At 63.9% G+C, this 225,581-nt stretch carries 219 protein-coding genes, 1 tRNA gene and 2 pseudogenes (2 of these 222 only partly in view); 143 read left to right on the top strand and 79 right to left on the bottom strand.

The genetic code is table 11. The features are described from left to right. A protein-coding gene (locus AB7531_RS27580; protein ID WP_063986452.1) for a cbb3-type cytochrome c oxidase subunit I crosses the window boundary here: on the bottom strand, nt 1-734 show its 5' portion. 1,045 nt of this gene lie to the left of the window's left edge; 734 of the gene's 1,779 nt are visible here — the first part of the coding sequence; the start codon lies at nt 732-734; the stop codon falls past the left edge of the window. Between the two features lie 78 nt (nt 735-812). Beyond that, the gene (locus tag AB7531_RS27575; protein ID WP_063983986.1) at nt 813-1,646 is read right to left on the bottom strand and encodes a cytochrome c oxidase subunit II; all 834 of its coding nucleotides are present in this window, start codon (nt 1,644-1,646) and stop codon (nt 813-815) included. Nucleotides 1,647-2,191: 545 nt separating this feature from the next. Between AB7531_RS27575 and AB7531_RS27570 the strand changes: the two genes are divergently transcribed. Then, complete coding sequence (locus AB7531_RS27570; protein WP_063983984.1) at nt 2,192-3,100, top strand: DUF2189 domain-containing protein; 909 nt, start codon at nt 2,192-2,194, stop codon at nt 3,098-3,100. A 54-nt stretch (nt 3,101-3,154) separates the two neighbouring features. On the opposite strand, the gene AB7531_RS27565 is transcribed toward AB7531_RS27570, so the two are convergent. After that, nucleotides 3,155-4,354 (bottom strand): DUF2865 domain-containing protein, encoded by a 1,200-nt coding sequence (locus AB7531_RS27565; protein ID WP_063983983.1) that lies wholly within the window; start codon nt 4,352-4,354, stop codon nt 3,155-3,157. Nucleotides 4,355-4,484: 130 nt separating this feature from the next. Further along, nucleotides 4,485-4,790: a hypothetical protein gene (locus AB7531_RS27560; RefSeq protein ID WP_063983982.1), complete on the bottom strand. Its 306-nt coding sequence runs from the start codon at nt 4,788-4,790 to the stop codon at nt 4,485-4,487. Between the two features lie 289 nt (nt 4,791-5,079). On the opposite strand from AB7531_RS27560, the gene cysS reads away from it, so the two are divergent. The 4 genes from cysS (at nt 5,080) to AB7531_RS27540 (ending at nt 9,200) form a co-directional block, all read left to right on the top strand. Then, nucleotides 5,080-6,462, top strand: coding sequence for a cysteine--tRNA ligase (cysS, locus tag AB7531_RS27555; RefSeq protein WP_063983981.1), 1,383 nt, complete (start codon nt 5,080-5,082; stop codon nt 6,460-6,462). 115 nt (nt 6,463-6,577) lie between these two features. Continuing rightward, nucleotides 6,578-7,069: a GNAT family N-acetyltransferase gene (locus AB7531_RS27550; RefSeq protein WP_063986451.1), complete on the top strand. Its 492-nt coding sequence runs from the start codon at nt 6,578-6,580 to the stop codon at nt 7,067-7,069. Then, nucleotides 7,066-8,664 (top strand): citramalate synthase, encoded by a 1,599-nt coding sequence (gene cimA, locus AB7531_RS27545; RefSeq protein WP_063983980.1) that lies wholly within the window; start codon nt 7,066-7,068, stop codon nt 8,662-8,664. The genes AB7531_RS27550 and cimA overlap by 4 nt, the downstream gene beginning before the upstream one ends. Before the next feature lie 158 nt (nt 8,665-8,822). Beyond that, on the top strand, nt 8,823-9,200 hold the full coding sequence (locus AB7531_RS27540) for a VOC family protein (RefSeq protein ID WP_063983979.1): 378 nt from the start codon (nt 8,823-8,825) through the stop codon (nt 9,198-9,200). A gap of 4 nt (nt 9,201-9,204) precedes the next feature. Here the strand turns inward: AB7531_RS27540 and AB7531_RS27535 are convergent, their stop codons facing one another. Further along, complete coding sequence (locus AB7531_RS27535) at nt 9,205-9,810, bottom strand: TIGR00730 family Rossman fold protein (RefSeq protein ID WP_063983978.1); 606 nt, start codon at nt 9,808-9,810, stop codon at nt 9,205-9,207. Nucleotides 9,811-10,011: 201 nt separating this feature from the next. Between AB7531_RS27535 and AB7531_RS27530 the strand changes: the two genes are divergently transcribed. The 4 genes and pseudogenes from AB7531_RS27530 (at nt 10,012) to AB7531_RS27515 (ending at nt 14,662) form a co-directional block, all read left to right on the top strand. Further along, entirely contained in the window at nt 10,012-11,973 is a 1,962-nt protein-coding gene (locus AB7531_RS27530; RefSeq protein ID WP_063983977.1) for an ABCB family ABC transporter ATP-binding protein/permease, read from the top strand. A 77-nt stretch (nt 11,974-12,050) separates the two neighbouring features. After that, nucleotides 12,051-12,758 (top strand): annotated as a pseudogene (locus AB7531_RS27525) (phosphatidylserine decarboxylase); the annotation flags it as partial. An 80-nt stretch (nt 12,759-12,838) separates the two neighbouring features. Beyond that, the gene (locus AB7531_RS27520) at nt 12,839-13,720 is read left to right on the top strand and encodes a CDP-alcohol phosphatidyltransferase family protein (protein ID WP_028146689.1); all 882 of its coding nucleotides are present in this window, start codon (nt 12,839-12,841) and stop codon (nt 13,718-13,720) included. A gap of 222 nt (nt 13,721-13,942) precedes the next feature. Continuing rightward, nucleotides 13,943-14,662 (top strand): RraA family protein, encoded by a 720-nt coding sequence (locus AB7531_RS27515; RefSeq protein ID WP_063983976.1) that lies wholly within the window; start codon nt 13,943-13,945, stop codon nt 14,660-14,662. 16 nt (nt 14,663-14,678) lie between these two features. Here the strand turns inward: AB7531_RS27515 and AB7531_RS27510 are convergent, their stop codons facing one another. Then, nucleotides 14,679-14,972 (bottom strand): hypothetical protein, encoded by a 294-nt coding sequence (locus AB7531_RS27510; protein ID WP_063983975.1) that lies wholly within the window; start codon nt 14,970-14,972, stop codon nt 14,679-14,681. 100 nt (nt 14,973-15,072) lie between these two features. Here AB7531_RS27510 and AB7531_RS27505 point away from each other — a divergent pair, with 100 nt between their 5' ends. The 9 genes from AB7531_RS27505 to AB7531_RS27465 all read left to right on the top strand — a co-directional run bounded on the left by AB7531_RS27505 (nt 15,073) and on the right by AB7531_RS27465 (nt 26,042). Beyond that, nucleotides 15,073-15,897, top strand: a complete 825-nt coding sequence (locus AB7531_RS27505) for an SDR family NAD(P)-dependent oxidoreductase (protein ID WP_063983974.1) — start codon at nt 15,073-15,075, stop codon at nt 15,895-15,897. A gap of 226 nt (nt 15,898-16,123) precedes the next feature. Beyond that, the gene (locus tag AB7531_RS27500; RefSeq protein WP_028146686.1) at nt 16,124-16,897 is read left to right on the top strand and encodes a motility protein A; all 774 of its coding nucleotides are present in this window, start codon (nt 16,124-16,126) and stop codon (nt 16,895-16,897) included. A 24-nt stretch (nt 16,898-16,921) separates the two neighbouring features. After that, nucleotides 16,922-17,752 carry an OmpA/MotB family protein gene (locus AB7531_RS27495; protein ID WP_063983973.1) on the top strand — a complete coding sequence of 277 codons (831 nt, stop codon included), beginning with the start codon at nt 16,922-16,924 and terminating at the stop codon, nt 17,750-17,752. A gap of 276 nt (nt 17,753-18,028) precedes the next feature. Further along, the gene (locus AB7531_RS27490) at nt 18,029-19,927 is read left to right on the top strand and encodes a potassium transporter Kup (protein ID WP_063983972.1); all 1,899 of its coding nucleotides are present in this window, start codon (nt 18,029-18,031) and stop codon (nt 19,925-19,927) included. Between the two features lie 140 nt (nt 19,928-20,067). Beyond that, nucleotides 20,068-21,996 (top strand): potassium transporter Kup, encoded by a 1,929-nt coding sequence (locus tag AB7531_RS27485; RefSeq protein WP_028146684.1) that lies wholly within the window; start codon nt 20,068-20,070, stop codon nt 21,994-21,996. 304 nt (nt 21,997-22,300) lie between these two features. Next, nucleotides 22,301-22,627: a rhodanese-like domain-containing protein gene (locus tag AB7531_RS27480; protein WP_028170872.1), complete on the top strand. Its 327-nt coding sequence runs from the start codon at nt 22,301-22,303 to the stop codon at nt 22,625-22,627. A 7-nt stretch (nt 22,628-22,634) separates the two neighbouring features. Beyond that, nucleotides 22,635-23,816 (top strand): aminotransferase, encoded by a 1,182-nt coding sequence (locus AB7531_RS27475; RefSeq protein ID WP_063986450.1) that lies wholly within the window; start codon nt 22,635-22,637, stop codon nt 23,814-23,816. Between the two features lie 5 nt (nt 23,817-23,821). After that, the gene (locus AB7531_RS27470; RefSeq protein ID WP_231144586.1) at nt 23,822-24,934 is read left to right on the top strand and encodes a polyamine ABC transporter substrate-binding protein; all 1,113 of its coding nucleotides are present in this window, start codon (nt 23,822-23,824) and stop codon (nt 24,932-24,934) included. A gap of 301 nt (nt 24,935-25,235) precedes the next feature. Beyond that, entirely contained in the window at nt 25,236-26,042 is an 807-nt protein-coding gene (locus AB7531_RS27465) for an outer membrane protein (RefSeq protein ID WP_063983970.1), read from the top strand. Between the two features lie 226 nt (nt 26,043-26,268). Here AB7531_RS27465 and AB7531_RS27460 read toward each other — a convergent pair whose 3' ends face one another. The 6 genes from AB7531_RS27460 to AB7531_RS27435 form a co-directional block, all read right to left on the bottom strand. Then, complete coding sequence (locus tag AB7531_RS27460) at nt 26,269-27,201, bottom strand: lipid A biosynthesis lauroyl acyltransferase (RefSeq protein WP_063983969.1); 933 nt, start codon at nt 27,199-27,201, stop codon at nt 26,269-26,271. Between the two features lie 8 nt (nt 27,202-27,209). Continuing rightward, complete coding sequence (locus AB7531_RS27455; protein WP_063983968.1) at nt 27,210-28,487, bottom strand: beta-ketoacyl-ACP synthase; 1,278 nt, start codon at nt 28,485-28,487, stop codon at nt 27,210-27,212. Nucleotides 28,488-28,534: 47 nt separating this feature from the next. Then, nucleotides 28,535-29,740, bottom strand: coding sequence for a beta-ketoacyl-ACP synthase (locus AB7531_RS27450; RefSeq protein WP_063983967.1), 1,206 nt, complete (start codon nt 29,738-29,740; stop codon nt 28,535-28,537). Next, nucleotides 29,737-30,207 (bottom strand): 3-hydroxyacyl-ACP dehydratase FabZ family protein, encoded by a 471-nt coding sequence (locus tag AB7531_RS27445; RefSeq protein ID WP_063983966.1) that lies wholly within the window; start codon nt 30,205-30,207, stop codon nt 29,737-29,739. Before AB7531_RS27445 ends, AB7531_RS27450 begins: the two co-directional genes overlap by 4 nt. Nucleotides 30,208-30,217: 10 nt before the next feature. Beyond that, nucleotides 30,218-30,505: an acyl carrier protein gene (locus AB7531_RS27440; RefSeq protein ID WP_007592476.1), complete on the bottom strand. Its 288-nt coding sequence runs from the start codon at nt 30,503-30,505 to the stop codon at nt 30,218-30,220. Nucleotides 30,506-30,713: 208 nt separating this feature from the next. Beyond that, nucleotides 30,714-31,055, bottom strand: a complete 342-nt coding sequence (locus tag AB7531_RS27435) for a hypothetical protein (protein ID WP_063983965.1) — start codon at nt 31,053-31,055, stop codon at nt 30,714-30,716. A gap of 338 nt (nt 31,056-31,393) precedes the next feature. Between AB7531_RS27435 and AB7531_RS27430 the strand changes: the two genes are divergently transcribed. Further along, on the top strand, nt 31,394-32,023 hold the full coding sequence (locus tag AB7531_RS27430; RefSeq protein WP_063983964.1) for a ParB-like protein: 630 nt from the start codon (nt 31,394-31,396) through the stop codon (nt 32,021-32,023). Nucleotides 32,024-32,038: 15 nt separating this feature from the next. On the opposite strand, the gene AB7531_RS27425 is transcribed toward AB7531_RS27430, so the two are convergent. After that, nucleotides 32,039-32,194, bottom strand: coding sequence for a hypothetical protein (locus tag AB7531_RS27425; protein ID WP_166094517.1), 156 nt, complete (start codon nt 32,192-32,194; stop codon nt 32,039-32,041). A gap of 276 nt (nt 32,195-32,470) precedes the next feature. Here AB7531_RS27425 and AB7531_RS27420 point away from each other — a divergent pair, with 276 nt between their 5' ends. Further along, nucleotides 32,471-32,614 (top strand): hypothetical protein, encoded by a 144-nt coding sequence (locus AB7531_RS27420; protein ID WP_166094525.1) that lies wholly within the window; start codon nt 32,471-32,473, stop codon nt 32,612-32,614. Nucleotides 32,615-32,657: 43 nt separating this feature from the next. Here the strand turns inward: AB7531_RS27420 and AB7531_RS27415 are convergent, their stop codons facing one another. Then, complete coding sequence (locus AB7531_RS27415; protein ID WP_063983963.1) at nt 32,658-32,861, bottom strand: hypothetical protein; 204 nt, start codon at nt 32,859-32,861, stop codon at nt 32,658-32,660. 162 nt (nt 32,862-33,023) lie between these two features. Here AB7531_RS27415 and AB7531_RS27410 point away from each other — a divergent pair, with 162 nt between their 5' ends. After that, nucleotides 33,024-33,755: a Crp/Fnr family transcriptional regulator gene (locus tag AB7531_RS27410; RefSeq protein WP_063983962.1), complete on the top strand. Its 732-nt coding sequence runs from the start codon at nt 33,024-33,026 to the stop codon at nt 33,753-33,755. 139 nt (nt 33,756-33,894) lie between these two features. Then, nucleotides 33,895-34,062 carry a hypothetical protein gene (locus tag AB7531_RS27405; RefSeq protein WP_166094532.1) on the top strand — a complete coding sequence of 56 codons (168 nt, stop codon included), beginning with the start codon at nt 33,895-33,897 and terminating at the stop codon, nt 34,060-34,062. A gap of 32 nt (nt 34,063-34,094) precedes the next feature. Here AB7531_RS27405 and AB7531_RS27400 read toward each other — a convergent pair whose 3' ends face one another. The 5 genes from AB7531_RS27400 to AB7531_RS27380 all read right to left on the bottom strand — a co-directional run bounded on the left by AB7531_RS27400 (nt 34,095) and on the right by AB7531_RS27380 (nt 42,066). Then, nucleotides 34,095-34,592: an MgtC/SapB family protein gene (locus AB7531_RS27400; protein WP_063983961.1), complete on the bottom strand. Its 498-nt coding sequence runs from the start codon at nt 34,590-34,592 to the stop codon at nt 34,095-34,097. Further along, entirely contained in the window at nt 34,589-35,170 is a 582-nt protein-coding gene (locus tag AB7531_RS27395; protein ID WP_063986449.1) for a peroxidase-related enzyme, read from the bottom strand. Before AB7531_RS27395 ends, AB7531_RS27400 begins: the two co-directional genes overlap by 4 nt. A gap of 114 nt (nt 35,171-35,284) precedes the next feature. After that, nucleotides 35,285-37,057: a di-heme-cytochrome C peroxidase gene (locus tag AB7531_RS27390; protein ID WP_063983960.1), complete on the bottom strand. Its 1,773-nt coding sequence runs from the start codon at nt 37,055-37,057 to the stop codon at nt 35,285-35,287. Nucleotides 37,058-37,331: 274 nt separating this feature from the next. Then, nucleotides 37,332-40,340: an ATP-binding protein gene (locus AB7531_RS27385; protein ID WP_063983959.1), complete on the bottom strand. Its 3,009-nt coding sequence runs from the start codon at nt 40,338-40,340 to the stop codon at nt 37,332-37,334. A gap of 136 nt (nt 40,341-40,476) precedes the next feature. Beyond that, entirely contained in the window at nt 40,477-42,066 is a 1,590-nt protein-coding gene (locus tag AB7531_RS27380; RefSeq protein WP_224580704.1) for an ATP-binding protein, read from the bottom strand. On the opposite strand from AB7531_RS27380, the gene AB7531_RS27375 reads away from it, so the two are divergent. Both AB7531_RS27375 and AB7531_RS27370 read left to right on the top strand, forming a co-directional pair. Beyond that, nucleotides 42,065-42,283: a hypothetical protein gene (locus AB7531_RS27375; RefSeq protein ID WP_231144588.1), complete on the top strand. Its 219-nt coding sequence runs from the start codon at nt 42,065-42,067 to the stop codon at nt 42,281-42,283. The genes AB7531_RS27380 and AB7531_RS27375 overlap by 2 nt on opposite strands. Nucleotides 42,284-42,651: 368 nt before the next feature. Further along, nucleotides 42,652-43,620: a catechol 2,3-dioxygenase gene (locus tag AB7531_RS27370; protein ID WP_038955078.1), complete on the top strand. Its 969-nt coding sequence runs from the start codon at nt 42,652-42,654 to the stop codon at nt 43,618-43,620. 71 nt (nt 43,621-43,691) lie between these two features. Here AB7531_RS27370 and AB7531_RS27365 read toward each other — a convergent pair whose 3' ends face one another. Together AB7531_RS27365 and AB7531_RS27360 are read right to left on the bottom strand one after the other, a co-directional pair. Next, complete coding sequence (locus AB7531_RS27365) at nt 43,692-47,219, bottom strand: molybdopterin cofactor-binding domain-containing protein (RefSeq protein ID WP_063983957.1); 3,528 nt, start codon at nt 47,217-47,219, stop codon at nt 43,692-43,694. After that, nucleotides 47,219-47,701 (bottom strand): (2Fe-2S)-binding protein, encoded by a 483-nt coding sequence (locus tag AB7531_RS27360; protein ID WP_063983956.1) that lies wholly within the window; start codon nt 47,699-47,701, stop codon nt 47,219-47,221. Before AB7531_RS27360 ends, AB7531_RS27365 begins: the two co-directional genes overlap by 1 nt. 250 nt (nt 47,702-47,951) lie before the next feature. On the opposite strand from AB7531_RS27360, the gene AB7531_RS27355 reads away from it, so the two are divergent. From AB7531_RS27355 to AB7531_RS27315, 9 genes are all read left to right on the top strand, one after another. Continuing rightward, nucleotides 47,952-49,409, top strand: coding sequence for a 6-hydroxynicotinate reductase (locus tag AB7531_RS27355; protein WP_187387735.1), 1,458 nt, complete (start codon nt 47,952-47,954; stop codon nt 49,407-49,409). Continuing rightward, nucleotides 49,406-50,302, top strand: a complete 897-nt coding sequence (locus tag AB7531_RS27350; RefSeq protein ID WP_063983955.1) for a UPF0280 family protein — start codon at nt 49,406-49,408, stop codon at nt 50,300-50,302. The genes AB7531_RS27355 and AB7531_RS27350 overlap by 4 nt, the downstream gene beginning before the upstream one ends. Nucleotides 50,303-50,317: 15 nt before the next feature. Then, entirely contained in the window at nt 50,318-50,902 is a 585-nt protein-coding gene (locus AB7531_RS27345; RefSeq protein WP_063983954.1) for an amino acid synthesis family protein, read from the top strand. An 80-nt stretch (nt 50,903-50,982) separates the two neighbouring features. After that, the gene (locus AB7531_RS27340; protein WP_063983953.1) at nt 50,983-52,185 is read left to right on the top strand and encodes an ABC transporter substrate-binding protein; all 1,203 of its coding nucleotides are present in this window, start codon (nt 50,983-50,985) and stop codon (nt 52,183-52,185) included. A 152-nt stretch (nt 52,186-52,337) separates the two neighbouring features. Further along, nucleotides 52,338-54,227 (top strand): ABC transporter permease, encoded by a 1,890-nt coding sequence (locus AB7531_RS27335; protein WP_441280187.1) that lies wholly within the window; start codon nt 52,338-52,340, stop codon nt 54,225-54,227. Beyond that, nucleotides 54,224-55,009, top strand: coding sequence for an ABC transporter ATP-binding protein (locus AB7531_RS27330; RefSeq protein WP_063983951.1), 786 nt, complete (start codon nt 54,224-54,226; stop codon nt 55,007-55,009). Before AB7531_RS27335 ends, AB7531_RS27330 begins: the two co-directional genes overlap by 4 nt. Next, nucleotides 55,006-55,710, top strand: coding sequence for an ABC transporter ATP-binding protein (locus AB7531_RS27325; RefSeq protein WP_063983950.1), 705 nt, complete (start codon nt 55,006-55,008; stop codon nt 55,708-55,710). The genes AB7531_RS27330 and AB7531_RS27325 overlap by 4 nt, the downstream gene beginning before the upstream one ends. A 14-nt stretch (nt 55,711-55,724) precedes the next feature. Further along, a complete protein-coding gene (locus tag AB7531_RS27320) occupies nt 55,725-56,180 on the top strand; it encodes a MarR family winged helix-turn-helix transcriptional regulator (RefSeq protein WP_063983949.1) in 456 nt (151 codons plus the stop codon). 165 nt (nt 56,181-56,345) lie between these two features. Next, on the top strand, nt 56,346-56,735 hold the full coding sequence (locus AB7531_RS27315; RefSeq protein WP_063983948.1) for a hypothetical protein: 390 nt from the start codon (nt 56,346-56,348) through the stop codon (nt 56,733-56,735). A gap of 4 nt (nt 56,736-56,739) precedes the next feature. Here the strand turns inward: AB7531_RS27315 and AB7531_RS27310 are convergent, their stop codons facing one another. Further along, the gene (locus AB7531_RS27310) at nt 56,740-57,423 is read right to left on the bottom strand and encodes a hypothetical protein (protein WP_063983947.1); all 684 of its coding nucleotides are present in this window, start codon (nt 57,421-57,423) and stop codon (nt 56,740-56,742) included. Between the two features lie 125 nt (nt 57,424-57,548). Continuing rightward, nucleotides 57,549-58,745: an amidohydrolase family protein gene (locus AB7531_RS27305; protein WP_038932039.1), complete on the bottom strand. Its 1,197-nt coding sequence runs from the start codon at nt 58,743-58,745 to the stop codon at nt 57,549-57,551. A gap of 157 nt (nt 58,746-58,902) precedes the next feature. On the opposite strand from AB7531_RS27305, the gene AB7531_RS27300 reads away from it, so the two are divergent. From AB7531_RS27300 to AB7531_RS27290, 3 genes are all read left to right on the top strand, one after another. After that, entirely contained in the window at nt 58,903-59,676 is a 774-nt protein-coding gene (locus AB7531_RS27300) for a ferredoxin--NADP reductase (RefSeq protein ID WP_063983946.1), read from the top strand. A gap of 106 nt (nt 59,677-59,782) precedes the next feature. Further along, complete coding sequence (locus tag AB7531_RS27295) at nt 59,783-60,106, top strand: hypothetical protein (RefSeq protein ID WP_063983945.1); 324 nt, start codon at nt 59,783-59,785, stop codon at nt 60,104-60,106. A gap of 89 nt (nt 60,107-60,195) precedes the next feature. Then, nucleotides 60,196-61,503 carry a cytochrome P450 family protein gene (locus AB7531_RS27290; protein WP_063983944.1) on the top strand — a complete coding sequence of 436 codons (1,308 nt, stop codon included), beginning with the start codon at nt 60,196-60,198 and terminating at the stop codon, nt 61,501-61,503. Here the strand turns inward: AB7531_RS27290 and AB7531_RS27285 are convergent. The 3 genes from AB7531_RS27285 to AB7531_RS27275 all read right to left on the bottom strand — a co-directional run bounded on the left by AB7531_RS27285 (nt 61,404) and on the right by AB7531_RS27275 (nt 64,535). After that, entirely contained in the window at nt 61,404-62,654 is a 1,251-nt protein-coding gene (locus AB7531_RS27285) for a DUF763 domain-containing protein (protein WP_063983943.1), read from the bottom strand. The genes AB7531_RS27290 and AB7531_RS27285 overlap by 100 nt on opposite strands. 92 nt (nt 62,655-62,746) lie before the next feature. After that, a complete protein-coding gene (locus tag AB7531_RS27280) occupies nt 62,747-63,547 on the bottom strand; it encodes an ABC transporter substrate-binding protein (protein ID WP_063983942.1) in 801 nt (266 codons plus the stop codon). A gap of 10 nt (nt 63,548-63,557) precedes the next feature. After that, nucleotides 63,558-64,535 carry a tripartite tricarboxylate transporter substrate binding protein gene (locus tag AB7531_RS27275; RefSeq protein ID WP_063983941.1) on the bottom strand — a complete coding sequence of 326 codons (978 nt, stop codon included), beginning with the start codon at nt 64,533-64,535 and terminating at the stop codon, nt 63,558-63,560. Between the two features lie 114 nt (nt 64,536-64,649). Here AB7531_RS27275 and AB7531_RS27270 point away from each other — a divergent pair, with 114 nt between their 5' ends. From AB7531_RS27270 to AB7531_RS27245, 6 genes are read left to right on the top strand one after another with little or no spacing between them, the layout of a single operon-like run. Further along, a complete protein-coding gene (locus tag AB7531_RS27270) occupies nt 64,650-65,360 on the top strand; it encodes a TetR/AcrR family transcriptional regulator (protein WP_063983940.1) in 711 nt (236 codons plus the stop codon). 30 nt (nt 65,361-65,390) lie between these two features. Next, nucleotides 65,391-66,275, top strand: a complete 885-nt coding sequence (locus AB7531_RS27265) for an amidohydrolase family protein (RefSeq protein WP_063983939.1) — start codon at nt 65,391-65,393, stop codon at nt 66,273-66,275. A 52-nt stretch (nt 66,276-66,327) separates the two neighbouring features. Next, nucleotides 66,328-67,041 (top strand): PIG-L deacetylase family protein, encoded by a 714-nt coding sequence (locus tag AB7531_RS27260; protein ID WP_063983938.1) that lies wholly within the window; start codon nt 66,328-66,330, stop codon nt 67,039-67,041. After that, nucleotides 67,038-67,721 carry a 4-carboxy-4-hydroxy-2-oxoadipate aldolase/oxaloacetate decarboxylase gene (locus AB7531_RS27255; RefSeq protein ID WP_063983937.1) on the top strand — a complete coding sequence of 228 codons (684 nt, stop codon included), beginning with the start codon at nt 67,038-67,040 and terminating at the stop codon, nt 67,719-67,721. The genes AB7531_RS27260 and AB7531_RS27255 overlap by 4 nt, the downstream gene beginning before the upstream one ends. A gap of 27 nt (nt 67,722-67,748) precedes the next feature. After that, nucleotides 67,749-68,618: a hypothetical protein gene (locus AB7531_RS27250; RefSeq protein WP_063983936.1), complete on the top strand. Its 870-nt coding sequence runs from the start codon at nt 67,749-67,751 to the stop codon at nt 68,616-68,618. Next, nucleotides 68,618-69,535 (top strand): NAD(P)-dependent oxidoreductase, encoded by a 918-nt coding sequence (locus tag AB7531_RS27245; RefSeq protein ID WP_063983935.1) that lies wholly within the window; start codon nt 68,618-68,620, stop codon nt 69,533-69,535. Before AB7531_RS27250 ends, AB7531_RS27245 begins: the two co-directional genes overlap by 1 nt. A 19-nt stretch (nt 69,536-69,554) precedes the next feature. Here the strand turns inward: AB7531_RS27245 and AB7531_RS27240 are convergent, their stop codons facing one another. The 3 genes and pseudogenes from AB7531_RS27240 to AB7531_RS27230 form a co-directional block, all read right to left on the bottom strand. Beyond that, nucleotides 69,555-69,866, bottom strand: a complete 312-nt coding sequence (locus AB7531_RS27240) for a hypothetical protein (protein WP_063983934.1) — start codon at nt 69,864-69,866, stop codon at nt 69,555-69,557. A gap of 152 nt (nt 69,867-70,018) precedes the next feature. Then, nucleotides 70,019-71,222, bottom strand: a pseudogene (locus AB7531_RS27235) (amidohydrolase family protein). 73 nt (nt 71,223-71,295) lie between these two features. After that, nucleotides 71,296-72,534 carry an amidohydrolase family protein gene (locus AB7531_RS27230; RefSeq protein ID WP_441280186.1) on the bottom strand — a complete coding sequence of 413 codons (1,239 nt, stop codon included), beginning with the start codon at nt 72,532-72,534 and terminating at the stop codon, nt 71,296-71,298. A 148-nt stretch (nt 72,535-72,682) separates the two neighbouring features. Here AB7531_RS27230 and AB7531_RS27225 point away from each other — a divergent pair, with 148 nt between their 5' ends. Beyond that, entirely contained in the window at nt 72,683-73,099 is a 417-nt protein-coding gene (locus tag AB7531_RS27225) for a hypothetical protein (RefSeq protein ID WP_063983932.1), read from the top strand. 84 nt (nt 73,100-73,183) lie between these two features. Here AB7531_RS27225 and AB7531_RS27220 read toward each other — a convergent pair whose 3' ends face one another. Beyond that, nucleotides 73,184-73,939 carry a GntR family transcriptional regulator gene (locus AB7531_RS27220; RefSeq protein ID WP_231144594.1) on the bottom strand — a complete coding sequence of 252 codons (756 nt, stop codon included), beginning with the start codon at nt 73,937-73,939 and terminating at the stop codon, nt 73,184-73,186. 198 nt (nt 73,940-74,137) lie between these two features. On the opposite strand from AB7531_RS27220, the gene AB7531_RS27215 reads away from it, so the two are divergent. Genes AB7531_RS27215 through AB7531_RS27200 form a run of 4 tightly spaced genes read left to right on the top strand, consistent with a single transcriptional unit; the run spans nt 74,138 to nt 78,293 of the window. Next, nucleotides 74,138-74,995, top strand: coding sequence for an ABC transporter ATP-binding protein (locus AB7531_RS27215; RefSeq protein WP_063986446.1), 858 nt, complete (start codon nt 74,138-74,140; stop codon nt 74,993-74,995). Then, nucleotides 74,995-75,771, top strand: a complete 777-nt coding sequence (locus tag AB7531_RS27210; RefSeq protein WP_063983930.1) for an ABC transporter permease — start codon at nt 74,995-74,997, stop codon at nt 75,769-75,771. Before AB7531_RS27215 ends, AB7531_RS27210 begins: the two co-directional genes overlap by 1 nt. Before the next feature lie 40 nt (nt 75,772-75,811). Beyond that, nucleotides 75,812-76,837, top strand: coding sequence for an ABC transporter substrate-binding protein (locus AB7531_RS27205; protein ID WP_063983929.1), 1,026 nt, complete (start codon nt 75,812-75,814; stop codon nt 76,835-76,837). A gap of 16 nt (nt 76,838-76,853) precedes the next feature. Further along, entirely contained in the window at nt 76,854-78,293 is a 1,440-nt protein-coding gene (locus AB7531_RS27200; RefSeq protein ID WP_063983928.1) for an amidohydrolase family protein, read from the top strand. A gap of 65 nt (nt 78,294-78,358) precedes the next feature. On the opposite strand, the gene AB7531_RS27195 is transcribed toward AB7531_RS27200, so the two are convergent. From AB7531_RS27195 to AB7531_RS27175, 5 genes are read right to left on the bottom strand one after another with little or no spacing between them, the layout of a single operon-like run. Further along, nucleotides 78,359-79,498 (bottom strand): ABC transporter substrate-binding protein, encoded by a 1,140-nt coding sequence (locus AB7531_RS27195; RefSeq protein ID WP_063983927.1) that lies wholly within the window; start codon nt 79,496-79,498, stop codon nt 78,359-78,361. Nucleotides 79,499-79,518: 20 nt separating this feature from the next. Then, nucleotides 79,519-80,496, bottom strand: a complete 978-nt coding sequence (locus AB7531_RS27190) for a branched-chain amino acid ABC transporter permease (protein ID WP_063983926.1) — start codon at nt 80,494-80,496, stop codon at nt 79,519-79,521. Beyond that, the gene (locus AB7531_RS27185; protein WP_063983925.1) at nt 80,493-81,347 is read right to left on the bottom strand and encodes a branched-chain amino acid ABC transporter permease; all 855 of its coding nucleotides are present in this window, start codon (nt 81,345-81,347) and stop codon (nt 80,493-80,495) included. Before AB7531_RS27185 ends, AB7531_RS27190 begins: the two co-directional genes overlap by 4 nt. Continuing rightward, nucleotides 81,344-82,087 (bottom strand): ABC transporter ATP-binding protein, encoded by a 744-nt coding sequence (locus tag AB7531_RS27180; protein ID WP_063983924.1) that lies wholly within the window; start codon nt 82,085-82,087, stop codon nt 81,344-81,346. Before AB7531_RS27180 ends, AB7531_RS27185 begins: the two co-directional genes overlap by 4 nt. After that, nucleotides 82,084-82,878 (bottom strand): ABC transporter ATP-binding protein, encoded by a 795-nt coding sequence (locus AB7531_RS27175; protein ID WP_223153603.1) that lies wholly within the window; start codon nt 82,876-82,878, stop codon nt 82,084-82,086. Before AB7531_RS27175 ends, AB7531_RS27180 begins: the two co-directional genes overlap by 4 nt. Nucleotides 82,879-83,232: 354 nt before the next feature. On the opposite strand from AB7531_RS27175, the gene AB7531_RS27170 reads away from it, so the two are divergent. After that, nucleotides 83,233-84,141, top strand: coding sequence for an amino acid ABC transporter substrate-binding protein (locus AB7531_RS27170; RefSeq protein ID WP_063983922.1), 909 nt, complete (start codon nt 83,233-83,235; stop codon nt 84,139-84,141). 10 nt (nt 84,142-84,151) lie between these two features. Here AB7531_RS27170 and AB7531_RS27165 read toward each other — a convergent pair whose 3' ends face one another. Further along, on the bottom strand, nt 84,152-85,378 hold the full coding sequence (locus AB7531_RS27165) for an MFS transporter (RefSeq protein ID WP_063983921.1): 1,227 nt from the start codon (nt 85,376-85,378) through the stop codon (nt 84,152-84,154). Between the two features lie 91 nt (nt 85,379-85,469). On the opposite strand from AB7531_RS27165, the gene AB7531_RS27160 reads away from it, so the two are divergent. From AB7531_RS27160 to AB7531_RS27145, 4 genes are read left to right on the top strand one after another with little or no spacing between them, the layout of a single operon-like run. Further along, nucleotides 85,470-85,943, top strand: coding sequence for a MarR family winged helix-turn-helix transcriptional regulator (locus AB7531_RS27160; RefSeq protein WP_063983920.1), 474 nt, complete (start codon nt 85,470-85,472; stop codon nt 85,941-85,943). Between the two features lies 1 nt (nt 85,944). Further along, entirely contained in the window at nt 85,945-87,996 is a 2,052-nt protein-coding gene (locus AB7531_RS27155) for an FUSC family protein (protein ID WP_063983919.1), read from the top strand. Continuing rightward, a complete protein-coding gene (locus tag AB7531_RS27150; protein WP_028146630.1) occupies nt 87,993-88,199 on the top strand; it encodes a DUF1656 domain-containing protein in 207 nt (68 codons plus the stop codon). Before AB7531_RS27155 ends, AB7531_RS27150 begins: the two co-directional genes overlap by 4 nt. Further along, nucleotides 88,196-89,062: an efflux RND transporter periplasmic adaptor subunit gene (locus AB7531_RS27145; RefSeq protein ID WP_063983918.1), complete on the top strand. Its 867-nt coding sequence runs from the start codon at nt 88,196-88,198 to the stop codon at nt 89,060-89,062. Before AB7531_RS27150 ends, AB7531_RS27145 begins: the two co-directional genes overlap by 4 nt. A 659-nt stretch (nt 89,063-89,721) precedes the next feature. Here AB7531_RS27145 and AB7531_RS27140 read toward each other — a convergent pair. Then, nucleotides 89,722-90,933: an acyl-CoA dehydrogenase family protein gene (locus tag AB7531_RS27140; RefSeq protein ID WP_063986445.1), complete on the bottom strand. Its 1,212-nt coding sequence runs from the start codon at nt 90,931-90,933 to the stop codon at nt 89,722-89,724. Between the two features lie 569 nt (nt 90,934-91,502). Here AB7531_RS27140 and AB7531_RS27135 point away from each other — a divergent pair. The 4 genes from AB7531_RS27135 to AB7531_RS27120 are packed head-to-tail and all read left to right on the top strand — an operon-like array spanning nt 91,503 to nt 94,168. Beyond that, on the top strand, nt 91,503-92,231 hold the full coding sequence (locus tag AB7531_RS27135; protein WP_441280185.1) for an outer membrane protein: 729 nt from the start codon (nt 91,503-91,505) through the stop codon (nt 92,229-92,231). 51 nt (nt 92,232-92,282) lie between these two features. Continuing rightward, nucleotides 92,283-92,792 (top strand): porin, encoded by a 510-nt coding sequence (locus AB7531_RS27130; protein ID WP_063983916.1) that lies wholly within the window; start codon nt 92,283-92,285, stop codon nt 92,790-92,792. Between the two features lie 52 nt (nt 92,793-92,844). Continuing rightward, a complete protein-coding gene (locus AB7531_RS27125) occupies nt 92,845-93,603 on the top strand; it encodes an outer membrane protein (RefSeq protein ID WP_063983915.1) in 759 nt (252 codons plus the stop codon). A 31-nt stretch (nt 93,604-93,634) separates the two neighbouring features. Continuing rightward, a complete protein-coding gene (locus tag AB7531_RS27120; RefSeq protein WP_063983914.1) occupies nt 93,635-94,168 on the top strand; it encodes a porin in 534 nt (177 codons plus the stop codon). An 83-nt stretch (nt 94,169-94,251) separates the two neighbouring features. On the opposite strand, the gene AB7531_RS27115 is transcribed toward AB7531_RS27120, so the two are convergent. Both AB7531_RS27115 and AB7531_RS27110 read right to left on the bottom strand, forming a co-directional pair. Beyond that, nucleotides 94,252-95,370, bottom strand: coding sequence for a glycoside hydrolase family 172 protein (locus tag AB7531_RS27115; RefSeq protein ID WP_063983913.1), 1,119 nt, complete (start codon nt 95,368-95,370; stop codon nt 94,252-94,254). A gap of 92 nt (nt 95,371-95,462) precedes the next feature. Then, the gene (locus tag AB7531_RS27110; protein ID WP_063986444.1) at nt 95,463-97,088 is read right to left on the bottom strand and encodes a long-chain fatty acid--CoA ligase; all 1,626 of its coding nucleotides are present in this window, start codon (nt 97,086-97,088) and stop codon (nt 95,463-95,465) included. Between the two features lie 163 nt (nt 97,089-97,251). Here AB7531_RS27110 and AB7531_RS27105 point away from each other — a divergent pair, with 163 nt between their 5' ends. The 15 genes from AB7531_RS27105 to AB7531_RS27035 all read left to right on the top strand — a co-directional run bounded on the left by AB7531_RS27105 (nt 97,252) and on the right by AB7531_RS27035 (nt 110,215). Further along, the gene (locus AB7531_RS27105; protein WP_063983912.1) at nt 97,252-99,114 is read left to right on the top strand and encodes a flavin-containing monooxygenase; all 1,863 of its coding nucleotides are present in this window, start codon (nt 97,252-97,254) and stop codon (nt 99,112-99,114) included. Next, nucleotides 99,111-99,917, top strand: coding sequence for a shikimate dehydrogenase family protein (locus AB7531_RS27100; protein ID WP_231144598.1), 807 nt, complete (start codon nt 99,111-99,113; stop codon nt 99,915-99,917). The genes AB7531_RS27105 and AB7531_RS27100 overlap by 4 nt, the downstream gene beginning before the upstream one ends. 119 nt (nt 99,918-100,036) lie before the next feature. Continuing rightward, nucleotides 100,037-100,870, top strand: a complete 834-nt coding sequence (locus AB7531_RS27095) for a lytic murein transglycosylase (protein WP_063983910.1) — start codon at nt 100,037-100,039, stop codon at nt 100,868-100,870. Between the two features lie 105 nt (nt 100,871-100,975). Continuing rightward, nucleotides 100,976-101,197 (top strand): hypothetical protein, encoded by a 222-nt coding sequence (locus AB7531_RS27090; RefSeq protein WP_028146622.1) that lies wholly within the window; start codon nt 100,976-100,978, stop codon nt 101,195-101,197. 12 nt (nt 101,198-101,209) lie between these two features. Continuing rightward, nucleotides 101,210-101,632, top strand: coding sequence for a hypothetical protein (locus AB7531_RS27085; protein WP_063983909.1), 423 nt, complete (start codon nt 101,210-101,212; stop codon nt 101,630-101,632). A 387-nt stretch (nt 101,633-102,019) separates the two neighbouring features. Further along, complete coding sequence (locus AB7531_RS27080) at nt 102,020-102,466, top strand: MaoC family dehydratase (protein WP_014496047.1); 447 nt, start codon at nt 102,020-102,022, stop codon at nt 102,464-102,466. Between the two features lie 100 nt (nt 102,467-102,566). Further along, on the top strand, nt 102,567-103,079 hold the full coding sequence (locus tag AB7531_RS27075) for a hypothetical protein (RefSeq protein WP_063983908.1): 513 nt from the start codon (nt 102,567-102,569) through the stop codon (nt 103,077-103,079). Nucleotides 103,080-103,368: 289 nt separating this feature from the next. After that, on the top strand, nt 103,369-104,526 hold the full coding sequence (locus AB7531_RS27070) for a helix-turn-helix transcriptional regulator (RefSeq protein WP_063986443.1): 1,158 nt from the start codon (nt 103,369-103,371) through the stop codon (nt 104,524-104,526). A gap of 228 nt (nt 104,527-104,754) precedes the next feature. Beyond that, nucleotides 104,755-105,729 (top strand): helix-turn-helix transcriptional regulator, encoded by a 975-nt coding sequence (locus AB7531_RS27065; protein WP_063983907.1) that lies wholly within the window; start codon nt 104,755-104,757, stop codon nt 105,727-105,729. 134 nt (nt 105,730-105,863) lie between these two features. After that, entirely contained in the window at nt 105,864-106,112 is a 249-nt protein-coding gene (locus AB7531_RS27060; RefSeq protein ID WP_063983906.1) for a DUF6894 family protein, read from the top strand. Further along, the gene (locus AB7531_RS27055; protein WP_187388101.1) at nt 106,081-106,314 is read left to right on the top strand and encodes a hypothetical protein; all 234 of its coding nucleotides are present in this window, start codon (nt 106,081-106,083) and stop codon (nt 106,312-106,314) included. Before AB7531_RS27060 ends, AB7531_RS27055 begins: the two co-directional genes overlap by 32 nt. A gap of 144 nt (nt 106,315-106,458) precedes the next feature. Next, entirely contained in the window at nt 106,459-107,577 is a 1,119-nt protein-coding gene (locus AB7531_RS27050; protein ID WP_063983905.1) for a helix-turn-helix transcriptional regulator, read from the top strand. Nucleotides 107,578-107,685: 108 nt separating this feature from the next. Further along, nucleotides 107,686-108,804: a helix-turn-helix transcriptional regulator gene (locus AB7531_RS27045; protein ID WP_063983904.1), complete on the top strand. Its 1,119-nt coding sequence runs from the start codon at nt 107,686-107,688 to the stop codon at nt 108,802-108,804. 231 nt (nt 108,805-109,035) lie between these two features. After that, a complete protein-coding gene (locus tag AB7531_RS27040; protein ID WP_063983903.1) occupies nt 109,036-109,293 on the top strand; it encodes a hypothetical protein in 258 nt (85 codons plus the stop codon). Nucleotides 109,294-109,486: 193 nt separating this feature from the next. After that, entirely contained in the window at nt 109,487-110,215 is a 729-nt protein-coding gene (locus tag AB7531_RS27035; RefSeq protein WP_063983902.1) for a sulfite exporter TauE/SafE family protein, read from the top strand. Here AB7531_RS27035 and AB7531_RS27030 read toward each other — a convergent pair. Together AB7531_RS27030 and AB7531_RS27025 are read right to left on the bottom strand one after the other, a co-directional pair. Next, nucleotides 110,212-113,415, bottom strand: coding sequence for an efflux RND transporter permease subunit (locus AB7531_RS27030; protein WP_063983901.1), 3,204 nt, complete (start codon nt 113,413-113,415; stop codon nt 110,212-110,214). The genes AB7531_RS27035 and AB7531_RS27030 overlap by 4 nt on opposite strands. 135 nt (nt 113,416-113,550) lie before the next feature. Beyond that, complete coding sequence (locus AB7531_RS27025; RefSeq protein ID WP_063983900.1) at nt 113,551-114,795, bottom strand: efflux RND transporter periplasmic adaptor subunit; 1,245 nt, start codon at nt 114,793-114,795, stop codon at nt 113,551-113,553. A 201-nt stretch (nt 114,796-114,996) separates the two neighbouring features. Between AB7531_RS27025 and AB7531_RS27020 the strand changes: the two genes are divergently transcribed. Then, nucleotides 114,997-115,602, top strand: coding sequence for a TetR/AcrR family transcriptional regulator (locus tag AB7531_RS27020; RefSeq protein WP_063983899.1), 606 nt, complete (start codon nt 114,997-114,999; stop codon nt 115,600-115,602). 16 nt (nt 115,603-115,618) lie between these two features. Here AB7531_RS27020 and AB7531_RS27015 read toward each other — a convergent pair whose 3' ends face one another. From AB7531_RS27015 to AB7531_RS26995, 5 genes are all read right to left on the bottom strand, one after another. Next, entirely contained in the window at nt 115,619-117,106 is a 1,488-nt protein-coding gene (locus AB7531_RS27015; RefSeq protein WP_371495478.1) for an amidase, read from the bottom strand. Nucleotides 117,107-117,122: 16 nt separating this feature from the next. Next, nucleotides 117,123-117,335, bottom strand: a complete 213-nt coding sequence (locus tag AB7531_RS27010; protein ID WP_063983897.1) for a hypothetical protein — start codon at nt 117,333-117,335, stop codon at nt 117,123-117,125. Nucleotides 117,336-117,396: 61 nt separating this feature from the next. Then, the gene (locus AB7531_RS27005; protein WP_441280184.1) at nt 117,397-118,764 is read right to left on the bottom strand and encodes an MFS transporter; all 1,368 of its coding nucleotides are present in this window, start codon (nt 118,762-118,764) and stop codon (nt 117,397-117,399) included. 75 nt (nt 118,765-118,839) lie between these two features. Continuing rightward, nucleotides 118,840-120,369: an aldehyde dehydrogenase gene (locus AB7531_RS27000; protein ID WP_441280183.1), complete on the bottom strand. Its 1,530-nt coding sequence runs from the start codon at nt 120,367-120,369 to the stop codon at nt 118,840-118,842. Next, on the bottom strand, nt 120,366-121,016 hold the full coding sequence (locus AB7531_RS26995) for a GntR family transcriptional regulator (RefSeq protein ID WP_063983895.1): 651 nt from the start codon (nt 121,014-121,016) through the stop codon (nt 120,366-120,368). Before AB7531_RS26995 ends, AB7531_RS27000 begins: the two co-directional genes overlap by 4 nt. A 156-nt stretch (nt 121,017-121,172) precedes the next feature. Here AB7531_RS26995 and AB7531_RS26990 point away from each other — a divergent pair, with 156 nt between their 5' ends. From AB7531_RS26990 to rnz, 5 genes are all read left to right on the top strand, one after another. Continuing rightward, nucleotides 121,173-121,946, top strand: coding sequence for an alpha/beta fold hydrolase (locus AB7531_RS26990; protein WP_441280182.1), 774 nt, complete (start codon nt 121,173-121,175; stop codon nt 121,944-121,946). Between the two features lie 397 nt (nt 121,947-122,343). Next, the gene (locus tag AB7531_RS26985) at nt 122,344-123,561 is read left to right on the top strand and encodes a multidrug effflux MFS transporter (RefSeq protein WP_063983893.1); all 1,218 of its coding nucleotides are present in this window, start codon (nt 122,344-122,346) and stop codon (nt 123,559-123,561) included. A 15-nt stretch (nt 123,562-123,576) separates the two neighbouring features. Further along, nucleotides 123,577-124,974 carry a guanine deaminase gene (gene guaD / locus AB7531_RS26980; RefSeq protein WP_063983892.1) on the top strand — a complete coding sequence of 466 codons (1,398 nt, stop codon included), beginning with the start codon at nt 123,577-123,579 and terminating at the stop codon, nt 124,972-124,974. A gap of 14 nt (nt 124,975-124,988) precedes the next feature. After that, nucleotides 124,989-125,972, top strand: coding sequence for an antibiotic biosynthesis monooxygenase (locus AB7531_RS26975; protein WP_063983891.1), 984 nt, complete (start codon nt 124,989-124,991; stop codon nt 125,970-125,972). A gap of 66 nt (nt 125,973-126,038) precedes the next feature. Then, nucleotides 126,039-126,941, top strand: coding sequence for a ribonuclease Z (gene rnz, locus AB7531_RS26970; protein WP_063983890.1), 903 nt, complete (start codon nt 126,039-126,041; stop codon nt 126,939-126,941). 15 nt (nt 126,942-126,956) lie between these two features. Here rnz and AB7531_RS26965 read toward each other — a convergent pair whose 3' ends face one another. Continuing rightward, nucleotides 126,957-127,790 (bottom strand): IclR family transcriptional regulator, encoded by an 834-nt coding sequence (locus tag AB7531_RS26965; protein WP_063986442.1) that lies wholly within the window; start codon nt 127,788-127,790, stop codon nt 126,957-126,959. 123 nt (nt 127,791-127,913) lie between these two features. On the opposite strand from AB7531_RS26965, the gene AB7531_RS26960 reads away from it, so the two are divergent. From AB7531_RS26960 to AB7531_RS26935, 6 genes are read left to right on the top strand one after another with little or no spacing between them, the layout of a single operon-like run. Further along, nucleotides 127,914-128,834: a dihydrodipicolinate synthase family protein gene (locus AB7531_RS26960; RefSeq protein WP_441280181.1), complete on the top strand. Its 921-nt coding sequence runs from the start codon at nt 127,914-127,916 to the stop codon at nt 128,832-128,834. 27 nt (nt 128,835-128,861) lie between these two features. Next, nucleotides 128,862-130,301, top strand: coding sequence for an FAD-binding oxidoreductase (locus AB7531_RS26955; protein ID WP_063983888.1), 1,440 nt, complete (start codon nt 128,862-128,864; stop codon nt 130,299-130,301). Between the two features lie 2 nt (nt 130,302-130,303). Beyond that, the gene (locus tag AB7531_RS26950) at nt 130,304-131,410 is read left to right on the top strand and encodes a four-carbon acid sugar kinase family protein (protein ID WP_063986441.1); all 1,107 of its coding nucleotides are present in this window, start codon (nt 130,304-130,306) and stop codon (nt 131,408-131,410) included. After that, the gene (gene pdxA / locus AB7531_RS26945) at nt 131,407-132,444 is read left to right on the top strand and encodes a 4-hydroxythreonine-4-phosphate dehydrogenase PdxA (RefSeq protein ID WP_231144609.1); all 1,038 of its coding nucleotides are present in this window, start codon (nt 131,407-131,409) and stop codon (nt 132,442-132,444) included. Before AB7531_RS26950 ends, pdxA begins: the two co-directional genes overlap by 4 nt. Before the next feature lie 13 nt (nt 132,445-132,457). Next, on the top strand, nt 132,458-133,588 hold the full coding sequence (locus AB7531_RS26940; RefSeq protein WP_231144611.1) for an iron-containing alcohol dehydrogenase: 1,131 nt from the start codon (nt 132,458-132,460) through the stop codon (nt 133,586-133,588). Between the two features lie 58 nt (nt 133,589-133,646). Then, entirely contained in the window at nt 133,647-134,618 is a 972-nt protein-coding gene (locus AB7531_RS26935) for a Bug family tripartite tricarboxylate transporter substrate binding protein (protein ID WP_063983885.1), read from the top strand. Between the two features lie 85 nt (nt 134,619-134,703). Here the strand turns inward: AB7531_RS26935 and AB7531_RS26930 are convergent, their stop codons facing one another. Beyond that, nucleotides 134,704-134,994 carry a hypothetical protein gene (locus tag AB7531_RS26930; protein WP_063983884.1) on the bottom strand — a complete coding sequence of 97 codons (291 nt, stop codon included), beginning with the start codon at nt 134,992-134,994 and terminating at the stop codon, nt 134,704-134,706. Between AB7531_RS26930 and AB7531_RS26925 the strand changes: the two genes are divergently transcribed. The 15 genes from AB7531_RS26925 (at nt 134,993) to AB7531_RS26855 (ending at nt 144,336) form a co-directional block, all read left to right on the top strand. Further along, nucleotides 134,993-135,313, top strand: a complete 321-nt coding sequence (locus AB7531_RS26925; RefSeq protein WP_063983883.1) for a hypothetical protein — start codon at nt 134,993-134,995, stop codon at nt 135,311-135,313. The two genes, AB7531_RS26930 and AB7531_RS26925, sit on opposite strands and share 2 nt — an antisense overlap. 144 nt (nt 135,314-135,457) lie before the next feature. Continuing rightward, the gene (locus AB7531_RS26920) at nt 135,458-136,369 is read left to right on the top strand and encodes a DUF6056 family protein (protein WP_231144613.1); all 912 of its coding nucleotides are present in this window, start codon (nt 135,458-135,460) and stop codon (nt 136,367-136,369) included. Continuing rightward, nucleotides 136,366-136,764 (top strand): hypothetical protein, encoded by a 399-nt coding sequence (locus tag AB7531_RS26915; protein ID WP_063983881.1) that lies wholly within the window; start codon nt 136,366-136,368, stop codon nt 136,762-136,764. Before AB7531_RS26920 ends, AB7531_RS26915 begins: the two co-directional genes overlap by 4 nt. 485 nt (nt 136,765-137,249) lie before the next feature. Then, a tRNA-Gln gene (locus AB7531_RS26910) sits at nt 137,250-137,323 on the top strand. A 233-nt stretch (nt 137,324-137,556) separates the two neighbouring features. Further along, entirely contained in the window at nt 137,557-138,798 is a 1,242-nt protein-coding gene (locus AB7531_RS26905; RefSeq protein ID WP_441280180.1) for a phage portal protein, read from the top strand. Then, nucleotides 138,798-139,460, top strand: a complete 663-nt coding sequence (locus AB7531_RS26900) for a hypothetical protein (protein WP_441280179.1) — start codon at nt 138,798-138,800, stop codon at nt 139,458-139,460. Before AB7531_RS26905 ends, AB7531_RS26900 begins: the two co-directional genes overlap by 1 nt. A 2-nt stretch (nt 139,461-139,462) precedes the next feature. Further along, entirely contained in the window at nt 139,463-139,783 is a 321-nt protein-coding gene (locus AB7531_RS26895; protein ID WP_441280178.1) for a gene transfer agent family protein, read from the top strand. Continuing rightward, nucleotides 139,780-140,325 carry a hypothetical protein gene (locus AB7531_RS26890; protein WP_441280177.1) on the top strand — a complete coding sequence of 182 codons (546 nt, stop codon included), beginning with the start codon at nt 139,780-139,782 and terminating at the stop codon, nt 140,323-140,325. The genes AB7531_RS26895 and AB7531_RS26890 overlap by 4 nt, the downstream gene beginning before the upstream one ends. Nucleotides 140,326-140,328: 3 nt before the next feature. Further along, nucleotides 140,329-140,823 (top strand): HK97 family phage prohead protease, encoded by a 495-nt coding sequence (locus AB7531_RS26885; protein WP_208086221.1) that lies wholly within the window; start codon nt 140,329-140,331, stop codon nt 140,821-140,823. Nucleotides 140,824-140,839: 16 nt separating this feature from the next. After that, nucleotides 140,840-141,976: a phage major capsid protein gene (locus tag AB7531_RS26880; RefSeq protein ID WP_441280176.1), complete on the top strand. Its 1,137-nt coding sequence runs from the start codon at nt 140,840-140,842 to the stop codon at nt 141,974-141,976. Between the two features lie 6 nt (nt 141,977-141,982). Continuing rightward, the gene (locus AB7531_RS26875; RefSeq protein WP_441280175.1) at nt 141,983-142,525 is read left to right on the top strand and encodes a hypothetical protein; all 543 of its coding nucleotides are present in this window, start codon (nt 141,983-141,985) and stop codon (nt 142,523-142,525) included. 333 nt (nt 142,526-142,858) lie between these two features. Continuing rightward, complete coding sequence (locus tag AB7531_RS26870) at nt 142,859-143,293, top strand: hypothetical protein (protein ID WP_441280174.1); 435 nt, start codon at nt 142,859-142,861, stop codon at nt 143,291-143,293. 17 nt (nt 143,294-143,310) lie between these two features. After that, nucleotides 143,311-143,598, top strand: a complete 288-nt coding sequence (locus AB7531_RS26865) for a head-tail connector protein (RefSeq protein WP_441280173.1) — start codon at nt 143,311-143,313, stop codon at nt 143,596-143,598. A 1-nt stretch (nt 143,599) separates the two neighbouring features. Further along, the gene (locus AB7531_RS26860) at nt 143,600-144,022 is read left to right on the top strand and encodes a DUF3168 domain-containing protein (protein ID WP_441280172.1); all 423 of its coding nucleotides are present in this window, start codon (nt 143,600-143,602) and stop codon (nt 144,020-144,022) included. Next, nucleotides 144,019-144,336: a phage head closure protein gene (locus tag AB7531_RS26855; RefSeq protein WP_441280171.1), complete on the top strand. Its 318-nt coding sequence runs from the start codon at nt 144,019-144,021 to the stop codon at nt 144,334-144,336. Before AB7531_RS26860 ends, AB7531_RS26855 begins: the two co-directional genes overlap by 4 nt. A gap of 2 nt (nt 144,337-144,338) precedes the next feature. Here the strand turns inward: AB7531_RS26855 and AB7531_RS26850 are convergent, their stop codons facing one another. Beyond that, nucleotides 144,339-145,004 carry a hypothetical protein gene (locus AB7531_RS26850; protein ID WP_441280170.1) on the bottom strand — a complete coding sequence of 222 codons (666 nt, stop codon included), beginning with the start codon at nt 145,002-145,004 and terminating at the stop codon, nt 144,339-144,341. Nucleotides 145,005-145,051: 47 nt separating this feature from the next. Between AB7531_RS26850 and AB7531_RS26845 the strand changes: the two genes are divergently transcribed. From AB7531_RS26845 to AB7531_RS26820, 6 genes are all read left to right on the top strand, one after another. After that, nucleotides 145,052-145,426: a phage terminase small subunit P27 family gene (locus AB7531_RS26845; RefSeq protein ID WP_441280169.1), complete on the top strand. Its 375-nt coding sequence runs from the start codon at nt 145,052-145,054 to the stop codon at nt 145,424-145,426. Next, nucleotides 145,392-147,029 (top strand): terminase large subunit, encoded by a 1,638-nt coding sequence (locus tag AB7531_RS26840; RefSeq protein ID WP_441280168.1) that lies wholly within the window; start codon nt 145,392-145,394, stop codon nt 147,027-147,029. Before AB7531_RS26845 ends, AB7531_RS26840 begins: the two co-directional genes overlap by 35 nt. Continuing rightward, nucleotides 147,023-147,433, top strand: coding sequence for a hypothetical protein (locus tag AB7531_RS26835; protein WP_441280167.1), 411 nt, complete (start codon nt 147,023-147,025; stop codon nt 147,431-147,433). Before AB7531_RS26840 ends, AB7531_RS26835 begins: the two co-directional genes overlap by 7 nt. Continuing rightward, nucleotides 147,426-147,749, top strand: a complete 324-nt coding sequence (locus AB7531_RS26830; RefSeq protein WP_441280166.1) for a gene transfer agent family protein — start codon at nt 147,426-147,428, stop codon at nt 147,747-147,749. Before AB7531_RS26835 ends, AB7531_RS26830 begins: the two co-directional genes overlap by 8 nt. Further along, nucleotides 147,742-149,964: a hypothetical protein gene (locus tag AB7531_RS26825; protein ID WP_441280165.1), complete on the top strand. Its 2,223-nt coding sequence runs from the start codon at nt 147,742-147,744 to the stop codon at nt 149,962-149,964. Before AB7531_RS26830 ends, AB7531_RS26825 begins: the two co-directional genes overlap by 8 nt. Nucleotides 149,965-150,114: 150 nt before the next feature. Next, on the top strand, nt 150,115-150,540 hold the full coding sequence (locus AB7531_RS26820; RefSeq protein ID WP_441280164.1) for a hypothetical protein: 426 nt from the start codon (nt 150,115-150,117) through the stop codon (nt 150,538-150,540). An 884-nt stretch (nt 150,541-151,424) separates the two neighbouring features. Here AB7531_RS26820 and AB7531_RS26815 read toward each other — a convergent pair. After that, a complete protein-coding gene (locus tag AB7531_RS26815) occupies nt 151,425-151,745 on the bottom strand; it encodes a hypothetical protein (RefSeq protein ID WP_441280163.1) in 321 nt (106 codons plus the stop codon). 86 nt (nt 151,746-151,831) lie between these two features. Beyond that, nucleotides 151,832-152,125: a hypothetical protein gene (locus AB7531_RS26810; protein WP_208086228.1), complete on the bottom strand. Its 294-nt coding sequence runs from the start codon at nt 152,123-152,125 to the stop codon at nt 151,832-151,834. Between the two features lie 190 nt (nt 152,126-152,315). Between AB7531_RS26810 and AB7531_RS26805 the strand changes: the two genes are divergently transcribed. The 3 genes from AB7531_RS26805 (at nt 152,316) to AB7531_RS26795 (ending at nt 154,221) form a co-directional block, all read left to right on the top strand. Then, complete coding sequence (locus AB7531_RS26805) at nt 152,316-152,585, top strand: hypothetical protein (protein WP_441280162.1); 270 nt, start codon at nt 152,316-152,318, stop codon at nt 152,583-152,585. Between the two features lie 499 nt (nt 152,586-153,084). Further along, nucleotides 153,085-153,441 carry a hypothetical protein gene (locus AB7531_RS26800; protein WP_441280161.1) on the top strand — a complete coding sequence of 119 codons (357 nt, stop codon included), beginning with the start codon at nt 153,085-153,087 and terminating at the stop codon, nt 153,439-153,441. Nucleotides 153,442-153,534: 93 nt separating this feature from the next. Next, on the top strand, nt 153,535-154,221 hold the full coding sequence (locus tag AB7531_RS26795) for a hypothetical protein (protein ID WP_441280160.1): 687 nt from the start codon (nt 153,535-153,537) through the stop codon (nt 154,219-154,221). Nucleotides 154,222-154,237: 16 nt separating this feature from the next. On the opposite strand, the gene AB7531_RS26790 is transcribed toward AB7531_RS26795, so the two are convergent. Both AB7531_RS26790 and AB7531_RS26785 read right to left on the bottom strand, forming a co-directional pair. Beyond that, on the bottom strand, nt 154,238-156,025 hold the full coding sequence (locus tag AB7531_RS26790; RefSeq protein WP_441280159.1) for a DUF6538 domain-containing protein: 1,788 nt from the start codon (nt 156,023-156,025) through the stop codon (nt 154,238-154,240). Nucleotides 156,026-156,316: 291 nt separating this feature from the next. Continuing rightward, entirely contained in the window at nt 156,317-158,140 is a 1,824-nt protein-coding gene (locus tag AB7531_RS26785) for a caspase family protein (protein ID WP_063983872.1), read from the bottom strand. A gap of 205 nt (nt 158,141-158,345) precedes the next feature. On the opposite strand from AB7531_RS26785, the gene AB7531_RS26780 reads away from it, so the two are divergent. From AB7531_RS26780 to AB7531_RS26755, 6 genes are all read left to right on the top strand, one after another. Next, on the top strand, nt 158,346-158,708 hold the full coding sequence (locus tag AB7531_RS26780) for a DUF1428 domain-containing protein (protein WP_063983871.1): 363 nt from the start codon (nt 158,346-158,348) through the stop codon (nt 158,706-158,708). Nucleotides 158,709-159,073: 365 nt separating this feature from the next. Beyond that, nucleotides 159,074-160,327, top strand: a complete 1,254-nt coding sequence (locus AB7531_RS26775; RefSeq protein ID WP_063983870.1) for an ABC transporter substrate-binding protein — start codon at nt 159,074-159,076, stop codon at nt 160,325-160,327. A 67-nt stretch (nt 160,328-160,394) separates the two neighbouring features. After that, the gene (locus AB7531_RS26770) at nt 160,395-161,258 is read left to right on the top strand and encodes a branched-chain amino acid ABC transporter permease (protein ID WP_063983869.1); all 864 of its coding nucleotides are present in this window, start codon (nt 160,395-160,397) and stop codon (nt 161,256-161,258) included. Between the two features lie 13 nt (nt 161,259-161,271). Then, the gene (locus AB7531_RS26765; RefSeq protein ID WP_063983868.1) at nt 161,272-162,243 is read left to right on the top strand and encodes a branched-chain amino acid ABC transporter permease; all 972 of its coding nucleotides are present in this window, start codon (nt 161,272-161,274) and stop codon (nt 162,241-162,243) included. Then, the gene (locus tag AB7531_RS26760) at nt 162,233-163,000 is read left to right on the top strand and encodes an ABC transporter ATP-binding protein (protein ID WP_063983867.1); all 768 of its coding nucleotides are present in this window, start codon (nt 162,233-162,235) and stop codon (nt 162,998-163,000) included. Before AB7531_RS26765 ends, AB7531_RS26760 begins: the two co-directional genes overlap by 11 nt. After that, on the top strand, nt 162,997-163,716 hold the full coding sequence (locus tag AB7531_RS26755; protein WP_063983866.1) for an ABC transporter ATP-binding protein: 720 nt from the start codon (nt 162,997-162,999) through the stop codon (nt 163,714-163,716). Before AB7531_RS26760 ends, AB7531_RS26755 begins: the two co-directional genes overlap by 4 nt. Here the strand turns inward: AB7531_RS26755 and AB7531_RS26750 are convergent. Beyond that, nucleotides 163,698-164,363: a TetR/AcrR family transcriptional regulator gene (locus AB7531_RS26750; protein WP_063983865.1), complete on the bottom strand. Its 666-nt coding sequence runs from the start codon at nt 164,361-164,363 to the stop codon at nt 163,698-163,700. The two genes, AB7531_RS26755 and AB7531_RS26750, sit on opposite strands and share 19 nt — an antisense overlap. 107 nt (nt 164,364-164,470) lie before the next feature. Between AB7531_RS26750 and AB7531_RS26745 the strand changes: the two genes are divergently transcribed. Next, nucleotides 164,471-166,759, top strand: coding sequence for an arylsulfatase (locus AB7531_RS26745; RefSeq protein WP_063986439.1), 2,289 nt, complete (start codon nt 164,471-164,473; stop codon nt 166,757-166,759). 151 nt (nt 166,760-166,910) lie between these two features. Here AB7531_RS26745 and AB7531_RS26740 read toward each other — a convergent pair whose 3' ends face one another. The 3 genes from AB7531_RS26740 to AB7531_RS26730 all read right to left on the bottom strand — a co-directional run bounded on the left by AB7531_RS26740 (nt 166,911) and on the right by AB7531_RS26730 (nt 171,857). Further along, nucleotides 166,911-167,477 carry an invasion associated locus B family protein gene (locus AB7531_RS26740; RefSeq protein ID WP_063983864.1) on the bottom strand — a complete coding sequence of 189 codons (567 nt, stop codon included), beginning with the start codon at nt 167,475-167,477 and terminating at the stop codon, nt 166,911-166,913. 64 nt (nt 167,478-167,541) lie between these two features. Continuing rightward, the gene (locus AB7531_RS26735) at nt 167,542-170,688 is read right to left on the bottom strand and encodes a multidrug efflux RND transporter permease subunit (protein WP_063983863.1); all 3,147 of its coding nucleotides are present in this window, start codon (nt 170,686-170,688) and stop codon (nt 167,542-167,544) included. Then, nucleotides 170,685-171,857, bottom strand: a complete 1,173-nt coding sequence (locus AB7531_RS26730) for an efflux RND transporter periplasmic adaptor subunit (RefSeq protein WP_071914957.1) — start codon at nt 171,855-171,857, stop codon at nt 170,685-170,687. Before AB7531_RS26730 ends, AB7531_RS26735 begins: the two co-directional genes overlap by 4 nt. A 397-nt stretch (nt 171,858-172,254) precedes the next feature. Between AB7531_RS26730 and AB7531_RS26725 the strand changes: the two genes are divergently transcribed. The 6 genes from AB7531_RS26725 to AB7531_RS26700 all read left to right on the top strand — a co-directional run bounded on the left by AB7531_RS26725 (nt 172,255) and on the right by AB7531_RS26700 (nt 178,370). Then, nucleotides 172,255-172,494, top strand: coding sequence for a hypothetical protein (locus AB7531_RS26725; protein ID WP_063983861.1), 240 nt, complete (start codon nt 172,255-172,257; stop codon nt 172,492-172,494). Nucleotides 172,495-172,918: 424 nt separating this feature from the next. Next, entirely contained in the window at nt 172,919-175,471 is a 2,553-nt protein-coding gene (locus tag AB7531_RS26720) for a TonB-dependent receptor (protein ID WP_231144619.1), read from the top strand. A 20-nt stretch (nt 175,472-175,491) separates the two neighbouring features. After that, a complete protein-coding gene (locus AB7531_RS26715; protein ID WP_063983860.1) occupies nt 175,492-176,181 on the top strand; it encodes a Fe2+-dependent dioxygenase in 690 nt (229 codons plus the stop codon). After that, nucleotides 176,178-177,086 carry a tonB-system energizer ExbB gene (exbB, locus tag AB7531_RS26710; protein WP_063983859.1) on the top strand — a complete coding sequence of 303 codons (909 nt, stop codon included), beginning with the start codon at nt 176,178-176,180 and terminating at the stop codon, nt 177,084-177,086. The genes AB7531_RS26715 and exbB overlap by 4 nt, the downstream gene beginning before the upstream one ends. 3 nt (nt 177,087-177,089) lie before the next feature. Further along, complete coding sequence (gene exbD, locus AB7531_RS26705; protein ID WP_014495997.1) at nt 177,090-177,545, top strand: TonB system transport protein ExbD; 456 nt, start codon at nt 177,090-177,092, stop codon at nt 177,543-177,545. Between the two features lie 9 nt (nt 177,546-177,554). Beyond that, the gene (locus AB7531_RS26700; protein ID WP_063983858.1) at nt 177,555-178,370 is read left to right on the top strand and encodes an energy transducer TonB family protein; all 816 of its coding nucleotides are present in this window, start codon (nt 177,555-177,557) and stop codon (nt 178,368-178,370) included. Here the strand turns inward: AB7531_RS26700 and AB7531_RS26695 are convergent. From AB7531_RS26695 to AB7531_RS26685, 3 genes are all read right to left on the bottom strand, one after another. Then, complete coding sequence (locus AB7531_RS26695; protein ID WP_028146575.1) at nt 178,358-178,777, bottom strand: hypothetical protein; 420 nt, start codon at nt 178,775-178,777, stop codon at nt 178,358-178,360. The two genes, AB7531_RS26700 and AB7531_RS26695, sit on opposite strands and share 13 nt — an antisense overlap. A 62-nt stretch (nt 178,778-178,839) precedes the next feature. After that, nucleotides 178,840-179,520: a site-2 protease family protein gene (locus AB7531_RS26690; protein ID WP_063983857.1), complete on the bottom strand. Its 681-nt coding sequence runs from the start codon at nt 179,518-179,520 to the stop codon at nt 178,840-178,842. A gap of 71 nt (nt 179,521-179,591) precedes the next feature. Next, on the bottom strand, nt 179,592-180,458 hold the full coding sequence (locus tag AB7531_RS26685) for a LysR family transcriptional regulator (protein ID WP_063983856.1): 867 nt from the start codon (nt 180,456-180,458) through the stop codon (nt 179,592-179,594). Between the two features lie 90 nt (nt 180,459-180,548). On the opposite strand from AB7531_RS26685, the gene AB7531_RS26680 reads away from it, so the two are divergent. After that, nucleotides 180,549-181,460 (top strand): DMT family transporter, encoded by a 912-nt coding sequence (locus AB7531_RS26680; RefSeq protein ID WP_063986438.1) that lies wholly within the window; start codon nt 180,549-180,551, stop codon nt 181,458-181,460. A gap of 2 nt (nt 181,461-181,462) precedes the next feature. On the opposite strand, the gene AB7531_RS26675 is transcribed toward AB7531_RS26680, so the two are convergent. The 6 genes from AB7531_RS26675 to AB7531_RS26650 form a co-directional block, all read right to left on the bottom strand. Next, the gene (locus AB7531_RS26675; protein ID WP_063983855.1) at nt 181,463-181,855 is read right to left on the bottom strand and encodes a GFA family protein; all 393 of its coding nucleotides are present in this window, start codon (nt 181,853-181,855) and stop codon (nt 181,463-181,465) included. Between the two features lie 3 nt (nt 181,856-181,858). Then, nucleotides 181,859-182,992: a serine hydrolase domain-containing protein gene (locus AB7531_RS26670; RefSeq protein ID WP_245328445.1), complete on the bottom strand. Its 1,134-nt coding sequence runs from the start codon at nt 182,990-182,992 to the stop codon at nt 181,859-181,861. Nucleotides 182,993-183,061: 69 nt separating this feature from the next. Then, entirely contained in the window at nt 183,062-183,808 is a 747-nt protein-coding gene (locus tag AB7531_RS26665) for an SDR family NAD(P)-dependent oxidoreductase (protein WP_014495989.1), read from the bottom strand. Nucleotides 183,809-183,928: 120 nt separating this feature from the next. Next, entirely contained in the window at nt 183,929-184,660 is a 732-nt protein-coding gene (locus tag AB7531_RS26660; protein WP_063983852.1) for an SDR family oxidoreductase, read from the bottom strand. A gap of 164 nt (nt 184,661-184,824) precedes the next feature. Next, complete coding sequence (locus tag AB7531_RS26655) at nt 184,825-186,654, bottom strand: IlvD/Edd family dehydratase (RefSeq protein WP_063983851.1); 1,830 nt, start codon at nt 186,652-186,654, stop codon at nt 184,825-184,827. A gap of 122 nt (nt 186,655-186,776) precedes the next feature. Continuing rightward, a complete protein-coding gene (locus AB7531_RS26650; RefSeq protein WP_063983850.1) occupies nt 186,777-187,877 on the bottom strand; it encodes a LacI family DNA-binding transcriptional regulator in 1,101 nt (366 codons plus the stop codon). Between the two features lie 201 nt (nt 187,878-188,078). Between AB7531_RS26650 and AB7531_RS26645 the strand changes: the two genes are divergently transcribed. The 14 genes from AB7531_RS26645 to AB7531_RS26580 all read left to right on the top strand — a co-directional run bounded on the left by AB7531_RS26645 (nt 188,079) and on the right by AB7531_RS26580 (nt 200,898). Continuing rightward, nucleotides 188,079-189,140 carry an ABC transporter ATP-binding protein gene (locus AB7531_RS26645; protein ID WP_063983849.1) on the top strand — a complete coding sequence of 354 codons (1,062 nt, stop codon included), beginning with the start codon at nt 188,079-188,081 and terminating at the stop codon, nt 189,138-189,140. Nucleotides 189,141-189,211: 71 nt separating this feature from the next. Further along, nucleotides 189,212-190,525 carry an ABC transporter substrate-binding protein gene (locus AB7531_RS26640; RefSeq protein WP_063983848.1) on the top strand — a complete coding sequence of 438 codons (1,314 nt, stop codon included), beginning with the start codon at nt 189,212-189,214 and terminating at the stop codon, nt 190,523-190,525. Nucleotides 190,526-190,592: 67 nt separating this feature from the next. After that, nucleotides 190,593-191,540: a carbohydrate ABC transporter permease gene (locus AB7531_RS26635; RefSeq protein WP_063983847.1), complete on the top strand. Its 948-nt coding sequence runs from the start codon at nt 190,593-190,595 to the stop codon at nt 191,538-191,540. Between the two features lie 2 nt (nt 191,541-191,542). Then, nucleotides 191,543-192,418, top strand: a complete 876-nt coding sequence (locus AB7531_RS26630; protein ID WP_014495982.1) for a carbohydrate ABC transporter permease — start codon at nt 191,543-191,545, stop codon at nt 192,416-192,418. 79 nt (nt 192,419-192,497) lie between these two features. Further along, entirely contained in the window at nt 192,498-193,484 is a 987-nt protein-coding gene (gene denD, locus AB7531_RS26625) for a D-erythronate dehydrogenase (RefSeq protein ID WP_071914932.1), read from the top strand. 29 nt (nt 193,485-193,513) lie between these two features. Continuing rightward, nucleotides 193,514-194,500 (top strand): sugar kinase, encoded by a 987-nt coding sequence (locus AB7531_RS26620; RefSeq protein WP_063986437.1) that lies wholly within the window; start codon nt 193,514-193,516, stop codon nt 194,498-194,500. 13 nt (nt 194,501-194,513) lie between these two features. After that, nucleotides 194,514-195,164, top strand: coding sequence for a bifunctional 4-hydroxy-2-oxoglutarate aldolase/2-dehydro-3-deoxy-phosphogluconate aldolase (gene eda, locus AB7531_RS26615; RefSeq protein WP_028146563.1), 651 nt, complete (start codon nt 194,514-194,516; stop codon nt 195,162-195,164). Between the two features lie 57 nt (nt 195,165-195,221). Next, entirely contained in the window at nt 195,222-196,391 is a 1,170-nt protein-coding gene (locus AB7531_RS26610; protein ID WP_063983845.1) for an acetyl-CoA acetyltransferase, read from the top strand. A gap of 123 nt (nt 196,392-196,514) precedes the next feature. Beyond that, a complete protein-coding gene (locus AB7531_RS26605; RefSeq protein ID WP_014495977.1) occupies nt 196,515-196,721 on the top strand; it encodes a hypothetical protein in 207 nt (68 codons plus the stop codon). A gap of 119 nt (nt 196,722-196,840) precedes the next feature. Beyond that, nucleotides 196,841-198,055, top strand: a complete 1,215-nt coding sequence (locus tag AB7531_RS26600) for a CaiB/BaiF CoA transferase family protein (protein WP_063983844.1) — start codon at nt 196,841-196,843, stop codon at nt 198,053-198,055. Beyond that, the gene (locus tag AB7531_RS26595) at nt 198,052-199,188 is read left to right on the top strand and encodes a thiolase family protein (RefSeq protein ID WP_063983843.1); all 1,137 of its coding nucleotides are present in this window, start codon (nt 198,052-198,054) and stop codon (nt 199,186-199,188) included. The genes AB7531_RS26600 and AB7531_RS26595 overlap by 4 nt, the downstream gene beginning before the upstream one ends. Beyond that, on the top strand, nt 199,185-199,544 hold the full coding sequence (locus tag AB7531_RS26590) for a Zn-ribbon domain-containing OB-fold protein (protein WP_063983842.1): 360 nt from the start codon (nt 199,185-199,187) through the stop codon (nt 199,542-199,544). Before AB7531_RS26595 ends, AB7531_RS26590 begins: the two co-directional genes overlap by 4 nt. 497 nt (nt 199,545-200,041) lie before the next feature. Further along, nucleotides 200,042-200,569 (top strand): carboxymuconolactone decarboxylase family protein, encoded by a 528-nt coding sequence (locus AB7531_RS26585; protein ID WP_028146557.1) that lies wholly within the window; start codon nt 200,042-200,044, stop codon nt 200,567-200,569. A 26-nt stretch (nt 200,570-200,595) separates the two neighbouring features. Further along, entirely contained in the window at nt 200,596-200,898 is a 303-nt protein-coding gene (locus AB7531_RS26580) for a nucleoside triphosphate pyrophosphohydrolase family protein (RefSeq protein ID WP_014495972.1), read from the top strand. A 15-nt stretch (nt 200,899-200,913) separates the two neighbouring features. Here AB7531_RS26580 and glsA read toward each other — a convergent pair whose 3' ends face one another. From glsA to AB7531_RS26560, 4 genes are all read right to left on the bottom strand, one after another. Continuing rightward, nucleotides 200,914-202,761: a glutaminase A gene (glsA, locus tag AB7531_RS26575; RefSeq protein ID WP_063983841.1), complete on the bottom strand. Its 1,848-nt coding sequence runs from the start codon at nt 202,759-202,761 to the stop codon at nt 200,914-200,916. Nucleotides 202,762-202,783: 22 nt separating this feature from the next. Next, a complete protein-coding gene (locus tag AB7531_RS26570) occupies nt 202,784-204,982 on the bottom strand; it encodes a TRAP transporter permease (protein ID WP_063983840.1) in 2,199 nt (732 codons plus the stop codon). A gap of 42 nt (nt 204,983-205,024) precedes the next feature. Continuing rightward, the gene (locus tag AB7531_RS26565; RefSeq protein WP_063983839.1) at nt 205,025-206,188 is read right to left on the bottom strand and encodes a TAXI family TRAP transporter solute-binding subunit; all 1,164 of its coding nucleotides are present in this window, start codon (nt 206,186-206,188) and stop codon (nt 205,025-205,027) included. Nucleotides 206,189-206,355: 167 nt separating this feature from the next. Beyond that, entirely contained in the window at nt 206,356-206,577 is a 222-nt protein-coding gene (locus tag AB7531_RS26560; protein WP_135214343.1) for an acetyl-CoA carboxylase biotin carboxyl carrier protein subunit, read from the bottom strand. Between the two features lie 94 nt (nt 206,578-206,671). Here AB7531_RS26560 and AB7531_RS26555 point away from each other — a divergent pair, with 94 nt between their 5' ends. Together AB7531_RS26555 and AB7531_RS26550 are read left to right on the top strand one after the other, a co-directional pair. Further along, nucleotides 206,672-207,646, top strand: a complete 975-nt coding sequence (locus AB7531_RS26555) for an IclR family transcriptional regulator (RefSeq protein WP_063983838.1) — start codon at nt 206,672-206,674, stop codon at nt 207,644-207,646. Continuing rightward, nucleotides 207,576-209,135 (top strand): acyl-CoA carboxylase subunit beta, encoded by a 1,560-nt coding sequence (locus AB7531_RS26550; RefSeq protein ID WP_063983837.1) that lies wholly within the window; start codon nt 207,576-207,578, stop codon nt 209,133-209,135. The genes AB7531_RS26555 and AB7531_RS26550 overlap by 71 nt, the downstream gene beginning before the upstream one ends. Nucleotides 209,136-209,626: 491 nt before the next feature. On the opposite strand, the gene AB7531_RS26545 is transcribed toward AB7531_RS26550, so the two are convergent. Then, on the bottom strand, nt 209,627-209,902 hold the full coding sequence (locus AB7531_RS26545) for a DUF3303 domain-containing protein (RefSeq protein ID WP_038941960.1): 276 nt from the start codon (nt 209,900-209,902) through the stop codon (nt 209,627-209,629). A 269-nt stretch (nt 209,903-210,171) separates the two neighbouring features. Here AB7531_RS26545 and AB7531_RS26540 point away from each other — a divergent pair, with 269 nt between their 5' ends. Next, on the top strand, nt 210,172-212,208 hold the full coding sequence (locus tag AB7531_RS26540; RefSeq protein ID WP_063983836.1) for a molybdopterin-containing oxidoreductase family protein: 2,037 nt from the start codon (nt 210,172-210,174) through the stop codon (nt 212,206-212,208). A gap of 20 nt (nt 212,209-212,228) precedes the next feature. Here the strand turns inward: AB7531_RS26540 and AB7531_RS26535 are convergent, their stop codons facing one another. The 6 genes from AB7531_RS26535 to AB7531_RS26510 all read right to left on the bottom strand — a co-directional run bounded on the left by AB7531_RS26535 (nt 212,229) and on the right by AB7531_RS26510 (nt 218,316). Next, entirely contained in the window at nt 212,229-213,704 is a 1,476-nt protein-coding gene (locus AB7531_RS26535; RefSeq protein ID WP_441280158.1) for an FAD-binding oxidoreductase, read from the bottom strand. A 171-nt stretch (nt 213,705-213,875) separates the two neighbouring features. Further along, nucleotides 213,876-214,643, bottom strand: coding sequence for an amino acid ABC transporter ATP-binding protein (locus tag AB7531_RS26530; RefSeq protein ID WP_063983835.1), 768 nt, complete (start codon nt 214,641-214,643; stop codon nt 213,876-213,878). A 40-nt stretch (nt 214,644-214,683) separates the two neighbouring features. Continuing rightward, a complete protein-coding gene (locus AB7531_RS26525; protein ID WP_063983834.1) occupies nt 214,684-215,376 on the bottom strand; it encodes an amino acid ABC transporter permease in 693 nt (230 codons plus the stop codon). After that, a complete protein-coding gene (locus AB7531_RS26520) occupies nt 215,373-216,167 on the bottom strand; it encodes an amino acid ABC transporter permease (RefSeq protein ID WP_063983833.1) in 795 nt (264 codons plus the stop codon). The genes AB7531_RS26525 and AB7531_RS26520 overlap by 4 nt, the downstream gene beginning before the upstream one ends. 62 nt (nt 216,168-216,229) lie before the next feature. Continuing rightward, nucleotides 216,230-217,126: an amino acid ABC transporter substrate-binding protein gene (locus AB7531_RS26515; RefSeq protein WP_063983832.1), complete on the bottom strand. Its 897-nt coding sequence runs from the start codon at nt 217,124-217,126 to the stop codon at nt 216,230-216,232. A gap of 29 nt (nt 217,127-217,155) precedes the next feature. Continuing rightward, nucleotides 217,156-218,316 carry an aminotransferase class V-fold PLP-dependent enzyme gene (locus AB7531_RS26510; RefSeq protein ID WP_187387730.1) on the bottom strand — a complete coding sequence of 387 codons (1,161 nt, stop codon included), beginning with the start codon at nt 218,314-218,316 and terminating at the stop codon, nt 217,156-217,158. 237 nt (nt 218,317-218,553) lie between these two features. On the opposite strand from AB7531_RS26510, the gene AB7531_RS26505 reads away from it, so the two are divergent. The 4 genes from AB7531_RS26505 (at nt 218,554) to AB7531_RS26490 (ending at nt 222,374) form a co-directional block, all read left to right on the top strand. After that, a complete protein-coding gene (locus tag AB7531_RS26505) occupies nt 218,554-219,348 on the top strand; it encodes an IclR family transcriptional regulator (RefSeq protein WP_063983830.1) in 795 nt (264 codons plus the stop codon). A gap of 380 nt (nt 219,349-219,728) precedes the next feature. Beyond that, nucleotides 219,729-221,153, top strand: coding sequence for a TadE/TadG family type IV pilus assembly protein (locus AB7531_RS26500; RefSeq protein WP_063986436.1), 1,425 nt, complete (start codon nt 219,729-219,731; stop codon nt 221,151-221,153). 10 nt (nt 221,154-221,163) lie between these two features. Beyond that, nucleotides 221,164-221,721 (top strand): TadE/TadG family type IV pilus assembly protein, encoded by a 558-nt coding sequence (locus AB7531_RS26495; protein WP_063983829.1) that lies wholly within the window; start codon nt 221,164-221,166, stop codon nt 221,719-221,721. Continuing rightward, nucleotides 221,721-222,374 (top strand): TadE/TadG family type IV pilus assembly protein, encoded by a 654-nt coding sequence (locus AB7531_RS26490; RefSeq protein ID WP_028157690.1) that lies wholly within the window; start codon nt 221,721-221,723, stop codon nt 222,372-222,374. Before AB7531_RS26495 ends, AB7531_RS26490 begins: the two co-directional genes overlap by 1 nt. Nucleotides 222,375-222,491: 117 nt before the next feature. On the opposite strand, the gene AB7531_RS26485 is transcribed toward AB7531_RS26490, so the two are convergent. Both AB7531_RS26485 and AB7531_RS26480 read right to left on the bottom strand, forming a co-directional pair. Then, a complete protein-coding gene (locus AB7531_RS26485) occupies nt 222,492-223,292 on the bottom strand; it encodes a type 1 glutamine amidotransferase domain-containing protein (protein WP_063983827.1) in 801 nt (266 codons plus the stop codon). Nucleotides 223,293-223,763: 471 nt separating this feature from the next. Continuing rightward, nucleotides 223,764-224,939, bottom strand: coding sequence for a patatin-like phospholipase family protein (locus tag AB7531_RS26480; RefSeq protein ID WP_063983826.1), 1,176 nt, complete (start codon nt 224,937-224,939; stop codon nt 223,764-223,766). A 220-nt stretch (nt 224,940-225,159) separates the two neighbouring features. On the opposite strand from AB7531_RS26480, the gene AB7531_RS26475 reads away from it, so the two are divergent. After that, nucleotides 225,160-225,581, top strand: partial view of an acetoacetate decarboxylase gene (locus tag AB7531_RS26475; RefSeq protein WP_063983825.1) — the 5' portion only. Its footprint extends 361 nt past the window's final position; the window shows 422 of its 783 coding nt (coding positions 1-422); the start codon lies at nt 225,160-225,162; the stop codon falls past the right edge of the window.

Genomic DNA, 225,581 nt, shown 5'->3' with positions numbered 1-225,581 from the left:
AGCAGGCGGTCGAGCAGCAGCATCACCGAGGCGACGAAGAGTGCAGGGAATGCCAGCAACGCCATGACGGTCGCCGTGAAAATGCCCCACACCGTCAGGGGCAGGCGCATCAACGTCATGCCGCGGGTGCGCGCCTGCAGCACCGTGACCACATAATTCAAGCCGCCCATCGTGAAGCCGATGATGAACAGGATCAGGGACGACATCATGAGAATGATGCCCCAATCCTGCCCGGGCGTTCCGGAGAGGATTGCTTGCGGCGGGTATAGCGTCCAGCCGGCGCCGGTGGGGCCGCCGGGGACGAAGAATGTCGAGGCCAGCACCAGGACCGCGAGCAGGTAGACCCAGTAGCTCAGCATGTTCACATATGGGAAGACCATGTCCCGGGCGCCGACCATCAGCGGGATCAGGTAGTTGCCGAAGCCGCCGAGGAACAATGCGGTGAGCAGATAGATCACCATGATCATGCCGTGCATGGTGATGAACTGGAGGTACTGGTTGGCATCGATGAAAGAGAAGGTGCCGGGGAATCCCAGTTGCAGTCGCATCAGCCACGACAGCACCAGGGCCACCAGCCCGATGGCCGAGGCCGTCAGCGAATACTGAATGGCGATCACCTTGGCGTCCTGCGAGAAGACATACCGTGTCCACCAGCTCCTTGGATGATAGAGCTCGACTTCAGGTACTTCGGCAGGCGGGATGCCTGCGATCCCTTCATATGGAATATCGACCATAGAAACCTCCTCGGTCGTTTCCATCGGGGGTGAGGCGTCGGCCTCGTGCACCCGATCCATCTTCGCAGCGGCAGCCTGCTACTTGCCACCGGATTGGTACGTCGCCTTCACGACAGCTCTTACCGGCGACAATTCGGCAAACGTCTTTTGTTGCTCCAGCCAAGCGTGATATTCACGCTCTTCGTCGACGATGACCTTGGCCCGCATCTGATAATGAGCAGCGCCACAAAGCTCCGCACATAGAACATCGAACGTTCCGGTTCGGATCGGCGTTATCCAGAAGTAGGTCACCATGCCAGGGACCATGTCCATCTTGGCGCGGAATTCGGGCACGTAGAAATCGTGCAGGACATCAACCGAGCGGAGGAGAACCTTGACTGGCTTTCCCATTTGAAGGTGCAGGTCGCCGTTCTCGATCACGACGTCGTCCTGCGCATGCGGGTCGTCACGATTGAGTCCCATCGGATTGTCGGAAGCGATGTTGCGGACATCGGATGTGCCCAACCGCCCATCCTTGCCCGGAAGGCGGAAGCTCCATTGCCATTGCTGGCCCATGACCTCGACTTCGGTGGCATCCGCAGGCACCGTCACGAACTGGTGCCAGACCACGAGACCGGGCGCCAGCATGGCCGCGACTCCGACGCCGGTCCCGACGCTCAGCCACCATTCGAGCTTTTTGTTTTCCGGATTGTAGTCGGCCCGTCTTCCCTCTTTGTGGTGAAAGCGGAAGACGCAATAGGCCATGAAGACGATGACCGCGACGAAAACGAAGCCCGTGATCCAGAACGTGATGCTGATGGTGTGGTCGATATAGGCCCAGTTCGTGGCGATCGGCGTCCACCACCACGGGCTGTAGAGGTGAAACAGCACCGAGCCGATCGCGACCAGAAGCAGTATCAGTGCGACAGCCATCCTGATCCATCCTTGCCATCGAAGGCTACGGATACGAATCCAGGGCGGAGCTCACGTCTGTCGCGATGGCGGACTTTCTCTACGCGGACATCTATGCTGACATATGCGCCATCACCGCGCCTCTTGCCTCGCCCATTCAACCAGTCGCGATATTCAAGAGGAAGACCGCGACCGCTGGGGGCGTCCAGGCATTTAAAATGATCCCCCGCGAACCCGGCGTCAATAGCATGTCAACACGCTTACGCGGCGTGGGCGATCGATGTTGCCGTGCGAGCTGGCGAGCCTCGGTCGCATTCTCGATGTGATGCATCGCACAAAATATGCGACGCACAATTCACCCAGCCGGGAGCGCTGGTCATTCCAGATCGCGCGCGCTAAGCTCGGGGCGCAGGTCGCGACGGGTTTCGTCCGGCTAAGCTCCTTCCTCGTTGAGCCTGGAACTGCCGTACTCGGCTCGATCGCGTCTCCCGCACATAAGGGCGGATACGCGCGGCCGGAAAGCGCGCCGTTTGCCGCCGCGACTTTCAGCAGAGGAGGGTGTGTCCATGGCCACTCTTTATCCCGACAACATCATAAAGCGGCACCTGTTCGGCGAAGCGGCCTCCTACCCCATTCGCAAGATCAGCTTGTCCGACCTGACCGAGGCCCTACGCCTGGGTTGGGAGGATTTCCAGGCGATGCCGAGCCACGCGATCGTCGTGTGCGTGATTTATCCCGTTCTCGGTCTCGTCCTGTTCAGGATGGTTCTCGGCTATTCGGTGCTGCCGCTCCTGTTTCCGCTGGCTGCCGGCTTTGCCTTGATCGGCCCTTTTGCCGCGATCGGTCTCTATGAACTCAGCCGGCGTCGCGAGCGCGGCGAGGAGGTCGATGCATGGGATGCGATCAAGGTGCTGCGCGCACCGTCGTTCGGCGCCATGGTCGAGCTCGGCGTGCTCCTGCTGGTCCTGTTCGGGGCCTGGATCGGTGTCGCGAACGCAATCTATGTCACGATCTTCGGTCACGCGGCGGCCGCAAGCATTCCCGACTTCGCAACGCGGGTGCTGACGACACCGGAAGGCTGGTCACTCGTCATCGTCGGTTGCGGTTGTGGCTTCCTGTTTGCGGTTGTGGCCTTGTGCGTCAGCGTCGTGTCGTTTCCGTTGATGCTCGACCGGCATGCGACTGCGATCGACGCGATCCGCACGTCGCTCCGAGCGGTGGCCGCGAATCCGGTTGCGATGGCCGGATGGGGCCTCATCGTCGCGGCGCTGCTCGTGATCGGCTCGCTGCCGTTCTTCGTCGGTCTCGCTGTCGTCCTGCCGGTGCTCGGTCATGCCACCTGGCACCTCTATCGGCGGGTGGTCGAGCCGAATCCGAATCCACCGGACGAGCCGCCGCCGCCCCCGAAGGGAAAGCGCTACGCAGCGGACTTTCCGGCCAATCTCTTCCCGTGGAGCCGCGAGGGTAAGCAGTAGCAGCGAAACGGCCGCACCTGGCGGCCGCCTTCGCGGGGCATGACGGGTTAGAGCCTACTTCTGCTGCTGCGGCAGGAACGTCGGACCGACCGAGCGGATCGGCTTGTTCTCCGACGACGGGGGTGCCGTGCCGGTCTCCGCAGGCGCTGCCGCAGCCGGTGCGCTGGCCGTCGTCGGCGCGGGCGCCGCGCCCTTCTTGGCAGTCGCAGGCGTGCCCTTGTTGAGCCGCTGCTGCTGCATCTTCTTGGCGCTCTCCTCGGTGACGATGATGTCACCCTGCTGCTCGGCCGCCGCCTTGTCGTCGGCGGATTTCAGCGCGTCGGCCCAGGTCTGGCCTGCGGCCTTGCAGGAGCAGGACGGGTTGAACTCGCTGCGGAATTTGAACGCGGTCGGCAGCGCCGTGTAGGGCTGGCCGCTGGTGGAGACCGCGGAGTTCATGTCCTCGCCGGGATTGCGATGAGTGTAGAGCACGGCTTCCGCGGCCGGGCACAGCGCCTTGCAGGTCTTCTCGTCGTCGGGGAAGCGCGCCGGCACGGTGGCAAACGAGACCGGGAAGTAGGCGCCATCGCAGGTGCGCACGCACACGGTGCGGTAGGTGCCAGATTGCGGTCCGAGATCGGAGGGCGGCACGCCTTGCGGATTGTTGGGGTTGTTGCCGCCGCCGCCGAACAGATTGTTCAGGAAGTTGCCGCCGCCTTGCGATTGCGCGGCGTTGGCATATTGCGGGCCGCAATTGTTCTGCGCCAGCGCCGCCAGCACCGAGCGGCGCTGGTTGTCGCGCTCCGGGCTGAAGCCGCCGGGGCCGCCGCCGCGCAGGCGTTCGAGATTGCCGGTGATCTGGTCCAGATTGGCGCGCATCTGCTGGATCTGGGTGTTAACCGGACCGCATTGCGCCGACTGGCCGTTGAACAGCGAGAAGAAGCCGGAGGAATCGCAGCCCATGCGCTTGGCCTGCATGGTGACCCGGTCGAGCTCGGCCTGCTGCTTGGCCTGGGAATCCTGGTAGCGGCGGATCTGGTCTTCGCGCGCGGGGTCGCCACCGCCGCCGCCACGATCGAGCGCGACGAGCTGGCCTTCCAGCCGCACGCACATCGGATTTGGTCCAAGCCCGTTCTGGCCGGGCTGAGGCGGCGGGCCGGGCGGGCCCGCCTGCGCGAAAGCACCGTTGGCGAGCATGACCGTGCTCAGAAGCACGGTGCAGGCAAGGATGGAGCGGGCACGGGAGAGAGACAAAAATTCAGGCATATCCGCCATTCTAGCGAGGTCACGGCCCGGCGTGATTTTGGGGGCCGACGCGCGCCCTCCAATAGCCGCTTCCTGCGGCATCGTCACGTCGTTTCAGGGGCCGAAAACTGGTCCTAAGGTCCGCCAGCTCCGAGGGAATTCAGCGCTGGCAGGTGATTGCGACATATTCGTCGCAATGGCCATGGGAGCAGTTTGCGCCAGTTTTGGGGACAGAGCCGGTAATTTCGTCGGGATCGACCCGGCGATAGGCCGAGGCCTGGGCAAAATCGCGTGACTGGCAATAGGTGCGCGCGACCTGTGCGCCGCATTTCTCACCCTTGGCGAGGCACTGGTCGACACCGTAGCCGTCCGCCTGGTTGGCGATGATGAAGACGCGGGTCTCGGCGAGCGCGCTGGATGCCGCGATGATGGAGGCACAAGAGACGAGCGCGAGCAGGGATCGCATGGGTGCACCGGGGCTTTAGGGAACCGCCGGGTTCCAAGTAAACTCAAAAGGTTAAGGATGATGAACCATCAAGGCGGGGCGGCCGCGCTTTGCGGAGATAAAACGGCGTTTTCGCGGCTCTCTTGACGCGGGGGCGCCTGATAGCCCATATGTGGCCGCATGTACGGTCTCCTCGCCATTTGTGGCATTTGCCGCGAGATTACGAGCTAGCGATTCGCTGGCTGGAGCCGTCTTTTCTCAAAAACATTGAGAGCCTCGGACGCCCGGCCAACAGCCGACGGGTATCCATATGGAATTGCGCCTTTACGATACGCTGAGCCGGGACAAGCGCACCTTCGTGCCGCTCGATGCGAAGAACGTCCGCATGTATGTCTGCGGACCGACCGTCTACGACTTCGCCCATATCGGCAATGCGCGGCCGGTGATCGTGTTCGACGTGCTGTTTCGGCTGCTGCGCCATCTCTATGGCGAGGCGCACGTGACGTATGTCCGCAACATCACCGACGTCGACGACAAGATCAACGACCGCGCCGCGCGCGATTTTCCGGGGCTCCCGCTCAACGAGGCGATCCGCAAGGTCACCGAGCAGACCGGCAAGCAGTTTCACGCCGACGTCGACGCGCTCGGGGCGCTTCGGCCGAGCGTCGAGCCGCGCGCGACCGAGCATATCGGCGAGATGCGCGAGATCATCGAAAGGCTCATCAAGGGCGGCTTTGCCTATGCTGCCGAGGACCATGTGCTGTTCTCGCCGCAGGCGATGAACGCGGCCAATTCCGGCCTGCCGCGCTATGGCGCGCTGTCCAATCGCTCGCTGGACGAGATGGTCGCCGGCGCCCGCGTCGACGTCGCGCCCTACAAGAAGGGCAATACCGACTTCGTGCTGTGGAAGCCGTCCAAGCCGGGCGAGCCGTCATGGCCGTCGCCGGCCGGGATCGCCGCGCAGGGGCGTCCGGGCTGGCACATCGAGTGCTCGGCCATGGCCTGGAAGCATCTCGGCGAGTATTTCGACATCCATGGCGGCGGTATCGATCTCGTGTTTCCGCATCACGAGAACGAGGTCGCGCAAACCTGCTGCGCCTTCCACCAGGAGCGCATGGCGAACTACTGGATGCACAACGGCTTCCTGCAGGTCGAGAGCGAGAAGATGTCGAAGTCGCTCGGCAACTTCGTCACCATCCACGAGCTCCTCGCCGACTGGCCGGGCGAGGTGCTGCGCTTGAACATGCTGAAGACACATTACCGCTCGCCGATCGACTGGACCCTGAAGTCGCTGGAGGAGAGCGCCAGGACGCTCGACGACTGGTATCGGGTCGCGGCCGACGCCGAGCCCGGCCAGCCGGCCGCGTCCGTGGTCGAGCCGCTGCTCGATGACCTCAACACGCCGCTGGCGATCGCGGCGCTGCACGGCCTGCGTGGCAGCGACGTGAGCGCGCTGGCGGGCTCGTTGCGCCTGCTCGGCATCCTCTCCGAAAGCGCTGCGCAGTGGGAAGGGCGCAAGCAGCAGGCCAGCGGGGTCGATGCCAAGGAAGTCGAACGCCTGATCTCGGAGCGGACGGCCGCCCGTAGCCGCAAGGATTTCAAAGAATCCGACCGCATTCGCGATCTGCTTGCCGCGATGGGCGTTGCGATCAAGGACTCCAAGGACGGGACGACCTGGGAGGTCGCGCGATGAAGCGGCCCGACACGCCTTTCCCGCGGCACTGGCTCTATTACATCGCGCTGAAGATCCTGCTGCTCGCGGCCGCCGTGGCGCTGGCGCTGAAACTCTATGGGATGTGGTGAAGACGATGGGACAGACTTTGCCAAAGCCCGGCTTGCGACCGTTCCTGCCTGATGACGTGCCGGTTCTCGCCGCGATCTTCACGGCAAGCATCGAGGAGCTGACCGGCGAAGACTACAACGAGGCGCAGCAGCAGGCCTGGATGGAGGCGGCGGAAACCGAAGAGTTCGGCAAGCGGCTCGCGGCCGATCTCACGCTGGTCGCCACGCTGGAGGGCTCGCCCGTCGGCTTCGCCTCGCTGCGCGGGGCCGATCACATCCATATGCTCTATGTGCATCCCGCCGTGACCGGTCAGGGCATCGCGACCATGCTGGTGGACGCGCTGGAAAAGCTCGCCGGCGGCCGTGGCGCGACCAGCCTGTCGGTCGATGCCAGCGACACCGCGCAAAACTTCTTCGCCAAGCGCGGCTATGTCGCCATGCAGCGTAACAGCATCACCATCAACGACGAGTGGCTCGCCAACACCACGATGAAGAAGACGCTCGGAGCTGCGCAATGAGCAAGGAGCGTCTCTATCTGTTCGACACCACGCTACGCGACGGGGCGCAGACCAACGGCGTCGATTTCACCCTGACCGACAAGCAGGTCATCGCGGCGATGCTCGACGATCTCGGCATCGACTATGTCGAGGGCGGCTATCCCGGCGCCAATCCGACCGACACCGAGTTCTTCGGCACCAAGCCCAAGCTCAAGCATGCGCGCTTCACCGCCTTCGGCATGACGCGCCGGGCAGGGCGCTCGGTCTCCAACGATCCCGGCGTGGCCGGGCTCCTTGAAGCGAAGGCCGATGCGATCTGCTTCGTGGCGAAGTCCTCGGCCTATCAGGTGCGCGTCGCGCTGGAGACGACGAAGGAAGAAAATCTGGCGTCGATCCGCGACAGCGTCGCGGCGGCGAAGGCCGCGGGGCGCGAGGTCATGCTCGACTGCGAGCACTTCTTCGACGGCTACAAGGAGGATTCAACCTTCGCGCTCGCCTGCGCCAAGGCCGCCTATGAGGCCGGCGCGCGCTGGGTGGTGCTGTGCGACACCAATGGCGGCACCATGCCGAACGAGATCGAAGCCATCGTCACCGAGGTGACGAAGCAAATCCCCGGCGATCATGTCGGCATCCACGCCCATAACGACACCGAGCAGGCCGTGGCCAATTCGCTCGCCGCGGTGCGCGCCGGGGCGCGGCAGATCCAGGGCACCTTGAACGGCCTTGGCGAGCGCTGCGGCAACGCCAATCTGTGCTCGCTGATCCCGACGCTGAAGCTCAAGAAGGAGTTTTCCGACGCCTTCGAGATCGGCGTCACGCCCGAAAAGCTCGCAACTCTCGTCAAGGTCTCGCGCACCCTCGACGACATGCTCAACCGCGTGCCGAACCGGCATGCGGCCTATGTCGGCGAGAGCGCCTTCGTCACCAAGACCGGCATTCATGCTTCCGCCGTGCTGAAGGACCCGCAGACCTACGAGCATGTGCCGCCGGAATTGGTCGGCAATCATCGCAAGGTGCTGGTGTCAGACCAGGCCGGACGCTCCAACGTCATCGCCGAGCTCGACCGGGCCGGCATTGCCTACGAGAAGAGCGATCCCAAGCTGACGCGGCTGGTTGAGGAATTGAAGGAACGTGAGGCTGCCGGCTACGCATATGAATCCGCCAACGCCTCGTTCGATCTGCTGGCGCGCCGGACGCTCGGCAAGGTGCCGCATTATTTCGAGGTCGAGCAGTTCGACGTCAACGTCGAGCAGCGCTACAATTCGCACGGCGAGCGCGTCACCGTCGCGCTTGCAGTGGTCAAGGTCGACGTCGCCGGCGAGCGCTTGATCTCGGCCGCCGAAGGCAACGGCCCCGTCAACGCGCTCGACGTCGCGCTGCGCAAGGACCTCGGCAAGTACCAGAAGTACATCGAGGGCCTGACGCTGATCGACTACCGAGTCCGTATCCTCAACGGCGGCACCGGCGCGGTCACGCGCGTGCTGATCGAGAGCGAGGACGAGAACGGAGATCGCTGGACCACGGTCGGCGTGTCCCCGAACATCATCGACGCCTCGTTCCAGGCACTGATGGACTCGGTGATCTACAAGCTGGTGAAGTCGGGGGCGCCGGCGTAGCTCTTGGCACGGCTGTCATACCCCGCGAAGGCGGGGTATCCAGTACGCCGTGGCTTCTCCGTAACGCCGCGGCGTCTCGGAGTACTGGATCGCCCGCCTTCGCGGGCGATGACAGCGGAGAGTGGGGAGAGGCCGGCAACGACGGATGGGGGTATTATATGATCGATCACATCTCCGTCGGCGTCACCGATCTCGATCGCTCTGCAAAATTCTACGAGACGACGCTCGCGGCCCTCGGGCTCGCGCGCCTCGTCGTGCGGCCGCGGACGGTCGGCTTCGGCAAGGCCTATCCGGAGTTCTGGATCAACTTACGCGAGGGGATGCCGCACGTCCCATCGGAAAGCGGCGTTCACATCTGTCTGCGGGCGAAGACGACGGCCGAGGTCGATGCGTTTCACGCCGCAGCACTGTCCGCCGGCGGCGCGTCCGACGGCGCGCCGGGCATCCGCCCACATGACCGCGTGCGCTATTACGCGGCCTTCGTGACCGATCCCGATGGCAACCGGATCGAGGCGGTGACGTTTCCGGCGGAGTAAGGCGCTAGAGCTTGCGCGCCACTTCCGGGGCGAGCTGCGTTTCAGATTCGGCGATCTGTGCCGCTGCCGCCTTCAGCTTCGGCAGAATATCCTCGACGCGATCGGCCTTGAGGATGTCGACCGAAAGGCCGGCGCGGATGAACTCGGTCTGGCGCATGTGCGACAGCAGCGAAAACAGCGGCTCCCAGAAATTGTCGATGTTGGCGAGCAGCACCGGCTTGGCGTGACGGCCGAGCTGTTTCCAGGTCAGCTGCTCCACCAGCTCTTCGAGCGTGCCAACGCCGCCCGGCAGCGCCACGAAGGCGTCGGAGCGCTCGAACATCAGCCGCTTGCGCTCGTGCATGTCGGGGGTGACGATCATCTCCTGCACGCGGGTCAGCGCGTTCTCGCGCTTCCGGAGGAATTCAGGAATGATGCCGGTGACGGTGCCGCCGTGATCGAGCACGGAGGTCGCGACCGAGCCCATCAGGCCGAGCGAGCCGCCGCCATAGACCAGGCGGACGTTGCTCTCGGCGAGAGCCTTGCCGAACGCCTTGGCGCCTTCGGTGAAGCTGGGATTGGTTCCTGGGCCGGAGCCGCAATAGACGCAGACAGTTTTGATCGTGCTCATTGGTGCCATGATGCATTGCAGCGCAGGGGCGTCAAGCCCAATTGGTGATTCGGATCACCCGGAAATCTACCGGTAAATGGCGACAAACAATCAAAGATTCGCCATCTGGCGGGGTGCGCTGGCATCGGGAAGGCTCTATATGACGGGCGAAAACCGCAAATCGTAACGCTGCCCGCACCCGGCGGGCTTTCAGGCTTCTTGATGGACCAACCTCAATCGTTCGACGGCGCAGACGTTCCCGATCCTCCCGCAGGGGGATCGCTGGAGCGAGCCACGCTGATGGGCACGCTGGCGCATCTGTGGCCCTATATCTGGCCGGGCGACCGTTTCGACCTGAAGATGCGGGTGGTCTGGTCGATGGTGCTGCTGCTCGCCGCCAAGCTGATCACGTTGACCGTGCCGTTCAGCTTCAAATGGGCGACGGATGCGCTGACCGGCGCCAACACCGCACCGGTCGCGGCCGACAACTGGCACCTCTGGGTGATCGCCTCGCCATTGCTGCTGACCGCAAGCTATGGCGTGACGCGCATCCTGATGGCGGTTCTGACGCAATGGCGCGACGGCATCTTCGCCCGCGTCGCCATGCATGCGGTGCGCAAGCTCGCCACCATCACCTTCATCCACATGCACGAGCTGTCGCTGCGCTTTCACCTCGAGCGCAAGACCGGCGGCCTGACGCGCGTGCTCGAGCGCGGCCGCGAGGGTATCGAGGTCATCGTGCGCATGGTGATCCTGCAGCTGATCCCGACCATCGTCGAGGTCACGCTGCTATTGGCGGTGCTGCTGTGGCAGTTCGACTGGCGCTACGTCGTGGCGACGCTGATCACGGTCGCGGTCTACATGTACTACACCTACATCGCGACCGAGTGGCGGATCGGGATCCGCCGCAAGATGAACGATTCCGACACCGAGGCGAACACCAAGGCGATCGACTCGCTGCTCAACTACGAGACCGTGAAATATTTCAGCGCGGAGACGCGCGAGGCGCAGCGTTACGACAAGTCGGTCGCGCGCTACGAGGAGTCGAGCGTTCAGGCCTATACCTCGCTCGCGGTGCTCAACACCGGCCAGGCCGTGATCTTCACGCTCGGGCTGACCGCGACCATGCTGATGTGCGCGATCGGCGTGCGCAACGGCACCAACACGGTCGGCGATTTCGTGCTGGTCAATGCCATGATGATCCAGCTCTACCAGCCGCTGAATTTCATGGGCATGGTCTATCGCGAGATCAAGCAGGCCATCATCGACATCGAGAAGATGTTCAACGTGCTGGGCCGCGAGGCCGAGATCAAGGACATGCCCGACGCGCAGCCGCTGGTGGTCTCGGCCGGCAATCTGCGTTTCGAGGACGTGCGCTTCGCCTATGAGCCGACGCGGCCGATCCTCAAGGGCATCAGCTTCGAGGTGCCGGCCGGCAAGACGGTCGCGATCGTCGGCCCGTCGGGGGCGGGCAAGTCGACCATCTCGCGTCTGTTGTTCCGCCTCTACGACATCTCCGGCGGCAAGATCCTGATCGACGGCCAGGACATCCGCGAGGTCACGCAGGCCAGTTTGCGCGCCTCGATCGGCATGGTGCCGCAGGATACGGTGCTGTTCAACGATACCATCCGCTACAACATCCGCTACGGCCGCTGGGATGCCGATGATGCCGAGGTCGAAGAGGCGGCGCGGCTGGCGCAGATCGATCATTTCATCCGCATGGCGCCGATGGGCTACGAGACCCAGGTCGGCGAGCGCGGCCTGAAGCTCTCGGGCGGCGAGAAGCAGCGCGTCGCCATCGCGCGCACCGTGCTCAAGGCGCCGCCGATCCTGGTGCTGGACGAGGCGACCTCGGCGCTCGACACCCACACTGAGCACGAGATCCAGGGCGCGCTCGACCGCGTGTCGAAGAACCGCACCTCGCTGGTGATCGCGCACCGGCTGTCCACCATCGTCGGCGCCGACGAGATCATCGTGCTGGACCAGGGCCGGATCGCCGAGCGGGGCACCCACGCCAAGCTGCTCGTGCAGGGCGGCCTTTACGCCAGCATGTGGAACAGGCAGCGCGAAGCCGAGGCGGCACGGGAGAAACTGGCCAAGATGGCCGACAGCAGCGAGGCGCCCAACCGGGAGCCGCCGCCGGTCGACGACGCCCTCGCGACATCAGCGGCGGCCGCGGAGTGACCTTGTCTCCGGTCCCAACTCTGGCCTAAACAACTCCACCGCGCGGGGGCGACCCGGCGCCATCAACTTCCAGGCGGCAGATAGCGATGTCCATCCTCGATTCGATCCAGCGTCAGATCCCGCCGATCCACAAGGAGGGCTATCCCTTCATTGGCGGCTTTGCGCTGGCAAGCCTGATCCTGTTCTGGCTGTGGTCGCCGCTCGGGTGGATCGGCACGATCCTGACCGTGTGGTGCGCGCTGTTCTTCCGCGACCCCGTGCGCGTGACGCCGGTGCGCGAGGGGCTCGTGGTGTCGCCGGCCGACGGCCGCGTCTCGATGATCACCATGGCGCTGCCGCCGGCCGAGCTCGGGCTCGGCGACCGGCCGCTGCCGCGCATCTCGGTGTTCATGAGCGTGTTCAACTGCCATGTGAACCGCAGCCCGATCGCGGGCAGGGTGGACCGTATCGCCTACCGGCCGGGCCTGTTCATCAACGCCGAGCTCGACAAGGCGAGCGAGGACAATGAGCGCAACTCGCTCGTGATCACGACGCCGACGGCCAAGATCGGCGTGATCCAGATCGCGGGGCTCGTCGCCAAGCGCATCGTCTGCTTCGTCAGGGAAGGGCAGGCGATCGGGGCGGGCGAGCGGTTTGGCCTGATCCGCTTCGGCTCGCGCCTCGACGTCTACCTGCCCCTGGGTACCAAGGCGCTGGTGTCGGAAGGGCAGACGGCGATCGCCGGAGAGACGATTTTGGCCGATCTTGCCGGGGACGACCCAAGCCGCGCCTACCGCGCCAATTAACCATTGGTAGGTGCATCAGGGCCTTCCGCCGCAATGGCGGAGGGGGACGGGGCTTGCTATATCTCGCCTTGAGGTAATCCATGACCCCCTACGACTTCAAAGATCCCGACGTGCGCCGCCGGCGGTTCCGCCCGATCCCGGTGCGGATGCTGGTGCCCAACGTCATCACGCTGCTGGCGATCTGCGCCGGCCTGACCTCGATCCGGCTGTCGATCGAGGGGCGGATGACGCTTGCGGTCTACGCCATCGTGTTCGCGGCCGCGCTCGACGGCATCGACGGCCGCGTCGCGCGCATGATCAAGGGCCAGTCCAAGTTCGGCGCCGAGCTCGACAGCCTCGCCGACTTCGTCAATTTCGGCGTCGCGCCCGGCTTGATGCTGTACTTCTGGCAGCTGCACGAGCTCGGCAATGCCGGCTGGATCGCCGCCATGGTGTTCGCGATCTCCGGGGGCTTGAGGCTCGCGCGCTTCAACGCCACCATGGACGATCCGAACAAGCCGGCCTTCGCCGCCAATTTCTTCACCGGTGTGCCGGCGCCGGCCGGCGCGATCACCGTGCTGCTGCCGATCTACGTCGCGTTTCTCGATCTCGGCCGGCTGCCCGCGGCGGTGACGGCGGCCTACACGCTCTTGATCGCCTTCCTGATGGTGTCGCGCCTGCCGGTATTCTCCGGCAAGACCAAGCGCATGCGCGTGCCGCCCGAGCTGGTGCTGCCGGCGTTCGTCGCGGTGATCGTGTTCATCGCTATCCTGATCGCCTATCCCTGGCACGTGCTGTCGATCGGCACGGTGCTGTATCTGCTCGGTTTGCCGCTCGGCTACAAATCCTACCGCGACCAGGCGCGCGCGATGGCGGCCACCGCGCCGTCCGGAGGCGAGGTCCCGTCGCCGCCTTCGGCGCCGACGCTGGCCAATTTGTCGGAGCCGCCGCTCGACGATGACCGGCCCGGACGGCTGCACTAAAGCGCGATGAGATTTGGCTGAATCGTCATCGCGCTTTAGGTCGTTGTTTGAGCATGATCTTTTCGGAAAACCGCTGCGCACTTTTCCGGATCATGCACTGAGCGGTTTTCGCGGATATCTGCCATGAAGGCGGCCGAGTTGGGTTGACGCCCGATCTCGGCTATATCGCCCTGTGCCGGCGGCACCGCGCCAACAGCGGCCGCCAATCTGGGAGAGAACGCCGTGACTGATACCGCGACCGGGCCGCTGCCCGCTGCCGTCCTCGAAGCGCTGGGCCGCTATGACACCCCGACGATCTGCAATGCCATGGAGATCGTGGCGCCGGAGCGCCGGTTGATCGGCTACACCACCAAGCAACTGGTCTGCCCATTTCCCGACCTGCCGCCGATCGTCGGCTATGCCCGCACGGTTGCGATCCGCTCGGTGCTGAAGTCCTCGCTGCCGGCCGAAGAGCAGTCCAAGCGGCGCATCGAATATTACGAATATGTTGGCACCGGCCACGGTCCGCGCATCTCGGTGATCCAGGACATCGACGGTCCCGACGTCGGCTACGGTGCGTTCTGGGGCGAGGTGCAGAGCAACGTGCACAAGGCGCTCGGCTGCCTCGGCGTCATCACCGACGGCTCGATCCGCGACATCCCGCAATGGGCCCCGGGCTTCCAGGCGCTGGCCGGCTCGATCGGCCCGTCGCATGCCTGGGTGCATGCGGAAAGTTTTGGTGGCGAGGTGCGCGTCGCCGGCATGACCGTGAAGTCCGACGATCTGATCCATGCTGACCAGCACGGCGCCATCGTGATCCCGCTCGACATCGCCGCAAAGCTGCCCGAGGCCGCCGAACTCTGCGGCCGCCGCGAGACGCCGATCCTGGAGATCGCGCGCAGCCCCGACTTCTCGCTGGAGAAGCTGAAGGCCGCGCTGAAGCGCTCGACGGAGATTCACTAACGGGCGACCGAACGACTTAGGGCCGCGTTGCCGGCCGTGGGCCGCCCTGTTCCGTCAGAAACAGGGCGGCCTGATCCGGCTCGCCGAAGACTGCGGCGGCGCATCCGATCAGGGTGAAGCCGCCGGCGAGATCCCAGAGGGTGATGTCGTCGCCACCATCAGGGACGTGAATCAAGCGCGCTGCGATCACGGCAAAGCCGGCCTCGACAAACAGCAAGACGCTGAACGCCGGCAGGACGAGCCCTGGCTCGAGCAGGTGGAGCGCCAGTACCGCGGGCAGCGCGGTGAGAAGACCGAACAGCGTCAACATGGCAAAACGGCTCCTGCGATGGAGCATGCCGCCCGGCGATACAATACTGCATGATCTCTCGTCGCGGATGTGGCGCAGGGCCGCAGTCGGAGGACGCACAATGAAGATGACTGGCAAAACCGTCCTGATCACCGGTTCGACGGACGGCGTCGGCCGCTACGTCGCGCGTCGGCTGGCCGAAGCAGGTGCGAGGGTCCTGCTCCACGGCCGCGATGCCGTGCGCGCGAAGGCGCTGATCGACCAGATCGTGCAGGCCGGCCACGCTGCGCCGACATTCTACCAGGCCGACTTGTCGTCGATGTCAGGCACGCGAGAGCTCGCTGCGGCCGTTCTCCGCGATCACCAGCGTCTCGATGTGTTCGTCAGCAACGCCGGCATCGGCTCGCAGAACGACGGACCGCAACGGCAGGAGAGTCCGGACGGCTACGAACTGCGCTTTGCCGTGAATTACCTCTCGGGCTTCCTGCTTGCGCACTTGCTGCTGCCGCTGTTGACGTCCGCAGCACCTTCGCGCGTCGTCAATGTTGCCTCCCTCGGTCAGCATCCGATCGATTTCGACGACGTCATGATCAGCAGGGGCTACAGCGGCTCGCGCGCCTACGCGCAGAGCAAGCTCGCGCAGATCATGTTCACCATCGATTTCGCGGAGGAATTGAAGCGCATGGGCATCACCGTCAACGCGCTGCATCCGGCCACCTACATGAACACCACGATGGTGCGCGCCGGCGGCATCACGCCGATCTCGACCGTGGAGCAGGGCGGTGCGGCGATCCTGCACCTCGTCGAAGGCGACGATGTCGCCGGCAAGAGCGGGATGTTCTTCAACGGCATGAACGAGACGCGCGCCAATCCGCAGGCCTACGATGCCGGCGCGCGCAGGCGCCTGCGGGCACTCAGCCTCGAGCTGACCGGGCTTTCGTCCTGAGCTGCCGTCCTGGCGCCCCGCGATCATGGTTAGCGAAGTGTTGAGATTCCCGTCGGTCGCGGGCAAAGCCGGCGTCCTGTCAGCGCGCTGCGCCGGTCTGGCGCCCCGGCTCAACTTAACCTTTACGCGGCTTTAAGGGGGGCACTCTAGGGTTTCCGATGCGGTTCGGGGTTGGGCCGCGCCAGCGGCCAGGACGGCCGTTGTTGCGTTCGCGTTGGAGTGTCCCATGGATATCATGACGAGCGTCGGGCTCATTGCGGGCATCATCGTCATTACGGCGATGATCTTCATGGGCGGCGACCTCCACATGTTCATCTCCGAACATGCCATGATCATCATCTTCGGCGGCTCGGTCTCGGCCACCATGATCCGCTTTCCGCTCAGCGCGCTCCTGCACGGCCTTCCGCTCGGCGCCAAGTTCGCTTTCACCATGAGCCGCCTGTCGGCGCACGACCTCGTCGACGAGCTCGCCCGCATCGCCGAGATCGCCCGCAAGCAGGGCCCGGTCGGCCTCGAAAAGGTCGAGACCGACGAGCCGTTCCTGGCCAAGGGGATCCGCTACGTCGCCGACGGCTACGACCTCGACTTCATCCGCGACAATCTCGAGCGCGACCGCGACAACTTCCTCATGCACCTCGACGAAGGCAGCAAGATCTACCGCGCCATCGGCGACTGCGCTCCGGCCTTCGGCATGATCGGCACCCTGATCGGCATGGTGCAGATGTTCGCCAACATGACCGATCCCTCCAAGCTCGGCCCGTTCATGGCGACCGCGCTGCTCGCAACCCTGTACGGTGCGCTCGTCGCGAACCTGTTCTGTCTGCCGATCGCCGACAAGCTGCACGGCAAGCTGCTCGACGAGGAAACCAACCGCACGCTGATCATCGACGGCATCCTGATGATCCGTGACTCCAAGAGCCCGACGCTCGTGCGCGAAATGCTGCTGGCTTATTTGCCGGAGAAGCATCGTCACGCCGAGGGCGAGCCGGTGCCGGCGTAAAGCCGCCGCCCGGGATCTCGAGAGATGGCCAAGAAGAAGCGCGGCGATGCTCACGGTGGCGGTCACGGCTGGTTCGTGACCTTCGCCGACCTGATGGGCCTGATGATGAGCTTCTTCGTGATGCTCGTCGCGTTCTCGACGCAGGACGCCAACAAGCTGAAGATCGTTGCCGGCTCCATGCGCGACGCATTCGGCGTGCAGAGCGAGGCGCGCTACGCCGGTATCGTCGAGTCCGACGGCCTGCCGACCCGCCCGCGGCTGAAGAACGTCGACCACATCCAGCCCGAGGACGCCTCCAACACGCCGACGCCGGATCAGGAGGACCGCGACCGCACGTCGGGCGCGAAGATCAAGGTCGACCGCAATTTCGCGCTCGCCGCCGCCTCGCTGCGCCAGGCGCTGCAGGACATGCCGGAACTGACCGAGATGTCCAAGCACATCATGTTCGAGGAGACCAAGCAGGGCCTCAACCTGGAGATCGTCGATCAGGATGGCCGCTCGATGTTCGCCGACGGCTCCAAGGTGCCGTATGACCGCACCCGCCGCCTGATCGAGAAGCTCGCGATCCCGCTGAAGGCCACGCCGCTCCGTGTCTCCATCGCCGGCCACACCGCGGCCGGATTCGTGCCGACCCGCAGCGACTATGGCGCCTTCGACCTGTCGGCCGATCGCGCCAATGCCGTGCGTCAGATCCTCGAACGCGAGGGCCTGCCGCCGTCCCACGTCTTCGCCGTCGCCGGCAAGGCCGACACCCAGCCGTTGTTTCCGGACGATCCTTCGCTCGCGGCCAACCGGCGGGTGACGATCACGCTGATGCGCGAGGATCCGCCGCTGCCGCCGAATTTGAAGCCGTAGAGCGTTTCGCGCGAAGCGGCCGCCGGTTTCGCGTGAAGAAAACCCGTCAAACCCAGAATCTCGAGCCCCGTCGTTCCGCTTCCCTAGGAGCGGACGGCTCTAGACACTTGCGCTACCATCTTACCTGAGGCATGTCGTCGCGCTAATAACGATCGTTGCTGCGCCGTCACAGCATCCGCCCCGGCGGCTGCTATGGTGGTGTGCCGATTGACAGGCGCGCCGGAACGGTCAAAAGGCGCCGGATCAATTCTCGGGAAGAAGCGTTTCTCATCTCACATGACGGCGAGCATCACATCGACCGACGCTCAGGACGGGCCGGTCACCTCGGGTTTCTGGGGCCTGACGCTCGGAAGCATCGGTGTTGTCTTCGGCGATATCGGCACCTCGCCGCTGTACGCATTCCACGAGGCGGTCAGGGGCGCGGCCCATGGCGAGCCGGTCTCGCGGGTCATGGTCCTCGGCGTGCTCTCGCTGATTCTCTGGGCGCTCTTTATCGTCGTCACCGCCAAATACGTCCTGCTGCTGCTGCGCGCCGACAATAACGGGGAGGGCGGCACGCTCTCGCTGATGGCACTCGGCCAGCGCGCGCTCGGGCGGCGAAGCTGGTTTCTGATGGCGCTCGGCGTGGTCGGCGCCTCCATGTTCATCGGCGATTCCATGATCACGCCGGCCATCTCGGTGCTGTCGGCGGTCGAGGGTCTGAAGCTCGTGACCCCCGCCTTCGACCACTATGTCGTACCGCTCACCGTCATCATCCTGGTGTTGCTGTTCGCGGTCCAGAGCAAGGGGACCGCGCTGGTGGCCTCGGCCTTCGGGCCGGTGATGGTGGTCTGGTTCACGGTTCTTGCGGTGATGGGCGCCGTGCACATCGCCGACGATCCGTCGGTGCTGGCGGCCATCAATCCCTATTACGCGCTGCAATTCCTGCTGTCGCACGGCACGATCGGCCTGGTCACGCTGGGCGCCGTGTTCCTGGCGGTGACGGGCGGCGAGGCGCTCTACGCCGATCTCGGCCATTTCGGCCGCAAGCCGATCCAGTCGGCCTGGATGTTCTTCGTGCTGCCCGCGCTCCTGATCAACTATTTCGGGCAGGGCGCGCTGGTGCTGTCCGATCCCAGCGCGATCGAGCACTCGTTCTATCGCATGGTGCCCGAGAGTCTGGTGCTGCCGCTGGTTGGACTTGCGACCGCGGCGACCGTGATCGCGAGCCAAGCCGTGATCACCGGCGCCTATTCGCTGGTCTATCAGGCGGTGCAGCTTGGCCTCCTGCCGCGCTTCGAGGTGCGCTACACCTCCGAGACCCATGCTGGCCAGATCTATCTGCCGCGTGTGAACCGGCTGCTGCTGATCGGCGTGATGCTGCTGGTGCTGTTGTTCCACACCCCCAGCAATCTGGCTTCGGCCTACGGCATCGCGGTCTCCACCACCATGGTCGCCGACGGCGTCATGGGCTTCGTCGTGATCTGGAAACTGTGGAACTGGCGCGCCGCGACGGCTGCGGCGGTGATCGTGCCCTTCGTCGTCGTCGACATCAGCTTCTTCAGTGCCAATCTGCTCAAGCTGCTCGAGGGCGCCTGGGTGCCGCTGCTGTTCGGCGCGGTCATGGCCGGGACCATCTGGACCTGGCGCAAAGGGACTGGGATCCTGCTCCAGAAGACGCGCCGGATCGAGGTGCCGCTCGACGACCTGATCCGCAGCCTCGAGAAGCGCCCGCCGCACATCGTCAAGGGCACCGCGGTGTTCCTGACCAGCGATCCCGCCTTCGTGCCGACCGCGCTGCTGCACAATCTCAAGCACAACAAGGTGCTGCACGAGCACAACGTGGTCCTGACCATCGAGACCGCGCACACGCCGCGGGTCGAGCTGTCCGAGCGGTTCCGCATGGAGAAGATCAGCGACAAGTTCTCCAAGGTCAGACTGCGCTTCGGCTACATGGAGCAGCCGAACGTCCCGAAAGCGCTGGCGATCGCCCGCAAGCAGGGCTGGCAGTTCGACATCATGTCGACGTCGTTCTTCGTGTCGCGAAGGTCGCTCAAGGCCTCGGCGCAGTCGGGCATGCCGCTGTGGCAGGACCACCTCTTCATCGCGCTGAGCCGGTCCGCCAACGACGCCACCGACTATTTCCAGATTCCGACCGGACGGGTGGTTGAAGTCGGCACCCAAGTCACCATCTGAACGCAATTGGTCAAGTCATGCAAATTTCGCATGGCAAGGGCCCAAAATCGGGCTAGGCTATGCCGGCAGCGCAGGACTATAAGCCGCGCGCTCTTCCGCCGTTGTGCAGTGAAGCATTCTAGAGGCCACTGGGCTCTCCCATGACAAGTGACGTAGCGATTTCCGCCCCGGAAACGGCGGCGGCCAATGGGCATGGCGAAGCCCACACCACCGCCCGTTTCGGTGCGCTGACGCTCGGCAGCATCGGCGTCGTCTACGGCGATATCGGCACCAGCCCGCTCTACGCGTTCCGCGAGGCGGTGATGGCCGCCTCGGGCGCGGAGGGGGTGCCGACGCCGGCGGCCGTGCTCGGCGTGCTCTCGCTGATCCTGTGGGCGCTCATCGTCGTGGTGACGCTCAAATACGTCGTGATCCTGCTCCGCGCCGACAACAATGGCGAGGGCGGCACGCTGGCGCTGATGGCGCTGGCCCAGCGCGCGGTCGGCACCGGCGGGGCGACCATCGTCCTGCTCGGCATCATTTCCGGCGCCCTGTTCTACGGCGACGCCGTGATCACGCCGGCGCTTTCGGTGCTGTCGGCCATCGAAGGCATGAAGGACGTCACCCTGCACTTCGAGCCCTACATCGTTCCGTTGACCGTGATCATCCTGGTCGGCCTGTTCGCCGTGCAGTCGCGTGGCACCGCCCGCGTCGCCGCGTTCTTCGGTCCCGTGATGTGCGTCTGGTTCGCGGTGATCGCGATCGCGGCAATCCACCCGATCATCGAGCAGCCGCAGGTGCTGTTCGCGCTGAACCCGCTCTACGCCGTGTCCTTCATGTTCCACCACGGCATCATTGGTTTCGTGACGCTGGGCGCCGTGTTCCTGGCGGTCACCGGTGCGGAGGCGCTCTATGCCGACCTCGGCCATTTCGGCAAGCGGCCGATCCAGACCGCCTGGCTGTTCATCGTGCTGCCGTCGCTGGCGCTGAACTATCTGGGGCAGGGCGCTCTCGTCCTCGGCGATCCCGGCGCGATCGTGAGCCCGTTCTTCCAGCTGTTCCCGCAAGGCTTTTTCCGTGGTTGCATGGTCGTTCTCGCCACCGCCGCGACGGTGATCGCGAGCCAGGCCGTCATCACCGGCGCCTATTCGCTGACGCGCCAGGCGATTCAGCTCGGGTTGCTGCCGCGCTTCGAGATTCGCCATACCTCTGAAGCCCATTCGGGCCAGATCTTCATCCCGCGCATCAACCAGCTTCTGCTGGTCGCGGTGGTGCTGCTGGTGCTGCTGTTCCGTTCCTCCAGCGCGCTGGCATCGGCCTATGGCATCTCCGTTACCGGGACCATGGTGGTCACGGCGATGATGGGATTCGTCGTGATCTGGAAGGTCTGGAAGTGGTCGCCGTTCGCTGCCGCCGCCCTGATCGTGCCGTTCCTGTTCCTCGATCTGACCTTCCTCGCCGCCAACCTGCTCAAGGTGTTCGAGGGCGGCTGGGTGCCGCTCGCGCTCGGCGCGCTCATGATCATCCTGATGTACACGTGGCGGCGCGGCAGCAGGCTGCTGTTCGAGAAGTCGCGCAAGCTCGAATTCCCGCTCGCCGACCTCGTGGCGATGCTGGAGAAGCGGCCGCCGCAGCGCGTGCCCGGCACCGCGGTGTTCCTGACCTCAGACCCGCTCAGCGCCCCGACCGCGCTGATGCATAGTCTGAAACACTATAAAGTGCTGCATGAGAAGAACGTCATTCTCACCATCGAGACCGCGCAGACACCGCGGATCGATCCGGCCGAGCGCGTGAGGCTGGAGCAGATCTCACCGACCTTCTCCAAGGTGACGCTGAAGTTCGGCTTCATGGAATCGCCCAATGTGCCGAAGGCGCTGGCGATCGCCCGCAAGCTCGGCTGGCAGTTCGACATCATGTCGACCTCGTTCTTCCTGTCGCGCAGGGCGCTCAAGCCCGCCGCCCATTCCGGCATGCCGCGCTGGCAGGACCGGCTGTTCATCTCGCTCAGCCGCTCCGCCAACGACGCCACCGACTATTTCCAGATCCCCTCCGGCCGCGTGGTCGAGGTCGGTACCCAGGTCACGATCTAGCCCCACCGCCGTCGTCGGCCGGCTTGACCGGGCGACCCAGTACTCCGAGACAGTTGTGGTTGAATTGATAGGCCGCGGCGTACTGGATTCCCCGCCTTCGCGGGGAATGACACCGAGCGCGTGGTGGGATGCGAAGCAGGAGTTTCAGGCATCCTGAAAGCCGCACTTCAAGTCGCTGCGATTTAGCTTTAACTTGCGGCATGCAGCTCAAGCCTTTGTAGCGCTTGATTTTCGGCTGCCGAGAGGCGAGGTTGCCGCCCGCCGGGATCGCCCCGGCAGGCGGCTCGTGACGTTGGAGGATGATGTGGCAAACCAGGTACAGGATCTGACCCCGGACGAGGTCTCCAAGGGTGTCGCGGAAGGGCGCTATCTCCTTGTCGACGTGCGCGAGCCGAACGAGGTCGACGCCGAGGCCTATCCTTACGGCGTTGTCGTGCCGCTCTCGACCTTCGATCCCAAGGCGATCCCCGATCCCCAGGGCAAGGAGGTCGTGTTCGCCTGCCGCTCCGGAAAACGCTCGGTGACGGCCTCGCTCGCGGCGCAGGCGGCGGGGCTGCCTTACGACAAGCATCTGGCCGGCGGCATGCTGGGGTGGAAGGCGGCGGGTCTTCCCAGCAAGGTCGGTGGCTGACCTCGCGATGACGACCAAGAGCTCCTCGCTGAACAAGGTCTTTGCCGACCTTCCCGTCACCATCTTCGAGGCGATGTCGCAGGCCGCGCGCGACAACAACGCCATCAATCTCGGCCAGGGCTTTCCTGATGATCCCGGGCCTGAGGACATCCGCCGCGCCGCGGCCGATGCCTCGCTGAACGGCTACAACCAGTACCCCTCGATGATGGGCCTGCCGGAGCTGCGCCAGGCGATCGCGACCCATTACGGTCACTGGCACGGCCTCAAGCTCGATCCGATGAGCGAGGTGATGGTGACCTCCGGCGGCACCGAGGCGCTGACCTCGGCGATCCTCGCGGTGGTCCAGCCCGGCGACGAGGTGGTCTGCTTCCAGCCGGTCTATGATTCCTACCTGCCGATCATCCGCCAGGCCGGCGGCATTCCGCGCCTGGTCCGCCTCGAGCCGCCGCACTGGCGGCTGAATGAGGACATGCTGAAAAGCGTCTTCAATTCAAAGACCAAGGCGGTGCTCTTCAACAATCCCCTGAATCCCTCCGCAGTGGTCTATCCGCGCGAGGACCTCGAGCTGCTCGCCCGCTACTGCCAGGAGTTCGACGTCATCGCGATCTGCGACGAGGTCTGGGAGCACGTCACCTTCGACGAGCACAAGCACGTCCCGCTGATCACCATCCCCGGCATGCGCGACCGCACCATCAAGGTCGGCTCGGCCGGAAAGATCTTCTCGCTGACCGGCTGGAAGATCGGCTTCGTCTGCGCCGCGCCGCCGCTGCTGCGGGTGGCCGCCAAGGTGCACCAGTTCCTGACCTTCACCACCGCGCCGAACCTCCAGGCCGCCGTCGCCTATGGGCTCGGCAAGTCCGACGACTACTTCCTGTCGATGCGGAAGGACCTGACGCGGAGCAGGGACCGCCTGACCAGGGGACTGGAGAGCCTCGGCTTCCCCGTGCTGAAGTCGCAGGGCACCTACTTCCTCACCGTCGACCTGTCGCCGCTCGGGCTGAACGAGAGCGACACCGAGTTCTGCTGGCGGATCGTGAAAGACTACAAGGTCGCGGCGATCCCGGTGTCGGCCTTCTACGAGCAGGACGCGGTGACCTCCGTGGTCCGCTTCTGCTTTGCCAAGAAGGACGAGACGCTCGACACCGCGCTGGAGCGGTTGTCGGACGCGGTGCGCGGACGCAAGAGGTAGGAAAGATGACGAACGTCGGCCGCTCCAGGCTTTGCCTTGGTTTTGCAATCGCCGCGGCGCTGACGTTGCTTTCTGGCCCCGCAGGGGCCGAGGAGCGGGTCGTCAACTTCTACAACTGGTCCAACTACATGGCGCCTGACGTCCTTGATGCCTTCACCAAGGAGACCGGCATCAAGGTGGTCTACGACACGTTCGATGCCAACGAGACGCTGGAGACGCGCCTGATGGCCGGCAAGTCCGGCTATGACGTCGTGGTGCCGACCGCCTATTTCCTCCAGCGCCAGATCAAGGCCAACATCCTCCAGAAGCTCGACAAGTCGAAGCTGCCGAACCTCTCCAATGCCTGGCCGGTGGTGACCGAGCGCCTTGGCATTTACGATCCTGGCAATGTCTACGCCGCCAACTACATGTGGGGCACGACGGGCATCGGCTACAACGTCGCCAAGGTGAAGCAGATCCTCGGGCCCGACGCGAAGATCGACAGCTGGGACATCGTCTTCAAGCCGGAGAATTTGGCGAGGTTCAAGGACTGCGGCGTCCACATGCTCGACTCCGCCGACGACATCTTCCCCGCGGCGCTGAACTATCTCGGGCTCGATCCGAACTCGACCAAGCAGGCCGACCTCGAGAAGGCCGCCGAAATCGTCGCGAAGGTCCGCCCTTCCGTGCGCAAGTTTCATTCGTCCGAATATCTCAGCGCGCTCGCCACCGGCGAGATCTGCTTCGTGGTCGGCTGGTCCGGCGACATCATGCAGGCGCGCGCACGCGCCGCCGAAGCGAAGGGTGGCATCGAGATCGGCTACGCCATCCCGAAGGAGGGCGCGCAGATGTTCTTCGACAATCTCGCGATCCCCGCGGATGCCAAGAACGTCAAGGAAGCCTACGAGCTGATCAACTATCTCTACCGTCCTGACGTTGCCGCCAAGAATTCGGACTTTTTGTCCTACGCCAACGGCAACCTCGCCAGCCAGAAGTTGGTCGATCCGAAAATCCTGAACGACAAGAACATCTATCCGGACGAGGCGACGCTCGCAAAACTGTTCGTCATCACGGCGCGTGAGCCTGCGACCCAGCGGGTGATCAATCGGCTGTGGACCAAGGTGAAGACAGGGCGGTAGTCGCTCTGGGGACCGCCCGGAAGCCAAAATCTGCAAAACAACCCCATGCACAGTAGAAGCGTCACCTGCGGGTCGCCGGCGGTGGCGGTGCTTAAGTCGCGATGACGCCTGGGCTTCATCGACGCGCGGACGCAATGACCTGAAGCAGCGCGCGCGGTGCCGATCTGCGGCCGGTCTTCTCAGATTGCGCATACAACCTGACGTCGTTGCGATGGTATCCGGATGTGTCCGTGGGGTGACAGCGTCCGGCGCTGTTCCGGTGTATGGAACCGGAATACATTCGTTCATAGGAATTGCCCCGATGAAGAAATTTGTTCTGGCTGCGGCCGGCTCGTTGCTGTTCGTCACCGCGGCGTCGGCGGCTGACATGGCCCCGCGTTACACCAAGGCTCCTGTCGTGGCGCCGGTCTACAATTGGGGCGGTCTCTATCTCGGTATCAACGGTGGCGGCGGTTCTGCGCACACCTGCTGGGACATCTTCAACGATTCCGGCTTCCCGATCGTGCCGTCAGTTCCCGAGGGGTGCCACAACGCGACAGGCGCCACCGTCGGTGGACAGATCGGCTATCGCTGGCAGGCGGCCAACTGGGTGTTCGGCCTGGAAGCGCAGGGCAACTGGGCCGATTTTAGGGGCAGCAACGCGAGCCAGTATGCCGTCTTTGGTACCACCTCTCTCCTCAACGACGTCACCAAGGTCGACGCCTTCGGCCTGTTCACGGGGCAGGTCGGATACGCCTTCAACAACGTGCTGCTCTATGCCAAGGGCGGTGCGGCCGTCGTTCACGACAAATACTCGCTCACGGTGACGCCGGCCGGCGCGGCCGCTCTCGCGCCGTTCTTCGCCGTCGTCGCCGGCCAGACCGGTGCCGTCGGCTCCGAGACGCGCTGGGGAGGGACCGTGGGAGCGGGAATCGAGTTCGGCTTCGCGCCGGGCTGGTCTGTCGCTGTCGAATACGATCATCTGTTCATGGGCAGCCGGGACGTGACCACGAACACCATTGCCCCCTTCGCCGCGCCGCCAAGCACCCACCGCATCGGCCAGGACATCGACATCGGCACGGTGCGCGTGAACTACACGTTCGGTGGACCGGTGGTCGCGAAGTACTGAACGGTTCGAGAGCTTGAACGCGAAGGCCCCGGTCATGCGCCGGGGCCTTTTTGTTTGGGACGAAGTCTTTCGGTAGAGAGAAGGCCAGACCCTCACCCTGAGGAGCGCGCTCTTCGCGCGCGTCTCGAAGGGCGAGGCCACCGGCCGGGCCTGCATCCTTCGAGACGCGCGTTTCGCGCTCCTCAGGATGAGGAATAGGTAGCCGCGTTAGCCGTTTGGCGGCTCGCTACCGCCACCGTCTGTGCAGCCACAGCCACTGCTCGGGATGCTCGCGCACCCAGCCTTCCACCACGCTTGTGATCGCCTGCGTCGTGCCCTGGATGTCGATCTTGCCGTCGGCGTCGCGCACCGGCGGGATCTCCTCGGTCAGCTCGCCGCGGAAACGGTTGCCGGGCAGGCGGATGATACGGACGCCGTGGATCGGGCATTCGACCTGGCGCAGCAGGCGCGCCAGCATCGGATTGGCGCGGGTCTTGCGGCCGAAGAAGGTGACCTCGACGCCGCCGGTCAGGTACTGGTCGATCAGCATGGCGACGTGCTTGCCGTCCTTCAGCGCCTGCGCGAGGCGCAAAGGCGCGTCGCGCCCCGCAGCGATCAGCGTGCCCATGTTGACCTGGCGCATCTCCTGGATGATGCGGTCGGCAGAGGCGATGTTCGGCCGGCGATAGAGGATCGCAGTGTCCAGCCCATGCGCGACGGCGGCGAGCGCCGGCAGTTCCCAGTTGGCGAGATGGGCTGCAAAGATCAGCGCCGGCTTGCCGTCGTCGCGGATCTGGTCGAACAGCTCGATGCTGCGCTGGGGCAGTTCGATCCGGCTCTTTTCCGGATGATCGCGGTCGTAATCCCAGACTTGGTCCATATGGGCGAATTCGGCACCGACGCGGCCGAGATTGTCCCACACGCCCATCAGGATGGTTTCGATTTCTTCCGGCGACTTCTCCGGAAATGCCACGGTGAGGTTGGCGCGGCCGATGCGGTGCTCGCGCAGGCGCGGGCCGATCGTCTTCACCACGCGGGAGAAGAAGTCCGAGGTCTTGGCCGGATCGAAATAGCGCGTGGTGCGCAGCATGCCGACGGTGGTGGCCCCGATCAGGCTTCCGCCGAGCGACTTGGCAGCCTCCCGCGCGCGGGCCTTGATGCTCGCAGGTAACAGCGCCATGCGTCCGGTCAGGCCGGTTCGCGGGTCAGGATCAGCGAGGCGTTCTGGCCGCCGAAGCCGAACGAGTTCGACATGACCGCGGTGACGCGGGCATCGCGCGCCTTGTTGCCGACGACGTCGAACAGGATCGTGGGATCCGGATTGTCGTAGTTGATCGTCGGCGGAATGCGCTGATGCTCGAGGGTGAGCAGCGAGAAGATCGCTTCGACCGCGCCCGCGGCCGAGATGGTGTGGCCGACCATCGACTTGTTGGAGGTCACCGGGATCTTCTGCGCGAGATCGCCGAACACGGCCGATGTCGTGTTGAACTCCATCTTGTCGTTCTCGGGCGTCGCGGTGCCGTGCGCGTTGATGTGGTCGATCTGGTCCGGCGTCATGCCGGCATCGGCCAGCGTCTTGTTCATGCAGCCGATGATCGGCTTGCCATCAGGCGAAGAGCGGGTGCGGTGGAAGGAATCGGTGAGCTCGCCGCAGCCGGCGATCACGCCGAGGATTTTTGCGCCGCGCGCGGTCGCTGCTTCGTAGCTTTCCAGCACGAGGGCGCCGGCGCCTTCGGCCATGACAAAACCGTCGCGGTTCTTGGAGAAGGGGCGGGAGGCCGCCTGCGGCGGATCGTTCTGGGTCGACAGCGCCGAGAGCAGCGAGAACCGCACGAGAGCTTCGGGGTTCACGGTGCCGTCGGTTGCCACGCACAGCGCGGCATCGGTCTCGCCGCGGCGGATCGCCTCGACGCCGAGCTGGATCGAGGTCGCGCCCGAGGCGCAGGCCGTCGACAGCGAGATCGGCGAGCCCTTGGTGCCGAAGGTCTCGGCGAGATAAGCTGCTACCGAGCCGAACATGAAGCGGTGGTGATAGGCGCTGTACTTGCCGCCGCCGGAGATGCGCAGCAGATCGTCATAGGTGATATCCTGCGCGCCGACGGCACGGCCGAGCTCACGGCGCTGCGGCCACTCGACTTCGACCGGTGCAACCGCAAGGAAGAGCGGACCGGGGAAATCGGCCTTGGCGCCGATGCCGGCCTGCGCGAGCGCTTCCTGCGTGACGAGCTCAGCCATCCGCTCGGACAGGCCGGTGGAGGAGAACGGATCGACGCTGACGAAATCGACCGTGCCGGCCATCGTCGTCCTCAGGCCGTCGACCGGAAAGCGCGTGATGGTGCGGATGCCGGATTCGCCGGCCACGAGCTTCGCCCAATTGTCGGCCTTGCCGTTGCCGAGCGAGGTCATGATGCCCATGCCGGTGACGACGACGACGGGACGCCCGAGTTTGTCGCGTGGTGCAGTCATGTCGATCCCCCGATTGAGCTAGAGCATCCGCCAAAGCGCGACGCGCTTCAGCTTACGGCCTCGACCAGAGCCATGCCCTCGCCGCGCCAGTGTCCGGCCCCCACCACCACAATCTGGGTGGGCGCGCCCTGCATTTCAATCTCGGTCCCGGTGGAATCGTTCGGCGGGAACAGCGCACCGCGCGAGATCGACAGCGCCGCGAGCGCGATGCCAAGCGGGAATTGCGTTTCCATGGCGTGGCCGAACATCGTGCCGGTCGAACGCACCGGGAAGTCAGCATGGCCCTTCAGGAAGCCGCGCTCCTCTGACGTCGCGGGCTCCGCGCCGGTCGCGCCCGATATGATCGCGCCCTTGCCCTCGCGCCTGGGCAGCTTTTCCCAAAGCTTCTCCAGCGTCGCGGCCGTGTCGCCGGGTTGCTTGCGCCGGGCGAGGTCGGCAACGACGCTCGACAGCTTTGCGAACGGCTTTGCGCCGCGCGCTTCCGCGTGCGCCTTCGATTCCAGCACCAGGAACGCGCCGGCAGATCCCAACGCGAAACCGGGGTGATCCTTGCGCGCCCACACCGGAGCAAACTTGTCTTTCAGGTTGAAGTCGCCGAATTCGTAGAGGACCATCAGGTCTTTGCGCTCGCCATTGTGGGAGCCGCCGATCAGCGCGATGTCGCTCTCGCCCGAGGCGATGCGCGCGAGCGCAATGCGCGCCGCATCGGCACCCGCGACCTCTTCGCCCATGAAAGTGCGCGAGGTGCCGCCGAGACCGTGCACGATGGCGATGTTGCCGGCGAGCAGGTTCGAGAGCTGGGCCAGGAACAGCGTCGGCCTGAGATCGCTCATCAGCCGTTCGTTGAGGAAGCCGGGCGCATTGGCGCCCTTGACCTCGGCCGTGAGCACGCCGGAGTCGACATTGAGGTCGCGCTCGCCGCCGCCGGCGGCCACCACCATGTCGATCTTCGACAGGATGTCCTTGTTGCCCTTGATCCCGGCGGAATCGAGCGCAAGGCCCGCGGCATAGGTGCCGATGCGCTGCCAGGCTTCCATCTGGCGCTGGTCGCCCTTCTTCGGGATCTGGCTGTCGAAGGTCACAGGCATCAGGGGATGCACGATGCAGGGCGCAAAGCCCTTCTCGTCGACATTGATGCGCTTGTCCTGAAGCGCGGCCCAGTTGGCGTCCAGGCCTTCGCCGAGCGAGGTGGCAAGGCCAATGCCGGTGATCCAGACTTCCGTCTGGCCGGGCTTCGAAGCAGTGTCAGTCATGGCGATCCGGCCTGTTGCGGGAAGCCGACGCGTTTGGCGACCGCGTCCATGAAGCCGCGCATATCCGCATTGGGGAAGGGGATCTGCGTGAAGGTGAGCGTCGAATTCGCGCGCAGCTTACCGCCGACCTTGATCTTGGCCTCGGTCACCGCATAGCCCGAGCCCTGATGCGACAGGGTCGCCTCGATGGTCATGAGATCGCCGGGGAAGACCGAGCCGCGGACCTTGGCCTCCTTGACGGCGGCCAGGATCGGCATGCGCTCGAACTTGAGCACGCCGAGCTGAAGCCAGCCCGAGGCCTGGGCCATCGATTCGATCAGGAGCACGCCGGGCATCAGGGGATAGCCCGGGAAGTGCCCCTCGAAGATCGTGCTCTCCTTGGGGACCAGGGCTTCGACGACAATCGTCTTCGCGTCGACGTTGAGGTCGACGACGCGATCGATCATGTGGAAGTATTCGAGTTGCATGACCGCGCGCTTAGGCGCTCGCGCCCTTGGCCGCAACCAGTTCGTCGATGCGGGCGCACAGATTTTTCAGCACGAAATACTGCTCGGTGGTCGCCTTGCCGTCGTTGACCTCCTGGGTCCATTTTTCCAGCGGCAGCTTGATGCCGAACTGCTTGTCGATCGCGAACGCGATGTCCAGGAAATCGAGGCTGTCGATGCCGAGGTCATCGATGGCGTGGCTATCCGGCGTGATCGTGTCGCGCGGGATGTCGCAGGTTTCAGCGATGATCGTAGCGACCTGATCGAATGTGGAGGACATCACTAAGCCTTTGATATATTGCTGATATTTGTCTGAGGTTCCAGAGTGGAACGGTGGGTGGGCATCGCGCCCCGATGACGCCCTCAACCCCCCCTCTGGCCGGGTCGAAAGCCCGTATATCGGAGCGCCGCCCTGAGTTCAATGGAGCCGGGCGGCCCCGGCGACAGGGCTGGGGATGCCGTCGGCGGCCTTTTCACCCGGGGGGTGCCTAGATATGGGGCGTCGTGATCTTGGCGCAGTCGCGGCGGCCCATCAGTACGCAATCCTGGGTGCGGCGCAGGTCGGCAATGCTCACCGCGAGCCAGATCCCGATCGCGGTCAGCGCGATGGTGAAGGCGAGCGCCGCAATATTGGCGAGCATGCGGTGGCGGAAATTGTCCGGTTCCGGGCGGGGCTTCTCGTAGCGCGACAGGTCGAGCGGCTCGGGCGCGACGCGCAGCGGCTGGACGGTACCGCTGCCCCGTTGGACCGGCGGGGGAGACGCGTTGCGCGGCCTGAACTGGAGCACCCGGTGCTCGTCATCCGAGCTGATGGGCCGCTGTGTTTTCATGGTGCGGGGATCACTCCGAAGCAGCGGTTTTTAGATAGCATACGTCGTGAATGCCTTGCAGAAAATCTTCTCAACGCGCACGTGCATTGCGCTTTCGCACTATCTTGCATGGCATATTTCCGGAGCGGCTCGCGAGCGAACGCGGCGCCGGCTGTCAGGTCGGTGACAGGAAGCGGAGGTTGCGTTGCAACAACACCGCCGAAGCACGCACCGTCGGCTCCCGTGAACATCTGCTTGTGATATCCGCGGCCGGATCGAACGCATTTTGCCGCCGCGGGGCCCATGGCATAATCAAGGGAACCGGACCACCGGTTGCAACCATGTGAGGGGCCTTCATCATGACCACCACCAACGCACGCGAACCGAGAGTGCATCCGGTGCCGATCCTGTCGCTCCGGCCGACGCAGATGACGGTCGGCATGCGCGAGGTCAAGGAGAAGCGCAAGCGCTGGCGCGAGCACGGCAAGAAGAAGCAGGCCGACCTGCTCGGCAATCACATGATCCCCGTCGTCTACGGACCGGACCAGCGCTACTACGTGATCGACCATCATCATCTCGGCCGCGCATTGCACGACGAGGGCGTCAAGGAAGTGCTGGTGACCGTGGTCGGCGACCTCAGAATGGTCGAGCGCGAAGCTTTCTGGGGCGTGATGGACAACAAGCGCTGGGTCTATCCTTACGATTCCAAGGGCGAGCGGCGTCCGTTCCGCGATCTGCCGAAATCGGTCGTCGATCTCAAGGACGATCCGTTCCGGAGCCTTGCCGGCGAGCTCCGCCGCATGGGCGGCTTCGCCAAGGATACCACGCCGTTCTCGGAATTCCTGTGGGCCGACTTTCTGCGCCGGAAACTGACGCGCAAGGCGGTCGATGCCAATTTCGACAAGGCGCTCGAGAAGGCCCTGTCCGCGGCCAAGAGCAAGGACGCTATCTATCTGCCCGGCTGGTGCGGGCCGGCGGATGACGATTAGGCGCAACCGCTCGCATCAGTCGCGCTGAAAGATCTTGGCGCCGGGGTAGACGCGCCGGGCGTAGCTCACGACCAGCGCGCGGTCCTGGGTTGCCAGGAAGGGCGTTCGGATTTGGCACGAGCCGACGACGAGGTGCCACAGACCATTGAGCCTCCGGATGACGACGTTCATTTGAGCAATCCTCGATGACTCCGCGTTCCCGCGAATACTGCTTATCGCGGCAGTCTTGCGATTCATGATCGTGGTCGCTGGCGCGAAATTCCCGTTGCCGCTCGCGACCGTCGCAAGACAACGACGATGATTATTAGTTGGTTACGGCGCGGCGGCCCGAGAAGCCGGATCTCATCACAGCCGCTTGAGCGAAGTCATTTTCTGCAGGGATGAAACCGTCCTGAAACAGAGCCACCCCATCTCTGGTGGGTAGTCGAGCTCACACAGGAGGCCGAAATGCGCCGTCTGGTTTTCGTAATCGCCTTGCTCGCAGTCGCCACAGCAGGAATCTCGGCATCGTTTGCTGCAGTTCGCCACGCCAAGACGCTGACATTCTCTGAGCGCTTTGCTCCGGCGCTCGAGTTGATGGCGCAGCGCTAGCGGTGTAGCGCCTCGCAGTCGCCGCTACGCAACGGTGGGACGATCACTTCTGGTGCTGCGGGCCGGGTGAGGACAGAAGGCGTTCGATCTCGGCGGCTGCCTCGCCGTTGCGCGCCTTCTGCAAGAGTGTGTGGCGTTCGGTGCCGGCGGGCAGCTTCTTGGCCGCGGCGCGGGCGTCCTGCGTGAACCTGTTCAGGCGCTCCTGGAGTGACAGGGCCGGTCGCGTGCGGTTGCGCTTCTTGGTCATGGCTGCACCTTTCCGGCGCAAAGCCAACCATGGGGAGGCGAGTGGCGTCCTTAACTTTTGTTGGAACCGGGGGCGTGGATCGCGGGTTTTTCATTGCAGCGGCGCTTCGGCGCCAGGGATTGCAATACAGATCCCACCTCATACCAACCGGAGCTAGCTCGCGTGCCTAGCGATACGATCCGTGCTGCGCTTGTCAGGCGTTTGCGTACATCTTCAGGCATCTCGGACGACGACGTGAAGGAGATCGAGGCGCTCCCAATCGCGGTTCGTCAATATCCGGCGGAGGCGCCCGTGGTGCACGACGGCGAGCGCGCAACCGATTGCTGCCTGATCGCAGATGGCTTCTGTGCGCGTTCCAAGACGATAGCAAGCGGCAAGCGTCAGATCCTCTCTATCCACATCCCCGGCGAGATCCCCGACCTGATGAGCCTGTTCCTGCATGTGATGGATCACGATCTGTCGACGCTGACGCCATGCACGCTCGGCTTCATCAGTCACGAAACGCTGCGAAAATTGCACCAGCGCAGTCCAAGCGTCGCCGAGTTGTTCTGGCGAGACACGCTGATCGACGCTGCCATGTTTCGCGAATGGATCGTCAATGTCGGCCAGCGTCCCGCGCCCGCAAGGCTTGCCCATGTCATGATCGAGCTGCGCGAACGCCTCCGGGTCATCGGGCGTCTTGACGGCAACAGCTTCGAGATGCCGCTGACCCAGGAGCAGATCGGCGAAGCCCTGGGAATCACCGGGGTGCACGCCAACCGCGTGATCAAGCAGTTGCGGCAGGAGGGCATCGTCGAGCTGCACCGCGGCCGCGTCACGGTGCTGGACGAGCGGAAATTCTTGGAACTTGCCGATTTCGACGGCCGTTACCTGCATCAGTCGCCAACGCTTTGAGGCGCGCAGGCGACTTGACCTACCGCAAATTCGTATCGGTGCAGGGCGCTATGGTCCGTCGGCATGATTGCCGAACCGGTGTTGCCTGAATGTCGAGGGCGCAGGTGGCTCCGAGTCATGCTGACCCGGAGGCATCACCGTGAGCGCAATCTTTCGCATTCTGTTCATCGTTGCCGGTGCCATCACCGCGCTGTTCGTCGCGCGCGATGCCCTGAATTTCACGATCATCCAGACCTTCGTTGCCGTTCTGCTCGTCACCGCCATCGTCGGTGTCGGAAGCTTCTGGAGCCAGCGACGGAAAACGTGACGGATGTGAGAGCCGCGTGCTGGCGCAGCCGGCTAGGTCCGCGGCGGCGCGTCCGGAGACGTCTCCGCGGTGTGCGCATCCCCCTTGCCGCCGAGCATGCGGTGCAGCCGTCGCTCGATGTGGCGGCCCACCGTCAGCAGCACGAAGGCGAGCGCCAGCGCGACGGCGACGATCTTCCACTGTCCGGCGCCGCAGACGATGCCGATGCAGGCCGCGAGAAAGGTGCAGGCGGCGCTGGTCAGCCCGCGGACGCGAAATCCCATGCTCTGATGCACGATGACGCCGGCGCCGAGAAAGCCGATGCCGGTGAGGATGCCCTGGATGACGCGGCTGGTGGCATCGGCGACCCTGGTTGGCTCGGCGAGCTGCAGGGCGAGCAGAACCACGGTCGCCGTGGAGAGCCCGACGATGCCGAGCGTCTTCAGCCCGATCGGTTTGCCGTGCAGGTCGCGGTCGAGGCCGATCGCGCCGGCGGCGACGGTCGCGGCACCGAGACGAGCAAGGATTTCGGACCAGTCGAGCTCCGTCATTTTTTCGGCAAGCGCCCCATCAGGTAAAACTCCTCGTTCGGCCTCATGCCGGTGAAGTTTGCCAGCCGATTGGACAGCGCGAAGAAGGCGGAGATCGCGGCGATGTCCCAGATGTCGTCGTCGCTGAAGCCGTGCGGTGCAAGCGCCCCGAAGTCCTCCTCGGAGACGCGCTGTGCGTCGGCCGAGACCTTCATCGCGAAATCGAGCATCGCCTTTTGCCGCGGCGTGATGTCGGCCTTGCGATAGTTCACCGCGACCTGGTCGGCGATCAGCGGGTTCTTGGCGCGGATGCGCAGGATCGCGCCGTGCGCGATCACGCAATACTGGCACTGGTTGGCCGCCGAGGTCGCGACCACGATCATCTCGCGTTCGGCCTTGGTGAGGCCGCCGTCCTTCTCCATCAGCGCGTCGTGATAGGCGAAGAACGCGCGGAACTCGTCGGGCCGGTACGCCAGCGTCAGGAACACGTTCGGCACGAAGCCGCTCTTCTCCTGCACGGCGAGCAGGCGCGTGCGGATGTCGTCGGGGAGCGTGTCGAGGGCGGGTGCGGGGAAGCGTTGTGAAGGAGGAAGGGGCATGACGATGTTCCGGATGGGGCTCTCGGGGAAGCGCGGAACATAGTCGATCGCAGTCCTTAGCGCAAAGCGCATGCGCGGACTACATCCTGGCTAGCGCAGACAGAGCCGAGGCTCTCAAAGAGTCTTCAAATATTCGAGGAGTGCCTTCTTTTCGTCGTCGCTCAAGCGCGTGCCATAGTCATGCCCGCACCGGCTGTTTCCTGAATTGAGGTCATTGCAATCGGTGACTGGACGAGTTGGCCCCTCTTGTGTGACGTCAAGACCAACATTCTTGATGTCGTATCTCGCGCCAACTTTGAATTGTGACATGCGCTTCGCAGGCGGTACGAGCAATTCCGCCAATGTCGGCACCGAGCCGTTGTGCAAATAAGGCGCCGCGGCCCAAATTCCCTCCAGCACGCGAGCTTCATACTCGCCTCTGTTGAGGGTCCGCTCAAGAAGCGTCCCAGGTTCGATCGTCAGGCTTTCTGGCTGGTTCGGAGGTTGCGCGCTGCTGGGCGGCGCGATGGACGCCTTGACCGGAGCCGGTGACAGAGAGAGGGATGTGGAGGGCGCCTTTTGGGCGTTGGGAGGCAACGAGGAGCCAAAGCCGTCACCGGGGCCGACGTCGCTCCCCAGATACAGCTTATTGTCGAGGATCGCTCCGGCGACTGCACTGAACATCATGTGGACGGCATAATCCTCCTCCTCGAGGTGCCTGGCGATCAACGGGATACCTGCTCCCTTCAGCGCGCCGGTCTTCACCCTCCAACCAAGCTCGTCGAATTGACGTGTGTCGGTGCCGACGTTCTGAACCGGCGTCACCCACGTCGTAACAAACAGGTCGCGCAGGGCACGGACTTCCTTCTTCTCGTGACACCCCTTGCTGCACTGCCTCTCGAAGATTTTTTGACCGTCTTTAGCCAGCTTCGAGTCGATAGGCCAATCTGATGGCCATTTTGGCGGGCCCATCTTCTGGAGCAATTCCTCAAGTCGTTTCAGTCCATCGAAGTTGATGGAGTTGGCATAGTTGAAGAACGGGCCGAACGAGCGCCTTGGTTCGAAGTTGCCGAATGCGAGAGCCTGTCCCGCGTTCCGGGCTAGTGCGAAGACGCGGTTTCCATTCAACACAAAACCGGCCCAGTCGGTCTGGTTCTGCATCGGTGAATTCCACAGGAAAGGATAGCGCACCGGAGCATCGCCAATCTTCATGTTCTCCGGGATCAAAAAATCGGGCGGCGGCCCAACGTCGGTGCCGGATATGCGGTTGAAGATGATCCCGATCGCGTCCAGACGTCCGGGGCCCCAACCAACTGGCGGCAATGTACCGGTCACGAATGCATGAACGCGCCGGTGCCATGCATCAACCCTCTGACGTAGTGCGGCAACATCGGCAGCAGAAGGCGTCGCAGGTTGGGAGACGGCCGCAGCAAATGCAGCGAATGCCGTGTCGCTTGCGGTTACGTCTCCTACCGCCTTGTCCAGGTCGCTCAGGAACTCCTGGAAATCCATAAACGCCGGACCGCCGTCGATGCGGTACGTCTTGCCCCCAACTTCAACCTGCCGCGTGTGACACGCGGAGCATGTTATCCCGACCATCTGGGACTCTGCGGGACCCGTGGTGTGGAGGCCGACGGGGAGGTTGGTATTATTGCCCGGATTTGGGAGAAAGCCGTATCGGGTAAGACCATCCGAGAGGAACGGTTGTCCGTCCTTCGCTTTCAATGCCCGTAACCAGGTGAGGTTGATTAAGCGGGAGCCTTGGTCGCGCGTGTAGTAGTCAGCCCTGTCTTCCGCTGTCCATGTCGGGCCTTGGTCGACATATATCGGATCGCCGAGAGCGGTCTCAATTCCCGAACTTGCAGCGACGACCAGCGCAAAGCGAATGAGGAAAGCGACACGACGCATCGCATGAGCCTCCGTGAACTACAATTGAACCACCCGTTTTCTCGAAATCAGAATTTGTGGAGATATGCGCAGCTCGGCGAGACGCAGCTCGCCCGGTAGCGACGAGAGCTGTCAGAAATAGCCGTCCGATGCTCGAGATTGTACTTCTTGGCAAAGTCCCGTCAAGGTCGTTGCTCCGGGTCGGAGCCCCGGATTGCATGCCGCGCCCGTTGAAGCGCGGCGAGCCCACGAAACGGGCCCGGTGAACTGGTGTGTCTCGACACGAGCGGCCTTGCTAAACCGCGAGCCGGGATCCGTCCCAGGCAACAATGCCAAACTGATCGCAAATCGCGTGCATCTCGGCGAGATCCTCAGCGACGCGGGCGGTGCCAGGCTTCGCCTCGGCGAGCAGTCGCACCCTCAAACCAAGACATTCGACAATCAGCCATGGGTTCCTGATGGTCCTGGCGATGGAAAGAGCGTCATCCAAGGCGCTCAGGCCACGTTCGGATTTCCCGTCCCGAACGAGAGCCTCAGCGTAACCCGCATAGAGAAGGCAGAGCTCGATCTGGCCTGTCCGCAGATGCGTGCCGCTCTCCATACGGGCGTCTATCAGGTCGACGGCCTGATGTGCCTGGCCTGTTCGTGCCAGAGCGGTCGCCATTGCTCCGGTCAGGTTGGCCTTGCTGGCATCGTAGCCGTTACGTTCGACGATCTCCCTTGCAATCGACAAGCATTCCACAGCCTGGTCATTTCGATGGAGCATGAGGAGATTTCGTCCCATCGTAATGCGGGCGAGCACTTGCCCATATGAATCCTGTTCGCGAACTGCGATCTCCAATGCACGCAATGCGAATCCGAGCGCCTCCGCATATTGACCTGTTGCATTCATGAACCAGCTCCTGAATGCCAAAACCGTGCATTTTGGACCGGCCGGTGTCCCGAGACGGGCAGTCTCGAGTTCTCCTGTGAGCATTTCATTCAGTTCGTCCATCGCCGCAATCGCGCGATGGACGTGGCCCATGCTGTGCAACACATTTGCCATGATGGTCTGATTTGAAAATATGAGTGCAGTCGATTTCAGCGCTCGAGCCGTCCTCAGTCCCTCGCTCGTTATTTGCAGCCCTTCTTCATACCGGCCCTCAAACCAGTAGACCATCCCGAGTTGCGACTGGACGCTGCACACGTGAGCAATCCTGCCTTGGCGCCGCGCCAGCTCCAACGTCCGTGGCAAATGCATATTTACTTTTTTGAATTCGCCGAGTTGCAGCATCGAAGCGAAGCTCATTCGACCGAAGTCGACATATTTTTCTTCGGCGGCTTCCCCAAGACGCTCGATGAGCTTGAGCGCCCGGTCGTATATCAAACTGAGCGATGAGGCTGCGGCGTTCCGGCGCGCTTCGACGGCGGCGTCCCAGAGGTAGCCAAGTGCAGCATCAGCATCTCCGGCTTCCTCTGCATGAAAGGCCAACTGTTCGTAACGACCATCCAGATTCGGGTAACGCCGAATGATCGCCTGGACAGCGGCCTGGTGGATTTCCAGACGCCGGCCACGCGGTATCGTGTTTGCACAGGCCTCGGCGATGATCTGATGCCGGAAACGCACGGAGTTACCCGCAAGCGGATGGACAAAAGCAAATCGGGCAAGCTCGAACAACGCAGTCAGCAGCTCGCCTACGTCCACGCCGAGCACCGTCGTAGCCAATTGGATTTCGACCTCCTCTCCCAGCAGGCTGAGCGTCTGCACGAATGCCTTCAACTTCGGAGAAAGCCGTTGCAGGCGCGCATGAATCACGGACTCGACGCTCTGAGGCAGCGAATGTTCGCTCGTTGCGTTCGTCGCGTCCGCCGAACGCAAGAACTCTTCCAATACGAAGGGGACGCCGTCGGCGCGATCGATTGCTCTCGCAAACACGGTCGGGGATCGAGTTTTCGGCCACAATTGGCGTCCCAAAGCCTCCATGCAGGCCCGCGACAGCGGTTGTAGATGAATGAGCGAGTCCGCAATCTCCATGGACTGGTCTGATGATTCCGGACGTCCGGTCAGCAATATGCAAAGCGGCTTTGGGGTACTTGCGCGCGCGAGCAATTTCAGGAAATGGCGGCTTTCCGGATCGATCCACTGGAGGTCTTCGATCAGCAAGAGAGTTGGTCTATCAAGCGCCAATGCGAGGAAGGCATTGACAAGTGCACGTGCAATTTGCGTTTGCGTATTGTCGGTCAATCGTTGGCGAGAGGACGCTTTTCCGGCGATGAATAGGGCTTCGAGCTTTCTGCGATCGGCTGCCTCGATGTGCAGTTCCGCGAGAGCCTCACGAATATGTGCATCCGAAGATGAGCTGTTTGCAGCGAGCATGTCGCCCACCAAGGTGCGGGCGGCGGCGAATGCGGTGGCACGTTTCTGTACGCCGCCATAAAAGACGCAGCATCGCACGTCGGATGTCAGTGCCTCGGTCATTACGGCTGTCGCAAGGCGGCTCTTACCGATACCTGGTTCGCCCAGCAGCGTGACGGAGCAGCTTTTGGCGCCCGGGCGCGGGAGGAGCTCCCGAAGCGCCGCAAGTTCGTCGACCCGATTCACGATCGGATTTTGATAGCGGCTGGCGATTTCGTTGTGATCGACATCGTCCGGCCGGGCATTTAGCGTGTAGGCCTCGATGACCCGATCGGCGATTCCCGAAGTCGTCTTGTGCGCCGTAAGGCCGAGTGGCGATCGGCACAGCTTTGCGGTTTCGGCGCTAACCCTGATCTCGCCTGCCGCTGCTTCCTGCTGCAGCTTGGCAGCAACGTGCACGGTCGCTCCGGCAACGTCGAAGCGGGCGATGGCATTTTTGCCGCCTATGCGTAAGCCGACCAGGCCGGAGTGAAGTCCGACGCGAAAATTGACCGGATCTCCCCTGGGGCCGGACGACTGGCTATGACTCTGAATGTCCCAGGCTGCGATGCACGCACGATCCGCATGATCCTCATATGCGGTTGGCCAGCCGAATATGGCAATGCCACCGTCTCCCGCATAGTGGACAATCTGTCCCCCGAGACGCTCCACGGAGTTGCGGATGTGATCCAGCCACTGGTCCAAAAACGCTTGAGCTTCATCGGGATCGCAAGCCGCGATGTGGCGAGTTGAACCCACCATGTCGACGGCGAGCACCGTTATGATGTTACGATCCGCAATATTGGCACCGCCCACGGACATCTTCGCGCCCCGCGTGCTCAAACCGGCTCTAAAAGGCAAAGGTAGCACGAAGGACAAGCCTTGGGCTATCCGCGAGACGCGGCCTTGAGCCGCGATATCCGGGGGCATTCCCCGTCTTTCACGACTGTCCGCTGTTCGGGAAATTCCAGAGGCGATCGTGATTGAATCGAGGGGCCGCGGCGTACTGGATGCTCCGGTCAAGCCGGGGCATGACAGCGGAATTTGCCGAAGCGGTGTCCGTTCCTTACCGCAGTGGCTTCTTCAGCAGCGAGAAGCGATCCGGGTCCAGCCCCATCGAGGGCTGCAGCATCGGCGCTTCGGCGGTCGCGAGCGTCTTTGCGGGCGGCTGCGAGAACACCGGGTCGTTCGGCACGTCGCGTTGCGAGGTGGCGCCGCGCCAGCGCTCGAGCACGGCGCCGACGAAATGCATGTCGTGACCGGAGGTGACCGACGGCACGCTTGAGATGGTGGCTTCGCCGCGCGGCAATTGGTGCGGCGGCACCTCCTTGAAGCGCAGGCGGGTCGGCAGCGCGACGCCTTCGCCGAACGCCAGGACTTCGCGGGTGCCGAGTGATGGCACGAAGGACAGCAGGTTCGCGGCGGCATCCGACACCGCGGCGCGCAGCAGCGCCTGGTCGCGCTCGTTGGCCAGACGCATCGTGAACAGCGTGTTGCACTGGGAGATGATGGTGGCGTCGAGCTCGGCTGGACGTTGGGTGATGAGGCCAAGATAGACGCCGTATTTGCGGCCTTCCTTGGCGATGCGCGACACCGCCTTGCGGGTCGGGCCGAAGCCGACATTGCGGTCGGCGGAGGCATATCGGTGCGCCTCTTCGCAGACGAACAGCATCGGCGACACGCCGTCGCTCCACAGGCCGAAGTCGAAGGCCATGCGGCACAGCACCGAGACGACGGAATCGATGACCTCGGCCGGGAAGCCGGCGAGCTGCATCACCGTCATCGGCTTGCCGTTGGCGGGCAGGCGGAACAGATGGCTGATCACCTCGGCCATGGTGTCGCCGCCGACATTGGCGTTGTCGAACATGAAGGCGTAGCGCGGGTCGTTGCGGACGGCCTCGATGCGCGAGATCAGCTTGTGATAGATGATGCGAGAGGAGCGGTTTTCCAGCTTGCCCATGCGCTCGTCGATCAGCGAGATCAGATCGACCAGGCGGTATGGCACCGGCGTGTCGACGGTGAAGCCGACCTGCTTGGGATCGATGCGCTTCAGGCCGAGCCGATCGGTGTTCTGATACTGGGTGTAGATGCCCTTGGCGATCGGGATCACCTCGGCGAGGACGTCGAGCTCCTCGGGCACGCCGGCGCGGCCGCCGAACAGCACGTCGACGATTTCCTCGAAGTTGAACAGCCAGAACGGCAGCTTCAGGTTCCGCGGGTTGAGCACCAGCGCGCGATCGCCGAAGCAGCGGCCATATTCGTTGTGCACGTCGAGCAGGAAGATGCGCAGGTTCGGGCGTGATTTCAGGATCTCGTTGAGCAGCAGCGACACGCCGGTGGATTTGCCGACGCCGGTCGATCCCAGCACCGCGAAATGCTTGGAGAGCATTTCCTCGACGTCGACATAGGCGACGACGGAGCGGTCCTGCTGGAGGAAGCCGACATTGATCTGGTCCGATCCGGTCGGCGCGTAGATCGTGCGCAGCTCCTGGCTCGTGATCAGGTCGACGGAATCGCCGATGGTCGGATAGTTGGTGACGCCGCGCTGGAACTTGGCCTTGTCGGCGGCATTGTGGATTTCGCCGAGCAGGTCGACCGACGCGATGGCGATGTAGTCGGAGCTCGAGAGGTTCTCGCAGGACACCTCGGTGATCATGGCGACGATCACCGAGCTGGCGCAGCGGATGCTGACGAAACGGCCGACGGTGGCCCGAATTTCTGAGACCGGCATCTGGCTTGCCGCCAGCAGCCCGACCCGGGCGAGCGACCCGCGTACCGAAATCACGCGTCCAAAGGATGTCACGATGAATGAACCTGGCATGAGCAAGGGGTTTAACCCTGACTATGCGTGCCGCGGCTGGACAAACGGTTAAACGGCAGGCGCGGGGGCTTTGTTAAATCTGCGACAATTCGGTTGAGAGATTTGCTCCTAATGCATACTTGCGGGCGGAATCGGTAGGGGGATGCCGCTTTTCTAGGCCGATAGGCCCGACAGCGCTTAAGGAAGATTTTACCATTCGGCCAGTCGGTCCGCCGTTCGGGGATGGAGGTCATCCCGGCTGGCGCGTCACTCGATCCGGACGGCCATGTTTTGATTTGTTGACGGGACCTAATCATTTGTACATTAGTACAAATGAACCTGCGGCCTGGATGCCGCCCCCGTACGCTCGAGCGCGTTTGCAGCCTTGCGTCCGGTTGCGCGATCCGGTCCGGCGGATCGCAGTCACGCCTGGAGGAAAGCATGCAGCCCGAACCGATCCTTGATCTTGCTCATCTCGGCCACATGGAGCTGCTGACGCCGAAGCCCGACGAGAGCCTGAAATTCTTCGTCGACGTCATGGGCATGACCGTCAGCGGGCAGAAGGGCGAGTCGGTTTACCTGCGCGGCTGGGACGATTATGAGCGCTATTCGCTCAAGCTGACGGCGTCGAAGACATCAGGCATGGAGCATATGGCGCTGCGCGCGCGCAGCCAGCAGGCGCTGGAGCGCCGCGTCGCCGCGCTGAAAGGCTCCGGCTTCGACATCGGCTGGATCGACGGCGACATGGGGCAGGGGCCGACCTTCCGCTGCCGCGACCCTGACGGCCATATCGTCGAGCTCTATTACGAGACCGAATGGTACCAGGCGCCGCCGGAGCTTAGACCCGCGCTGAAGAACCAGGCGCAACGCTTTCCCGCGCGCGGCGTCAATGTCCGCCGCCTCGATCACCTCAACTGCCTCGCCGTCGACATCAAGGCCAACCGCGAGTTCTTCGAAAACTATCTCGGCTGCCGCCTCACCGAGCAGATCGTGCTCAACGACGGGCGGGAAGCGGCGATGTGGCTGACGATGTCGAACAAGAGCTACGACTTCGCCTACTCGCTCGACCACTCCGGCACACCCGGCCGCTTCCACCATGTCACCTACGCGCTCGACAGCCGCGAGGAGATTTTGCGCGCCGCCGATATCTTCCTGGAGAACGGCGTGCACATCGAGACCGGCCCGCACAAGCACGCGATCCAGCAGACCTTCTTCCTTTATGTCTACGAGCCCGGCGGCAACCGCGTCGAGGTCGCCAATGCCGGCGCGCGCCTCATCCTCGCCCCCGACTGGAAGCCGATCGTGTGGACCGAGGAGGAGCGCAAGAAGGGCCAGGCGTGGGGATTGAAGACGATCGAGTCGTTCCACACCCACGGCACACCGCCGGTGGAGGCGAAGAAGCACGGCTAGAGCATGACCCGGACCCGAAGGGCCGCGTTAGCGCAAAGTGTGAAGCGGCTTTCCGATTAGGTCGTGCTCCATCAATGCGTTGAGGTGCGCACGCGCGCGATCGTCTCGCGGACGCCGGTCCAGGCCGGCTTGTCCGGCGCGAACTGCCGGCGCAGGAAGGTGACGAGCTCTTCGACTTGTGCGTCGCTCATGCTGTTCTTGAAGGCGGGCATGTAGCCGAGGTCGCTGGAGACGGGCTCGGTGACGCCGTGCAGGATCACCTGGACAAGATTGTCCGGCATTCTGCTGTGCAGATTGCTGTTGAGCGCGAGCGAGGGCCGGCTGCCGAACAGCGGCAGGCCGCCGACCTCGTGGCAGACGGCGCAGGCGCCCTGATAGAGCCGCGCTCCGGTGGAAGCGGCGGTCGCGACTTGCGTTGCGCCTTCGAGCTTCGCGGCGAGCGCATCCTGCGTCTGCGTATCGGTTGCGGGGTCGTTGAACGAGTTGAGGTAGATCGCCATCGCGCGGATGTCCTGGTCGGGTAGCGCCGTGAGATCCCTGACGATCGGCGCCATCGGACCGGCCGCCACGCCGTGATAACGCGACTGGCCGGTGCGCAAATAGGCGAAGAGTTCGTCTTCACTCCATGGAATCGGCGCATGCGAGAGCGAGGTCAGGGCCGGCGCTTCCCAGCCCTCGGCAAATCCACCCGCGAGATACGCATTGCGCTGCTCCGCGCCGAGCGCGTTGCGCGGCGAATGACACCCGGTGCAATGGCCGAGGCTCTCGACGAGATAGGCGCCGCGGTTCCACTGCTCGGATTTGGCGGGATCGGGCTTGAATTCGCTCGTCCTGTGGAACAGGGCATTCCAGCCCGCAAGCAGCGGGCGGAGGTTGAACGGGAAGGCGAGCGCATTCGCCGGCGCTGTGGCGCGAACCGAAGGCTGGGTCATCAGGTAGGCGTAGAGCGCCTGCATGTCGGCGTCGCTGGTCTTGGCGAAATGGGTGTAGGGGAAGGCGGGGTAGAGCTGCCGTCCGTCGCGGTGCAGCCCGTCGCGCATCGCGCGCTCGAAGGCGGGATAGGACCAGGCGCCGATGCCGGTCTCGACGTCAGGCGTGATGTTGGTTGAGTAGATCGTGCCGAACGGCGTCTGAAGTGCGCGGCCGCCGGCGTTGAGCACGCCATTGAGGCTGGTGTGGCACTCCGCGCAATTGCCGAGTGCTGCGAGTTGCTCTCCGCGCGCGATCGTCGCCGCGGAATAGACCGAGGCATCAGGCCGCGCGATCGGCGCGATGGCGCGTCCGGGCAAGAGGGCCGCGCCGACGCCGATCGCGGCGGTGCAGACGGCCGCGATCGTCGCGAAGATGCCGGCGCGCTTGGCGAACGGATTCTGCCAGATGCGTGACGGCGGCGGCGCAGCGGGCGCGGGCAGGGCTTGCGGCACGGGCGATGTTTCAGCGTGCAACCCCCTCAGGATACGCTCGGGCGTGAACGGCGGCTCGCGGAAGCGCACGCCGGTGGCATCGAAGATCGCGTTGGCGATCGCGGCTGCGCTCGGCACCGAGGCGGACTCGCCGACGCCGAGCGGCGGCTGGTCCTGACGCGGCAACATCAGCACGTCGATCTTGGGCACGTCGGGGAACGGGATGATCGGATAAGCGCCCCATTCGCGCGCCGCCACCGCGCCGCGCTCGAACGAAACCTCCTCCATCAGCGCGCGGCTGGTGGACTGGATGACGTTGCCGTGGATCTGGTGGCGCACGCCGTCCGGATTGATCATCAGGCCGGAGTCCTGCCCGGCGACGACGCGCGTGACGCTGACATCGCCGGTGGACTTGTTCACCGCAACGTCGGCAACCCAGGCCGACCACGCCGCACCATAGCCGGGAAACTTGCTGTGGACATAGAGCGCATAGGCAAAGCCGCGCCCGTGCACGATGTCGCCGTTTTTCTCTTCGCGGACAGGCCGGGGCGTCCAGCCCGCGCGCTCGGCCACCGCATTGACGAGATCGACGGCGCGCTGGTCCTTCAGGTAACGCAGGCGGTATTCGATCGGATCGACGCCGGCCTCGGTCGCGGCCTCGTCGATATAGGATTCATGCGCGAACGTGTTCGGCAGCGCCGAGACACCGCGAAACCAGGACGCGCGCACGATCGGCGCCATGTCGTGGGCGACGACGCGCATGTGGTCGTAGTCGTAAGGCGGAATCGCGGTGCGGTCGCCCATGTGGAGCACATCGGCCACCGGCGAGATTCGCCCCGTCAACAGCAGCGCCAATGTCGGCGCAGCGTTGGAAGGGTAGCGCGTGGCGAGGTCGTAGCCGGCGACGCCGCCGTCCGCGTCGAGCCCGCCATTGACGTCGATGAGCTGCGCCGTGCCCTTGGGCTCCCAGGCGTGCTCCTGCTCGCGCGTCAGCTGCACGCGCACGGGCCGGCCGACGGCGCGCGACAGCAGCAGCGCGTCCGCGGTGACGTCATCGGCGCAGTTGCGGCCGTAGCAGCCGGCGGCCTCCAGGCGGATCACCTCGATCTCGCTCTCGGGACGCTCGATCAGGAGCGCCAGATCGCTGCGCAGGACATGCGGGTTCTGCGTGCCGGACCAGACGCGGATGTCGCCGTCCTGGACATCGGCGACTGCGCAGGACGGCCCGATCGAGGCGTGCATCTGGTACGGCCACACATAAGTGCGCTGCATCGGCTTGGCCGCGCCCGATATCGCAGCATCGACATCGCCCTTGTCGATCAGCGTGCGCGGCGTCGATGGATGGGCGCGCAGCGCGGTCTCGACGTCGGCGAGATCGGTTAGATGAGGTGTCGGCTTCCAGCTCACCGCGAGCTGCTCCGCCGCGCGGATCGCGTTCTCCTCGCGCTCGGCGACCACGCCGACGAAATCGCCGATGCGCACGACGGCAATGATGCCGGGAATGTCGCGTACCGAGGCCTCATCCACCGCGATCAGGCTGGTGCCGACGAACGGCCCGGCATCGACGCCGGCATAGGGCGGACGCACCACCCGGCCGTGCAGCATACCGGGCACCCTAATGTCGTGCACGAAGGTCAACTCGCCCGTCGCCTTGGCGGGCAGGTCGACGCGGGGCGTCGACTGGCCCACGATGGCGTAGTCGCCAACGGACTTGAGTGCGACGTCGTCGGCAAGCTCGAGGCGAATGGTCTCGCCGCCGATCAGTTCGCCATAGCTGACGCTGCGGTTGTGCCCGCGCACGAGGCCGTCTTCGATCTTGAGGTCGCTGGCCGGCAGCTCCAGCCGCTCGGCTGCGCGCGCGATCAGAAAGTGCCGCGCTTGCGCGGCGGCCTTGCGCAGGGGGACGGCGGTGATCTGGATGGTCTCGCTCGCGATCGTCGCGCCCTGGTTTGGAACCACGGCGGTATCGCCGAGCACCACGACGACGCGCGCAAAGGACACATCCAGCTCTTCGGCGACGATCTGGCCGAGTGCGGTGCGGATCCCGGTGCCGAGATCGACATGGCCGTTATAGGCCGAGACCGATCCATCCGCGGTGATGCGGACGAAGGTTTCGGACGTGACTTCGTCCACGGTGCGGACGACGACGAGCGAACCGGATTGCCGCTCAGCTCCGTTCGAAAGAGGGGAGGCCATCAATCAACGGCCTCAGTGATCTGGCCGGATGCGCGCATCACCGCGCGCAGGATCTCGACATGGGTGCCGCAGCGGCAGAGATTGTAGCGCAGCGCCGCCAGCGCCTCCTGTTCGGTCGGCTGCGGGTTGATCGCGAGCAACGCCTTGGTGGTCATGATCATGCCGTTAAGGCAATAGCCGCATTGCGCGGCTTGCTCGTCGATGAAGGCCTGCTGCACCACATCCGGCTTGTCGTGCGTGCCGAGCCCTTCGAGCGTCAGGATGTCGCGGCCTGCACAGCCGCTCACGGGAATCACGCAGGAGCGCGCGGCGGCGCCGTCGATCAGGACAGTGCAGGTGCCGCATTCGCCCAAGCCGCAGCCATATTTCGGACCGTTGAGCGCGAGGTCGTTGCGCAGCACATAGAGCAGCGGTGTCTGCGGCGCTGCCGTGATCTCGTGGATCCTGCCGTTCACGGTGAGGCGGATCGGTGTCTGCGTCATCCTCGTTCCCAAGCCCGTGGCCAAGTGCTCATCAAAACCTACGTCGCGACGATACCGTTTGTACACAAACGTGCAAGCCGCGCATGCCGCACTGCAGCGCGACTGCCTTCTTTGTGGACAGAGCGGATAGGCAAATGGGGTTTTATGCGGCAGCCGCATCTTTTGCGCCGCACCGCCGCTTGACAGCCTTCGGGAGGGCGCGCAACATCGTTCGTATACGAATGATAACCGCAGTCGACTGGCTTTGGACATGGTGACTGAAACGACGAGCGCCGCCATCGACAAGATCCGTTGCGATGCCTGTCCGGTGATGTGCTACATCAAGCCGGGCGCGGCGGGCGCCTGCGACCGCTATGCCAACCACGACGGCAAGCTCGTCCGCGTCGACCCGCACGTGATCCTGGAACGCACCGTCTCGCATGGCGGGAAGCTCGTTCCGTTCAGCCGCACCGAAGACTGGGACGGCAAGATCGTCCACGAGCCCTCTACCTTTGTCACCGCGATCGGTGCGGGCACGACCTATCCCGACTACAAGCCGGCGCCCTTCATCGTCTCGTCCGAGATCGATGGCGTCGACATGGTGACTGTCGTCACCGAGGGCATCTTCTCCTATTGCGGCATCAAGGTGAAGATCGACACCGACCGCTATCTCGGCCCGGAAACCGCGACCGTTCGCGCGCAGGGCGAGGCGGTCGGCCACGTCACCACCAGCGAATACGGTTCGCAGATGCTGTCGCTCGGCGGCGTGCATCATCTCACCGGCGGCTCCAAGAAAGAGGGCCGCGTCACCTGCGATACGCTGATGGATCTCGCCAATTGCAAGGCGGTCGAGCTCACCATCGACGGCGGCGCAAGCGTGGTGGTGCAGGCCGGCCAGGCGCCGATCGTCAACGGCATGAAGGAAGAGCGCATGCGCGTCGGCTGCGGCTCGGCGACGATTGGCATGTTCGCCAAGCAATGGCACGGCAAGGTCGACGAGGTCGTCGTCGTCGACGACCACATCACCGGCGTGCTCTCGGAGCACCAGGCCGGCAAGCTGCTCGACATCGCCGACACCGGCATCAAGATGAAGGGCCGCCGCTCGACGCCGGGCCGCTATTTCCAGGTCGCCGATCCCGGCACGGGGTGGGGCGGCACCAACATTTCCGATCCGCTGGCGATTCTCGGGCCGTTCGACGCCAAGGAAGCCAAGCCTGGTCTCTCCATGCTGATGGTCTCCACGACCGGCGAGCACTCGTCTTACTATGTGCTCGACGAGGCCCTGAAGCCGGTCGAAACCGAGATGCCTGATGACCTGAAGTTCTCGGTCGAGCGCATCCAGGAGAATTGCGAGCCGGCGCTGTGCACGGTGTTGTTCATGGCGGGGGCCGGCGGCTCCTTGCGCGCCGGCGTCACCGACAATCCGGTGCGGCTGACGCGTTCGGTGAAGGACGCGCTGACGCGCGTCACCAGCGGCGGCGCGCCTGTTTATGTCTGGCCGGGCGGCGGCATCACCTACATGGTCGACGTGACACAGATGCCTTCAGGCGCGTTCGGCTATGTGCCGACCCCGGCGCTGGTCGCGCCGATCGAGTTCACGATGAAGCTGTCCGACTATGCCGCGCTCGGCGGGCACATGGATTATGTGAAGCCGCTGTCCGAGGTGCAGAGCGGTGACGACGTCCGCCAATTGCCCTGGCAGAATCCGATTCCAGGGCGCTGGGCATGACCAGGCTCCCGCAAATCGCATTGCTGTCTGGTGGCCGGCGGCTGCATTTGCAGGATGGACCGATTGATCTGATCGTGGAGGCGAGGGGGCGCGCTGACGCAGTGCGTGCGGCCTATGAGGCAGCGGCGCAGCATTTCACCGGACTGCTCGACGAACTCTGCGCGGAATTGCCGGAACTGCGGACGGCCGCTGAAAAGCAAACTTCGCTAAAAGGCGTGGTGGCGCGTCGGATGCACGCTGCTGTCGCACCCTATGCCGCCGATTGCTTCATTACGCCGATGGCCGCGGTTGCCGGCAGCGTTGCAGAGGAGATTCTTGGCGCCATGCTGGGCGCTGCGACGCTCGATCAGGCCTATGTCAACAATGGCGGCGATATCGCGCTGCATCTCGGCGAGGGCGAGCATTTTTCGGTCGGCCTGATGGATCGGCCTGATCGTGCCGGCGTGCTGCGCAAGATGAGGGTCTACTCAGGTGATCCCGTGCGCGGCATCGCGACCAGCGGGCGTCACGGCCGCAGCTTTTCGCTCGGCATTGCCGACGCGGTCACGGTGCTGGCTGCCACCGCATCGCAGGCCGATGCGGCCGCGACGGTCATCGCCAATGCCGTCGATCTGCCCGGGCATCCCGCCATCATCAGAAAGTCTGCGAACGAGCTTCAGCCCGACAGCGACCTCGGCGCGCGTCTCGTCACCCGCGATGTCGGTGAATTGTCGCAGAGCGAGATCGCGGCCGCGCTGGAATCTGGCGCGGAATGTGCACGGCAATTGTTCGATCGTGGATTGATCGAGGGTGCCGTGTTGCAGCTTTGTGGTGATATGCTTGTCATCGGAACCAGGGATATGGAAGAGCAACGAACGCGCCCGCGCATGCTGGAGAACGCGGTCTATGCCTGAACAGGGAAGCGAAACATGAGCGCGATCATCCGCAAGATCGTCACCGTCGTCGAAGAGACGCAGATGGAAATGGGCCGCCAGGTCTCGCCGCCGACGCGGCGCGCAGCGGCGATCGCCGTGATCGAAAATCCCTTTGCCGGCAAATATGTCGAGGATCTCTCGCCCCTGATCGCGATCGGCGAGGAGCTCGGCGAGCTCCTGGCGAAGCGCGCGGTGGCGGCGCTGGGCATCGATGGCGCGAAGGCGCAAAGCTACGGCAAGGCCGCGGCTGTCGGCGAGAACGGCGAGCTGGAGCATGCGGCGGCTATCCTGCATCCGAAGATGGGCGCTCCGGTGCGCAAGGTCCTGAGCAAGGGCGCGGCGCTGATCCCATCGTCGAAGAAGCGCAGCGGCCCGGGCACGACGCTGGACATTCCGCTCGGGCACAAGGACGCAGCCTTCGTGCGCAGCCATTTCGACGGCATGGAGGTGCAGATCAACGACGCGCCGCGCGCCAACGAGATCATGGTCGCGGTCGCCGTCACCGATAGCGGCCGTCCCTTGCCGCGCGTCGGCGGGCTGACGGTTGCGGAAGTGAAGGGTGAAGACGGTTTGAAATAGAGTTTGAACCGGGGAGGCGGGCATAGCTTCTCCGACAAGATCACGCTGAAGACGTAGAGAGTTCAAAACTGGAGGTTGGGATGCGAGCGAGAAACACTTTTGTGGGCGCGGCCTTCGCGCTGCTGGCGGGCGGCATGGCTCATTCGGCCGTGGCGCAGGAGATCAAGATCGGCGAGATCAACAGCTACTCGCTGTTGCCGGCGTTCACCGAGCCCTATCGCAAGGGCTGGCAGCTCGCAGTCGAACAGGTCAACGCGGCCGGCGGCATCAACGGCAAGAAGCTCGTCGTCGTCTCCAAGGACGACGGCGGCAAGCCGGCCGATGCGCAGACCGCTGCCAACGAGCTCGTCTCCAGCGAGGGTGTTGCGATGCTGACGGGTACGTTCCTGTCGAACATCGGCCTCGCCGTCAGCGACTTCGCCAACCAGAAGAAGGTGTTCTTCCTCGCGGCCGAGCCGCTGACGGATGCCATCACCTGGTCCAAGGGCAACAAGTACACCTTCCGTCTGCGCCCCTCCAACTACATGCAGGCGGCGATGCTGGTGGAAGCAGCCAGCAAGCTGCCGGCCAAGCGCTGGGCGACCATCGCGCCGAACTATGAATACGGCCAGTCCGCGGTCGCGGTGTTCAAGAAGCTGATGTCGGAGAAGCGCCCCGACATCCAGTGGGTCGACGAGCAGTGGCCGCCCCAGGGCAAGATCGACGCGGGTCCGGTGGTGCAGGCGGTTGCCGCGGCCAATCCCGAAGCGATCCTCAACGTCACCTTCGGCGCCGACCTCGTGAAGCTCGTGCGTGAAGGCAACACCCGCGGCCTGTTCAAGGGGCGCGAGGTCGTATCGTTCCTGACTGGCGAGCCCGAATATCTCGATCCGCTCAAGGACGAGACGCCGGAGGGTTGGATCGTGACCGGCTATCCCTGGTACTCGATCAAGACGCCCGAGCATGACGCGTTCCTGAAGGCCTACCAGGCCAAGTACAACGACTATCCGCGCCTGGGCTCGATCGTCGGTTACCAGACCATCAAGGCGGCCGCTGCGATCCTTGCGAAGGCCGGCTCGACCGATCCGGAGAAACTGATCGCCGCGGCGGAGGGGCTGTCGATGCCGTCGCCGTTCGGCGAGATCACCTTCCGCAAGATCGACCACCAGTCGACGCTCGGTGCCTATGTCGGCAAGACCGCGCTGAAGGACGGCAAGGGCGTGATGGTGGATTCTTCTTACAAGAAGGGCTCGGACTATCTGCCGAGCGACGCCGAAGTCGATAAGCTGCGTCCGAAGGACTGATGTGAAGAGGAACCGGGGCCTCGTGGTTCGAGACGCGCGGCGTTGCCGCGCTCCTCACCATGAGGGTCCCGGACCTCATCCTGAGGAGGCGCGTAGCGCCGTCTCGAAGGATGAAGCCCCATACTGAGACTTATTCTTAACCCGGACCGCCGATGGCCTTTTATGTCGTACAGTTTCTGACCGGTCTCGCCAGCGCAGCGTCGCTGTTCCTGGTGGCCTCGGGCCTGTCGATCATCTTCGGCGTGACGCGGATCGTGAATTTCGCGCATGGCGCCTTCTACATGATCGGCGCCTACATCGCCTTCACGCTGACGGAGCGGCTTTCGGGTGCGTTCGGCTTCTGGGGTGGGATCGTCGTCGCCGCGCTTGCCGTGGCCTTGATCGGCGTCATCGTCGAGATGGTGCTGCTGCGCCGCATCTATCACGCGCCCGAGCTGTTCCAGCTGCTTGCGACCTTCGGCCTGACCTTGATGGTCGAGGATCTCGTCGTGCTGATCTGGGGCCCCGACGATCTCGTCGGCCGCCGCGCGCCGGGCTTCAAGGGCGCCATCGATTTCTTCGGCCAGAACATCCCGAGCTACGATTTGTTCCTGATCGTGCTCAGCCCGGTCGTACTCGGCATTCTCTGGCTGCTGTTCCAGCGCACGCGCTGGGGCGTGCTGGTGCGCGCGGCGACGCAGGACCGCGACATGGTCGCAGCGCTTGGCGTCAACCAGAAATGGCTGTTCACATCCGTGTTTGCGGTCGGCGTCTTCCTCGCCGCACTCGGCGGCGCGCTCCAGATCCCGCGCGATGCCGTGCATCACGCCATGGATTTGCGGATCATCGTCGAGGTCTTCGTCGTCGTCGTGATCGGTGGCCTCGGCAGCATCGTCGGCGCCTTCGTTGCGGCGGTGCTGGTCTCCGAGCTCAACGCCTTCGGCATCCTGATCTTCCCGAAGATCTCCATCATCCTGGTCTTCCTGGTGATGGCGGTGGTGCTGATCGTCCGGCCCTGGGGTCTGTTCGGCAAGCCCGAGGCGCCCGCGCGCAAGACACCAGGCCTCACTGTTAATCCCTGGCGGCCGCTGACGTCGAACGAGCGGCTCGCGGCGCTTGCCGCGCTCGTCATCGCGGCGACGTTGCCGCTGTTCGCCGGCAATTATGTTCTCACAGTCGGTTCGGAGATTGCGATCTTCGTGATCTTCGCCGTCAGCCTGCATTTCCTGATGTCGGTCGGTGGGCTCGCGTCCTTCGGGCATGCCGCTTATTTCGGTCTCGGCGCCTACGGCGTCGCCTTCCTCGCCAAGATGGCCGGGCTGCCGATGGTCGTGTGCCTGCTGCTCGGGCCGCTGCTGGGCTGCATGGGCGCTGCCGTGTTCGGTTTCTTCGCGGTGCAGCTTTCCGGCGTCTATTTCGCGATGCTGACGCTTGCGTTTGCGCAGATCGTCTGGTCGATCGCGTTCCAGTGGGTGAGTGTAACGGGCGGCGACAACGGCATACTCGGCGTCTGGCCGTCAAGCTGGGCGGCGAGCCCGGGGCATTTCTATTGGTTGGCGCTCGGCGTTGCGGCACTCGTGACGGTCGCGCTTCGGGCCATGGTATTCTCGCCGTTCGGCTACGCACTCAGGGCCACGCGCGACTCGCCTCTGCGCAGCGAGGCGGTCGGCATCAATGCCAAGCGCATCCAGTGGACGGCGTTCGTGATCGCAGGCACGACCGCCGGCATCGGCGGCGCGCTGTTCGCCTACCTCAAGGGCAGCGTCTTCCCCGACAATCTCGGGATCTCGCTGTCGGTCGACGCGCTCGTCATGGTGCTGCTCGGCGGCGTCGAGACGGTGTCGGGTGCGGTGATCGGCGCCATCGTCTACAAGGCGCTCAACATCTGGCTGGTCAGCCAGACCGACCTGTCAAAGCTCGTGCTCGGCGGCTTCATCGTGCTGATCGTCGTCGTCTTCCCCAAGGGCATCGTCGGCACGCTGGAGATGCTGGCGCAGCGGCGCAGGAAGACATCGCCGCCGGGATCTCCCTTGCTTGCCAAGCCGATCGAGTCCGTCGAATGAGCGTCGCACCCCCACTTCTCGCGGTTGAAGGCCTGTCCAAATCCTATGGCGGCATCCACGCCGTGCGTGGCGTCTCGTTCTCGCTGCGATCAGGCGAAATTCTGGCGTTGATCGGCCCGAACGGCGCGGGCAAGAGCACCTGTTTCGACATGCTCAACGGCCAGAACAAGCCTGATACCGGCCATGTCCGCCTGCTGGGCGAGGAGACCACCGGCAAGAAGCCGCGCGAGATCTGGCGGCTCGGCGTCGGGCGCACTTTCCAGATCACCGCAACCTTCGCGACGATGACCGTGCGCGAGAACGTGCAGGTCGCGCTGATCTCGCATGGCAAGCAGCTGTTCAATCTCTTCGGCTCGGCGCCGAACTTCGACCGCGGCGAGGCCGGGCGGCTGCTCGAGCTCGTCGGCATGGGCGGCTACGCCGATCGTCCCTGCGGCGAGCTTGCCTATGGCGACCTCAAGCGGCTCGAGCTTGCGGTGGCGCTTGCCAACGAGCCCAAGCTGCTGCTGATGGACGAGCCAACCGCCGGCATGGCGCCGCGCGAGCGCGTCGACCTGATGCGGCTAACGGCGCAGATCGCGCGGGAAAAATCGATCGGCGTGCTCTTCACCGAGCACGACATGGACGTGGTGTTCGAGCATGCCGACCGCATTATCGTACTCAACCGCGGCACGCTGATCGCCGAAGGCTCGCCGGCCGAGGTGCGCGGCAATCCGCAGGTGCAGGCCGTCTATCTCGGCGAGGGCCTGCTTTACGATGCCGGGCATGGAGCCTCCGCATGAAGCTCACGGTGCAAGACCTCAACAGCCATTACGGCCCGGCGCATATCCTGTTCGACATCGGTTTCGAGGTCGGCGAGGGCGAGGTGGTGGCGTTGCTCGGCCGCAACGGCGCCGGCAAGTCGACGACCTTCCGCTCGATCGTAGGTCTGGTCGCGCAGCGAACCGGCCGTATCATGTTCGAGGGCAAGGATGTCTCGGCGCGCCCGACGCATGAAATCGTGCGCGACGGGCTCGGCTATGTGCCGGAGGAGCGGCGCATCTTCACCGATCTGACGGTGGAAGAAAATCTCGAAGTCGGCCGCCAGCCGAAGCGCCCGAACGCCCCGCACTGGACCCGCGAAAAACTGTTCGCGCTGTTTCCGAACCTGGGTGAGATGAAAAATCGTCCGGGCGGCCGCATGAGCGGCGGCGAGCAGCAGATGCTCACCATCGCGCGCACGCTGATGGGCAATCCCTCGCTGGTGCTGCTGGACGAGCCCTCGGAAGGGCTGTCGCCGAAGATCGTGGAGCAGATGGTCGATGCCATCCTGACCATGAAGAAGGAAGGCGTCAGCATCGTGGTGTCCGAGCAGAATTTGCACTTTGCGCGGCTGATCTCCGACCGCGCCTATATCATCGAGCGTGGCCGCATCTGCTTCGGCGGCACCATGGCCGAGCTCGACGCGCGTCCGGATGTCCGCGACGCGCATCTGTCGTTGTGAGGGGCGGGGAGCGGATGGCAAGAAGCGTTGCGGCGAAGAAAAGCGTCAAACCGGCAAAATCGTCTTACGTGCTCGACGAGCAGGTCGGCTTCATCCTGCGTCAGGTCTGGCAGCGCCACAGTTCGATCTTCTCGCGCGACATCGGCACCAATCTCACGCCGACGCAATGGGCGGCATTGTCGAAGCTGGCCGAGACTGGGCCATGCTCGCAGAACCAGCTCGGGCGGCTGACGGCGATGGATGTCGCGACCATCAAGGGCGTGATCGACCGCCTGACCGCACGAGGCCTGACCGAGACCAGCCAGGATCCCGAGGACGGACGGCGGCTTCTGGTCAGCCTGACGCGCGCCGGTCAGCAGCTTGCGGAGAAGGTCGCGCCGAGTGCGCTCGCGATCACCCGGGAAACGCTTGCGCCGCTCGACGCCAGGGAGCGCGAGATGCTGATGGCGCTGTTGAACAAGCTGCGGTGAGGACGGTCTCGTAGGGTGGGCAAAGCGAAGCGTGCCCACCGTTCTTCCTCAAGTCGCAAAGATGGTGGGCACGGCGCTTCGCGCCTTTTGCCCACCCTACGGCAGTTGAACAAGGGGCGGGAACTGGCGACTAACGTCGATGAAGGGTTTATCGAGGTTGTCGTCATGCGAGCAGTCACGCGATTTGCGATGGTTCTGAGTCTTACTTCCGCGTTGGCGAGCAGCTGCACTGCCGCCTTTGCCGCACAGCCCTACGAGGGCTTCTGGGCGTCAACCAAGAAGGATTGCCGTGATCAGGACAGCGCCAGCCGGATGAGCATCGAAGGCGGCAACCGCCTGTATTGGTACGAGACGCGCTGCCGCGCCGGCGAGATCACCGCAGACGGCAAGCAAAGCTGGAAGATGCGGCTTGCCTGCGAAGGCGAGGGCGAAAAGTTTCGCGCCAATCCCCGAGTCTCCGTTGCGGCGGATGGCCGGCTGGTGATCGAGAATGGCCCGGTCGGCCAGGCCAAGCGCCAGACCTACGTGCGCTGTGAGATCGCAAAGAAGCGCTGATTCCTTACGTCTTCCCCGGCCATTTGGCGCGGTAGCGGATTTCGCTGCCGTCGGCGAGCCGTCGCCACGTGCCGAACTCCGGCGTATGCGGCGCCCGGGCCGTCAGATCGATCGGATAGATCCGGCTCGGCTGGCCCTGGATGTTGACGGTGAGCTGCCGGTGCGAGGTCCTAAAGGCAAGCTCGACTTCGCCTGCGATGACGGGGTGGTCGCCATCACGACGGAAGCCGGCCGGACTTAGCTCGCCCGGCATGGTGTTGAGGTCGGTCTGCAATTCGATTGCAATGCCTTGCGGTGACGTCGGCACCGTTGCTCCGGCCGGAAAGCGAACCTCGAACACGAGCAGTGGATTGCTGGCGTTCGGATTGAGCCAGGGCGTGGCGGTCGTATATGCGTAGACGGCGTAAGTGACACCGGCGGCGAGGCAGAGCAGGACGACGACGCCGAGTGACTTCAGGCTGTTGCGTGCGAGGCCGCCGCTATTGTCGTCCTTGCGTGTCGCCAGCTTGGTGGCGAGCACCAGGCCGATCACTGCGCCGATGGGGGCGATGGCGAACAGGGCGACCAGCCCCGTCGTGATCGGGTCTGCACGATTGCCGAAGCCGGTCAGCTCGAGCAGCCCGATCATGGCGATGAAGCCTGCCGCCGCACCGGCGATGCCGGCGGCAATCCGCAGCGAACTTTTCATGTCTCCCTCGATGGTCCAGCAATGAACTGCCGCCGCCGAGGGCTGCCTGCGTTAGACGCAGCAGGCAGCAGACTTGTTCAATGCCTTGGAGGCGCGACGCGAAGCGGCGAGCTGCTCCGGCTGCGTCACTTCGCCACCACTTCCGGCACCCGGCCGGCCGGCGGGGTGTTGCGGCTGCGCTGGGTGCGCACGATGCCGTCGATGATGGTCATGCCGATGCCGGGGAGGTCGCCGAGCTGCACGCTCTCCAGGATGGTCTTGCCGGGCGAGTGCTGCGCCTTGTCCATGATGACGAAATCGGCCGAGCGGCCGACCTCGATCAGGCCGCAATCGAGCTGACGCATTCGCGCGGTGTTGCCGGTGGCAAGGCAGAACGCGATCTCGGCCGGGAGGTCACCGAGCGAGGATAGCATCGAGACCATGCGCAGAATGCCGAGCGGCTGCACGCCGGAGCCGGCCGGAGCGTCGGTGCCGAGGATGACGCGGTGCAGGTCGCCCATCTCGCGTGCGATGCGCAGCGTGAAAAGGGCCGAGCGCTCATTGCCGTTGTGAACGATCTCGAGGCCGCGCTTGCAGCCCTCGCAGATGCAGCGGATCTGGTCGTCGGGCAGCGCGGTGTGGCCGCCATTGATGTGGCCGACCACGTCGGTGTCGGCCTCCAGCACCACGTCCTTGTCGATCAGGCCGGAGCCGGGGATCGAAGGGCCGCCGGTGTGGATCGTGCTCTGGATGCCGTATTTGCGGGCCCAGCCGACCATCTTGCGTGCCGTCGGGCCGTCCTTGACGCCGCCGAGGCCGACCTCGCCGAGCAGCTTGACGCCGGCCGCGGCCAACTCCTTGAAATCCTCCTCGACCATCTCGCATTCGATCACCGGTGCGCCGGCGTGAACCTTCACGCCGCCCGGGCGCAGATTCCAGAATGCGCGCTGGGCGAAGATCGCCATCGCCTTCAGCCCGACGACGTCGCGCGGGCGGCCGGGCATGTGCACCTCGCCGGCGGAGATCATCGTGGTGACGCCGCCATGCAAATTGCTGTCGATCCAGCCGATCTGGTTCTGGCGCGGCGTCCAGTCGCCCGCCACAGGGTGGACATGGCTGTCGATCAGGCCGGGCGCGACCGTGGTGCCGTTGGCCTCGACGATGGTGGTCGCGCCTTCGGTGTTGAGGTCCTTGAAGCGGCCGATCGCAGTGATCTTGCCGTTCTCGGCGACGATGGTGTCGCCGTCCAGGATCGGCTTTTCCAGGGCGCCGGACAGGATCAGGCCGATATTCCGGATCACGAGCTTCGAGGGTCCGGTGGCCTGGGGGGCGTCATGCGCCATGGAAGGGGCTCCTTGTTCCTAACTGCAACGCTCGCGATCTTGGGCAGCCTTGACCCCGGGAGCAAGCAGGATTATTCATTAGTACACGAATGATCGTGTACAAACGACGCATAGCTGCCCGCCTCGGAACCGCATTGGAAGCGACAGGGAAGGTGAGATGAGCAATTTCAATCAGGAAAGCGTTTTGAGCGTCCACCACTGGACCGACACGCTGTTCTCTTTCAAGACCACCCGCAGCCCGACCTTCCGTTTCCGCAACGGCGAATTCACCATGATCGGGCTCAAGGTCGGCGAGAAGCCGCTGTTGCGGGCCTACAGCGTCGCCAGCGCCAATTACGAGGACACGCTTGAGTTCTTCTCGATCAAGGTGCCGGACGGTCCGCTGACCTCGCGCCTCCAGCATCTGAAGGAAGGCGACGAGATCATCGTCAGCCGCAAGGCCACCGGCACGCTGGTGATCGACAATCTCGAAGAGGGCCGCAACCTCTACCTCATCGGCACCGGCACGGGCCTCGCGCCGTTCCTGAGCGTGATCAAGGACCCCGAGACCTATGAGCGGTTCGAGAAGGTCGTGCTGCTGCACGGCTGCCGGCACGTGAAGGAGCTCGCCTATGGCGAGATGATCACCGAGACGCTGCCAAAGGACGAACTGATCGGCGAGTACATCCGCGATCAGCTGATCTACTATCCGACCGTGACCCGCGATCCCTTCCGCAACCGCGGCCGCATCACCGACCTCATCACGTCCGGCAAGCTGTTCGCCGATATCGGCCTGCCGCCGCTGGAAGCCGCCCATGACCGGGTCATGATCTGCGGCAGCCCGGCACTGGTCGCTGACACCCGCGTGCTCCTGGGCGAGCGCGGCCTCATTGAGGGCAATCACGGCGAGCCGGCCCAATTCGTGGTCGAAAAGGCCTTTGCCGAGCGCTGATCGCGGATTTTTCGCGCAATAAGACCGTATTTTCGCCGTTTGGCGGGCGTTGCGGCGCCGATTCCGCGCGCGATACACTGTGGGAACGAATCAGCGGAGTTCCCACATGGTTGCGGACAGCGACAGCAACATCGCCTGGCACCGGGTTCAGTTGAAGAAGAACCGCGCCGAGTTGAAGGCGCTCGAGACCGCGCGCTTCACGATGGGCGAGATCGCGTCTTCGAAGCGGGACGGGCAGACCCAGAAGGCGATCGCGGAATTCAAGCGCAAGATCGCGCAGTCCGAGCGCGTGATCGCCGATCACGACAAGCGCACGCGCCGCCCCCTCGGCACCGATCTGCAAAGCCTCGCCAACGGTAGCTGGAGCCATTGGGACGCCTACACCAATCAGCAGCGCAAGACCGGTCAGCGCTCGCCGGGGCGCGGATAGGCTCTCTTCTTTTCGCGCGGTTCCGGCCCTTGCGCGTCGCCTCGTACACACCATCTGGTTGAGGCGCCACCAACCAATACGGTGATCCCATGACACCGCGCCTCGATTTCACCAGCGAGGCCTTTTTCCGCGATCCGTCCAAGGCGATCGCGGCGCTGCGCGCGTCCGGCCCCGTGATCGCGTCGCGATTTCCTCTGGTCGGCGATGTCTGGGTCACCACGACCCATGACGCCACGGCGCAGGTCCTGAAGGACGGCACCACCTTCACGCTGCGCAAGGGGGACGGCAAAGTCGCTGGCCTGCGCTGGTGGATGCCAAAACTGGTCACCACCATCGCCAACAACATGCTGACGATGGACGAGCCTGATCACACGAGGCTGCGCAGCATCGTGGACGAGGCTTTTCGCCGCCGCGCGATCGTGGCGATGGAGCCACGCATTCGCGCCATCGCCGACGGCTTGGCGAACGACCTGTTTGCCGATGGCAGCCCCGCCGACCTCGTCCAGCGTTACGCCCGCATCCTGCCGGTGTCGGTGATCTGCGAATTGCTGGGCCTGCCTGCGGCCGATCGCCCGCGATTCATCGCCTGGGCCAACAAGATGTCGTCGCTGACGAATGTCGTCAGCTTCTTCCGCCTGCTGCTCGCGTTTCGCAAGATGCGCGCCTATCTCGAACGGCAGTTGCAGGTCGCACGGGTGCAGGGCGGCGAGGGCCTGATTGCCGAGCTGGTTCAGGTCGAGCGTGAGGGCGGCCAGATCACGCCGGACGAAATGGTGTCGATGGTGTTCCTGCTGCTCGCGGCAGGATCGGAGACCACGACGCATCTGATCAGCGGCTCGGTCTATGAGCTCCTCAGAAATCCGGGCTTGCGTGATTGGCTGGAGGAAGACCGGAGCCGCGTCGGGCTCGCCGTCGAGGAGTTTTTGCGCTTCGTGTCACCGGTGCAGTTTTCCAAGCCGCGCTATGTGCGGCGGGATATCGAGCTTGCGGGCGTGCCGCTGAAACAGGGCGATCGCGTCATGGTCATGCTCGCCGCGGCGAACATGGATCCGGCGGTGCATGACCAGCCCGAGCGGCCCGACCTCACGCGCAAGCCGAACCGCCACATCTCATTCGGAACGGGAATTCACTTCTGTCTCGGCCATCAGCTCGCACGGATCGAGGCGGCCTGCGCGCTGGAGGCGCTGTTTGCGCGATGGCCGAAGCTCGGTCTCGCCGTCGATCCCGCGCAGATTCACTGGCGCAAGCGGCCGGGCATGCGTGCCATCGCGGAGTTGCCGGTCGTCGCGGTGGACAGTCAGCCCGTCGATTTCCGTGACGCCACGACATCGCGCTCCCAGCCGAACACGGAGCGGCCGTCGAGATCGGGCGAGGCTTCACGCTCTCCGGCGATGTAGGCCTCGACCGACGGACCGCTGGCAGTCCGCTCCAGCCGCCGCGCCTGGTCGTCGAGGCGCCTGATCGCCTGCATCTCCTCTTCGCGTCCGAGCTTGGCGTTCTGGATCGCGCCCTTCAGCACGCGGATGGTTTCGTCATAGACCTTGATCGGGACGGGGTAGGGATGCCGGTCCTTGCCGCCATGGGCGAGCGAGAAGCGCGCGGGATCGTTGAAGCGATAGGGCGCGCCATGCACGACCTCGGCGACCATCGCCAGCGAGCGCACGGTGCGCGCGCCGACGCCGGGCGTCAGCAGCAATTCCGGAAAATCGACCGGGCCGCGTTCGGCCGCGGCGGCCAGCGTGCCGTGCAGGCGGCGTGCGAACACGTCCTTGGGCCTGACATCATGATGCGCGGGCATGATCAGATGCGGCAGCATCGCCTGCGCCGGCGCGGGCGCCGTCCCAACGAGGCGTTCGAATTCTGCGAGGATGCGATCGGGGCCGAGACCGCTCAACAGTTCGAGCTGCGCGGCGCGCGAGACATCGGCGCGGTGATCGGTGAGATTGACGATCTCGCCCTGCTGCGGTCCGTCGATCGCGCTATGCGGCGTGTCGACAAAACTCTTCAAGGCCTCGGAATGCCAGTGATAGCGGCGGGCCTGCCGCTTGTCGCCGTTCATGCCCTGCTGCACCACAGTCCATTTGGCGTCTGCAGTGACGAAGAAGCCATGCAAGTACAGATCAAAACCGTCCTGGACCGCGGCGCTGTCGACCTTGGCGACCAGGCGACTGGCCCGCGTGAGGCTCGCACCGTCGAAGCCGACGCGATCGCCGAGCTGCAACAGCTCGTCAGGCGTCTTGCGCGAATGCTGGCCGCGGCCGCCGCAGACATAGATGCCGAGCTCGTCCTGGAGCGGGCCGAGCCCGCGCTTCAGGGCGCCGATCACGGAGGTGGTTATGCCGGAGGAGTGCCAGTCCATCCCCATCACGGCACCGAACGACTGGAACCAGAACGGATGCGACAGCCGCTGGAGGAAGGCGTCGCGTCCATAATGATGCACGATCGCCTGCGTGACGATTGCGCCCAGCGACGACATGCGGCTCGCAAGCCATGGCGGAACCCGCCCGGTGTGGAGAGGAAGATCGGCGCTGCCGGTTCGGCGAGTCATGATCGACGCAAGTTAGCGCAGTTCGGCGACGGTTGCATCGAGGGAATACTGTATTGGGCAGGGCGGGAGGACACCTCACCCAAGTCCGCGAGCTACTCGCGCGCCGCCTTGGACGCGCCGCGCAGGCCCGCCTGCTGCTGGATCGTGTCCAGCACGCCGGATGACTGCTCGTCCGCGACGAAGCGGTTGAGCAGGGGAAGGGCGTCCTCGCGCCCCTTGGGGATCGCGATGGCCATATGCTCGGCGCCCCAATTGCCGTCGAGGATTTTCGCGCCCGGCATCTGGTCGGACATCTCGAACAGCGTCGGTTTGTTGGTCGCGTAGAGGTCGATCTCGCCGCGGCCGAACATGGCAATGGCGACCTTGACGCTTTCCGCGGGAACGATGGTCGCACTCCTGAACTTCGCCGGCAATGTGCGTTCCGAGGTCGAGCCCTTGGTGACGCCGATCTTCACGCCCGGCCTGTCGATGTCCTCGATCCTGCCGATCGGCGAGTTCGCCGGGACGAGATAGCCGAGCTCGATCGCCAGCACGGGCTGGCTGAAGCTGACCTCGTTGGCGCGGGCCGGCGTGGCGTTGGTCACGGTGAAATCGACCTGGCCGTCATGGATCGCGGTGACTATGTCGGCGACGCGCTGAAACCTGACATAGTCGATGCCAACGCCGAGCCTTTTGGCCAGTTCGCCGCCGAGATCGTAGGCGAGGCCATGCGGCTGGCCGGCCGCATCCGTCACCATCGAGGTCGGGCTGCCCGGATAGATGCCGACACGCAAGCTGCCGCTCGGCGCCAGCAGTTTTGCTTCGCCATCGGCGCGCGCGGGCGCGCCGAGCAGGCCGGTCATTGCAAATGCGAGCAGGGCGGTGCGCGCAAATCGCCGGGAAGAGGTCCTCATGTGACGAGCCTCACTGCGCGCGGATGTCGGCGGCCTTCAGCACCGGCTCCCATTTGGTCGCCTCGGCGTGCATGTAGGCGTCAAAGTCCTTGGCGGAGGAGCCGACCGGCGCCGCGCCGATCTTGCCCAGCGTCGACAGCACGTTCGGGTCCTGCAGCGCCGCCTTCAGATCGGTCTCCAGCTTCGCCACGATCTCCGGCGGCATCTTGGCAGGCCCAAGAACGCCCCACCAGACCGAGACGTCGTAGCCGGGGACGCCTGATTCCGCGACGGTCGGAACATTCGGCAGCGCCTTGGAGCGTTCGGCCGAGGTCACCGCGAGCGCGCGCACCGGGCCGCCTTCGAGCTGGCCGATCGCTTCCGCCAGCGGATTGATGCTGAGGGGGATCTCGCCAGCGATCACGGCGGTCAGCGCCGGTGCGCCGCCTTTGTAGGGGATCGCGACGATCTTGCTGCCGGACATGTATTTGAGCAGCTCGCCGGCGAGATGCGCGGAGGTGCCGTTGCCGGACATGCCATAGGAGAGCTTGTCCGGCTCCTTCTTTGCGGCGGCGAGGAGATCGCCGAGCGTCTTGTAGGGGCTGTCCTTGGCGACGACGATCGCGAGCGGCGAGGAGGCGACTTCGGTGATCGCGGTGAAATCCCTGAACGTGTCGTAGGGCACGCTCGGATAGATGAACTGGTTGAGCGGATGGCCGCTCGCGACCAGGATCAGCGTGTAGCCGTCGGGGGCGGCCTGCGTCAGCGCCTGCGAGGCGACGATGCCGCCGGCGCCCGGACGGTTGTCGATCACCGGCTGCTGGCCCCAGGTCTTCGCCAGCGCCTGGCCGAGCGTACGCGCGAGCACGTCGACGGCGCCGCCCGCCGCATAGGGCACAAGGATATGGACCGGCTTGCTCGGGTAATTGTCGGCGGCCTGCGCGGCGCCGCCCAGCAGCAGACCGGCACCCAGCATCAAACCGCCGATTGTCTTGTTCAAACCCAGCATTTTCCAGCACTCCTTGCGGGCTTTCGCATCCTGCCTCGGTGTTCCGAGCCGTCCGGACGCCGCCCATGGTTCTTGTTGACGAGACCTGATCTTTTGTACGATAGTACAAATCACATGGTACGCAAGCCCACCAGCAAGGAAACGGCCCGCAAGCCGAACATGCGCGAGGCGATCCTCGCCGCGGCCGAGGAGCTGTTCGCCACCAACGGCTTCAATGCCGTCTCGGTGCGCGACATCGCGCAGGCCGCCGGCGCCAATCCCGGCAGTGTGACCTATCATTTCAAGACCAAGGACGGTCTGCTGCTGGAGATCTACCAGCGCCATTGCGGGCCGATGAATTTGCGCCGTTCCGAGCTGCTCGCCGCAGCCAAGCGCGTGCGCGACCTCCAGGACCGGCTGGAGGCGATCGTGCGCGCCTATGTGGTGCCGGCCTTCACCTCGGGCAGCGATCTCGCCGGGGGCGGGGCGCGCTTCACGCGGCTGCGCGCCGTGATGTCCGCCGAAGGCAACGAGGTCGTGCGAAAAATCATCGCGCAGACCTTTGACGACACCAGCCATGCCTTCATCGACGCAGTCCACGAGAGCCTGCCGCATATTCCGCGCACCGACATCGTCTGGCGCAGCCACTTCCTGCTCGGCGCACTCTATTACTCGCTGGTGACGCCGGATCGCGTCTCGCGCCTGTCGCGCGGCGAGGCCGACGGCAGCGATGCCGCCAGCGCCATCGAGCAATTGGTGCAGGCCACCGTCGCCGCCTTCCAGGCGCCGGCGCTCGATCAGGCCGCGCCGGTACGGCGGCGGCCGGTCGTCAGCAGCAAGGCTTGAAAGAAGCGATCTCGCTCGGCGGTTCAAGTGATGACGATGATGTACACGCCGACCATTCCGCCGCCCGATCCGAATACTCGCACGCCGAAGTTCGAGCTGCCAAAGCTGTCCTGCGATGCGCATTGCCACATCTTCGGCCCCGGCGCGACATATCCGTATGCACCTGACCGTTCCTACACGCCGCCGGATGCGCCGCTCGAGGATTTTCGTGCGCTGCATGCCAAGCTCGGCGTCGAGCGGGCCGTCATCGTCAATGCCAGCGTGCACGGCACCGACAACACGGTCGCGCTCGATGCGATCGCGCAGAGCAATGGCGCCTATCGCGCGGTTGCCAATATCGACGACACCATCACCGAGCGTGGCCTCCAGGTGCTGCACGAGGGCGGCTTCCGCGGTTGCCGCTTCAATTTCGTGCGCCATCTCGGCGGCGTCCCCGACAAGGGCGTGTTCAACCGCGTCATCGCGATGGTCGCGCCGCTCGGCTGGCACATCGATCTGCATTTCGATGCGATCGATCTGCCCGAATATGCCGACATGCTGGCAAAGCTGCCACTGAGCTACACCATCGACCATATGGGACGGGTGAGGGCGTCCGAGGGGCTCGACCAGCTTCCGTTCAGGATTCTGATCGAGCTGATGCAGCGCGACGAGAAATGCTGGGTCAAGATCTGCGGCTCGGAGCGGGTGTCCTCGGCCGGACCGCCGTTCACGGACGCGGTGCCGTTCGCGCGCAAGATCGTCGAGACCGCGCCCGACCGCGTCATCTGGGGCACCGACTGGCCGCATCCCAACGTCAAGGTGATGCCGAATGACGGCGACCTCGTTGACCTGATCCCGCTGTTCGCGCCGGAGACGGAATTCCAGCAGAAGATCCTCGTCGATAATCCCGCGCGTCTGTTCGAGTTCGACACATGACGGTGCTCGCGATCGATACGTTGCTTATCAAGGAAAGAGGGGAGTTCGTCCCATGAAAACAGGTCTCGTGATCACCGCCCATCCCGGCGATTTCGTCTGGCGCGCCGGCGGCGCCATCGCGCTGCATGCGAAGAAGGGTTATCGCATGAAGATCGTCTGCATGTCCTTTGGCGAGCGCGGCGAGAGCCAGTTCGCCTGGAAGGAAAAAGGCGCGACGCTGGAGTCGGTCAAGGCAGGTCGCAAGGACGAGGCGGAGCGGGCGGCGAAGCTGCTCGGCGCCGAGATCGAGTTCTTCGACTGCGGCGATTATCCGCTGAAGCTCACCGAGGCGCATTTCGACCGCATGGTCGATATCTACCGCGAGCTCAATCCGAGCTTCGTGCTGACGCATGCGCTGGAAGATCCCTATAATTTCGACCATCCGAACGCGGCGCATTTCGCGCAGGAGACCCGCGTGGTCGCGCAGGCGATGGGCCACAAGCCCGGCGCGCAGTACAAATATTCGGCGCCGCCGGTGTTCCTGTTCGAGCCGCACCAGCCCGAGCAGTGTAACTACAAGCCGGACCTGCTCCTCAAGATCGACGAGGTCTGGAAGAAGAAGTACGAGGCGTTCCAGATCCTCGCCGCGCAAAAACATCTCTGGGGTTACTACGAGCGCGTCGCGCTCAACCGCGGCATCCAGGGCAGCCGCAACACCGGCGTGCCCATGACCTATGGCGAGGCCTATCAGCGGTTGTTCCCGACGGTTGCGGAGGAGCTGGCATGAAGCCCGTCGTCGTTCGCAACATCAAGCGTGCCGATCCCGCCGGGATGGCGGAATACGGCGTCTCGACCGTTCACGAGGCTTACGGTCGCCTCGGCCTGATGAAGCCTTACTTGCGGCCCGTTTGGGCCGGCGCGTCGATCGCTGGCCCCGCCGTCACGGTGCTGGCACAGCCCGGCGACAACTGGATGATCCATGTCGCCGTTGAGCAGTGCAAGAAGGGCGACATCCTCGTCGTCGGCTGCACCACCGATAACACCGACGGCATGTTCGGCGAGCTGCTCGCGACGTCGCTGCAGGCGCGCGGCGTGCAGGGGCTGATCATCGACGCCGGCTGCCGCGACGTCAAAGCGCTGCACGAGATGAAGTTTCCGGTGTGGTCGCGCGCCGTCTCGGCCAAGGGCACGGTCAAGGCGACGCTCGGCTCGGTCAACATTCCCGTGGTCTGTGCCGGGGTCAACGTCGATCCGGGCGACATGATCGTGGCCGATGACGACGGCGTCGTCGTGGTGCCCAAGCGCTATGCCTCTGAGGTCGCCGAAAAGGCGAAGAAGCGCAACGCGGACGAGGGCGGCAAGCGCAGGCGGCTGGCCTCGGGCGAATTGGGCCTCGATATGTACAGCATGCGCGAGGCGCTGGCGAAGGCCGGGCTGGTCTACGTCGACAATCCCGAGGACGTCTGAGCGGGACCAGAGAAGCGGAGCGGGCGGATGGATCGTCTCAAGTTGAAGGCTGTGCTCGGCAGTCACCCTCACGTGCAGGCGGTGAAGAGCGGCGAACTCCGCTCCAACCTGTTCGACCTCGATTTCATCGCGTACACGCCGACCAACACGGCGTTCAAGCCGATGGTGCGCGAGCAGGCGTTCGACGTCTGCGAGATGGCGATCGTTACCTATCTGATGGCGAAGGCGCATGGCAAGCCGCTGGTGCTGCTGCCTGCCACCATGCTCGGCCGCTTCCAGCATTCCTACGCGCTCTACAACCCTGCAAGGGGAGTGCTCGGGCCATCCGATCTCGAAGGCAAGCGCGTCGGCATCCGCTCGTTCACGACGACGACGGGCGCATGGATCAGGGGCATTCTCGCCAACGACTACGGTGTCAATCTCGACAAGATCCGCTGGATCACCTTCGAGGATCCGCACGTTGCCGAATATGTCGACAGCACCGAGCGTGCGCCGAAGGACAAGAAGATCTTGCAGATGCTGATCGACGGCGAGCTCGACGCCGTCCTCGGCGAGGCCTCTGATCATCCCACGTTGAAGCCGCTATTCTCCGATCCTGCCGCAGAGGCTGCCAAATGGTACACCCGTCGTGGCGTCGTCCCGGTCAATCATCTCGTGGTCGTGACAGAGCAGCTTGCGAAAGCGCGCCCCGACGTAGTTACAGGCGTTTATGACCTGCTTGAGCGGAACAAGGCGCAGGTGGGACCTGCGGCGACGCCCGACCTCGTTCCGTTCGGGATCGAGGCGAACAGAAAACCGTTGGAGCTGATCGTCGACTACGCATTCCAGCAGGCGCTGATCCCGCGCCGCTATGCGGTCGAGGAGCTGTTCGACGAGACGACACGAGGATTGAATTGATGGCAGGTGATCCCAGGCGCTGGCAGATCGGGCTCGTCGGCTACGGCGAGGTCGGCAGGATCCTGGCCGAGGATTTGCGGCAGCAGGATATCAAGGTAGCCGCTTACGACATCAAGCTCGGAGGCGAGCACGGCGCTCCGCTGAAGGAGCATGCGGCGAAGTTCGGCGTGACGCTGGCGGCGTCTCACGCCGAGCTGACCGCGAAATCCGATTTCATCATCTCCGCGGTCACGGCGAGCCAGGCCGTGCCCGTAGCAAAAGCCTGCGCTGGCGCAATCAACCAGGGCACCTGGTTCCTCGATTTCAATTCGGCGTCTCCCGGCGCCAAGCAGCGCGCCGCTGCGTTGATCGACGGCGCTGCCGGACGCTATGTCGAGGGCGCGGTGATGACCTCGGTGCCGCCTTATCGCATCAAGGTGCCGCTGCTGCTCGGTGGGCCCGGCGCGAGGGAGCTGGAGCCGCTGCTGAATACGATCGGCTTTGCGGCCAAGGTCGCGAGCGACAAGCTCGGCGTGTCCTCGGCCGTGAAAATGTGCCGCAGCATCATGATCAAGGGCCTTGAGGCCATGGTCATCGAAAGCTTCACCACTGCGCGGGCCTACGGCGTCGAGGACGCCGTGCTGGCTTCGCTCGCGGAGACGTTTCCGGCGATCGACTGGGAGAAGCAGGGCGCCTATTGCTTCCAGCGCGTGATCGAGCACGGCCGTCGCCGTGCCGAGGAGGTGCGTGAAGTCGCGGAGACCGTGCGCGAGGTCGGGCTCACGCCATGGTCGGCGCAGGGCACCGCCGAGCGCCAGGCCTGGGTTGCCGATCTCGCTGACGAGGGGCTGTTCGGCATCAAGGGGACGAAGGAATTTGCCCGCAGCGCCGATTGGCGCACCGAGGCGGATCGCATTCTGGCGAAGATCAAGCGCTGAGATCCAGCGCGCATTCAGCTCAAGACTCTGCTGCCGCCGCGTAGTCCGAGAGTTCGTCGCGCGCGAGCTCGATCAGGCTCATCAGGCTCGTGGCTTCGCGGACGACTTCCGTGGTGCGCTCGGTGCGGAACTCGGTGAGAATCGTGCGAATGCATTTGTCGGCGGTATCGAGCGTCAACAGCGCGCGGGCCATGTCGTCCTGCGTGTGGATTGCCGATATGTCGATGCCCGACAGGACTTCGCCGATGCCGGTCAGTCGCTTGATGGCCATCTCGGCGGGCGTGTTGGCCCGAATGGAATGGTAATCGATGCTGCTGAATGCGCTGAACATTCGATACTTCCCCGGAGAACGCAGATGTCAGTGCGTGTCTTAGTATGATCTCCTTGGCCCGTCGTGCAATGCGCGTATTTACGGTCAGGGATTCTACCGGATTGGGGAGTGAGGAAAGCTAGCGGTATAATCGAACGGAAAAGATCCGATCATTAGCCGCGCTTCCCGACAATCTTACCGTCGCATGCGACGAGCTTGCCTTCCTTGTACACGGCGCCCTTGCGGCACGCCGACAACGGCTTCAGGAATATGCTCGGCATTCAGTGTCACGAAATCGGCCTTGGCGCCGACGCGCAGGCCATAGCCTTCGAGCCGCAGCGCCTTTGCGCCGGATACGGTGACGACATCGAACGCGACGCGCAGTTCTTCGTCGATATTGAAGCCCGAGCGATAGCCGAGCGTCGTGGCCCGGCGCAGCATGTCGCCGTCGCCATAGGGCCACCAGGAATCGCGGATGTTGTCGTTGCCGCTGAAGACGGTGACGCCGGCATTGCGCAGGGCCAGGATCGGCGGGAAGGGCCGGGCGCCTGGCGCATTGGTCATGATCGCGACGCCCGAGCGGGCGAGGGTGTCGGCGATCTTCTTGAGCTGATCCATGGGGATGTCGCCGAGCCCGTAAGCATGGCTGACGGCAACGCGTCCCGCCATGCCGAGCGCGCGCGTCCGCGCCGCGATCTGCTCGATTTCGAATGCGCCCAGCGTGCCCATGTCATGCAGATGGATGTCGACGTCGACGCCGTGCTTGCCGGCGACACCGAACACGACGTCGAGATGCTTCTCGATGTCGCGATCGAAGCTCGCGGGATCGAGCCCGCCGACGAGATCGGAGCCGAGCCCGATGGCCTCGTCCAGCAATTGCGGCGTGCCCGGGCTCATCAGGATGCCGCTCTGGGGGAAGGCGACGAGCTGGATGTCGATCAGGCCCTTGTATTCCTCGCGCACGCGCAAAATCGTCTCGAGCGATTTCAGGCCGACCGAGCCGTCGACCATGACGTGGCTGCGCATCTGCGTGGTGCCGTGGCCGATGCAGAGATCGAGCTGGTTGCGTGCGCGCACATCCATCGGCGCTGATACGGCCATGTTCTGGGCCTGGAAGGCGACGCGCTCATGCACGTCGAACCCGTTGGTGCATGGCTTGTGCGGACGCCAGGCGTCGCCATAGAAGCTGGTGTCGAGATGGATGTGGCCTTCGACGAAGCCGGGAACGACGAGGACGTTGCCGAGGTCGATGGTCTCGTTTGCGGCGGGACGTTCATCGACGGGCGTGATCGCGGCGATGCGGCCGTCCGCGACGGCGATGTGATGCCGGGCTCCGCCGTCGAAGCGCGCGTTCAGGAAGATCGTGTCGAAGGCCATCCGGTTGCTCCGTTGGTCGATTGCGATGATCATCGCGCAAGCCGCGGGTCGGGCGCAAGGCGCGGAAAGTCGGTCAGCCCGGCCCGAACAAGGTGGGCCGCTGCCGCTCAAACGTCTGGCGGCCGCTCTTGAAGCCCATCACGATATCCGGCAGCTCGGCGATGGCGAAGCGGCTGTCCTGGGTTTCGAGCACGACGAGATCGGCGGGGTTGCCGACCTTGATGCCGTAATCGCCAAGGTTCATCAGCCGCGCCGGCAGTTCGGTCACGAGATCGAGGCAGGTATCGAAGTCGCTGACCGAAGCGTGCGCGACGTTGGCGTAGAAATTTGCCATCCGCAGCAGCGAGGCGTCGCCGAACGGCGTGAACGGGTTGAGCACATTGTTGGTCGCGACCGAACACAGCACGCCGTCGCCGGCGAGCTTGTGCGCAAGCGTCAGCCCGCGCGGCACGTTGTGGGTGGCTTCGCGGCCCATCAGATAAAGATCGGTTGCGGGCAGCACGGTGACGGCAACGCCTGATGTCGCCAGCTGCGCGGTGGCCGCCTTCATCCGCTCCGGCGGCAGTGCCGAGAGTTTTGTCGCATGGCCGATCGCCACGCGTCCTCCGTAGTTGCGCCGCTCGGTCTGGCGGCAGACCTCGTCGAGGTGCCACCAGGAGGGGTCGAGGTCGAAATCGAGATGGAGGTCGACGTCGACTTCGAATTCCTGCGCGAGATCGAAGATGCGTTCGAGATGCGCGTTCGGGTCGGTGTCCATATAGGGACAGCCGCCGATTGCTTCGCCGCCATCGCGCAGCGCCTGCACCAGCAGCTCATCGCTGCCGGGGTCGTTGGTCAGGCCTTCCTGCGGGAAGACACAGAGCGACAGGTCGATGGCCCAGGCATAGTCGCGCTTCAGCGCCTTGACCGCCTCGAAGCCGCGCAAGGCAATGCGGGGGTCGATCTCGACATGGGTCCGCATGCGCGTCGTGCCGTGCACGATGGCGCGCTCGAGCACTTTTGCGCCGCGCGCGTAGACGTCCTCGACCGTGAAATCCTTTTTCATCCCGGCCACGGCGCGGATCGCGTCCGAGACGCTGCCGTGATTGTGCCCGCAGCGGCCGAGCAGGCAGGCCTTGTCGAGATGGATGTGGGTGTCGACGAACCCGGGCAGGGCGAGGCGCCCGCCGACATCGACCTCGACGGCCTCGCAGGCAAGCTGCGGCTCGATCGCGGCGATGCGGCCGCCCTTCACGCCGATATCGACGGGTGCGGCGGATGATCGCAACAGCGTGTTGCGGAAGATCAGGTCAAGGGCGGGTTGGGCGGTCATGGCGTCGGATTCAGCTGTGGTAGCCTAGCGGAAGCTGGGGAAGCGGGCAGCTCCAGATTGTGTGCAGTTATGCCACCAAATTGTTCAAAAAATGTGCATACACTTTGGGGCGTGAATTGTAGAATGCCGCCACCTCGGAGAGCCCACCATGTCTGTCCCCGCAAAAGCCGAACGCCCGATGACCGACGCCGAGATCGTGGAGGCCTATCTCACGGCCTCGATGATACCCGATCCCGATGCCGCCGCGGCCTATATGAAGCCGGGTACGGTGATCACGTTTACCGGCGGGCGCGAGTTCGATCATCCGCGCGGCCCGACCGGCTTCAATGCGAACCGCTATCGCTGGGTCAAGAAGAAGATGGACCGGTTCGACGTCTGTCCGGGCACGGACGAGACCATCGTCTACAGCGTCGGCATGCTCTATGGCGAGTGGATGGACGGCACGCCGTTCGAGGGCAATCGCTATGTCGACCGCTTCGTCGTGCGGGGCGGACAGATCGTGAAGATGGACGTCTGGAACGATAGCGCAGAGCGGATTTTGGTCCAGCGCGGGATCGAGGCTTAACACGCGCATGATCCGGAAAAGTGTGCAGCGGTTTTCCGATAAGATCATGCGCAAACGAAAAGCTAAAGCGCAATTCGCTGCGCTTTAGCGACGAGCCACTTTCGGCAGCTTGACGACGCGGTCGCTCGTCACCTCGTCCGCATAGGGCGCGAGGATATCGAGCAGATCGCGGCCACGCTGCGGGGTGGGGGCCACCAATGCACGATTGGCCACGGAATCCAGATGATGGTGCATCAGTTCCATCACCTTGGCTTCGTCGCCCTTGGCGAGCGATGCGATGATGGCGCGGTGCTCGTTGATCGCGCATTCGGTGGAATGCGGTCGGCTGTAGAGTGACAGCGTCAGGCAGCAGCGATAGGCGACCTCGCTGACATAGCGCACCAGGATCGGGCTGTTCGTCATGTGCGCGAGCAGGATGTGGAATTCGGTGGCGAGCCGGATCGAAACTGCATCCGTGCCGCCGCGTGCGCGGTCCTCGGCATCGACATGGGCATTCAGCTCGGCGATCTGGCTCTTGCTTAGCTTGCCCGCGAGCTGGCGGACGACAAGGCCCTCGAGTTGGATGCGGATGTCGAAGGCATCGCGCGCCTCCTGCCAGCTCGGCGTTGCCACCACCGCGATCCGGTTGCGGCGGAGCTCGACGAGGCCTTCGGCAGCAAGCTGTCCCAGCGCATGGCGCGCAATGGTGCGGCTGACGCCGAAACGTTCGCCCAGCGCATCCTCGGGCAGCTTTGCACCGGGCTCCAGCGCCTGCTCGATGATCGCGCGCCTGAGTGCGCGGCAGATCACGCCGACCTTGTCCGATGATTCAGACGTCTTGCTGGTGGTGCGCGCCGCCATCGGCGAATCCTTGCGGGGAGGGTCGAAACCTCTCTTTAGCACAGGCTTTGTCCAATCCAGCGCTCCAGTTGCATGCAGTTTGGCAGCCGAATTGCCTAAATCGAATCCGGCCATCCGGCGGGGAGTTTGGCCAAATCATTGATTTTGCGAGGACGACCGACTGGCACCCAGCTTGCATGCACTTTGCCTGTGATGCGCATGCAACCCAACGCCCAATTTGACGGCCAGCCCGTTCCCGAAGGCTCCGGCCCGACCGCCATTGAGCTGTCCGAGGCCACCGTGACCTTCGGGCGCGGCGACCGCGCCGTGCCCGCTCTGTCGAAGACGACGTTGCGGATCGCCGACGGCGAGTTTGTCGCACTGGTCGGCCCGTCCGGATGCGGCAAATCGACCATTTTGCGTCTCGTCAGCGGCCTGGTGCAGCCGACCAGCGGCGTCGTCATCGTCGGCGGCCGCGAGGTCGCGGCGCGGGCGCTGCGGGTCGGCATGGCCTTTCAGAACCCGACCATGCTGCCGTGGATGACGATCGAGCGGAACATCATGTTGCCGCTGAAGATCGTCGAGCCGTTCCGCTCGAACTTCCGCAAGCTGCGTAAGACCGAGTTTCGCGACAAGGCCAATGCGCTGCTGGAGCAGGTCGGCCTTAGGGGATTTGGCAGTCGCTATCCCTGGCAGCTATCCGGCGGCATGCTCCAGCGCGCCAATCTCTGCCGCGCGCTGATCCACGAGCCGCGCATGTTGCTGCTGGATGAGCCGTTCGGCGCGCTGGACCAGTTTACCCGCGAGGAGCTGTGGGCGATCCTCCAGAACCTCTGGATGACGCACAAGCCGACCGTGTTGCTGGTGACGCACGATTTGCGTGAAGCCGGTTTCCTCGCCAGCCGCATCTGCGTGATGAGCGCGCGTCCCGGCCGCATCCTCGATGACAGCCGTGTGGAGTTCGCGCGGCCGCGCACCGTTGCCATGACCTTCGAGCCGGATTTCGTCGCGCTGAACCAGAAGCTGCGCGCCTTCATCGAGGATGCGCGCAGCGCAGCCCAACAGGGGACAGGCTGATGTTCGGGATCGATGTCAGGCAGAAGGCATGGTCGGCGGGACTGATCGTGCTGTTCTTCGTCGCCTGGGAGCTGTTCTGCCTGATGACCGGCATGTCGGACCTGGTGCTGCCGCGGCCATCACAGGTTTTTGTCACGCTGTTTCAGCGCTTTCCGGTGCTGTGGCCGCACATCGTGCAGACGCTCGCGACCACCATGTTCGGCTTCGTCCTCGGCGTTGCGCTGGGTGTCGCCCTCGGCGCCATCATCGGCGTCTCCAAGACGGCCTATGACACCTGCTATCCGCTGCTGATCGGCTTCTCCTCGATCCCCAAGGTCGCGGTGGTGCCGATCTTCGTGCTGTGGTTCGGCTCCGGCACGGTGCCGGCGGTGCTGACGGCGCTGTCGATCTGCTTCTTCCCGATTGTCGTCAATATCGCCACGGGCCTCGCGACCACCGAGCCCGAGCTCGAAGACGTATTGAAGGCGCTCGGCGCCAGCAAGTTCGACATCCTCTGGAACGTCGGTCTGCCCAGGACCATGCCGTTCTTCTTCGCCTCGCTGAAGGTCGCGATCTCCTACGCCTTCGTCGGCGCCGTGCTGTCGGAGACGGTCGCCTCCAACCGCGGCATCGGCAACGTCATGATGACCGCGTCCTCCAATTTCAACGTGCCGCTGGTGTTCGCCGGCCTGTTCGTGCTCGCCGGCCTCGGCGTCGCGCTCTACGCGGTGTTCTCGCTGATCGAAGGGCGTGTCACCGGCTGGGCCACGCGCAAGAACGACGTGATCGCCACCTGAATTTCTGAACCGTCACGCAACGAAGCTTGAGGAGGTCTCGATGTTGAGAAAAGTAACAGTCGCGCTGCTGGGATTGGCTCTGTCCACGGGCGCTGCCACGGCCGACGACACCACGATCAAGTTCACGCTGGGTTGGAAGACGCAAGGCAGCGATGCCGCATTCTTCTACGCCAAGGACAACGGCTATTTCAAAGAGGAAGGCCTCAACGTCGTCATCGACCAGGGCGAGGGCTCCGGCGCCACTGTCACGCGCGTGATGTCGGGGGCCTATGACGCCGGCTTCGGTGACGTCAACGCCATCATCCAGAACGCCTCGACCAAGCCGCAGGAGGCGCCCGTCATGGTCTACATGATGTGGAACCAGCCGCCGTTCGCGATCGTCGCCAAGAAGACCAGCGGCATCAACACCATCAAGGATTTTGAGGGCCACACGCTGGGCGGCGCGCAGGGCACGCCGACGACGCGGCTGTTGCCGGTGTTCACCCGCAAGAACGGGCTCGACGGCGAGAAGATCAAGATCTCCAACATGGCCCCGAACCTCCAGGAGCCGATGCTGATCAAGGGCGATATCGACGCGGCGCTCGTGTTCAACATCACCAGCTATTTCAACCTCGTGCTCAACCGCCAGGACCCTGACAAGGATTTCAAATGGTTCTCGTTCGGTGAGTACGGCCTCGATCTCTATTCCAACGGCGTGATGGTCTCGAAGAAGCTGATCGCGTCGAACCCGAAGGCCGTGGCCGGCCTCGTCCGCGCCATCAACAAGGGCGCGATTGCAGTGGCCAAGGACCAGAACGCCGGCATGAAGGCTGCGCTGAACTACGACAATCTGATCGACGTCGCCGTCGAGAAGCGCCGGCTGCAATATTCCTTCGACAAGCTGATCGTCTCGCCGGAGATGAAGGAGATCGGCATCGGCGACATCAAGGATGACCGCATGACGCGCGCCATCGGCATCGTGGTCGAGGGTTATCAGCTCGCCCGCGCGCCGACACCCGCAGAGGTGTTCTCGCGCGAGTTCCTGCCGCCGCGTGCGGAGCGGGAGTTGGTGTATACTGCCAACTAAATTTGGAGAGACGGTCATGGCCACGGAGATTGCGGCAACCAGCCTGTTCCGTGGCCCTGATCTCGGTGTGACCGACAATGTCGTGCTGCGGCACGATAAGGGTACCATCACCGACATTCTTGAAGGAGCGGGGCCTGCTGGCGGGCCTCGCTCCTTCGTCATTCCTGCCTTCGTCAACGCCCATGACCATGCGCGCGCGACCGCGTCGTCCTTCGGGGCGGTCGGCATGCCCCTCGAAAGCTGGATCCTGCGCACCGCGCTCGGCACGCCCTTCGATCCCTATCTGACCGCGGCCTCCGCACTGGCACGTTCCGCCAGGGCTGGTTGCGCGGCGATGATGGTGCACTACACCCGCCCAAGCGGGACGATGCCGTTGCTCGATGAAGCCAAGGCGATTGCGAGGGCGGCATCCGATGTCGGCATCCGCGTGGCATTTGCCCTCGCGGTGCGGGACCTGAATCCGATCGTTTATGGCGATGCCGAGCCGATTCTCTCCGGCCTCCCCAGTGATGACCGCAAGAGCATCGAAGACCTCTTTGTCCGCGCGCCGATGTCTCCGAAGGCCTATATCGAGCTGACCGATGCGATTGCCGCCGCCATCTCCGGCCCGATGGTCGACGTGCAGCTCGGGCCCGCCGGCGTGCAATGGTGTTCGAAGCCACTGCTGGAGGCGATGGCGGAGAACTCGGCGCAGACGGGCCGCCGCATTCACATGCATCTGCTGGAGACCGTCTATCAGCGCGCCTGGGCCGACCAAAACTTTCCGGACATGGTGCGTTGGCTGCGCGATATCGGCTTCCTCTCGGAGCGGCTGACGCTGGCGCACTGCATCCACGCCCGTCCCGATGAGCTGGAGATGATCGCAGCCTCCGGCGCGCGCATCGTCACCAATTTCAGCTCGAACATGCATCTGCGCTCGGGGCTCGCCCCGATCGCCGCCGCACACAAATGTGGCTGCGCCATCGCGGTCGGCGTCGACGGGTTGGCGCTGGACGAGGACGACGACATCCTGCGCGAGATGCGGCTGGTGCAGATGGCCCATGGCGGCCTCGGCTTCAGGGCGACCTGGACGCCGGCCGAGCTGTTCGCGCTCGCCGTCCGCAATGGGCGCCGTGCCACCGGCGCGCCCGGGAGCGGCGAGCTCGTCGCAGGCAATCCCGCCGATTTCGTCGTGATCGACCTCGACCGGCTGAATCGAGATCAGATCATGCCCGTCGACCCCATGGCGCTTCTGTTCGCGCGGGGCAATGCGTCGCTGGTGAAGGAGGTCGTCGTCGCCGGCAAGACGATCGCGAAGGACGGGGCCTGCATGGGCGTTGACCTGCCGGCCATCGAGCAGGAGTTGCGGGCGATGTACCGCGTCAATGTCGGCAAGCTCGGAAGTTTTCAGCGCATGTGGCCGTCCCTATCGGAGCGCGTCTCCGGTTGGTTCGAACAGCAGCTCGCTTGCGAGTAGGAGGCGACCAGGGAAACGCCCGCCTGACGATCGGGCGAGCGCTTCCAATGGCACGAATGCCGTCGTTACTGCAATGCCTTGAGCTTGGTGTTCTTGCCGTCGACCACCTCGAACACGACATAGCGAGGCTGCATCTGGCCGTTCGGCAGGAACTGGACGTCGCCGAACACGGTGCCCTTGACGGGCTTGCCGCGGATCGCCTCTGCCACGGTCTTGCGATCGAGCGACTTGGTCTGTTCGACCGCCTGCGCCCACACCTGCACGGCGGCGGCGCCGAGCGCGGCGCTCTTGTCCGGATCAACGCCGTAGGCCTTCTTGTAGGCCGCGACGAACGCTACGCTCTCCGGCTGCGTCGTGAACGGCGGCAGATCGGGGAAAAAGATGTCGGCCGATATCACGCCGTTGTTGGCGTCGCCGGCGACCTTGTACACGGTGCTCAGCATGATGCCGACGGCGCCGACGAAGGTGGATTTTATGCCGGCCTGGCGATACTGGTCGACCAGCGCGGGAAGGCCTGAGGAATTCGACGAACTGGTGACGATGACGGCGTCTGGATTGGCGCCCTTGATATTGGTCAGCTGGACGCGGAAATCGGTGTCCTTGAACGCGAACTTTTCGGTCATGATGACTTCACCCGAAAAGTTCATCTTCTTGAATTCGGCCTCGACGGCGGTCTGAAAGCCGTTGCCATAGACGTCGTTCTGGGTGAGGAACGCGATTTTCTTCGCCTTCATCGTCTGGGCGACGTATTTTGCGATGACTTCCGCATCGAGGCCGTTCGAGCTGTTGATGCGCATCGCGTAAGGGTTCGTCTCGCCGCTGAGGATCAGATCCGACTTCGAGACCGCGGTGAAGTCGAGAATGTTGCCGCGGGCGAGAATCGGCTGCATCGCCAATGTGACTGGTGAGTTCCAGCCTTCGATGACGATGTCCGCCTTCTCGGCAACCATCTCGTTGGCGCGGCTGACGCCGACCGCGGGCGTGCTCTCGTCGTCCTTGGAGATCACCGTCAGCTTGCGGCCGAGCAGGCCGCCCTTGTCGTTGATCTGTTGGACCATCAGCTTGACGGCGTTGGTCACGGTCTGGCCATCAGGGCCGGCGCCGCCGCTGAGCGGAAAGATGGTGCCGACCTTGATGTCCTGCGCCACAGCTGGCACAGATGCGAGACCCAACAATAGCGCGAGAGCCAGTTTCGTCTTGTGCATGCGCTTCCTCCCAATGCATTCTACGTCTTCTTGGTGATACGGCGGTAGAGGCCCACGAGCCCGGCGGGCCAGAAGATCAGGACGAGCGCCAGCACCGATCCCAACACGATCTTGTTCCAGTCGCCGCCGAGCGACAGCAAGTTCTGCTGGGCAATCAGGAGGGCGGTGCCGATCAAGGGGCCGAGCAGGATACGGCGCCCGACCAGCACGATCGCGGTGAGCATCATGACGAGGAAGTAGGACTCGAACATGTCGGGGCCGACATAGGCGCGCTGATAGGCGTAAAGCCAGCCGGCAAGCCCGGTGATCGGTGCCGAGATCACGAACACGGCGAGCCTGACCCGGCGCGGATCGACGCCGAGGCTTGCGGCCAGCGCGGGGTTCATCTGTACCATCAGCGCGGTGGTGCCCAGCCGCGAGCGGCGGAAGCGCGCGATGAAGGCGAGGGTGAGCAGCAGCAGCGCGAAGGCGATCGGCCAGAGATCTTCCTGCATCGCGCCGGAGAAGTTGGTCACGAGCAATGGGAGCTTCAGCGGCGGAATGCCGACGATGCCGTCGGACCCACCGACGGCGTCCCAGTTGAACGCGATCTCGTACGCGACCACGGCGGCCGCATAGGTCACGAGGGAGAACACGAACTCGCGGGTCCGCAAGGTGACGGCGCCGAGGAAGGCCGCGGCCGCGAGGCACAGCGCGATTGTCGCGGCCGCCGTCGCCCAGCCGTTCAGTCCGTATTTGACCGAGAGGTTCGCGGCCGCATAGCCGCCGATGGCCCAGAACACGGTGTGGCCGAGGCTGACCTCGCCGAGATAGGACAGCACGATGTCGGCGCCGTAGCACATCACCGCGAAGATCGCGATCGTGGTCAGCGTGGAATAGGCGACCGAGGTACCGCCCAGCAGGCGCGGCAGGAGGAAGCCGATCACGACGAAGGCCGCGACTGCGGCGAGGCGCAGGAACGGGATCGAGGCGGGCTGCGGGGATTCGATCGCGGTCATTTGGTTGCAAGCCCCGCGGGACGGATCACGAGCAGCGCCAGCAACAGCGCAAAGGCCGCCGCCGTCGTATAGGCCGGCGCGACGAACGCGCCGAAGAAGGCGGTGAACAGGCCGAGCCCGAGCCCGGCTGCGAGCGCGCCGCCGATCGAGCCGATGCCGCCGAGCACGACCACGACAAAGGTCATGATGACCTCGTTGAAACCCATGCTGGTCAGGATCGGCGAGCGGGGCGCCACCAGCGCCGCCCCCAGCGCGACCGCGGAACATTCGAACACGAAGACGCCGAGATAGACGAACTTTGCGTTGATCCCGAACAGCTCTGCGAGCTTCGGGTCCTCGGCGACGGCGCGGATGACCGAGCCGAAGCGGGTTCGCTGGGTGAACAGCCAGACTGCGCCGTAAAGAAGAAGGGTTACGACCAGCACCAGCACGTCCTGCCAGGTGAACCAGAGCGGACCGATGTCGATCTTGGCGCGCGCCAATGTTCCGGGCAGCGTCTGCGGATTGCCGCCGAAGATCAGCGCGCTGCTGCCCTGCAGGACGTAGCCGAGACCGAGCGTCACGATCATCAGGCTGGTCAGGTTCTGCGTCATGACCAGGCGCATCATCGCGTTCTGCATCAGGAGGCCGATCACGCCGAGCACGATGATCGCCACCAGAATGGCGAGCGGGTAGGGCAGGCCCAGTTTGGTGATGGCGTACCAGGTGACGAAGGCGCCGAGCATGTAGAGCTGGCCATGGGCGAAATTCACCAGTCGTGCGACGCCGAGCAAAATGGTCCAGCCCAGCGCGATGCAGGCATAACCGGAGCCAAGCACGATGCCGTTGATGACCTGCTGCGCGATATTCATGCCGGCGTTCCATCGGCGATGGTGCCGAGATAGGCCTCGATGATGCGATGGTCCGCGGCCATGACGTCGGCAGGACCTTCGCCGACGATCTTGCCGCGTTCGAGCAGGTAGAGGTGGTCGACCACCTTCAGCGCCGCCTTGATGTTCTGCTCGACCAGCAGCACCGGCAGGCCGCGATCGACCAGCAGGCGGATGCGGGAGAGCAGGTCGGTGATCAGCCGGGGCGCGAGGCCCGCGGAAGGCTCGTCCAGCATCAGCACGCGCGGGCCGGCGAGCAAGGCGCGCCCGACCGCGAGCATCTGCCGTTCGCCGCCGGAGAGTGCTGCGCCCTTGTGCGAACGGCGCTCGGCGAGGCGCGGGAAGAACTCGAAAACCTCGGGGATGGTGAAGAGATGCCGGCCGGTCGTGTCCGCGGGCGGCCGCACCAGTGCCAGGTTCTCGTCGACGGTCAGCTCCGCAAAGATGTTCTTGCCTTCCGGCACCAGCGTAAGGCCGCGCGCCACCCGCTCGTGCGCGGCGAGTTTCTCGATGCTGCGTCCTTCGAGCTGGACGCTGCCGGTGACCACGGCGCGGCCACGGGACCAGCCGGCGAGCGCATTGACCAGCGTGGTCTTGCCGGCGCCGTTGGCGCCGACGAGGCCAACCATTCGCCCCGCGGGCACGCCGATATTGACGCCTGACACCGCGACATTGCCTGCGTAGCGGACTGAGAGACCGTCGCTCTGGAGTACGCCGCTCATTCGTCGCGTCCCAGATAGGCTTCGCGCACGCGCGGATCGCGCTGGATGTCAACAGGCGTTCCCGTCGCCAGCATGGCACCCTGGTCGATCATGACGATGCGATCGGCAATCGACATGATGAGGTCCATGTGGTGCTCGATGACGACGAGGGCGAGGTTACGCTTGCGTAGGCCAATCAGGACGTCGGCGAGCTTCTTCATGTCGCCGCCGCTGAGGCCGGCCGCGGGTTCATCGAGCAGGAGCACCTTTGCGCCGGTGCCATAGGCGAGTGCGACCGAGAGCAGGCGCTGCACGCCGTAGGGAATGTCGCCGGGAAGCTGGTCATGGTACTGCCGGGCGATGCCGAAGAAGTCGAGCAGTTGTGCAGCCGCCAGTTCGGCTGCGCGGCGCGTGGTGGCCTCGCGCCAGGGCGCGAACAGGGATGTGGCGAGATCGGTCGAGAAATCGCGGAAGATGGCCGAGACCGCGTTCTGCAGGACGGTCAGTTCGCCGAAGAACGAGTTCTGCTGAAAGGTGCGGCGCAGGCCGCGGCCGGCGAGGTCGAACGTCCGGAGCGCCGAGACGTCGGCCTTGTCGAGGAATGTGCGGCCGCGATGGGTGACGGCATTGGTGACGGCGGCAAAGCAGCTGCTTTTTCCCGCGCCGTTCGGGCCGATGATGCCGAGGATCTCGTCGTTATGGACTGACCAGCTCACGTCGCGCAGGGCGACGAGCGCGCCATACTGCACGGTCAGCCCTTCGACGCGCAGCACCTCGCTCGCGCCGCGACGCGTTTCCCCGGAACTTGCCACCCGGCCGTCCATCCCTTGTTGTCCCGGCCGCGCTTACGGCAACCGGTCCTTTTTGGCGAGGCAACGCACGGCAATCGATGCGGGATCAAATCGCAGGAGAGAGGCAGCCTCGCGAGAGGCAAGGTATTGCGCGCCAACTCTGAAAACTTGTGCTGACTGGTCGTCAGACCAGAGACGCCTGCGCTGCGGCCCGCTCAACCCTGACGGCGCGGCACGGTATTTTCTCCCGCAGTGGTACATACAAAACCGCAATAGCTGATAGACGGAACCTCGTCTGGCGATCATCCGGGCTGTGGGCTATGAACCCTGGAGTTGCGCCGCGGCGCAGCCCATGACCCCCTTGAGGAGCCCCCGATGCGTCTTCCCACAATTATCCTGGCCGTCACATGTCTTGCGGGCGCAGCTTCAGCGGAGGACCTGTCGGGCACGCTCCAGAAGGTCAAGGAGACCAAGAAGATCACGCTGGGCTATCAGGAGGCCTCGGTCCCCTTCAGCTATCTCGACGGCAACCAGAAGCCGATCGGCTTCGCCATGGATATCTGCCTCAAGATCGTGGATGCCGTGAAGAAGCAGCTCGGCATGCCCGATATCGCCGTCGACACGCTCGCCGTGACGTCGTCGAACCGGATTCCGCTGATGGTCAACGGCACCCTCGATCTGCACTGCTCGGCGACAACAAACAACGCCGACCGCCAGAAGCAGGTCGCCTTCACCAACACGCATTTCCTCAGCGCGACCCGGTTTGCGGCCAAGAAAGCCGCGAAAATCAGCACCATTGACGACCTCAAGGGCAAGGCCGTTACGGCGGTGGCCGGCTCGGTCAATCTGAATCAGCTTGCCAAGGTCAACACCGAGCGAAATCTCGGCATCAGAATAATGCCGGCCGTGGATCAAGCCGAAGCGTTCCTGCTGCTGGAAACCGACCGCGCTCAGGCCTACGCGCTCGACGACGTCCAGCTTGCGGTCGCGATTGCGCGCTCGAAGGAGCCGGCGCTGTTCATGATCAGCGAAGAGACGTTTTCGAAGGCCGAGCCCTTCGGGATCATGCTGCGGCGGGAAGACGCGCCGTTCAAGGCGCTCGCCGACCGCGCCACCGCCGAGCTTTACGCGAGCCCGGAGATCGAGGTGCTCTACAAGCGCTGGCTGGAATCGCCGACCGCGCCGAACGGCCTCAACTACAATGTCCCGATGTCGGCGGCCTTGCGCAACGCCTTCAAGAAGCCGAGCTCGAGCTTCGATCCCGACGTCTACGTGGTGAACTGAGGCGAGGGCGCTAGCGCGCCCGCGGCGTGTCCAGTAACTGGCCCGCCAACGCCGCGCCGATCGCCGCGATGGCGGCCATAGCAAGCGCCCACGGAACGAACAGCCGATGACCGATCAGCGCGCCGCTCAGGAGCGGCGCGCTGATATTCGCGCCCGACATCAGCGACTGGTTGAGGCCCATGATCATGCCCTGACGATTGATCGCGGTCGAGCGCGACAGCTCGGCCGTCAGCGTGCTGCGCGCGAACATGGTGCCGACGATGATCAGTGTCAGGTTGATCGCGAGCAGGCCGACATTGTCGCGGGCCGCAAGTCCGGCAAATCCGAGACCCATGCAAGCGAACGCGGCCATCACGATGCTGCGGTCTGACGCGATGATGCTCACACGCGTGATGAGCAGTCCCTGAACCACCATGTTGATGAAGCCGGCATAGGCGAACATCCAGCCGAGCTCGCGCGCGCCGAAGGGATGTCCGTCCCAGGAGAACCGCGCCGACAGGAACAGGCCGATCTGCGACAGGAACATCGAGTTGACGAAGAAGAACACGATGAGCAGGCCGAGCAGCCGCCAGGCATAGCGCATGCCGAGCAGGCTGCGGGCCAACGTCGGCTCGGGCACGCGATGCTGGTAGAGCGGCTCGGACGCCGGGTGATCAGGCGGGAGCAGGGCGATCGTCGCAACGATGCTGATCAGCGAGAGCGCGGCCGCGGCCCACACCGGCGCGGTCTGGCCGTAGTGCACGAGGAAGCTCGAGAGAGCGGGGCCGAGCAGCAGCCCGGTTCCGATCGCACCGCTGGTCATGCCGAGTGCCTGCTTGCGTGTTGCCGGCGCGCTGTGCTCGGCGGCATAGGCGTGAGCGACCGAGATGTTGCCTGATGTCAGGCCGTCGATGATGCGTGCCAGGAACACCAGCGTCAGGTTGCCCGCCAATGCGAGCAGGATGAAGCCGATGAACGTCCCGATCTGGCTGACGACCAGAACCTTCCGCCGGCCGTAACGATCCGAGAGCATGCCGACCACGGGGCCGGCAACGAGCTGACAGACGGCATAGGCCGAGATCAGCGCGCCGAGCAGGAACGGCGTCGCGCCGAGCCGCTGCGAGTAGAACGGCAGCAACGGCAGGATGATTCCCATGCCCGTGGCGTCCACAGCGACGACCACGAAGGTCGGGACCAGCGTCAGCGTGCTCTCGCCCGCTATCGTCTCCCTTGCCTCGGTCGCGGAACCCGGTCCCATCCAGCGCTGTCCTCGTTCGCATTTGCGTGATCGATTGCGATACGCGGATTATATAGTTGCAGGCTAATAGTTCGCGTCCTATCTAATTTGCATGGCTCCCTCGCAGGCTCATATCCACGGCGAGATCGGCCGGCTGATCGCGCGACTGGCCCGCATCTGGCGCCGCGAGTCGGATCAGGCGCTGTCCGATCACGGCCTGTCCTATGCGACCGCGATTCCGCTGCTGGTGCTGTCGCGGCAGGGCGAGAACGTGCGCCAGGGCGTGCTCGCCGACGAGCTCGGCATCGAGGGGCCGTCGCTGGTTCGGTTGATCGATCTGCTCGAGGCCGAGGGGCTGGTTGAACGCCGCGAGGATCCGAGCGACCGCCGTGCCAAAACGCTACATCTGACCAAAGCGGGCGAGGTCAAGGTCGAAGAGACCAACCGGGTGCTGCGCCGGGTACGGGCGAGCTTGCTCAAGGATATCGGCGCGGACGAACTTGCGATAACCTTCGAAACTCTTCAGCGCATCGAACAGCGGGCCAGTCGCCTGCAGGACACCAAGACCGGTCCAGAGACGAAATAGCATGCGCGCAGACGAGCCGTTCCTGGTCCGCCACGCGGACGTCATTTTTGCGTTGAAGACGTTTGCCGCGTCGATGCTGGCGCTCGTCATCGCATTCGCCATGGACCTGCCGCGGCCCTATTGGGCGATGGCGACCGTCTACATCACCTCGCAGCCGCTGGCGGGCGCGACCAGCTCAAAAGCGTTCTTCCGCGTCATGGGCACGCTGGTCGGCGCCACCATGACGGTGGCGCTGGTGCCGAACCTGATCGATGCGCCGGAATTGCTTTGCCTCGCGATCGCGCTCTGGGTCGGGCTCTGCCTCTATCTGTCGCTGCTCGATGGCACGCCGCGCAGCTACGTCTTCATGCTGGCGGGATACACGGTCGCATTGATCGGGTTTCCCTCCGTCTCCGAGCCTGGCGCCATCTTCGATACCGCCATTGCGCGGGTGGAGGAGATTTCCCTCGGCATCATCTGCGCGAGCCTCGTCTCCACCATCGTCCTTCCCCGCAGCGTCGCGCCAGCCGTCGCCAACCGCGTCGACGCCTGGCTGTCGGATGCGCAGCGCCTGAGCCAGGCGGTGCTGCTTCGTCAGGGAACGAGTGAGACGCGCCGCGGCAGGCGGCTCAAGCTTGCGACCGACATCGTCGAGATCGACACGCTTTCCACCCATCTTGCGTATGACCGGCTGACCGATCGCAATGTGGTGACTGGCCTCGGCGAGATCCGGCTGCGCATGCTGATGCTGTTGCCGGTGATCGCCTCGCTGGAGGATCGGCTGGCAGCGCTGGGGGAGGAGGCGTTGCGCCGGCAGCCCGAGCTGAAGCGGCTGCTGGAGGATCTTGCGAAATGGATTGCGAGCGATGTCGGCGCGCGGCAACCTGCCGAGCCGATCCGCGCCGCGATCACAGGGCGACAGGCGGTGCTCGATGACAGCGCCTCATGGGAGCGGATCATCACTACGAGCCTGCTGTTGCGGCTGCGCGAGCTGGTCGACCTGTCGCGCGACTGCCGCGTGCTCAGCGAGGCCATCGCCGAGAGCCGCAATGTTTCGACGCTCGACCTGGCCTTCCGTTCCGAGGCCGGCGCCGCGCCGGTGCGCCATCGCGACCGCGGCCTTGCCTTGTGGTCGGCAGCCGGCGCGGCCACGGCCATCCTGATCTGCTGCGCGTTCTGGATCGGGACCGGCTGGCCGGACGGCGCCTCGGCGCCGATGATGGCGGCGGTCGCGTGCTCCTTCTTTGCCGCGCAGGACGAGCCCGCACGTTTCATCCGCAGTTTCGGCCTGTGGTCGCTGGTCGCCATCGTGGTCGTCGCGATCTATCTGTTCGCGCTGGTGCCGGCGATCTCTCATATCGAGGTCCTGATCGTCGCGCTGGCGCCGACCTTCCTGGTCTACGGCTTCCTGATCGGACGGCCGGCAACGGCGGGAACAGGCATGGCGCTCGCGGCCAACACCGCAACGCTGTTGGCGCTGCAATCGACTTACAGCGCGGATTTCGCATCCTATGCCAATTCCGCGGTCGCCTTCTTCGTCGGCGTCGTCATCGCCGAGCTCGTGACGCGGATCGCGCGCGGCGTGGGCGCGGAGTGGATCGCCAATCGCCTGGTGCTATCGAGCTGGAAGACGCTCGCGGTCGCTGCCGAGCGCCGTGGCAAGCATGATCGGGCAGAGTTTGCGGGCCTCATGCTGCATCGGCTCGGGCTGCTGGTGCAGCGCATCGCCTTCCTCTCCGAGAGCGATCGCCACGATGCCGACAGCCTCGTGCAGCTTCGAATCGGGATCAATATCATCGACCTGCGCCGCGCCCGCTATGGGCTTGCCGCAACCACCATTGCCGTCATCGACGACATGCTTGATCAGCTCGCCATCGCTTGCCGCAGCCATGCCGGTGGGGGAATGCCGACCGAGCTTTTGACCAGCGTCGATCGGGCGCTGGCCAAGGCGGTGACGGATTCCAATGACCGCGCGCGCGAAGACGCCCTGATCGGCCTCGTCGGCATCCGCCGCGGCCTGTTCCCGGACGCACCGGCCTACCGGCCGCGTACAGGCGCGAGTGTTGCAGCATGAGATACGTGATCGACATCTATGGCGTGCTCGTGCCGGCGCTGCTGCTGTGGATCATCGTCGCCTATGTCCTGAGCGCGATCCTGCGCCGGCTCATGCAGCGCTTCGACCTCTACCGGCTGGTCTGGCACCGTGCGCTGTTCGATTTCGCGATTTTCGTCTGTCTTCTCGGCGGCGTCGTCTATCTCTCGGAGTTTTTGCCATGAAGGGGAATTTCGCCTGGTTTGGCCGCCTTGCGCTGACCGTTCTCGCCGTCGTCGCCGCGCTCGCGGTCGGCCGTGAACTTTGGGTCTATTACATGGAGCAGCCCTGGACCCGCGACGGTCGCGTCCGCGCCGATGTGGTGCAGGTCGCGCCTGACGTCTCCGGGTTCGTCACGGAGGTGCTGGTCAAGGACAACCAGAAAGTCCATCGCGGCGATGTGCTGTTCCGGATTGATCGCGAACGTTTCGCGCTGGCCTTGCGGCAAGCCGATGCATCGGTGGCGGGTCATCAGGCCACGCTCGACCAGGCCAATTCCGATTTGAAGCGCTACAGCGCGCTGACCACCGATGCGGTATCGCAGCAGAAGCAGGAGCAGGTGTTGGCCACCCAGCTCCAGGCCAAGGCGGCGTTCGATCAGGCCGTCGCCGACCGCGCGGTCGCCCAGCTCAACCTCGATCGCAGCGAGGTCCACGCCTCCGTGAACGGTGTCATCACCAATATGGATCTGCGTCCCGGCGCTTACGTCACGGCCGGTAAGGGCGTGATGGCGCTGGTCGACACGGATACGTTGCACGTGGAGGGTTATTTCGAAGAGACAAAGCTCGCGCGCATCCGCACCGGCGACAAGGTGCGGGTCCGCCTGATGGGCGAAACGGTCACGCTGTCAGGCCATGTCGAGAGCATCGCCGCCGGCATCGAGGACCGCGACCGCGCTGAGGGCGCGAACCTGCTTGCCAATGTCAACCCGACCTTCAGCTGGGTGCGGCTCGCCCAGCGCGTCCCCGTGCGCATCGCGCTGGACAATGTCCCTGACACCATCTCGCTCGTCGCCGGCCGCTCCGCGACGGTAGAGGTATTGGACTAACGCAACGAGCCCATGGATCGCGCCTGGCTTGGGGAAAACCGCCAACAGGCGTTTCAATGCCAAATCGCAGGGCTAATCCTGACGCGCTTGTGTGAGTCGGGGGACCGTATGGGCGTTTGGTTTTTAGTCCTGGCAGCTTGCGTCGTCGGCGCGTTGCTCCTTTTGGCATTCTGCCGATAGAGCCGACAGCGGACGCAAATGTTGCTGCGAAGCATCAGCCAGCCGTTGAATAGCGGTTCCAGACCGATGGTTTTTGACTGTGCATGGATGACCGCGTTCACTTCCGGGATCGGAGGCGGGCATGAGCTGGTTGTTTGTGTTTCTCATTGCCGCGAGCGCAGTCGTTCTGATCGCCCATGCGATTGACGCGATGCGTTCCTGATACTGCCTGCGACTCGGTTCGTCGGTAGCTCGGTAAGCGACGAAATTGTTCCGAGGCGGGCGAGTGTCAATTTGAGGAACCTGGTCCTGCGGGCCAAGGTTGTCACAGCAGGAGGAATACGATCATGCTTGCGTTCTATCTGCCGATCATCATTTTCGGAGCGATGCTCGAAGCGATTTCGAAGCAAACTGTCTCTGCACCCATCCAGGAGCCGCCAAGCATCGATTAGACTCCGACGCTCACGCGTTCCGCTCGGGACTGACGAACCAGCGTCTGCTCAGGCATTCGAGTATTTCTTCAGCTCGAACCGCGCGATCTGGTTTCGGTGCACCTCATCCGGCCCATCGGCAAGCCGGAGCAGGCGCGCGGTCGCGTAGGCCTGGGTCAAGCCAAAATCGTTCGAGGTGCCGCCGCCGCCATGGGCCTGGATGGCCCAGTCGATGATCTGGCAGGCCATGTTGGGCACGGCGACCTTGATCATCGCGATCTCGGCCTTCGCGACCTTGTTGCCGACCGTGTCCATCGCATAGGCGGCGTTGAGCGTCAGCAGCCGGGCCTGCTCGATCATGATGCGGGCTTCCGCGATGCGCTCCTGCGTCACGGTCTGCTCCGAGACCGGTTTGCCGAAGGCGACGCGGCTGCGCACGCGGCGGCACATCTTTTCCAACGTGCGCTCGGCAAGGCCAATCAGCCGCATGCAGTGATGGATGCGGCCGGGGCCGAGGCGGCCCTGTGCGATCTCGAAGCCTCGGCCTTCGCCCAGCAGCATGTTTTCCTTGGGCACGCGCACATTGGTGAAGACGACCTCGGAAGCGCGGTCGGGCACGCCGTAGAAGCCGAACACGGGCAGCGGACGCTTGACCTCGATGCCCGGCGTGTCCATCGGCACCAGGATCATGGACTGCTGCTTGTGCCGGTCGGGATTGTCCGGATCGGTCTTGCCCATGAAGATGCAGATCTTGCAGCGCGGATCGGTTGCGTTGGTCGTGTACCATTTCCGCCCGTTGATGACGTAATGGTCGCCGTCGCGCACGATCGAGCTTTCGATGTTCGTCGCATCGGATGATGCGACCGCGGGCTCGGTCATGGCGAAGCAGGAGCGGATTTCGCCTGATAGCAGCGGCTTCAACCAGCGCTCCTTGTCCTTCTCCGTGCCATAGCGCTCCAGCACCTCCATGTTGCCGGTGTCGGGCGCCGAGCAGTTGAACACTTCGGGCGCCAGATGCGTGCGCCCCATCACCTCGCAGAGCGGGGCATATTCGAGATTGGTGAGACCCGCGCCGTGGCCGGACTCAGGCAGGAACAAATTCCAGAGACCTTCGGCGCGCGCCAGTGGCTTCAGCTCCTCGACGACGGGATAGACCTTCCACGGTCCGAGCTCTTCCGCTTCGCGATAGAAGCGCTCCTCGTTCGGATAGATGTGCCGGTCCATGAAACTTTCGAGCTTGCGCTTGAGCTCGACGACTTTGGGCGACATCGGGTAGAGCATCTGGACCTCCTGTAGATCAAGCAGCGCCTGCACGCGGGGCCGGCCTGCATCAGAATCGAGTCGGCGATAGCGGCGCTTGCCTCATCGCATTTTCATCGGCGCGGCTCTGCGCAAATCGCGTCAGAGCTCACCTGTTGCGTAGCGATATTAACGTCCATTCATGCGTTGTCTTGCGTTTGTGCACCGAATGAGAAGCGCGTGGGAAACAATCAGCAACTGTGACTTTGACGCGACTGGCAATCCGAAAGGTCGTGCCTAAGATCGGCCTCAATCAAAAGTGGGGGCAGCAGTCATGACAACACAAGGGGACTACGGAAGCACTTCCTTACGGATCGCGCGCCCCTAGTTCGCCAGTCGATAGGACGCGGAGCGCATTGTCCTAGACTGCGCGCGGGTTCTTCCAACAACCGATAGTTCGTCCCGTCGATCCGCAAGCTGCGCGGTCGCCGGTTTCGTTCGTTCAAAAGCAAGCAAGGGCTTGATCCAAACGTTGCATCTCAAGGCACAATCTAAAATAGATAAATATAAGAAACACACTCTTGAATTCGAAAAAGGAAATGGACATCGACATGCACACGCAATCAGAACGCTCCGTCACTCACCGCATCAGACTCGCCGCCGCCGTTGCAGCGGTGAGCGCGATTACCACTTCACCTGCTTTCGCCGGCGGTCCGCTGCCTGCACCCGTCGTCTCCTGGTCTGGATTCTACGCCGGTGTCCATGGCGGCTGGGGATGGGGGAAGTCGGAGTTTCGCGATCCCCTCAACAGCCCCGCCAACAATCCGTTCTTTGCCTACTACAACGGACCGCTCGCGGGCGGGCAGCTCGGCTACAATTGGCAGCTGGGCAACTATGTCCTTGGTGCCGAGGTCGACGGCTCCTGGTCCTTCGTGAAGGGCAACACCAGCACGTCGCCCCTTCTCACGTCGAGCACCACCAACGGGGTCGGCTACACCGCCCTCGCGACCGCGACGGGCCGTGTCGGCTACGCATCGGGCCAATGGCTCGCCTATGCCAAGGGCGGTGCCGCCTATGCCCGCATGGAGCTTTCGTCGCGGTTCACCCCGGAGATCACCAACTACAACCGCGAGCTGTTCGGTGCCGTCGGCGGCGTCGGCCTGGAAGTGGCCTTCCTGCGCAACGTCTCCGCCAAGGTCGAATACAACGCGATCTTTCTCCCCACCGAAACGCTGCATTGGGTGAGCCAGGACACGACCTCCGAGATCAAGCATTTCGTCCAGGTGGTGAAGGCCGGCATCAACGTCCGTTTCAACGGCGACGGCGGCCTCCCGCGTTAATTCCCCGGCACGTCGAAACAACATTCAACAGAAATCCTCGGAGACAACATCATGTCCACCATGTCCAAGATCGCCGCAGTCGTCACCGCCGGCCTCGGCGCCATGATCGCCGCACCAAGCCACGCCGCCGCTCCAGTCGAGTACGTCAAGGTCTGCTCCTTGTACGGCGCCGGCTTCTTCTACATTCCGGGCACCGACACCTGCACCAACGCCAACCAGATCGCGACGAACCAGTTCGATCTCGCGCGTGCGCAGACCCGCGCTTCGACCGGCACCGCGATGGCCGCGTCGCTCGTCGCGCCGTGGCTTCCGACCGGCACCAATTACGCGGTCTCGACCCACTGGGCGACCTATGACGGCCAGCACGCCGCGGGCTTCTCGGGCTTGGTGCGGGTCTCCGGCAATTTCGTGTTCTCGGGCGGCTTCTCGCTCGGCCTCGACAAGGGAAGCCTCACGTCCCTCACCAACCGCACGCAGACGGAATTCGGCACGGCGATCCCGGCGCAATCGTGGAGTGACGTCCGTGGCCTCGGCCGCGCGGGGTTCATGTACGCCTGGTGATGCACGCGACGCTCGCTCCTAAAATTCATTCTGACATTTGAAAGACCATCCCATGACAATCTCTCTCTCGCGATCGGCGCGCCGCTTCCTCTCCTGCGTTGCTGCCGTCACGCCGCTTCTCGCGGCCATGCCGCTCACCGCCGCATCCGCGAACGCGGCCGACATGACCGTGAAGGCTCCGGTCGTCGCTCCGGTGCCGCTCTGGAACGGCTTCTACATTGGTGCTCATGGCGGTTATGGCATGGGCAGCAGCCGGCTCGTCGACCCGAGCTTCGCATTCGCGCAAGATCGCTTCACGATGGACACAAAGGGCGCGCTCGCAGGTGCGCAGGTTGGCGCCAACTGGCAGTTCGACAACATCGTGGTCGGTGCCGAGCTCGATCTTTCCTGGGCGTCGATCAAGGGCAATCGTCCGTTCGATCCCGCGAACCCCATCTTGTCCGGGCTTTCAGTGTCGTACCAGGCGATGGCGACGGGCACCGGTCGCATCGGCTACGCGTTTGATAACGTACTGGCTTACGCCAAAGGCGGCGTTGCCTGGGCAAATGTCGCCTACCAGGCCTATGTCGGCACGGTTGCTCCGCTCGACGTGAACCACCAGCGGACCGGCTTGACCGGCGGCGTCGGCCTTGAATACGCGCTGACGAGCAATCTCTCGGCGCGGCTGGAGTACGACTATCTGTACTTCGGTCCGGCCGCGATCGCGCTGAGCACACGGATCAGTACCCAAAACGTCGACCATGACCTGCACCTCGTGAAGCTCGGCGTGAACTACCGCTTCAACGGCGATGCCATCGTTGCTCGTTACTGAGCCGCGTCAACGTCACTGATTGGAGACAAACATGTGGAAGCAAATCAACGCGGCACGAGACGTCTTCCGACGTCACCTGCGCGCTATCCTTGCGACTGCCGCTCTGGTTCTGGCGATCCCGACGCCCGGCCATGCTGCGGTCGAGTACGAAAAGATCTGCTCGGTCTACGGTGCCAACTTCTTCTACATACCGGGTACTGACACCTGCGTGAACGCGGGGCAGACGGTGCAGAGCCAGTTCGATCTCGCACGCCAGATTACCCGTGCAGCGACGGGAACGGCCATGGCGACTTCGCTCGTCAATCCGTTCCTGCCCGACGGGACCAACTATGCGATCTCGACGCACTGGGCCGTCTTCGACGGGCAGCATGCCGCCGGTGTGGTCGGAATGATCAGGATCCAGGGAAACCTGTCACTGACCATGGGCATCGCGTTCGGTCTCGATCGCGGCAGCTTGACGTCCACGTCCAACCGGACCGCGACGGAGTTTGGCGTGGCGCTTCCGGCGCAGTCGTGGAGCGACGTGCGCGCCCTTGGACGGGTGGGGCTCCAGTATTCCTGGTAGCCGGCGCCGAACACGAAGGCGCCGCCCGGACGATCTTCACGACGTCCGGGCGGCGCAAATGCTGTGAGCCCAGGGAAGGGCGGCTAGCCGATTTCGAGATAATCCGGGCCGGGCAATGTCGGGAAGGGCGGGGTCGGCAGCGTCTGGTACCAGAACGCGACCGAGGCGATGTCGTCCTGCAATGGAAGATACTTCGCCTCCTTGACGCCCGGCAGCCAGCCCAGCGCCTGGATCGTCACGCGCAGATCGGAGCGGAAGCGCACGGGATCGGGGATGTGCCAGCGGTACAGGCCGAAGCGTTGCTGCGATTTGTAGGCACCATCGGGACGGATCACCTGCGGCAGGCCGGCATAGGGCGTGGTGAATTCCTGGTAGCGGGATTGTTGCGCCGGACCCTGGCCGGCATGCGCGACATAGGGATCGAAATTATAGGCGCCGCAGAAATAATCTTCGGTGCCGGTGCCGCAGATGGTGGGGAATGCACCGTCGCCGTCGATGAAGAACTTGATCTCGCCTTCGCCCCACCAGCCGTTGTTGTTGACGCCCCAGGCCATATAAGTGCCGACATAATGGCCCGCACCGCTGACGCCATCGAGGATGGTGTAGACCTCCTTGTACGGCAGCGGGTTGGTACGCCGGAATTGCGCATGGAAATAGGCGCAGTCCTCGGGCACCTCAGTCAGCGTGTAGTTGATCTGGTAGTAGACGGTGAGCTGCTCCTCGCTGCGGTTCTCCAGCGTGAAGCGCGCGCGCTTGCGGAACGGCATCTCCCAGTAGCAGTTGAAGGCGCGGCCGGGATTGACGCAGACCGCGAGCGAGGACACCTGTGCGAACTCCTCCCATCCGCAGGCGAAGAAATCGCCGGCCGGGCACTCGACGCTCGGTTGCGCCTGGTCGTCCCAGTAGATGCGCAGGATCGAGTGACGGAGCCGCCCGCGCGCCAGCGTCATCCAGATCTGCTGGATCGCGCCCTGGCCCTGGATGTCGCCGAGCGTAAAGGTCGCGCCGGGCCCGATCACGACATAGGGCGAGACCTTCCAGCCCTGGCCGAGATCGCGGGCCTGGCGTGCGGCGGGGCCGTCGACGGACATGCCGCCCTTGCCCTTCTCGCCGGTGAAATTCTCGGGGCTGATCGAGCGCGTCTGCGCATTCGACAGGCGCGACAGATTGCCGAGATGCAGGCCCAATCCGGAAAACGCCATGCTGTCCTCGATCCCTGGAGTTAGCGACACCTCGATATATCGCCGTCGAATCTACCAAAAGATGAAGACCGCGCACGCAGGGTGCGCGTACTTCAGGCGACGCGGTATTCCCTGAACTTCTCGCGCAGCGCGGATTTGAGCACCTTGCCGGTGCCGGTCATCGGAAATTCGTCCAGGAATTCGACCGCATCCGGCATCCACCAGCTCGCGATCTTCGGGCGCATGTGGTCGAGCAGGGCCTTGCCGTCCACGGTCGCGCCCTTCTTGCGGACGACGAGGAGCAGCGGACGCTCCTGCCATTTTTCATGGTTGATCGCGACCACGGCGGCTTGCAGCACATCGGGGTGGGACAAGGCGACGTCCTCGAGCTGGATCGAGGAGATCCATTCGCCACCGGACTTGATCACGTCCTTGGAGCGATCGGTCAGCGTGACGTGGCCTTGGCTGTCGATCACCGCCATGTCGCCGGTGATCAGCCAGCCATCACGGTCGAGGCCTTCGTCGAGCTTCATATAGCCCGAGGCGACCCACGGTCCACGCGCGCGCAGATGGCCGACGGTCTTGCCGTCGCGCGGCAGCTCGTTGCCGCCGTCGTCGACGATGCGCAAGGCTGTGCCGAAGCAGGCGCGGCCCGACACCTGGCGCCGGTCGAATTTCTCCTTGTCGCCGAGATGCTCGGAGCCGGGCCGCAAGCCCGGCATCGAGCAGCCCAGGGCCTCGGTCATGCCCCAGGCCTGGACGTAGTCGATGTCATAGTCGAGCTTGAGCTTCTCGACCATCGCACGCGGCGGCGCCGAGCCGGACGACAGTGTCGCGCGCAGCGTCGAGAATTTATTGCCGGTGCGCCCTAGCCAGTCGAGCAGGATCAGCCAGAAGCTCGGCACGCCGGCGGAGAGCGTCACCTTCTCGCCTTCGAGCAGCTCATAGAGCTTGTCGGGCTCATAGTTGCGGCCGGGCAGCACCAGCTTTGATCCCGTGTAAGGCGCGGTGAATGGCATGTTCCAGCCGTTGCCGTGGAAGAGCGGCGCCATCGGCATCATGACTTCGCGTACGCCTTCGAGATGTCCCGGCAGGAAGTCGAAATTGCAGCAAGTCATGGTCTGCAGGATGGCGGCGCGGTGCGAATAGATCACGCCCTTGGGGTTGCCCGTCGTGCCCGACGTGTAGCAGATGGTGGAGGCGGATTTTTCGTCGAACTCCGGCCAGGCGAAGCCGGCGTCGTTCTCCCTGGCGAGGAGATCTTCATAGCAATGCACGTTCGCAAGCTTGGTCTCCGGCATTCGCTCGCGCGAGGACATCACGACATAGGCCTCGATCGTCTTCAGTTGCGGCGCGATCGCCTCGACCAGCGGCAGCGTGGCGCGGTCGATGAACAGCAGCCGGTCCTCGGCGTGGTTGATGATGTAGACGAGCTGCTCGGGGAACAGCCGCGGATTGATGGTGTGCAGCACATAGCCCATGCCGGGCGCGGCATAGAACATCTCGAAATGCCGGTGCGTATTCCAGGCCAGGGTGCCGACGCGGTCGCCTTGCTTCATGCCGAGCCGCTTCAGAGCCAGCGCCATGCGCTTGATGCGTGGATGGGCGTCGGCGTAGGTGTAGCGATGGATGTCGCCCTCGATCTCGCGCGCGACGATCTCGGCTTCGCCGTGATAGTCCGCGGCATACTGGATCAGGCCGCTGATCAGGAGCGGCATATCCATCATCAATCCCTGCATGGTCTCCTCCGCGGCCACGTCGTTGCGTGGCATATGTTGTGATTTGCGCGTGAGGTTAGCGGAACGTCACGGGACGTTCACGCAAAAAGCGATGGACGCGATTGCATGCGTCACTTTTTCGGGGCTAACTGATCCGAAGCAGCGTCCGCCGTGGAGGAAATCGATGTCAGCGGAAAGACACAAGACCGGTGCAGCCGGCGAATCTACGGTCGATATTTCCGCACTCCGCGCGCGCTATCGCGACGAGCGCGACCGGCGTTTGCGCGCCGAGGGCAAGGCGCAATATGTCGAGGTCGCAGGCGATTTCGGCCGCTATCTCGACGATCCCTGGGCCGATCCCGGATTTGCGCGCGCAGCTGTCAGCGAACAGACCGAAGTTCTCATAGTCGGCGGCGGCTTCGGCGGTCTGCTCTGCGGCGCGCGCCTGCGCGAGGCCGGCATCGAGGATTTTCGTATCGTGGAAAAGGCCGCCGATTTCGGCGGCACCTGGTACTGGAATCGTTATCCCGGTGCGGCCTGCGATACCGAGAGCTACATCTATCTGCCGCTGCTGGAAGAGACCGGCTACATGCCGGTGCGCAAATATGCGCGCGCGCCCGAGATCTACGAGCATTCCCGCCGCATCGGCCGTCACTTCGGCCTCTACGAGCGCGCGCTGTTTCAGACGATCATCTCGCGGATGGAATGGCAGGAGCAGGAGGGTTGCTGGCTGGTCGAGACCGATCGTGGCGATCGCATCCGCGCACGCTTCGTCATTCTCGCCGGGGGCCCGCTGAGCCGTCCGAAGCTGCCGGGTATTCCCGGCATCGAGACCTTCAAGGGCCACAGCTTCCACACCAGCCGCTGGGACTATGGCTACACCGGCGGCACGGCTGAAGGCGGTCTCACCGGTCTGGCCGACAAGCGCGTCGGCATCATCGGGACCGGCGCGACCGCCGTGCAATGCGTGCCGCATCTCGGCCGATCGGCGAAAGAGCTCTATGTCTTCCAGCGCACGCCATCGGCGATCGGCGTGCGCGACGACCGTCCGACGGACGCAAGCTGGGCGCAGAGCCTCGAGCCCGGCTGGCAGCGCGAGCGCATGGACAATTTCACTGCGGTCATCTCCGGCGAGCCGTTCGAACGGGATCTGGTGCAGGACGGTTGGACCGGCCTGCTTGGCGAGATCCTGCTGGCGCCGCGCCGCCAGCCGCAGCCGGTGACCTCGCTCGAAGAGGCGCTGAAGGTCATCGAGCAGGCCGACTACCGCAAGATGGAAGAGATCCGCGCGCGCGTCGATACCGTCGTGAAGGACGAAGCCGCCGCGGCGGCGCTCAAGCCCTGGTACAAGGCGTTCTGCAAACGCCCATGCTTCCACGACGAATATCTCGACACTTTCAATCGTCCCAACGTGCATCTGGTCGACACCAAAGGGCAGGGCGTCGAGCGGATCACCGAGAACGCCGTCGTGGTTGACGGCAAGGCCTATGAGCTCGACTGCCTGATCTATGCCAGCGGCTTCGAGGTCGGCACCGATTACGCCCGCCGCATGGGCTTCGAGGTTTACGGCCGTGACGGCGTGAGCCTGTCCGAGCGATGGCGCGATGGCGTCAAGACGCTGCATGGCTTCTACAGCCGTGGCTTCCCGAATTGCTTCCTGATCGTCACGGTGCAGGCCGGTCAGAGCGCCAATTTTCCGCACATCATCGACGAGCAGTCGCAGCACATCGCCTATGTGATCGCGGAGGCGCGCAAGCGCAAGGCGCGGACGCTGGAGCCGACGCTCGCCGCCGAGGACGCCTGGGTCGAGGAGGTCGTCAAGGCCGCGCTCGGCCGCCAGACCTATCTGGCCGAGTGCACGCCGGGCTACTACAACAACGAGGGCGTGTTCGATCCGATCGCGGCACGAAACAGCCAGTACTGGCGCGGGCCGGTGGCGTTCCTGCGGCTGCTCGACAAATGGCGCAAGGAAGGCAATCTGGATGGCCTGGAATTGACTGAGGGGACCGAGGCGGGCGGCTCTCAGGGTCCGGCTTCACCGGCATGATCCCGGGTCTATCAGGCGCGACGCGGCTCTACGTCATTGTCGGCGATCCCATCGCGCAGGTGCGCTCGCCGGCAGGCGTGACGGCCGCCTTCGCTGCGCGCGGCCATGACGGCATTCTCGTGCCGGTTCAGGTCGCGCCAGCGGATTTGCCGGATTTCCTCTCGGTGGCAACGCGGCTGAAGAACCTCGACGGCATCGTCGTGACCATCCCGCACAAATTTGCCTGCTATCAGGCCTGCGCCAGTGCGACCGAGCGCGCACATTTCCTGCGCACCGCGAACCTGATGCGCCGGCGCGCGGACGGTTCATGGCATGGCGACATGGTGGACGGCCTCGGCTTCGTCGGTGCGGCGCGGGCGAAGGGGATCGATCCCCGGGGCATGCGGGCACTGCTGGTCGGCGCCGGCGGCGCAGGATCGGCGATCGCGCTTGCGCTGGTCGAGGCCGGCGTGAGCGATCTCGCGATTCACGACAGCGCGACCGAGCGCCGCGACGCACTGATCGGCCGGCTCAACGGGCTCGGCAGAACGCCTGTGCGGGTCGGCACCAGGGATCCCGCGGGCTTCGATTTCGTCGCCAATGCGACACCCGCCGGGATGAAGGAGGGCGATCCGCTGCCGGTCGATGTCGCGCGGCTCGCGCCGACGGCCTATTGCGGCTGCGTCATCACACAACCCGAAGTCTCGCCCTTCGTCGCTGCCGCCCGCAGGGTCGGCTGCGTGACCGGGACCGGTACGGACATGTACGAGCAGCACCAGGGCATCATAGTGGATTTCCTGCTCGGCCGCGACGGCGAAGGGTAGGCGGCTGCCCCGGTGTCAAGGCACAGGTTGCGCCGGATGGGGCTTGAGCGATCAGGGCCGACGTAGGATCATGGGCCGGCGCGAGCCGGTCGCGCACGTTTATGTGAGAGGACCAGGGAATGACCAAGGGCAGGACCGTTGCGACGGCCATGATCGGCGCTGCAGCGCTGCTTCTCTCGCTGGCGCCCATGTCCCTGATATCCATGGCCCACGCCGCCACATGCGGCAGCTCGCCGGCGGGCTTTGAGGCCTGGAAGCGCGAGTTCGGCGCGGAGGCGCAGGGCAAGGGAGTCGGCCAGACCGCGCTCTCGGCGCTGATGCAGACCAATTACGCCGGTGCCACGATTGCGGCCGACCGCGGCCAGCGCAGTTTTTCGCTGACGCTCGACCAGTTCCTCGCCAAGCGCGGCGCCACCACCATCGTGGCCAAGGGGCGGCAGCTCAAGCAGTCGCAGGCCGCCTTGTTCGCCTCGATCCAGCAGCGCTACGGCGTCCCGCCCGGGCCGCTGATCGCGATCTGGGGCATGGAGACCGGGTTCGGCAGCCAGCGCGGCAACCAGAACATGCTGTCGTCGATCGCGACCCTTGCCTATGACTGCCGCCGTCCCGAATTTTTTACCGACCAGCTCTATGCCGCCCTCAAGCTGATCGACCGCGGCACGCTGTCGGGGGCGACCCGCGGCTCCATGCACGGCGAGGTCGGCCAGACCCAGTTCATGCCCAAGAACATCCTGGCCTATGGCACCGGCAATCTCGAGGTTGCCGCCAATGCGCTGAACTCGACGGCGAATTTCCTGAAAGCTCATGGCTGGCGCGCAGGAGCCGGTTACCAGCCGGGCGAACCGAATTTTGCCGCTATCGAGGCTTGGAATGCTGCCGGCGTCTATCAGAAGGCAATCGCCCTGATGGGACGGCAGATCGACGAGGGAGGAGGGGCGGCCGCGTTGCGTTGAGGCCGCATGAAGGCTCGGCCGCGCACGAGAAAGTTCTTGCGTTGAGGAACTGACGGCACGAGGTTTGCTTTGATCGGGGGCAGGGCTGGCATGAGGAGACTCAATATGGCTACCCAGATCGTGATGGACCAGACGGGCGACACGCGCCACGAGTTTGATCCTGACAATGCCGAAGCGCTGGCGCGAGCCGAACGGCGCTTTCGTGAGCTGACCGGAGCTGGCTTCACCGCCGCCTATCGTACCGGACCCGGTGAAGTTACCCGCATCAAGTCATTCGATCCGACCGCGCACGAAACGCTGTTCTATCCCCGCCTGGTCGGCGGTTGATCTGAGCTGCTCATGATCGCGGCAATTTGGCTCCGTGCGCCGGCGCGTGCGCGTCTGCATGCGCTGCGCGAGCTCTATCGGCGCTTCTTCGGCGAGAACACGCCGGATGCCCGCGGCCGCCGGCTTTTGGCCGAATGGCTGTCGCCGGCGCAGCGCGCGCAATTCGAGCAGCATCGGTATTTCGATGTCATCGGCTGCGATACCGGCAAAAGGTACCGCATCCACTACGGCACGGCCGCCAATGTCCATGAGATCGACGATGAGGGGCGTGCGGCGATGGGATGGTGCTTCGTCCCGTCAGGCTTTCTCGTGCCCGGCGACGTGATGCTGGCGCAGAAGGTCGCGCTCGAGACCGACGAGAACGCGGCAATCGCGCTCGCCAACCGGTTTCCGCCGGCCACGCACTCGGAGCACTTTTACCGGCGCCCGTTCTAGCGGCCGGAGGGCGTGCAGATCAGGAGTGCGTGGTGCGGTAGGCATCCAAAGCATGCGCCGCGAAGACAGCGACGCTGCAAAGCGCGAGCACGGCTGAGATCAGCTCGATCATAGCTCATCCTCCCGCAGCGGCTGGGAGACGAGATTTTGGCAGCAGGCATAATCCAAGATGAGGTCGAGGAAGAATTGCATGGTCGCCGTCCCTGTATGATTTTGACAACCAGATAACCGGCCATCTGTTTCAGGCGTGTTTCGTCGTTTTGGGAAACGGGTTTCGCGGGGAACCCGGGGCTGGCTTGTGCACCGCAGACCCGCTACATCCCGCGCTGCTCAGTCCTTCAGCCGGGCCTTTCGGGCGGGCGGCAAGTCATATTGCGAGGCAAAATCATGGCGCAGGTCGAGTGGTTCGACGATCTCACCATCGGAATGCGGTTCAAATCCCCCGAGGTGCAAGTCACCGAAGCCGACATCAAGCGCTTTGCAGCCGAGTTCGATCCGCAGCCGATGCATCTCGACCACGAGGCCGCCAAGCAGACCTTGTTCAACGGCCTGGCCGCATCAGGATGGCACACCGCCGCGATCGCCATGAACCTCGCGATCCAGGCCCGCCCGTTCGGCCCGCATCCGCTGATCGGCGCGGGCGTCGATGGCCTGCGCTGGACCATCCCGGTACGGCCCAATGACCGCCTGCATCTGGTCGGCGAGGTCATGAGCCTGACGCCGTCGAAGTCGAAGCCGCAGGGTATCGCGCTGGTGAAATGGACCATGTTCAACCAGAACGGCGAGGAGGTTTACACCTTCACCCCGATCGCCATCATCCCCAGGCGGGTGTAAGGCCGGCGACGTTCAGCATTGGCCGGGATCAGCCTCCTCGAGCCCTTGCGGGCCGCAGGCTGAGGTGGTCATCTCCGCGTGGGGAACGCTGGAGGCTGACATGAGACGATTCCTTCTTGCCGCTTTGCTGAGCGCGGGCGCCTTGGGCGCAGCCGTATCGAGCGCAGGGCCGGCGCTCGCGCAGCAATCCAAGGTCGGCGACTGGACCATCGAGAAGCGCGCGCAGGACACGCATTGCAATGCGAGCCGCGGCTACAAGGACAAGGAAGACGAGAACCGCAACTACGTCATCGTGATCACCTATTCCGAGAAGGCCATCGTGATCGTGATGATCTATGACGGTTGGGAGTGGGACAAGGTCGGCGAGATCCTCCGGGCCGACGTCGGCACCGATGACGCCGACATCATGAAGAAGGCGAAGTGGGAGGTCATGGACAAGACCACCGTGCGCGGCATCTTCGAATACGACCAGTCGATCATGGACCGGCTGTCGAAGGCCAGGCGTCTCTCGCTCGATTTCGAGGACGATGACGAGGACAGCATCGAGATGCAGATCCCGCGCGCCGGCGAGGCGCTGGCCGCGCTGAAGTTCTGCGAGGAGAACCGGAAGTAAAGCGCTGTGCCGCGCACAGCGCGCGCGATCGAGCAAGCAGCGCGAGGGCGCGTGACCCACAGCACACAGCCCGCGCGCTGTTCGCTTTTATCCTAGTCTTTGGCGAAAACGTCCAAGCCGCACCCTGCGGTTGACGTTACGCAAGGACGATGTTCGATATTTTAGCATCTCGCTGCACTGCTTTTTCCACGCCGAAGGCGACGATCGACCGCTCCGTCGGCTCTGCCAATGTCCAATGCGCAAGCTCCCTTCGTCACCGGGGCCGCACGCCGATCGCATCGTCCTTCCGATGACGATCCTCCAGGCAAACCGGTTCTCGTCTCTCGTCGGCGAGATCTACGATGCGGCGGTCGATCCTGCGCTGCGCAGCGGCGCGCTGGAACAGGTTTCCCATTTCGTCGGCGGGTGTGCCGCGACCATCCTGTCCCGCGATGCGGCAAGGCTCTCGATCGAGATTCACCAGCATTTTGGCACCGAATCCCGCTTCCGCCAGCTCTACCGCGACAGATATGTCGAGCAGGATCCTCTGCTCGATCGTCATCTTGCTTTTGCGGCCGGGCACGCCATCGGCGTGACCGATATCATGCCGCACGCGGACTTCGTGGCGACGAGCTTCTATCGCGAGTGGGTCGAGCCGCAGGGCGCGATCGACCTCGCGACCGTCGCGCTCGAGAGATCGGACGCGCGTACCACGGTGTTGCAGGTGTTGCGCCACCGATCCCGCGGAACCGTCGACGAGGCGATGCGCGAACGCATGCGGCTGCTCGCACCCCACATCCAGCGTTCCAGGATCATGGGCCGGCAGATCAGGGCGCGCTCGCACACCGTGGACGATCTTGCCGATGTGCTCGACGGCCTGAGCACGGCGATCTGCCTGCTCGATGCGGATGGCCGGGTCGTCCACGCCAACGCGGCGTGCCGGCAGCTGTTCGTCGATGCAAACCTGCTCGCGATGGTCGGCGACCGGATCGTGGTCCGTAACACCCAGGCCGACAAAATATTCCGCGGCCTGTTCGAAGTTGCCGCAGATGGTGAAACTCACCCGGCCGGTCGCCGCCGCATCGGGCTCGCGACGTCGGCGGACGGTCAGCACTATCTCGTCCAAGTCCTTCCATTGAAGCGGGAGCGCAGCCTGCCGCGAGACGTCGCGGCCACGGTGCTCCTCGTACAGAAGGCCGCGATGGTGCCATCGCTCGTGCCCGACGCCATTGCTGCGGCCTTCAGGCTGACGCGGTCCGAATTGCGCGTGCTGATGGCCATCGTCGAGGTCGGCGGCGTTCCCGATATCGCGGCAAAGCTCGGCATTGCCGAGACCACGGTGAAGACGCATCTCGGTCGCCTGTTCGAGAAGACCGGTGCCGGCAGGCAGGCCGACCTCGTGAAGATCGCGGCCGGCTTCACCGCGCCGTTTGTACAGCGAACGAGCCGCGACGACGACACCATGTGATTCATTTGACGGCGCGAGCCGCGCGGCGATGCAATCTCAATCCATTGTGATGAGCAGGATCGTCAGGTCCTCCGAACGTACGACGCGCGTCATTTGATACTTTCGTATATGGCGCCACTTGAATGAGAAGGGCAGCGTGCGCCACGGAACAATGCGCGCCGGCACCGGACGCGGGTGCGGGAGACGACAGCGCGTGAGCGAGCCTGCCTGTCGGTTGGAGAAATTGCAGTGAGCGGCAAGGTCGAATTTTCCATTCTCAATGTTTCGACGGACCACATTCCCGAAGACGAGCGTGTGTCGCTGCTGCGCGAATTCTATTGCCGCGGCGTGCTCAAGGCGGAGGTCGAGCCGACGGACGAAAAACCGTTCGCCGCGAGCCTCACATCCCATGGCTTGCCGGACGTCCAGCTGGTGATCGGCGGGCTGGTCGGAGCGCGGGTCATCCGTACCAAGCAATTGGTCGTCGACGGCAACGACAGCCTTGGCCTGATGATCAACCGATCCGGCATCGTCGAAGTATCTGCGCGAGGACGAGATCTGAGGCTTCATCCCGGTGACGCGGTTCTGACGAGCGCGGAGGACGCGACGATCTACGAACGCCTCTCGCTTGGAAATTGTCTGTCGCTGCGCGTGCCGCGGCGGGTGCTGGCGCCCATGATCGTGGACATCGACGACACCGTGATGCGAATCATTCCGGAGCGCGCCACCGGACTTCGCCTGCTGGTCGACTACGCGACGTCTCTGGTGCGCGAGCGCGCGTTCGCGGTGCCCGCATTGCGCCAGCTCGCTGTTGCACATCTCCATGATCTGATGGCGCGTGTTCTCGGCGCGACGGATGAGGTTCACGAGCTGGCCGGGCGCAGAGGCGTCCGGGCCGCGCGGCTGCGGAAGGTGAAGTCCTTCATCGTCAACAATTGCTGGCATCAGGACCTTTCGGTCGCGACCGTGGCGCAGGAATTCGGCGTGACCACACGTTACCTTCAGCGGCTGTTCGAAGCCGACGGCAAGACGTTCTCGTCCTTCCTGACCGGGCAGCGCCTCAAACGCGCCCATCGCATGCTGCGCGAGCCTGACTTCGCCGGGCGGCCGGTGAGCTCGATCGCCTACGACGTGGGCTTCGGCGATCTCTCTTATTTCAATCGTTGTTTCCGGCGGGCCTATGGCGCGACGCCCAGCGGCGTCAGGAGCGGCGAAGCGCTGTGACCGCGCGGTGCGCGGTTCGTGCGACCAGGCGGGTGCCTATCGCAGCGCGCGCGTTCGGCCGACTACGTCTTCTAAGCGCGCGGAGTAGAACGATGACGCTGTGTTTCGGACGGCGCCGGCAGTTGGAGTTGTGAATGCGCCGCTTCTTCTTTGATCTCCTGGTCGACAATGTCGTGAAGATCGATCCGGGCGGCATGGTCTTCGAGCAGGCCAAGGCCACGTTCGTCGTGGCCGACGAGATGGCGAGACATCTGTTCGTCTGGCGTGACGATCTGCGTGATCGCGACGCCTGGATCCGCGTCAGGGATGCGGGTGGGCGAGAGGTCTATCGCGCCGCGGTCTGGTCAGAAAATGTCGAGAAGGTCGGCTGGGACCAGGCATGACCGTTCCGACTTCACCCTCCTGGGCGGCAACGCCGACAACCGGTCGCGGCGCCAAGTGCTCAACAATGCTGCGGTGGCCGGCTTCGGCTTCGACTACCGCGCCAGCCGCAACGTGTCCGTGTTCGGCGCGGTCGAGGGCATGATGATGTCCGACCGGAGCCGCACCGGCACAGCGAAGGGTGGCGTTCGCGTCGCGTTCTGAGCCGGCATCAGCCCTGGCGGCTCGAATGCGATGCCCGCCGGCCGGGCCCCATCCGCCCGGCCGGCGCCTCCTCCGATCGGAGGACGTCGCATGCCGTGGTTATGGTATTCTTGGTGATATTGATCACTCAGGCCATTTATAGCCATGCATCGACCACCGAAGCTGCCCGAACTGGTCGAGTCCATCTATGACGCGGGGCTCGATCCCTCGCTGTGGAACCACGTCGTCGCCGGCGTCCGCGATTTCGTCGGCGGGCAGGCCTGCGGGCTGTTTTCCAAGGATTCGATCAGCAAATTCGGCGTCACTCATTATTATTGCGGGGCCGACCCGCACTATATCCGGCTCTATTCAGAGACTTATTCGAAGTTCGACCCGCTGACGGTGCTGCCGCCGCATGGCGAGATCGTCAGCATCCCCGATCTCGTCAATTTCGATGAATACCGGAAAGGGCGCTTTTACCAGGAGTGGATGCAGCCGCAGGGTTGCAGCGACGCGGCCAACGTCGTGCTCGAGACATCGCATGCGAGCTGCCCGGTGATGATGACGGTGCTGTCGGGCCGGCACATGGTGGACCCGGCGATGAAGCGTCGGCTCTCGCTGATCGTACCGCACGCCAGCCGCGCGCTGCTGATCAACCGCGCCATCACCTCGCAACTGACACTGGCGACGGCGCTGGTGGATGTTCTGGACAATCTGGCGTCCGGCATCTTCCTGCTCGATGCCTTCTGCCGGGTGGTGCATGCGAATTCGGCCGGCCACGCCTTGTTTGCCGCCGACGACGTGGTTCGGTCCGTTGCCGGGCAGCTCGTAACCAGCAGCGCGGAGGCCAATCAGACGCTGCGCGAGGCACTTGCGACCCGCAGCGAAATTGCCCTGCTTGCCACACGGGGCCATGCGATCCCGCTGCTTTCGCCGAGCGGCGAGCGTTATGTCGCGCATATTCTGCCGCTGTCGTCCGTGCTGCGAAATGGCAGCGAGCGGGTGGTCGATGCCGCCGGTGCGCTGCTCCTGCGCAAGGTGTCGCTTGGCGGGCAGTCCTATGGCGAGCTGATCGCACGGACCTTCGGCCTCACGCCGGCCGAGCTGCGCGTGTTCCTGTCGATCGTCGAGGTCGGTGGCGTCCCGGAAACGGCGGCAGCGCTCGGTATCGCAGAGACCACGGCGAAGACGCATCTGCATCGGGTGTTCGCCAAGACCGGCGTTTCGCGTCAGGCCGATCTCGTCAAGCTCGCGGCCGGATTCTCCAATCCGCTCGTCAACTGATCGGTCAATCGCGGCCGGGGTTGAACCTTTTGCTCCCACGATAGACTCAATTGTGCCGCCGGGCATGACGAGCATTTCGCGATCTCCAAGTCACCATTGGCTGTTCTGATGTCCCGACCTCCCAAACAGTCCGAGTTGATCGAGAATATATATGACGCGGGTCTCCACCCTGAGTTGTGGAGCGATGTTGTCGTCAAGCTCAATGCGTTCATCGGCAGCCAGGCTTGCGGGCTGATTTCGAAGGATCCGGTCAGCAAGTCCGGCGCGACGCATTATTACTGCGGTGTCGATCCGCACTACATCCAGCTCTATGCCGAGACCTACGCCCAGTACGATCCGCTGGCACGGCTGCCTCGCTATGGCGAGGTTCGTAACATCCCCGATCTCGTGAATTTCGACGAATATCGCCGCGGGCGGTTCTATCAGGAATGGCTGCGGCCCCAGGGCTGCGTCGATGTCGCCAGCGTGGTTCTGGAACAGTCGAAGTCGCCGTGTCCGATGCTGATCACCGTGATTCCCGGCAAGGGGATGCTCGATGCCGAGCAGCGGGCGCGGATGCAATTCCTGATTCCGCATGCGAGCCGGGCGCTGCTGATCAACCGGGCGATCGAGCGGAAGCAGCAGCGGGCGATCGCGCTCGCCGATGTCGTGGATCGGCTGAATGCCGGCGTCATCCTGCTCGATACGGCCTGCAACATCGTCCACAGCAATCCTGCCGCGGACATGTTGCTCGCCGCCGATGATGTCCTGCGGTCTGTCGCGGGCCGGCTGGTGGCACGATCTTCCGCGGCAAATTCGGCGCTGCGCGATATCTTCCGTGACGCAGGCGAGGTTGCCGTCGCGGCGGCCGGCGGGCGAAAGATTCCGCTGATGTCGCATGACGGCTCCTACTACGTCGCGCACGTCATCGCGCTGCCGTCGTTGTTGCGTGAAGGCGCGGCGGAGCGCATGTCGGCGGTCGGCGCCCTGTTCATCTGGAAGGCGGAACTCGACGGCCGCTCATGTGCCGGCCTCATCGACCGCGCGTTCGAACTGACCCCTGCGGAGCTGAGGGTCATGCAATCGATCGTCGAGGTCGGCGGTGTGCCGGAGACGGCCGTGGCGCTCGGCATCGCGGAGACGACGGTGAAGACGCATCTGCATCGGGTGTTCGCGAAGACCGGCGTCTCGCGACAGGCGGACCTCGTGAAGCTCGCGGCTGGATTTTCCAATCCGGTTCTGCACTGACGCGCTTTCCGAAGGCGCAGGCGAGTCGCTCCGGCTCGCGATAGGTTCAAACAGCAGCATCATTAGAAAGTTATCGCGGGTCGTTCGATCGAATGACGCGATTCTCCGCGCTCTCTTCTACGAGAACTCACGCGTTTTCTTGCTCGACGCGTTCGATCTTCGTGTGAAGCAACTCACAGCAAGCGGAAGTGAACCTCATCAATCTCTCGCACAAGTTGAGAGGAGATTGTCATGCGAAAGGCGTCACCAGCTCCGGCCGGCAAGTTCCGCGACATCGTCGCGCGCATCGGCGCGGCATTCCGCGCGCAGCGCGAGATCGACGCGAAGCGCGTGTTGCGGCGCTACAGCCATTTGCTGGAGCAGTCGCACGGAACGTCGCGTTTGAATGAAATGATTCCCGTCTGCAATGAAGAGGATATTTTTGAAAATGCCAACAGAGTTGATCCGCGCGAGCGCGCGGCCGGCCGCACCACGTTCGAACGCGCGTAACGTCAATATTGTCGCAGCCGCGCTGACGGCGGCGCTCGTCACGCTTCAACTGGTCGGGCTGGCAATGCTGGAGCGTTCGCACGCGCAGCCGGTCGCTCGGCCTCTCCTGAATTCGCACGATGCGGAGCTCTGCACCGGGACTGCCGATGTCCCGGCGACGCAGACACCCTACGATTGACCCGGAGAACGCATCGTGCCTGATATCACGACCAGCCTTCTCGTGAGCGTCGCCGTGTTCGCCGGCGCTTTCGTCTCGGGGCTCTCGGGCTTCGCGTTCTCGGCCGTGGCGGGCGCGATTCTGCTCCGCGTGTTTCAGCCGCTGGAGGCCGTGCCGCTGATGATGGCGTGCAGCATCGGCGTGCAGGCCACCAATCTATGGGCGCTTCGGCGCAGCATCCGGTGGGAGGGCAGTCTGCTGCTGATCGTCGGCGGATTGATCGGCGTTCCCATCGCGGTGTCGCTGCTGCAGAGCACGGACACGCATCTGCTCCGGCGCGGCTTCGGTATCATCGTCGCGCTCTATGCGGCCTACATGCTGCTGCGGCCGACGCTGGTGACGGCGGGCGAAGCCGTCGGCCGGCCCTGGGTCGCACTGATCGGGTTCGGGGGAGGGCTGGTCGGCGGCCTGACCGCGATGCCCGGCGCGATCCCCACGATCTGGTGCGACATGCGCGGCATGCCCAAGAGCGAGCAGCGCGGCCTGGTGCAGCCGTTCATCGCCGCGATGCAGGTCTTCGCGATCGCGCTGCTGGTCGGACACCAGGATCTATCGTCGAAGGTGTTCGTCGACCTCGCGATCAGCCTGCCGGCGCTGTTCGCAGGCTCAGCGCTCGGCGTGATCGCCTTTCACCGGGTCAACGAGACGGTCTTTCGCAAGACCGTGCTCGTTCTGTTGCTGCTCTCAGGGATTTCCCTGATCTAGTGGCCTGCGCCTTCGTGCTTGAGACCCTGGACCGGCGCCGCGCTGGTGTCGCTGCTGTGATGCACCAGCGGCTTGTTGCCGGTGACGGTCCGGAGCAGCACATAGAACACCGGCGTCAGGAACAGGCCGAACACGGTGACGCCGATCATGCCGGAGAACACCGCGACGCCCATCGCGCGCCGCATCTCCGAGCCCGCGCCGGTCGAGAGCACCAGCGGCAAGACGCCCATGATGAACGCCATCGACGTCATCAGGATCGGGCGCAGCCGCAAGCGGCTCGCCTCGATCGCCGCCCGAATCGGCGTGCGTCCCGCGAATTCGAGCTCGCGCGCGAATTCGACGATCAGGATCGCGTTCTTGGCGGAGAGGCCGACGAGAACGATAAGCCCGATCTGGGTGAAGACGTTGTTGTCGCCCTTCGAGATCCAGACCCCGAACATCGCAGCCAGCAGCCCCATCGGCACGATCATGATGATCGAGAGCGGCAGGGTCAGGCTCTCATAGAGCGCCGCCAGCACCAGGAACACCAGCAGGATCGCCAGCGGAAACACCCAGAGTCCGGAATTGCCGGCGATGAACTCCTGATAGGTCAGGTCGGTCCATTCGAAGGCAAAGCCCGGCGGCAACGTCTCCGCCGCGATCCGCGTCGCGACCTCCTGCGCCTGGCCCGATGAAAAGCCGGGCGCGGCGGCCGCGTTGATGTCGGACGACAAAAAGCCGTTGTAGCGGATCGCGCGCTCAGGTCCGGCGCTCTGGCGAATCGTGAGCAGCGCCGACAGCGGCACCATGTCGCCCGAGGACGAGCGCACCTTCAACTGCCTGATGTCGTCGGCACGCGCCCGGAACGGCGCGTCGGCCTGGACATAGACGGAGTAGGTGCGACCAAACTTGTTGAAGTCGTTGACGTAGTAGGAACCGAGGTAGATCTGCAGGGTGTTGAACACTTCGGTCACGGGCACGCCGAGCTGAAGCGCCTTGGTGCGGTCGATGTCGGCGAAGAGCTGGGGCACGTTGACCTGGAAGCTCGAGAACACGCCGGCGATCTCCGGCGCCTTCTGCATCGCCGCCATGAACGCCTTGGTCGCCTCGTTCAGCGCTTCATAGCCGAGACCGGCGCGGTCCTCGATCTGCAGCTTGAAGCCGCCGATGGTGCCGAGGCCGTTGACCGGCGGCGGCGGGAACATGGCGATGAAGGCTTCCTGGATGCCGGAATATTTCTTGTTGAGATCGGCCGCGATCGCGTTCCCGCTCAGGGCCGGACCCTTGCGCTCGTCGAACGGTTTCAGCGTCGAGAACACGATGCCGGCGTTGGATGAGTTGGTGAAGCCGGCGATCGACAGGCCCGGGAACGCGACCGAGCTCTCGACACCGGGCTGGGTCAGCGCGATGTCGCTCATCTTGCGGATGACCTCTTCGGTGCGGTCGAGCGCTGCACCGTCGGGCAGCCGCGAGAAGCCGACCAGATATTGCTTGTCCTGGCCCGGCACGAATCCACTCGGCACCTGCTGGAACAGGAAGGCGGTGAGGCCGACCAGCACCACATAGAGGCCCATCACCGCAGCCTTGCCCGAGATCACCTTGGTGACGGTGCCGCTGTAATTGTCCGAAGAGCGCGTGAAGGCCTTGTTGAAGCCGCGGAAGAACCAGCCAAGGCCCTTTTCCATGATGATCGTCAGCTTGTCCTTCGGCTCGTTGTGTCCCTTCAGCAGAAGGGCCGATAGGGCCGGCGACAGCGTCAGCGAGTTGACGGCCGAGATCACGGTCGAGATCGCGATGGTCAGCGCGAACTGCTTGTAGAACTGCCCGGTGAGGCCGGAGATGAAGGCCAGCGGCACGAACACCGCGATCAGCACCATCGCGATCGCGATGATCGGGCCGGAGACCTCGCGCATCGCCTGGTAGGTGGCGTCGCGCGGCGAGAGGCCACCCTCGATGTTGCGCTCGACGTTCTCGACCACGACGATGGCGTCGTCGACGACGATGCCGATCGCAAGCACGAGGCCGAACAGGCTGAGCGCGTTGATGGAGAAGCCGAACAGATGCATCACCGCAAAGGTGCCGACGATGGACACCGGCACTGCCAGCAGTGGAATGATGGAAGCGCGCCAGGTCTGCAGGAACAGGATCACCACCAGCACGACCAGTGCGATCGCTTCCAGCAGCGTGTGGATGACAGCTTCGATCGAGGAGCGCACGAACTGGGTGGGGTCGTAGACGATCTGGTAGGACACGCCCTCCGGCATGTTCTTCTTGATCTCGGCCATGGTGGCGCGGACGTGGTCGGAAATCTCCAGCGCGTTGGAGCCCGGCGCCTGGAAGATCGGGATCGCCACGGCCTGCTTGTTGTCGAGCAGCGAGCGCAGGCCGTATTCGGAGGCGCCAAGCTCGATGCGGGCGACGTCGCGCAGCCGCACGACTTCGCCGCGCGTGCCGGTCTTGACCACGATGTCGCCGAACTGCTCCTCGTTCGCAAGCCGTCCTTCCGCATTGACGGACATTTGCAGGTCGATACCCCTGACGTTCGGCGACGAGCCGACGACGCCGGCGGCGGCTTCGACGTTCTGTGCCTGGATCGACTTGACGATGTCGCTTGCGGTCAGGCCGTGCTCGGCCGCCTTCTGCGGATCGACCCAGACCCGCATCGAATAGTCGCCGGCGCCGTAAAGCTGGACGTCGCCGACGCCGTCGATCCGCGCGAGGCGGTCCTTGACGTTGAGCACCGCGTAGTTGCGCAAATACGTCATGTCGTAGCGGCCGTTGGGCGACAGCAAATGCACGACCATGGTGAGGTCGGGCGACGACTTTTTGGTGATGATGCCGAGCTGGCGCACCACGGCTGGCAGGCGCGGCTCGGCCTGCTGCACGCGGTTCTGCACCAGCTGCGTCGCCTTGTCGGGGTCGGTGCCGAGCCGGAACGTTACCGTCAGCGTCATGGCGCCGTCGGTGGTCGCCTGGCTCGACATGTAGAGCATGCCTTCGACGCCGTTGATCTGCTCCTCGATCGGGGTTGCCACCGTCTCGGCGATCACCTTGGGGTTGGCACCGGGATAGGTCGCGCGCACCAGCACCGAGGGCGGCACCACGTCCGGATATTCGGAGATCGGCATCGCGAACAGCGAGATCAGGCCTGCGAGGAAGATCAGCACGGACAGCACGCCGGCGAAGATCGGACGGTCGATAAAGAACTTTGAGAGATTCATGGCCTTGCCCCTGCAAGAGAGACAGCTCTCCCGTTACCGGGACGCGGGAAATACCCGCGAACCCGGAATCGAGATGCGATGTCTTGGTAGCTCTATGACGTCGTTATTCCGGGCACGCGGCCCGGAATGATGTAACTAGCGTTGCACCACGTCCTGGTTGCTGTGGTTGGAGGCCTGCTGCGGTCCCCGCGCACCCATCACCGCGACCTCCGTCTTGAGGAGAGCACCCGGACGCACGCGTTGCAGGCCATTGACGATGATGCGATCACCGGGCTTCAGCCCCGCCGTCACGATGCGCAGGCCGTCAACCGAACCGCCGAGCGTGATCGGCCGATAGACCGCGCGGCTGTCGTCGCCGACCCCCATCACGAACTTCTTGTCCTGGTCCGTGCCGATCGCGCGCTCGTCGATCATCACCAGCGTCTGCTGCTTCGGCTGGCCCATGCGTACGCGGGCGAACTGGCCGGGGATGAGACGCCCGTCCTCGTTCCGAAACACCGCGCGGACCCGGATGGTGCCGCTCTGGCCGTTGACTTGGTTGTCGATGAGCTGGATATGACCTCTCGCCGAGAGACCGCCGGATGTCGTCATTTCCACCGGGATCTGGTCGAGATTGCCGCGCTTGCCGGAGGCATCCGCGATCGAGTTCAGCGCGCGCAGCACGACCTCTTCATCCGCATCGAACGATGCGTAGATCGGATTGACCGACACCAGCGAGGTCAGCACCGGGGAGGCGGTGCCGGCGGCGACGAGATTGCCGACGGTGATCTCGAACTTGCCGACGCGGCCGTCCACGGGTGCACGCACCTCGGTGTAGTCGAGATTGAGCTTTGCGGTCTGGAGCGTCGCTTCTGCCGCCTTCACATTGGCGATGGCTTCGCGATTGGCATTGTCGCGCTGGTCGTAGTCGCGCCGTGTGACCACGGCATTGCCGACCAGCTGCGCGCCGCGCTCGAGCTCGCTCTGGGTGAACACGACGCGCGCTTTGGCAGCCTCGAGCTGGGCGTTGGCCTTGTCGACCTCTGCTGCGTAAGGCGCCGGATCGATCTTGAACAGCACGTCGCCGGCCTTCACCAGCGCGCCTTCGGTGAAGTTGGTCGCAAGGATCGCACCCGCGACGCGGGGACGAAGCTCGACACGGTTGATGGCCTCGAGCCGGCCGGAGAAATCGTCCCACAGCACGGTCTGCTTCGGTTCGATCAGCGCGACCGTGACAGGGACGGCCTGCTCAGCTGCCGCAGCCGTTGCGGTCGCCTGCGCGGCACGTAAGTAATGGCCGGTCGCGATCGAGCCGGCCACGGCGAGGGCGCCCACGATGGCAACGCCGCCGAGGAGGCGGCGGAAACGGCCGGTGCGGGGGGAGTTTTGCGAGGGATGCATTTGCGCGCTCCAGATATGTAGTGTTCACTACAGATGTGGAGCTGGATGTCGCAGTGCAAGATACTTATGTACCATTCACTAAGAAAATTGTAGCGGCATACCGCAAGAATTGGAAGACGGCAGAGAAAATAAAGCTAGAACAAATAGATAGGATTCGGCGTTAAGCTTCAGGCAGAACGTGAATTCCGAGGAGACAGGCACATGGGCATGGGACGCCCCCGCGAATTCGACGCCGAAACGGCGTTGGACCAGGCGATGGAAGTGTTTTGGCGCCATGGCTATGAGGGCGCCACCATTGCCCAGCTCACCGAGGCCATGGGCATCAATCCGCCGAGCCTTTACGCCTGCTTCGGCAACAAGGAAGGCCTGCTCAAGGCCGCGCTCGACCGTTACACCAAATTGCGGGGCGTCTGGATGGACGAGGTGGTCGCCGCGCCGACTGCCCGCGACGTCGCCGAGCGGATGCTGATGGGCATCGCCGAAAAGCAGACCGATCCCGCCAATCCGCCCGGCTGCCTGCTCGTGCAAGGCGGCATCGCCTGCGGCAGTGGCTCCGAAAACGTCCCCTTCGAGCTCGCCGCCCGCCGCGCCGAGAACGAAGACCAGCTCCGCGAGCGCTTTGTTCGCGCCAAGGCCGAAGGCGATCTCAAGCCGAGCTCTGATCCCGCCGCGCTCGCGCGCTACGTCTCGGCCGTCTCGGTCGGCATGGGCGTGATGGCGTCCTCAGGCTCCGACCGCGAGGCGCTGCGTCAGGTCGCGAGCGTCGCCGTGCAGGCGGTCGAGGCGCAGTCGGCCGACAGAACGTGACGGCCGCCCGCCGTTGTCAATTTGACGATTGCAGCGAAGGCGGCGGGACGAAGCCACCGAACTCGCGTTCAATCAACCCGGCCAGCGCAATCGTCGTGCGGTCCTCGAGATAAGGCCCGATGATCTGAACCCCGACCGGCAGGCCCGACGGCGTTCGCTCGATCGGTACGGCGGTCGCCGGCAGTCCGCAGGTCGAGGCCGGGTCCGCCCAGATGAAGCACGCATCGGCGTAAGGGTGCAGCTTTCCGTCGATGTCCAGTTGCCGCGCGTCGAACGGTTCGGACTGGTCATGCGGAAAGGCCGGCACGGCGGCAGCCGGATAGATCACGGCGTCGAACTCGCGGAAGAACTGCTGCCACCGTTGCTGCAACTGCAGGCGCGCCGCGTCGGTCGCCAGCCATTCGCGATGGATCATGCCCCAGCCCCGCGCACGCTCGGCCTGCAGGCTGCGGTCGTCGGGCGAGAGCGCCGCGGCAATTCCTTGCGCCTCTGCGAGGGCGGCCGGTGTCAGGCGCGGGCTTCGGGCTGCGTTCAACAGCTTCATGTAGAGCCGCGCGGAGTCGGCGAGGTCGGGCAGCGACGTGCTCGCACGTGCGACCCGCGCACCAGATTTGTCGAGCCGGTCGGCCAATCGCCCAATGGCTGAACGCACGGCATCGCCCGTCGGCATCAGCGGATGGGTATCGATCACGAGGATCCTGAAATCCTTGAGATCGTCGTGCCGCGGGGCCGGTAGCGCAAGGCGATAGCCGATCCCGTCGCGCGTCTCGTCGGGGCCGGCAATCACGTCGAGCGACAGCGCAAGGTCGGAGGCGGTGCGCGCCATCGGCCCGACGACAGCCAGATCGCCCTGGCCGGGGACGGGTAGTGCAGGCGGCAGGCTGTAGCCGCGCAGCGGGACCAGGCCGAGGCTGGGCTTGTGTCCGAACACACCACAGAAGTGCGCAGGTACGCGGATCGAGCCGCCGATGTCCGAGCCGATCGAGAGCGGACCGAAACCCGCGGCCAGCGCCGCGCCCGATCCGCCCGAGGAGCCGCCGGGCGACCGGCCGAGTTCCCATGGGTTGTTCGTCGCTCCGTAGATGTCGTTGTAACTTTGGAAGTCCCGCAAGCCGATCGGGATATTGGTCTTGCCGATGATGATGGCGCCTGCCGCCTTCAACCGCGAGACCACAAGGGCGTCTTCCGCCGGTTGGAAATCCCTGAAATGCGGAAAGCCCCATGTCGTCGGCAGGCCGGCGACGTTGAACGGTTCCTTGAGGGTCACGGGAATGCCGAGCAGCGGCAGCCGCTCGCCGCGGCCAAGCGCGGCATCGGCGGCGCGTGCGGCGTCTCTCGCCCGATCGAAATCGCGAACGATGATCGCGTTGATCCGCCCGTCCAGCGCCTCGATGCGCGCGATCGTATGCGCGAGCAACTCGGACGCGGACACTTTGCGAGCGTGCAGGGCGGTCAGCAGTGCGCCGATCGAGCCGTAATTCAGATCAACGTTATCTGCGGTCATCACGCGCTCCATTGTATCACATCGTCTCGGCAAACCGATCCGGGCGCTGAACATGCGATTTTGTGAGCGAGATGAGGAGACGGCACAACGGGAACCAGATCTGCCCGCCGGTCGGGGCCGCGTTAGGGGCGCCGACCGCCTCCACAGCGTCATGGCCGGGCTTGTCCCGGCCATCCACGCCTAACGACACGGCACGGAGAACGTGGATGCCCGGGAAAAGCCCGGGCATGACGACCTCCTGTGCCCCGACATCGGGGTCAGAGCATCCGCAGGTCAACTAAGAGCTAACCTCAGGAAGCCTCCTTCAGCACCGGCGACGCGGATTCCTCCGCCTTGAGCTCCTCGAGGCTGCGATGCCGGGGCTCGATGCCCAGCGCCCAGACCGTGATGATCTGCACCACCAGCAGTCCGATCATCAGCGCCATCACGCCGGCCACGCCGCGCGTCTCGAACAGCGACACGACGAGAAACGGTGTGACGATGGTGGCGCCGCGCCCCAGCGTGTTGACGATGCCGGAGGCGCGCAGGCGGACCTCGGTCGGAAACAGCTCGGGGATATAGATGCCGAACAGAAGGGCGACCAGGACGTAGATCGGTACCGTCAGCGCGAAGCCGACAGCCGGCAGCAGGATCGGGTCGGAGATCATGGGGTAGAGGATTCCGAGCATCACCGTGATCAGGGATGCGCCGATGATGGTCGGCTTGCGGCCCCAGCGGTCGGCGGTCAGCGCGCCGATGGCCGAGCCGACGGGCGCGCCGAGCGCCATCAGCAGAGAATAGCCGAACGAGGTCGCGATCGAGAGGCCCTGCTTGACGAAGAACACGGGCAGCCAGGTCACGAAGCCATAGAGCAGGGTGTTGATGGTGATCAGGCAGACGGCGCCGACGATCATCCGCGACAGCAAGGGCGCGGTGAACAGCGTGCCGAGATCGGCAGATGCCGGGATCGGTGTCGTGGCCGCGGGAGGAGGCAGGGGCTGACCCCGCGCGGCTTCCTTCTCGATGGCTTGCATCAGCGCTTCCGCCTCGGCGGTGCGTCCCACAGCTTCCAGCCAGCGCGGCGATTCCGGCAGCGACTTGCGCATGTACCACACCACGAGCGCGCCGACGCCGCCGAGCACGAACATGGAGCGCCAGCCGAATTGCGGCACCACCACGGACGCGATCAATAGCGCCACGGGCAGACCGGTGACGACGCACACGGTCGTGAAGCCGAGCCATTTGCCACGGGTGCGCGCGGGCACGAATTCCGTCATCGTCGAATAGCCGACGACGTTCTCCGCCCCGAGCCCAACGCCCATCACGAAGCGGCAGGCGATCAGGAAGGCCATGTTCGGTGAGAACGCCGCGGCCAGGGAGGCAACGCCGAAAAGGAGCAAATTGAATTGATAGGTGAAGCGGCGTCCGTAGCGGTCGCCGAGGAAGCCGGTGCCGAATGATCCCAGCATCATGCCGACGAAGCTCGCGGAGATGAAAACCGCATTCTGGGCGAGGGTCGAAAAGCCTGTCTTCAGCGTGACGCTGAGCACGGTCCCGGCGATATAGATGTCGAAACCGTCGAAAAACATTCCGATGCCGATCAGCAGCATGATGCGGCGGTGGAATGGCCCGATCGGCAGCCGATCCAGACGGCTGCCTGCGTTCACCATTGTCGACATATACGCTCTCCCCTGACTGTTGTTCTGGTCGATGCGGCCCGCCTTCTATGGGCGGTCGGCCGCTCGTCGTTTTTGCTAGTTCAGGCGCTGCTGGTTGGCCGTATCGCGATACCAGTCGAACGGCTGCTCGTGGGTCGCGACCATCACGCTCTTGGTGTTGAAGTGGTCGTTGAAGCTTTCGGTGCCGCATTCGCGGCCGATGCCGGAATCATCGACGCCACCCCAGGGCGAGGCCGGGTCGAGACGGTGGTGATCATTGATCCAGACGATGCCGGCCTTGACGGAGGCGGCGACACGATGCGCGCGCGCGACGTCGCGGGTGCGGATGGCCGCGGCGAGGCCGAACGGCGAATCGTTGGCAAGCCGCAGCGCATCGGCCTCGTCCTTGAACGGCGTCACCGAGGTGAAGGGACCGAACACTTCCTCCTGGAAGATGCGCATGTCGGATGTGACGTCGGCGAACACGGTCGGCTCGACGAAATAGCCGTTGTCGTGACCCGGCACCTTCGCGGCAACACCGCCGGTGACGAGACGCGCGCCATCCTCGTGGCCGTAGCCTACGTAGGTGAGAACGCGGTCGCGCTGCCGCGCGGAGATCACGGGGCCCATTTGGGTGTTCGCGTCGAAGGGATCGCCGACGCGGATCGTGCGGGTCTTGGCCTGCAGCTTCTCGACGAATTCGTCGTAGATCGTGGCCTGGACGATGTGGCGCGAGGCGCAGACGCAGGTCTGGCCGGCGCCGATGAAGGCGCCGAACGCGGCGTAGTTCACGGCGCGGTCGACGTCGAAATCGTCGAACACCATCACCGGCGTCTTGCCGCCGAGCTCCATGGTTTGATGCGCAAAGACTTTTGCGGCCGCGCTGCCGGCGATGCGGCCCGCTTCGGTGCCGCCGGTCAGGACCAGCTTGTTGATGTCGCCGTGCTCGGACAGCATCTTGCCCGCGCTCTGGCCGAGGCCGAGCACGATGTTGAAGACGCCGGGCGGAAGGCCGGCTTCGGTGAAGATCTGCGCGAGCTTCAACGTCGTCAGCGGCGTGTATTCGGAGGGCTTGACCACGGTGACGCATCCGGTCGCCAGCACCACGGCCAGCGACTTGCACAGGATCATCAGTGGATGATTGAACGGCGTGCAATTGGCGACGATGCCGATCGGCGTGCGAAGCGTATAGTTCAGATAGGCGCCTTCGACGGGGATGACGGAGTCGCGGCGCGCCAGCGCAACACCGGCAAAGTAGCGGAAGAAATCGGGCAGGCGGGAGAGCTGGGCGCGGGTCTCGTTGACCGGCCGGCCGTTGTTGAGGGTTTCCAGCCGGTACAGGCTGTCGAGATTGGCCTCGAAAGCATCGGCGAGCTTGTTGACCAGTCTGGCCCGCGCGCGCGTGTCCATGCCGCCCCAGGCTTTGCCTTCGAACGCCGCGCGCGCGCTCTTCATCGCGCGGTCGATGTCCTCGGCGGTCGAATTGGGGATGCGGGCGATGACGTCGCCGGTCGCGGGATTGCGAACGTCGAGCATCACGCCGTTGCCGGCTTCGACTTCACGTCCGTCGATGAAATTGCCGTGGGTTTCGACGTCGATCGACGCGGGTTTCGATGGAATGTTCATGATGATCTCTCCTCGACGATGACGGCGTTGCGCTTGAGCGCCGGCAGAACGCGTTTTTCGGTGGCCCCGATATGGGCCTTGATGATGCGCGCCGCGGTTCGCGTTTCGCGGCTCTGCATGGCGTCGATCAGGGCGACGTGCTCAGCGACGAGCTTTGCCGGATCGTGACCCTTCAGATTGGACACGCTGACGCGGACCAGCCGGTCGGCCTGGCCGATCAGGTCGCACAGCGCCGTCGCCATGCGGCGATTGCCGGACGCATGAGCCAGCGCGGAGTGGAAGCCGCGATTGTAGGCGATGAAGTCTTCGTGGTCGCCGGAGAAGCGGCGAAATTCGTCGAGCGATTTCAGGACGCTGTCGGGAGCGCTCTCGATCGCCTCGGCGACGCAGGCCGGCTCCAGCGCAAGACGGAAGCGGAGGAGGTCGCGGGCGTCCGACAGCGAGATCGGCGTGACCCGGTAGCCCTGGCGCGGCTGCACCGTCACCAAATGCTCGCGCTGCAGCCTCAAAAGCGCATCCCGAACCGGTTGGCGGCTCACCGAATAGCGTTCGGCCAGATCCTGTTCCCGCATTTCATCGCCCGGAGTGAACCGGCACGCTAAAATATCAGATCGGAGAAGATCGTAGATGTTTTCGCGCAAAAGCATGATTCTAGGGACCTCGTTGGCTTCAATTTGGCAATCCTGATATTTCACGTCAAGAGCCAAATGCTTGAATTCCCTGACAGTTGATTTATCAATCGGGGGCCTCCACGGCACGCAAACGGGCGTGATCCCGCCGACGAAGTTAAGGAAAGACCGGACATGCACAGGCTTCTTGCCAACGGGACCGTCAACGCCGCGCAATCGGGCGATGGGCCGCCGCTGTTTCTCTTCCACTCGCTGTTGTCGGACCGTGCGAGCTTCGATGCGATCGTGCCCGAGCTTGAGGGATCGTTTCGCACCATCGTGCCGGAGTTGCCGGGGTTCGGCCGTTCACGCGCGGTCGAGGGCGGGCTCGTCGCTGTCGCGGACAGGATGGCGGAGGCCGTGAAGGAGGCTGCGGGCGGTGCGCCGGCGATCGTGCTCGGCAATGGCTATGGCGGCTTCGTCGCCTTGCAGATGGCGATCCGGCACCCGGAGATCGCCAGCAAGCTCGTCCTCGCCGATTGCGGCGCGGCGTTCTCGGAGCCCGGCCGCGAGGCGTTTCGCAACATGGCGAGGGTCTCGCGGGAGAAGGGACTCGAGGCGATCACCGACGTTGCGATGCGACGTCTGTTTGCGCCCGAGTTTCAGGCGCAGCATCCCGAACTGATGCGGGATCGTCGTGAAGCTTTTCTGCACACGGATCCCGATGTGTTTCGCAGCGCATGCGACGCGTTGGCAAGCCTCGATCTCCGCGCCGAACTTGCCGCGGTGAAAGTTCCTGCCCTCGTTCTGGTCGGTGAGCACGACGAAGCGACGCCTCCGCCAATGTCGTACGAGCTGGCCGCCGGTTTGCCGCGCGCCGAACTCAAGGTCATTCCAGGCTGCGCGCACGTGCCGCAGCTTCAGTCGCCCCGGCAGTTTCTGGTAGCTCTCAACGGCTTCCTGCTCTGATCTGCGCCTGGTCGATGCCGATCCTGCGCTCGAAACGGCGATGCCTTCCGAACGGTTAATGGCTTCTGTGCGGCGGGAATTCACAAGCGGGGATGATGCAGTCCTGCGCCTGTTCTGCCCGACGTGTCAAACGTCCTCGGGGGCCGCGCTAGCGCCATGCCGGAGCGAAATTCTTCAATGATTTGTACTGCGCATGGGGTTGTTTTCGCATTTTTTGTTGGAGCATCCCCAGGCCGCGAGGACCAGAGCATGGGCCGCCCACATTGAAGCGGGCCTCCTAAGAGTTTTTATACACAGTTCTGGCACGCTCCGCGCGTCAATATCCGCAACCTGCATCGTCGCCTCTCATTGCACGCACGAAAAGACAGGACCCGCGGGCATCGAGGGGGCGTGAGCCATGACTGCAGTTGCTTCGGACGCTGGTCGCGCGAAGGGCGGGATCGTGCCGATCCTGCTATGCGTGGTGCCGTTCAGCCAGATTCCGCTCGATGCCTATACGCCGGGCCTGCCGCAGATGGTGGTGGACCTCGCAACCGATTCTGCGTCGATGCAGAACACCGTCACCGCCTACATGCTCGGCATGAGTCTGGCGCTGGTGCCGGTTGGAATCGCCTCCGATACGCTCGGCCGCCGTAACGTCCTGCTCGCGGGGCTATCGGTTCTCATCGCGATGAGCATCGCCTGTGCGCTCGCCACCAGCGCATCGCTGCTGCTCGCGCTGCGCTTCCTGCAGGGCGTCGGCGGCTGCACCTGCCTCGTCGTCGCCTATGCGGTTGCGGCCGACTGCTTTCGCGGCCGCGAGCTCACGGCGATCTCGGGATTGCTTGGTGCTGCCTGGGGGCTTGCACCCGTGCTCGCACCGGCGGCCGGCGGGTTCATCGTCGAGCTGACGTCCTGGCGCGGGGTCTTCGTCATCATCGCCATCGCTGCGGCCATCGTCGCCGCGATCGTCGTGCTGCTTCTGCCCGAGACGCTGCCGGCCGAGCGACGCGCGCCGTTCGATCCGCGCCGCACGGCGAGCATTCTCCGCGAAGCGCTCGTCCGTCCGGGTTTCCTGGCCTTCGTGCTGGTGTTCGCCGCCGCGGCGAGCGCGCAACTGGCGTTCGGCGTCGTCGCGCCGTTCTTCTACCAGACCGGCCTCGGTTATTCCGCGGCCATCTACGGCCTCGTCGCGCTCGGCCTTGGCGGCGTCAATCTCGCTGGCGAGCTCGGCTGTGCGCATTTCGCGCGCTTCATGCCGGCCCGCGTGATGGGCTTTGGCGCGTTCGCGCTGTTTCTCGCCGGCGCCGTCGTCTTGACTGCGACCGGCTTGGCCGTCGGTCTCGATTTCATGTCGATCACGATCGGCGGTGCGCTGGTGCTCGGCGGTTGCGGCGTGCTGTGCCCGATGATGTACGGCATGGCGCTCGGCCTGTTCGAGCGCGACCACGGCCTGATCGGCGGCCTCATCAGCGCGCTCTGCTATCTCGCGGTGAGCGGCGCCATGGCGATCGCGGCGGTGTTGCCCGAAGCGACGCAGGCGCCGATCGGCTGGCTCTATCTCGGCCTCTGCGCCGTCGCAGGGACGCTGCTTGCGATCTCGCTGCCTTCGGCGCGCCACGCCACACAGACTTAAGGAAGGAACCCATTCATGACCACCGTCGGTATTCGCGGCACGTTCTTCGACTTCGTCGACGATCCCTGGAAACACATCGGCAACGAGCAGGCTGCCGCGCGCTTTCACCAGGACGGCCTCATGGTCGTCACGGACGGCGTCATCAAGGCGTTCGGTCCCCATGACAAGATTGCCGCCGCGCATCCGGGCGTCGAGATCACCCATATCAAGGACCGCATCATCGTCCCGGGCTTCATCGACGGCCACATCCATCTGCCGCAGATCCGCGTGCTCGGTGCCTATGGCGAGCAGCTGCTGCCGTGGCTCCAGAAGTCGATCTACCCCGAGGAGATCAAGTACAAGGATCGCAACTACGCGCGCGAGGGCGTGAAGCGTTTTCTCGACGCACTGCTCGCCGCCGGTACCACCACCTGCCAGGCCTTCACCAGCTCCTCGCCGGTCGCGACAGAAGAGCTGTTCGAGGAAGCGGCCCGCCGCAACATGCGCGTGATCGCGGGCCTCACCGGGATCGACCGCAACGCGCCGGCCGAGTTCATCGACACGCCCGAAAACTTCTATCGCGACAGCAAGCGTCTGATCGCGCAGTACCACAACAAGGGCCGCAACCTCTACGCGATCACGCCGCGCTTCGCCTTCGGCGCTTCGCCGGAGCTGCTCAAGGCATGTCAGCGCCTCAAGCACGAGCATCCGGACTGCTGGGTCAACACCCACATCTCCGAGAACCCGGCCGAGTGCAGTGGCGTGCTGGTCGAGCATCCGGACTGCCAGGACTATCTCGGCGTCTACGAGAAGTTCGACCTGGTCGGGCCAAAGTTCTCCGGCGGCCACGGTGTCTATCTCTCGAACAACGAGTTCCGCCGCATGTCCAAGAAGGGCGCCGCGGTGGTGTTCTGCCCGTGCTCGAACCTGTTCCTCGGCAGCGGTCTGTTCCGCCTCGGCCGTGCCACCGATCCCGAGCATCGGGTGAAGATGTCGTTCGGCACCGACGTCGGCGGTGGCAACCGCTTCTCGATGATCTCCGTGCTCGACGACGCCTACAAGGTCGGCATGTGCAACAACACGATGCTCGACGGCAGCATCGATCCGGCGCGCAAGGATCTCGCGGAAGCCGAGCGCAACAAGCTCTCGCCCTATCGCGGTTTCTGGTCGGTCACGCTCGGCGGTGCCGAAGGCCTCTATATCGACGACAAGCTCGGCAATTTCGAACCCGGCAAGGAAGCCGATTTCGTCGCGCTCGATCCGAATGGCGGCCAGCTGGCGCAACCCTGGCACCAGTCGCTGATCGCCGACGGTGCTGGTCCGCGCACGGTCGACGACGCCGCGAACATGCTGTTCGCCGTCATGATGGTCGGCGACGACCGGTGCGTCGACGAGACCTGGGTGATGGGCAAGCGTCTCTACAAGCAGAGCTGAAGCGAACGGTCGCGATGAGCGCATCTCCGGATCCAGCGGCCCAGGCGGTCGCCCTCGTCATCCAGCGCCGCATTGCCGACGACGGCTTTGCCGCGTTCGCGCGGTGGAACGGCGAGGTCGGCGAGGCGCTGAAGGCGTGGCCCGGCTTCCTCAGTCAGGAGGTCGTGCCGCCGCAGCCGCCGGCGCATGTGGACTGGGTGACCATCCTGCGTTTCGCGAACCCGGCCGCTGCCCGCGCCTGGCTTCAGAGCGATGTACGGGCGCGGCTGATCGCGGACGTGCAGCGCTTCTTCGTCGGGTCGGAGGACGTCCATATCCTTCCCGTCACCGGCGTTCAGCGCGACAGCGCGGTCTCCGCCGTGATCTCCTTCAAGGTCCCGGATGGACTCGAGGATGCGTTCCTCAAATGGCAACAGCGCATCCAGGCCGCGGAGGCCGAGTTCAGGGGGTTCCTGCGCCACAAGATCGAGCGGCCTATCCCGGGCCTGCACGACGAGTGGATCGTCATCCTGTCGTTCGACAGCGATGCCAACCTCAACGCGTGGCTGGACTCGCCCTTGCGGCAGACGCTGCTTGAGGAAGGCGCGCGCTTCAACGCCGGCATGAACGTGAAGCGGGCAAGCTACGGCTTCAATTTCTGGTTCCCGGCCGGCAAGACGCAGGCGCCGGAGCAAGGGCCCAGCCTGATCTGGAAGAGCAACCTCATCGTCCTGCTGGTGCTCTATCCCGTGGTCTATCTCTGGGGCTATTTCATCAGCGCGCCGCTGATCGACAGCCACGGCGTGCCGGTCTGGCTGTCGCTGTTCGTCGGCAATCTCGTGAGTACCCAGCTGCTCGGCTGGTTTCTCGTGCCGGCCGCCTTCAGGGCGCTCGACTGGTGGATCAAGCCGAAGGCAGCGCTCGGCCGCCAGATTGCGGGATATGCACTGCTTGCCGCGCTCTATGCTGGCTCGATGGGCTTGTACGCGCTGCTGCTCGCATGGCATTGGGGACGGTGAGGCCATCCACCGTGCGGACCGTTGCGGTGCTGTCGGGGAGAGGTCGGTCTCTGGACGCTGACGACCATGTTCGCCCTGACATTTCTCGGCACCTCGGCAAGCGTTCCCTCAGTGGAGCGCAACCATCCGGCCCTCCTGGTGGAGGCCGCTGGCAAGCGCATCCTGGTTGATTGCGGCGAGGGTACGCAGCGCCAGTTGCTGCGCAGCGGCGCCGGCTTTCGCCGGCTCGACCGCATCCTGCTGACGCACGGGCATCTCGATCACGTACTCGGCATCCCCGGTCTCTTCTCGACGCTGGGGCTGCGGCAGACCTCCGACGTGATGACCATTCATGCGGGCCCGGGCACGCTCGACATCGTCGTTCGCATGCTCGCGGGCTTGTGGGGCGCGGGCAGGGCGCCGATCCCCGTGGCGTTCGCGCCGCTGAGCGAGGGGCAGGTCATCGATGCCGGCGACTTCACCATCGACTGCTTTCCGGTTCGCCACCGCGACACCGACAGCTTTGGCTTCTCTTTCCAAAGCCCCGCGCACCGCCACCTTCTGCCCGAGCGGCTTGCGTCGCTCAGTGTTCCGGACGGGCCGATGCGCGGAGAACTGGCCGCCGGACGACCGGTCGTGATCGCCGGTCGAACCATCGATCCGGAGGACGTCCTGGGCCCGCCGGGCGGCGGTAGGAAGCTCGTCGTGGTCGGCGACACTGAAACCACGGACGGTCTATCTCGACATGTCGCCGACGCCGACTTGCTGGTGATCGAGGCGACGTTCCTCGATCGTGACGCCGCGACTGCGCGGGACTACGGCCATCTCACGGCGACCGAAGCCGCTTCGTTTGCCGCCGCCAACAACGTCAAGCAGCTCGTGCTGGTCCACATGTCGGGACGGTACGAGGATGAAGAGATATTGGCCGAAGCGACAAGGGTGTTTCCGAATACGCGGATCGCCGCCGACTTCGATCGCATCGTGATCTAATCGCCGTCACCGCGCTCAGCTCGTCAATCCCGACTTGATCGCGAGATCCTGGACTTGGGCCGTCGCCTGCATCAGCCGCGGCAGTGCCTGGTCGCGGAAGGCCGCCATGTCCATGCGCATCGCATCGACCGTGACGCTCAGGCCGCCGATCACAAAACCCTGAGCGTCGAAGATCGGCGTTGCCAGCGTGCGCAGGCCATAGGCATTCTCGCCGTCGGAGACGGCATGGCCTTTTTTCTTCACCTGATCGAGCCGGGCGAGCAGTGCATCGAGATCGGTCAGCGTTCGCTCCGACAGTTTGACGCGAGGACGCAACTCGAGCCGCTCGATCTGCTGGTCGCGTGGCAGATGCGCCAGCATGACATGGCCGAGCGCGGCGCTGTAGGCGGGAATGCGCGTGCCCGGCCGGCGGTCCATCTTGTGACGGTCGAGGCCGGCACCGACGCGCGCGAGATAGACCACGTCGCCGCCATCGAGAATTCCGAGCGAGGCCGCATCGCCGACAGCAGGGACGAGGTCGCGCAGCAGCGGCTCGACGATCGGCCGCAACGAGCCGCGCGACAGCACGGTGTAGCCGAGGTCGAGACAGGCGACGCCGAGACGGAACCGGCGGCTTTGCGGAACGGCCTGGAGATAGCCGAGTTCGGTCAGGGTCTGGATCAGGCGGAACGCCGTCCCGCGATCGAGATCAGCCCGTGCGGCAATCTCACTCAGGGTCAGCTCGAAGGTTTCGCTGGTGAAACTCTTGAGCACGGCAAAGGCCTTGCCGACGGAGGCGACATAATTCTTGGGATTTTTGGCGCTAGTTTCCGATACGCGCTTCGCGGCCTTCCCTGCGACCTTGGCCATGCTCGAATGCCCCACCATGACAGCCATGCCCTTGACGTCGGGCCGAGCTGATTTTACGACTGCACCAGCAAATAACAAATGTTCGCATTCCGAACAACATCGTTCTGACGATCGGAGGAAGTTTTGTCGACATCATCGCTGCACCCTCATGGCGTGTTCTCCGCCGCGTTGACGCCGCTCGACGCCGAGCTTGCTCCCGATCATGCGCGCTTCGTGGACCATTGTCGCTATCTGCTCGACGAAGGCTGCGACGGCATCGCGATGCTGGGCACGACGGGTGAGGCGAACTCCTTTTCGGTGGCCGAACGCACGGCGCTGCTCGAGGCGGTGGTGGCTGCCGGCATCGCGCCGCGGCGGCTTTTGCCTGGCACCGGCGTTGCCGCGCTCAGCGACACCATCGCGCTGACGCGCCACGCACTCTCGGTCGGCGTCGACACCGTGGTGATGCTGCCGCCGTTCTACTACAAGAACGTCACTGATGACGGAATCTTCGCCTCCTACAGCGAGGTGGTGCAGCGCATCGGTGATGCGCGTCTGAAAGTCGTCCTCTATCACTACCCGCAGATGTCGGCGCAGCCGATCTCGCATGCGCTGATCGAGCGGCTGCGCAAGGCCTATCCGGCCACGTTCACGGGCATCAAGGATTCGTCCGGCGACTTCGCCAACATGACGGCGATGGTCGAACGGTTTCCGGGCTTCGCGGTCCTCGGCGGCGCCGATCCATTGATGCTGCCGCTGCTGCGCAAGGGGGGCGCGGGCTGCATCACCGCGACCTCCAATGTCGTCGCGCGCAGTCTTGCCTATGTCTTCAAGCACTTTGGCGACAGCGACGACGATCCGGCGCTCAAGGCGACGCAGGCGCGCATCGTGAAGGCGCGCGAGCTGGTCTCGCAATTTCCGCAGATGGCCTCGCTGAAGGCGCTTGCGGCTGATCGCACCAAGCATGCCGGTTGGCAGCGGCTGCGGCCGCCGCTGGAGTCCTTGCCGCCGGACCAGTTGAGAGAGTTGCTTGCGAATGCTGCGGCATTCGCAGCCTCCGCCTAAGCTCGGTACGGACGACGAGGCGACCTGATGTCCAACTCATTCCAGGATGCATTGGCCGGGCTCGCCGCGATCGTCGGCGACAAGCACGTCATCGCGTCCGGAGCCGACCAGGAGCCTTATGTGGTGGACTGGCGCGGGCGCTATCGCGGCCGCGCGGTCGCGGTGGTGAAGCCCGGTTCGACCGCCGAGGTCGCCTCCGTCGTCAAATACTGCGCCGACAGGCGCCTTGCGATCGTGCCGCAAGGCGGCAACACCGGCATGTGCGGAGCCGCGACGCCGGACGATCACGCGGGCAATGTCGTGATCCGGCTCGACCGCATGCGAGCCGTGCGCGACGTCAGTCCGCTCGCCAATACGATCACGGTCGAGGCCGGCTGCATTCTCGCCGAGGTCCAGAACGCGGCGCGTAGCGTCGATCGCTACTTTCCCTTGAGCCTGGGTGCCGAGGGTTCTTGCCAGATCGGCGGCAACATCTCGACCAATGCCGGCGGCACGGCCGTTCTGCGCTACGGCCCGACGCGCGATCTCGTGCTCGGGCTCGAAGCCGTGCTGCCCGACGGGCGTATCTTCAACGGCCTGCGCGCGCTGCGCAAGGACAACACGGGTTACGCGCTCAAGCAGCTCTTCATCGGGGCGGAAGGCACGCTCGGCATCGTCACCGCGGCGGTGCTGAAACTGTTCTCGCCGCCGCGCAGCTCGGCGCTGGCGCTGGTGAAATTGCAGGGTGTCGCGCAGGCACTCGAGATCATGGCGCGCCTGCGCGGTATGGTCGGCGACCGGCTCGGCAGCCTCGAAATCATGTCGCGCTCGCAGATCGAGGTGATCAGGGAGACCGTGCCGCACGTCACGATCCCGTTCGAGCTGACGACGCCGTGGTATCTGATCGTCGAGCTAACCGACGCGCTCGCGGGCGTCGATCTCGACGAGCCGCTCGCCACGGCGCTGGCGGATGCGATGGAGGCCGGCATCGCCGAAGACGTCACCCTGGCCTCCAACCTCGCGCAGGCGAAGGCAATCTGGGCCGTCAGGCACAGCGTGTCCGAAGGCAACAAGCGCAGCGGCTATGTCGTCTCGCACGACAGCGTTGTGCCGCTGGAGCGCCAGGCGGACTTCGTCACCAATGTCGAGGCGCGAATTGTGGCCGCGGTACCGCATGCCCGCGTGGTGATGCATGGCCATATCGGCGACGGCAACATCCACGTGATCGCCCTGATCGACCGTGCGCATTGTCAGGAGCCGGTGACGACGGCCGCCCTGGTGGCGCAAATCAATGAGATCGTCGACGATGAAACCGCAGCGCAGGGCGGGGCGATCAGTGCCGAGCACGGCATCGGGATCACCAATCGCGTCCGGCTGGCCCGTGTCGCCGATCCGCTCGATATCGAGCTGATGCGCGGCATCAAGCGCTTGCTCGATCCGAACGGCCTGATGAACCCCGGCAAGATCTTTGGCGCGGGAGCAGCATGACGATGACGGTCGTGCGCCTGCTTGCCGACGATCTCACCGGCGCGCTCGACACCGCGGCGGAGTTCGTCGGCCTGTGCGGACCGTTCGACGTCACCTGGGTGGATTCGCCCGCGGCTCCGGGCGCGCAAAGCCTCGCGATCGACAGCGGCACCCGCGAGCGGTCGAAAGCCGACAGCGTCGAGATCGTCGGACGGCTGGCGCCGCAGCTTCAGGGTGGGACGATCGCCTACAAGAAGGTCGACAGCCTGCTCCGCGGTGCCTGGGCGGCCGAGCTCGGCGCCTGCCTGCGCGGCGGCCCTTGGGCTTCATGCGTGGTCGCACCGGCCTTCGACTATCAGGGACGCCGTACCGTCGAGGGCCAGCAATTCGCGCGCACTGTACAGGGTGACTGGCATCGCGTCGGCGACAACCTGCTGGATCAATTGAAACTGGAAGGTATCGAGGCGCGGCAGGGCGGCCCTGACACGCTCGCGCAAGGTGGCGTTCAGGTGTTCGATGCCGAGAGCGACATCGACCTCGATCGCGTCGTCGAAATGGCGCGGCAGATGCCGGGGCCCGTGCTCTGGTGCGGAAGCGGCGGGCTGGCCGGCGCGCTCGCCCGCGGCCATCGCGCCGATGCCCCGAGCCGGCTGAAGCGGCCGGTGCTGGGGCTGTTCGGTTCCGACCAGGCCGCTACTGCCTCCCAGCTCGCAGCATGTGGCGAAGCCACCATCGCGTTGGCCGAAGGTGAGGGGGGCGCAGGCGTTCAACGCAAGCTGGCTGACGATGGCGTGGCGCTGGTGAAATTCGCGCTCGCGGATGGCCTTTCGCGCGCCGAGGCCGCCCAGCGGATCGCGCGCGAGCTGACGACGCTGATTTCGGCGCTCAATCCGCCCGGAACCCTGATCGTTGCTGGCGGCGAGACCTTGAAGGCCGTATGCGTTGCGCTCGGCGCGCATGCGCTCCAGGTGACGGGGCGTATCGTGCCGGGATTGCCGCGCTCGGTGCTGCAAGGCGGCCGTTGGGCCGGCGTCGACGTCATCTCGAAATCCGGCGCGTTCGGCACCAGCGAGCTGTGGCGCGATCTGCTCCGGGACAATCATTTGCTGAATATGGGGAGCCCGACATGACCTCTCGTCATCTTGCCATTACCATGGGCGATCCGGCCGGGATCGGCCCGGAGATCATCGTCAAGGCCTGCGTCGGGCTGAAGGACCGGATCGCGACAGGCGATCTGCGCATCCTGATCATCGGCAGCGGCGCCGCGCTCGATGGTGCCAGGGCCGCGCTCGGCGCTGCCGTTGCGATTCCGGAGGTGAGTGCTGACGATGCTGACTGGCCGAACCTCTGTTTCCTCCAGGCCGATGTCGAGGGCACCCCGATCAAGCCCGGCGTCTTGAGCGCCGATGGCGGCCGCTTTGCCTACAAGGCGATCGAGCAGGGCGTGCGCCTGACCCAGGCCGGGCGGACCTCCGCGATTGTTACCGCGCCGCTCAACAAGGAAGCACTCAACAAGGCCGGCTATCACTTCCCTGGCCATACCGAGATGCTGGCGCACCTCACCGGCGTCCGCGGATCGGTGATGCTGCTCGCCCACGGCAACATGCGCGTCAGCCATGTCTCGACCCACGTGGCGCTGGAAGACGTGCCGAAGCGTCTGACGCCGGAGCGTCTGCGCATGGTGATCGATCTCACCAACGAGGCTTTGCTGCGGCTCGGTATCGACAAGCCGAAGATTGCGATCGCCGCGCTCAATCCGCATGCGGGCGAGGGCGGTCTGTTCGGCCGGCAGGATATCGACGTTTCGGCACCGACGATTGCCAAGGCCGTCGCCGATGGCCTCGACGTCGTCGGCCCGGTGCCCGGCGACACCATCTTCGTCAAGCTGCGCGCCGGCCAGTACGATGCTGCAGTCGCGATGTATCACGACCAGGGGCACATCCCGGTCAAACTGCTGGGCTTCCAGGTCGATCCCGCGACCGGGCGCTGGCAGGAGCTCTCCGGCGTCAACATCACGCTGGGCCTGCCGATCATCCGCACCTCCGTCGATCACGGCACCGCCTTCGACATTGCCGGCAAGGGCATTGCCAACGAGCACAGCCTGATCGAGGCCATCGACTATGCCGAGCGGCTCTCCGCTGGCGTCTCCGCCTCCAAGTCATGAGATCTGGCGCACGATGACCAACGCCTTCACGCCCATCGAAATCCAACGTCCCACCATCCTGGAATTCGGCAACGGCACCATCACGGCTGCTGCGCGTTTCGCCGAGCGGATCGGCGCCAGGCGGCCGCTGGTGATTTCCGATCCGTTCAATGCGCGCCGCGTCGATGCGCTGGCGCTGCCGGGGGCAGTGAAAGTGTTCGGCGACGTGAAGCCCGAGCCGGACCTGCCCAATCTCGAGAAGGCCGTCGCGATGGCGCGTGACGTCAAGCCTGATCTCGTGGTCGGCTTCGGCGGCGGCAGCGCGATGGATCTCGCCAAGCTGGTCGCGGTGCTCTGCACCAGTGACGTGGCCTTTGCCGATATCGTTGGGCCAGAAAAAGTCGCCGGCCGCAGCGTCGCGCTGATGCAGATCCCGACCACGTCGGGCACCGGCAGCGAGGTGGGTACCCGCGCGCTCGTCACCGATCCCGTCAGCCAGAACAAGCAGGCGGTGCAGAGCCGCTTCATGCTCGCCGATATCGCCATCGTCGATCCTGATCTCACAATGACCGTTCCGAAGGAGGTCACTGCAGCCACCGGCGTCGATGCGCTGGCGCATTGCGTCGAGGCCTACACCAGCCGCAAGGCGCATCCGATGATCGACCTTTATGCGCTCGAGGGCGCGCGGCTGGTCGGGCAATATCTCAAGCGGGCGGTCGCTGACGGCGGAGATCGCGAGGCACGCGCGGGTCTCTCCCTGGCCTCGCTCTATGGCGGCTATTGCCTTGGACCGGTGAACACCACCGCCGGGCATGCCGTCGCTTATCCGCTCGGCACGCGCCATCATGTCGCGCATGGGCTCGCCTGTGCCGTGATCTTCCCGCATACGCTGGCCTTCAACATGCCGGCAGTCGAGGCGAAGACGGTCGCGGTGCTGGCGGCGCTCGGCCTGCCGGCGCAGAACGATGCGAAGCTCGCATTCGACGCCACTTACGATTTCTGCAAGAACCTCGGCATCGAGATGCGTCTGTCCGCGCTCGGCGTGCCCAAGGGCGATCTCGGCGTCATGGCCGACGAGGCGCACGCCATTCGCCGCCTGCTCGACAATAATCCGCGCGACCTCGGCCGGGATGCGATCCTGAACATGTACGAGGTCGCGTTCTAGTCACCTCCGCCGCGCGCGGCACCCAATCAACAAAACAGTAGCAGTAGAGGAAACTTCGATGAGATCGATGTGGCTTGGTCTTGTGTCAGCCGTGCTGCTGGCGACGTCGCCGGCAAAGGCGCAGGACGGCTACCCGTCCAAGCAGGTGACGGTGATTGTGCCCTTCGCCGCCGGCGGTACCGCCGACATCTTCGCGCGCATGGTGTCGAACCATCTGCAAGTGAAGCTGGGCAAGCCGTTCGTGGTCGAGAATGTCGGCGGTGCCGGCTCGATCCTCGGCGTGACGCGGCTGGCGAAATCGGCGCCTGACGGCATCACGCTCGGCCTTGCCAGCACCTCCGCGCTCGCGATCAACCCCACGCTCTACGGTCCGAAGCTCAGCTACCAGCCGGACAGGGACCTGGTGCCGGTCGCCCAGATCAGCGTCGTGCCGAATGTGCTCGTGGTGAATCCGAACAAGATCAAGGCGCGCACCGTGCCGGAGCTGATCGCCTATCTGAAGGCGAACCCGGACAAGGTCTCGTTCGGCTCGGCCGGCGTCGGCACCTCGCAGCATCTTGCCGCTGAACTGTTTCAACAGATGACCGGCACCAAGATGGTACATGTGCCCTACAAGGGCTCCAGCCAGATGCTGACGGATCTGTTGAGCGGCCAGATCGATCTTGCCTTCGACAACGTGCCGCTGCTGCTGCCACAGGTGAAGACCGGCCAGCTCGCGATGCTCGCCACTGCAACGCCCAAGCGCGCCGCCTTCGATCCGGAAGTCCCGGCCGTCGCCGAATTCCTGCCGGGCTTCGAAGCGGTGGCCTGGCACGGCTTCTTCGTTCCCGCGGCCACGCCGAAGCCCATCGTCGAAAAGCTGTCGGGCGAGATCCGCGCCTTCATGCGGCAGCCGGAGACGGTGCAGAAGATGGCCGAGCTCGGCGCGGCCGCGGTTGCGGTGGATTCGGAGCCGTTCAAGATCTACATCGCTTCCGAGACTGAGCGGTGGAAGAAGGTGATCGAAGCGGCGAACATCAAGCTGGAGTAGGGGGCGGTCGCTTATCTGGAAATGACGGACGGGTCGCTGTCGGCTCGGCTTCCTCGCGAGCCCCGCTGAGCGCGGGCCTTGCCCCTCATTCGAAGAATTCTCCAACCCAGTTGTGCCTGACAGCCTCGACGTGCCAGCCCATTGCGCGTTGCGCGTTCGGTAGGGGATCCGGCACGTCGCTGCGGACGTGGCTGTCGAGGCCCCGCGCACGGTGCGCGTGGCGTCCTTCGCTCCGCAGGCGAAACCTGCCTTGTGACTCGAAAATCCGGCTGTAGCCGTCGGTCGGAAAGAAAGTTCCTGCGATCGGAAAGTGGGTCGGCTGCTGCCGAAGCATCAGGAACGTGATGTCCTCCGCGGTTTCCGAGAGACGTGTCATGACTGTCCTGCTGAGAAACACCTTCAAGGCCTGGATCGACCGGGCGCCGGGCGCGCCGCCCAAGCTGGTCATGGTCGGCGACGTGAGGGTACCGACCGATGGCTGGCAGGCCCGGCTGACCAGGCGCTCGCCGCAAGGTATCAATCCGAAGATCCTGATCCTCGACGTGAACACGCAGCAGCCGGGCGGCGAAGCGCAGGAAGCGATCACCACGATCCCGCTCCGTTACGAGGAGAGCCCGCCGCAGGACGAATACGGCCAGGTGATGATCGCGAACGGCAAGGCTGAGATCGTGGTCCGCGTCTGCGGCTCGAACTAGCCTTTCGATTGTTTGCCCGCGGAACCTTGTGATCTTCTGTGCCGCGTTGCATAACGAGGGTTGCATTCGGGGCTGTTCGCTCTCTCGTTGCTGCCGCTTTGTTCAGTCGATTTTGGGGGATTTCCTGTGCGCCTCGGAAGCCGCATGCCGGACGTGATGCCTATCGTGGCCGCTTCTGTCGCTCTCTTCATCCTGCTCTGGCTCGCATCCATCGCGCTCTATGCGATGCCTGAATCCGACGATTATTGCGTGACGAACCGCGTCAACAGCATGGGTCTCGTCGGAATGGTCAAATCCTATTATTTGCACCAGATGGGCCGACTGACCTCGCTTGTGGCGATCGCCGCCCCCGCCGTTGTCAGCAAGGTGACAGGCGTCGATTATTTGGTCGTCTATCCGGTCATACTCATTTGCGGCATGGCCATCTTCTTGGCAGTCAGCGTTTATTGGGCTGGTCGAATGTGGACCGGCCTGTCGTGGCCAGAGAGATTTTTGGCGGGTGCAATGCTCTGCGCGGCGAGCTTCGTTCTGGCGATCAGTCTGCGGGAGATGCTTTACTGGATCTCGGGCAGTGCGTCCTACATGGTTCCCGCCCTCTTCGTGATCATCATCCTCGTTGAGCTGGTGCGGTCCGCAGCGAACGAAACCGTGCTCTCGACCGGCCAAATCGTCGTTCTCTCCGCAATCGGCTTCCTGGGTGCTCTGGCCAACGAGTTCACGCCATTTTGGATCGTGGCCCTCGTCGCCGGTTCTGCCGTTTATCGAGCGTTCTACCATCCTCGCCCGCAACTGGCGGGCCATGCAGTGATGCTGACGGCGACCTTCATCGGACTTGCGATCCTGCTTTTGTCACCGGGGAATGCGGTCCGGATGGCGGCATATCCGGAGGGGGGAAGATCGCCGCTTCTTTCTCGATGGGGTTGTACTATCTGTGGCTCGAGCTGGTTCGGCATTACACCGAATCTGCGACGTGGGCCTGGCTCGGTTTCGTGGCGTTGTTTTCGGTCTTCGTGGTGCCTTCGCAACCGAGGCCGACGGCGCGGCTGCTGGTCTTGATCGTCGGGTTCGTGGCGGCAGTGCTCGCTGGTCTCTACACCGCTTATGTCATTGCCTATTTTGCGACGGCGGAGGATCTCGCGACGCGAGGGCGGAATGAGGTGGTGGTTTTTCTTCTTGCCGGAGGGGGCTGCGTCGTCGCCCTGGCTGCCCGCTTCCTTCCCTCCCTGGGCCATCATGCCCATATTCGCATGACGGCCCTGGTGGCCTGCGGGCTCCTTTCTTTTTTGCTCCTCGATAGCGTCGCGCTGGGATACGTCCGCGCCGAGGAGTCGCAATTCGCGACCTTCTGGAGCGAGAGTTGTCCAGAGGCATCAATTTCTTCGGACGACCAAGGACCTGGATGTTGTCGTCCCCAAGAGATCGGTCAAGCCGTCCATGCTGATGGACGGTGAGCTAACCAAAAATCCGGGCCAGCTGCCGAATGATTGCGTCGGTGAATTCTATGGCAAGCGATCCGTGGTCTTGGGCGATTAAGTCAGCGGATCAGGCTGTAAACCCGCTCGCGCTTCGTGCGGGCGATCGCCGGCTGCGGCGTGCCGGCGTCGAGCGCGCGCATCATGCCTGGGTAAAGCCGACAGACCATCCCCATTGATCGACGTGAAGCGGCACGCCGGCGCGCCCGTTGATCGTGGCATGTGGACGTCGTCGAGGCAGGCGTGCCAGGTCTCCTGGTGCTGATTGCCGGAGCCGGCCGCGGGTGAGGGCGGACATGCCGCTACGGCGCGAACGCAGCGAGAACAAGCTGCGATGCTTACAGAGGGGCTAGACCGCGAACGCCGGCGCGGCTATATGAGCGCCAGCGCGCCGCTGATTTGCAAAACTTTTGCTGCGGCTTGCAAAGCTTCCGAAGAAAGTCTTGTGATATCAAGCACTTCGGTGGGGAATGGTGTAACGGTAGCACAACAGACTCTGACTCTGTTTGTCTTGGTTCGAATCCAGGTTCCCCAGCCAGAACACCACTTCTCCAATAAAATCAGATAGTTATGCGAGATTGAGCACTTCGAAATCGGTGCCACTCGTAACCGCTTTTCGAGACCGGACCACGTAGCCGCGACTCATTTTTGCCGCAATTGCCCTGCATCATATTATGACGTTTCGGGATCAGATTCCGAAACAAAGTTGCACATCACAGAGGATTCCTCGCTCCGCTTTAACCAGCGGGCCAACCTCTGTGCTGTGTCGTTTTGTCAATCGCGTCCCGCCTCAAGTCCTTTCTCGGTATCGAGACCAAAGCCGCGCCCAGCCTCGCTGACGGCAGCGGCTATTATTTCGATCTATTCGGCGCGACCCCGACGCTGGCCGGCGTAACTGTTACGCCCCACAGTGCCATGACGTGCGCGCCCGTCGCGTGCGCAGTCCGCTCGATCTCTGAGGCGGCCGGTTCGCTCCCCCTTCACGTCTACAAGAAGCTCCCGGACGGCGGCAAAGAGAAGGCCACTTACCATCCGCTCTATAAGCTCCTGCACGACGCGCCCAACAGCTTTGCGCCCGCCGTGCTGTTTCGCACCCAGCTTGTGGCCGACGCGCTGTTGCAGCCGCACGGCGGTTTTGCGCTCATCAATCGCGTTGACGGTGGCAAGCCTGCCGAACTGATCCGGCTCGATCCGCAAACCCAATCTGTGGCCGTCGATACCAGCGACGTTGAACCGACCTACAAGCTGAACGGTCGGCAGATCGACGGCGCGGACCTGATCCATATCCCGACGCCGGCTTATGACGCGCGCAAGGGCCTTGTCGGCGAAGGCCGCAACGCCATTGCGCTGGCGCTCGTGCTTGAGCGTCACGCCTCGCGCCTGTTCGGCAACGCCGCGCGTCCGTCCGGTGTGCTGAGCCTCAAGGGCAACGCAACGCCGGAAACAGTCGCGACCGCGAAGGCCTCCTGGCAGGCCTCGCAGGGCGGCGACAAGTCGGGCGGCACCGCCGTCCTTCCTCTCGACGCCGCTTGGCAGCCGCTCACGTTCAACAGTGTCGATTCACAGTTTCTCGAAATGCGGACCTATGCCGTCGCGGAGATCGCGCGGCTATTCCGCGTGCCGCTCCACATGCTGATGCAGGTCGATCGCGCTCAACCTCGCTCGATTGAATCGATCGGCCAAGAATTCCTATCCCAGGCTTTGCTGCCCAGGCTGAAGTCATTCGAGCAAGAGCTTGAGTTGAAGCTTCTGACGCCGGAAGAGCGCGACCAGTATGCCATCGAATTCAATATCGATGGCTTCGCTCGCGCCGACTTACTTGCCCGCGCCCAGGCCCTTAGCGTCACCGTCTCGGCGCGCATCCTCAATCCGAATGAAGCTCGCCAGATCGGCTTTGGTTTGCCGGCCTATGAGGGCGGCGACGTATTCGAGAACTTCAACACCTCATCTGCACATGCCGGCGGTGCGCTCAATACCGGCGGCGCCAATGACAGCGAGAAGGAAGCCGCCTGATGATGCGAACCGTTCGCCTGCACGGCCGGCTTGGCAAAGAATTCGGCGCCTCGCATCGTTTTGATGTTTCGACGGCTGGCGAAGCGCTGCGCGCGCTTAACTGCGCTTTTCCTGGTCGCTTCGTGAAGGCGATCCAGGAGGGCTATTACAAGATCGTGCGGGGCGACAAGCGCTCCGGGATGCAGCTCGACCTGGATCTCGTCAACCAGTTCAACCTGGGAATCGCCGATCTGCATATCTTTCCGATCGTCAAGGGCGCCAAATCAAGCACTGCTAAGGGCACCGCTAAGGTCGTGCTCGGTGCCGCTCTAGTCGGAAGCGCCATCTTCATGTCCGGCGGTGTGCTCGCTACGCCGCTTGCGGCGTCCGGCATTCTCTCCGGCACTACCTATGGCACCGTTGCCGCGATCGGTCTTGGCCTCGCGCTCTCCGGCGCGTCAACGCTGCTCACCAAGCCGGCGGGCCAAGATACGCAAGCTTCCAATGCCCTCAGTGCCAATGGCGGCAACATCGGCAATTCGGGCCGGCAAGGCAACGCAATCCCCCTGATCTATGGCGAGGTCCTAGTCGGCTCGACGCCGATCGAGGCCTGGTCTGACGTGGAGGATATCAACGTCTACGCCGACAACGCCGGCTCAATCGAGACGGCGTTCGGACAATGACCATGACCGCTTACACCACCTTCTTCGGCGACGGCGAACATGCGTTCAGGCTCACGCCGGCGCTGATCGGCGAGCTCGAAACCAAGTGCGGCTCCGGCATCGGCATGATCGCCAACCGGCTGTTCTCGCGCAACTTCGCCCAGGCAGACGTCACCGAAACAATCCGTCTCGCCCTCATCGGCGGCGGCACGACGCCCAAGCGCGCGCGCGAATTGATCGTGGCCTACGTCGATGGCCGCGCTCTGATCGAAACCTACGAACTGGCCGTCAAGATCCTTGAGCGGACGCTGTTCGGGAATCCATCGAAAGGAACAGACGAGTGAGCTTCGCTACCGGCACGCCCATTGCCGACAACAACCCGTTGCCCATCACCGGCAACAGTGCAGTCGTATCTGGATCGCTTCAGCGTCCTGCCGACACGCTGGCTTACGCTGTTGGCGATATCGTAGCACAATCGGCCACCGCCTCATCATGCTCCGGCGTTCCCGTCGCAGCGTCGCGAGACAATGACACTACCGGCGTGCTTCGCCGATGCCGCGTCAAGGTCAACGACCTCGCATGGTTCAACGCGAACCTTTACGTGCACGTCTTCAAAGACGCCCCAACATTTGCATCCGGCGACAACGCCGCGTTCGCCGCCGCGCTGTCAGAAAGCAACTATCTCGGTGCGTTCAACATCACGCTTGACCAGAAATTCTCTGGTTCGACCGTGAAGGGTATCGGCGCTCCGCTCGCAGGATCAGAGATCATCTTTGATCCGTCCGCCGGCACGAAGAACGTCTTCTTTGTTCTCGAAACCCGCACCGCCGTGGCGCCGGGCTCTGCCAAGACGTTCACCGCCGCGTTTGAAGTGTTCCGGGACTAAGCAATGGATCGCCTGGAAGTCAAAGCAACGCTCAGCGTGAGTGATGAAGGTGAGATCACTGGCATCGCATGGCCGTTCAACGCCGGCCCCGATAGTTACGGCGACTTGATCACCAAGGGCGCGTTCGGATCGATCCTTCCCGACCTGCCGATTCTGTATCAGCACCGTCCCGACGATTTGGTCGGCACCTGGAACGAAGTGAAGGAAACCGAAGACGGATTGACGGTCAAAGGTCAGCTTCACCTAGACCAGCCGCGCGCGCGATCAATTCGCGCGATGCTAAAGACCGGCCTCGTCACCGGCCTTTCCATCGGCTTCCGGACCAAGGCGTCCCGTAAGCAGGCCCATGGCCGGATTATCGACGCCCTCGACCTCGCTGAGATCAGCTTGGTTCGCGATCCCGCTCATTCCCGTGCCCGGATCACCGGCACGAAATCCGACGACGCGGCGCGTGCCGTGGCCGACCTCATCAAGCGTTTCACGGCAACGCTGAACTAGGAGCTAGACGACCTCAATGAAGACTGCGAACGCACTGGAATTCAAGGATGCCGGCGAAGACGGTGACCCGATCGCCGACGTTGCCAAGCAACTGGCGGACCTGAAGGCGGCCCTCGAAACGAAGGCGGCCAACGACGCCACCAAGCTCACAGAGCGCCTGGACCGTATCGAGGCCAAGGTCAATCGTCCCGGCAACAAGTCGGCGGCGAACGACAACGAATCCAAGATCGAAACCAAGGCTTTCGAGTCGTTCCTTCGCGGCGGCGCCGACAAGATGGATGACCTCGAAAAGAAGTCTCTTGTCGTCAGCAACAACCAGGCGATTGCACCGCCGGAATTCGGCAGCGAGATCCTGAAGCTCCTGCGCCAATTCTCGCCCATCCGGCAGTATGCGAACGTCCGCACCATCGGCGCGTCGCAGGTCAAGTATCCCCGCCGCACCGGCAGCCCCGCCGCCGTGATCGTCGGCGAAACCGAGGACCGCACCGGGAGCGAGCCGTCCTATGAGCAGATCGGCATCACCCCGTATGAGTATGCGACCTATACGGACATCTCGAACTGGCTCCTGGAAGACAACGCCTACGGCCTGGAAGGTGAGCTTCACAGCGAGTTTGGCGAGAGCTTCGGCATTGGCGAGGGCACCCACTTCGTCAAGGGCAACGGCACCACCCAGCCGATGGGCCTTCTGAGCGCGACCGGCATCACCACCGTCGTCACCGGCAACGCCACCAACTTCCCGGCCTCCACGCCCGCCGACGTGCTCATCAACATGTTCCACAAGCTCCCGGGCGCACATGCCCACAATGGCGTGTGGCTCATGAACCGCAACACGCTCGGCGCGATCCGCCTTTGGAAGGATGGCATGGGTCGCTATCTGGTCCTGGACCCGATCTCGGACGGCGCACCGACTACGTTGCTGGGCCGCCCGATCGTTGAGGCGGTCGATATGCCCGACATCGCTGCGAACGCCTTCCCGGTCATGTTCGGCGACCTCAAAGGTTACCGCATCGTCGATCGCGTCGGCATTTCGATCCTCCGTGATCCCTACACGCTGGCGACCAAGGGCCAAGTCCGTTTCCATGCGCGCAAGCGCGTCGGCGCCGACGTGACCCATCCCGATCGCTTCGTGAAGCTCAAGGTCTCGGCGACCTAAGAGGACATGAACATGCGGCTCGCAGCGAACACTTTTGCCCTCCAGCTCGGCAACGGGTCTTTCGACCTCAAGCCGTCGCTGCGGGCCGCATTCCAGCTCCATCATAAACACGGCTTTCCGGAGCTCTACCAAGCCATCCTTGACGGCAGTTACACGGCCAGCATGGACCTGATCACAGCGACCAGCGACGTGACTCCGGTCGCATCCATCCGCGACATCTTGGACGCGCGTGAGCAACTGCTGGAATTGGTCCTGATCTTGAGTGGCGCCGACCAATCGGGCGACCAAAAATCAATCGGCAAACCCATGACTTTTGACGAATACTTCACCAAGCTTTTCCAGATCGGCACAGGTTGGTTGTCTTGGTCGCCTTCCCAGACCTGGGATGCAACGCCCGCTGAGATCATGAGCGCTCACACCGGCCGCCTCGACATGCTCAAGGCCATCTTCGGCAGCGGCAAAGACGACCAGGCCGGCAGCGAGCAGCCTACCAAGGCCGACCTCAACGCCATCGGCGATCTCACCGTCCATTCATTGGAGGCGCGCTGATGCCCTACAAGTGTGGTCGTGTCTGTGCATGCGGACGCATCGTCGCCGGCGATGCTCGGTGCGTATGCCAAAACCAACGCCGTAGAGAGACGGACAAGCGCCGGCCCAACGCCAATGATCGCGGCTATGACAGCCGCTGGTCTAAGGCGCGGCGCACATTCCTGGACAAGCATCCCCATTGCGCCATGTGCGGCAAGCCTGCGGTCGTGGTCGATCACGTCAAACCGCACCGTGGAGACCGTGCCTTGTTCTGGGACAAGGGCAACTGGCAGCCGCTCTGCGCCCATCACCACAACAGCACTAAGCAATCCCTCGAAAGGTCCAAGTAGACCCATGCGCCTGATCGAATTCAACGGTATGTCGCGTCCCGTGAGTGAATGGGCAAAGCTCACCGGCATCAGTTCGGACACAATCACCAAGCGGCTGAACCTAGGCTGGTCCGCTGAAGAGACCCTGACGACGCCAATAGGCAAGCAAGGTCGCAGAGCCACGCGAGTTGCTGCCCAGTCGATTGCTCATGAATTACCGGCCCTTCGCGGCTGGCAGCGCGACATGCACGCCGCACATCGACAGATGACGCGCTCGGTCCGTTCGTTCGTCCGCCAGATGGAAGAGCAGATGGCTGAGCTTCGTCATGGCCTCGACCAGCACCTCGCCGCACAACGCGATGAAGCACACCGCCATGCCGCTGCTACCCCGGGGGTGGGTCAGAACTCTCAAGAAATCGTCCGCGACCGGTGCTCTCGGGTCGCGCAAGAGAGCGTCTAATTGGAGTATTTTCGACCATGCCCGGCATCACCCTGGACCAAGCCAAGGCCCACCTGAACGTCACGCTAGACGCCGACGACGCCTTGCTTACCGACAAGCTGGCGGCGGCAAAGGCGTGGGTTTCGGCTTACACGGCCGGCGATCCGGACGCGGACAGCGCGCCGGCGCCCATTCGGGAGGCCGTGCTGCAATTGACGGCGCATCTCTACCAGAACCGCGAGGCGAGCTTGGTTGGCGTCACCGCCATGGCTCTGCCGTTCGGTTTCCTCGATTTGTTGGCCCCTTACCGCGCGTTTGCCTTCTGAAATGACCGCTTCTGACCCCTCGCATCCTCTGCAAAAGACCATTCGAGCGCGCCTGATTGCGAACCCGGAATTGATGGCCCTGGTCCAGGCTGATCACGTAATGGATGCCAATGGTCGGCCGGAGATCATGCCGGCCGTCTATATCGGCGAGGGCCAGACGATCTTCCGGCGGTGGGACGCGACGACGCACGCCACGCTGCACGTCTGGTTTGCTGAGCCCGGCCTGGTCCAATGCAAAGAGGCCGTTTCCGCCATCGTGGCGGCGCTGCGGATCGACGCCCAGGCGGATGGCGTGCTGGCGATCGACGGCTTCACCGTTCACGACATGCAGGCCACCCAGACCCGGTATATGCGCGACCCCCACGGTTCCTATAGCCACGGCGTGGTCAACGTCGCGGCCGTCGTGAAAGCGAGAGCGGCATGAGGGCCGGCAACCTCGACCGGATCATTGAGATCCAGCGCCGCACCACCGGCCTCGACCTATACGGGAGCGTGATCGACACCTGGACCACGTTCGCCACCATGCGGGCGCAGCTTCTTAAGAACAGCACCGACGATCGAGAAGGCGCTCGTGGTCACACCACCGACGCACTGCTGACCTTCCGCATGTATTACTTTGCCGCCCTCAGCCTCAACGACCGGCTGCTCTATGAGGGGCAGTCCTACAACGTCACCGGCATTACCGAGATCGGTCGCCGCGTCGGAATGGACGTTACTTGCGAGCGGGTTGGTTCATGATCTCAATTGTCGTCGAAATCGTCCGGCCCCGGGGCACCGTAGAGCGCTACTTGTCGTTCGTCTTGCGAAAGCTTTGGTGCCAATCGTTCAATCTCTGGCGCGAGTCCATCAAGAATAATTCCGCACGCTTCGGAGATCGCGCTAACCTGCGTGTGAAGTGTTCCGATGTCGGTGGTATCGTCCAAGGCATCCCCACTAAAGTAAGTTTGCGGCCCAGCCTCCGCTATCGCGAGAATCTCGTCGAGACGGCGAATCGACGCTCTAATCGTTGCAATCTCGCGAATGAGACGACGCGGGAATACGTCAAGATGGTCCCAGGCCTCTCGGAGTTCCGGTGGCTCTTGGATCACCACATCCTGGGGAGGGAGCATGCCCCCAGCCTCCAAAAAGACCATCCTTGCGTCGACCAATTGCACGTCCGGGCGAAAGCTGCGGATGGCGATATCCAATTTGAGATACTGAGCAAGCTGTCGCCTCACGAATTCGCGCCTGTGCTCATCGCGATCGACTGCCACCTTCTCCATCGCACCTCTGTAGGCGAGGAAGCCGCCGCCGAGGGCGATCAACGCAGCTGCGATCGGCTGCCATTTGCTGAGATCGAAAGCGATCATCAGAACGAGTATGATCATCGCCGCTGTCGCGATGCCGGGCCATTCGAGATTCTTCATTGCTTGAAATTGCCCGTCCGTCGCGCGTTTGTCGAGGCAGCTGCGGCATGAAGGGTCGAAAACCAGAACTCCGCGCCGACGCCAACGCGCTCGACGCCTCGACCCGCCCGCCGTCTTGGTTGAGCAAACACGCGAAGGCCGAATGGCGCCGCGTAATGCCAGAGCTTGCCAAGCGCAGGATCCTCACCATTGCGGACTTAGGCTCGCTGGAGAGCTATTGCGTCGCCATGGGCAGGGTTCGCCAGTTGGAAGCGCTGTTGCGCACCGAGATCGACCTGAAGCTCCTCCGCGCCCAGGACAAGAGCATGATGACGGCCCGCCAGCTCGCGGCCGAACTTGGCTTGACCCCCGTTTCCCGATCGCGACCGGCAGTCCGCGAAAACGACAATGAAGGCGACGATGACAACCCGCTCGCCCTCTAAGGACACCTTTCCGCGCTGGATCTACGACGACACGCCCATTCCCGATCCTGTCGGTTATGGCGAGCGCGCCGTCGAATTCCTGCGGCGCCTGAAGCACCCCAAATCGACGCTACTCCGCAAGCAATTCCAGCTCGACCCGTGGCAGGAACGTATTGTCCGCGCGATCTATGGGCCGCGCGACGACGCCGGCAACCGGATTGTCAGCACCGTTGTGATCCTGGTCCCGCGCGGCAACCGCAAGACCAGCTTGTCCGCCGCGCTGGCGCTGCTTCACACGATCGGCCCCGAGCGCGTGTCCGGCGGCGAGGTGATTTTTGCGGCCAGCGATCGCAGCCAAGCCGGCATCGCATTCAAGGAAGCGCGCGGTATCGTCCAGGCGGACACCAGGCATCTGGTCCCGGTGACGAAGGTCTATGACGCCTTCAACAGCGCCAAAAAGATCGCCTATCCCAGCGACGGGACCGAACTAGAGGTCATCTCGGCGGATGCACCCAGTAAGGAGGGCCGCACCCCCTCATTTGTCCTCGCCGACGAACTGCACGTCTGGCGGGGCGATCAGCTTTGGAAGGTGCTCACCAACGGCCTCGACAAGACCGATAACAGCTTGCTTGTGGTCGCGACCACCGCCGGCCGTGGGCAGGACAACATCGCCCATGAAGTAATCGAACGCGCCCGCAAGATCGCGCGCGGCGAGATCACTGACCCGACATGCCTTCCGGTGCTTTTTGAGTCGCCGGCCGACGCCGACTATGCCAGCGAGGAAGTGTGGCGCCGCGTCAATCCTGGTAGCGCTCATGGCTATCCGTCACTCAAGGGGTTTCGCCAACACGTTAACCGGGCGAAGGACAGCCCTACGGAACGCGACAGCCTGTTGCAATACAAGCTCAACGTCTGGCTCGACCACTCGACCTCGCCCTTCGTCGACATGGCTACCTATGACAAGGGCGCGGCGCCGATCGACTATGAGGCCTTGCGCGGCGCGCCGTGCTGGGTTGGCGTAGACATGAGTAAGACCACCGACCTTTCAGCCGTGGTCGCGTGCTTCAGGGACGGCGACCGCTATACCGTGCTGCCGCACTTCTTTTGCCCTGAGGCCGACATCCGCAAGCGCGGTGACCTCGATGGCGTGAATTACACTTCCTGGGCCAAAGACGGCTTCGTCACCGCTACGCCCGGCAACGTCATCGATAACGCTGCCGTCGCGGACTGCATCCGATCGCTAGCGGAGCGCTTCCAGGTCCAAGAGATCGGCTTTGACGTCGCGTTCGCCCAAGGCGTCATGGCGCCCTTGGTCGACGAAGGCTACCCGGTCGTGACAATCCGTCAGGGGTGGGTGACGCAGTCGCCGGCCCTCAATGTCCTGGAGCGAGCGATCATCAGCGGCAACTTCCGCCACGGCGGACACCCCGTTTTGCGCTGGAACTTCGCCAACGTCGCGATCCAAAAAGACGCCAACGACAACCGGATCATCCACAAGAGCAAGAGCACCGATCGCATTGACGGCGTTGCGGCGACTTGGATGGCGGTATCGCGCGCTGCGGCCGGCGACAGCTCCCGCTCGATTTACGACCATCCCGACGCTGTGGAGCTTCTTTCATGGTGACACATGGCCATAACGACGACCTCGACGCATACCTGCAATCGCTGCCCGACAAGCTCGCCGAGAAACTGAGCGACGTGCTGCGCGAGCAAGCTTTCCGCCTTTCCGACGCCCAGCGCGAGGCATTGCGCGCCCTTGAGCAGTCCCCGGAGACCGGCGCCTTAGAGGCTTCGTGCACCGTAGCCGAGGGTGAAAACGAGCTCGAATATCTCGTCCAGGCCGGCGGCGATATGACGACCAAGGAAGTCCGCGAAGGCAGCGGCGAGGCCTATGACTACGCCCTGGGTTTCGAATTCGGGACAAGCCGACAGCCGGCGCGGCCGTTCTTCTTCTCCACATACAACGCCATGCGCGACGACATGCAGCAGGCGATCGACGATGCAGTAAGCGAGGTTCTACATGACTGACATTTCCCGCGAGATCACCTGGGCCGGCGGCACCCATACGTTCGACCTGAGCAATCCCTGGGTTCGGCGCGTTCTGTCCTGGCGCGGCATCGCGGGCTTTTCGCCGGCAACGGTTGCCGCGCGCTTTGAGGCCCAGAGCTACGGCGCCGAGGAGGTCGAGCGCATTATCGAGTTGGGATTGATCGGCGGCGGCACACCAGAGCGCGAGGTCGAGATGTTACTCGACGCCCATGTTCGCGGGAAACCTCTGGCGCCGAACGTGATGCTCGCCAGCGCCGTCCTGTCCGCGCTGTTTGTTGGTGCTGACAATGGCTAGTCTCACGATTCCGGTTAAGCTCAACCTCGACCAGTTTAAGGAACAGCTTCGGGAAACGTCGTCGCTGACCGGCACCGCGACGCGCCAGATCGCGAAGCAGTTCCTGGACATGAACAAGGACCTCGCAAAGGACGCGATCTTTGCGACCATGGCGCGCGGTGCCGTTGATCTCGCCGGCAAGGTCGCGCTTGCGGTGGGCGCCTATAAGCTCATGACGGCCGCGATCAGCGGCGCGCGCGAGCAGATGCAGCAGATGGTCGAGATCGCGGACAAGGCCCAGAACCTTGGCGTATCGCCCGCGTTCCTCCAGGCCTTCACCAGCGAGGCCCGGAAGCTCAAGGTCGAAGCCGGCGAGCTCGAATCCGCCCTTGATCACGCCTTCCAGGCGACCAAGGACAAGTCACCGGTCGATGTCGGCGAGTGGACTGTCGGCGAAGAGAAGATCACGGGCGTTGAGAAAGCCTTGCGGGTCTACAACGAGACGCTGGCCAAGGCGGCCGGCCAGCAACTTCAGGGGTTGGTTCTCTTTCGGGACGCCAAGACCCAGGAGGACCGCATCAAAGCGGTTCTGGTAGCGATGCAGCAACTCGACCAGATCGGGCAGCACGCCGCGAGCCTTGACCTTGGTGAGAAAATGTTCGGCACGGCCATCGTCGATCGCATGCGACAGGGCAAGACCAGTGCCGAAAGCATGTTGCAGACGATCAGGGAGGTCAGCGCCAATTCGGACGGCATTTTTAGCAACGCTCTGGTTGAGCGCGCGAAGGAAGTGGACGACCAGCTCAAGCTCGCCCATCAACGTCTCTCGACCGCGCTTAAGCCGTCCTGGGACGATCTCGCCAGCGTCATGATGGACATCAAGGGCGCGTGGGCCGACGTGATCGGCTATATCGCCAAGGCGGTTGAGCTTTCGAACAAGATGCCGCGCATTCCCGGATTGGCCGCGAGCCCAACCGACGTTGATGCCAAACGAGACGCCCTCGACCGGGTTAACGCGCGGCTCAATGGCACAAGCTCCTGGACCGACACCTTCGGCATACTCGCCAGTCGGGAGACCCTTGAAGGCCACCGCGACCGGCTACAAAAGGAAATCGCGGCGCTGACGGCGAACGGGGAGCAGTATGGTCCCCCGGCACCCAGCCAGACGCGCGGCACCGGCCCGGCGCCGACCAAGATCAGCACCGGCAGCAACGTGGACAAGCTCGACACCGCCGCCGACAGCATTGAGAAGCGCACGGCCGCATTGCAGGCAGAAGCCGCTGGCCTGGATTTGACTACGGCCGCGCGGGAGCGCGTCAAGGTGGCCGCACAGCTTGAGACCGTCGCCATGCAGGCCAACGCGGCGGCCGGGAAGGGGGAGGGCGTCGTGACGGCCGAGCAGCGCCAGCGCATCCAGGAAGTCACCGAGGCCTACGGCAAGGCCACCGAAGCCATTGATAAGGCCACCGTCGCGCAATCGATCCGGCGCGGCCGGCAGACCTCGTTGCTGGATCCCCAGGACGTGCAGATCGCCGAACAGCTCAAGGGCCTTTATCCGGACGTAGGGACCGCTCTGAACTCGGTTGAGGCGTCGGCCATGCGGACCAATGAGGCCATGCGGTCGATCGGCAGCACCATGAGCAGCAGCCTGACCTCCGGCCTCGCTGATATCCTGGACGGCACCAAGAGCGTGTCGGCGGGCTTTGCCGACATGTCCAGGGCCGTCGTGCGCGCCCTGGAAGAGGCCATGATCAAAATGCTGATCGTGCAGCCGATCATGCGCTCGCTGAGCGGCACGTTCGGCTTCAGCGACGGCGGCCTGGTCGGCGCCGCCGCCCCGGTAGCCAAGGCTGACGGCGGCTACATCGCGGGACCAGGAACGGGCACCTCAGACAGCATCCCGGCGCGGCTCAGCAATGGCGAATTCGTGGTGCGCGCCTCCGCCGTAGCGAAGCACCGCGCGGTGCTAGAGGCGATCAACAGCGATCGTATTCCCAGGTTCGCGGATGGTGGTCTGGTCGGCGCCGGTTCGCCGGCCGCGCCCATGATCAATTCCGGCCACGTCATCGCGCCGGCCGTCACGGTCAACATGACGGGCGGCCCGAACTCGTCGCCCGGGGAGAACCAGCGGACGGCGGAGAATATCGCCCAGCTGGTTCAGCACCATGTGCGCGCGGCGATAGGTCAGGAGTTTCGAACACAGAGCCGTCCCGGGGGGACGCTGTTTCGTCGGTAGCCGAAACAGCCCGCAATTCTCGTCACAAGCGCTATAGAGCTCCCAATAAGCGAAAACCCCCGCTTGGCGAAGCGAGGGCTTTCAAAGGGATTGTCCAGTTAGACGGTGTCAACACTGACCGGACGGTCCAGACGCAAGGTTCCAAGGCCCATGTCTGAACGGCTTGATTATAGCACTTCCACTCAGCTTCTCGCGCTAAATTTCAAAGAAACATTAGCGAACTACCGTGCGATGTTCGACGCGGCGAAGGCCGCAAAGAAGCGCGCCAAAGATCGCACCAGGCAGCAGCGACACCGCGCGCAACCGCGTGAGGCTAGTATCGCGAAGCTAGCCAGCACCCTCCGCAAAGCGATAGCCAAGCCGCGCCGCGACAAACAGCTCGAGCAGTTGCGCGGCCGCGAGCTCGAGCTCGCGGGCTTCCGCTTCCTATCCCGGATCATCATCGCGAAGTTCGGCCCCATGTCCGACGCCAAGCTGGCGGAACAGCTCGACGGAATGACTAGGAAGAAGGTCTGGCAGTTGCGCCAGATCGTTGCCGATCTCGAAGCCGATGGCGGCCCTTGGCATAACATCTAGCCTATAATTTCGGAATTTCGGTCGTCACACTCGTAAAAAACTGTAGCGATTTGAATCGCTTGCAGTGGCAGGGTGGAACAGAATTTCAGGCAGGGTGGAACAGATTTAGAGCCTTCTGTTCCACCCTGTTTTCAAAAACCCTATAAAACAAGGGGCTTCCGGAAGATCGACCTGTCACGCTTGCTAGAAATAGTAGTTGTTTAATTGTTTAGACTAGTGGGAGCGAAGCTCCCTATAGAAAGCGTGACAGCGAAACTCGCGGTCTCCCTCGCTCCGCTCGGTCGCTTCGCTCCCGGGGGCGGCCGCCCCCGAACCCCCGCCGGCCTGCGGCCGGCTCTTTTTGATCCCATCTCCGGGGTAGGGAGGTCTCCGGCGTGAGGAAGGTCTCTGGCTAAGAATGTATGCTTCCGGCCATGCTCGCCGCCGCCGGCGGCTCACGACGGCCACGGTCCCGAGGGAGGCGTTCCGGTCCGCACGCCTTTCGACCTGACGTCCGTTACCGGACGATCCCCCAACAACCGGCCATGTTTAGCGCCCCGCTGACGAAGAGAACAAACTCAACATTCGAAGCAACGTGAAACGAGTCGAGTCCGAAGTGGGATGAGATGGCAGCGCCGACGGTTAGAACACCAAAACAGAATCGAACCATGAGCATGAACGTGCTTTGCATTGTTGCCCCCGTGATGAGAATTTCGTTGTTACAATAAGTGGAGGCGAGCCGCAGCGCCGCTGCCTGGACTCGATCTATGCGCTGGATTGGCAGCGGTGACTCAGGATTCGGTCTTTCGTGCTGGGTGCTATCAGACACCGGACAGCCGCTCTGGCGCACCAGCGGGCTTCCAATTGCGACCCTGGGAAATTTCCCAGGGTCGGTCTTGCTCTGACTACTCGCCCGAGTTCCGGAACCGCTCGCCCAGGAAGCCCAGGACTTGGTTAAGCGCCCCCTCGGCCGTTTCCCTAGCAGTCCAACCGATGTCGAGCGATTTCCACACTGCATACGTCTCGGGCGTTCGCTCGGGATTCACGTTCGAGGGATAGGCCGGCTGAGCCACAATATCCTCGCGCTCATAGACGCGAGTGCTGAACGGCTTGTCACCGCCACTCGATTCCATGACCTCGATTCGGAAGACCTCAAGGTTCACTACGATCTCGACGGTTCGTTCGATCGTGTAGAATTCTGTTGCAAAGTCCGGCGGCGTGATCACGGGCACTCCCTTCTAAAAGTTGCGATCGGGACTGTTACTGAGCAACTCGTCAAACTGCAACGGTTGCCTAACGATCCTCGCCCCTCTTAGTTAGCCAACCGCTGCACCAGGGCGGTGCCGTTCGCATTCACCGCGCAGAGATAGAACCACTTCTGAGACTGCCCGGCCGCGCTCCATTCGATCTCGACGCGCAGGGGCGGACTAGGACTAGGCCAATTCGGCGGCGCTGGCTGTTGGGTAGTCGTGCTCTTTCCGATCTTCATGCCGGCGATCTTTGGCAGTGTGTCGGCGGCTTTGATGATGCACGCGGACTCATTCGGGCTCGCGGCGAGTGCCGGCGTGGCGACGATCAGAAAAGATGCAGTCAGAATGGCGCGCATGTGTTCGGTCCCCAACCAGTTCGCAATATGAGCGACGTAGGTCTCGTTCACAACTGCGACTTGAGTCGAACGGGATCTTGTAAGTCAGCACCAACTTACAACCTCAAAGAGAAAATATTGTTGACGCCACTTAACGAATATGAGTCTAGTGGCGCTACACCGCCAATGGTGGGGCTGAAAGGGAATACCAATGTTGATTGCCGACGACCGTTACTTCGCGCTCGTGACCACGCTCACCGACGCGCATGCCGGCTCTGATAGCTACGCCGTAATGGGCCGTGCCTGGGTCGAGAACCACATACAGGTCGCGCTCTGCGCCGCCGACATCTATCCGGCTAGCAGCGCCGATTGCGATCTCGACCATCCGGCGATCGTGCTGCACGGCGAAGAGCCGTATGCCGAGCTGGTCGCTGAGGTAGACGAGGTGCTCGCCGGCCTGGGCAGTGCGAGCGTGCACTAATCGTGGATTACGTCGGCCCTCGCTGGACTAGAGGGAACGACTCGGTCCACCCTCAACGTGTGCGACCCCAGCGGACGTGGAGTGGTTCTTCACTATCTTAAGGACGATCGCACGGCCTGTGCCTTCATCCATCAGAGACGAAAGGCTGGCGCTCAAACCGCCGGCCGGGAGTTCGTGGACCCCGTGAGGTGGACGAAGGAAACCACGCAGGGCTGCCGGCGGCGGTTCTAGAACGTCAATGGCAGGCCGATGCGCCCATAAACGACGGCTTATTCGTTTGATGGGACGTTGAACGCAACCCTTACGGATTGCGCCGGCGTGATCCGAGGGCATCAGCAATGAAACCTCGAATCACAATCGCGGTGAAGGTAGATGTTGCGGCCATCCTGTTTAGGTTGGCACTCATCATCGCACTTTTCTCGTGAGATGGGCGGGGGGCTGGTTCACTGGCCTCCCGCTTTTCTGCCCGCTAGGGGTAGCAGATTCAGAGGAGGCGATCATGGTGATGCCGTTTAACATATCTCGCGATAGGTGGTCGCTGAAAGAGATCATCATGGATGAAGGCGATCGACCTGGGCGGGGTGGCTTCGCCTTTGTCTTGGATGACGAACACTTTCCCTATTTCCAGTATCCGAAATCGAGGGATTTTGCCGACGCACTAAAATGGGCCGCGGTAGGCAAACCGTCTTCCCCGATCGACCTGGCGACAGATGGGAGTATTCAAGTCAGCCCTACGTCATCAGGTGACGTCGCAGTGAGAACGCCAGCCGGAGCCACGAGAAATCTAAGTGCCAGCGAGGCCCAATGCCTCGCGAAGGACCTGATTTCTCCGCTAGCTCAAACAATCGCCAGTTAGAAGCCGAGGCGGGGCGCCTCTATCGTCAAGCTTGCCCTGAATCATCCCTCGCGCTTAGATTGCGCGGGGAATTTTTGTAGAAACGGGGGAGCCGTGATCGAGGTCGCAATCAAGGCGGTTATTTCGATTGTGTTGACTGGGTTATTTCTCGGCTCGCTCTTCTATATTTGGACAGGCGATCTTGATGTGAAGCAGACGCTCACGAAGCCGCTTAGTAATTTTGTCTCGCTCAAGAAAAAGTCGAAGCTCGACATCGACGTTAAGCAAATCAGCGTTGCGCGCTATTCAGCAATTGGGAGCAGCGAGAACAATAACTTTGCGTTTATCTTCTACGTCTTGCACTTCGTGAACGTGTTGGATCAGAGTGTCACGCTGAAAAGCGTTCATCTGAGATTAGAAGGTAAACCTGATATAGAGTCGTCTGTCGTCCAAACTGGCGTGGTCGAAACCGCGAAAGGAGAGAAGATTGAATCGCTGCTTTTGCGCGCCAGTGACAGCAACGTAATACTAATGAACTGGAAGAACCTGCGACAAGTTATCGGCGAATACAAGACGCTCGCACCAGGAGGTGTTCTTACCGGAAGCGCCGTTTTCGTGCTTCCTTTTTCTACAACGGCGGAAGTCGATGCAATCAAGAAGATTAAGCTCGTTGCGGTCGATTTCTCAGGAAATGAGGCTGTCAAGGAACTCGATATCGACCCGTCTTGGAAACAAAATATGGAGTTTCGTTCTATTCCCAGCACAAGTTTCGAAATCGATCCGAACGGCCAATGGAAATAAAACTTATGTTCGATTGTTAAACTGATCTGTAAACGAGCGCCTCGACCATCGCCACGCGATCTCGCAGGGGGGCCTCTGGTAGCACGCCATAGCGTCCCGTCGTGCTAGCCTTGGTGTGCCCTAGAAGAACGCCATGCTGCTCATCCAAATAGCCGGCAGCGCGGAAGGCGTCTGTGACGTTGTGGCGGAAGCTGTGGAAGTTAACTCGCTTGTCTACCTTCACGCCGACAGCCCTGAAATAGCTATTGAAGAACTTCGAGGCTCCACCGAAATAGCCGCGCTTGTCGCGTTCTGCTTCAGGAAACAATCGCTGCTCGCCGCGTGCGACGACGCCAGCGTGGTAGTCGAGGAACCCCAGCTCGATCAGCCTGGAATGCACCGGCACCACTCGCATTGACCCTCCCGTCTTGGTGGATTTAGTCGAGCCTTCCTCATCTTCGTCCCCGACCTCCGTGATGTGGAAGATCCACACACCATGAAGTTGCCGCACGTCGGCGGTCAGCAACTGGCACAACTCGCCCAGGCGTGCGCCGGAATAGACCGCGAGCAGGGGAATCCAGTAACGCCAATCCCGGATGGCAACATTCCCTGGTTTGCCTTCAGCGTCATCGCCCAGGCATGTGCCAAACAGAGGGGAGTTGAAGATCGCGTGTAGCTGTTGCTCACTGAACGGGAAGCGGTTCTTCTTGCGCTTGTCGATCGACAAATACATTCCGCTCATGACGTCGTCGTCAATATACTCGTTCTGGAGCAGCCAGCGCGCGAAGCTGCCCAGCGCCGCGAGATACTTGTTCGTCGTCTTCTGGCTGATCGGCGGCTTTTTGACAGTCTCGTTTGCCTCGATCACCTTGCGGAAGGACAGGCCCTCGAAGGCCTTGCTGTCCGCCGCCTTCACCGGCCAGCGCGCCAGCTCTTGCTTCCAATTGCGGACTGCCTTCCGGGTGAGGACAGTGATGTGCGAGGACTCGCCGACGAATTCGGCAAACAGCCTCACGATCTTCCGGTTTTGGTCCCAGGTGTCGGGCCGGGCATCGCCCCATTTCTCAGCTTTGAATTTGTCGTAAAGCTCCATGAGTGTTTCACCCGGCGCGGCAACCCGTTTGCCCTGGGTAAGATCGGCCGGCACCACGATTGGGTCGGCCGGGACGCCGGACCAATTGCCGGCATCACGCTCGGCGGCACGTTCCAGGACCTCGACCTGGGCGCGCTGCAATCGCTGGCATAGATCGCGATAGGCCGGCGAGCCCTTGGCAATCAACAGCCGCTCGCTCTGGATCACATCATCGGCCTTCCACTCGATCAGGCCCGTCTCACCGCTGGCAAGGTGCTTCCTGAGCATGTCGAGTTGAACGGCCCGATGTTCGCGGTCCATCTTCGCCGCATCCTTCATGGCGATCACCTCAATGGTCGCATTGAGCCGAACCAGCGGGTCATCCGTCCAGGGAACGCGCCCGGCCTCGATATCGGCCGCAAGCTTGTTCGTCGCCTCCTGGACCTCCGCAGTGGTTGGCAGGGCCGCGCGCGCTCGACCGTCTCGGTCCAGCGCGGTTTCATAGTGCGACCACACAGCCGCCTGGAGATCGGCGGGTGAGGGCTCCCGGCGCTGCTCCAGATCGGCGAACTGGGCTCGGTAGGAAGCAATCACCGGCGCCGCACGATCGCGAGCTTGTCGGGGGTCGGTGGTCTTAAGGGACTGCCAAATCTCTTTCCGCCTAAGCAGCGGCTGGAGCTTCAGAGGCACGCCGACGCGGACGTAGTAGGACGTTCGACCAGGACGTTTTTGGATGTTCGTGGCGATCGACATTCGAGTCCTCGTAACCGTGACTCGTAACCACTACTCGTAACCGTTCAGCGTTAAAAGCTGTTTTCTTTCATGTCTTTACTGAAATCGTTGAATTTTTGCTGGGGGTCCTCAGGGTCCAGGTTCCCCAGCCAGTTCCGGGCGATTTACCCAGATCATAACCTGCTCTGAATCAGGCCCGCGCCGCGAGCCTGACGTGCCGTCGGCAGGCCTCCCCGTCGTCGGTGCGGCCTCGGCGCGTTGGCCCGACTTATCGCGCCGCGATGCGCCGCGCGGCGATGCAAGGCGAAATGACTAGCGGCGCCTCTTCCGGCCCGTCTTGGCGGCACGCTTTTTCGTCGCCCGTCGCTGGCCGCGACCTGCATCTGCCGCGCCCCATGGAATTTTCGCGCTGACGCGCGTCTTGGCGCCAACGAGATTGGGCGTCTGGTTGTATTTGAGGCGACGGAGTTTGGCCGTGACGAGCTCGCTCAGCTCCTGGAACGACGGATTGGCGCTGCGGTCTCGTTGTTCGCGCAGCACCTTCGCCATGCAGAACGTGTAGGCGCCATACGACGTGACGCCGTCACGATATTCATAGGACAGCTCCTGCTCCTGGCAGGCCTCGAGGAGAATCGGCAGATAAGGACCGTGATGCCCGAGCTCGGCGCGCGTCTTGTTGTATGCCTTGTCGGGCTGGGTGCGGAGCGCCATGCTGCGCCCGAGCCGCTGCGTGGCGCCGTTGTCGCCGAGATAGTCGGCGCCGTTCTTGCTCTTGCTCAGACTTTCGTTCAGGGGAGGGAACTCACGCGGCACCCACATGCCTTCGCTTGCCTCCCACCGCAGCGCCCGGTGGCGGATATCGTCGGGCGGCGTCAGGCCGCGGATACGCGGACCACCGTCACGTGTCATGCCGCCGGAATGGCAGCAGTCGAGCATGGCGACGAAATAGCAGTCGTACGGAAGCTGTGAGTAGAGCTGGCTGAACTGGCGGTCGAGAATGGCGTGCTCGGGCGTCCAGTCGAAATCATAGGGAACGAGGCACTCGTCGACGCTATCCGGTGCGCCGCTCGGGCTGTATCTGGGAATCTGGGCGCCATGGCCCGAGTAGAACAGCATGCGCTCGTCGCCGTCGCGGACGCCCTCGAGCAGCCAGTGAAGCCTTTCCATGATGCCCTGCGCCGTCGCCCGCTCATTGAGCACGACGCGTATTTCGTCCGGCTTGAAGCCGCTCTCCTGTAGCACCGAGCTCATGAGGAATACGTCGTTGACGCATCCTTCGAGCCTGTCCGCGGGTTTGGGATAGTCGTTGATGCCGATCAGCAGGGCGCGGCGGGTCGGCCGGGCGTCAATGCGGGCAATCCCCCGCGCGGCGCTGACGATGGAGCGGGACGTCGGCACCGGGACCACGTCGTGCCAGACGGTGGCGACGGTCTCGGGGCGCGACAGGTACCAGGTCGCGTTGTGATTCAGGAGATCGTTGGGGACATCGAACGGTGTCAGCACCTGTTGAAAATTGTCTGCGGCGATCTCGAGCGGATAGGTGAGAACGCGATCTTCCCGGTTGAACAGATGGTACCATTTCCGGCAGGGAAGGTCCTGAATGCGGCCTGCGAAGATGTCGCGCACCGCGGGATTGCCGATCTGCGAACCGAACGTGACGAAGACCTTGTCCCTGATCGCACCGGGATTACGCACGAACGTGTCGTAGCAGATCAGCGAGCCGAGGCTGTGAGCCAGGACAACGTCGTAGTTGCCGCTCTTCAGCTTGTCGAGGACTGCGCCGCGCAGCGCGGCCTGCAGCTGTTCATCCACCGACCACTGGGCGACCATGCCCGCGGTCCATCTGATCAGGGTTGGTACATCTTCGAGGCTGCGTGTGCCCGCGAGCAGATCACCGACCCCGTGGACGGTCGCGCTCGCGAGCAGTTTTGCCAGCGCGATGCCATAGGTGATGAGGTTCGGCGGGCTCTTGTCGAACAGGTCGTCATACGAGAGGAAGTCGATGGCCGGGTTGAGGCTCTGATCGACGGACTGGACCGCGCGTATGATCGCCTCGGACCATGACTTTCGAAACTCGGCGTCGATCTCCGCGTGACCGACGCCGTGGACGCAAAGCAATGACAGGCGGGTGCTCATGAAAGCTGCCTTCTGCTCAATGCAATCTGAAGTAGCCGATGTTCGAGCGCAAACGTCCGGGATGATGTCACGGCGCCACGAGCTTCAAATATGAAGTAGCGCACGAAATCCTCGCGACAGTTTGCCTCACCTTGCGGGAGGCATGACGTGTCGGATCGTCCCGCGCCGCTTCGTCCTCGGGGCAGGCAACCCAAGGAGATCCGTGATGCCTTATGTCGATGGTTTCGTGCTGGCCGTGCCGAAGGACAAGATCGAGGCCTACAAGGTGCTGGCGCGTAAGGCCTGCGCCGTGTGGATGGAACATGGCGCGCTCGATTACGTCGAGTGCATCGGCGACGACGTGCCTTATGGCGAATTGACCTCGTTTCCGCGCGCGGTGATCGCGAAGGAGGACGAGGTCGTGGTGTTCTCCTGGATCGTCTACCGTGACCGGGAGACCCGCGATGCCGTCAACAAGAAGGTGATGGCTGATGAGCGGTTCAAGGGCGCCGACATGCCCTTCGACGGCAAGCGCATGATCTATGGCGGCTTCACGACGCTGTTGCGGGCGAGCGACGTCGTCGGCTGACGGCGTTTTGCAGGGTGGGTTGGCGGCAGCCACCGCCTCTGCGTTCGCGGAAACAGACGGGGGCCGGGTTACGCCAGCGGACCGCGCTTGGCGCAGTCGCAGCGTTAACCCACCCCTGCAGATGGCAATGACGTCCGCCGTTCGGGTTACCGCGTTCGCGCCGGACGACGCCGGATTTGAACGCTGCCCGCGCCGGCGCATTCGCTGCCTCTCCCATGCAGCATTGCGCAAGTCCGTTTCGTCTTGCCGGTGTCCGGCTGGCATGCCATCCTAGATCCACCAGGCATAAACAAACGGAAGCGGGCGCTTAGCCTGCAGCTTCCAAAATAGCTTGGTCGGGGAAACCCTTTGGGAGGTCTGATTTGATGAATTTCAAGCACGTCACCGGGCTGTTTTGCGCAGCCGCGATGTTCCTTACGCTGGGCTCCGGCGCGCAGGCCCAGGACAAGGTCATCAAGATCGGCGTCATCATGCCGATGTCCGGCGGCACCGCCTCGATCGGTGCGCACGCCAAGGCGGCGCTCGAAGTCGCCATGGACATCATCAACAACGCTCATCCTGAGCTTGGCAATCTGCCGCTGGCGAAGAACGCCGGCCTTGCCGGCCTCGGCGGCGCCAAGATCGAGGCTGTGTTCGCCGACAACCAGGGCAACCCGGCGACGGGCCAGAACCAGGCGCTACGCCTGATCACGGAAGAGAAGGTGGCGGCCGTGTTCGGCTCCTACCAGTCCGGCGTCACGCTGACTTCGAGCGCGATCGCCGAGAAATACGGCGTTCCCTTCCTGAACTCGGAATCGGTCGCCGCCAATCTCACCGAGCGCGGCTTCAAATGGTTCTTCCGCACCACGCCGATCGCGACCGATTTCGCCAAGATCTATGTCGACTTCCTCGCCGACATCAAGGCGCAGGGTGCCAAGACCGACGCCGTCGCGGTGGTCCATGACAACACCGAATACGGCACCTCGGTCGCCAACACGATCGCCGGCGCCTTCAAGGAAAAGGGCCAGCCGATCGCGCTCGACATCGCCTATCCCGTCAATGCGACCGATTTGCAGGGCCAGGTGCTGCAGCTCAAGGACAAGAAGCCCGACGTCGTCATCATGATCAGCTACACGTCGGATGCGATCCTGTTCGCCAAGACCATGCAGTCGCTCGACTACAAGCCGGCCGTGCTGCTGGCCGACGATGCCGGCTACTCCGATCCGTCCTTCACCAAGGCGGTAGGCAAGATCTCGCAAGGCGTCTTCAACCGCTCGTCCTGGGTCGTGGGACCGCCGGGCTCGGCGTCCGCCATCATCGCCGACATGTACAAGAAGAAGAGCGGCGAGGAGATGGACGACACGGTCGCCCGGCAGATGCAGGGCTTCTTCGTGCTGGCCGATGCCATCGACCGCGCCGGCTCGACCGAGCCTGCCAAGATCCAGGCCGCGCTGAAGGCGACGGACCTGAAGCCCGAGCAGCTCATGATCGGCTACAAGGGCGTGAAGTTCGACGACAAGGGCCAGAACATCCTGGCTTCCGGCGCCATCATCCAGCTCCAGGATGGCGAGAACTACGTCGCGGTATGGCCGAAGGCCAATGCCGAGAAGGCGCCGGTACTGCCCTACAAGGGCTGGTGAGATTGCCTGAAGGCGGGACCGCGCGTCCCGCCTTTCCCAGAATGTTTTGATCAGAGCAACGCAGCTCATGTCCTTCGTACTCGTGCAGGTGATTGCCGGCGGGCTTCTGCTCGGTGCCGTCTACGCCCTGTTTTCCTCTGGCCTCACGCTGGTGTGGGGCATGATGAACATCGTCAATTTCGCGCATGGCGACTTCGTCATGCTCGGCATGTACGTCGCCTATGTCGTCTATACCCTGATGGGGGGAGGGCCCATCCTCGGCGCCCCACTGGCGACACTGGTGCTCGCGACCGTCGGGGTCGTCGTCTATTTCGCCCTGATCCGCGACATCATGAAGGGGCCGATGCTGGCGCAGATCCTCGGCACGTTCGGGCTCGCGCTGCTGCTGCGCTATTCCGTGTTCTGGTGGTTCGGCGCCAACTTCCTGTCGATGCCGTCGAATATCGTCGGCGGCACCTATGCGTTTGCGGGCCTGCGCATCGAAGCCTCGCGGCTGCTTGCCGGTGTCGTCGCGCTGCTGGTGACATTCGGTCTTCACCTGCTCCTGACGCGCACATCGCTTGGTTCAAAAATGCTGGCGGTGGCGGAGGATCAGACCGCGGCTCAGCTCATGGGCATCAGGCCCGATACGATGCAGGCGATCGCCTGGGCCATCGCGGCCGGCGCCACCGGCCTTGCCGGCGCGCTAATCGCGAACTTCTTCTACATCGTGCCGACGGTCGGCGAGACGCTCGGCATCGTCGCCTTCGTCACGGTATCCCTTGGCGGCTTCGGCAGCGTGCCAGGCGCGCTCGTCGCGGGCCTGTTGATCGGCGTGATCGAGTCGCTCTCCGGCTATCTGATCGGTGCGGTCTACAAGGACATCGTCGTCTATGTCCTGTTCCTGTCCTTCCTCTGGTTCCGGCCGCAAGGCCTGATGGGCAAGCTCTGATGAGAAAGCTGCAATGCGGCGCTTGATCTGGCTCTCGATCGTCGCAGCACTGGCGATTGCCTATCCGTTGCTGCTGTCCTCGCCGTTCCAGCAGCGCCTGGGCGCACTGGTGCTGCTCTATGCCATCGCCGCGTCGGCCTGGAACATCGTCGGCGGCTATGCCGGCCAGGTCTCGGTCGGCCACGTCGTGTTCTTCGGCTGCGGCGCTTATGCCGCGATGGGGAGCTACGCCAAGTTCGGGCTGTCGCCGCTGTTCGGCATCCCCGGCGGGATCGTGCTGGCGGTGGGGCTCGCTGCGATCATCGGCGTGCCGACGCTACGGCTGTCGGGTCACTATTTCAGCATGGCGACGATCGCGGTCGCCGAGACCGTGCGGCTGATCGTCACCAACACCGACTGGCTCGGCGCGGCCGTGGGTCTTTCCGGTCCAACGGTCCCCCGCAACATCTTCGATCTCTCGTTCCTGTCGTCGCTGCCGTACTACTACCTCTTCCTGGTCGTCCTCGTGATCACGCTGTTCATCACCTGGTGGATGACCAACAGCCGCATGGGATTCTATCTGCGCGCGATCAAGGATTCCGAGAGGGCCGCACGTTCCCTGGGCGCACCCGCGAGCCGGACCAAGCTCTACGCCTACATGCTGAGCGCGGCGCTGACGAGCGTTGCCGGCGCGCTCTATGCGATGATGTTCGGCTTCGTCGATCCCGAGTCCGGGCTCGGCATCCTGATCTCGGTCAAAATCCTGATCATGGCGGCGCTGGGCGGGGCGGGGTTGCTGTTCGGTCCGCTGGTGGGAGCCGCGATCCTCGTGCCGCTGGAGGAGATCTCCAACAGCTGGCTTGGCGGCAAGGGGGCCGGCCTCACCTTCGTCCTGTATGGCGCGATCATCGTGCTGATCGCGCGCTTCCAGCCCGGCGGCCTGCTCAGCCTGTTCATGGGACGACGTAAGCCCGGCGCAGATAAGGGAGCCGGCCATGCTCCTTGAGGCGCGCGGGATCACAAAGGCGTTCGGCAGCTTCAAGGCGGTGGACGATGCGTCCGTCACGCTGGAGCAGGGCGATATTCTCGGCCTGATCGGCCCGAACGGCGCCGGCAAATCCACCTTCTTCAATTGCCTCACCGGCGACCTCAAGACCACCTCGGGCCGCGTGCTGTTCGAGGGGACCGACATCACCGACTTCGCGCCGGAGCAGCGCGCCGGGCTCGGGCTTGCGCGCACCTTCCAGGTGCCGCAGACCTTTGAAGGCATGACGGTGCTCGAGAACGTCATGATCGGCGCCTTCCTGCGCACCTCGCATCGCCACGGGGCCGAGACCAGGGCGCGAGCGGTGCTGGAGCGCGTCGGCATGAGCAGGCTTGCGGATGCGCCGGCGCGCTCGCTGGGCACACCCGGCCGCAAGCGGCTGGAGATCGCCCGCGCACTGGCGACCGAGCCGAAGGTGCTGCTGCTCGACGAGGCCATGGCCGGGCTCAACGCCCACGAGGTGAGGCTCGCCATCGATCTCGTGCGCGACATCCACCGTTCCGGCATCACGCTCGTCATCGTCGAGCACATCATGGAAGTGATCATGTCGCTCGCGAGCCGCGTGATGGTGTTTCACCAGGGCAAGGAGATCGCCCGCGGCTCGCCGCGCGAGGTCACCTCGAACCCGGCGGTGATCGAAGCCTATCTCGGCAAACGCGCGGCGAAGGCCGCGGCCGGCCATACGCCGGTCGAGCTGATGGGCGGGCGGGACCTATGAGCGGCGCGCTTCTTCGGATCGAGCACCTCGAGGTGCGCTATGGCGACCTCATAGGTGTCTCCGACGTCTCGCTGGAGGTGCCGGAGGGCAGCGTCGTCGCGCTGCTCGGCTCCAATGGCGGCGGCAAGACCACGACGCTGAACGCGATCGCGGGTCTCATTCCCGTGCATTCCGGATCGATCAGCTTTCGCGGCGAGGACATCGCCGGCCAGAAGGCCTTTGCGATCGTGCGCAAGGGGCTGGCGCTGTCGCCGGAAGGCTGGCGCCTGTTCGTGCAGCAGAGCGTCGAGAACAACCTCATGCTCGGCGCGACGCCGCTGCACGACAAGTCGCGCCAGACCAATTTGCTTGAGCGCGTCTACGAGATCTTCCCGCGGCTGAAGGAACGCCGCAACCAGCGCGCCGGCACCATGTCCGGCGGCGAGCGGCAGATGCTCGCGGTCGGCCGCGCGCTGATGAGCGATCCTAAGCTATTGATGCTGGATGAACCGTCGCTCGGCCTCGCGCCGGCGGTGGTCGAATCCATGTACGAAACCTTCGGCCGCCTGCATCGCGAGGGCCTGACCATCCTGCTCGCCGAGCAGTCGATCGAGCTCGCGCTGGAAGTCTCGGACTTCGCGACCGTGCTCCAGGTCGGCAAGAGCGTGCTGTCCGGCACGGCCGCTGCGCTCGCACAGGACCCGCAGGTGCAGAAGGCCTATCTCGGGGTCGACTGATTGATCTCCGCCTGGAGCAACAGCAACAGGCAACCGGCCAGCCGCGTCTCCATCTCTTTTGATCTAAGCGACAGCGGCCCGGGATCGTTGAGGATCGCGTTCACCAGCGTGCCCAGCACGACCTGAAAGCCGAAGGCGATCGTGCGGGTCTTGGCGGCCTTGCGTCCCTTGTCCATGGCCGGGAGCAGGAGAGGGGTCGCGCGTCCAGTCGTTGCCTTCGCGAGGGCCTTGAACGGCGTCCATTTGTCCGGACGGGTGTCGTCATGCTGAAGCGCGGCGCGCAGCACGCCCTCGTGGTTGCGCATCCAGGCGATGATGCCGCTTACGATGATGTGGCAGAGCTTGTCGAGGTCCGTATCCGGTGACGGCCGCCTGATTTCGCCCAGCCGCTGTTCGCCGTCGCGCGCAGCCAGCGCCATCAGTGCGTTGAAATAGGCCTCCTTGCTCTCGAAGCGGCTGTAGAAGGCGCCGACGGTGGCGCCGACCTCGGTGCAGAGCGCCTCGATGGACAGCTCCGCAAGGCTGCGCGTGCGCAGCATGCCGGCGCCGGCGCGCAGCAGCGCCAGCGTCGTCTCGCGGCTGCGCTTCTGGCGCGACGGGGCAACGCCGGGAAGGTCGAAATCGGGTTCGTCCGAGCTTGGCCGCATCCGTGCTTGCATCCGGCTAAAATCATAATCATAATTCGGATTATAATTTAGACGTGGCCGAGCCGCGGGTCAACCGCAGCCGCCGGGCAACCAGCAGGGAGAAGCAGATGAGCGCAAACAGCGGCACGCCGTTCCGCGGCACCGTCGGCAAGACGGTCGCGGAGTCGAAACCCTGGTGGCCGGAGGCGCCAAGGCCGCCCGAGGGCGCGCCGAACATCCTGGTCGTGCTGTTCGACGACGTCGGCTTCTCCGATTTCGGCTGCTATGGCTCGACAATCAAGACGCCGACCATCGACCGGCTCGCCGCGGAGGGGCTGCGCTACTCCGGATTCCACACCACGGCAATGTGCTCGACGACGCGCGCCGCGCTGCTGACAGGACGCAATCATCACTCGGTCGGCGTCGGCTGCCTTGCCAATTTCGATTCCGGTTATCCCGGCTACCGCGGCAAGATTGCGCGTGAGGCGGGGACGCTGGCCGAGATGCTGCGCATACATGGCTATCGCAACTACATGGTCGGCAAATGGCACGTCACGCCGCTGACCGAGAGCGGCGCCACCGGCCCGTTCGACGGCTGGCCGCTCGGCCGCGGCTTCGACCGCTTCTACGGCTTCCTTGATGCCGAGACCGACCAGTACGCGCCGGAGCTCGTCTCCGACAACACGCATATCGATCCACCGGGCACGTATGCGGACGGCTATCATCTGACCGAGGATCTGATCGACCAATCGATCCGCTTCATCGGCGACCATGTCGCCGACCGTCCTGACGTTCCCTGGCTCACCTGGGTCGCACTTGGCGCCTGCCACGCGCCGCATCAGGCGCCGGCCGATATCATCATGAGCTATGACGCCGAATTCGCGCACGGCTGGGACGTCGAGCGCGAACGGCGTCTGGCACGCCAGAAGGCGTTGGGGCTGGTGCCTGAGGGCACGCGGATGCCGGCGCGCAACGATGGCGTGAAGGCCTGGGAGGAGCACTCGGCCGATGAGCGCCGCGTCTTCACCCGCCTGCAGGCGGCTTTCGCCGGCATGCTTGATCATTCCGATCGGCATCTTGCACGGCTTGTCTCGTTCCTGGAAACGGCCGGCATTCGCGACAACACCGTGATCATCGTGATGTCCGACAACGGCGCGAGCCAGGAGGGCGGGCCGCTCGGCTTCGTCAACGCGATGGGGCCGTTCAACTTCAAGCCGGAGCCGATCGCGGAAAAGCTCGGCCGTATCGACGACATCGGCGGGCCCGACACCCACAGCAATTTCCCGCATGGCTGGGCGATGGCGTCGAACACGCCGCTGCGGCGCTACAAGCAGAACACCCATGGCGGCGGCATCCGCGATCCCTTCGTCATCAACTGGCCTAAGCGGATCGCAGGCAAAGGCGAGCTGCGGCACCAGTTCGTCCACGCCTGCGACCTCACCCCGACGCTGCTGGAGCTGATCGGCGTTGAGGCGCCGAACGAGATCGGTGGCTGCCCGCAGATGCCGCTGGAAGGCGAGAGCTTCGCGCGCTCGATCACGGATGCGTCCGCGTCCTCAAAAAGCTCGCCGCAATATTTCGAGATGTTCGGCCATCGCGGCCTCTGGCAGGGCGGCTGGAAGGCGGTCGCCTTCCATCCCTCGGGCACGCCGTTCGAGAACGACAAATGGGAGCTGTTTCATCTCGACCAGGATTTCTCCGAGACCGACGATCTCGCCGCAAAGGAGCCGGAACGTCTGGCAGCAATGATGGCGACCTGGTGGGCGGAGGCCGCGAGGCACAAGGTGCTGCCGCTCGACGATCGCTTCGGGCCGCGCTTTGCGGAGAACGCCGCACGCTTCCACGGTGCGCGCCACCATTTCGTCTTCCACGCCGGCATGGGCCACGTGCCGACCGATGTCGCGCCTGACGTGCGCAGCCGCAGCTACACGATCGAGGCGCATGTCGAGATCGACGAGGCGGGTGCAAACGGCGTGCTGATCTCGCATGGCGACGCGACGTCGGGCTACAGCCTCTACGTCAGGGACGGTCACCTCGTGCACGACCTCAACATCGGCGGCAGCCACCAGATCGCGCGGTCGGACCGCAAGGTGCCGTCAGGCGCGCGGCGGCTCGGCGTGTATGTCGAGCGGCTCGTGCGCAAGGAGCCGCCGGCCAAGGGGGCGCGCACCGGCGTCACCGAATATACGCTGCTGATCGACGGCGAGCCGGCGGGGTCGCTCCAGACCCAGCTCGGCTTCCACACGCTGATCTCGTGGTCCGGTCTCGACATCGGCCGTGACCGCGGCAGCCCCGTGTCGCATTACGAGGCGCCGTTCGAGTTCGAGGGGCGATTGCTGCGCGTCACCGTCACCATGCACAACGACCAGAAGCTCGACGGCGATGCCGTCGGCAACGCGCAGATGGCGCGACAGTGATAGGGAAGAGGCGGCGCAGCATCCGCGCCGTCATTGCGAGCGCAGCGAAGCAATCCAGACTGCCTCCGCGGAAAGATTGCTGGATTGCTTCGCTACGCTCGCAATGACGAGGTGAGAGAGCGTCCACTCCAACAGGAAACGGGAGCGGTCCTTACTTGATCTTGTCGTAGGCCGCCGCGAAATCGCCCAGCGGCATCGGGATCGCGATCGCCTCCTTGGCCATGTTCTGGAAGGAGACCTTCAGCTGCTTGCCCGACCGCAAGGCGGCGAGCAGGTCCGCCGCGATCGGCGTCGAGGCGTAGCAGCCGCGGTTCTCGCAGGTCTGGATCTGGAGGTCGAATGTCTTGCCCTCGTCGACCTGGAGCTTGGCCCCGACGGGCAGGTTGAGTCCGAGCGGTAATTGCAGCAGCGCCACCGGCGTGCGGGTGTCGGGCGCGATGCGGATGTTGATCAGCACGATGGTCTGGCCGGTTTTGGTCAGCACCGCGTTCTGCTCCATTGCGCATTCGAGCGGCGCGTCGCGGCTGACGCTGGTGCAGCGCACGACCCATCCGGCTTGCTGCGCACCGTCAGCCTGCGGCTGGGTCGGAGCTGGCGCGGGCTGTGCGGCCGGTGCAGGGGAAGCGGCGTTCTTTTTGGCGCTCTGCTGGGCATACGCGCCGCCTGTCGACAGCAGAAGGGCGGCGGCGAGGGCGACAAGTCTGGATTGCATGGACATGGCGAAACCGCGTTGGCGTGAACCGAGGGCCTCGCTGTAGCGTCGCGGAAGCCGCGGTGCAAGCTTACTCGGCGGCCTGCTTGACGGTGCTGTGCTCGGGCGCCTCGTGACCTTTGCCGTCACCCGAACGGCCCCAGCCCGAGAACCAGTTGTTGAGCTCGTCGAGATAGAGATAGACCACCGGGGTGGTGAACAGCGTCAGCGCCTGGCTGACGATCAGGCCGCCGACCATGGCGTAGCCGAGCGGCTGGCGGATCTCGGCGCCGGTGCCGTGGCCGAGCATCAGCGGCACGCCGCCGAGCAGGGCGGCCATCGTCGTCATCATGATCGGCCGGAAGCGCAGCAGCGCGGCCTGACGGATCGATTGCTCCGGCGTCTTGTGCTCGTCGCGCTCGGCCGCGATGGCGAAGTCGACCATCATGATGCCGTTCTTCTTCACGATGCCGATCAGGAGAATGATTCCGATCAATGCAATGAGGCTGAAGTCGAAGCCGGCCGCCATCAGGATCAGGAGCGCGCCGACGCCGGCCGAGGGCAGGGTCGACAGAATCGTAATCGGGTGGATGTAGCTCTCGTAGAGAATGCCGAGGATCAGATAGACCACGACGAGGGCTGCGAGGATCAGCAGCGGCACGGTGCCGAGCGACTGCTGGAACGCCTGCGCGGTGCCCTGGAAGCTCGAATTCAGGGTTGGGGGTGCGCCGAGATCGGCCATCGCCTTCTGCACGGCCTCGGTGGCCTGGCCGAGCGCGACGCCCTGGGCGAGGTTGAAGCTGATCGTGATCGCCGGGAATTGGCCCTGGTGGCTGATCGAGAGCGGGCGGACCGGATCGGTGGTCCAGGTCGCAAAGGTCGACAGCGGCACCTGGTCGCCGGTCAGCGGCGATTTCAGGTAGAGCTTGTTCAGGCTGTCGAGACTGCCCTGCATCTCCGGCAGGATCTCGAGGATCACCTTGTAGGTGTTGAGCTGGGTGAAATACTGCGTGACCTGCCGCTGTCCGAAGGCGTCGTACAGCGTGTCGTCGATCAGCTGCGGCTGGATGCCGTAGCGCGATGCGGTGTCGCGGTTGATCTTGAGCTGGACCGTGGTGCCCTGCGTCTGCTGGTCGGTCGCGACGTCGCGCAGTTGCGGCAGCGTCTGCATTTTGGCGAGGATTTTCGGCGCCCAGTCGTTGAGCTCGGTGAGATCGGCATCCTGTAGCGTGAATTCAAACTGCGTGCGCGTCGGCCGGCCGCCGAGCCGGACGTCCTGGGCCGCTTGCATGTAGAGGCGGGCGCCCGACACCTTCTCGAGCTTAGGACGCAGCCGGGCAATGATCTCCTGCGCCGACGCGTTGCGCTCGTTGCGCGGCTTCAGCGTGATGAACAAATTGCCGTTGTTGCCGGCGCGGCCGCTGCCGCCGATGTTCATCGCGATCGTGGCGACGTCGGGATCGTCCATCACGATCTTGCCGAGCTCGACCTGGCGGCGCTGCATCTCGGCGAAGGAGATGTCCTGGGACGCTTCCGAGGTCGCGGTGATCAGGCCGACGTCCTGCTGCGGGAAGAAGCCCTTCGGGATCAGGATGAACAAATAGATCGACAGGCCGAGCGTGGCGAAGAAGATCAGGAGCGTGGTGCGGCGCCAGGCCAGAGCATGATCGAGAACGTACTCGTAGCCGCGCAGCATGCCGTCGAAGGCGCGTTCGCTCCACTGGTAGAACTTGCCGTGGGTCACCTCGCCATGAGCGCGCAGGAAGCGTGAGGCCATCATCGGCGTCAGCGTCAGCGACACGAACATCGAGACGAAGATGGTCATCGCCAGCACGACGGCGAACTCGCGGAACAGGCGTCCGATGATGCCGCCCATCAGCAGCAGCGGGATCAGCACCGCGACCAGCGAGATGCTGATCGAGACGATGGTGAAGCCGATTTCCTTGGAGCCCTTGAAGGCGGCCGCCATCGGCGATTCGCCTTCCTCGATGTAGCGCGTGATGTTCTCGAGCATCACGATGGCGTCGTCGACGACGAATCCGACCGCGATGGTGAGCGCCATCAGCGATAGATTGTCGAGCGAATAGCCAACCACCCACATCAGGGCGCACGCGCCCAGTAGCGCCAGCGGAACCGTGATGGTGGGAATGACCGTCGCCCAGAAGCTGCGCAGGAAGACGAAGATGACCATGACCACGAGGGCAATGGTCAGCAGCAGCGTGAACTGGACGTCCTCGACCGCGGCGCGGATGGTCGTGGTGCGGTCGCTGATCAACTCGATCTTGATCGCGGGCGGAATCGCCGCGACGAGGCGGGGCAGGGTGGCCTTGATCCGGTCGACGGTCTCGATGACGTTGGCGCCCGGCTGCTTGAACACCACCAGGAACACGCCACGCTTGCCGTTGGCCCAGGCTGCCTGCTTGGCGTCCTCGGCGCCGCTCACCGCCTGTCCGATGTCGCGGATTCGAAGCGGACCGCCATTGCGATAGGCGATGACGACGTCGTTCCAGTCCTTGGACTGGGTGAGCTGGTCGTTGGCGTAGATCGTGTAGGCGCGCTTCGGCCCGTCGATATTGCCCTTGGGGCTGTCGACTGTGGTGATCGCGATCTGGCTGCGCACGTCCTCCAGCGACAGGCCCTTGGCGACGAGTTTCGCCGGGTCGATCTGAATGCGGATGGAGGGCTTCTGCTGGCCGCCGATGAAGACCTGCGCGACGCCCGAGAGCTGGCTGATCTGCTGGGCAAGCTGGGCGTCGACGGCATCGCTGACGGTGGTCAGCGGCAGTGTATCGGATGTTGCCGAGAGCAGCAGGATCGGCGCGTCGGCCGGGTTGACCTTGCGGTAGGTCGGCGGCGAGGGCAGATTCTTCGGCAATTGACCGCTTGCGGCGTTGATGGCGCCCTGCACGTCGTTGGCGGCGCCGTCGATGCTGCGGTTGAGGTCGAACTGGATGGTGATCGAGGCGGTTCCCAGATAGCTCGTCGAGGTCATCTGGGCGATGCCGGGAATCTGGGCGAATTGCCGCTCGAGCGGCTGGGCCACCGACGAGGCCATCGTCTCGGGGCTGCCGCCCGGCAAATTGGCTGTGATCTGGATGGTCGGGAAGTCCACCTGCGGCAGCGGCGCGACCGGCAGCAGGGGATAGGCGACGAGACCGACGAAGAGGATGCCGGCCATCAGCAGCGAGGTGCCGATGGGATAACGGATGAAAGGTGCCGAAATCCCGCCCTCGGTCATTCCTGTCGTACCTTATTCTGGCTCGGATCCGAGCTTGCTACGGCCGTCGAGACGAGGCTTCCGGGCTGGACCTTGAACTGGCCGCCGGTGATCACCTGTTGACCCGGGCTCAAGCCTTCGTCGACCACCGAACGGCCGTCGATGGCGTAGCTGACCTTGATCTTGTGCACTTCCGCCTTGTTGTCCTGATTGACGGTATAGGCGTAGAGGCCGTTGGTCGAATGCTGAACCGCGTCATCCGGAACCACGGTCGCGTCCTTCAGGGTGCGTACCAGAAGGCGCGTCGAAACCGACTGGCCCGGCCACAGCGTGTGTTCCTTGTTGTCGAACACCGCCTTGAGCCGAATAGTCCCGCTGGTCGTGTCGACCTGATTGTTGATGACCGCGAGCTTGCCCTCGGCCAACGTTTTCTTGCCGTCGGTGGTGAACGCGATCACCTTGAGCGCGCCGGCCTTCTGGCCTTCGCTGATATAAGGCAGCTGGTCTTCCGGCGCGGTGAAGATCACCGAGATCGGCTCGACCTGCGAGATCGTCACGATTCCCGTCTGCGTGGAGGCGTTGACGATGTTGCCAACGTCGACCAGGCGCAGCCCGGCCACGCCGGTGAACGGCGCCTTGATCTGGGTGTAGTCGAGCTGGGTCTGGGCGTTGGAGATGGCGGCTTCGTCGGCGGCGATCTGGGCGGTCAGCTGCGCGACGGTGGAACGCTGGGTGTCGACCCGCTGCGCAGTCGCGAACTCGCCAAGCTTCATGGCACGCTGGAGCTCGAGATTGGCGTTGGCCAGATTCGCCTCGTCCTGCGCCTTCTTGGCCTTGGCCTGGTCGAGCGTGGCTTGATAGGGCCGGGGATCGATCGAGACCAGAAGCTCGTCCTGCTTGACCATCTGGCCTTCGCTGAAGGCGATCTTGTCGATCTGGCCGTCAACCCGGCTCCGGACCTGTACGGTGTTGAAGCCCTGAACCGTGCCGAGACCGGTCAGATATACCGGAAAGTCGGCCTTCTGGACCGGCGAAACGCTGACGGGGATGGCGGGCGGACGCGCCGGACCCTTCTGAGCCGTCTGGGTTTTTCCGGCCTCGGGCGAGCCGAATTTCTGCCAGCCATAGTAACCCGCGGAGGCCACGGCCGCGATGATCAGAATCCAGAGGATCGGCCGTGTTTTTTTCATGTCGGCTCGTTGGCTTTTACGCCCAAAACTACGAATTGTGGAGCAATCATAGGGTTCCAGCGCGCTGGTATAATACACGCCAAGTTCCAGTGTAAACAGCACTATCGGTTCGGAATCCTAAACAATTGGAAAGCTTTGCACTGTCTAGGCAGCTCCGTGACACTACGGTGTGCAGTGCTGCATTTTCCCGGCGCGAGCGATCCGCGCGCAAATCTTGGGCAATGCCCGGAGCCGGTGTGGGCGGCTTGCAGAGCTGTCCGCAAGGGCGCCCCGGCTGTGCTGCGAAGTGAGCCGGGATCAACCCCCGTGAGAACGGTTCTAATTCGCCTGCACGGCGTTTCGGTTGTCAGGAAATCCGGCATCGGTCATATCGGCCCCGCCACAACGGGAGCGCAGGATGGACGAACTGAACGGCAAGCTGATCGCGTGCCAGATTCTGATCACGGGACTGATCGCGCGCGTCGCCAACGAGCAGCGCGATCCCTTGCGATTCCTGACCGACTTCCGGGACGAGATCAAAGCCGTCGTTGGCGGCGTCAACATCGCCGGCATGGACAACTCCGATCGCGTGCGCGCCGTCGCGCAGAAAACCGTCGACGAATTGTTCTCGCTGATGAAGCCGCCGAGCAGCGATTGAGAGCGGCGCCGCTGCTCGCGCCTGCGCAGCTCTCGCATGCGCCCATGTTTCCAGATTGAAATCTGCACCGAGTCCGATCTGGATGAATTCAAATGTGCTGGCAGATCAATCGCATTGACCTGCTTTTCTCCGACCGATAGCACCGCCCCATCGTTCGCGTTTCTGCATCGACGAAGCGCATCAGCTCGAAGGTTGATGCGGCACGACGAGATCGCAGCGCTCAATGTCCAGATTAGAACGGTTCAAGTTTAGAACCATTTAAAACTGCGGCGCACTCAACCGAGTTTAGAATTGCTTTGAAATGGTCGGATTCAAACGGAGTGTTGCAGAGATCGCGTTGACCCCCATGAACACGCCCGATAGCACCAATGCGTCGCGTTGTCGCAACGCGACCAATGGAAGCATAAGCACTGTGGGGCGTGTGATGGGCATGATGAAAACACCGCGATCGTTGCGTTCGGATGCGGATCGGAAATCCTTCGGCAACAATTTCGACACTGCGACCGGCAAGACTGTGTCCACGGTCGCCAGTTTGATTGCGGTCGCGACGGTCTCGACCGGCGCACAGGCGCAGCAGACCAATCTGCCCCCCGTGAACGTCGATGCGCCTCAGCAGCGTCCGCGTCCGACCGCTTCGAAGCCCACCGCCGATCAGATTCGTGCGCGCAACGCGCTGCGGCGCGCGGCGCAGCGGCAGCAGGCCGCACAAGCGCCTGTCGCCAATCCGAGCCCTGGTCCTGCCGATCGTGATCCGTACGCAAATCCCGCCGCGCCTTACATGGCCACCCGAGTGCAAGCGTCAGGTAAATTCCCTGAGCCAATCCTCAACACGCCAAAATCGATCACCGTGCTTACAAAGGATGTGCTGGAGGACAAGAACGCCACGACGCTGAAGCAGGCGATCCTGAGCACGGCCGGCGTGACGCTCGGAACGGGTGAGGGCGGCAATGCCTTCGGTGACCGCTTCTTCATTCGCGGCTTCGATGCCCGCAACGACGTCTTCATCGACGGCGTGCGCGACGCGGGCGTCAGCGTCCGTGAAAACTTCTTCACCGAGCAGGTCGAAATTCTGCGTGGTCCGGGCTCAACTTTCGCGGGCCGCGGTGTCGCCGGTGGTGCGATCAACATCGTCACCAAGCAGGCGACGACCGAGAAGAGCTTCTACAACATGGACACCACGTTTGGCACCGACATGACCAAGCGCGTGGTGCTCGACGTCAACCAGGTGATCAACCCGACCTGGTCGGTGCGCGCGGGCGGACTGTTTCAGGACGCCAATGTCGCTGGGCGAAGCTATGTGACCGACAATCGCGACGGCGCATTCGTCGCGACGATATGGAAGCCTCTGGATGCAGTCAAAATCACTGCCAACTACATCCATACCGAACTGACCGGACTCCCGGACTTCGGCGTGCCTTACTATCGGCCGAGCACGGCGACGACCGCCGGCGGCCCGTTCACCGATTTCGGGGTTAATCGTAAGAATTGGTACGGCTTCCTCAACCGAGACTTCTACCGGACCGGCCAGGACATTGGTTCGCTCAACGCCGAGGTTTACGTCACGCCAGATCTCTTGATCACCAATAGGTTCAGGGATTCTCACTCCACGCAGAACTACATTGGAACGCTGCCTGAAGCGCCGACACTCGCCCCAGGGGCTCCGTTTACGGCCTACACCCTCAGTGCGAATCCGCAGAGCCGCTACCAGGTCACGGACGTCATCGCCAATCAGACGGAGGCGACTTACAAGTTCAGTGATAGCGCAGGCTTCAAACACACTGCGCTTGCCGGGTTTGAATACGACCACGAGACCTCGTCTATCAACAGCTATACCGGCCTTGCTTCGGAGGCGCTGCCTGGCGGCTTTACCGGCAACTCGCTGACAGGCGTGAGCGTGTTCAGTCCGCAATACACAAACCTTCCCTTCGGGATTCCCGGAGGTTTGACGCAGAAGCCGACCAACATCGCGATCGATACCAAGAGCGTATACGTGCTGGATACGGCCAACTACAACGACGTCCTGATCCTGAATGGTGGCGTTCGGTTTGATGACTACAATATCAAGGTGAACGGCTGGGGTTCGGTCAACGGGGGAACGCTGAACGCCTTTGGCCAGCAGCAGCAAGACTACGGGATGCCGAATTTCAATCTCGGCCTCACCCTCAAGCCATTGCCGAACGGAAGCGTTTACGCGGCCTACGCAACCTCGTCGAACCCGGTCGGCGCGGAATTTGACGGAACCAGCGTTCAGTATGGTGGTCTTGCGCCCGTGCTCAACGGCGCCGCTCCTCAGATCTTCGGTCCTGAGAAGAACAAGGCGATCGAGCTTGGAACGAAGTGGGAGCTGTTCGACAGGCACCTGTTGCTGACCGCTGCGCTCTTCCAGACCGAAAAGGAAAATGCGCGAGAGTCGCGCAATGTCACTGCTGCAACTGCGACTGCGGCATGTCCCTATACTGCTACGGCGGGGAACGTATCCTGTATCACGGCCGGCGCGGCCTATCGTATTCGCGGTATCGACCTCGGCGTCAGCGGCAAGATCACCGACAAATGGAGCATTTTCGGCGGTCTCGTTCTGATGCAGTCGGAAGTGACGAAGTCGCTGATTCCGCCGGCCAACACGACGCTCTACACCACCAACGTGGGCCTGCCCCTCTCCAACGTCGCGCACCAATCCTTCAGTTTGCTCAGCAAATATCAGTTGACGGATGTGTGGGAGCTGGGCGGTCAGGCGGTCTACCGCTCGAAGATTTATGGCGGTACGTTCCTCGCGGCGAACCAGGGCACTTCGATCCCGAGCTACTGGCGGTTCGATGCCTTCGTCGAAGCCAAGCTCAACCAGAACTGGCAGCTGAAGCTGTTCGTGAACAACATCTTCGACAAACGCTACTATGACGCGCTGTACCAGAGCGCCGCGCCCTTCGTGCTGGAAGCACCGGGACGCGCCGCCTATCTGGTGATCTCGGCGCGCTACTGATGGAGTAACGACGAGGTGCCATGCTGACATGCATAGACGGCGTCCTGAGCAAGGATGATGTGGCGGAATTCCGCCGCATCATGGACGCCAGCGAATGGGAAGACGGCCGTTCCACCGCGGGCGCGCAGTCAGCAATGGTCAAGCGCAATGAGCAGTTGCCGCCTGACAGCGAGGTCGCGCGCAAGCTCGGCAACCGCATCATCTCGGCGCTGACGTCGAACCCGCGGTTCCTGGCAGCGGCGATCCCGCTGCAGATCTTCCCGCCGCTGTTCAACCGCTATGCGGCCAACAGCGGCCATCATTTCGGGCTGCATGTCGACAATGCGATCCGCGGCGACCGCCTGACCGGCCTTCGCATCCGCACAGACCTGTCTGTCACGCTGTTCCTGGCCGAGCCGGAAGAGTATGACGGTGGCGAACTTGTGATCGAGGACACCTACGGTTCGCACGAAGTGAAGTTGCAAGCCGGGGACTGCGTGCTCTATCCCTCGACCAGCCTCCATCTCGTCACGCCGGTGAAGAGGGGGACGCGGGTTGCGTCTTTCTTCTGGCTTCAGAGCATGATACGGGACGATCAAGCCCGGAGCATGATCTTTGACCTCGACACCGCGATACAGGCGCTGGTGGAACGGCTCGGGCGTGACGATCCCGAAACGGTCAAATTGACGGGTATCTATCACAACCTCATTCGCTACTGGGCCGAAGTATGAAGATCATGTCCTTCCAAGCAAGCCTTGCCGCCGCCTTGATGCTGGCGGCCGCCTGGCTCGTATCCCCTGTTTCTGCCCAGACACAGACCCCGCCGGCGGCACCTGCACCGGCACAGGCGACGGCTCAGCCGGCCACCGCCAGCCCGGCTCCGGCTGCCGCTCCGGCGGTGGTGGCGCCCGTGGCGAAGCCCGACGCGGCCGCTATCGCGCCCGCCATGAAGGAGCTGTCCCCCTGGGTGATGTTTATGTCGGCGGACGTCATCGTGAAGGCGGTGATGATCGGGCTTGCCTTCGCATCGCTGATGACCTGGACCGTCCTGATCGCCAAGTCGATCGAGCTGTCGGTCGCGTCCGGCAAGCTTCGTTCGGCACTGAAGAAGATCTCGGAGGCGCGCTCGCTCGCGGAAGCGCAAATGGCGCTCGGCGCCAAGCAGGGCATTCTGCCGTCCTTCCTGGCGGCGGCGCTGCGTGAGGCGCGGATGTCGGCCGGCCTGTCCAGCGATGCCGGCATCAAGGAGCGTGCGGCCTCGAGCTTTTCCGAAATCGTGCGCGCGGAGGCACGGCGCATCCGCATCGGCATGGGCGTGCTGGCGACCATCGGCTCGACATCGCCCTTCGTCGGCCTGTTCGGCACGGTCTGGGGCATCATGAACAGCTTCATCGGCATCTCGAAGTCGCAGACCACGAACCTCGCCGTGGTCGCGCCCGGCATCGCCGAGGCGCTGCTCGCGACCGCGATCGGCCTCGTCGCCGCCATTCCCGCCGTCATCATCTACAACCACTTCTCGCGCGTGACGAAAAGCTATCTCGAGCTCGTCAGCCGTGCCTCGGGCGCGGCGGGGCGGCTGCTCTCGCGCGATCTCGACCGCAGCCACGGCAGCGCGCATTCGCGCGCGGCGGAGTGAACCATGGGCGTTTCGCTCGCAGACAATGATGACGACGACGATTTCGGCGAGACGCATGACATCAACGTCACGCCGTTCATCGACGTCATCCTGGTGCTGCTGATCATCTTCATGGTCGCAGCTCCGCTCTCCACGGTCGACCTGCCGATCGATCTGCCGACCTCGAGCGCGACCCCGCAGAAGAAGCCGGACAAGCCGACCTATCTCAGCATCAAGCCCGATCTGACGCTTGCGATCGGCGAAAACCCGGTCCACCGCGCCGAGTTGATCGGGACCCTCGACGGCCTGTCCGACATGAGCAAGGACAAGTATGTCTTCCTGCGCGCCGATCGCTCGGTGCCGTATGGCGAGTTAATGAGTGTCATGGAGCTCTTGCGCTCAGGCGGCTATTCCCGGGTGAAGCTGGTCGCGCTGGAGGGCGCTCCCGGAGCGCCTGCGGCAGGCGCCGGTCAGCCTTAGAGGCGCACGATGTCGGACGAAGCCAGACCATCCCGGAAGCTCTGGATTTTGGCGGCGGTGGCGGCGCTCGCGCTCCATCTGGGCGGTGCCGCGCTCGCCCTGGCCCATCTGCGGACCGATGACGACGACGATGGCCTGGGTGCGGCCGGCGCGGAGTTCGCCGTCGAGATGGCCTCGCCCAAGGCGCCCGAGACCGACCTTCCGCCGGGACCGGACAGCGAAGCGATGCAGGAGCAGCAGGCGCTTCCAGAGCAAAAGGCCGAGACCAAGGAAACCGAGCTTCCAAAGGACCAGTCGCAACAGGTCGACGATCCCGATCGGGTCGTCACCGAAAACATCTCGAAGAAGCCGCAGGACGAGGATCCCAAGATCGCGGCGGTCGAGACACCCGCTGCCGAGGCTTCGCCGCAGTCGGTTGCAACGGCGCGGCAGACACTCGACGAGGACGCGCGCGAGGCCGAGAAGGCCCTGGCGCCGGTGCTTGGCCTCGGCAAGGACATCCTCAGGATCACGACCGACTGGAATCGCAAGATCAGTGCGCACCTCACGGCCCACAAGGTCAACCCGGAGGGCAAGCAGCCCAATAATCAGAAGGTGAAGGTCAGCTTCGCGATCAACCGCAGGGGCAATGTGCTGTCCGTCGACGTCGTGGAGTCATCGGGGGATGTGGCCTACGATGCGGCCGCGCTCTCGATTGTCCGCAAGTCCGATCCCATCCCGCAGCCCCCGGCCGGACTGACCGAAGACCGGTTCGAGCGGACCGTCGACATCATCTTCACGCCGCCGGACGAGAAGAAAAAGAAGAAATCGGCTCAGCGCCAGTAGAGCCGGATCCCGACATAGACCACGACCAGGCAGACGAAGATCAGCGCCACCGGGAGGGGCCGTTTCTGGGCTCCGCTAAACGCCGCCGTGAAGGAGGCCGTCTTCGTCGGTTTCGGGGGAGGTCGGCGGAAAGCGGTAACATTGTCCGCCGCCGGCTCGGGCGGACGGGTGCGGACGTCGGGCGGAGTTCCCGCGCCGCCCATCTCGGCATAGTAGGCCTTGTAGATCGCGCCGATCGTGGCCTCGGTGGCCTCGCCCTCGCTCATCCGCGCCAGCAGGTTCTTGTAGCTGACCAGGAACTCCTGCGCCTCGGCAGGCAGCGCGGAGGCCCCGTTGAGCTTGGCCATCATCTTCCAGGTGGCAAAATCGGCGCGGGCGCGGGTGTCCGCGCGTCGCGCGATCAGCATATCGGCAGCTTTGACCAAGTCGGCCTCGAGCCCTTCGGCTTATGTTCGGGTGTTCTGTTGAACTACGCGTTGCCGGTCAGGAAGAGAACAGCCTGAATCACATAACCGGTCAACGTTCGCAGTATTCCTGAAATAACATCAAGATTTAGACCGAACTGCGAGCCCGCGAGCGGCAGCAGGATCAGAAGACCAATCAGGATCAGCATCCCGAATGGCTCGAGCCGGGCCAGCGGCATGGCGAGGGCCCGAGGCAACAGCCCGACCGCGACGCGCCCGCCGTCGAGCGGCGGGATCGGCATCATGTTGAACACCGCCAGCACCGCGTTGATCACCAGCGCATTCTTGAGGTTGTCGAAGATCCACTGGGCCGAGGCCGCCGGTGCTAGGGGCAGGGCATGCAGGGCAAGAGCCGCCGCGAGCGCCAGCAGGATGTTGGTGGCGGGTCCGGCAAGGGCCACCCAGACCATGTCGAGCCTGGGATGGTTGAGCTTGCGGAAATTGACGGGAACCGGCTTGGCATAGCCGAATAGGAACGGCGAGTGCGCGAACAGCAGCATCGCCGGCAGGATCAGGGTGCCGAACGGATCGATATGCTTGATAGGGTTGAAGCTGACGCGGCCGAGCTGCCAGGCCGTGTTGTCACCGAGACGGTACGCGACGAAAGCGTGCGCGGCCTCGTGGAAGGTGATGGCGAGCAGCAGCGGTAGCACCCATACAGAAAGCTCATAGAGGGAAATGTTCACGGCTCGTCCGTCCCGGTTTGTGCCTCGTGGCCTTGCAGCCAACCCGGCCGATCCGGTGATGGGGCAACGCGTCAGGTCAGGATATGGGACGCGGGTTCCGAAATCCCAAGCCGTAAATGATCCGCCAGCAGCGCCGCCGGCTGCGACAGGTTGCGCGCGCGGTGCAGGTGGATGTCGGCAGCCGGCAGCGGCGGCAGGCCGTTCGACAGGGCGCGCAGGCGGGAGGGCAGGGTGCCGGCCTTCACGACCGTGATCGCAAGGCCCTCCGCCGCGATCGCTTCCACCGCCGCAAGGGTGCGACTGACGAAGGCAAGGCGCCAGGGCCGGCCGGCGGCATCGAGGGCGTCCGCGGCCCATTGCCGGAACAGGCAGCCCGGCGGGTAGAGCGCGACGGGCAGCGTGTCCTGTGCTTCGGCTCGATACGTCCTGGCCGCAGCCCAGACCGCCTGCTCGCGTCGGAGCAGTTCGCCATCGCCGCGTCCTTCCGGATGCATGGCGATGACGAGGTCATAGGCCTCGCCGAGCCGGGCCGGCATCGTCGCGGTCAGGCCGGTCTCGATCTCGACCCGGATCTCCGGATGGTTTTGGGCAAAGCGCGCCAGCAAGGGCGGAATGACGATCGTGCCGTAATCGTCCATCACGCCGAGGCGGACCACGGCGTCGCGCTTGCGTGCGCGGAGCACATCGATCGCCTCTGCATTGAGGTCGAGAAGCCGCCTCGCATAAACGAGGAGCTCATCGCCCGCCGCGGTCAGCGCGACGCCGGCCCTGGTGCGCTGAAACAGCTTGGTGCCGATCCGCTCTTCCAGGCGCCTGATCTGGACGCTGACCGCCGACTGGGTCCGGTTGAGCAATTGGGCTGCGCGCGTGAACGAGCGATGCTCGGCGACGGCGAGAAATGCCTTCAGCAGATCGGGGTCGAGAACAGGCGTGGTCATGACGAAAACTTATCCCAGCATGACGGAAACTCCATTCCCTGTTTCGGCGCGCCTCGTATGCTGCGTTCAGGGCTCGTCAAGGGAGGGCGTGTGGGCGAAATCTCCGGCGTTCTGGCCGCGGTGCTGTCGAGCGGCCTCGGCGGCACCTCGATCGGTGCCACGCGCTATCTGGTGGGCAGCCTCGATCCGCTCGCGATCGGCTCGTTCCGGTTCGGCATCGGCTTCCTGCTGCTGTTACCCCTGACGCTGCTCCGCGGTGACCGTTGGCCGGGGCGAGGGGACTGGGCCGCCGCGACCGGGCTCGGCATTCTGTTCTTCGCGCTGTTTCCGATCCTGTTCAATGCATCGCTGATCTTTACGACCGCCGCGCGCGGCGCGCTCGCTTTGTCGACACTTCCGCTGTTGTCGCTCGTGATCGGCGCCGCGCTCGGCGCCGAGGCCCTGAGCTGGCGCAAATCGATCGGTGTCGTGATCGCGACGTTTGGCGTTGCCGTCGCGCTGCTCTCCGACCTGACCTCGGCACCATCCGGCGCCTGGCGCGGCGATCTCCTGATGATGGCGGCCGCGCTGTGCATGGCGCTGTACGGCATCTGGTCAAAACCGCTGATCCGGCGCTCCGGCCCGATCGCCTTCACCACGATGAGCATGGCGGCCGGCGCGGCCTGCCTCATCCTGCTCTCTTATATCCGGAGCAGTTTTGCGCCGGTCGCCGGCTTCGGCGCGCCGCAATGGCTGGCGGCTTTCTATCTCGGCGCCTTCGGTGCTGCGCTGACCTTCTATCTCTGGGCCTTCGCGCTGGAGCGGACCACGCCGACGCGCGTCGCGATCTCGGTGACGGTCAATCCGATCACGGCCTCGCTGGTCGGCGCCTGGCTGCTGAACGAACCGCTGCGCTGGAATCTGGCGGCCGGCATCGTCGCGGTGTTTGCCGGGATCTGGATCGCGACGACGGCGGGACGGCGCGCTCAGGCGGCGAGAGTGCCTGCGTCAGGGCAAGCCTGACGTCACGCCGGGATGGTGCCCTGATATTGCGTCAGGCCGTCGTCGAGCTTCAGCCAGGCGACCTTCTCCGAGACCCAGATGTGCTCGGTCGGCGCAAAGGCGTTGCGATCGTCGAAGGTCGTGAGCGAAACGCCCGCCAGCGTGCCGTTGCGCCGCCAGGAGAACAGGCGCGTGCCGCAGCGCTTGCAGAACACGCGGTCGATGTTCTCGGACGAGGCATAGCGGCCGGTGTCGCCCTCGACGCTGAGCGCGCGCTGGTCGAACTGCGCGCGAGCAAAATAGGGCGAGCCCATCGCCTTCTGGCACAGGCGGCAATGGCAGATGCGGACGTTGAGCGGCTCCCCCTCCGCCTTGAACCGCACCGCGCCGCACAGGCATCCACCTTCCCGGATCATGGCTCAGGCCACCCGCCATTCGCCGACCTGGCGCGCCATGCTCCAGTTGAGATTGTCGAGATCGCCATCCATGTTGGAATTCCCGCGTCTGGTGTTGGTGAAGGCGGCCCAGCAGAAGCCGCCATGGGTGCGCACGGCAATCGTGCTCGTGCCCGGCAGGCTGCCATTGTGCCACCAATTGTCGAATTTGTTGACACAGAAGCCCTTGGCGTAGTTCGGGCTGTAACTGGGTGCGGTGGTCATGACCTCGATGGTGCGCGGCCGCAGGATGTTCGCCGGTCTGGTGTAGCCGTCGACATGCATCAGGAACTGCACGAGATCCGCCGGCGTCGCGATCCAGCCGCCATGGGAATCCATCCGCCGGACATTCATGCTGTAGGGATTTTCGGCCTGACCGTAATAGACGACTTCGCCGGCCTGGCGCTGCTCGCGCGTGTTGCCGGCGACGCTCATGTCGGTGACGCTGCAGCGCGTCAGCACCTCGGTGCGGACGTGCTCGGCATAGGCCTGGCCGGTGAGCTTCTCGATCACGCGGCCCAGCACGCAATAGCCGAAATTGGAATAAGCGTAGTGCTGGCCCGGCGGCCGGTCCAGCGGCCGGTTGGCGAGCGTCCAGGCGATCAGCTCGGCATGATCCATCCGCGGATGCGTGAACATGGGATCGCGGTTGTCGTTGCTCCAGCCGCCGGCAGCGTGCGTCAGCAGATGCTCGAGCGTGATCTGGTCGATGCCGGCGGAGTAGGGCGGTGACCCGTAATCGGTGCCGAGCAGTGCACCGGGGCCGAAGACGCGATCCGTGAGCTTGAGGCGGTTCTCCTCGATCAGGCGGAAGATCGTGACCGAGGTGATCATCTTGCTGACGCTGGCGATCCGGAACAGATGCCGCGGCGTCACGGTCTCGTTCCGCTCGCGATCGGCAAGACCGAAGGCGTCCTCGTGGACAACAGTGCCGGCATAGCCGATCGCAAAGGACAGCGCCGGCACGTCGTATTTGTCCATGAAGCTGCGCGCGAGCCGCGCCATGGCGCCGCGTTCGGCCGGCGAGGGCGGACGGATGCTCGGCGGGCTGGGCGCCAGTTGCGCGGGCGCAACACGCGACAGCAACGGCAGCGCGCCTGCGCCCGCTGCGAGCTTCACGAAATCCCGACGCCCAAAATCCCGACGTCCAAGCCGCATGGTCCACCCCTTCAAGGGGCGGCCAAAGCTTCAGTAGGTCGCCCGTCCGCCGGAAATATCAAACACCGCGCCGGTGGAGAAGGCACAATCTTGGGATGCGAGCCAGCTCACCATCGCGGCGAGCTCTTCCACCAGCACGAAGCGTGCCTTGGGGATTTTCGACAGCATGAAGTCGATATGCTGCTGCGTCATCTGGTCGAAGATCGCGGTCTTCGCCGCGGCCGGCGTCACCGCATTCACGAGGATGTCATGTGCCGCCAATTCCTTGCCGAGCGATTTCGTCAGCGCGATCAGTCCGGCCTTGGAGGCCGAGTAATGCGAGGCGTTGGGATTGCCTTCCTTGCCGGCGATCGAGGCGATGTTCACGATCCGCCCGTATTTCTGCTTGAGCATCGTCGGCACGATCGCCTTGCAGACGATGAAAGGGCCGTCGAGATTGATGCGCAGGACCTTGCGCCACTCCTCGAGATCGGTCTCCCAGACCGGCTTGTTGACGCCGGCGATGCCGGCATTGTTGACGAGGATGTCGATCTTGCCGAAGGCGGCAAGCGTCGCATCGCGCGCCTGCTCGACCGCGGCGGGGTCGGTGACGTCGACCTTGAAGACTTTTGTCTCGCCGCCGACTTCATTCGCGGTCTTCTCGGCGAGAGCCGAGTCGAAATCCCAGATCGCGACCTTGGCGCCGGAGTCGATGAAACGCCGGGTGATGGCACGGCCAAAGCCCTGCGCGCCGCCGGTGACGACGGCAATGCGGCCGTTGAGATCGATCTTGTTCATCGAGAACTCCCTTGTCTATCCCTCATGGTGAGGAGCGCGCACTTGCGCGCGCCTCGAACCATAAGCCCGTGGCCCATCCCTCGAGAGGGCGCTGTCGCGCCTCCTCGGGATGAGGAGCGATCAGAGCATGTAGCCGCCGTCGACGACAAGGTCGACGCCGGTGGTGAATGCGCTTTCGTCGCTGCCGAGATAGACCGCCATGGATGCGATTTCGTCGGCGGTGCCGAGCCGGCCCATCTTCTGGCGGGAGACGAACATCTCCTTGCCCTGCGGCCCCTGCGCGGCGGCGCGGTCGAGCATCGAGGGCGTCTCGACGGTGCCGGGGCAGATGCTGTTGCAGCGGATGCCCTTGGTGATGAAGTCGAGCGCGACCGCGCGCGTCAGCAGCGACACCGCCGCCTTCGACGCGCTGTAGACGTAGCGGTTGGCCGGTGGCCGCAGCGCCGCGCAGGACGAGATGTTGACGATGCTGCCGCCGCCGCCCGCCAGCATCTCGGGCAGGAACGCCCGGATGGTCCGGTGCATCGACTTGACGTTGAGGTCGAACGAGAAGTCAAAATCCTCTTCCGAGCACTCCAGGATGGTGCCGTGATGCACGAAGCCCGCCGCGTTGAGCAGGATGTCGATCTTGCCGACGCGCTTGGCGAAGGCGTTGACGTCGGCGGTGTTGCGGACGTCGAGCTTGGCGACCTCGGCGATGCCTTCCTTGGTCAGGCCCGCGATGCCGGCCTCGTTGATGTCGGTGGCGATGACGGTTGCGCCTTCACGCGCGAATGCGATGGCGCATGCGCGCCCGATGCCTGCCGCTGCAGCCGTGACGACGGCGCGCTTTCCCTTGAGGCGGTCTGCCATGTTGTTTTTCTCCTTGGCTTGAATTTGTCTATCGGCTCGTCATTGCGAGGAACTCGTGACAAAATTGCGCAGCAATTTTGCACTGTTGCGACGAAGCAATCCAGACTGTCTCCTTGGAGATATCTCTGGATTGCTTCGCTTCGCTCGCAATGACGACGTGGCTGTTAGTGATTGTCTCTGGCGACACCAAACGTGCCGGCGACGTTCTGATACCTTGTGGCGAGCTCCATGCAGGCGCCGGTCGATTGCTGGCCGACCGTGTTGCGGTAGATCTCCTGCCACGGCGTCTGGTTCGCCGGATGCTTGAAGCCGCCATTGGCCATCAGCTCGGCGTGGCGCTTCTTCACCTCGTCGTCCGAAATGAGAATATTGGCGCTGCCCTTGTTGAGGTCGATGCGTACCTTGTCGCCGGTCTTGAGGATCGCGAGCCCGCCATTGGCGGCAGCTTCCGGCGAGGCGTTCAGGATCGACGGCGAGCCCGAGGTGCCGGACTGGCGGCCGTCGCCGATGCAGGGCAGGGCGAGAATGCCGCGTTTGATCAGCGCAGCCGGCGGCTGCATGTTCACGACCTCGGCGCCACCGGGGTAGCCGATCGGGCCGGTGCCGCGGACGAACAGCATGCAACTCTCGTCGATGTCGAGTGAAGGATCGTCGATCCGCTCGTGATAATCCTCCGGGCCCTCGAACACGATGGCGCGGCCCTCGAAGGCGTTGAGGTCCTTCGGGTTGCTGAGATAGCGGTCGCGGAATTCCTTGGAGATCACGCTGGTCTTCATGATCGCGGAATCGAACAGATTGCCCTTCAGCACCAGGAAGCCGGCGTCCTTCACCAGCGGCTTGTCGTAGGCCCGGATCACGTCATTGTCGGGCGCGGGCGCATTGGCGCAGTTCTCGCCGATGCCGCGGCCGTTCACCGTGACCGCGTCCTCGTGGATGCGCTTGTGCTTCATCAGCTCGCGCACCACGGCCGGCACGCCGCCGGCGCGGTGGAATTCCTCGCCGAGATAGAAGCCGGCCGGCTGCATGTTGACCAGCAGCGGCACGTCGTGGCCGAACTTCTGCCAGTCGTCGATCGACAGCTCGACGCCGATGTGGCGCGCCAGCGCGTTGATGTGGATCGGCGCGTTGGTCGAGCCGCCGATCGCCGAGTTGATCACGATGCAGTTCTCGAACGCCTTGCGGGTCAGGATGTCCGACGGCTTGAGGTCTTCCCAGACCATCTCGACGGCGCGTTTTCCCGTCTCGTAGGCGATCTGGCCGCGCTCCCGATAGGGGGCGGGGATTGCCGCGCAGCCCGGCAGCGAGAAGCCGAGCGCTTCGGCAAGCCCGTTCATGGTCGAGGCGGTGCCCATGGTGTTGCAATGGCCGACCGACGGCGCCGAGGACGCCACGATCTCCATGAATTCCTCATAGTCGATCTCGCCGGCGGCGAGCCGCTCGCGCGACTTCCAGACGATGGTGCCGGAGCCGGTGCGCTCGCCGGCATGCCAGCCGTTCAGCATCGGCCCGCCCGACAGCACGATCGCGGGCAGGTTCACGGTTGCCGCAGCCATCATGCAGGCAGGCGTGGTCTTGTCGCAGCCGGTGGTCAGCACCACGCCGTCGAGCGGATAGCCGTAGAGGATCTCGACGAGGCCGAGATAGGCGAGGTTGCGGTCGAGCGCCGCGGTCGGGCGCTTGCCGGTCTCCTGGATCGGATGGGTCGGGAATTCCATCGCAATGCCGCCGGCCTCGCGGATGCCTTCGCGGACGCGGTGCGCCAGCTCGATATGGTGGCGGTTGCAGGGGGAAAGGTCGTTGCCGGTCTGGGCGATGCCGATGATCGGCTTGCCGGACTGAAGCTCGGCCCGGGTGAGGCCGTAATTCAGGTAGCGCTCCATATAGAGCGCGGTCATGCCCGGATTATGCGGATTGTTGAACCATTCCTGCGAGCGGAGGTGGCGGCGAGCGCCGTTGCTGGCGGGCGCATGCCCATTGGTTGGTTTTTTTGTCATTGGTTTCTCCTGCAATGCAAACGCACTGGCGTCGGGAGCTCAGCTTCGGCTGGTGCGATGCCCAACGGCGCGATCCATGGTTCAAAGGCCCGTTGGCGGGTCATTCCCTCACAAGCGCGATACTAGTCTTGGCCACTTGGTAACGCTATCATTTTGTTCGCGGCGCCCGCGCCTGATGCGGCAGGCCTGTCGTCCGACCGCCGCGACGACGAGCTTTGCCGCTCGATCACCTTGAAGCCGAGATCGAGCACCGGCTGCTCGGGGCGCCGTCCGTCGATCGCTTCGATCAGCATGGTGGCGGCCGTGTTGCCCATCTCGTAGCGGTTGGTGCGCACGCTGGTGAGGGTGGGTACCGCGGAGGCCATGAATTCGAGGTCGTTGAATCCGACGATCGCGATCTGCTCGGGGACCGCGATCTCCCGGCGCCGGCATTCGAACAGCACGCCGAGCGCGAGGTCGTCATTGGCGCAGAACACCGAGTCGATATCAGGCTCGCGCGCCAAAAGATCGGTGAACAGGGTGCCGCCGAGCGTCACCGAGGTCGGTGTCGCCGTCGTGACGACGAGGCGCTGCTCGAACAGCGCGGCGTCCTTCATGGCCGAGACATATCCGTCCAGCCGCCGCTGCACCCGCGGGTCCATGCGCGCGCCGACGAAGCCGATCTTGCGATGGCCTTGCGCGAACAGGTGGGCGATCGCCGCGCGGGCCGCATCATAGTGCGAAAAGCCGATCATCATGTCGACCGGATTGGGCCCGACCTCCATGATCTGCACGATCGGGCAGTCGGCGGCCTCCAGCATCGCGCGCGATTCCGCGGTCTGGTCGATGCCGGTGACGATCAGTCCGGCCGGCTTCTGCGCGAGAAACAGTCGCAGCAGCTTCTCCTCCTGGAGAATACTGTAGCGTGTGTTGGACAGCTGGATCGAGTACCGGCTGCCTTCGGAGGCGTCGTAGATGCCGCGCAGCACGTCGGAAAACACGTTGTTGGTCAGTGACGGGATCAAGACGCCGATCACTTCGGTGCGCTGCGAGGCCAGCGCCCGCGCCGCCAGGTTCGGCACATAGCCGAGCTCATTGGCTGCGCTCTCGACCCGCGTCCGCTTGGCGACCGACAGGGCCTCCGGATTGCGGAAGAACCGGGACGCCGTGATCGGGCTGACGCCGGCAAGCTCGGCAACTTCCGCCAGCCGGATTTTACCTGACTTGGTGCGTTTTCGACCCATTAGTTGCTCTTATCACAGTCGGTCCGGCAAACAAAGGAACGTTGACAGCGCTACCAGCAACGACTAACCAAAGACAAATTGCCAAAACCGCACAAACTGCCGACAATGTCGCTCGCTAAGATCGGGCTTCGTTCGGTGAAGTCTGAAAAACAAGACGGTCGCGGCGCGTGAGGCGTCGTGGACTTTCGAGGAGGGAGCTAGATGTCGTCTGTGCAAATCCGCGACGTGCGGAAATCGTTCGGCAATTTTGAAGTCCTGCACGGCGTTTCGATTCCGATCGAGGACGGCCAGTTCGTCGTCCTGGTTGGCCCCTCCGGCTGCGGCAAGTCGACGCTTCTGCGCATGCTTGCAGGCCTCGAGAACATCACCTCCGGCACGATCTCGATCGGCGACCGCGTCGTCAACAATATCCAGCCCAAGGAGCGGGATATTGCGATGGTGTTCCAGAACTATGCGCTCTATCCGCACATGACCGTCGGCGAGAACATGGGCTTCTCGCTGAAGCTGCGGAACGCGAGCTCCGACGAGATCAACAAGCGCGTCAAGCGCGCCGCCGAAATTCTCGCGCTGTCGCCGCTGCTCGAACGCTATCCGCGCCAGCTCTCCGGCGGCCAGCGCCAGCGCGTCGCGATGGGCCGCGCCATCGTGCGCGATCCGCAGGTGTTCCTGTTCGACGAGCCCTTGTCGAACCTCGACGCCAAGCTGCGCGTCGCCATGCGCACCGAGATCAAGGAGCTGCACCAGCGGCTGAAGACGACGACCGTCTACGTCACCCACGACCAGATCGAGGCCATGACCATGGCCGACAAGATCGTCGTCATGCATGACGGCATCGTCGAGCAGATGGGCACCCCGCTGGAGCTCTACGACAAGCCCGACAACCAGTTCGTCGCCGGCTTCATCGGCTCGCCGGCCATGAACTTCCTGAAAGGCCATGTGCGCGTCAACGGCGTTGCGACCTTCGAGGGGCCGAACGGCGTCAAGCTGCCGCTCAAGAACGCGCCGGCGGCGTCCGACGGTCGTCCTGTCGTCTACGGTGTGCGACCCGAGCATTTCACCATCGCGGACGACGGCGCCGATGCCGAGATCATCGTGGTCGAGCCGACCGGCTCGGAGACGCAGGTGTTCGCGAAGGTGGGTGGCGAGCAGGTCGTCGCGGTCTTCCGCGAGCGTCACCAGTTCAATCCGGGCGACAAGGTCAAGCTGAAGCCTGACCCGTCACTGGTTCATCTGTTCGACGAGGCGACGGGCAAACGTATGTAGCCGCGCCGAAGGATTGCCCAACGACTATTCAAGAACGACCCAATACAAATATAAAATTCAGGGAGAGAACGATGAGCAATTTCGACAGGCGAAGTGTGCTTAAGGCCGGCCTGGGCGGCGCAGCGTTGCTGGCCGGCCCGGGCATCGTGCCGGTCCGCGCCGCGGAGTGGACCAACACGCCCGAACCGAACGCGTCCATCCGCGTCTTGCGCTGGAAGCAGTTCATCCAGGCCGAGTTCGACAAGTTTGCCGAGCAGACCAAGAAGTTCTCCGAGAAGACCGGCGTCAAGATCAAGCTCGAGGCCGAGAGCTGGGAAGACATCCGCCCCAAGGCCGCGGTGGCCGCCAATGTCGGCGCCGGCCCCGACCTCATCATCGGCACGCTCGACGATCCCCACAAATTCCCGGAAAAGCTGATCGATATGACTGATGTCGCCGACTATCTCGGCGCGCAGTATGGCGGCTGGTATCCGGTTGCCGAACGTTACGGCAAGAAGGGCAACAGCTGGATCGCCATTCCGCAGGGCGCGACCGGCGGCTGCCTGAACTACCGCATCAGCCACGTGAAGGCTGCGGGCTTCGAGGAATTCCCCAAGGACACCGCCGGCTTCCTCAAGCTCTGCCAGGCGTTGAAGAAGAACAACACGCCGGCCGGCTTCGCGCTCGGCCATGCCACGGGCGATGCCAATGGCTGGTGCCAGTGGGCGCTCTGGGCGTTCGGCGGCAAGGTCGTCAACGACAAGAACGAGGTCGTGATCGACTCCCCGGAGACGGTCGCCGCGCTCGAATACGTCAAGCAGCTCTACGAGACCTTCATCCCGGGCGTGCTGTCGTGGAATGACTCGAACAACAACAAGGCGTTCCTGAACGGCGAACTCAGCCTGACGCTGAACGGCATCTCGATCTGGACCGTCGGCAAGAACTCCACCGATGCGAAGCAGCAGGAGATCGCCAAGGACATGAACCACGCGCCGATGCCGATCGGCCCCGTGGGCGTGTCGACCGAGCAGCAGAACGTGCTGGTCTACTACGGCTACAAGCACTCGAAGTATCCCAAGGCGGTCAAGGAATTCATCAAGTTCATGATGGACAAGGAGAACTACGACGCCTGGGAGGTCGCTTCCAACGGCTACGTGTCGCCGCCGCTGCCGGCCTACAACGACAACCCGGTGTGGACGTCGGATCCGAAGATCACCCCGTATCGCGACTGCCTGAAGCGCTGCCGCGACAACGGCTTTGCCGGCGATCTCGGCTATGCCTCCGCCGCGGTGATGGGCGACTTCGTCGTCGTCGACATGTTCGCGGAAGCAGCCTCCGGCTCGGCGACGCCGAAGCAGGCGGCGGCGCGCGCCGCCGAGCGCGCCAAGCGCTACTACCAGGTCTGATCAACGCCAATCCGCGCGGCGTCCGGTTCGCCGGACGCCGTGACTTTTCTCCCGAGGGGAATCCGACATGGCAGTCATGGCCGAGTCCGCTGTCGCGCAGGTCAAGCGCGCCAGCCTCTGGACCAGAGCATTCGAGAGCCGGAATTGGCTCGGCGCGATGTTCATGGTGCCGGCGATCGCGATCCTCATCCTGTTTCTGGCTTATCCGCTGGCGCTGGGCTTCTGGCTCGGCATGACTGACACCAAGATCGGCGGGGCCGGGCGCTATATCGGCTTTGCGAACTTCGTCTCGCTCTCCAAGGATTCGGTGTTCTGGCTCTCGGTCTTCAACACCATCTTCTATACGTTCACCGCGAGCATCGTGAAATTCGCCATCGGCCTTTACCTCGCGCTGCTGCTCAACGAGCGGCTGCCGTTCAAGTCGATGATCCGCGCCATCGTGCTGCTGCCCTTCGTGGTACCGACGGTGCTGTCCGCGATCGCGTTCTGGTGGATCTATGACAGCCAGTTCTCGATCATCTCCTGGGTACTGATCAAGGCCGGCCTGATCACGCGCTACATCGACTTCCTCGGCGATCCCTGGAATGCGCGCTTGTCGGTCGTCGCCGCCAACATCTGGCGTGGCGTGCCCTTCGTGGCGATCACGCTGCTGGCGGGATTGCAGACGATTTCGCCCTCGCTCTACGAGGCGGCCAATCTCGATGGCGCCACCAACATGCAGCGCTTCCGCCACATCACGCTGCCGATGCTGTCGCCGATCATCGCGGTCGTGATGACATTCTCGGTGCTGATGACGTTCACCGACTTCCAGCTGATCTACACCATCACGCGGGGCGGGCCGATCAATGCCACGCATCTGATGGCGACGCTGTCGTTCCAGCGCGCCATCACCGGCGGCAATCTCGGGGAGGGCGCAGCGATCTCGAACGCGATGATCCCGTTCCTGGTCGCAGCGATCCTGCTCAGCTTCTTCGGGCTTCAGCGCTCCCGCTGGCAGCAGGGCGGGAGGGACTGACCATGAGCACCGCAGACGACCAAAGCGTCGGAATGGACTATCTCGAGAGCTTCCCGCGGAAGTTCTTGCGGGTCTACTTTCCGCTCGGCCTGATCATCTTCTTCCTGCTGTTCCCGTTCTATTGGATGGCGGTCGCGACGTTCAAGCCGGACGCGGAGATGTACGATTACGAGAAGTACAATCCGTTCTGGATCGTGAATCCGACCATCGAGCACATCAAGAAGCTGTTGGTCGAAACCGACTATCCGCTCTGGATGTGGAACACCGTGATCGTCTCGGTGTCCTCCACCTTCATCTCGCTGTTCGCCAGCGTCTGCGCCGCCTACGCGATCGAACGTCTCCGCTACAAGGGCTCGCGCTATGTGGGGCTAGCGATCTTCCTCGGCTATCTCGTGCCGCCCTCGATCCTGTTCATTCCGCTGGCGGCGATCGTGTTCCAGCTCGGCCTGTTCGATGGCAATCTGGCGCTGATCCTGACCTATCCGACCTTCCTGATCCCGTTCTGCACCTGGCTCCTGATGGGCTATTTCCGCACCATTCCCTACGAGCTCGAGGAATGCGCGCTGATCGACGGTGCGACGCGGCTCCAGATCCTGGTCAAGATCACGCTGCCGCTGTCGCTCCCGGGGGTGATCTCGGCCGGCATCTTCGCCTTCACGTTGTCCTGGAACGAGTTCATCTACGCGCTGACCTTCATCTCCTCGTCGGAGAACAAGACGATTCCCGTCGGCGCCATCACCGAGCTCGTCAGCGGCGACGTCTACCATTGGGGCGCGCTGATGGCGGCGGCCCTGATCGGCTCGGTCCCCGTAGTTATCCTTTATTCCTTCTTCGTGGAGTACTATGTGTCGGCGATGACCGGCGCCGTGAAGGAATGATCGCGGGGCCTGCCTTGAGAGCGTGCCAGGAGAACGTGTCAGGAGCGGCGCGCTCCGGCCAATAAGAAGGAGTAGGCTCTTGCACATTCTGGTTCTGGGCGCCGCCGGCATGGTCGGCCGTAAATTGTGTGAACGGCTGTTGCGCGACGGCCGGCTCGGCAAGAGCGACATCACCAAGCTGACCATGCACGACGTGGTCGAGCCCAAAAAGCCGGAAAAGGCCGGTTTCCCGGTCGAGACCGTGTCAGGCGATTTCGCCGTGCCGGGCGCAGCCGAAAAGCTGATCGCCGGCCGCCCCGACGTGATCTTCCATCTCGCCGCGATCGTCTCCGGCGAAGCCGAGCTCGATTTCGACAAGGGCTACCGCATCAATCTCGACGGCACGCGGATGCTGCTCGATGCCGTCAGGCTCGTCGGCGGCGGCTACAAGCCGCGCGTGGTCTTCACCTCGTCAATCGCGGTGTTCGGCGCGCCGTTCCCGGACGCGATCGGCGACGAGTTCTTCCACACCCCGCTGCTCAGCTACGGCACCCAGAAGGCGATCGGTGAATTGCTGCTCGCCGACTATTCGCGCCGCGGCTTCCTCGACGGCATCGGCATCCGCTTGCCAACCATCTGCATCCGGCCCGGCCTGCCCAATAAGGCGGCATCGGGCTTCTTCTCCAACATCCTGCGCGAGCCGCTGGCCGGCAAGGAAGCGATCCTCCCGGTCTCCGAGGACGTCCGCCACTGGCACGCCACGCCGCGTTCCGCCGTCGGCTTCCTGCTCCACGCCGGCACCATGGACCTCGCCAAGGTCGGTCCGCGCCGCAACCTGACCATGCCCGGCTTCTCGGCTACGGTCGGCGAACAGATCGCTGCGCTCAAGCGGGTGGCCGGCGACAAGGTCGCCGCGCGCATCAAGCACGAGCTGGATCCGTTCATCGTCGGCATCGTCGGCGGCTGGCCGCGCAATTTCGAGGCGAAGCGGGCGCGCGAGCTCGGCTTCACCACCGAAGAAAAGACTTTTGACGACATCATCCGCATTCACATCGAAGACGAGCTCGGCGGCAACTTCGTCGCCTGATCGAACCGATGAACAGCGTGGATATGACGATGGCGAGCGTTGCTTGCATCGGTGAATGCATGGTCGAGCTCCGGCAGGCCCAGGGTGGACAGTCCGCTGGACAGTCCAGCGGGCATGGCCAGGGCGGCGGCCTGTATTCGCGCGGCTTCGGTGGCGACACCCTCAACACGGCGGTGTATCTGGCGCGGCTCGAGGTCAAGGTCGACTATCTCACCGCGCTCGGCGACGATGCCCTGAGCGACGAGATGATCGCGGCCTGGAATGCGGAGGGCGTCGGGACCCGCCGCGTCTCCCGGCTGCCGGGCAAGCTGCCCGGCCTCTACATGATCCAGACGGATGCGAAGGGCGAGCGGCAGTTCTTCCACTGGCGCGACAGTGCGGCAGCGCGCCAATTGATGAGCCTGCCGGAGACGGATGAGCTGCTCAACTCGCTGATGAGCTACGACATCATCTATCTCTCCGCGATCACGCTCTCGATCTACGGGGCGGCCGGGCGCGAGCGCCTGTTCGCGGCGATCAAGCGGGCGCGCCTGCTCGGCACCCGCTTCGTGTTCGACACCAATTTCCGCGCGCGGGGATGGCCGGACCGCGACGTCGCCCGCGAGGTCTTTGCCACGGCGTTTGCGACCGCCGACATCGTGCTGACCTCGACCGAGGATCTGCTCGCGCTCTATCCCGGCGAAAGCCACGAGCAGTTGATGGCGCGCATTCCCACGCCCGAGCTGGTGTTCCGTCTCGCCGAGCCCGTCAGCCTGTTGCGCTTTCCCGGCGGCACCAGCGAAGTCCGCGCCGAACCGATGACCAAGCCGGTCGTTGACACCACCGCGGCCGGCGACAGCTTTGCCGCGGCCTATATCGCGGCCCGGCTCGGCGGCTCCGATCCGGTCGAGGCGGCCCAGGCCGGGCACCGCCTCGCCAGCCTCGTGATCTGCTATGCCGGCGCCATCATTCCGGGCTATGCCATGCCGCCGAAGAAGCGGCACCGGCCAGCGACCACGCGTCAAGCGACCAAGTGAAACGAAAGCCAAGATGACCACGACTGCCCAACAGAACCACCTCGTCGCGCTGTTCAAGGCCGCGACCGTCATTCCTGTCCTCACCATCGAGCGTATCCAGGATGCCGTGCCGCTGGCGAAAGCGCTGGTGGCTGGCGGCGTCCGCACGCTGGAGGTGACCATGCGCACCCCCGTTGCGATCGAGGCGGCGAGGGCGATGATGGCCGAGGTGCCCGAGGCGGTCGTCGGCATCGGCACGATCCTCAAGCCGGCCGATTTCGTCCGTGTCGAGAAGTTGGGCGTCGCGTTCGGCATCAGCCCGGGTCTGACCCCCGATCTCCTGAAGGTCGCCGCGGACAGCTCCTTGCCGTTCGCCCCAGGCATCGCCACCGCCTCCGAGCTGATGCTGGCGCTGTCGTACGGCCTCGACGTCGCAAAATTCTTCCCGGCCGAGCAGGCCGGCGGCATCAAGGGCCTGCGCGCGCTGGGCGGCCCGTTCCCGAACGTGCGGTTTTGCCCGACCGGCGGTGTGGGCGAGGCCAATGCAGCAACCTGGCTTGCCGAGCCCAACGTGGTCGCGGTCGGCGGTTCCTGGCTATGCCCGACGGCGGAGATCAAGGCCGGGAACTGGGCCGGCATAACTGCCATCTGCCAGCGCACCCTCAAGGCCCTGAAAGCCACGTGAAGTCTTGCAGTTGGTGGGCTAAGACATAGGTCAGTAAGAGACCCCAGGGAGATGACCATGACCGCCAGCATCGTCGGATGGGCGCATACGCCGTTCGGCAAGTTCGACACCGAGACCGTCGAAAGCCTCGTCACCCGCGTGGCCAACGAGGCGATGGCCGATGCCGGCATTTCCGCGTCCGACGTCGACGAGATCGTGCTCGGCCATTTCAACGCCGGCTTCTCGCCGCAGGATTTTACCGCCTCGCTGGTGCTCCAGGCCGACCCGAAGCTGCGCTTCAAGCCCACGACCCGCGTCGAGAACGCCTGCGCCACCGGCTCCGCCGCGGTCCATCAGGGCCTGCGTGCGATCGACGCAGGCGCGGCCAGGATCGTGCTCGTCGTCGGCGTCGAGCAGATGACCCGCACCCCGGGTCCGGAGATCGGCAAGAACCTGCTCAAGGCGTCCTATCTGCCGGAGGACGGGGACACCGTCGGCGGCTTCGCCGGCGTGTTCGGCAAGATCGCCAGCTCCTATTTCCAGAAATACGGTGACCAGTCCGATGCGCTGGCGCTGATCGCGGCCAAGAACCACAAGAACGGCGTCGCCAACCCCTTCGCCCAGATGCGCAAGGATTTTGGCTTCGAGTTCTGCCGCGCCGAGAGCGAGAAGAACCCCTATGTCGCGGGTCCCCTGAAGCGCACCGACTGCTCGCTGGTCTCCGACGGCGCCGCGGCGCTGGTGCTGGCCGACGCCGAGACCGCCAAGGGCATGAGCAAGTCGATCGGCTTCCGCGCCACCGCGCACGCCCAGGACTTCCTGCCGATGTCCAAGCGCGACATCCTCCAGTTCGAGGGCTGCACGGTCGCCTGGCAGCGCGCGCTGGAGAAGGCGGGCGTTGCGCTCACCGATCTCTCCTTCGTCGAGACCCATGACTGCTTCACCGTCGCCGAGCTGATCGAGTACGAAGCGATGGGCCTGACGCCGAAGGGGCAGGGCGCCCGTGCCATCAAGGAAGGCTGGACGCTCAAGGACGGCAAGCTGCCGGTCAATCCGTCCGGCGGCCTGAAGGCCAAGGGCCACCCGATCGGTGCCACCGGCGTCTCCATGCACGTGATGACCGCGATGCAGCTTGCCGGCCAGGCGCCCGAGGGCATGCAGCTCAAGAACGCCAAGCTCGGCGGCATCTTCAACATGGGCGGCGCGGCGGTTGCCAACTACGTCTCCGTGCTGGAGCCGTTGAAGTAAGTTCTCGTAGGGTGGGCAAAGGCGCGTTTGCGCCGTGCCCACCTTTTTGTTGCGCTAGATCATGGTGGGCACGCTACGCTTTGCCCATCCTGCGGCTCTTCATTGATTGGCAGGGAATGCATCATGGGCAATGATTACGAAGACTCGCTGTCGATAGACGCACTCAACGATCGCATCGCGATCCTCGAGGACAATATCCGGCAGCTCATCGAGCAGGCCGCTGCCGCCTCCGGCGAGCAGAACGAGTCGCGCATCGCCGACCGGATCAACCAGCAGAACGATGAGCTCGACCGCCTCATCAAGATCCGCGAATCCCGCCAGAAGAAATAGCGGCCGCGGCACCGCGCATGCGGCCATACCCCGGCCGCCCTTGCGCGTGCGGCGTCGCTGCCCTTAGCTGGACCGAAATCGCAGGGCCAGGTTGAGCCCGCGCAATCGGGAGCGAACGGATGGGGCCGCTGAAGGGCATCAAGGTCGTGGATATGACCACCGTGCTGATGGGTCCCTATGCGACCCAGATGCTCGGCGATTACGGTGCCGACGTGATCAAGGTGGAATCGCTCGACGGCGACGTCACCCGCCTGATCGGTCCGATGCGCCATGCCGGCATGGGCCCGGTGTTCCTCAACACCAACCGCAGCAAGCGCTCGATCTGTCTCGATCTGAAGAAGCCCGCCGGCCGAGAGGCCGTCCTGCGGCTGCTGAAGGACGCCGACGTTCTCGTCTACAATGTCCGCCCGCAGGCGATGGCGCGGCTTCAGCTCGGCTACGACGTCGTCTCCGCAATCAACCCGCGTCTCGTCTACGCCGGCGTGTTCGGCTTCGGCCAGGACGGGCCCTACGCGGCAAAACCCGCCTATGACGATTTGATCCAGGGCGCGACCGCGCTCCCCGCCTTGATGGCGCAGACGGGTGATGGCGTGCCGCGCTATGTGCCCAACGCGCTGGTCGACCGCATCGTCGGTCTCACTGCGGTCGGCGCGATCTGCGCCAGCCTCGTGCATCGGGATCGCACCGGCCGCGGCCAGCGCGTCGACATCCCGATGTTCGAGACCATGGCCGGCTTCGTCATGGGCGACCACATGGGCGGGCTCACCTACGAGCCGCCGCTCGACAAGGGCGGCTATGCCCGCCACCTCTCGCGCGACCGCCGGCCCTACAAGACCTCGGACGGCTATCTCAGCGTCATCGTCTACAACGACAAGCAGTGGGAGAACTTCTTCAAGGCAACGAGCCGCGACGATCTGCGCGCCGACCCCAAATTCGCGACCTTCGCCGGCCGTGCCGCCAATATCGACGTCGTCTATGCCGAGCTCGCGCGCATCTTCGAGACCCGCACCACGGCCGAGTGGATCGACCTGCTGACCAAGGCCGATGTGCCCGTGATGCCGATGCACGACCTCGCGTCGATCCTGCACGACGAGCATCTGGAAGCCACCGGCTTCTTCCCGGTCGTGAACCATCCGACCGAAGGCCCGATCCGCAGCATGAAGGTGACGGCCAGTTGGTCGGAGACCGAGGCCGAGCCGGCAAGGCTGGCGCCGCGGCTCAACGAGCATGGCGCGGAGATCCTGCGTGAGATCGGCTATTCCGCGGACGAGATCGACGCGATGGTCCGCGATGGCGTCACGCGTTCGCCGCCGGAGCAGGGAGGGGCATCATGAGCTTCATCACCGGCGTCGGCCTCACACCTTTCGGCAAGCACGAAGGCTCGTCCTCGCTCGACCTGATGAGCAAGGCGGCGCAAGCCGCACTCGACGATGCCGGTTTCAAGCGCGCCGACATCGACGGCATCCTCTGCGGCTACTCGACCGTCTCGCCCCACATCATGCTGGCCACCGTCTTCGCCGAGCATTTTGGCATCCGTCCGTCTTACGCGCACGCCGTGCAGGTCGGCGGCGCGACGGGCCTTGCTATGACCATGCTGGCCCATCACCTCGTCGAGGCGGGCGTCGCGCGCAACGTCCTCGTCGTTGCTGGCGAGAACCGCCTCACTGGCCAAAGCCGCGACGCTTCGATCCAGGCTTTGGCGCAGGTCGGGCATCCCGACTACGAGGTGCCGCTCGGCCCGACCATTCCCGCCTATTACGGCCTGGTCGCCACCCGCTACATGCACGAATACGGCGTGACGGAAGAGGATCTCGCCGAATTCGCGGTGCTGATGCGCGCGCACGCCTGCACCCATCCCGGCGCGCAATTCCACGATCCCATCACGGTCGCCGATGTCATCGCCTCGAAGCCGGTGGCAATGCCGCTCAAGCTGCTGGACTGCTGCCCGGTGTCGGACGGCGGCGCGGCTTTCGTCATCAGCCGTGAGCGGACCGGCGAGGCCGGCGTGCGCATCCGCGGCTGCGCCCAGGCGCATACCCATCAGCACGTGACGGCCGCGCCCGCGCTCAGCGAGCTCGGTGCTGAAATCTCCATCGCCCGCGCCAAGGAGGCCACCGGCCTTGCGATCTCCGACGTGCGCTACGCCGCGATCTACGACAGCTTTACGATCACGCTCGCCATGCTGCTGGAAGACCTCGGCCTCGCCGGCCGCGGCGAGGCGGCTGCGCGCGTGCGATCAGGCCATTTCAGCCGCGACGGCGCGATGCCGCTCAACACCCATGGCGGCCTGCTCAGCTATGGCCATTGCGGCGTCGGCGGCGCGATGGCGCATCTGGTCGAGGCGCATTTGCAGATGACGGGGCGGGCGGCTAGCCGCCAGGTGCGCGACGCATCGATCGCGCTGCTGCACGGCGACGGCGGCGTGCTGTCGTCCCACGTGAGCATGTTTCTGGAGCGCGTGCGATGAGCGAACGAATCGCGGACTGGACCAAGGGTGAGCAGGCCATCACCTTTCAGACCTGCGGCGCATGCGGCCATGCGCAGTATTTCCATCGCGCCTTCTGCGCGGCCTGCGGCGCGCCCGATCCGCGCGATGCGCGCGCCTGCGGCAAGGGCAGCGTCTATGCGACTTCGCTGGTCTGCCGCGCCGCCACGCCCGAGACCCGGGCGCACTTGCCCTACAACATCCTGCTGGTCGATTGCGCAGAGGGATTTCGCATGATGGCGCACGGCGAGACGAATCTAGCTATCGGCGATGAGGTCACTGCGAGCTTCCCGACGTTTGCCGGCAAGCTCGTGCCGTTTTTCAGCAAAAGGAAATAGTAGGATCCGTCATTCGGGGGCGGTCCGAGGGACCGAGCCTGGAACGGGATTCTGAGCCTGGCTTGTGCGAGAGCCACCCCGGAATGACGAAAACACTCTACGCAACTCTTGCTAACGCCCGTAGAACAATATGCTGGCGATGACGAGCATCGCCGTCACCGCCAGCATATGCGCGAGCGCTCCCGAGGCCGCCCCCTTGGTGGCTTCCTTCATGCCTTTTTCTCCCTAGACTTGGGCGTGACTCATCGTTGCGCGGCTAGCGCACCCGACGGTCAATTGTTTTTTACTCGGAACACCCCTTGCGAGTATTCACCGTGATTTGTCCCCACACGGCGAATATCGACTGTCCCAAGGTCGATCAGCAATGCGGCGGCATTTTGACTCGATGATGTTGCTGTTGCGGTCACGCCAGAATACAGTTTCGTGGGACTCTCGCCGCTAACGACAAAAAGCATCAAAGGCCCAAGGAAATCGTCAAGGAAATCTTCAGGTAAATCATGGCCCGTATCAACTACAGCGACCCGTTCAAGGCGTCCGACCGCACCCGCGAAATTCTCGACAAGAACCGCAACGCCAACATCTTCCGCATGATGGCGCACTCGCCGAGCTATTTTGAGCAGTATTGCCGGCTCGGCGGAGCCATCCGCCACAAGGGCGAGCTCGATCCCATCGTGCGTGAGCTAGCGATCACCCGCACCGGCATTTTGTGCGAGGCGCCGTATGAGATCGTCGCGCACAAGCGCATCGGCAAGAATGTCGGCGTCACCGACGAGCAGAACGAAGCGCTGGAGAATTGGCAGGCCGCGACCTGCTTCAATGAGGTGCAGCGCGCCGCGCTCGCCTTCACCGACGAGATCGTGAAGCTGAAGAAGCCGACGGATGCGACGTTCAAGGCGATCGCATCGAAGCTGACACCGGCCGCGCTGGTCGAACTCCAGCTTTCGGTCGGCTTCTACATCATGACGTCGAAATTTCTGGAGACTTTTGAAATCGATCTCCAGCCCGTCACGGAAGTGGTGGGCTAATCCAAAAACTGTGGCGAGGTCTGCCGATGACGATCGATGAATACGCGGTCTGGGCCGCGAGCATTGCGAAAGTCGATGAGCATCCGTCCAACGAGCGGCTGTCCTATCTCGGGCTCGGCCTCGCCGGCGAATCCGGCGAGGTGGCCGACCACATCAAGAAGCTGCTGCGCGATGACTGGCTCGACAAGGCGGGCCTCGTCGATGAGCTCGGCGATGTCATCTATTACTGGGCCTGCCTGTGCGCCGCGACCGGCCAGCAGCCGTCCGAATTGCTCAAGGCGAGCGCGGCCAAGATCAAGCGGCGACTGAGCGAAGCCGCGAGCCGCTGACCCGGATCAGCGCGCTCACGTCGACGTCAGAATGTCGACCTTGGCATTGGCGACGATCAGGCGGTCGGCCAGCAGCTGCGCCAGATTGCGCATGATGCGCTCGGAGGCGCGCGGGTGCTGCTTGCGGAAGCGCTCGAAATCCTTCAGCGGCACCTCGAATGCGGTCGCCGCCATGTCCGCGAAAACATCGGCCGAACGCGTCGGCTCCAGCAGCGCCATCTCGCCGAAGGCCATACCGGCGGTCAGCGTCGCCAGCCGCACGCCGTCGGGCAGGGTGACATGTACGGCGCCGCTGCGCAGGAAGAACAGGAAATCGGCGGGGTCGCCTGTCGTGATGATCTTTGCCCCGGATGGAAAGGTCCGGATCGTGCAGATCGAGGCGAGGTCGGTCAGCTCTTCCTCGCTCATGCCTGATAGCAGCGGCTGCTCGGCGAGCTCGGTGGTCTCGTGGAAATCGATCGAGCCGCCGTAGCGGTAGACGATCTGGTCTTCCGCCCATTCGATCGCGGTGTCGAGCAGATAGAAGTCGCGGACGTTCTTCAGCTCCGCCGTCCATTCCCGCAGGCTGTCCCATTCCTTCGACGCACGCCTGACCCCTGACAGTACGACGGTCACGTTCAGCGCTGCCAGCTCCTCGAACGCCTCGGCCACGAGCCGCGCCCCGGCGCGCGTGGTGGAGGTGACGCGGTGGAGATCGAAGATCACGATTTGCGGCCGGGGCTGTCCGGCCAGCCGGCGCGAGACATAGTCCACCGCCGACAGCGACAGCGTGCCGACCAGCTCGATAACCCGCACCTCCTGCTCATGCCCGGCCAGAATCTTGCGCTCCTGCGGCCGGCGCACGCGCCGCGACGGGCTCTTGCCGATGTCGTAGTCGGCGATGACGGCGTTGCGGGCGTCGTCCCTGCGGTTGAGCATGTGCAGGTCGTAATGCGAGGACAGCGCCTCGCAGACCTTGATGCCGCGCACGCTGTTACCGTGCTTGTCGAGCTTGGGCGAATAGCAGCCGAGCCCGAGCCGGGCGGGAAGGGCCGCGAGGATGCCGCCGCCGACGCCGCTCTTGGCGGGGATGCCGATCCGGTAGATCCACTCGCCGGCGTAGTCGTACATGCCCGACGACGTCATCACCGACAGCGTGCGCGAGATGGCGTAGGGTGTCAGCACCTGCTCTCCGGTTACGGGATTGACGCCGCGATTGGCGAGCGTCGCCGCCATCACCGCGATGTCGCGCGCCGTGACCAGCACCGCGCATTGCCGGAAATAGACGTCGAGCACGCCCGCGACATTGTCCGAGATCACCGCATTGGTCTTGAGGAGGTAGCCGATGGCGCGGTTGCGGTCGCCGGTCTGGCTCTCCGAGCTGTAAACGGCCTCGTCCACCGCGAGATCGCGCCCCGCAAAACGGCTGAGCGCAAGCCGGATCTGCTCGAAGGCTTCCGTGCCCTTGCTGTCATAGATCAGCCCGGTGCAGGCGATCGCGCCGGCATTGACCATCGGGTTGAACGGATGGTTCTCGGAATTGAGCCGGATCGAGTTGAAGGGATCGCCCGAGGGCTCGACGCCGATCGCGCTCTCGACGCGGCCGGCGCCCAGGAGGTCCAGCGCCAGCGCGAACACGAAGGGCTTCGACATCGACTGGATGGTGAAGGGCACCCGGCTGTCGCCGACCTCGTAGACATGGCCGTCCAGGGTCGCGAGGCTGATGCCAAAATGGGCAGGGTCGGCCTTGCTAAGCTCGGGGATGTAGTCGGCAACGGCGCCGGAGGTCTCGGCCGAGAATTCGTTGAGACAATTGCCCAGAAACCGCAGCAAGGGCGGCTTCGAGCGGGTCCAGGCGGAGGCGAGAGGCGAAAGCGTTGTCATCGCCTGTCTTTGTGCAACGCAATCAGGGCACGCGCAACCCGTCCGGCACCACAGCCTGCCGCCGGACCAGCAGCAGGGCGATCAAAACCGTGGGCACGAGGATCGCGAGGCCCAGCAGCGTGACCTGCATCTGCGACAGCGGCATGATCCCGCCGCCCGGGGTGGCCACGACGAAGCCGCCGATCACCAGCAGCACCCGCAAAGGCCACTCCATCAGGCCGGCGCCGCGAAGGTCGCCGACAAAAGCCTGGTAGCCCTGGATGCCGCCGCAGATGAAGACGATGCCGAAGCAGGCAAGTCCGGTCAGCCCGAATGCCTCCAGATACGGGTTGCTGCCCTGAAGCAGCAGCGCCGGATTGAGCACGAAGAAAAACGGGATGAAATAGATGATGCTGCCGACCCACATGCTCTCCCAGCCCGTCTTCATCGCGGGCGCGCCGGCGATGCCGGCCGCCGCGAAGGAGGCGATCGCCACCGGCGGCGTGATCGAGGACAGCATGCCCCAGTAGAAGATGAACATGTGCACGGCCATCTTGTTCAGCCCGAGCTTCTCCAGCGCCGGCGCCACCAGAATGGCCAGGAAGATGTAGCAGGAGGTCGTGGTCAGCCCGAGCCCGAGGATCAGGCTGGTGATGGCGCACATGATCAGCAGCAGGAAGGCATCGCCCCCGGCGATGCTGAGCAGGTCGTTGGCGAGGCTCGAGATCACGCCGGTGAGCGAGAAGGCGCCGATCAAGAGGCCACAGCCGGCGAGGATCGCGATCAGCTCGACGAAGGTCTTGCCGTTGAGTTCGAGGAAATGCAGCCAGCGCGCGCCGCCCCAGTTCTTGCCGGGGAAGAATTCGTTCAGCGCGGCCAGCAGGCACATGCCCCACAGCGCGGCATTGAGCACGCCGAACCAGAACATCGCAGCCGTTGCCGCGATCGAACCGGCGAGCACCAGCGTGTTGCCGAGCCTCCAGCGCGCCGGCCCGGACCATTGATGCAGGATCACGAGCAGCACGGAGGCATAGAACGGCGCGTGGCTCTCGCGCTTGAAGTAGAGCAGCATCACCACGAGCACGACGATCACGAAGAGATAGTACCAGCCCTCTTTGAAAGCGTCCCAGAAGCGCGGCAGCTCGGCGCGCGGCAGACCCTTCAGCTTGTGGCGGGCGGCATAGGCGTCGACCTGCGCGAACAGGCCGACATAATAGAGGATCGAGGGGATGGTGGCGGCGAGCGCGACGTCGGCATAGCCCGTGTTCATGAACTGCGCCATGACGAAGGCGGTCGCGCCCAGCACGGGCGGGGCAAGCACGGCGCCGGTCGAGGCGCAGGCCTCGATCGCGCCGGAATAGGACGGCGTGAACCCCGTCTTCTTCATCGCGGGGATCGTCATCGTTCCCGCTGTCAGAACATTGGAGACGATGCTGCCGCCGACGGTGCCGAGCAGGCCGGATGCGAACACACAGACTTTTGCCGCGCCGCCGCGGAAGGTGCCGCACATCGCGAAGGCGATGTTGATGAAGAATTTGCCCGCGCCCGTCATCATCAGCGCGGTGCCAAAGACGAGGAAGCCGATCACGGTGTCGGCAAAGGCCTGGATGGGAATGCCGAGCAGGCTCTCACCGGAGAGCATGTGATAGGACGTGGTCTGCTGCAGCGTCGACTGCGTGCCGCGGAACGGCCCGAGCCAGGAAGAGTCCGCAAACAACGGATAGAGCGTGAAGGGCAGCACGCTGAGCAGCAGGCTCCAGCCGCCGGTGCGCCGCAGCGCCTCCATCAGCACGAACCACATCACGAGCCCGGCGGCGATGACGTTGCCAGGCGCGCCATCGAACTCCCAGCCGAATTGCGCGGCCTTGCGGATGTTGAGCATCAGCCAGATCGCCGAACCGAAGGTCGCGGCGAACAACAGGAGGTCATACCAGGGGATGCGGTCGAGCGGCGCCTTCTCCGATCCTGGAAAGATCAGGAAGGTGAATGGGAGCATCAGCGCTATCAGCAGGTAGAAATATTCGGTGTTGAGCTGGGTGTAGTCGATGAAGAAGCGCAGCGAGAATTGCTGGTTCACACACAACAGGATGGTGGCCGCGGTGGCCGCCATCAGCACCCAGCGCCACGCGCCCTTCAGCGTACGGACGCGCGTGACCTCGGCTTCCTGCAGGTCGGCGGCGGCGCCGAGATGCGGATCTGCGAACTCAACCTTCGTCGCCGGCGCTGCCGCAGTCTCTGACATCGGCGCTCTCCTCAAACAGTTCTGCGGCAGGCAGCTTGACGATCAGTCAAACCCGTTCGGCATGTCGGCCTTGGCCAGCGCCGTGGCGCGCGCCTTCATCCAGCCGTCGAGGAAGGCCTTTTCGTCCGATGGAGGATTGGACTTGCCGTAATCCGCCCACGCCGCACCGAGCACTTCCTGTCGCTTGAACAGCTTGTTGTTGTGGGCGTCCTGCGCGTCAGACCATTGCCCGGCTTCTTTCAAGGCCTTCACCGCGCCGGGATGCACCGGCACCACCCAGTTCTTGGTCTGCCGGTCGGCGGCGAGCCCGCCGGCGCCGGGCGCGGAGTCCTTGTAGGCGTCGTAGTTGACGGTCATCGCCTTGGTCATCGCATAGATCTGGTCGGCCGGTTGCGAGGCATAGGCGACGAAGATCGGATAGGGGTAGTTGCCGAGCTCGATCGGCTTGTCCGGGGTGATGCCGGCACCGCAGGTTGCGGTCTGCGGGAAGAAGAACGAGCCGACCTTCTGCATCCGCGCCCAGCCTTCCTTGTCCTTGGCGGGCAGTGGCGGCCAGACCAGACCGCGCGGCGAGGTCTCGGCTTCCTTGGCGGGGCCGGTGATGGTGGTGCCGAAGGCGGCGTCGGTGTCGTTGTTGATCAGGCCTTTCCACATCGCGCCGTAGCTCGCGAACTCGACGACCTTGACGTCCTTCTGCGTCAGGCCTGCAAAGGCGAGCACCGCGAGCGAGTTCTGGTTCAGCGCGGGCGAGCCCACGACGAAGCCGACGCGCTTGCCTTTCAGGTCTTTCAGATCTTTCACGCCGCTATCGGCTGCGACCCCAAGCGAACCGCAATTGCAATCGACGCTCGAGAGCATGATCTGGAGCGGCTGCGGGCCCCATTCCTTCGAGCCGAACTCGAACACGCCTTCCTGCGCGAAATAGGTGCCAGATCCCATCGCGGATGACGCCGCGCGCTTGGCGCGCAATGGTGCAAGCCGCGCGACGTCGTTGCCTGCAGGCAGCACGCGCACATCGGTGCCGTATTTGTCCTTCATCATCTTGCCGACGCCGACCGCGATGTTGAAGCCGGCGGTGCCGGTGTCATAGGCGGTGAACGTCAATGTCGCCGGCAGCTTGACGTCTTCGGCGATTGCATAGCTTGTAGACGCAAAAGCAATGCCCGCAACCAAGGCAGGCGCGAGCATGGTCAGCCCACGAAGCATGTTTCCCTCCAATGATCCTCGCGTTTGCCGCGAAGAGTTTAATTCTTTGTTTGAAACAGTTTTTTGTTTGAAACGGATCATGTCATCGCGATCAGGCGATGGCAACGCCGTACCGCGAACGCGGCGATGAGGCAGACAGATTGTCGCGGAAGCCACGGATAATGCAGTCAGTTCGCGACGATCGCGATCGCCTGTCCTTCGGCGACGACGTCGTCGAGCTTGACGAGCAGCGATTTGATCGTGCCGCTCGCGGGCGAGGGCACAGGTATCTCCATCTTCATGGCTTCGACGACTACAACGTCATCGCCATCCGCAACGGTTCCTCCAACTTGCACGGGAGTTGCGCAGATGCGACCCGCGACCTCCGTGACGATCTTAATTTCTGGCATGCCATCGCCTTTTTGTTGTCGTCGCAAAATGCCTGAGGTAGCGTCGTCTGCAAGTGGAATTTAATTCCGCAGAGCGGAACGAACGGTAGGGAACATGGGACGACGATCGGAGCGGTTAAGCAGGCAAGGTGCGCTCGCTGGCGATGCCGGCGAGGGTGATGTCATCCAGGTGGTGTCGCGCGCGTTCGACGTGTTGCGATGCTTCGAGGGCCATGAGGCCCGACTCGGCAATCTCGAGATTTCAAATCGCTGCGGCCTGCCGCGCTCGACGGTGTCGCGGCTCACGCACACGCTGACGCGGATGGGGCAACTCGTGTACCTGCCGCGCGACCAGAAATATCGCATCGGCCCGAGCGCGGTGGCGATGAGCGCCTCGATGATGAAGGGCGCGCAGCTGCGCAGCATGATCCGGCAGCGGCTCCAGGAAGTCGCCGAGCAATTGCCAGGCACTGTCGGCTTCGTCGTCCCCGATCGCTTCCATCTGGTCTATCTCCAGTTCGCGCGCTCGGCGACTGCGCTCGGTCTGCATGAGGGCACCGGCAGCCGCATCTCGATGGCCTCGACGGCCGCGGGCGCGGCCTACACGGCGGCGCTAGCGCCTGAAGTCGGCGATGCCTTCATTACGGACATGGAACGGGAAGCGCCCGAGGCTGCGAAAATCCTGCGGCCCCGCATCGAGGCCAACCGGCAGTCGTTGCTCGAGCGCGGTTATGTCACGGCCTGCGGCCTGTGGAGCCCGCACATCAACGGCCTCGCGGTGCCGATCTGGTCGCCGCAATACCAGACCTTCGTCGTCATCACGATCGGGCTGTTGTCGTCGATGTATGACGAGCAACGTCTGCATGCCGAAGTCGCGCCGTTGATGGTCGCGCTCGGCCGCTCGCTCGGAAGCCTGATGGAGGGCGCCGAAGGTGATGTCTTCAACAACCGCCTCTCGCGCAAACCGGTCGCAATGGCCGTGCATAACAATAACAAGCCGATCAATTCGGAGGGAGTGAATGAACTGGAAGCCGGAACTCGACGAGCTCGCCCGGCGCGAAGCCTTCGCGCGGGAGATGGGCGGCGTTGACAAGGTCAAGCGTCAGCATGACCAGGGCCGACTGACTGTTCGGGAGCGTATCGACAGACTGATCGACAGCGGTAGCTTTCACGAGATCGGTGCCGTCTCCGGCATCGGTGAGTACGATTCCAGTGGCGAGCTGCAGAAATTGACGCCGGCGAACTGCGTGTTCGGCCGCGCGCGCGTCGAAGGCCGCACGGTCGTCGTGGTCGGCGACGATTTCACCGTCCGCGGCGGCTCGGCCGATGCGTCGATCTCGGCCAAGCCGTTGATGGCGGAGGAGATGGCGCATGATTTCCGTCTGCCCATCGTCCGCATCATCGAGGGCTCCGGCGGCGGCGGCTCGGTCAAGACCATCGAGACCAAGGGCGCGGCCAATCTGCCGGGCGGCATCGGCGGCACGCGCTGGTATCGCTTCACGACGGAGAATTTGTCGCGCGTGCCGGTCGTCGCGCTCGGTCTCGGCTCGGTCGCGGGCCTTGGCGCGGCGCGCCTTGCCGCCAGCCACTATTCCATCATGACCCGGAAGTCCGCGATGTTCGTCGCGGGGCCGCCGGTGGTGAAGGCGCTCGGGCAGGACCTCTCGAAGGAGGAGCTCGGCGGCGCCGACATCCAGACTCGCGCCGGCGCGGTCGATCACGCCGTCGATACGGAAGAAGAGGCGTTCGCCTGCGCGCGACGTTTCCTCTCTTATCTGCCGTCATCGGTCTATGAGCTGCCGCCGACCTTGCCCTGCACCGACAATCCGGAGCGCACCGAAGAAGCCCTGATGAACGCGGTGCCGCGCAACCGCAAGCAGGTCTACAAGATGCGGCCGATCGTCGAATCGGTCGTCGACAAGGGCTCGTTCTTCGAGGTCGCCAAGAATTTCGGCAAGCCAATCATCGTCGGTCTCGCCCGGCTCGAGGGCAGGGCGGTGATGGTGCTTGCGAGCGACAGCTTTCACTACGGCGGCTCGTGGACCGCGGATGCGTGCCAGAAAGTGGTGCGCTGGGTCGACTTCGCGGAAACCTTCCACCTGCCGATCGTCTATCTCATGGACTGCCCGGGCTTCATGATCGGCCTCGATGCTGAGAAGGCGGCCACCATCCGCCACGGCGTCCGCGCCATGGCCGCGGTCAACCAGACCACCGTGCCCTGGTGCACCGTGATCCTCCGCAACGCCTTCGGCGTCGCCGGCGTGGTGCATCAGCCGGCCGACCGCTTCTCGATCCGCTACGCCTGGCCCTCGGCCTATTGGGGCTCGCTGCCGCTCGAAGGCGGCATCGAAGCCGCCTACCGCGCCGACATCGATGCGGCCGAGGACAAGGCGGGCAAGCTCAACGAGATCCAGGAACGGCTGAACAAGCTGCGCTCGCCGTTCCGCTCGGCCGAAAAATTCTGGGTCGAGGAGATCATCGATCCCAGGAAGACAAGGTCGCTGCTGTGCGAGTTCGCGAGGCTGGCCGAGCCGCTGCGGAAGGCGGGGCCGCCGGAGAACATGACGATCAGGCCGTAGGTTGCGGTCATGGCGAGCAACCGGGGGCGCGCGAAGCGAAGTCCCGATGACGGGCTCCGCGAAGCAATCCAGACTTTACCCGCGGAGGCCGTCTGGATTGCTTCGTCGCTTCGCTCCTCGTGGAGCGGCGCGGTGCAAGTCGTGATGCGTGGAACCATTTCCGGCGCTGTGCATTCAAACGCGCATGAGGAACCTGTATTTCGGCATCGGGGCTCTCGCCGCCGCGCTGGTTCTCTTTACGGTTTGGCTGGGCCAGCATGAACGGGAGGCATCAATCGATCGCCTCGAGCAATGGGTGATTCCACGCCCGCCACCTGAGCGCTAAAGGAATCGCGGCCGTCACTGACGGCCCTATCGAAATACCCGCAAACACATTCGTTGTAAGCCGCCACGGAAACGGCCACGCCTTCGGCCGGACAGATCGACATTTTAGACCTGCCGGGGATGTCACTGCCGCCGGTCTTCAGCGGCAGCGACATGAGGATTGACGATTAGCGCTTGGGCAGCGAGGCCATCACTTCGCCCGCGTCGCCATCCTCCAGACAGGGTGTGACGGTCAATGGGAGCAGGTCAGCCCACTGTGCGAGCCAGCGATACATCGCCTTTGGATCGCTCGATTCAGAGATCGCAAATCCCTGTCCGTTCATGCCATGCCACCGGCCCAGCATCTTGACGCCTTCGGGTGGCGCTCCGCCGGTTTCCAGAAAACGGCTGACGGCCGCATTGAAGGTGCCTTGAGGTACACTCCAGGTTGTAATGAATTTCATGCGATTCTCCCATAATCTGAATTATTGGATGAATGCTGCGGCTGCGCCGCCCGCGCACAATAGCGCTGGCATATCGAATAACAACGGCGAATGAAGCCGTGGGTTAGTGCGATGGAGGCGCCGTAGCGGACTTGGTCGTGTGTCACCGGCGTCCGCCGGAGAACATGACGATACGGCCGTAGCGGCGCGAACGGGGAACTCATTGGGGCTGCCGACCTATCCCGTCTCTGATAAGATCATCTCGGGAATGAGACCGGGAGGGCTCGCTCATGTCGGCTGTCGATGCGAAGATCGTCCGCACCATGTGTCCGATGAACTGCCACCCGACGTTTTGCGGAATGCAGGTTGAGGTCGAGAGCGGTCGGCTCAAGACGCTGAGCGGAGACAAGGATAATCCGGACAGTGCCGGGTTTCTTTGCGTTCGCGGGGGCGCGACCAGCGAGATCTTCGGCAATCCGAAGCGACTGCTCTACCCCCAGATTCGCGACGATCGCCGCACCGACATCTGGCGCCGCGTAAGCTGGGACGAGGCGCTGGATTTCATGGCGAAGCGGATGCGGTCGGCTGGACCCGAGGCGGTGGGTCTATGGGCGGGGCATGGCGGCTTCACCGTGGGCAGTGCCGTGACGGTGCAGTTGATGCAGCGTTTCGCGCATATGTATGGATGCCAGAACTGGCATCCTGCAATGGTCTGTTGGGGGCTTGGCGGTTTTGGAGTGGGGCTGACGGGCGCGCTCAAGGTCAATACCAAGGAGGATATGGCTGAGAACTCGAACATGATCGTGCTTTGGGGCGCGAACATTTCGAGTCAGCCCAATACCGCCCGTCATATCGTCGCCGCTCGGCGTCGCGGGGCAAAAGTCATCACGATCGATGTAAGGAGAACGGAAGCGGCGGCTCAATCGGATGAAGTTTTCCTGATCCGCCCTGGATCGGACGCTGTGTTCGCTTTGGCCGTCATGCACGTCATCGTCACTGAAAAGCTCTACGACTCTGAGTTTATCGAAGCGCATACCGTCGGCTTCGCGGAATTGTCGTCTCACGTTCTGCCCTTCACGCCGGCCTGGGCAGCAGCCGAGACCGGTCTTGAGGAAGGCCAGATTGCGTCGTTCGCCAGAGCGTACGCGTCCACGCGACCAGCCATGATCCTTCTCGGCGGCAGCTCCATGCACAAGAGTGCCAACGGCTGGCACGCGGCGCGTGCGATCAGCTGTCTGCCGGCGTTGACCGGCAATTTTGGGGTTGCAGGCGGCGGTCTCGGCCCACGTCATGGCGCCCACAGTGCGGCCATGTGCAATCTGAATACGGGTGTGGCACGCGCGCCGGGCAATTATGTTGCCAATCAAATGCCCGACATCGCAAAGGCCTTGTCCGACGGGCAGCTCAAGGTTTTGCTCCTGCTGGGGACCAACATGCTGTCGTCCTTCGCGGACGCCGGTGAAATCTCCCATGGTCTCGACAAGACGGGTCTGGTCGTTTGCGTCGATCTGTTCATGAATGAAACGGCGCGGCGTTTCGCCGATGTGCTGCTGCCTGGAACCGCCTGGCTCGAGGAATTGGGATTTAAGGTGACGAACACGCACCTCTATCTGATGGAGCGTGCACTGGAGCGGGAGGGAGAGACGCGCCCGATCTATGAAATCCTGAGTTCTTTGGCAGACTCCCTCGGGCTTGCTGACCTCTTTCCGTGGGCGTCGATCGAAGAGGTGATCGATGTCATCTTGAATGACACGACAACCGGCCATGCGACTGTTGCGTCGCTGCGCGCTGCCGGTGGCTTTTTGCCTCTTAACGTGCCCGCGGTCGCCTATGCGGATCGGAAATTCGATTCACCGTCCGGGAAGATCGAATTCTGCTCGCCGCAGGCGGCAAGGCTCGGGCTTCCGCCACTTCCGGTGTACGGCGGCGACCAGGCTTCGCCCTATCCGTTGTCGCTGAGCTTCGGAAGGACGCTGACACATTTTCATTCGTTCTATGACGAGGGCCAGGCTCTCCCGGCATTGGCAAAGCACAATGTCGCCCCGCAACTCTGGATATCGCCGGTGGATGCAGAGGCGCGTCAGCTCAGCAACGGGGATGCGATCAGGATTTACAATCAGCGGGGCGAGTTCGCGGCAAAGGCCTGCGTCACCGACGACGTCAAGCCCGGAGTGGTCTGGATGCGCGATGGCTGGGTTGGCCTCAATCATCTCACGTCCGGCGACGCGGTCCTGACCGGGGACGCTCTCAGTCTTTTTCACTTCTCCGTTGGCCAGTCCGACTACGGCGCCCGCGTGGAGGTCGCGCGAAGGCAGGCATCGTTGTAGACGAGGCTATCCGGCGTCGATCACAGCCGCAGCACCTTGCCTGGATTCATGATGTTTTGCGGATCGAGCGCGCGCTTGATGGTGCGCATGATGTCGAGCTCGGTCTTCGAGCGGTAGTGACTGAGCTCGTCGAGCTTGTCGATGCCGATGCCGTGCTCCGCCGAGATCGAGCCGCCCATGGAGGTGATGAGATCGTTCACGGCCCGCGTGATGGCGGACGAATATTGGGTCAGCGTCTGCTGATCCATGCCTTTGGGGCCCATGAACGAGAAATGCAGATTGCCGTCGCCGATGTGTCCCAAAGGATAGGGGCGAATGGTCGGAAGAATGTCGAACACGGCCTTGAGCCCCTGGTCGATGAACCCGGGAATCCTGGAGATGGCCACCGACACGTCGTAGCTCAGTCCCGGCCCCTCGGCACGGGAGGCCTCGGCGACGCTTTCCCGGATGCGCCACATGTTGCGCGATTGACCGACCGTCTGCGCCAATGCCGCGTCGAGCACGCGGCCGGCCTCGAGCTGATAAGCGAGAAACTGCTCCAGCTTCTCGGTCATGCCCTCGGTCCCGTCCTGTCGGGCCCGCGAGGACGACCATTCAAGCAGGAGGTACCATGGCGTGTCCGCCTTGAGAGGATCCTGGGTGCCGGGAATATGGCGCAGCACCATGTCGATGGCGCTGCGGCTCATCAGCTCGCAGGAGCCGACATTGTCCCCTGACGCAGCATGGGCTTCGGACAGGATCTCCAGCGCCGCGCGCGGATCGCGGATCGCCAGCCACGCCGTGCAGACGTCCTTCGGCGCCGGCCACAGCTTGAGGACGGCCTTCGTGATGATGCCCAGCGTTCCCTCGGCGCCCATGAAAAGGTGCTTGAGGTCGTAGCCCGTGTTGTCCTTCTTGAGCGCACGCAGTCCGTCCCAGATGTCCCCGTTGGCCAGCACGACTTCGAGCCCCAAGACGAGATTGCGGGCATTGCCATAGCGGAGCACCTGCACGCCGCCGGCGTTGGTCGACAGGTTGCCGCCGATCATGCATGAGCCCTGGGCGCCAAGGCTGAGCGGCAGGAACCTGTCGTGACGGCTTGCGGTCTCCTGAAGCGTCTGGAGAACGCAGCCGGCCTCGACCGTCATCGCGTAACCGACGGCATCGACGTCCAGCACGCGGTTCATGCGGCCGAGCGACAGCACGATGCCGGTGTGCGCCGGCCAGGGCGTGGCACCGCCCATCAGGCCGGTGTTGCCACCCTGCGGCACGATCGCGACGCCGTGCTCGTGGCAAAGCCGGACGACTTTCGAGACTTCCTCGCTGCTGCCAGGACGAACGACGGCGCCCGCGCCGCCAACCAGCAATCCGCGCCAATCCGTGACGAACGGCTGCTTGCCGTGCTCGTCCTCGATCAGGCCCTTCTCGCCGACGATCGCGCGCAGCGCATCGCGCATCCGGGCGGTCAAAGGAGCGGTCGGGATGGTGGGTAGGGAGGACGGGAAGGCAGCCGGCATTTTGTTTCCCCTGGCGCATCTTGGTGTGCACTGCGCACGTGACGTGCGGGGGTATTCTCCACGTTTGCGGCGGGGAGTCTAATGGCAATATGTCTCGAAGCGGGGGACCGTGGACGAACGCGTCGAGCAGCTGCCGTTACCGACGGCGCCTGGTCTCGGCCGAGCGGGATCCTAGTGGATGATCTGGTTCAGGAAGCCCTTCGCCCGTTCCGTGCGCGGAGCCCGGAAGAATGTCTCCGGATCCGCTTCCTCCACGATGCTTCCGCGATCCATGAAGACGACCCGATCGGCGACCTCGCGGGCGAATCCCATCTCGTGCGTCACGCAGACCATCGTCATTCCATCTCGCGCCAGCTCGACCATGGTGTCCAGCACTTCCTTGACCATCTCGGGGTCGAGAGCGGACGTCGGTTCGTCGAACAGCATGATCTTGGGCTGCATGCACAGCGCCCGCGCGATGGCGACGCGTTGCTGCTGGCCACCCGACAATTGTGCGGGATACTTGTCCGCCTGATCCTGAATGCGGACCTTCCGCAGCAAGCCGAGTGCGCGATCGCGCGCTTCCGCCTGCGAGATGCCGCGAACCTTCATCGGAGCCAGCATGCAGTTCTCGGCAACCGTGAGGTGCGGAAAGAGGTTGAAGCTCTGAAAGACCATCCCGACCTCGCAGCGCACGCTGTTGATGTCGGCCATGCGGTTGCTCAATTCGACACCGTCGACGACGATCCTGCCGCCGTCGTGTTTCTCGATATGGTTGATGCACCGGATGAGCGTCGACTTGCCGGAGCCCGAAGGGCCGCACAGGACGATCTTCTCGCCCTTGCCGACCCTGAGATTGACGTCGTTCAGCGCATTGAATGCGCCGAATCGTTTCATCACGTTTTCGACGAGGACGATTGCATTGGGCTGCGTAGCATTGCTGACAGTCGCTTGAGGCATGTTCGTCTCCCGAATACGAGGCCGTTTGTTATCTCGATGATCACCGTGCCGTGGCAAGGCCATATCGCTTGCGAAGGGTGGCGACGCACTGGGAGGCCACCGAGCTGATCACGAGGTAGGCCACCGCGACGACGAGGTACATCTCGACGAGACGTCCATTGAGCTGTGCGAGCTTGGAAGCCGCGCCCAGAAGATCCGTCAACGACAGCACGTAAACGAGAGACGTGTCCTGAAACAGGATGATCGTCTGGCTCAGGATGATCGGGCTCGCCACGCGAAGGACTTGCGGCAGAACGACATGGCGGTAGGTGTCGTAGGTCGACAGCGCGAGCGCCTGGCAGGCCTCGAACTGCCCCTTGTTCACGGCCCGCAGTCCAACGCGGATGATCTCGGAGTAGTAGGCGGCTTCAAACAAGCCAAAGGTGATGAACGCCGTGTAGGTCGCCCCGATCGGGATCGGGCGGCCGTTGCCGCTCAGGTGCCCAAGCACGATCGGCACCAGGAAGAAGAACCAGAAGAGAACCAGGATCAGCGGGATCGACCGGATGATCGCGACGTAGCCGCGGACGATCTGGGCGAACACCGGGACCTCGAAGTGCTGTACCAGCGCAAGACAGGTTCCGAGGACCATGCCGATGGCGAATGCGGCCGCCGTGAGCGAAAGCGAGAAGAGCAGGCCCGACCAGAGATAAGGCCACGACTGCGCGACGATCGAGAAATCGAGGGTGTTCATTTCACGGTCTCCATGGCGCCAGGCAGAGCGCTGCCTTGCTGCATGTCGGCGGCGAGATCCTGTTCAGCAGTGAGCTTCACCGGGGCGCTACCCGGGATCCTGAAGGCTTTGTCGATGAGCGTCATGATCTGATATGCAACCAGCGCCAGGCAAAGATAGATGATCGTCGCCGCGCCGAATGCCGAGAATGTCTGGAACGTTGCCTCGCTGATCTGGCGCGCCTGTGCGGTCAGCTCCATCAAGCCGATCGTGAGTGCGACGGAGGTGTTCTTGTATATTCCCATCACCTCGCTGGTGAGGCTCGGCACGATCAGGCGCAGAGCCTGCGGCACGACGATGTACCGATAGGTGAGGTAGCCACTGAGGCCGAGAGCGTTGGCGGCCTCGATCTGCCCCTTAGGAAGCGCTTCGATGCCGGCCCGGACCTGCTCGGCTATCCGAGACGCCGTGTAGAGTCCGAGGCAAAGGAGAGCCGGGAAGAACGATGCCCAAGGCGGCGGCATCTGCTTGATGGCATTTCCGAGCGCGGTCGGCACCACCTCCGGGAAAACGAAGTACCAGAGGAACATCTGCACCAGGACAGGGATGTTTCGGAATATCTCGACGTAGAGCCGGGCCGGAATCGAGACGAAACGATTCTGGACTGTGCGGCCCACGCCGACGAACACGCCGATACCGAAGGCGATCCACCAGCCGAAGAAGGCCAGAGCCAGGGTCCAACCGAGACCCGACAGAAGCCAGTCGATATAGCGCTGGCCGTCTGCCGCCTGTTCAAAAAGCACTCCGAACATCGCGAGCCTCCGGGTTGCAGGTGCGGACGAGGATGACTTTCCGGGACGATCAGCTCCGTCAATCAGTCGACGGCATCGCTGGGATGTGCGATCCGCTCCATCAACTCGTCGGTGAGCGGGAATGCGAGGTTCTCACCCTTGGGCGGGATCGGCCTGGTAAACCATTTCGCGTAGGTCTTCTCGAACTGGCCGGATGCCATCTGCTTGGAGAGAACGTCGTCGACGAGCCTCTTGAAGCCGGCATCGCCCTTCGTGAACATCAGTCCATAGTAGATCTTCGCGTAACCCTCGGAAAGGAACAGGAGCGCGTCCGGATTCGGCGCCGCAGCCTTGAGCCCGGCGAGAAGGATATCGTCCTCCATGAAGGCGACGGCACGGCCGGTATTTAGCATCAGGAAGGACTCCGCATGGTCCTTGGCCTGGACGATGTTGAGGCCGAGCTGCTCCTTGGCGTTGACGCTCTGCGCGAAACCGACTGCGTTGGAGCCTTGCGTGGCGACAACCGTCTTGCCCTTCAGGTCGCCGGCGGTCTTCACGCCACTGGCGGCCTTGACGAGCCAGCGCGGCTGGCTGACGAACGTTGCGACCGAGAACGAGACCTGTTCCTGCCGCTTCTTGTCGTTGGCGGTGCCGCCGCATTCGATGTCGACAGTCCCGCTCTGGATCAGGGGAATCCGGTTCGAGGAGTTCACCGGCGTGTAGTTGACCTTCAGACCGGGCAACTTCAGCTCATCCTTGATGCGATCGACGATCGCCGCGCAGAGATCGAGCGAGAAGCCAATGGGCTTCTGATCCGGCCCGAGGTACGAGAACGGTATCGAAGCCTCACGGTAGCCGATCGTGATCGATCCGCTGGATTTGATCTTGTCGAGCGTCGGGCTGTCGGCTGCCGCGGCCGGGCTTGCGTTGACAGCCAGGAGCGCCGGGAGAAGTCCCAAGAGCTGAACGAGCTTCTTCATGGTTTTTGCCTTCCCATCGTTTGTCAGACTCAAGCTGCGACGGACGGGCGTCCGAGCCCTCGCCGGCGGATGACGTCGATCAGGCGATCGATGTCGGTGGCGGTGTTGAACATGCCGAGCGAGACGCGAATGCCATCTCGTTCGGGCGACACGCGCACGCCGTTCTCCTCGAAATGGCCGAGCCAGTCTGCCGCGGGCAGGGCGATGACGTAGATGTGCGGCGCGCGATGCTTGCGCTCGCGCGGACCAACGAGGCGGACGTCCAGCTCGTCCAGGCGTGCAATCAGGTGATCGCCGAGATCGAAGCAGTGGTTCTGGATGTTCTGCACCCCGATCTGCTCGATCATGTCGAGCGAAGCACCGAGGGCGTGGACTGCGGGCAGGTTGAAGTTGCCCAGCTCGAAGCGCCTGGCGGCCGGCGAGGGCGCCATCCCGTCGGCACGCGCGATGAGATCGCTCGGGATCTCGGCGAGGCTCGCAGCCGCCAGGTAGGCCGGCTCGAGCTCCTTGAGCGTCTTGTCCCAATAGAGCAGCCCGAGCCCTTGCGGAACCAGTAATCCCTTGTGGCTGCCGGAGCCGATGAAGCTTGCGCCGATCGCCTTGGCGTTAACAGGCACGACTCCGATGGCCTGCATCACGTCCACCACGAAGTGGAGCTTGTTCCTGACGCACATCGCGCCGACGCTCTCGATGTCAAAGCGGTGACCGGCGTGAAAAGTCACATGCGACATCGAGATCGCACGCGTCCTTTCGTCAATGAAGGGAGCAAAGCTGTCGGCGTCGACGATTTCCGTCATCGGGATGAAGCGGACCTCGACGCCCTTCCGTTGCAGATTGAGGAACGCGTAGGCGTTGTTCGGGTGATCGCCGTGGATCATCAGGACGTTGTCGCCGGCCTGTAGCGGCAGTGCGTTTGCCGCAATGTTCATGCTTTCCGACGTGTTTTTCGTGAAGGCAATCTCATCCGCCGTCACGCCGAGAAAGCGGGCGACCTTGGCACGGGTCTGCTCGACCCGATCGAGCCAGATGCTCTTCGGACCGGCTGTCTCGAAGCCCTCGCGAAGGAAAAGCTCGATCGCGGCCTTCACGGGACGCGCGAGCGGCGTTTGAAACCCGGAATCCAGATAGACCATCCGTTCGACGGCGGGGAATTCCTTCCTCACGGCGTCCACGTCGTAATGACGAGACATGCACATCTCCTGTTGAGCGCGCCGGCAGAACTTGGCTCCCGGCCAAGCGGCGGAGCGCGATTTTCGGAACGGCGAGACCGCACTGCACAATTTCTGGTCAATCGCCGGTGACGCCAAGAATATGAGCTTTCAGGATTTCGACAATCGATTATGTCGAATTTCAATAGGTTTTATTCCGAAAAATGATAATACTCGGCGTTGATCTTGATTTCACTTCCAGTTTTGGCCGGGTGGGAAATGACGAAGCGAATTGGGAAGGAAGGACCGTTGGATCGGGCTTTCGCGATCGTTCGGCATGTTGCCGACCAGCGCAAAGCCGTCTCGGCCGCGGAGATCGCAAAGGCTCTTTCGCTGCCGCTTCCAACGGCACACAGGTTGATCGGAAACCTCGAAGACCGCGGACTGCTTCAGAAGGCGTTGGGTACCAAGCGGTACGTTGTGGGCAACCAGCTCGTCACACTGTCGGCCACCGTCATCGGCGCTGCGTTTCGTACTGCGCGGCGGCATGCGGTGCTTCGGGCGGTCGCGGGAGAAATCGGCGAACAGTGTGAGATCGGCGTCGTACGCGACAACGTCGTTGCCTATGTCGACAGCGTTCGCGTTTCGGAGCCGCAAGGTCTTCAGTTCAATCCGGGGGAAGCGGCGCCGTTACACTGCACGTCGACCGGAAAGATCTATATGAGCAGACTGCCCGAGCGGATCCGGGCGAAGCTGTGCCGCGCGCTACCCCTGACCAAATTCACCGAAACGACGATCGTCGATGTCCACGCGCTGATGAAGGTTCTCGAGGAGACGCGACAACGCGGCTGGGCCAAGACAAACGAAGAGTACGTCAAGGGGGTGGTGGGGTGCGCCGTCCCCATTCTGTCACCGGATCGGGAATTGATCGCTTGCCTCGGCGTCTCTGTACCGGTGGCCCGCGTGAGCTTCGCCGAACTGGACCGGTTCATAGCGCCGCTTCAAAAGGCCGCCGCTCTGCTATCCGACACCATTCTGCAAGTTGAAGACGACGATGGCGCAGATGCCCAATGACGGCATGATGCCTTGGCCTCTGTGCCATAGCCGTCCTTAACCAGACCGACGTGCCTGCTGCGCGCTGATGCTGCGCAGCCCACCGGACGCACCCGCCAGCGCCGGCGTTGAGGCCGTATCGACCGCACCTGAGGCCGCTTACCCCTCAATCTCTGCGATCGCGTTTAACCGACGTTAATGATGTCTTCTCGATATGGAACATCTCACTCCGTTGCACTCCCTGTTTGTGGATTGCCCGTAAGTGTTGATTAAGAAGGCCATATCCATATTCCAGCCTGCGATTGGCGGGCTGACCGGCAGCGGTAATCCCACCGGTTGCCCCGATCAAAAGACTTTAGGAATTGCTCTCTGCCGCCACGACGGCAATCAGGATGAAGGTCATGCTCCGCCGGGTAGTGCTCCGTTTCGCAAGAGACCGGAAGGCCAACATCGCCGTTATCTTCGCCCTCACGATGGTGCCGATCGTCTTTCTCCTGGGCATGACGCTCGATTACACGCAGGCCGTCCGCAAGCGGGAGCAATTGAACGCAGCCGCCGACGCGGCCGCGATCGCAGCCGTGCGGCCGGCGATGCTGACCCAGACCGACAAGACGGTCGTCCAGGCGACCGCCGCAGCCGTCTTTGCAGCGAAGGCGAATCTTCCCGGTCTGACGGCGACGCCGACGCCGACCATCACCGTCACGGATTCCGGCCTCGCACGAAGCATCACGGTTTCCTACACCGCGCAGTCCGTCAATAATTTCCCCAGCGTTCTCGGCAGGCAGACCTGGGACGTCTCTGGCTCCTCAACGGCGAAGGCGTCGAGTGCGCCCAACATGAATTTCTACCTGCTGCTGGACGACTCGCCGTCGATGGCGCTTGCCGCGACGCAGGCCGACATCACCAACATGATCGCGGCCACGAAGAACCAGCCCAGCTACGCGAAGAATTGCTCGTTCGCCTGCCATGAGGCGCGTCCCAACAACGCAACTGCCAGCTCGACGAACAAGGACAATCTCACCGTCGCACGCGCAAACAACATCACGCTGCGCATCGATCTCGTGACCAACGCCGTTACGCAATTGCTGAAGGGACCCTGGACGTGCCCGCAGGCGGGTGTGACGGGCGGCGTCATGCAGTGCATGTCGGCGCTCAACAACACGACCTACAAGGCCGCCATCTACACCTTCGACTACGCCCTCAACACGATTCAGGTGCTGACCACGCCGGACACCGCCGCCACGAAGATCAACAACATTCAGCTCCTGACGGTCGACCACCAGAACTGCCCCATTGTCGATAGCAAGGGCAACTGCACCTACACCACCGACTACGGCACGGACATCTCGGGCGGGCTCACGGGCGTCAACACCGTGATGCCTGCGCCGGGCACCGGCACCAACCAACAGGGCGATACGCCGCAGGAGGTGGTCTTCCTCGTCACCGACGGCGTCGAGGACAAGCTCATCCCGAAGACGGGGGGCTCCTGCGACCCCAATGCCACCTATGCGCTTCCGACAGCCAACTCGACGACCTTGCGGTGCCAGCAACCGCTCGACACGACGGTCTGCACGACGATCAAGAACCGCGGCATTCGCATCGCGGTCCTCTACACCGAGTATCTGCAGCTGAGCGACAGCTGGTACACGAGCCGCATCTCGCAGTTCAACAATCCATCCTCGTCGACCGGCACGATCGCGACACGGCTGCAATCGTGCGCATCGCCCGGTCTGTATGCGAGCGTGCAGACAGGTGGCGACATTTCCGCGGCGCTGACCAACCTGTTCATCAAGGTTGCATCCAGCACGGCCAGCCTCGTGCAGTAGGGAAGGCGCCATGACCCGACAGGTCACGACAACGAAAAGATGCCGCAACCGCTGGGCCGCCTTCGCCGGCGATAGCCGCGGAGCCACGGCCGTCGAATTCGCGCTCGTTGCCGCGCCGTTTCTCGCCCTCATCATCGCGCTCATCCAGACGTTTCTGGTTTTCTTTGCCCAGCAGATGCTTGAAACCGTGGTGCGCCAGTCGGCGCGTCTCGTCATGACGGGGCAGGTTCAGTCGGCGCAGATGAACCAGGCGGTTTTCAAGCAGAAGGTCTGCGATCAGATCGTAATCCTGTTCAATTGCAGCGGCCTGATGGTCGACATGCAGGTCGCAACGTCCTGGTCTTCCGCGAACACGGCGACGCCCACGCTGACCTTCGACGGCTCGGGCAATGTGACCAACAGCTGGCAATACAATCCGGGCGATTCCGGCGATATCGTCGTTCTCCGCGTCATGTATGTCTGGCCGGTCGTGCTCGGGCCGCTCGGCTTCAATCTCTCGAACCTTAGCAATGGCAACCGGCTGCTCATGTCGTCCGCCGCGTTCCAGAACGAGCCAGGAGCTACCTGATGATCTCCGCCCTGTCGTCTCGCGCTCGGCAGATGTTGACCGATGTACGCGCTGTTGCAGCGACGGAGTTCGCCATCGTGACACCGTTCATGCTGGTGCTCTATGTCGGCGGCGTCGAGCTCGGGAACGGGCTCGCCATGAACGTCAAGGTCAGCGCGACTGCGCACAGCGTTGCCGACATGATCTCGCAGAACACGGCCGTCACGTCGACCCAGATGGACGGCATTCTCGCTGCGGCGAGCTCCATCATGGCTCCCTATCCCATCAAGAACGGCAGCACCTCGCTGATGACGATCACGGTCTCCGAGGTCTCGACCGACAGCAATGGCAACGCGACGGTGCAATGGAGCAAGTCGACCAGTACGTCGGGTGCGAGGGCCGCCGGTCAGCAGATGACCTTGTCGTCCTTTACCGCGCCGGGCGGCACCAGCAATGCCAACATCTCGCTCATTCTGAGCGAGGTGTCCTACGACTACGCGCCCAACCTCGGCTTCACGATCGCCGGCACGGTGAAGCTGTCCGACAGCTATTACCTGTTCCCCCGCTGCTCGACGAACACCCCCGCCACGTCGAGTTTTCCCTATTACGACGTGAAATATCCGGCGGCGAAGACCTGCACCTGCGTGCAGCACTTGCAGCAGAAGACCTGTTAGTTTCACGGAACGCGGTCCGAAAGAAGCCGGATGCCGCTGAGGCACGCTTCCGTCCCGATTTCCTCCCGGCCCCTGTGCGCAATTGCGCACAGGGCCGGATGACATTGGAGTAGACGCTTACGCCGCCACAGTGGCGCGGTCGAGCGCTGCGATCAGCTTTGCCGCGATGGGATGGTCGGACCGCGGATTCTGGCCGGTGATCAGCTCGCGGTCCTCGACGACGTAAGGCTCGAAGTCGACGGCGCTTCGGCTGACCTCGGCACCCGCAGCTCCCAGCGCGTCCGGCATGGTGAAGTAGATCTTGCCGTGCAGGAACTGCTCCTCGATCGGTATCTCTTCCGAGGCGGTGAACACCGTCATCTTGTATCCCGCATATTGCCAGCCCTTGCCCAGCTCCGCGACCTTGGCCTTGTCGCCGGCGATCAGGGCGGCGCGATAGGCCTTGGCGTCGGGCAGGGTGGCCAGAGTTGCGATCGGTCCGTGGCAGAGCAGCGCCGTGATCTTCTTCCGTTCGTGGAAATATCGCAGAATCTTGCCGAGCTCGGGATCCTGCATGAGGTCGACGACCGGGCCCTGCCCGCCGGGGACAAAAACGGCGGCATATTGATCCAGTCCTCCGTCCACGATCGCGCGCAACGTATGGACGTTGGTCATCGCCGGGTCCTTGTCGAAGAAGTCGCGTCCCCGCCGGTAGGCCTTCTCGTCGCCGCCGAAATGGGCCGCATGATCGGAGGCCGGATCGATGTACGGTTGCTTGCCGTTCGGCGTCGCCAGCACCACCTCGTAGCCGGCATCGATCACGGCCATCGCCGGCACGACGGTTTCATTGAGGTATTGGCCGGTCGGTCCGGTGCCGCCGCCCTGGATTTCGATACGGGTGGCATTGGAGCCGACAACGAGCACTTTTCCTTTGGACATGGTGTCTCCTGCGATTTGCTTGATCGTCTTGCGGTTAGAACTTCATAACAATCCGGCCGACGCGAACGGCAACCTGCCGCGACGACCGTTCTGGCGTTTCAAGCAACGGCTGGAGCAGATCGGGCGGAGCACGCCGCTTCGCTCCGCAAGCTCGCCCCGAAGGCTCCTGCGGAGGGAATAATCTGTCGCTGTCGAAGAAGTAAGCGGCTTCGCTGACGGCGCGCAAGCCAGCCTCCCAACGTCATTCCGCGCGCAATTTAGGGGATGCGGCGCCGTCTGACCATGTGGCGCGATCGGCCTGGAGCGGATGCATCGTGCGATTTTGCAATGATGCCATCATGCTCCTGTTTTGCCCGACGAGTCAAGTTGACTTCGGTAAAACGTAAGTCATTGATCCGCCACGCGCCGGCTACTGTGCATGGGGTTGTTTTCGCAGTTTTTGTTTGGAGCGGTCCGTCTGAAGAGCGCCCGTTACGCGCTCTCCGTCTCCCGGTGCACGTCGTGCACCACGAGGCCCATGCCTTCCTCGGGCATCTTGATCCAGTCGCGGCGCTTCAGGGTGCGCTTGGTGTCCTCGTAGCCGCTTGTCCAGTGCTCGCGCATCGAGGTGCCCGAGAATTCGTGGTCCTTGGCGTCGCCCTCATAGGCCTTCTGCTGATAGATCAGGTGCAGGATCGCGATCTCCGGCATGTTGCGCAGGCTTGCCTTGAGGCTACGATCCTCGTCGGAGAGTTGCTCGTCCGGGACTTTCGCCAGGGCCTTGTAGAGCAGAACCTTGAGGTTGTGCGTGCGGCGGTAGACGTCGGTGTTGTGGCGCGTGCGCGAGGAATACATGATGTCCTTGTGGCGGGCCATCACGTCCTGGATCGAGCGCGGCAGCACGCCCCGTGCGCTGAACAGGTCGACCTGGAACACCAGCGAGTTGAGCGCATCCTCCTGGTCGAGCAGATGCTGGAGCGGCGTGTTGGAGACGATGCCGCCGTCCCAGAAATGATCGGTGCCGATCCGCACCATCGGCAGCGCCGGGGGCAGGGCGCCGGAGGCCATGATGTGCTCCGGCTCGATCTCGTCATGGGAGTTGTCGAAATAGATGAAGTTGCCCGAGAGCACGTTGACCGCGCCGACCGCGAAACGGACCTTCTTCTCGTTGATGAGGTCGAAGTCGACGAGCTCCAGCAGGCTCTCCTTCAGCGGCATCGTGTCGTAATAGCTGGTGGCGGTGCGCGCGCCGACCGGGCTGAACCAGGGATTGACCTGGTGCGGGGTGAAGAAGCCGGGCTGGCCCATCGCCGACGTCATCCACGCACTGGTGAGATTGCGCCACTGGCGGAAGATGTCGCCGTCGGGCGTGTAATGCCAGATCTTGCGATTGGTGATGCGCTCCCAGAAGATGCGCAGCGCCTCCAGCCGCTTCTCCGGCTTGTTGCCGGCGATGATGGCGGAGTTGATTGCACCGATCGAGACACCGCAGACCCAGTCGGGCTCGATGCCGGCTTCGTGCAGCGCCTGGTAGACGCCGGCCTGGTAGGCGCCGAGCGCGCCGCCACCTTGCAGCACCAGCGCGACGCGGTCGCAGCGTTCGGGGCGCCAGCCCCGTGCGGGAGGCTGATGCGTCTGATGAGCCGGTTGCGACGTGCGGGCGTCCATGGGTGCCTCCTAGCGTGGACCAAACGATTGCGTCCGGCAGTGACGGCGTGATGACAATTTCAGCGCCGATGCGTCGTCTGCATGCAGGCCGACCGCAGCGGAAATGGCGGGAGGTCGTGCGCCTGACGGAAATCCTTCACATCGCAGTCAATGACGGCGGCTAGCAATTTGCGGTCCAGGCCTGACGCCGCCGGGCGGGCACCACACACAGGAGATCAGGATGCGCAGGGAAGACGTGCTGAGACTTCCGTCCATGCCGGCGGCGGGGCCGAGCTATCCGGCCGGGCCCTATCGCTTCGTCAACCGCGAATTCCTCGTCATCACCTACGAGACCGATCCGGAGCTGATCCGCGCCGGCCTGCCTGAGCCGCTGGAGCCGATCGACCAGCCGATCGTGCACTACGAATGGATCAAGATGCCGGACTCCTCCGGCTTCGGCAGCTACACCGAATCCGGCCTCGTCATCCCCGCGCGCCTCAACGGCGAGGAGGTCAATTTCGTCTCGCAGATGTATCTGGATGATGATCCGCCGATCGCGGCGGGCCGCGAGATCTGGGGCTTTCCCAAGAAATATGCCCATCCGAAACTCGAGATCGTCAAGGACACGCTGACTGGCACGCTGGAATATGCCGGTCAGCTCGT

Source organism: Bradyrhizobium sp. 63_E2_N1_3 (assembly GCF_052076005.1).
GTDB classification, from domain to species: domain Bacteria; phylum Pseudomonadota; class Alphaproteobacteria; order Rhizobiales; family Xanthobacteraceae; genus Bradyrhizobium; species Bradyrhizobium barranii.
This window is presented reverse-complemented; position numbering and strand designations above follow the sequence as displayed.

Coding starts and splice junctions, on each gene's coding strand:
- AB7531_RS27575 (WP_063983986.1), bottom strand. CDS start 1,646: ATGGCTGTCGCACTGATACTGCTTCTGGTCGCGATCGGCTCGGTGCTG.
- AB7531_RS27570 (WP_063983984.1), top strand. CDS start 2,192: ATGGCCACTCTTTATCCCGACAACATCATAAAGCGGCACCTGTTCGGC.
- AB7531_RS27565 (WP_063983983.1), bottom strand. CDS start 4,354: ATGGCGGATATGCCTGAATTTTTGTCTCTCTCCCGTGCCCGCTCCATC.
- AB7531_RS27560 (WP_063983982.1), bottom strand. CDS start 4,790: ATGCGATCCCTGCTCGCGCTCGTCTCTTGTGCCTCCATCATCGCGGCA.
- cysS (WP_063983981.1), top strand. CDS start 5,080: ATGGAATTGCGCCTTTACGATACGCTGAGCCGGGACAAGCGCACCTTC.
- AB7531_RS27550 (WP_063986451.1), top strand. CDS start 6,578: ATGGGACAGACTTTGCCAAAGCCCGGCTTGCGACCGTTCCTGCCTGAT.
- cimA (WP_063983980.1), top strand. CDS start 7,066: ATGAGCAAGGAGCGTCTCTATCTGTTCGACACCACGCTACGCGACGGG.
- AB7531_RS27540 (WP_063983979.1), top strand. CDS start 8,823: ATGATCGATCACATCTCCGTCGGCGTCACCGATCTCGATCGCTCTGCA.
- AB7531_RS27535 (WP_063983978.1), bottom strand. CDS start 9,810: ATGAGCACGATCAAAACTGTCTGCGTCTATTGCGGCTCCGGCCCAGGA.
- AB7531_RS27530 (WP_063983977.1), top strand. CDS start 10,012: ATGGACCAACCTCAATCGTTCGACGGCGCAGACGTTCCCGATCCTCCC.
- AB7531_RS27520 (WP_028146689.1), top strand. CDS start 12,839: ATGACCCCCTACGACTTCAAAGATCCCGACGTGCGCCGCCGGCGGTTC.
- AB7531_RS27510 (WP_063983975.1), bottom strand. CDS start 14,972: ATGTTGACGCTGTTCGGTCTTCTCACCGCGCTGCCCGCGGTACTGGCG.
- AB7531_RS27505 (WP_063983974.1), top strand. CDS start 15,073: ATGAAGATGACTGGCAAAACCGTCCTGATCACCGGTTCGACGGACGGC.
- AB7531_RS27500 (WP_028146686.1), top strand. CDS start 16,124: ATGGATATCATGACGAGCGTCGGGCTCATTGCGGGCATCATCGTCATT.
- AB7531_RS27495 (WP_063983973.1), top strand. CDS start 16,922: ATGGCCAAGAAGAAGCGCGGCGATGCTCACGGTGGCGGTCACGGCTGG.
- AB7531_RS27490 (WP_063983972.1), top strand. CDS start 18,029: ATGACGGCGAGCATCACATCGACCGACGCTCAGGACGGGCCGGTCACC.
- AB7531_RS27485 (WP_028146684.1), top strand. CDS start 20,068: ATGACAAGTGACGTAGCGATTTCCGCCCCGGAAACGGCGGCGGCCAAT.
- AB7531_RS27475 (WP_063986450.1), top strand. CDS start 22,635: ATGACGACCAAGAGCTCCTCGCTGAACAAGGTCTTTGCCGACCTTCCC.
- AB7531_RS27470 (WP_231144586.1), top strand. CDS start 23,822: ATGACGAACGTCGGCCGCTCCAGGCTTTGCCTTGGTTTTGCAATCGCC.
- AB7531_RS27465 (WP_063983970.1), top strand. CDS start 25,236: ATGAAGAAATTTGTTCTGGCTGCGGCCGGCTCGTTGCTGTTCGTCACC.
- AB7531_RS27460 (WP_063983969.1), bottom strand. CDS start 27,201: ATGGCGCTGTTACCTGCGAGCATCAAGGCCCGCGCGCGGGAGGCTGCC.
- AB7531_RS27455 (WP_063983968.1), bottom strand. CDS start 28,487: ATGACTGCACCACGCGACAAACTCGGGCGTCCCGTCGTCGTCGTCACC.
- AB7531_RS27450 (WP_063983967.1), bottom strand. CDS start 29,740: ATGACTGACACTGCTTCGAAGCCCGGCCAGACGGAAGTCTGGATCACC.
- AB7531_RS27445 (WP_063983966.1), bottom strand. CDS start 30,207: ATGCAACTCGAATACTTCCACATGATCGATCGCGTCGTCGACCTCAAC.
- AB7531_RS27440 (WP_007592476.1), bottom strand. CDS start 30,505: ATGTCCTCCACATTCGATCAGGTCGCTACGATCATCGCTGAAACCTGC.
- AB7531_RS27435 (WP_063983965.1), bottom strand. CDS start 31,055: ATGAAAACACAGCGGCCCATCAGCTCGGATGACGAGCACCGGGTGCTC.
- AB7531_RS27430 (WP_063983964.1), top strand. CDS start 31,394: ATGACCACCACCAACGCACGCGAACCGAGAGTGCATCCGGTGCCGATC.
- AB7531_RS27425 (WP_166094517.1), bottom strand. CDS start 32,194: ATGAACGTCGTCATCCGGAGGCTCAATGGTCTGTGGCACCTCGTCGTC.
- AB7531_RS27420 (WP_166094525.1), top strand. CDS start 32,471: ATGCGCCGTCTGGTTTTCGTAATCGCCTTGCTCGCAGTCGCCACAGCA.
- AB7531_RS27415 (WP_063983963.1), bottom strand. CDS start 32,861: ATGACCAAGAAGCGCAACCGCACGCGACCGGCCCTGTCACTCCAGGAG.
- AB7531_RS27400 (WP_063983961.1), bottom strand. CDS start 34,592: ATGACGGAGCTCGACTGGTCCGAAATCCTTGCTCGTCTCGGTGCCGCG.
- AB7531_RS27395 (WP_063986449.1), bottom strand. CDS start 35,170: ATGCCCCTTCCTCCTTCACAACGCTTCCCCGCACCCGCCCTCGACACG.
- AB7531_RS27390 (WP_063983960.1), bottom strand. CDS start 37,057: ATGCGTCGTGTCGCTTTCCTCATTCGCTTTGCGCTGGTCGTCGCTGCA.
- AB7531_RS27385 (WP_063983959.1), bottom strand. CDS start 40,340: ATGCCCCCGGATATCGCGGCTCAAGGCCGCGTCTCGCGGATAGCCCAA.
- AB7531_RS27375 (WP_231144588.1), top strand. CDS start 42,065: ATGGCGACGATCACCGAGCTGGCGCAGCGGATGCTGACGAAACGGCCG.
- AB7531_RS27380 (WP_224580704.1), bottom strand. CDS start 42,066: ATGATCACCGAGGTGTCCTGCGAGAACCTCTCGAGCTCCGACTACATC.
- AB7531_RS27370 (WP_038955078.1), top strand. CDS start 42,652: ATGCAGCCCGAACCGATCCTTGATCTTGCTCATCTCGGCCACATGGAG.
- AB7531_RS27365 (WP_063983957.1), bottom strand. CDS start 47,219: ATGGCCTCCCCTCTTTCGAACGGAGCTGAGCGGCAATCCGGTTCGCTC.
- AB7531_RS27360 (WP_063983956.1), bottom strand. CDS start 47,701: ATGACGCAGACACCGATCCGCCTCACCGTGAACGGCAGGATCCACGAG.
- AB7531_RS27355 (WP_187387735.1), top strand. CDS start 47,952: ATGGTGACTGAAACGACGAGCGCCGCCATCGACAAGATCCGTTGCGAT.
- AB7531_RS27350 (WP_063983955.1), top strand. CDS start 49,406: ATGACCAGGCTCCCGCAAATCGCATTGCTGTCTGGTGGCCGGCGGCTG.
- AB7531_RS27345 (WP_063983954.1), top strand. CDS start 50,318: ATGAGCGCGATCATCCGCAAGATCGTCACCGTCGTCGAAGAGACGCAG.
- AB7531_RS27340 (WP_063983953.1), top strand. CDS start 50,983: ATGCGAGCGAGAAACACTTTTGTGGGCGCGGCCTTCGCGCTGCTGGCG.
- AB7531_RS27335 (WP_441280187.1), top strand. CDS start 52,338: ATGGCCTTTTATGTCGTACAGTTTCTGACCGGTCTCGCCAGCGCAGCG.
- AB7531_RS27330 (WP_063983951.1), top strand. CDS start 54,224: ATGAGCGTCGCACCCCCACTTCTCGCGGTTGAAGGCCTGTCCAAATCC.
- AB7531_RS27325 (WP_063983950.1), top strand. CDS start 55,006: ATGAAGCTCACGGTGCAAGACCTCAACAGCCATTACGGCCCGGCGCAT.
- AB7531_RS27320 (WP_063983949.1), top strand. CDS start 55,725: ATGGCAAGAAGCGTTGCGGCGAAGAAAAGCGTCAAACCGGCAAAATCG.
- AB7531_RS27315 (WP_063983948.1), top strand. CDS start 56,346: ATGCGAGCAGTCACGCGATTTGCGATGGTTCTGAGTCTTACTTCCGCG.
- AB7531_RS27310 (WP_063983947.1), bottom strand. CDS start 57,423: ATGAAAAGTTCGCTGCGGATTGCCGCCGGCATCGCCGGTGCGGCGGCA.
- AB7531_RS27305 (WP_038932039.1), bottom strand. CDS start 58,745: ATGGCGCATGACGCCCCCCAGGCCACCGGACCCTCGAAGCTCGTGATC.
- AB7531_RS27300 (WP_063983946.1), top strand. CDS start 58,903: ATGAGCAATTTCAATCAGGAAAGCGTTTTGAGCGTCCACCACTGGACC.
- AB7531_RS27295 (WP_063983945.1), top strand. CDS start 59,783: ATGGTTGCGGACAGCGACAGCAACATCGCCTGGCACCGGGTTCAGTTG.
- AB7531_RS27290 (WP_063983944.1), top strand. CDS start 60,196: ATGACACCGCGCCTCGATTTCACCAGCGAGGCCTTTTTCCGCGATCCG.
- AB7531_RS27285 (WP_063983943.1), bottom strand. CDS start 62,654: ATGACTCGCCGAACCGGCAGCGCCGATCTTCCTCTCCACACCGGGCGG.
- AB7531_RS27280 (WP_063983942.1), bottom strand. CDS start 63,547: ATGAGGACCTCTTCCCGGCGATTTGCGCGCACCGCCCTGCTCGCATTT.
- AB7531_RS27275 (WP_063983941.1), bottom strand. CDS start 64,535: ATGCTGGGTTTGAACAAGACAATCGGCGGTTTGATGCTGGGTGCCGGT.
- AB7531_RS27270 (WP_063983940.1), top strand. CDS start 64,650: ATGGTACGCAAGCCCACCAGCAAGGAAACGGCCCGCAAGCCGAACATG.
- AB7531_RS27265 (WP_063983939.1), top strand. CDS start 65,391: ATGACGATGATGTACACGCCGACCATTCCGCCGCCCGATCCGAATACT.
- AB7531_RS27260 (WP_063983938.1), top strand. CDS start 66,328: ATGAAAACAGGTCTCGTGATCACCGCCCATCCCGGCGATTTCGTCTGG.
- AB7531_RS27255 (WP_063983937.1), top strand. CDS start 67,038: ATGAAGCCCGTCGTCGTTCGCAACATCAAGCGTGCCGATCCCGCCGGG.
- AB7531_RS27250 (WP_063983936.1), top strand. CDS start 67,749: ATGGATCGTCTCAAGTTGAAGGCTGTGCTCGGCAGTCACCCTCACGTG.
- AB7531_RS27245 (WP_063983935.1), top strand. CDS start 68,618: ATGGCAGGTGATCCCAGGCGCTGGCAGATCGGGCTCGTCGGCTACGGC.
- AB7531_RS27240 (WP_063983934.1), bottom strand. CDS start 69,866: ATGTTCAGCGCATTCAGCAGCATCGATTACCATTCCATTCGGGCCAAC.
- AB7531_RS27230 (WP_441280186.1), bottom strand. CDS start 72,534: ATGACCGCCCAACCCGCCCTTGACCTGATCTTCCGCAACACGCTGTTG.
- AB7531_RS27225 (WP_063983932.1), top strand. CDS start 72,683: ATGTCTGTCCCCGCAAAAGCCGAACGCCCGATGACCGACGCCGAGATC.
- AB7531_RS27220 (WP_231144594.1), bottom strand. CDS start 73,939: ATGGCGGCGCGCACCACCAGCAAGACGTCTGAATCATCGGACAAGGTC.
- AB7531_RS27215 (WP_063986446.1), top strand. CDS start 74,138: ATGCAACCCAACGCCCAATTTGACGGCCAGCCCGTTCCCGAAGGCTCC.
- AB7531_RS27210 (WP_063983930.1), top strand. CDS start 74,995: ATGTTCGGGATCGATGTCAGGCAGAAGGCATGGTCGGCGGGACTGATC.
- AB7531_RS27205 (WP_063983929.1), top strand. CDS start 75,812: ATGTTGAGAAAAGTAACAGTCGCGCTGCTGGGATTGGCTCTGTCCACG.
- AB7531_RS27200 (WP_063983928.1), top strand. CDS start 76,854: ATGGCCACGGAGATTGCGGCAACCAGCCTGTTCCGTGGCCCTGATCTC.
- AB7531_RS27195 (WP_063983927.1), bottom strand. CDS start 79,498: ATGCACAAGACGAAACTGGCTCTCGCGCTATTGTTGGGTCTCGCATCT.
- AB7531_RS27190 (WP_063983926.1), bottom strand. CDS start 80,496: ATGACCGCGATCGAATCCCCGCAGCCCGCCTCGATCCCGTTCCTGCGC.
- AB7531_RS27185 (WP_063983925.1), bottom strand. CDS start 81,347: ATGAATATCGCGCAGCAGGTCATCAACGGCATCGTGCTTGGCTCCGGT.
- AB7531_RS27180 (WP_063983924.1), bottom strand. CDS start 82,087: ATGAGCGGCGTACTCCAGAGCGACGGTCTCTCAGTCCGCTACGCAGGC.
- AB7531_RS27170 (WP_063983922.1), top strand. CDS start 83,233: ATGCGTCTTCCCACAATTATCCTGGCCGTCACATGTCTTGCGGGCGCA.
- AB7531_RS27165 (WP_063983921.1), bottom strand. CDS start 85,378: ATGGGACCGGGTTCCGCGACCGAGGCAAGGGAGACGATAGCGGGCGAG.
- AB7531_RS27160 (WP_063983920.1), top strand. CDS start 85,470: ATGGCTCCCTCGCAGGCTCATATCCACGGCGAGATCGGCCGGCTGATC.
- AB7531_RS27155 (WP_063983919.1), top strand. CDS start 85,945: ATGCGCGCAGACGAGCCGTTCCTGGTCCGCCACGCGGACGTCATTTTT.
- AB7531_RS27150 (WP_028146630.1), top strand. CDS start 87,993: ATGAGATACGTGATCGACATCTATGGCGTGCTCGTGCCGGCGCTGCTG.
- AB7531_RS27145 (WP_063983918.1), top strand. CDS start 88,196: ATGAAGGGGAATTTCGCCTGGTTTGGCCGCCTTGCGCTGACCGTTCTC.
- AB7531_RS27140 (WP_063986445.1), bottom strand. CDS start 90,933: ATGCTCTACCCGATGTCGCCCAAAGTCGTCGAGCTCAAGCGCAAGCTC.
- AB7531_RS27135 (WP_441280185.1), top strand. CDS start 91,503: ATGCACACGCAATCAGAACGCTCCGTCACTCACCGCATCAGACTCGCC.
- AB7531_RS27130 (WP_063983916.1), top strand. CDS start 92,283: ATGTCCACCATGTCCAAGATCGCCGCAGTCGTCACCGCCGGCCTCGGC.
- AB7531_RS27125 (WP_063983915.1), top strand. CDS start 92,845: ATGACAATCTCTCTCTCGCGATCGGCGCGCCGCTTCCTCTCCTGCGTT.
- AB7531_RS27120 (WP_063983914.1), top strand. CDS start 93,635: ATGTGGAAGCAAATCAACGCGGCACGAGACGTCTTCCGACGTCACCTG.
- AB7531_RS27115 (WP_063983913.1), bottom strand. CDS start 95,370: ATGGCGTTTTCCGGATTGGGCCTGCATCTCGGCAATCTGTCGCGCCTG.
- AB7531_RS27110 (WP_063986444.1), bottom strand. CDS start 97,088: ATGCAGGGATTGATGATGGATATGCCGCTCCTGATCAGCGGCCTGATC.
- AB7531_RS27105 (WP_063983912.1), top strand. CDS start 97,252: ATGTCAGCGGAAAGACACAAGACCGGTGCAGCCGGCGAATCTACGGTC.
- AB7531_RS27100 (WP_231144598.1), top strand. CDS start 99,111: ATGATCCCGGGTCTATCAGGCGCGACGCGGCTCTACGTCATTGTCGGC.
- AB7531_RS27095 (WP_063983910.1), top strand. CDS start 100,037: ATGACCAAGGGCAGGACCGTTGCGACGGCCATGATCGGCGCTGCAGCG.
- AB7531_RS27090 (WP_028146622.1), top strand. CDS start 100,976: ATGGCTACCCAGATCGTGATGGACCAGACGGGCGACACGCGCCACGAG.
- AB7531_RS27085 (WP_063983909.1), top strand. CDS start 101,210: ATGATCGCGGCAATTTGGCTCCGTGCGCCGGCGCGTGCGCGTCTGCAT.
- AB7531_RS27080 (WP_014496047.1), top strand. CDS start 102,020: ATGGCGCAGGTCGAGTGGTTCGACGATCTCACCATCGGAATGCGGTTC.
- AB7531_RS27075 (WP_063983908.1), top strand. CDS start 102,567: ATGAGACGATTCCTTCTTGCCGCTTTGCTGAGCGCGGGCGCCTTGGGC.
- AB7531_RS27070 (WP_063986443.1), top strand. CDS start 103,369: ATGACGATCCTCCAGGCAAACCGGTTCTCGTCTCTCGTCGGCGAGATC.
- AB7531_RS27060 (WP_063983906.1), top strand. CDS start 105,864: ATGCGCCGCTTCTTCTTTGATCTCCTGGTCGACAATGTCGTGAAGATC.
- AB7531_RS27055 (WP_187388101.1), top strand. CDS start 106,081: ATGTCGAGAAGGTCGGCTGGGACCAGGCATGACCGTTCCGACTTCACC.
- AB7531_RS27050 (WP_063983905.1), top strand. CDS start 106,459: ATGCATCGACCACCGAAGCTGCCCGAACTGGTCGAGTCCATCTATGAC.
- AB7531_RS27045 (WP_063983904.1), top strand. CDS start 107,686: ATGTCCCGACCTCCCAAACAGTCCGAGTTGATCGAGAATATATATGAC.
- AB7531_RS27040 (WP_063983903.1), top strand. CDS start 109,036: ATGCGAAAGGCGTCACCAGCTCCGGCCGGCAAGTTCCGCGACATCGTC.
- AB7531_RS27030 (WP_063983901.1), bottom strand. CDS start 113,415: ATGAATCTCTCAAAGTTCTTTATCGACCGTCCGATCTTCGCCGGCGTG.
- AB7531_RS27025 (WP_063983900.1), bottom strand. CDS start 114,795: ATGCATCCCTCGCAAAACTCCCCCCGCACCGGCCGTTTCCGCCGCCTC.
- AB7531_RS27020 (WP_063983899.1), top strand. CDS start 114,997: ATGGGCATGGGACGCCCCCGCGAATTCGACGCCGAAACGGCGTTGGAC.
- AB7531_RS27015 (WP_371495478.1), bottom strand. CDS start 117,106: ATGACCGCAGATAACGTTGATCTGAATTACGGCTCGATCGGCGCACTG.
- AB7531_RS27010 (WP_063983897.1), bottom strand. CDS start 117,335: ATGCCCGGGCTTTTCCCGGGCATCCACGTTCTCCGTGCCGTGTCGTTA.
- AB7531_RS27005 (WP_441280184.1), bottom strand. CDS start 118,764: ATGTCGACAATGGTGAACGCAGGCAGCCGTCTGGATCGGCTGCCGATC.
- AB7531_RS27000 (WP_441280183.1), bottom strand. CDS start 120,369: ATGAACATTCCATCGAAACCCGCGTCGATCGACGTCGAAACCCACGGC.
- AB7531_RS26995 (WP_063983895.1), bottom strand. CDS start 121,016: ATGCTTTTGCGCGAAAACATCTACGATCTTCTCCGATCTGATATTTTA.
- AB7531_RS26990 (WP_441280182.1), top strand. CDS start 121,173: ATGCACAGGCTTCTTGCCAACGGGACCGTCAACGCCGCGCAATCGGGC.
- AB7531_RS26985 (WP_063983893.1), top strand. CDS start 122,344: ATGACTGCAGTTGCTTCGGACGCTGGTCGCGCGAAGGGCGGGATCGTG.
- guaD (WP_063983892.1), top strand. CDS start 123,577: ATGACCACCGTCGGTATTCGCGGCACGTTCTTCGACTTCGTCGACGAT.
- AB7531_RS26975 (WP_063983891.1), top strand. CDS start 124,989: ATGAGCGCATCTCCGGATCCAGCGGCCCAGGCGGTCGCCCTCGTCATC.
- rnz (WP_063983890.1), top strand. CDS start 126,039: ATGTTCGCCCTGACATTTCTCGGCACCTCGGCAAGCGTTCCCTCAGTG.
- AB7531_RS26965 (WP_063986442.1), bottom strand. CDS start 127,790: ATGGCCAAGGTCGCAGGGAAGGCCGCGAAGCGCGTATCGGAAACTAGC.
- AB7531_RS26955 (WP_063983888.1), top strand. CDS start 128,862: ATGTCCAACTCATTCCAGGATGCATTGGCCGGGCTCGCCGCGATCGTC.
- AB7531_RS26950 (WP_063986441.1), top strand. CDS start 130,304: ATGACGGTCGTGCGCCTGCTTGCCGACGATCTCACCGGCGCGCTCGAC.
- pdxA (WP_231144609.1), top strand. CDS start 131,407: ATGACCTCTCGTCATCTTGCCATTACCATGGGCGATCCGGCCGGGATC.
- AB7531_RS26940 (WP_231144611.1), top strand. CDS start 132,458: ATGACCAACGCCTTCACGCCCATCGAAATCCAACGTCCCACCATCCTG.
- AB7531_RS26935 (WP_063983885.1), top strand. CDS start 133,647: ATGAGATCGATGTGGCTTGGTCTTGTGTCAGCCGTGCTGCTGGCGACG.
- AB7531_RS26925 (WP_063983883.1), top strand. CDS start 134,993: ATGACTGTCCTGCTGAGAAACACCTTCAAGGCCTGGATCGACCGGGCG.
- AB7531_RS26930 (WP_063983884.1), bottom strand. CDS start 134,994: ATGACACGTCTCTCGGAAACCGCGGAGGACATCACGTTCCTGATGCTT.
- AB7531_RS26920 (WP_231144613.1), top strand. CDS start 135,458: ATGCCGGACGTGATGCCTATCGTGGCCGCTTCTGTCGCTCTCTTCATC.
- AB7531_RS26900 (WP_441280179.1), top strand. CDS start 138,798: ATGATGCGAACCGTTCGCCTGCACGGCCGGCTTGGCAAAGAATTCGGC.
- AB7531_RS26895 (WP_441280178.1), top strand. CDS start 139,463: ATGACCGCTTACACCACCTTCTTCGGCGACGGCGAACATGCGTTCAGG.
- AB7531_RS26885 (WP_208086221.1), top strand. CDS start 140,329: ATGGATCGCCTGGAAGTCAAAGCAACGCTCAGCGTGAGTGATGAAGGT.
- AB7531_RS26880 (WP_441280176.1), top strand. CDS start 140,840: ATGAAGACTGCGAACGCACTGGAATTCAAGGATGCCGGCGAAGACGGT.
- AB7531_RS26875 (WP_441280175.1), top strand. CDS start 141,983: ATGAACATGCGGCTCGCAGCGAACACTTTTGCCCTCCAGCTCGGCAAC.
- AB7531_RS26870 (WP_441280174.1), top strand. CDS start 142,859: ATGCGCCTGATCGAATTCAACGGTATGTCGCGTCCCGTGAGTGAATGG.
- AB7531_RS26865 (WP_441280173.1), top strand. CDS start 143,311: ATGCCCGGCATCACCCTGGACCAAGCCAAGGCCCACCTGAACGTCACG.
- AB7531_RS26860 (WP_441280172.1), top strand. CDS start 143,600: ATGACCGCTTCTGACCCCTCGCATCCTCTGCAAAAGACCATTCGAGCG.
- AB7531_RS26855 (WP_441280171.1), top strand. CDS start 144,019: ATGAGGGCCGGCAACCTCGACCGGATCATTGAGATCCAGCGCCGCACC.
- AB7531_RS26850 (WP_441280170.1), bottom strand. CDS start 145,004: ATGAAGAATCTCGAATGGCCCGGCATCGCGACAGCGGCGATGATCATA.
- AB7531_RS26845 (WP_441280169.1), top strand. CDS start 145,052: ATGAAGGGTCGAAAACCAGAACTCCGCGCCGACGCCAACGCGCTCGAC.
- AB7531_RS26840 (WP_441280168.1), top strand. CDS start 145,392: ATGAAGGCGACGATGACAACCCGCTCGCCCTCTAAGGACACCTTTCCG.
- AB7531_RS26835 (WP_441280167.1), top strand. CDS start 147,023: ATGGTGACACATGGCCATAACGACGACCTCGACGCATACCTGCAATCG.
- AB7531_RS26830 (WP_441280166.1), top strand. CDS start 147,426: ATGACTGACATTTCCCGCGAGATCACCTGGGCCGGCGGCACCCATACG.
- AB7531_RS26825 (WP_441280165.1), top strand. CDS start 147,742: ATGGCTAGTCTCACGATTCCGGTTAAGCTCAACCTCGACCAGTTTAAG.
- AB7531_RS26820 (WP_441280164.1), top strand. CDS start 150,115: ATGTCTGAACGGCTTGATTATAGCACTTCCACTCAGCTTCTCGCGCTA.
- AB7531_RS26810 (WP_208086228.1), bottom strand. CDS start 152,125: ATGCGCGCCATTCTGACTGCATCTTTTCTGATCGTCGCCACGCCGGCA.
- AB7531_RS26805 (WP_441280162.1), top strand. CDS start 152,316: ATGTTGATTGCCGACGACCGTTACTTCGCGCTCGTGACCACGCTCACC.
- AB7531_RS26800 (WP_441280161.1), top strand. CDS start 153,085: ATGGTGATGCCGTTTAACATATCTCGCGATAGGTGGTCGCTGAAAGAG.
- AB7531_RS26790 (WP_441280159.1), bottom strand. CDS start 156,025: ATGTCGATCGCCACGAACATCCAAAAACGTCCTGGTCGAACGTCCTAC.
- AB7531_RS26785 (WP_063983872.1), bottom strand. CDS start 158,140: ATGAGCACCCGCCTGTCATTGCTTTGCGTCCACGGCGTCGGTCACGCG.
- AB7531_RS26780 (WP_063983871.1), top strand. CDS start 158,346: ATGCCTTATGTCGATGGTTTCGTGCTGGCCGTGCCGAAGGACAAGATC.
- AB7531_RS26775 (WP_063983870.1), top strand. CDS start 159,074: ATGAATTTCAAGCACGTCACCGGGCTGTTTTGCGCAGCCGCGATGTTC.
- AB7531_RS26770 (WP_063983869.1), top strand. CDS start 160,395: ATGTCCTTCGTACTCGTGCAGGTGATTGCCGGCGGGCTTCTGCTCGGT.
- AB7531_RS26765 (WP_063983868.1), top strand. CDS start 161,272: ATGCGGCGCTTGATCTGGCTCTCGATCGTCGCAGCACTGGCGATTGCC.
- AB7531_RS26760 (WP_063983867.1), top strand. CDS start 162,233: ATGCTCCTTGAGGCGCGCGGGATCACAAAGGCGTTCGGCAGCTTCAAG.
- AB7531_RS26755 (WP_063983866.1), top strand. CDS start 162,997: ATGAGCGGCGCGCTTCTTCGGATCGAGCACCTCGAGGTGCGCTATGGC.
- AB7531_RS26750 (WP_063983865.1), bottom strand. CDS start 164,363: ATGCGGCCAAGCTCGGACGAACCCGATTTCGACCTTCCCGGCGTTGCC.
- AB7531_RS26745 (WP_063986439.1), top strand. CDS start 164,471: ATGAGCGCAAACAGCGGCACGCCGTTCCGCGGCACCGTCGGCAAGACG.
- AB7531_RS26740 (WP_063983864.1), bottom strand. CDS start 167,477: ATGTCCATGCAATCCAGACTTGTCGCCCTCGCCGCCGCCCTTCTGCTG.
- AB7531_RS26735 (WP_063983863.1), bottom strand. CDS start 170,688: ATGACCGAGGGCGGGATTTCGGCACCTTTCATCCGTTATCCCATCGGC.
- AB7531_RS26730 (WP_071914957.1), bottom strand. CDS start 171,857: ATGAAAAAAACACGGCCGATCCTCTGGATTCTGATCATCGCGGCCGTG.
- AB7531_RS26725 (WP_063983861.1), top strand. CDS start 172,255: ATGGACGAACTGAACGGCAAGCTGATCGCGTGCCAGATTCTGATCACG.
- AB7531_RS26720 (WP_231144619.1), top strand. CDS start 172,919: ATGGGCATGATGAAAACACCGCGATCGTTGCGTTCGGATGCGGATCGG.
- AB7531_RS26715 (WP_063983860.1), top strand. CDS start 175,492: ATGCTGACATGCATAGACGGCGTCCTGAGCAAGGATGATGTGGCGGAA.
- exbB (WP_063983859.1), top strand. CDS start 176,178: ATGAAGATCATGTCCTTCCAAGCAAGCCTTGCCGCCGCCTTGATGCTG.
- exbD (WP_014495997.1), top strand. CDS start 177,090: ATGGGCGTTTCGCTCGCAGACAATGATGACGACGACGATTTCGGCGAG.
- AB7531_RS26700 (WP_063983858.1), top strand. CDS start 177,555: ATGTCGGACGAAGCCAGACCATCCCGGAAGCTCTGGATTTTGGCGGCG.
- AB7531_RS26695 (WP_028146575.1), bottom strand. CDS start 178,777: ATGCTGATCGCGCGACGCGCGGACACCCGCGCCCGCGCCGATTTTGCC.
- AB7531_RS26685 (WP_063983856.1), bottom strand. CDS start 180,458: ATGACCACGCCTGTTCTCGACCCCGATCTGCTGAAGGCATTTCTCGCC.
- AB7531_RS26675 (WP_063983855.1), bottom strand. CDS start 181,855: ATGATCCGGGAAGGTGGATGCCTGTGCGGCGCGGTGCGGTTCAAGGCG.
- AB7531_RS26665 (WP_014495989.1), bottom strand. CDS start 183,808: ATGAACAAGATCGATCTCAACGGCCGCATTGCCGTCGTCACCGGCGGC.
- AB7531_RS26660 (WP_063983852.1), bottom strand. CDS start 184,660: ATGGCAGACCGCCTCAAGGGAAAGCGCGCCGTCGTCACGGCTGCAGCG.
- AB7531_RS26655 (WP_063983851.1), bottom strand. CDS start 186,654: ATGACAAAAAAACCAACCAATGGGCATGCGCCCGCCAGCAACGGCGCT.
- AB7531_RS26650 (WP_063983850.1), bottom strand. CDS start 187,877: ATGGGTCGAAAACGCACCAAGTCAGGTAAAATCCGGCTGGCGGAAGTT.
- AB7531_RS26645 (WP_063983849.1), top strand. CDS start 188,079: ATGTCGTCTGTGCAAATCCGCGACGTGCGGAAATCGTTCGGCAATTTT.
- AB7531_RS26640 (WP_063983848.1), top strand. CDS start 189,212: ATGAGCAATTTCGACAGGCGAAGTGTGCTTAAGGCCGGCCTGGGCGGC.
- AB7531_RS26635 (WP_063983847.1), top strand. CDS start 190,593: ATGGCAGTCATGGCCGAGTCCGCTGTCGCGCAGGTCAAGCGCGCCAGC.
- AB7531_RS26630 (WP_014495982.1), top strand. CDS start 191,543: ATGAGCACCGCAGACGACCAAAGCGTCGGAATGGACTATCTCGAGAGC.
- AB7531_RS26620 (WP_063986437.1), top strand. CDS start 193,514: ATGGCGAGCGTTGCTTGCATCGGTGAATGCATGGTCGAGCTCCGGCAG.
- eda (WP_028146563.1), top strand. CDS start 194,514: ATGACCACGACTGCCCAACAGAACCACCTCGTCGCGCTGTTCAAGGCC.
- AB7531_RS26610 (WP_063983845.1), top strand. CDS start 195,222: ATGACCGCCAGCATCGTCGGATGGGCGCATACGCCGTTCGGCAAGTTC.
- AB7531_RS26605 (WP_014495977.1), top strand. CDS start 196,515: ATGGGCAATGATTACGAAGACTCGCTGTCGATAGACGCACTCAACGAT.
- AB7531_RS26600 (WP_063983844.1), top strand. CDS start 196,841: ATGGGGCCGCTGAAGGGCATCAAGGTCGTGGATATGACCACCGTGCTG.
- AB7531_RS26595 (WP_063983843.1), top strand. CDS start 198,052: ATGAGCTTCATCACCGGCGTCGGCCTCACACCTTTCGGCAAGCACGAA.
- AB7531_RS26590 (WP_063983842.1), top strand. CDS start 199,185: ATGAGCGAACGAATCGCGGACTGGACCAAGGGTGAGCAGGCCATCACC.
- AB7531_RS26585 (WP_028146557.1), top strand. CDS start 200,042: ATGGCCCGTATCAACTACAGCGACCCGTTCAAGGCGTCCGACCGCACC.
- AB7531_RS26580 (WP_014495972.1), top strand. CDS start 200,596: ATGACGATCGATGAATACGCGGTCTGGGCCGCGAGCATTGCGAAAGTC.
- glsA (WP_063983841.1), bottom strand. CDS start 202,761: ATGACAACGCTTTCGCCTCTCGCCTCCGCCTGGACCCGCTCGAAGCCG.
- AB7531_RS26570 (WP_063983840.1), bottom strand. CDS start 204,982: ATGTCAGAGACTGCGGCAGCGCCGGCGACGAAGGTTGAGTTCGCAGAT.
- AB7531_RS26565 (WP_063983839.1), bottom strand. CDS start 206,188: ATGCTTCGTGGGCTGACCATGCTCGCGCCTGCCTTGGTTGCGGGCATT.
- AB7531_RS26560 (WP_135214343.1), bottom strand. CDS start 206,577: ATGCCAGAAATTAAGATCGTCACGGAGGTCGCGGGTCGCATCTGCGCA.
- AB7531_RS26555 (WP_063983838.1), top strand. CDS start 206,672: ATGGGACGACGATCGGAGCGGTTAAGCAGGCAAGGTGCGCTCGCTGGC.
- AB7531_RS26550 (WP_063983837.1), top strand. CDS start 207,576: ATGAACTGGAAGCCGGAACTCGACGAGCTCGCCCGGCGCGAAGCCTTC.
- AB7531_RS26545 (WP_038941960.1), bottom strand. CDS start 209,902: ATGAAATTCATTACAACCTGGAGTGTACCTCAAGGCACCTTCAATGCG.
- AB7531_RS26540 (WP_063983836.1), top strand. CDS start 210,172: ATGTCGGCTGTCGATGCGAAGATCGTCCGCACCATGTGTCCGATGAAC.
- AB7531_RS26535 (WP_441280158.1), bottom strand. CDS start 213,704: ATGCCGGCTGCCTTCCCGTCCTCCCTACCCACCATCCCGACCGCTCCT.
- AB7531_RS26530 (WP_063983835.1), bottom strand. CDS start 214,643: ATGCCTCAAGCGACTGTCAGCAATGCTACGCAGCCCAATGCAATCGTC.
- AB7531_RS26525 (WP_063983834.1), bottom strand. CDS start 215,376: ATGAACACCCTCGATTTCTCGATCGTCGCGCAGTCGTGGCCTTATCTC.
- AB7531_RS26520 (WP_063983833.1), bottom strand. CDS start 216,167: ATGTTCGGAGTGCTTTTTGAACAGGCGGCAGACGGCCAGCGCTATATC.
- AB7531_RS26515 (WP_063983832.1), bottom strand. CDS start 217,126: ATGAAGAAGCTCGTTCAGCTCTTGGGACTTCTCCCGGCGCTCCTGGCT.
- AB7531_RS26510 (WP_187387730.1), bottom strand. CDS start 218,316: ATGTCTCGTCATTACGACGTGGACGCCGTGAGGAAGGAATTCCCCGCC.
- AB7531_RS26505 (WP_063983830.1), top strand. CDS start 218,554: ATGACGAAGCGAATTGGGAAGGAAGGACCGTTGGATCGGGCTTTCGCG.
- AB7531_RS26500 (WP_063986436.1), top strand. CDS start 219,729: ATGCTCCGCCGGGTAGTGCTCCGTTTCGCAAGAGACCGGAAGGCCAAC.
- AB7531_RS26495 (WP_063983829.1), top strand. CDS start 221,164: ATGACCCGACAGGTCACGACAACGAAAAGATGCCGCAACCGCTGGGCC.
- AB7531_RS26490 (WP_028157690.1), top strand. CDS start 221,721: ATGATCTCCGCCCTGTCGTCTCGCGCTCGGCAGATGTTGACCGATGTA.
- AB7531_RS26485 (WP_063983827.1), bottom strand. CDS start 223,292: ATGTCCAAAGGAAAAGTGCTCGTTGTCGGCTCCAATGCCACCCGTATC.
- AB7531_RS26480 (WP_063983826.1), bottom strand. CDS start 224,939: ATGGACGCCCGCACGTCGCAACCGGCTCATCAGACGCATCAGCCTCCC.